A 230686-nucleotide genomic window follows, 5' to 3' on the forward strand; every position below is an offset into this window, starting at 1 on the left:
ACACCAGTGGCTACATCGCGCGCCAGTGATGCATCATCGTGGACAAAACCTTCGCCACGGTCGGTAAGAATACCGCCACCGGCATTTGCGCCCGACGGGGTGCGATTGATTTCAGATACGCAATTTCCCTTCGCCAACTCTTTTGTCAGTAATCCCTGATCCAGATAATCAGTTTTCATCCAGGTGGAAATGAATTTGTCGAATTCAGCAGGGCTGATGCGACGGGTTTCTGTGCGGGTAAACACTCTGGATACCGACTCCGCCAACCTGCCAAGATGATGGTTTGCCAGCTTATCCAGTTCAGGATGAGAACGTACTGCTGTAAGCAGGCTCTGGAGGTAGCTATTCTCCGTATCCATCTCCATCCGGATGACGTTATTACGCTGTTCCGGCGTGGCGTGATTGCTGTATTTTCCATCTTCCATCCGACCGAAAAAGAAGAGATGAAGGAAACGATGAGTAAGACTGAGTGTGGCTACAGGGATTTCGCAATCCTGGCAATCCCCGTGGGCGTCTGCCTGCGCGTTTTCTTCCTGGTTTCCAGCCAGTTCTTCGGTTTCCCGGGTATTCTCCTGATGGTGAACGTCGTCTGGAGCGGCTCCCGGTTTTAGTTCCCAGGTCATGGAGTCTTTGCTGAGTTGATAGCGTTCACTCCAGGTAAAATCGATCTCACCTTCAGGGGGAAGGTCATTAACGACAGGAAAATTCGTGGCAACAGGTTTAAAATAGCTGCTCAGTTTTTTACCTGACTTAACGAGCAGGTAGTCCAGAGTGGCACAGGTCGATTCAAAATCGTCGCTTGCCCACAGGACGACGTCAGGTTCACCGGATGATTTTTTCGCTTTCCGTAACAGGAAGAGTGGTTTTGTGCTCATTGTTTTTTAACCTCAACTCAGATTAAAATTCGTTTTGTTCAGTGAATGATCTTGCCGGATACACACTGTTCATAGCCTGCGCCATATGCAGGCTATTTCTTTCAGATTTCACCTTTTAATTTCATTGCAATCAGAGTTGCCAGAAATTCGGCTTTTTTTTCTGCGGGCAGATTCTTTCCGGTATGCACCAGGCACATTTTTTTGACACCTTCGTGAAGTGTTTTAACGTTGCCTGATGGAGCGTCGATATCAACCACAGTGAATGGGGTTTCTTTATTTTCTGTTTTAATCACGTAGCCAATACGCTTTCCTTCCAGATTAACCTCGTGAACAATGTCATCGGTAGTTACAACAGTGGCTTCATAATTGGTAATCATGTTTTTCTCCTTAATTAAGGTTGAGCGAATCCCTGCCATTGCTGGCATAAATTCAGTTTCGAATAGTCAGTTAATTAAAGTTCGTGTGCCATCTGGTCTTTTTCGGCACATATTTCACTACAATATTTTTTCATTTCCGTCGTTGGGATAACTCCACGCATGAAATGAAGTGGTCTTTTAATGCTTTTGCTTTCTTTAACTTCTTTATCGCAAAGGTGATAAGCACATTTTATTTTCATGATTTTCTCCTGTGAGGCCTGCGGGAATTTCTTCATTTACAGGCCGGATAAATTTCTCAACAGGGAAACATTCGCCAGCTACTTTTTGCTCAATAGCTGCGGCCTTGCATTCAGGTTCGGAGTTATAAATTCCGGTAACAACATCCTGAGTTTCGCCTGATGTCAGAAAAACGGTCATGACAAGAGCGAACAAAGTGTTCATTTATTTTACTCCCGGTCGCAATTGCAAACTGAATAATGGCCTGCTCAAACATTTCTTCATCCTGTAAAAATACAGCGATGGCGAATTTACTCTGTGCGGCACTGATAGCTGTTAGATGATTACGTTCCATAACGCCACCTGAGCTACTTTATTCCTCGGTAACTTTATAACCATTAATTTCCAGAAATGTAGCGATATCCTGATATGAAAATTTTTCCAGAAGCTCATGAAGACGCCCCTCTGTTGAAAAGTATTCTGCTATTTCTTCGGCTCCAACCATTTCAATAATAGCGTCGTTATCTTCAACTGAATCAATCAGGTCTGATAACTTCACGCCATTGACTTCAATACATAATTTTTGATTGTAATCGGGCTTAACCTGTACATCTTTTGCTGTTACTTCAAAACTTATCTCTTGCATATAATTCCCTTCCTGGTTACTAAATGAACTTTGTTGATGCGGTGCCTGGTGCCTCCAGGTGACTGCAACCAGTTAACAATTACAGTCGGCTTTCCCACCCAAACCAATAAGGACTAACATGACTTTTAACTGTTCCGCGTGCGCTGAGCCGCATTCACCGCATCACAAAATTCACTTTAAAAAGGGCGGACATCAGTCGAACTTCAAGAAAAAACTGATGCCGCCAAGACTACACACAGCAGTGTTGTTATTCACAACCGGAGGCGCACTCCAACCATTTAAATTTAACAGACAAGACCGACTCTTTATGGATATCGGAAATGCGCCTTCGTGTTGCGCCCGGTTTTATTTCACCACCTCCGGGCTTTGGTGGCCTCGGCTATACCCCTACAGCGAGAATATTGAATTAATCCAATAAATGGATTAGCTGGTATTTTTGGCAAGCCAGCGACGTGCGCCTGTTTCAGTTTTAAATGTTTTGCTTTTGGTATACGTCATAGCAGTGAACGTTCCATCCTGGTTGGGGAACACGCCGCACACAAGGGATTCGTTATTGCCGAGGTCGATTTTTTGCATTTTTCGCACCTCACATCTTGTTGTTGCGGATAGAGGCTTCTGCTTGCCAGAGATCCCAGTCGTTCCTGCGTAGAGCCTGTACAGCTTGGTTGTAAGTGATACCGCAACAATCCATCAAATACTGAACTACTTCGTAATGCTCCATCTTATCTCTCCCCTTAACGCCGGGTGGCGGAACTGTTTGCTGAGAACACCGTGCGGTGTCTTGATGGAATGTAATTTAGTTTTCTCATGTTAACAGGTCAAGTGTTTTTGATGAGAAAACTCAATATCAAATGTGAAATAAAGCCAACACATTGAAATGTAAGGCTTTAAATTTTTATGAAGGGATGATTATTGATGCTTATTACGTTTGCGAGCTTCTAGTAGCTCGGTGAATAGGCGATTAAAATTCTCAACGCGGGCACGAAGTTCGCTGATTTGTGCTTGTTGCTCTGATTTTGGTAGTGCGCGATATAATCGCAACATCTCAAACTCATCTTCCGATAAGTCTAAGGCGTTGTTGAGTGCAACTGGGGGATCCGGTGTTTTATCCTCGTCGCCAAACAGTATCCAAGTCGGTGAGCATTGCAATACCTCGGCTAGGCGATGCAAATTTTGCCCGCGCGGGGCTGTATGGTCACTTTCCCACAATGAAATTGATGAGCCAGATACGCCAGCAGCCTTGCTTAAATCGTTTTGACTTAAGCCAACCTGTTTGCGTCTTTCTCTAATTCGTTGACCTAAAGTTTTCTCGTTCATATTTAGATATCTTAATAATCCTTGACTTGAGATTCCTTGAGTGATTAATATTGAGAAAACTCAAGTGTGGGGGAGTGATGTTTAAATCAGACGTAATTAATTTTTATGGCACGAAGGCCAAAGTGGCGAAAGCTGCTGGCGTTGATCCATCTGCTGTTTCTCAATGGGGAGAACTGGTTCCCGAAGGTCGCGCGATGCGCCTACAAAAAGCATCTGGCGGGGAGCTTCAGTACGACCCCAAAGTTTATGACGAATATCGTAAGGCAAAACGACCTGGGAAGGTGATTCATGAAAATCAGGCATGAGCACATCGAATCAGTGCTGTTAGCCCTGGCAGCCGAAAAAGGGCAGGCGTGGGTCGCTAACGCAATTACTGAAGAATATCTGCGGCAGGGGGGCGGCGAATTGCCCCTGGTACCAGGCAAGGACTGGAATAATCAGCAGAACATCTATCACCGTTGGATAAAAGGTGAAACGAAAGCGCAAAGGGAAAAAATTCAGAAGCTGATCCCAGCAATTCTGGCAATTCTTCCGCGCGAGCTGCGTCATCGACTCTGCATCTTCGATACCCTGGAACGCCGTGCATTACTGGCGGCGCAGGAAGCGTTGAGTACGGCAATTGATGCGCATGATGATGCAGTTCAGGCCGTTTACCGGAAAGCGCATTTCAGCGGCGGTGGGTCTTCCGACGATTCTGTCATTGTTCATTAAGCAAAAGTTTCCATGCTGGTTGTGCTTATTCTAAGCCACCGGGCAGCATCATACGGGGCAATTATGGCCGCATTACCATACATGCAACTGTACATAGCTGATTACCTGGCTGACACCATGCATTTGTCAGCAGAGGAACACGGTGCGTATTTGTTGCTGATGTTCAATTACTGGCAAACAGGAAAGCCAATACCCAAAAACAGGCTGGCAAAAATTGCCCGTCTGACTAACGAGCGATGGGCTGATGTTGAACCATCCTTGCGGGAGTTTTTTTGCGATAACGGCGACGAATGGGTGCATCTTCGGATTGAGGAAGATCTGGCATCAGTCAGGGAAAAGTTAACCAAAAAATCAGCCGCAGGAAAAGCATCTGTTCAGGCCAGAAGAAGCAGAAAGGAAGCAGATGTTCAAACAAAACAAGAGAGAAATTTAACAGGTGTTCAAACATATGTTGGAGTGGTGTTTGAACATGATGCCAACACAAAAGCAACTAATAAAGATACAGATCTAAAAGAATTAAACCCCACACATAACGCGCGCGTACGCGAGAGTACTCCGACAAGTGAATCGAACGGTACGCCATCGCAGACAACGGAACCCGAATATCTTGACGGCCTGATTGAACCCATCGGGAAATTTCCGATGACCGATGGCTGGCATCCGTCGCTGGATTTTCGACGACGGGCTGCACTGTGGGGCGTTGCCCTGCCAGAGCCGGAATTTACACCTGCCGAACTTGCTGCCTTCCGGGACTACTGGACGGCGGAGGGGAAAGTTTTCACGCAGGTTCAGTGGGAGCAGAAATTCGCCCGTCACGTAAATCACGTCAGGGCGCAGGTTAAACCAGTCAGCAAGGGGGTGAGCCATGCAGCAGCACCAGGTGGCACCGCATCACGGGCAGTTCGGGAAATTCGGGCAGCACGTGAACAGTGGGAACGTGAAAACGGATTTATCAGCGACGGAAACGGCGTGGAAGCTGTGGGAACTCATGGGGGAGGTTTATTCGAACCGCTGGACCCAGAAGAACGGAACCGCACCTTCGAAGCTCTGGATTGCACAGATTGGTGCGATGACTGAGCAGCAAATCCGGCAGGTCTGCCGCCAGTGCATGGACCGCTGCCGGGCGGGTGAAACATGGCCTCCGGACCTGGCTGAGTTTGTGGCGCTGATTTCGGAGAGTGGGGCAAATCCATTTGGTCTGACGGTGGATAACGTGATGGAGGAGTACCGCCGCTGGCGCAACGAGTCCTGGCGATACGACGGGAGTGATAAATACCCGTGGTCTCAGCCCGTGCTGTATCACATTTGCCTCGAGATGCGGGCAAAAGGGATTGAGCGTCAGATGACCGAAGGGGAGTTAAAACGACTTGCAGAACGGCAACTAGCGAAATGGGCAAAGCTTGTTGGTGATGGCCTCAGTGTTCCGCCCGTCCGGCGGCAACTGGTAGCACCAAAACGCCCGTCGGGGCCAACTCCAATTGAGTTGCTGAAACAGGAATATGAACGCCGGAAAGCGGCTGGGTTTGTTTGAGTTGAGAAGTAATTTTACCGGGAGGAAATTTATGGAGACTGTTTTTGACGCACTGAAAGCAATGGGAAAAGCCACGTCGGTAGAACTGGCTACGCGACTTGATATCAGTCGAGAAGAAGTGCTGAACGAGCTGTGGGAACTGAAAAAGGCTGGCTTCGTTGATAAAAGCGTATACACCTGGCGTGTGGCTGATAACAACGTTCAGCAGGAACAGCCAGCACAGGCAGTACTGCCGGAAGAAACCACCACGGCAACAGTCGTGAAAATTTCGGAGAGCGATTTAAAAGCGACGATTGAGCAACGTGGACCACAAACGGCGGATGAACTGGCTACGCTGTTCGGTACCACATCCCGCAAAGTGGCTTCAACGCTGGCAATGGCAATCAGCAAAGGTCGTCTGATTCGCGTAAACCAGAACGGTAAATTTCGTTACTGCATACCGGGCGATAATTTGCTGGTGCAGCCAGAAAACACTTCCGAGGTCGAAACTAGCGGTAAGTCCCAGCTTCAGCCTGCAGAGGCCATTTTACCAGCCCTGGAAGCGGCGACGCAGGAAGATATTAAAACAGAAACTGTGGCGGACATTGTGCAATCGTTGCCATCGTTTACTGAAACGCGCGCGGATGACCTGATTTTACCATCACTGCATATGGCAAACCGCGAACTGCGTCGGGCGAAAGGCCATGTCCAGAAGTGGGAGCGTATCTGCGCCGCGCTGCGAGAGTTGAACAAGCACCGGGATATTGTCCGACAGATTGTCGATTCCTCCAGTCGTATTGTGTCGGAAAAGTGATTGCCGGAGGCGCTTATGGCAAAAGTTTTTACACAAGAAGAGCGGGAAAAAATTAAGGGGCAGGTTGTTGAACTTGTGCGCCAGAGTGGGCGCGAGACGCTACGACAACTGGAAGCTAAGACGGGTGCGACAAGATATTTAATGAGCGTTCTCGCCAGAGAGCTGGTTGCCAGTGGCGATGTATACAATTCTGGCTACGGGTTATTTCCGTCTGAACAGGCTCGTAAGGACTGGCAAAACGCCCGTAAAAAACTATCAAGAGCAAAGGTGAAGAAACCGGTTGTGGTTGATCCTGACCTTATCTGGTCATTACCAGACGGAGAAATACGCCGCTACGACAGGCGTATGAACATAATCTGTCGCGAGTGCAGGAAAAGTGAAGCTATGCAGCGTGTGCTGGCGTTTTATCAGGGGAAATTTCAGGAGGTGGTGCGGTGAGTGAATCAAAATGCAGGGTTAATGGCAATCAGATAGAACCGTGTGCGGCATTGGCAAAAGCACTCGAATATGGAAATCCAACATTTAAGAGCAAAGGTATATTTATCCCGGGGCGTGTGAACATAAACACTGGCGAGCCAGGCTTAGACATTGCTCAAATTCACTCTGGTCAATATGTCGGTCGTGGCGTTGCAATGTGTTTTTGCCCGTTCTGTGGTGAAAGTCTGAAAACGTGGGAGAACAGAAATAAATGAAATTAAAGAAATACCAGTAATACGTGATGAATATGGCTGCTGGACGCATCCTGAATATGAAAAATTCTGTGATGGTAGGGAATATATTTCAACGGAAGAGTTTAACGCCTGGATGGCGGAAAATAATCTTCAATGCGTCCTCTGCTTCAGAGACGAAGGATGTGCTGACCTTGATGCGTGTGATGCTGATATTTCTGCATGGGAACCGGAACGACCAGAGGGCGATGGATGGTTTATTGGTTCGATACATGACACCGAAGATGGCCCGGTTTGTGTATGGCTGAGAAATAAGGCCGAAGAATAAAGGCTATAAACCACCTGACAACAAAACACTGAAAAATTAAATCAGAAGTGATTTTTATTAAATCCTTAACAGGAGGGGGTTCTGTACCCTCAAATAATAAGGAGACCGCCCGAAAGGGCGGTGGAGATAATAATGGAAATAACGAAAGAACGATTATTGGAAATAGCAAATCTTAGTGATAGGGCATTAAGTGATGGGAGAATTATTTCTCCTGATGCCTATGAATCAGTTACGAGTATAGAAATAACAACAATGGCTAGAATGCTGCTTGGTTATTTCAAAATAGAGAATAAAAATCAGATGGATAGTAATTTTGATATATGTGAGCTTTTAGACGGTTGGGGGGCTTGGGTTGTGGCTGGTAATAGTTCTATATATTGGCAGGAAATAGCTGATAAATATAAAAATATTTTTCCTCATGGCAAAAAATTACGTCGTCAGTGCAGCAATGATGAAGGGCGAGTGATTGACATTAGTATCCTTAGGTTAGAAAGATATAAGCAACAAGAATATGAGTTAATTGTTGCTCATTTCGTGATTGGTTTATCTCTTCGTGCTATTGCAAAGCAACAAGGATGTTCAGATGGAACAATTCGTAAAAGATTGCAAAAAGCCTTAGGTTTTCTGAGCGGATATATAGCAATTACCAGTTAAGAGTCTGCGGATTTTTTACCAGTGTAATGGTATAAGGATACTCCCATGTGTCTTACATGATATGGAAGCGCTGTTGCTGGATGCTTTGAGATACTCTTAAAGCGGAGGGGAGAGCCTTCCGCTTCAATTTCTGCGTCCGAAACAGTCGTAGAGAAAATTCTTTCCATTCATTGAATTTTACTGCTGATTTGTCAGACTTTATATAAATTAGAATTCCTCCATGATCGTCACGTGACGTACCCGTGCCGTAACGTTCGGTTAGCTGAATCCAGCCATTGTGAATAGACTTGGGGCCTCTCCATAATTTTGCTTCACCAATCCATTCGAATTTTCCGAATTGATGTTTAACTAATAAATCAACGTGACCGCCATGTTGAGTATCATGTTCAACATCATAAAACCTACCTTTCAGGAAATTTTGATCGACGCTGTTAGCTCGTCCTCTCCCCACTTGGCATCTTGATAGAAGTGTTTGTCATTTTCTAAATTCTGAATAGCGTCGTCTAAATCTTCATAGAGTTGCTTTACAAAAATATTTTTGTCTGCAGCTAATTTTCTTTGAACCATTCCCCTAAATTCAGGATCCATTCTAATTAATGATTGAAGATCTGCAGTACAGATGTTTACATCACTCATGCAGACTCTCCAAAAGACTCGAAGGAGTAAAGTATGGATAAAGATACTGGCTAAAATTTTCAACCAATTCGCCAGTTTCTGGATGGTAAAAACTTCCTGTGTCTAAAGCATAGGAAATAAGATCATCTTCAACTGGGATTGGTTCTTCCGTTAAATTATCAATGTATTGAAAATGCATATCCAATAGATGTGCTTTATAGCTAGATAAATAATCTGTTGCTTTTATTAGCAGGATATAGTCATCTTTCGTGTCAGTTAGATAGGTCAAACCATTGATAAGAGTTTTGTATGTAAAGTGATTGATATTTTTAGCATCTTTACTAACCAGAAAAAGAAAAAGATCACGACACACACGGCGAGCAGGATCATTAAAATCCTGCTCTATTTGCGTGATAATGTCGTGATATATACTCTTTTTCATTTATGGCCTGATGATTTCGCTCTTCTTTTCTCTTCACAGGACTTAACAGAATCCAATATTTTTTCAACAATAAATATAATCGAATCAATATTGTTACAGTTCTTCGCAATTGCTTCATGCAACCTAATTCTAGGATTATCAAGCATCGTCCTTTTCCCTGGTAATATTAACTCTACTGATAAAATATGTGAAGAATTTTGTGGTAAATCCCAAACTTTTCCCAACTTAAACTTTGTCAGTATTGGGCTTGCGGACTCTCCACTATGATGGTAAACATCTTGACGCAAACACTTTTGACTTGGTTTGAGTTTTAAAGAACTTGTATTGCCATCTGAGGTGATAAAAGATACATGAGAAATTCTGCCATCTACTTTTTCGTAAAGATCTTGTATTGAACCAAATAATTCAAGAGGATTGTTTAAAATAACGCCAGCTTCTTCTTTTATAAATTTAGCCACAAGGTATTGTTGAGGCTGTGATTCACTTCTTGGAAGGATAGATAAATCAATCGTAAGAATTAATATTTTTTCTGCAGGCATTAGCATGATGGTATTAAAGCATTGCGTGACTTGGCGTGTTTTGCATTTTATTTCTCCGCCATTAGCACGTAATTCCATACCCGCATCGCTAAGATGTGTTGGGTCAAGTTCTATCACTTCAGTGTAATACGCTTTGGATAAAAAAACAGCGGTGTCAATTTGTTTGTCACGAATGATATCTTGACGTAGTTCAGCAAAATGCAGCTCAGTATCAGCAACTAACAGCTCCTCTCTGGATAAAGGCGTTGGGTATTTTTCTGAGAAGGGGCTATTGTCCTTTTTCTGATTTGTGAAAATTGTTTGTAATTTTGCTACGTCTTCATCGGTGATTTTATAAATAGAAAGTAATCGATTCCCGCTAAAAATTAAACCTTTCCAGAAATCGTCGATCCTGTCTTTTAGGTCGGGATTATGCTGAACTACACTATTTACACGTTCAATAAAAAGGGGTAATCCTTGGGCTGTTACACCCAGTGATGAACCAAGAAGCTTACGGGTGTTGCGCCAGCCAAAGCGCGAATTGATGTTTTTTACTGTCTGCTCAAGCATTAACACTTCCTTAATTTTCCCTTAACAATTTAGGGTGCTAAACTTTTTAGGCAGTTTACACAAAAAAATAGTGCGTACGCAAAAACTATCTAACATGTTGAGCTTTAACCGGAAAATTTGTATATGTTGTGAGCATAAAGTTGGCTGAGAAATCTAAAACGGGTAGAATGACTGCGGGTGCTTGAGGCTATCTGCCTCGGGCATGAACACCAAAGGCAGATAGAGAAAAGCCCCAGTTAACATTACGCGTCCGGCAAGACGCTTAACATTAATCTGAGGCCATATCTGTATGCGACACATAAAGATTAGCCTCTTAACAGTAAGAAATCAACTAACAGGGGGGGGCTGTAATGCGAAGGAGCTATGTGTTTTGTCTGGTGGTGGTTTGTATCACCATTCTGGTATTTGTCTGGATGGTTCGCGGTTCGCTATGCGAACTGCACATCAAACAGGGTAACACAGAGCTTTCGGCGTATTTAGCCTACGAAGTTGAAAAACGTTAAGAGCCACGGCGGGGAGCAATCCCCGCCACTCTTTAAGTTGTCAGGTATCCTCAACGCACCCGCACTTAACCCGCTTCGGCGGGTTTTGTTTTTCATGAATAAGGGATTAATAATTTTAACTGAAATTATATTGCCTTGTTGTCCGAATGGTTAGTTAATCATTCGATATTGTTGTATTTGTTGTATTTGTTGTATTTGTTGTATTTGTTGTATTTGTTTTTATTTTGGCTTTATCGTTTGCGATTGCTTCGAAATAAAGATTAATTAGAATTCATCCGTTTTGAGTAGCGCGCAGGGAGAAGATGGATGGACCTTGAAAAGGGGAGAGCTATTTATCTGGAAGGATTCTGAAGATGAAAATCGAAGAATTGCATGAATTGTTTAGTGAAAATGGCCTCTATGCTGTGCGCGTTGAGAATGGAACTATTGTCAGTCACTGCCGCATTAAATGTTTACAATCCCAGCAAAGGAAGAGCGGTGCTGTGTTAATTTATTTTGTGGATGGACTTATGGTGGACGGTTTTATTTTACGTGAAGATGAATTTGTCACATCATTACAGGCTTTGAAAGAGATAGGACTTAAGGCTGGATTTTTTGCTTTTGAGACTGAGTGAATTCATCTACAATTCAGCACAGGGTTGACCCCCTGCTGAGTAACACCGTGCCACCGGAGAAAACCGATGGCACATATACAACTGGTCAAACAAACTTCTTCTGGTTTACTTCTCCCGGCGACGCCGGAGAGTTGCGATTTTCTGCATCAAATAAAAATAGGCGAGTGGATACACGCTGACTTTAAGCGTGTTCGTAACTACGCATTCCACAAGCGTTTTTTCAAACTCCTGCAACTCGGATTCGATTACTGGACTCCGGTCGGTGGGGCGATCACGCCTCGCGAACGAACACTGGTGTCAGGTTTCGTTGATTACCTGTGTGACTCGGTAGGCAGGGAACATACGCCAGCCCTGAGCGAAGCCGCAGAGCAATATCTGAATACAGTTGCGACACGCAGAACCCAGGATACGGCATTACTCAAGTCATTTGACGCCTTCCGTGAATGGGTAACCATTCAGGCCGGATTTTACACTGAGCATTTTTATCCGGACGGTAACCGCGGGCGTCGGGCGAAATCCATCGCGTTTGCGAATATGGACGAAACCGAGTTTCAGCAGGTTTATAAATCTGTACTGAATGTGCTGTGGAACTGGATTCTGTTCCGTAAATTTTCCTCTCCGGAACAAGTCGAAAATGTGGCTGCACAGCTGCTGGAGTTTGCGTGATGGCAGATTTACGTAAAGCGGCGCGGGGCCAGATGTGTCAGGTCAGAATTCCTGGCTACTGCAATCACAATCCCGAAACTTCCGTGCTGGCGCATTACAGACTGGCGGGGACGTGTGGAACAGCGACAAAGCCACACGATATGCAGGCTGCAATTGCCTGTAGCTCATGCCACGATTTAATCGACGGGAGAGTAAAAACCAGCGATTACACCAAAGAAGAATTACGCCTGATGCATGCAGAAGGTGTTTTTCGCACACAAGAAATCTGGAGAAAGGAAGGTTATTTATGATTTACCCAACAAATACAGGAAAAAGCGGGGAACACCTTCGTCTCACCACGCTGGAAAGTGTCTGGATTCAGGGAAAACTGCGTATGTGGGGGCGCTGGTCGTATATTGGCGGCGGTAAGACGGGGAATATGTTTAACCAGTTGCTGGCATCCAAAAAATTGACGAAAACAGCCATCAATGAAGTTCTGCGCAGGATGAAAAAAGCGGGGATTGATAAGACGGAACTGGAGGCATTTTTGCGGGAAATGCTCGACGGTAAGCAGAAAAGCTGGTTGTCTCATTGTACTGATGCCGAGGCGTTATGTATTGATCGGGTAATTAGCGAAGTGCTGGTCGAGTATCCGGGATTAATTAGCATCCTCCGACAACGATATGAAGGGCGGGGAATGAGCAAACTGAAAATGGCAGAGCAGTTAAATGAAAATCATCCTGACTGGACATTAATTACCTGTCGACGTCGTATCGATCAATGGCTGATGATTGCTGAATTTATGCTTTATAAACCAATGTTCACGGCACAAAAAAAACTATTGCAAAGTGAGCAATAAGCTGCTTCAATTCAGTTACGCTTCGCAAAGCTGTATCGCGAGGTTAACCAGAAACGTGAACTTAAAAACCCGCCACAGGCGGGTTTTTTTATTTCTGAAGCTTGATTAAAAAATGCGCGATTAAATTGTTGTATAAAATATATTTTGTGCATATTTATAACTGTTTTTAAATTTATATACAAAGCCGACAAAATGGAAATCTAAAAATAACTTTACAAAACTTGACGTTATGGTGTATTGCAGTTTTATTATTTAAACGTATTATTTGCCGCAGTTCTTCAGGGGAGTGGTTGCGATATATTCCTGTCTGAGGAAATAATGCCGATTTAGCTCAGTAGGTAGAGCAACTGACTTGTAATCAGTAGGTCACCAGTTCGATTCCGGTAGTCGGCACCATATGCGGGTATCGTATAATGGCTATTACCTCAGCCTTCCAAGCTGATGACGCGGGTTCGATTCCCGCTACCCGCTCCAGCAAAACAAATGAGGCACAGGTTTTTCAGCACTGGCGTTTTTTCTCGCGGGGAAAGGTCTCGTATACTCCTTTAACGCTCCCCCGAATTATAACGGAGACCAGTTATAGTTTCAGTGCTGTGTTTTTTGACACTATCGGGATAGTGCATTATTAGTGGGATTTTTGATATTTCCTGGCAGGGGCTGATTATGCACTATCCCGATGTTGTTAACATCACAAAATGAGGTGAACCCCATGTGCGGGGGTGGTTTTAGTGGTTGTTTAGCGGGGAAACTACAGTATCTGATGGAATGTCAGATATTTCGGGAGGCACCCGACACCTCACCTATATTATAATAATACTCTTCAGCACTTACTGATTTGACCACCGCCTTAACAGGCGGTTTTTTTTGCTTGCATAAAACCATCACCAACTCATTAGAAAAGAACACATGGCGTTATGTGGTTGGGGTATTATAGCCCTGCTGTAGCAGCAAGTACGCTTGAATCAGGTTCGCTTCGGTGAGCCTTTTATATTTGCATCATTTGGAAATATACAAGCAAAAAAAACGCGGCTGTCGGATTAAAGCCGCGGGACAAGGTCCGCGAAGAAGGATTAGTATCTGCCTCTTTCAATAGGCATGTTTATACTACTAAGCATTTAGAATGGTTTAAATCCTCAGATTAACCTTAATTTCAGATAAGGCTTATTTCATTTCTTTGCGCTACGCCCGGCGCGGATCAAAAACCACAGAACCTTTCAGGGGTAAGCTTACGGGATGATCAGTGTGACTTTCTCTGTGGACTGGTCACCCCGGGCGGAGGCTCACCCACTAAAAGGAAAATTCACGATGTTTGGGATTTTCAAAAAGAAAACCCGTAAGGCTATTGTAGAAGTAAAGAAAATGGAAAACCGCGACGCGGTGAAGGCTTTTTTATTTGTGGTAATGGACGGTTGGTGGGTGTTTTCATGTGGCAAGAATCATTTTTCAGATTATTACAGTTGAAGTGATTTTATTCCTTGTTATTATACGTCTGTCTTCCGGGTGAGTGGTTTTATTCCCCGACAAGAACTCATATGAAGAGTAAACATTGCTCAGGAAACAGGAACACCGATTTGTAATTGGCTAGTCAGTGGTTTGCGCTGTTATTTTACAATAGCGGAATGGTGTATTTTCGGTAGAAATATTGTGTTTCTTTGGAGAGTCGGAAATGCATCATTCCGGTGTTGTAAATAACACCAAAGAGATGTTCCCCGGTATTGAGGGTGGTTTACATTGTTGTTTTTGGAACCACAATATCAGGCATAAAGTCAGATATTCAGGGAAGTCCACAACATCTCAATTTCACTACAATAAAAATGATTCATCTTCAGCATTGTTCAGCCGCCGCACCAGGCGGTTTTTTTTGTGTTGAATTCAAAAAAATACACGGACACTGATAATGTCCGTGTGGCAATGCCATGTAAGTCAACGATGAATATGACGCAAAAAAAACGCGACCGTCGGATTAAGGTCGCTGGACAAAGTCCGTGAAACATAACGAATTTCCGTTCCCCCCCGTTCAGGAAGTGCAAAAAGTATATAAATTAATTTTTCTCGTTTAAACAGGAAAGTTAATCTGAATTTCTGGTAATCCTTATTCCCGTACATTAATTCTTCGCTTTTCATATCAGACTATGTCACACAAAAGGCATTTGCGGATTCCTTCGATGGGATGTTGTTTTTTACGGGCCGCTGGTGGCCTTTTTTATTTACAGGAGAAAAAGTATGTCTGAACCCTTATCCGGTTCCGGCACGGCTGCGGCGCTCGGCGGGGCGACGGTATTCGGGCTGTTTACCGGAACGGATTTCGGGATTGTGTTTGGTGCGTTCGCCGGGGCGTTATTTGTGGCAACGATACCGCAGGCGCTTTCAGCCTGGCGTGTGGCGGCGCATTTTCTGGTGTCGTTCATTATCGGCGTGCTGGGTGCAGAGGTTCTGGCATCCTGGCTGGTAAAGCATACAGGGTTTGACGGAGCGCCTGTCGACGCATTGTGTGCAGTGCTGGTGTCAGTGGTGTCGGTGAAGATTCTGTCGTTCATCCACCAGCAGGATATCGCATCACTGGTGTCCGGCCTGTTCTCCCGCCTGCGGGGTGGGGGAGGCGGCAATGCCTGATAACCTTTCTGGATTGCTGAATGTAGCGTTATGCACGGTTATCGTGTTGACGCTTTTTTTTTATCGTCGTCATGATTCCAGACATAAACCGCTGATGTCATGGCTGGCTTGGCTGCTGATGCTGCTTTATGCCCTTGCGCCACTCAGCTATCTGTGTGGTCGTCTGTTAGCGGCGAACTGGCTGGTGGTGTTTTTTAATCTGCTGTTCTGCGTGCTGGTGATACGTGCACGTGGGAATGTTTCAAAAATCCTTGCATTACGAAGGTACTGAAATGAAGTCGAAAGATGAAATTTTTGACGAAGTTCTGGGAAAAGAGGGCGGTTACGTCAACCATCCGGATGATAAAGGTGGTCCGACCAAATGGGGCATTACTGAAAAAGTCGCCCGGGCGCACGGATATCAGGGCGATATGCGTGACCTGACGCGCGGGCAGGCGCTGGAAATACTCGAGGCGGATTACTGGTACGGCCCACGTTTTGACCAGGTGGCAAATTTGTCCCCGGATATTGCCGCAGAGCTGTGCGACACAGGCGTCAACATGGGGCCAACCGTGGCGTCAAAAATGTTTCAACGCTGGCTGAACGTTTTCAACCTGCGCGGGAAACTGTATCCGGATATGGATGCAGACGGACGTATCGGCCCACGAACTATTAATGCGTTACGGGCATATCTGAAAAATCGTGGCAGGGATGGCGAACGGGTAATGCTGACCGCACTGAACTGTACGCAGGGTGACCGTTACCTGGAGCTGGCAGAGAAACGGGAGGCTAACGAGTCGTTTGTATATGGCTGGATTAAAGAGCGCGTATCAGGAATCAATTGTTGATATTTATACTTTAGTTGGAAATTACAAAATTAAATAAAAAATTTGCGTAATAGCTGAAATTATAATCTCAGGATAAATTATATATGTCTTATGTTTTTGATTAATTCTATTTATTGATTTGCATCAATTATCTGTTTTGCAGATGCGTTAATGTCATTGTACATAGTTCAGAGCGCACAATAAGTATCATGAATAGAATTGTTTTTTGGTTTGTCACCTTGGTTTTCATATCTTCTACGTCTTATGCTAATGATTTTTATAGAGCAGACTCCAGATCACCAGATGAAGTGAGACGTTCTGGTGGGTTAATACCCCGAGGACAAGATGAAGCGTATGAACGTGGTACGCCAATCAATATTAATTTATATGATCACGCCCGAGGAACTGTAACAGGGAATACCAGATATAATGATGGTTATGTATCTACAACAACGACATTAAGACAGGCTCATTTGATCGGGCAAAATATGCTTGGGAGCTTTAACGAGTATTATATTTATGTCATTGCACCAGCGCCTAATTTATTTGATGTGAACGGCATACTCGGTACATACAGCCCATACCCAAGTGAAAATGAGTATGCAGCATTAGGTGGTGTTCCATTATCACAAATAATTGGATGGTATAGAGTAACTTTTGGTGCGATAGAGGGGGGGATGCACAGAAACAGAAATTATCGAAGAGATTTATTTCGTGGATTATCTGTTGCACCGAATGAAGATGGGTATCATCTTGCGGGATTCCCTGATGAATTCCCAGCCTGGAGAGAGTACCCTTGGATAGAGTTTGCGCCAGATCAATGCCATCAAAATAATAAAACTAATAGTTTTTTAACCTGTGATTTTATCACTAATGAACTATCGCAAGCTGATTTATTAAAATTTAAGAAGTTCATAAAACGCAAATCCACTTTGTTGACTTTGCAAAGTATTGATGATTTTCTGGTAAAGAATGGAGATAAAGATGAACTTTAAGGCATTGATTAAAATTTTTGTTTTTATGATAAGTTTGGTATCTATCCAAACATTTGCAGGTGTTAGCCAGGAGTTTAGAACTAACTGTGGAGGAACCACAGCCAGAATTGTAGAGGGAGTCAAATTGACTCAATATTTTGCTGACGCAAATGTTAATAGGAAAGGTATATATGTTGTCAGTTCAACTGGCGGTGTTTGGATTATTCCTGGGGCGCAAAACTATCCGGATAATTATGTCGCTGATGAAATGAGGAAAATTGCAATGGCTGCTATACTTTCAGATATGAAAGTGAATTTATGCGCAAGCGAAGCATATAGTCCGAATCATATATGGGCTATAGAATTAGATGCGGAATAATTAAGTTGTTTTTTGTTTTATTGCCCCAGAGTGGGGCATTTTTATTTCTATGAGCTTATGAAGTGCTGATTGTGTGAATGTTATTATTGAAGGGGACGAATATAAGCGGATATATAGCATTGAAAATATTAATGTTGTAACCACACATCAGCATTATAACAGCTCTTTAGTGAGGGGCTGTTATAATGCCATGGTTCACCAACAGCACCCGCCGCGCACCCAGCGCACTGGCTGTTGGCGAGCTTTTTTATTCATCAAGCGAGGCTGTATGAGCGAGAAATTGAAGATCGTCTATCGCCCGTTACAAGAACTGTCTCCGTATGCACACAATGCCAGGACACACAGCCCTGAGCAGGTGGCACAACTGGTAGAAAGCATTAAGCAATTCGGCTGGACTAATCCGGTGCTGATTGATGAAAAGGGCGAAATTATTGCGGGTCACGGTCGCGTTATGGCGGCTGAAGTGCTCAAAATGGATTCCGTTCCGGTCATTGTTTTGTCTGGTCTGACGGATGACCAAAAAAAGGCGTATCGCCTGGCAGATAATCGCTTGCCACTGAACGCTGGCTGGGATGAAGAACTGTTACGGATGGAGCTGTCGGAGTTAATCAATGCTGATTTTGATGTCTCCCTGACAGGCTTCAGCCCGACAGAAATTGATGAGCTGTTGACGGATGTTTTGCCAGGTACAGGAAATGAGGATGAGCCGTATACGACGAAAATTGATACGCCTGTTTATGAGCCATCGGGCGGTAAACCGGATATCAGTGAACTGTACGACGATACGAAAACTCAGGAGCTGATCAACCGGATACGTTCGGCGCCCCTTGATCCTGATATTGAGAAATTCCTCCTGTGTGCGGCAGAACGTCACACGGTGTTTAATTTCAGCAGAATTGCGGACTATTACGCTCACGCCCCCGCTGAAATTCAGTGTCTTTTCGAGGAGTCGGCGCTGGTGATCATTGATTATCAGCAGGCTATTGAAAATGGATTTGTCCGGATGACGCAGCGTATGGTGGAGATCATGCATGGCGGGGAGGAGGATGAATGTGCGTGATGATTTTTGCGCCTTTATTCTGACTCACGGGCGACCGGACAAAGTTCTGACTTACCGGACGTTGCGTCGTGCTGGCTATACCGGGAAAATTTTTATCATTGTCGATGATGAAGACAAGACCTGGCATCAGTACGTAGCTGAATTTGGTGAACAGGTGCTGGTGTTTTCCAAAGCCGATATCGCCAGTCGTTTTGACGAAGCCGATAATCTCGGTGACCGCCGTTCAATTTTTTACGCCCGTAATGCCTGTTTCGACCTGGCAAAAATGGTCGGGTGTAAATACTTCATTCAGCTCGATGATGATTATCACGAGTTCCAGTTTCGGGTGGATCGCAACTATGACCAGGCCTATTTTCCGATAAGGAAACTGGATGCGATCCTTTCTGAAATGCTGGCGTATTACGAATCAATACCCGCGCTTTCCATCGCTATGTCGCAGGGCGGGGATTTTCTTGGTGACAATGGCGCTCATGCTTCATGGGTGAAACGTAAGGCAATGAACAGCTTTATCTGTTCGGTTGACCGACCGTTCTCATTCATGGGACGCATTAACGAGGATGTGAATACGTACACGAATCTCGGTCGCCGTGGAGAATTGTTTATGACGATCGGTGCTGTCCAGTTAGGGCAGAAACAGACGCAGAAAAACAGTGGCGGAATGACCGAGCTGTATCTGGATTCCGGAACCTACGTTAAAAGTTTTTACTCCGTCATGTATGCACCGTCGTGCGTAAAAATCTCACTGATGGGCGCCAGCCATAAACGCATTCACCACCAGGTCACCTGGAACAACGCTGCAGTAAAAATTCTTCACGAAAAATACAGGAAGAAGACACCCTGCATATCAATGGGGGTGACAAATGATTCCGTATTCGAAAGTCGAGTCTCTGGCAGCGTGCCGGATGACTGCACAACAAATCGCTGACGTTCTGGATGTTGATCTGAATCGACTGAAAGAAAATCGGGAAGCAATGACAAATTTTTATGCGTCCATCCGTAAGGGCAGAGCGAAAGGTGAAGCCGAGTTACGGGCGGCATTGTTTAAGCTTGCCAGAAAAGGGGATGCCTTTGCTCTGCGCGAACTACTCAGGGTGGATAAAAATCAGGACTAACTGATGAGCAGACCGGACTGGGGGGCGTTGCAGCAGGAGTATATTGCTGAATACACCCGCTCCGGTATATCTCCGGTGGCATGGTGTGAAGCAAGGGGACTGAATTACGCAACAGCCCGTCGTTACATCAAAAAACCTCCGAAAAATGCGCAGGCAGAAGTGCGCAAAACTGCGCAAAAAGATGCGCAAAAGAAAACTGCGCAAAAGCGAACCGGCAAAACGGGGAAGGAAAAATCCAGAGTGGTTGTTTCTCCCGTTGCAGGAAATGATCAGGAAATTTTATTCAATCCCGATGAATTCGGCATCTCAGAGCAGCAGACGAAATTTGCGATGCTGGTTGCACAGGGGAGAAAACTCGTTGAGGCATATCGCCTGGCAGGATACGAGTCAGAGGGGAATGCGGCCTACGTAACTGCCAGCCAGCTCCTAAGAAATCCTAAGGTTTATCGGGCTATCTCATGGTTCCGCAATCAGTACCAGAAACGCTATACCGCAGACCTGGATTTACTGGTGAGTCAGTTGATGGCCATTGTCCAGGCCGACCCCAATCAGTTGGCACAATTTCGCCGTGTTAACTGCCGTTATTGCTGGGGCGAGAATCATCACTACCAGTGGCGCGATATAGCAGAATTCGATAAGGCAGCGGCGCAGGCTTCCAGAGATGGCAAACTCGAACCGGAATATGGAGGCCTTGGCTTTGTTGATAACGCCATACCCAATCCGGACTGCCCGAAGTGCTGCGGTGAGGGAACAGGACAGCTTTATATGGCTGATACCACTCTGCTTGATGGGGATGCGAGGCAATTATATGCAGGGGCAAAGCTCGGGAAATTTGGTGTTGAGATCCTGCTGGAGGATAAGGCTGCCGCCCGGCGCGAACTTATCAAGCTGATAATGGCGACGAAAGGAAGTTCTGCTGGTGGTGCAACTGACAGTCGCAATGATCTGGAGCTTGAAGGACTGAGGCTTCGCAATGAAAAGCTGCGCACTGAGATTGAAAACCTCAAAAAAGGCGTGGGTGGTGAGAATAACGAAATAATTATCCACAACTCTCTGCCGATGCCGGGAGTGAATAATGTCGATTGAAATCTACCTCCCAAAACCTCATGAGGGGCAAATAGCTGCATGGACGGCGGCAATAGAGGAACGCTTCCACGCGGTATGCTGTGGTCGTCGCTGGGGTAAAACGGTGATGCTGGTGAATATCGCTACCAGTTTCGCGACGCGGAAATTTGCCGTTCCTACCACCGGGCAGCTTATCGCGGGTAGGGTGGGGATTTTTACCGCACAATACCGCCAGTACCAGGAAATCTGGGATGAAATTAGCGCCGTTCTGCAACCGCTGATCCTCAGCCAGTCAAAAAATGAAAAGCGCATCATTCTCCGTAATGGGGGGCGCATCGACTTTTGGGTAACGGACAATAACAAACTGGCCGGGCGTGGGCGTAAGTATCACGCTGTACTGATTGATGAGGCCGCATTCACTAAAGCGCCGGAAATGCTCGAGGAAATCTGGCCCCGCGCTATACGCCCGACGCTTGTCGATTACCGTGGCTGTGCGTGGGTATTTTCCACACCAAACGGTATCGACGAGAGCAATTTTTTCTACGCGATATGCCACGATGAATCCCTGGGATTTGTCATGCACCATGCGCCAACTTCATCGAATCCGTATATTCCGAAAGAAGAACTGGAGGAAACGGAGAAGAAATCCGATCCGCGCGTCTGGCAGCAGGAATATCTTGCCGAGTTCGTGGACTGGTCCAAAGACGCGTTACTCGATGTCGATAAGCTGCTGGTGGACGGTCAGCCGATTGAGATGCCGCCGCACTGCGACATGATTTTCGCAGTGATGGATACGGCGCTGAAAGGCGGGACCGAAAATGATGGTACTGGCGTGGTGTATTTCGCTTATGAGTCCTCGTATTCTGATGAACCGAAGCTCACGATTATCGACTGGGATGTTACCCAGATTAAAGCGTCGCTGCTTCCGGAGTACATCCCCGGCGTGTATGACAACCTTGAACGCCTGGAGAAATTGTGCCGCCCGCGTCTGGGCAGCCAGGGAATTTTTATGGAAGACGCTGCGATGGGGGCAATCCTCAACCAGAAGGCGGAAACCGAAGGCTGGGATATGACGCCGATTAAATCGGCACTAACCAGCAAAGGCAAAGACGAACGGGCGGTGATGGCATCCGGATATCACTATCAGGGGATGTGCAAAATCGTCCGGGAGGCTTACGACAAGACCGTTTCATTCAAACGCACCACTGCAAACCACCTCGTTAAACAAATCGCCGGGTTCCACCTGGCAGACAAAGACGCGCATAAACGTGCTGATGACCTTTTCGATTGTTATACCTACGGATTGATCATCGCGCACGGTAATTACGCGGCGTTGTAAAAATCAGGATATTTTGATGGCAGAGATCGAGATTACTGGCGGCCTCGATTCAGCACTGATGCGTATTCTTGAGGCTGAAGAAATTCAGCCGGGAACCGATATCGGCTATGAATTGTGTAAGCTGCTGTGGCAATTCCATCCTCTGGGCGGAAAACTTGTTGAAAAACCCATACTGATGGCGATGTGTAAGCCGCGCCAGTATAACGTGGAGACAGACCCTGACGAGAGGGTTGTGCGGCGTTTTCAGGAGGTATGGGAACGCATGAAGGTCAACGAGAAGATTAAAAATCTGTTTTTTCTGTCTCGTTGCTACGGTGCCGCAGCGATCGGCGTGGGCACCGACAGTGTTCCATGTCGTGAGCCGCTTCCGACATTCGGACTGACAGAAGAGGATGTGTATATCAACGCGTGGGATCCGTTGAACGCTTCCGGTTCGATGGTGACTGACCAGAACCCCAACAGCCCGTTTTTCCAGGAAGCCAATAAAAAGCTGAAGATTGGCGGAAAAGACTGGCATCCGTCACGCACACTGAAAATCTTCAACGGCACACCGATTTATCTGGAGTTTCAGAGTTCATCGTTCGGATTCACCGGGCGAAGCGTGTTTCAGCGAGTTCTTTATTCCCTGAAATCCTATATCAATACGATGGAGGCGAATGATCTCGTCAGCCAGAAGGCAGGCGTACTGGTGGCTAAAGTTGTGCAGAACGGTTCGAAAATTGACGGGATCATGGCTGCTGCCACGGGGCGTAAAAGAGAAAACGTGAAAGCCGCCAAAAATAAAGGCGTGTTGAGTATTGGAAAAGACGAAGACGTAAGTTCACTGAACCTGCAAAACATCGACGGGGCGCTGAATACATCCCGCGACAACATCATTGCTGATATTGCCGCCGGGAGTGACGTTCCGGCCATTATTATCAAGGAAGAAGCGTTCAGTAACGGATTCGGTGAAGGTAAGGAGGACTCGAAAGCCATCAGCCAGTATATCGATGGTGTACGCCAGCAGATTGAACCTGTGATGGATTATTTCGAACGCCTGGTGCAGTACATCGCCTGGAACGAGGAATTTTATCAGTCGCTGAAAAATGATTACCCGGACATCATAACCGACGACTATAAAACCACGTTTTACCAGTGGCGACGTGAATTTACCGCGACGTGGCAGGAGCTGGTGGAGGAGTCGCCGGACAAACGCCGGGAAAGCGACAGTAAAGTGATTCAACAGGCGATAGCACTTTTCTCTGCCGTGTCGCCACAGGTTGATCCTGAAAACCGCGCCGCCCTCGCTGAATGGCTGGCAAGCCTTGTTAATGCCACGCAAACCTATGGCGAAGCTCCACTCATCATTGATGTGGACGCGCTGGCGAATTATGAACCACCGAAGCAGGAGACGCCTGATGGCAATTTCCAGCCGGGCGGTGAGGAAGAAGAAACGGATCAGGACGCTGTATGAGGTTCTGACGGATGCCGTTAACAACTACGTAAATCACGGGTGGGATAGCGAAAAATCATTGCTCGAATGGTGCCGGAAACTCCGTGTAGCCGCTCAGCGAGAAACCCCTGATGATACCGTAGCCAGAAAACACCTCACCGCTATCTACAGCCGTCTTGTCATCGACGGCGGGGCATTACGGGATCAGCCTCCTGACGGCCCTAAAAAAATCACTGTTGAAAAACTGAAACCTGAGTTTCGCAAGGAACTCGACAGGCGAATTTTCGCCAGTGCCAACCTGATAAAACTCAACCGAGAACAGGCCATCGAGAAAACCATACAGCGTTTTCAGGGGTGGGTTACGTCCATTCCGCCTGGCGGGGTGAGCGAAATTGATCGCCGGGAAGTGAAGGCCGGGTTTCAGAAATCCGTGAAGGATATGGATTTTATCAGTCGCCGGGTGGCAATTGACCAGGGGCATAAGCTGGCAAGCAACGTTAAGTATCTGCTGGCTGTTCAGAGTGGTGCGATTGCTCTGCGCTGGCATTCGAACTGGCGGCGTCCGGGCTACAAATACCGACAGGACCACAAAGAGCGCGACGAGACAATTTATCTCCTCCGCGATTCGTGGGCGCTGGAGCAGGGGCTGATAAAGCCCGTAAATGGTTTTTATGACGAAATCACTGCTGCCGGGGAGGAGGTTTATTGCAGTTGCGATGCACTGCCGATCTACGCCCCTCAGAAACTACCCGACGAATTTTTAACGGAGAAGGGCAAACGTGAGTTTAACCGAGCTTGAAGTGGCAGAACGCATCAGGGACGGAACCGTACCGTCTCCGGTGAAATTCTCCAACATGTGGCTGGTGAATTTGCGAATAACCGGAACCGGGCTCGCCTATCGCGCCGGGCTGAAAGAGCACGTATGGCGTGCTCCAAAGCTCTATCTGAATGAGGAGTTTTTAAGGCGATGCAATGGCCTTCCGGTTATCGCAAACCATCCTGACGACGCAGTTCTGACGGAGGAGGATTTTAAATCGCGGATCGTCGGTAGCGTCATGCTGCCGTATATCCGGGGTGATGAGGTATGGGCGGTGTGCCGCGTTTACCTCCAGAGCATTGTTGAAGAAATCACTGAGGGGGATGTTTCGACAAGCCCGTCGGTGGTGTTCAACAGCACATCAGGAAATGTGGAGGTACAGGAAGGTGACACCAATTTTTTAATCGAAGGCGTTCCTTTCCTTGTTGATCACATTGCCCTGGTGACGAAAGACCACGGCTCGCTGGGCGTGTGGGATAAAGACCGGATCCCCGCAGGGGTTGAAGTGACAAACACAGGTGAAATCGAGATGGAAAAAGAAGAACTCCAGGCCCTGTTACAGGGGGTTGTGAGCGATGCCCTGCAAGGCATTAATCAGAAAATCGATGGTGTCGTTACGCGCATGGACTCTCTGGAACAGCGGGACAAAGCGCGGGCGGACGCCGAAGATCAGGCGAAAAAAGAGGCCGGAGAAAAGGCCAAAGCCGATGAAGCCGCAGAGGAACAGCGTAAAGCTGATGAAGCTGCGGCAAAGGAGGCGGAAGAAAAAGCCAAAGCTGACGAGGCAGCAGCCAAAGACGCTGAGGAGAAAGCAAAGGCTGATTCCGAAGCGGAAGAACAGCGTAAGGCTGACGAGGAGGCAGAAAAAGAACGCAATGACTCTGCCCTGGCAGAAGCGCAGGCAAAAGCCGACTCCGCATTCAGTGCCTGCGGTAAAAACGCGCCAGCACCGTTTTCTGGTGAAAATGCGCTGGACTACCGCAAGCGTGCGCTAATCGCTATGCAGAAACACTCTCCGGCACATAAGGACGTCAATATTCGCGCGATTGCGGATTCTGCAACGCTGGCTGTGCTTGAGGACGCAATTTTCAGTGCCGCCCGTCAGTCCATCGAAAAAGAAATGATGAGTACGCAGGGGCAACTGCATAAACGTATCCGCAACGATGAAGCCGGGCGTCGCATTACTGAATATCAGGGCGATCCGAACGTCTGGCTGAGTGCCTTCAAAATTCCGGGGCGTCGTCTGGCAAAAATTAACACTCAAGGGAGCCTGAACAATGGCTGATATTAACTTTCATCCGTTTAAAAACCGTGGAGCATTTGGTGGCCTTTTTAACGTCGAATCCCGTGGGCTGATGCAGGGGGATGCGCAGGATGATCCGGCAATTCGTCTGCAACTTTGCTCCGGACGACTGGACAGCAAAATCACTGAACCGGTATGGGGTGGTGTCGGTGTTATCGAGTGCATCGCTCCCGCGAAAGACAGCGTTAACGGGGCGGTTATCAAGCAGGCCACGAAGGACGCCTGTAACGCATTTACAGTCTTTAATCAGGCATTTCATGGCATTACCACGTCGGATAATCCGGTGCCGTTATATCTCGCGGGTGGCTTTGTTCACTATTACCGCGTTGGCTCAGGCGCCCGCATTCCTCTCCCGGTCAGTGCAGAAGTTGTTGCGTTGGCTGATGGCAATAACACCGTTGCTGCCAGTGGTTTTGTGTGGGATCTGACAAATAACGTCATTGATGTTTACACGGGAACGCCGGGGGCTAACCCGAAAGTGGACATTAAGTTGCTGATGGTTTCAGTTGAAGGAAACCTGACGGTGAAAAAAGAGGATGGCGGTAACGTTGTCTGGGAAATCGGCAAGCCGTGCGGCCTGTTTTTAATTTAAGGGGATATTAATTAATGAGCGCATTTACTCCCGCGACTACTTTTGTGTCGCCGTCAATGGTGCTGCCGGAAATGATCGTGCAACAGAGCATGGCTTCCGGGGCGTTTGAAGTCCTGGCTGGTGGTGCTCCAGCGGTAAAAATCAGTTCCAGTGATTTGATGGTCTATCAGAAATATCTGCGCATGACCTCGCAGGCGCAGGTCAGCCAGTCTCTGCCGGGCCAGTTACCGTCTTCCAGTATCTCTGGCGGCTATGACGGGATGATGACTTACCGAATTTCTTCCCGTTCGCAATACAGCTATCTCGATACTGATGCAGCAGATCGCTGGGGCTATTCTCTGATTGAAGGCCTGCGCCTGGCTAACCGCCAGGGACACGCTCAAATGTTGCGTAATATGCTGCTGTATGGCGTGAATGCAGCTAATAACGAGGGGATCACCAACTCCCCGAACGCAGTGACACTGAATCTGGGTAACGACAGCAAAGGCAATGATTCATATACCACCTGGGATTCCGGCGAGATGGCTAAATTTATGCTTGGCCTGATTGCTGACCAGAAAACCCGCATGTTGCTGTTGGGGCAGCCATTAACGACTGTTATTCTGAGCCCACAGCGATTCATGAAGGCGCTGGAGTGGACAGGAATTGTTGAGCTGACCAGTTACTAGCGTCCTGGTGGTGGTACCGGAACGGTGGGAACGATGGTTAAAGACGTCGCCGATAAGGCGACGGGCGATGACATCATTTTCTGCCAGGATGACACGCTGATTGGTAAGGGGGCTGGTGGTAGTGACCTGATCATCGTTACGAACCCGACGATTGAGGTTCCGGAAGCGCGTCACGCTATTAACACCAATATTTTCTCCACGCTGGTCCCTAACCAGCAGGCCGTCAACGTGATGTTCTGCGACATGGCAGCGCCGACGGAAATCCCGTCCCCTATGCCGGATGGCGGCCTGACCACGTTGTATACCATGCGCGCGACGCCGGGCTGGAACTTCCGCCCTGAGGGGATCACCCTGTTGTCTGCCAAATACGCATAAACGTTCAATCTGATAACGCGGGGAGCTAAATGCTCCCCTTTTTTGTGGGAAAAATTTATGAAGCTCTACATCGCTAACTGCTCACGTCAGCCGCACACGTTCAACTACAAACTCCCCGAAAAAACGCAGTCGTTCGGTGTGACAATTCCGTCCGGACGTCAGCATATGATCGAAAATCAGTCCGATATTATCGACCACATCATCCGACAGCATGAACCTTACGGATTTCAGCGTTGTGACAAGGTGGACAAGAATTTTTCCGGTATCTGCTATTCCATCGATAAACCTGTGAGCGTCGGTCGCATTGAGGATTGCGCGGAGCAGAAAACGGAAAATCTGGAATCCATGTCAGAGGAAATTCTCGCGGCCAGCGCCGTATCGCTGAATAACGCGGTGGATCAGGCAGTGATTCAGAGCGGCGAAAAACCTCAACCTGGCGGTATTGAGATGGAAATCACCGGGGAAGCGATCAACACCGAACAGGAAAATCCGCCCAGCACAAAGCGAAATATTAAGGTTAAAAAATAATGACCCTGCGTCCGTCACTGGAGGGATTTATTCGCTTTGTTCGTGATGACATGAAAGTACCGGTTCACGCTATTGCTGACGATGATCCGACGCTGGAATGTTGCTTTCAGTCTGCAATGGAGCTAATCCCTCACGATCAGGGGCTGGAGCGTTTACCCATCATCTATGTGCGAACGGTTTATAACGCTGCCGCCTCATTCCTCCTGAATTTCGCCCCAGGCTCGTGGTTTGCTGACCTGAGAAAAAAACTCAACCTTGGGAAACTGGCTACCGGGCTTGTCAGCGCGGCAGCAGACCAGGGGACATCGGGTTCGATCACCATCAGCGACGCGCTGAGTAATCTGTCTTTGCTGGATTTGCAGATGTTGCAGGATCCGTATGGACGACAGGTTGTTGCGGTGCTGATGCAGATGGGCACAGTATGGGGTTACACGCCATGAAACTCTGTTTTGGTGTTGTCGACCAGCCGTATGACTACGGCGACGAACCGGGAAAAACCACGTTTGACGTGGCCTGTGACCTCGAGGAGCGATACGAAATTTTTACGCACTTCTGGGAAATGCATAAGGACGAGATTATCCAGGAGGCAGGTACTGAACTGGCGTACCAGTTGGTCAATCACCTTAAGCATAAGGCTCCGCTACCAGGCGAGCATTTTCTGGAAGGGACTGAGAAGATTTTCCATATTTTTCTTGAAACTGAAGAAATGGCCGGGATGACGATTAACGGAAACCCTGTGCCAACTCAGGCCGCGCTACTGGGCGTTAACTCCAGGCTTAAGGACAAATATACCGGGGAGCGGCGTCCGTCATTCATAGACGGCGGCCTGTTTAAGGGCAGCTTTATAGCGTGGATAGATAACAATGCCGAGTCTTGAGGAATTAGCCGAACAGCACAGTTCGCAGCTCTCATCCGTTCTTAAATCCGCAGTTGAAACCATCTCGTCAGACCAGGAAATCACATTCAGGCTTTATGTCCGGCAGGTTCTGCCGCTGGATGGTTTTGTCTATTGGGTTAATGCGGAAATCATCAGTTGCGATGAACTGTGTCGCCTGAATATTGAGTCACCAACTCGTCTGAAAATCAAAGGCAGCCTGCATCGTCAGGTTATTGCGATTCAGGACGAGTCTGTCTCGAAGGATGTGAACAACATTATTTTCACGCCTGTTCAGCAGGTTGATGATTTTAATGTGGAAAATCCCGATGCGATCTATCTCGGTGAGTACTGCGGCGTCCAGTTCGCTTTTTCACGAATGGAGAGCCGCTATCAGCAGTCGGGTATTTTTCATTATCGCGGCATGGCGATTTTACCAACTATGCGTTCTCAGATTATCGACTGCGAGGAGGATATCAGCGACGAGCAGATCATCTCCAACAGCATCCCGATCTGGCTGCAAATGAAAGATGCCGCGGCCGTGTATCCGTCTTACCTGGTACCTCAGAACCTTCGTCCTCCGTATATCGCGGTGGATGTTCGCAACAGCATTCCGTTGCAGGTGGCTCCCGTTGTTTTCGGTGGTGAGCGATTCCAGCTCGTCCAGGATTCGGTTCGCCTGACGCTTTACGGATTCAGCAACAAAATGGCGCTGGATCTTGTCGACTCGGTGGTGAACAGGGCGCTGGAGGAGGAAAAGTTTGGTGTAACTAATATTCCGGTGGTTCAGGACGCAAAGTCGGGACAGGTTGAAATCAACGCTCTGGCGAAGAAAAAGATTGTCGATTTTGACGTGAATTACTACCAGAGCACCGCCCAGGAAATATCCCGGCAGTTGATTGAAAAAGTTATTTGTAAATATGAGGTTAAATAATGGGATTTAATATCGTCACGGTGAATGTGTCCCAGACCATCGGGGCTATACCCTCGAATTTGCAGCAGATGTCTGCGGTTCTCTCGTTTGGCTCCACGACTCATGAGCCGGGGAAGCCTGTATTACTCACCAGCAATCAGGATATTAACGATCTGGTTAAAAATCCGATTGCTGCGTTGTCGGCGGCTGCCGCAGGAAAATCTGCGGCAAACGTCACCGTTACGATGACGCTTCCGGAAGGGAGCAACATCCGACGCGAAAACAGTTCTGAGGTGAAAATTGTTGTTTCCGGGTGTTCGCCCGACGCGTGGAATGGCGAATATTCTGCTACCGTCACGGATGAAAAAACACTGACCTGGACGATTGCTGATTCTCAGCTTTCCGGTTCGCCAGTGACACTGGAGCAGTTTTCCATTGTCGGCAGTGAAAATCTGGTGACGGCAGTAAACATGTTTTTTGCCCAGGGAAATTCAGTTGGGATTTACCTGCTGGAGCTGGGAGTACAGAAAGGCGGGGTCAGTAAGGAAATCGCTGCACTGAAAGCTTATATGGAAGATCCGCTCCTGCGGTTTTATGCGTATCTGGTGCCGCAGCCGTGGGATGGTGACGCAGAATTTATCAGTCTGGCAAAACTCCACACCGCCAACGAAGCGATGCAGTATTTCTTCGTGCTGACGAAAACGCCGGACGACACGAATTACGTTTCGCCTTATGCCGGTATTAAGTCGGTTATTGCAACGGCGGATGATACGTACCCGGCGACAAACGCGGCAGCAGCCGTAATGTGGAACTATGTTTCCGCATCACCTTCAGAAATCAACAAGGTGCCGCCGATGGCATTTCGCTATCTGCAGGCGGTAAACGCCCACAAGGGCAAAAATTCCATTCTGACCACAATGACGAAGCAGAATATTAACTACGTCGACACGGGGGCTGAGGGTGGAATTTCCAACACGATTCTGGTGAAAGGCGTTACCAGTGACGGTAACGATATGACGTACTGGTATTCCGTGGACTGGGTGCAGATTAATGTCGATATGCAGCTCGCCAACACGGTGATCAACGGCAGCAATAACCCAATTAACCCGCTTTACTACAACCAGGACGGGATCGACCGTCTACAGCAGGTCGCACAGGCGGTGTTCAATACGGGCGTATCTTACGGCCTGGTCAACGGCCAGCCTGTCGTCGATGCAGTGCCTTTCCGCCAGTATATCAACACTAATCCGAATGATTACGGTATCGGGCGTTATGCAGGCCTGTCGGCCACCTATACGCCGATGCGCGGATTTGTCGAAATCATTTTTAACATCAATGTGACAATGCAGCTTTCGTGAGGGACTGAACCGTGCCTAATCCAATGATCCCCGTTGGCACCCTTAACCGGGTTCGCGCCAGCGTTAAATTCACCTCTCATTCCGAACTGAATGTGTCCGCCTCATTTCTGGCAAAAGAAGGCGTCGAATTGTCCTTTCAGGGCAATATCACGGAGTTTTTACCCGCTATGACGGGAGCCGTGCAGTCGCCGCAGCCATACATGATTTTGCAGGCGCGTGTTCACCTGCTGCGTAGCCAGGCGCTGGGAAAACAATTCAAGGCGCAATGGGAAAAGAACGCCACGATCGGCGACGCAAAAGTGTATAGCGACAGCACGGTGTTCGGTGACTTCGATATCTATAACACGGCGATCACCAATGTGCAGGATATGACCTTCGCCGGGGGCGAGCCGGGAGTGGCCATCACCATTACCGGTACATATTACATCAACTCTGAAATGTGGGATCTGGTATGAAAATCTCCCGAAATCTGAATCTGATTATTCCTGTCCGGACAGAAAAGGGTAATGGCTGGATCCATGCCACGCCGATCAGCAAAGAGGTGTTTAAAGAGCATTTCTTCATCCTGAGTAAAACCTTTTCTGCCATTTTTTCTGAAGGTCTTGGCGTCGTTGCGGGTCCGCGTATCGCCTGCCTTATGCTGGAAAGGATCTCCTCAGATATGAATATCTGGGATGGCGAAAAGGGCGTTCGCAATACGCTCGTGAATGAAATCATTCGCCTTGCGAATCTGGTTTACCCAGCCGAAGGGAAAGGCTACGACACGATCCCGCTTGATATGGCGCTGGAGCGCGGCATCGTTGAATTTGATGATGTGGCAGGTGAACTCGTTTTTTTTACATGCGTCTCGTCGATAAACACACCGGAGCAGACGGAGCAGATGATGCTGGCAGTCAGTGGAATGTGGAACAGTTGCACTTCATCCTTGAGTCTTACGGAATGGATTGCTTCATTGCCGACATTGAAGCCTGTCGCCAGTTCTGGCGCGACGGCGAGCACGTTATCAGCGACATCCTCGACTACTCAGCCGGAGACGGATTCAGCGACATCTGGGCAAATTCCGGTCTGAATGTAAAAACAGCAGCTCAGTTTCGTGAGCTGCGTAAATGCACGACGCCGGGAGGGTTATTGAATGTCAGATAATCAGATGCCTGTTCTGACGCTGGATGTAAATGAAGAGCACCTCAGGCGGCTTGAAGCGATATTTGAAAAGTATCGCAACGGCTTGATGATTGGCCCTGCCGGGGCGCCGATTAAAATACCTTCGAATACAGATGCAGGAGGTGGATCCCGTCAGACAACCACAGGTGGAGAAGTCAATCAGGCTCCCAGAAAACCATCTTCATCCGCGCCAGTTCCGGTAGCACCCACTGATGGTCGTTTAAGGGATGAAAAAGGGCGCTTTGTCGGCAGCGGAAAAACAGCGGATTCGCTGGTGAGCAACTATAAAGGTCGCGGCGAAACGATGTTTGATAAGTACCTCAGCGGGCTGGGGAAAAACGCCAAACAGACGCTGAAAACTTACAAGCAGATCAATTCAACGCTTAAAACGACTAATTCCCGGTTAAAAAGCCTGTTTAAAACCACGGTTTCGTGGGGGGCGAAAATAGCTGCAATAGGGGTAGCGGGGCCGTTTGGCTACGGCTATATGGCAAGCAAAGTCGCGGCGCAGTATAGCGTGGCTCAGGGGTTAGGGATGGAAACCGCCCAAATGCAGGCCGCACGTGCCACCTATTCGCCATATTTTTCGGGCACAGAAGAGCTGGTTCAGCATCTGGCTAACGCACAGAAAAACCCGAACGATCCAAACTATGCTGGCCTGGTTAGTCTTGGAATTGATCCGCGAGATGGTGCTGCAAAGAATCTGCCCAAACTTATGAGCGCGCTTGCATCTCTCGTTAAGCAATATAAAGGTTCAGGACTTACTCAGGGGATTCTCAACGGACAAGGGCTTGGATTTGTTGAAGTCGCGACAACTAACCAGATGGAAGCGAATCTGGACAAGATCCCCCAACTGAATGAGAAATTTGCAGCAAATACCAGGTTACTCGGCGCTTACCTCACGCCAGCTATGCAGTCAGGTTATCAGGACACGGTGAGTAACCTGATGGTAAATGGAAACAGAATATCAAATTCCTGGTATGCAGCTCTCGCCAGATATAACCCACTAATCAGAGGTGCATCTGATGGGCTGACATCCAATATTGAAGGTTTTCTGAATGGTGGGAATTTTAAAAAAATTCTCACTGAGGCTGGCGAAGGGCTGGAGAAACTTGGTAAGTGGCTGAATAGCGAACAATTTAAAAATGATCTTGACGATTTTTCTCTGGCGGTGAGCCGGATTGCAAAAGCAATATGGTCAGCTATCAAATGGATCGGTGGGGAAGATAAATATCTCCCCGGAACCGGAGTTGGTGCTGAACAGGCAGATCCAGTTCTTGCGGCATTTGGAAATAAATATCTCGGTGGTGCGTTGCCGGGAGCAAACCCGATGACAAATCAGTATACGGGTGAGTTTTATAAACAGGATGATGTATATAAAAATTACCGTATGCCTAATGATTTAAAGAGAAATATTCAGAACTTTGTAGAGCAAGCCAATAATACTTATCGACTTCCTAAAAATATGATGTCAGCTATCGCGGAGGTTGAATCTTCGTGGAATCCTCTGGCAAGAGGAACTCCAGATGAAAAAGGTAGATTCGCTAAGGGGTTGTGGCAATTCTGGGATAGCACCGCAAAACAGTATGGTCTGGTGGGTGATGATGTTTATGACCCAAATAAATCCACTCTTGCGGCTGGCCGCTTTTTAAATGATCTGAATCGGCGTTATAAAGGCGATGTGGCAAAAATGCTTACGGCATATAACGGAGGTCGTATTGATAGAGATGGAAATCTAAGTTTGAGAATGGAGACTGTAAAATATTTAATTAAATTATTGCCTCAGATACAGGGAGCCTTGGATCAACACCCTGGTATTATGAATCAGCTAAGAAATGCCAGAGATAACCTTCAGGGTGCTGGCAAAAATGCCCGCGCAATAATTGAGCTTCAGGTGCGACAATCGCCGGGTTCCGACATACTGGCACAACTCGCCGGAACGCAACAAATACCGGGGTAAAAGATGTCACTTAATTACTTTGGACAAGCTTTCAAACTGGCGTTTGAAGTTTCGCCCATTCTTTTAGTTGATGGCATAGCGTCGAAAATTCCCGGCGGGGTGATGCCGATTGCTGTTCTGACCGAAGGACTAAGTATCGCGAACGGTCTGCTGCATGGAGAGATTCATACACGCTCGATGGCGGCATTCACGCCAATGGCCGGGACAACGCTGGTCCAGCAGGATATTTGCAACCTGAATTTCTATAACCAGGTAACGGCAGCGAATGCGACCGTCAGGAAGCCCAATCGGGTAGTCATGCAGATGATCCGTCCGGCATCAACGGAGGACGGTGGCTACACCACTAAGGGGATGACGTTTACGGCGCTGAAAATGGCGCTTGATATGCATAACCAGTATGGCGGTTGCTACACCGTTCTGACTCCCTCGTTTATCTACACGCGCTGTCTGATGCGGTCGTTTATCGATACATCCGGTTTCTCTGAGCAGAACAAGCAGGTTCAGCACACCTGGCAGATTGAGTTTGAGCAACCATTATCGTCTGTCGAACAAACGGTAAAAACGCTGGCGAGCGTTCTGGATAAATTTGATAAAGGGATGCCGTCAGACGGGCCGCTATCGTGGTCAGGTATTAAGAACCAGGTCGTGCAGGAGTTTGGTATTGGCTTATGACAACGTTAATTCCTTTCAAACCAGACGGGCGAGGTCCGTTTCAGTTCACGGCCAGAATCGGAGAATATGAAACATTCGCCCGCGTTCCGTTTAACCTGTATGCAAATCGTTACTACCTGGAACTGAAAGACAGTTCTGGAGACGTGATTGTTTACATGCCGCTGATTGCGTCACCTGACAGTTACGACATCAATCTGGCGCTGCCTTGCTCACCGGGGAAACTTGTTTTTCGCGAAAGTACGAATCAGTTTGAGGTTTCGTAATGCGTTATTATCGACTGGAAATTATTAATCCTAAAACAGGCAAGCCGCCAGTGGATAGCAATGGAAAACCCATTGGACCTTTTGATACCAGTGAAACACCAGGATGTGGGTTGCATGTTGAATTTGACTTTGAAGTAACCGGCCTGGATGTAGTCTGTTCGGGCACGATGCTGACGATCTATGGATTACCAATTGACATGCTGAAGCAAAGTGTAAGCTTGCAGGGGGGTCTGGTCCGTATGAAAGCAGGCTTTGTTCAGGGGTTACCACTGGCAAATAAGGATCAACAGGGGGAGGTAATCTATGGTGAAATTTATCTGGCCTATGCCAACTGGATCGGCACGAACCAGACTTTAAACCTGGTAATAAATCCAAGCATACGCAAAACCGATGACGGTAAACCTTTTTCAATTGAGGGGCAGGGGGAAGCAGGCGAAAGGGTTGGCGATGTTTTAGTCCGCGCTTTGCAAAAAGCATATCCCAATAAATTGATTGATTGCACAGTCAGCGACAACCTGGTTTTGCCAGAGCCGTGGACGGGTAAATATACGGAGATTGGTTCTCTGGCTATGGTCGTAAAAAACGCCTCTATTGCGATGATGCGTAATGAAAGGTATAGCGGAATCGCCATCAGTATTCTTTCCGACAGAATACGAATCTACGATAACGCATCGGCAAAGTGGGGTGAGCCAAAAACAATTCATGCCCATGAACTGGTCGGGCAGCCGACATGGATAGCGCCGTTTACCGTTAGCTTTAAATGCCCTATGAGGGGCGATATCAGATGTGGTGATGTGGTTAAACTGCCGGAGGGGCTATATTCAGGCGCTGCGACGATTGTGATGGCTAATACAACGGCTCCTGGCGTTATCGCAAAAAATTCGACCACGTTCACCGGGAAATTTCTTGTGAAATCGGTCAGACATATTGGTTCGTATCTGACAGCCGATGGCGATGCCTGGGTGACGGTATTCGAGGCATATGCTGAGAACTGGGCGAGGGTGTAATGTCAAACGCTCAAAAATTACCGTTTCTCCGAACGCTGTCGGAGATGATGACCAGTTCTGGTAACCAGCAAGCCGAGCTTAAAGGTCGTGAATTGCCCTGCCATGTTGTCGGTGTCAGCGGGCAGATAGTGACAGTTCAGTTTGATATGCTGCCGGAGGGGATCAACTTTCCGCAGATAACAATCCCTGTCGCCACATTCCCGTATATCCGTTACCCGATACAGCCGGGCGATCGAGGAGTAACAATTGCCGCTGATGTATCCCTGCGCGGTGTGTCCGGGTTGGGAACCGGTATGGCGACGCTCTCTTACTCGATGTCGCTCACTCCACTGTTTTTCGTGCCACTGGCAAACAAGGACTGGTCCGACGAAGATCCGCAAAAAATCGTTTTGTACGGTCCAGATGGCGCGATCCTCAAAACAGAGGACGGCAGTAGCTCGGTAACGGTGGCACCGGAAGAAATTAGGCTAAAGTCGAAAGCTGTTTACCTCGAGGCCGAAGATATCTTCATGAACGGGAAAATTCATCTCAACGGTCCAATCGTCCAGGACAAAGAACAAATGAAGGATACAACCGCTTCGCTGATTGGCCCTCTCAAGGTCGAGAAAGATGCAGTTATCAACGGCGTGAGCGCCAGCGGCCACAGCCACGATGTGACTGGCGTTCAAAGCGGCGGCAGCACGATCACGTCGAAGCAACCAAATCCGGGTTAATACCGGTTTATTTCACTTTAAATTCTATCCATAAAGCGAAAGCCCCGAACTGTTGCAGCAGTCGGGGCTTTTTGTTTCTGACCTTGAATAAGGCAAGGAGAAGTCGTGTTTGATTTTAGCAAACTGATTCGGGAGATTCGAGTTATGGCTGAAAAATTATCCACCTGGAAGTTTTTGCTTATTTGGTTGGTCTTTCTGATTCTGGCGTCTGGTTATTTTGTTGGCCAGATCCGATGGTGGTGAGGGCACGATGAGAACATGGGGCCGCGTCACCGACGCGAACGGCAACAAAAAATGGGTTGCAGTAGAATCTGACGCCAGCGGTGATTTCTCCTACGGCTGGCTGACGACGCTCATTCAGACGTTAAAGCTGGGGTTGGGGGAGTCGCCGTTTTACGCGAATTACGGTATTCCAGCGCAGCAGTGCATCGTGCAGCAGATTTACCCGGACTACTACGTGAACATGGTTCAGCAACAGTTTGCCGGGTATTTTGCATCGCTGGCAATTTCAAAGGTAGATGGGGCAGAGAACCCCACCTATAACGTTGATGTTGTGTTTTTTAACGGAACCAGTTACCGGACGCAGGTTCCGGTTTGAGGCAAGTTCTCGGGCATCAGTTGTGCCAGGGGGTGTCAAGAAGTTCATCGCAAGGCATGGCAATCCATCCACTTTTGCGTAGTAAGTGAATTGCCAATTCTATTGTGATAACTGAGCCTGATTTGTGGTGCTCAATCTGGGTAACAGAACCGTTTCTGACGCGCATGATGATGTCAACATTCAGAGGGGATTGTGTGCTGGTGGTTTCTTCGCGCAGCTTCTTCTCGCACTCGATGAAGTATCGGCGGATCTGGCGGCCTTTTTCGTTGCTCTCGACCATTGCCAGTTCTTTGGCGGTGTCCAGGGTGAGGTGGTAGTCTTTAGCTGGTCTGCTTCTATCTATTTTTTCCCGATTTTGGAAAATAATCAAAAAGTCCTGATTTTCTACGAATTCATACTCGCTGATTCGCTCGGTGATCCAAGTAGCAAAGCGTTTACCTACTTCGAGAAAGGCGTGCATCATAAATAATTACCGCCTGATTTTACATGTTTTCTTTACAGGAATTTATTGCAGCCTTATATGCCTCCGGGAGGCCATCTAATGGGAAGAATATTTTTTGTGGTTTTTCTTTGCTTTCAGCTGGCGGAGTGTACCAAAAAGAAAAACTACCTTTCCCTTTAGCTTTTAACAAATCACTAATCTTTAATGAGCTAATAGGACTGAACAAGTAACCTTCATTGATAGATGGGGTTGTTATAGAGTCCTGCTTTTGTTGTCCACTGATTTTATAGCTTACAGGAAGGAACGGTGGTAAATCCATTTGTTTATATCCAATAAAATGATTGACAGTAACATCACCGGGCTCACATTGAGTTAACGGTGATATATCAATAAATAAAGTTGATTTATCCTGCGGCAATTTGGATTCAACACCAATACGATAAGCCATAGTGGTAGGCATGGTAAACTCAGCATAATACCATTTACCGAACTGTTGAATGTCATTCATTCTCTCTGTGGCATCAATTGCATGAGAAACACCAGAAAATAGCAGTGAGCTAATCAAAATCCCTAATGAGTTAAATTTCATAAAATCCTCTTGAGATTAATTATGTCAGAAATACCAATTACTATGACCAGTGCGGGTGCGCAGCCTACGCCACCCAATGATTTACTCGCAAATCTTATCACCAGAGTTGCTGAAAAAGTACCTGGATATACAGCCAACCTTCCGGCGGGACTTATTACAGACCTTGCCAGCACGGCAGTCGGGGCGCTGGCATTAATAGACCAGGCGCGTATTGATCTTATTAACTCCGTAAGCCCATACGGCGCGAATATTCCGTTACTGATGCAACTCGGAAACATTTATGGAGCACAGAAGGGATTAAGTACAAATACGGCGGTATACGTGGTGTTTGAGGCGTTGCCGGGGTTTGGCATCCCTAAAGGGTTTGTGGTTGGTGACGGTAACTACCAGTATGCAGTTTCCCGCGATACGGTGGTACCAGAAAGCGGGCAGACTGAGCCAGTCTACTGTGTGGCTACAACGTCAGGATCATGGGCTGTACCGGAAGGGACTGTGACGCAGGTCATTACCTCAGTACCAAAAGACCAGCCTGTAAAGTGCACGAACCTTAGCGCAGGAATGCCCGGTCAGGAGGCGCAAACGTGGGCATCTTACCGCGCCGAAGTCATGGAGTCCGGCATGTTTGGTGTGCAGGGAACACCGGATTGCTTTAAAGCGATGCTCAAATCAGTAAGTGGTGTGCGAGAAAACCTGATTTCTTTCCGGCAGTCGTCGCTGGGGAAATGGGTTGCGGTTGTTGGTGGCGGTGATCCGTATGATGTGGCTTATGCGATTTACAAATCTGTACCGGATATTTCGAAACTGACCAACGATGTAAGCAATCCATCCGGTGCGGCAGTGGAAAAACGCACGGTTTCAATAACCGTTTCGCCGGATGTTTATCAGGTGCCGTTCGTTATCCCGTCATCACAAAACGTCATGGTGCTAATCACCTGGAACACGGTGTCAGATGATTATGTTGATCCGGCGGGTATTGCTATGGCTGTGCAGCAAAACGTTGCTGATTACATCAATTCAATTGAAGTCGGACACCCGATAAATCTTCTGCGTATCCAGGATATTTTTACCAGTTCTGTCAGGTTGCTGGTTGATGCAACATTGATCTCAACAATCAGTGTGAGCATTGGTATTAACGGCCATATTGTTCTTCCGGCGAAAGACACAAGCCTGGTTTATGGCGATACCTATTCCTATTTTTCAACGGTGGCATCACAGGTTCAGGTCAACAAGTATGCAATATCTGACTGAGAAAATTCTTCCTGCTTATCCGTTTGTGCAGTACAGAGATGATCCGAATGTTGTTGCGTTCTTTGAAGCATACAATGAAATTGCTCAGGAATACCTCGATTCACTCAACAATCTGGCATTGCCATGCTGGACATCGGAATCAATAACCGGGCAGTTGCTGGACTGGATAGCACTTGGTATTTACGGTGTTGAAAGACCTTTACTACAGGTTTCAGAGGAGGCTATTGCGCGCGGTGCATACGATACCATTGAATACAATACGATCCCGTACGCAGCAATGCGGAATTACGTTCCGGGGCAGGCATCGTATGTCCCTGATGATTATTTCAAACGAATATTAACGTGGAATTTTTATAAGGCTGACGGTTCGCATTTTTGCATTGACTGGTTAAAGCGCCGTGTGGCGCGGTTCATTCATGGAAAAAACGGAATAGACCCGCCGTTGCAGCACACTTTTGATGTGAGTGTGACAGTATTGGACAGCGTTTTTTCTGTTCAGATACCAGAGTATGGCGATGGCATCGGCTATTTTCTGAAAGATGCCATTGACCAGAAATATGTAAAACTCCCTTTTATTTATTCCTATGTAACAACGGTGATTCAAAAATGATTCTTGGATTCGGCAATAACGTTGTTTCAGCACTGGCTGGTGATATTACGACGATTCAGACTGATATTCCGGTGATGCCTGGTACGGGGGCTAAATTTGCAAAATTGCTTTCTGCCGATTTTGAAAATAAATCAAACGGGCAACACGTCTATGCAAAAATTACGCTTACCGATAATAAAGAGTCTGCATTTGAGATTTGTCACCTGGTATCGGTAAGCGGTGATGTGCTGAAAGTCATTCGTGGGCAGGAAGGAACAACCGCGAAAGGTTGGTCCCTTAATGACGTTGTGGCTAACTTTGCCACGCGTGGATCGGAAAACTATTTCGTACAGATAGCGCAGCTTCAGAGTGGTCATTATATTGCGGGTGTTGCTGGCGGCACTGCAAATGCACTGACGCTTGAACTTCCCGCGACGTTTTTTGTTAATGGAGGCTCGGACTGGACGCTACGAACCCCGATTATCGTTTTCCCCGTTCAGAACAATACCAACGCCGCGACGCTTCAATTAACACTGGGCGGAAAGGTTCTTGGTACGTTCCCACTTTATAAGGGGAACCAGTCCGAGCTGGTAGCGAACGATATCATTAAAGGCATTCCCTTAATTTGCCTTCTTGATAGTGAGAAAAGCTATTTCAGTGTGATAAACCCCGGCAATATTTATTCGGATTTTGATCTGCGATATGTAAAAAAATCTGGTGATGCATTATCGGGCGGGCTAACGTTTGAAAATGACTCAATCCTTGCGTGGATTCGAAATACAGATTGGGCAAAGATTGGGTTTAAAAATGATTCGGATTCAGACACCGATTCATATCTGTGGTTTGAAACGGGGGATAATGGAAACGAATATTTCAAGTGGCGGAGTAAGTCTGGAACCACAACCAAAGACCTGATGAATCTAAAATTGGATGCGCTGTATGTTCTGGTGAATGCCATCATCAATGGTGAGGTTGTATCAAAATCAGCAAACGGCTTTCGTATCGCTTATGGTAATTACGGTTTTTTTGTCAGAAACGACGGTGCGAACACATATTTTATGTTAACCAATGCTGGCGACAGCATTGGGAGCTATAACGGACTAAGGCCATTCTGTATCAATAATGCCACTGGCGCAGTCACGATGGGCAACGGGCTGACTGTCGGCGGAGGTTTAAATGTTTCAAGCGGAAATATCACCGCCGGAGGCGGTCAGGTTATACCGGGTAATTACAGCAATTTTGATGCTCGTTATCAGATGAAAACAGGCATCGTGCAGGATATAAGACTTGGCTCGGTGGGTGCTTCTCCGACAGCATCGTCACAGACGACAGATGTTCCCGGAGGATGTGTAATGACCGGGGTAACGCTTGACGTATGGGGGAGTCGCGGGACGCACGTAACATATATGCGCTACCGTCCACTTCAGAAATTAATTAACGGAACCTGGTATAACGTGACGGCGCTTTAATTATGCTGCATTTAAAAAATATTACAGCCGGTAATCCAAAAACGGCAGAGCAATACAAACTGACAAAAGAGCACGGTATTGAGTGGCTGTTCTCTGAGAGCGGGGAAAACTGGTACGAGGAACAAAAAAAGTTCTCTCCTGATACCATCAAGATTGCGTACCTTCCTTCAGGCAGGGTATTTGCCGTTGAAAAGGACGTGACTGGCATTGACCCGAAGGGAATGAGTGTTATCGAGTTGCCTGATATTACCGCATACCGTCGAATTGAAGAAAATGACTACTGGTTTTACCGCAATGATAAGTTTGTTTTTGATTACAGACTTAAAGCGGAAGATGAGCGTGAGTCGCTTCTGGCTCAGGTCAGCCTCCGGACAGGTGAATGGGAAAAAGACCTGCTGCTGGGGTTAATCAGCGACGAAGACAAAGAAAAGCTGAAAGCCTGGCGTATATACGCGAAATCGCTGCAGGCGATGGATTTCAGCACTATCACCGATAAAACCTCATACAGAGCCATTGAATGGCCTGTCTCTCCGGAAGCCTCTTCCTGATTTTATTTATCGCGAGAAAAATATGTCTGTAGTGATATCAGGAGCGCTGATTGATGGCGCAGGCATCCCCATGTCCGGATGCCACATAATTCTGAAATCCCGGGTAAATACCTCAGAAGTGGTGATGCGCACAGTTGCTGACGTGGTGACCGGAAATAATGGGGAATATTCGTTCGAGGCGCAGGTCGGAAAATACTGCGTTTATCTGCGGCAGGACTGGCGCGAAGAGTACTGTGTTGGTGATATCTCAGTTTATTACGACTCAAAGCCCGGCACGCTGAACGACTTTCTGACCGCCCTTGATGAAGACGACCTGAAGCCGGATGTGGTGAAACGTTTTGAGGAAATTGCGGATACGGTCAACCGTCTCTCTGAACAGGTGAGCAGTGACAGGGAGAAAGCGGAAGCGGCCGCTGATGCTGCAAAAAACGCAGCAACCACAGCTCTGGACAATAAAAATAAGGCGGAGGAATTTAAAGAACAATCACGGAAGAGCGCCGAAGCTGCTGCGGGCTGCGCGCAAAGTGCCGGACAGCACGCAGCGGATGCCGCGAAAACTGAAAAGCAGGTGGAAATCCTGGCGACAGGTATTCAGCAGAATGCAGGCGATGTTTCCAAGAACGTACAGCATGTTGAGCGTCTGGCATCAGAAGTTGCGCAGAATGCCAGCCAGGTGCATCAGAATACCCTGACAGTAACGGATGCAGCGCAGTCTGTGGAGCAGAATGCACAGCTGACAACGCAGTTAAGAAACGAAGCTGGTCGCTTTGCCGACGAATCCAGGAAAAGTTCAGAGGATGCAAAAGAGTACAGTGACAGTGCCAGAAAAGCGGTCGATGAACTGAAATCTGTCGGTACTTATCCGGCAGGGATAGCTTTTGCATGGCCAGCGGATATTCCCCCGGAGGGGTTTGCAATAATGCAGGGGCAGCCATTCGATAAATCTGCGTATCCACAACTGGCTGCTGTATTTCCGTCAGGTGTAATACCTGATATGCGAGGGTGGATAATAAAAGGCAAACCCGACGGGCGAGCTGTTCTGTCCCTTGAAGAGGACGGTGTTAAGCGGCACGGGCATACAGCAAAGGTGATACCGACGGATTTGGGTTCAAGGGAGACAAGTTCCTTTGATTATGGCTCTAAAAGCACAGAGTCAGGTGGAGAGCATAATCATATTGTTAATGGTGTGTGGGCTGGAACAACAACAAGGAACGGTGGAACAAAATGGGATACGCCAGGATATATAGCGGATATAACAACCAGCAGTGGCGGTACACATGCACATCGTACCAATATAGGCCCACACGCCCATACCGTGGCACTGGGCGAGCATGGTCATGATGTCACAGTTGATGAGACGGGTAATGCAGAAAATACAGTTAAAAATATCGCGTTTAACTTCATTGTGAGACTGGCATGACAAATTTCAAAATGAGTCCGGAATCCCGGACACTGAAAATTTATAACATACGGGCTGATACAAAAGAGTATATAGGCGCAGGAGATGTTTATATTCCGCCGAATACAGGATTACCGGCGAACTGCACGCTTATCGAACCGCCAGAGGCTGGCCCCGGCCAGGTTGCCGTTTTCAACGATGCACAGCAACAGTGGGAAGTTGTTGAAGACCACCGTGGGAAAACGGTATATGACACAGCCACCGGGAAGACATTGTGCATTTCCCGTCCGGGGGCTTTGCCGGATGATGTCACCACTTTACCGCCAGAGGGGGAATTCCATCGATGGGATGGTGCGAAATGGATAAAAGACGACGAGGCCGAAAGGGCGGCGAAAATTCGTGACGCTGAACGGGAGAAGCAAAAATTACTTCAGGAGATAATGGAAAAAACACAGCTGTGGCAAACGTGGCTGTCACTTGGGATTATCAGCGAAGCTGATAAAAAATCACTCAGGGAGTGGATGTTGTATGCCCAAAAAGTTGAAGCGACGGACACATCTGAATTACCTGTGAGATTTCCCGACAAACCTCTTATTGTGGGTGAGCTATCCGGTGCGTTGTAAAAATCCCATCTTTCATTGTGCCGGAAATACCAAATCGCCATTTATTAAAGCCCAATTAGTAGTCAGTTAGAGCAAGAAAAATAGCGGACTTCTGCTGAATGGTAAAAAAAAGCCCCGTCTCAAGTACGTGATAACGAGACCTAAAGCATGGATAACAGGACTCTACACAAAGACGGGGTAACATAATATCTGAACAAACATACTGACAAACGGGATATTTCAATTAAAGACACAACGAGTACCAGGCGTACAGAGTGGATGTTGTGTCTGACAGGTGAGTTTACTGATAGCGCAATAAAATAAATCCCCTGTCATCATTTATTGTAGAAATCTTTATCAGTCATGCTTATGAGATAAATACAAGAAACGGTGTGAAATTTGACCTAAAACAATCATGGGGATGAAAAGAGTCTTGTGCAGTTTTGCAGATGTAAAAAAACCGCAGACACGTCGTATGCAAGAACGTGCTGCGGTCGGCTGGTTAACTTTCGATAGTGCGAATATTGAATAATTTCCAGCCGGAATGGATTCTATTGGAAAGTATTCAGAGGTGCAATCTGCAGTTCACGAATTGAGTATTTTTAGGATTTTTATGGTGGCAAAAATGGGGCAAAACGCTGCAAAAGGGGCAGAAATGGGGCAAAAAAAGAGTTGGTTATCGTGGCTTGTTGTAGTCGCTGATTCAACTTAACACATTGAAAAACAAATAAAATACTTATGTGTCAGATGGTTGTGATTTTTTCCCTTACTTGTTGAGATTGTATTGTTCTTTCTTACTAATTTCTTGATTTTGCGACATTTAATAGCGACTCAATTCGTTATATGGCATCAGAGAAGTATGCGTCATGCCGGAACGCCCAGCATAAGAAATCTGATATAAAAACTGTGGCGTGTATGGTACGGATTAGAGGGGAAAATGTCAGCACATTTGCGAAATGAATCAAAAAGCCCGCAGCGGTCTGCGGGCGTTAGTGTTAGCGCACGACCAGCACTGAGCACTCTGCGTGACGTACTACGGCAGCGGCGTTAGAGCCGAGCAGGTAGGTGGTGATATCCGGTCGATGAGAAGCAATGATTATCATGTGAGCAGGGATCTTTTTCGCCATTTCCAGAATACGGTCTTTTGGCGAACCTTCTTCAACATGGACATGCACTCTGTCAGTCGGCAGTTTGAATTTTTTAATTATATCTTCCAGTTGCGATTTGGCTTCCGCTTTCAGGTCATCCATTGCCGGTAACTCTGCGGAATACGCTAATCCCAGAGAGGCATAGTAGGGTAGCGAAGGTATTACCGTCAGGAAATGAACCTCTGCATCATCAATCTTTGCCTCTGCCTCAACGTGGCTAATCACACGTTGAGTTAATTCTGAATCTGAAATATCGATAGGGACAAGAATCGTTCTGTTCATAAAACCTCCTGTTTTAGTATCCGCATAAAGTGTAACGCCAGATGACTCATTTTGTGTAATGACGGAGTTCACATTTTTAATTTAGATCAAGGGAGGAGAAATATGAAGAAAATGCCCGCCAAACGGCGGGCAGGCAAGATTAAAACTGGTATACCAGACCTAAAGCAACGATATCATCGGTAGAGATACCGTTCGCAGCGTAGAAGCTGTCATCCTCATCAAGTAGGTTGATTTTATAATCAACATAGGTGGACATGTTTTTGTTGAAATAATATGTTGCGCCAACGTCGGCGTATTTAACCAGATCTTTATCGCCATCAGTACCGACCAAATCGTTGCCTTTAGACATCAGGAAGGAGACAGCCGGACGCAGGCCAAAATCAAACTGATACTGGGCAGTAACTTCAAAGTTCTGGGTTTTGTTGGCAATCGTATTTGCTGAATTGCCGTAAGGCGTCATGTTACGGGTTTCAGAGTACATGGTTGCAAGGTAGATATTGTTAGCATCGTATTTTGCCCCTGCCGTCCATGCGTCAGCCTTATCGCCTTTTGCAGTAGAGAATTCAGCCTGTTGGTTAGTACGATCAGAACTGGTATACGCAGCACCAATGCTCACCCCCATACCTAAGTCGTAGGTAGAGGAGATACCGAAACCGTCGCCATTGGCATTCTTAATATTACGACTGCCACCGTTTGCAGTACCTTCTTGCTCATGACTAACCTGGTTTTCGTTCGCACCCTGATACTGCAACGCAAAGTCCAGGCCATCAACCAGACCGAAGAAATCGGTGTTACGGTAGGTTGCGACGCCGTTTGCACGACCGGTCATATAGTTATCGGCTTTGGTATAAGAGTCGCCACCGAATTCAGGCAGCATATCTGTCCAGCCTTCGATGTCGTACATCACACCATAATTACGACCATAGTCAAATGAACCGAAGTCACCAAATTTCAGACCGGCAAATGCCAGACGAGTCCAGGAGTCGCCTTTATCATTTTCAGAGCCATTAGCCTGAACGTTATATTCCCATTGACCATAACCAACCAGTTGATCGGTAATTTGAGTTTCGCCTTTAAAACCAAAACGTACATAAGTTTGATCGCCATCACTATTCGCATTATCAGAAAAATAATGCAGGCCATCGACTTTGCCGTACAGGTCTAATTTATTGCCGTCTTTATTATAAATTTCTGCTGCATGTGCAGCACCTGCGGCGAGCAGGGCAGGGATTAAGAGCGCCAGTACTTTGCTTTTCATTGAATAAATCCTTTAGTTATTTTATTTGCCTTAATTTCCCCTGTTTGGGGAATGAAAACATCCTAAAGGAGAAGTTCAGTTAGCAGATAAATATCATTTGTTACGCCTTAAGTAAAACCTTAATCAAATAATTCTATGGAAATAGCAATAAGTTTGATGAATGGGTTGTTGGAGAATCATGCAAAATAAAAATTATACATTTAATAAAGCATGGGTTATTCTGCGCGGGTTATATGCCTTTATTGTCACAGATTTTATTTTCGGTTGGGTCATTGCATTACTCATGTTTTTCCAACGAATAAAAAGACAAGCCCGAACTTTCGTTCGGGCTTTTTTTGAATTGGATAATAGTTATCCAGAAAGGTTACTCGGTGCTATTTTTTTCCGCCTTTCCGGCCATTTGTGCCAGGAAGTCATAACGTTTTTGCAAATCAGCGGCGGCATCTTTCCATAACTGTTCTGCCACTTCCGGCTGTTGCGTGTTCAGACGGCGGAAACGCTGCTCATGAAGAAGCGTTTCTTCCAGAGCTTCTGAAGGCGGGCGGGAATCCAGCGCCAGCGGCAGTTTACCCTCATCGGCTCGACGCGGATCAAAGCGATACAGTGGCCAGAAGCCAGTTGCAGTGAGTTGACGCATCTGGTCGTGACTTAATGCCAGGTCATAACCGTGCTCTTCACATGGGCTGTAAGCAATAATCAGCGATGGCCCCGGATACGCTTCCGCTTCCTGTATCGCTTTCACCGTCTGGTTGAGTTGTGCGCCAAGAGAAATCTGCGCGACATAAACATGACCGTACATCATCATGCTAACACCAAGATCTTTGCGTGCTTTGCGTTTGCCATGTTCACCAAACTTAGTTACCGCGCCAAGCGGGGTGGCTTTCGACGCCTGACCACCGGTATTGGAATAGCATTGCGTATCCAGCACCAGGATGTTGACGTTTTCAGTCAGACTCAACACATGATCCAGACCGCCAAAGCCGATGTCGTAAGCCCAGCCGTCACCACCAATCAGCCAGATTGATTTCTCCACCAATGCATCTGCGTCACGCAGCAGTTCATGCGCTTCAGCCACATCTTTGAGTTGCTGGCGCAGAGCAGCGACTTGTTCGCGACGAACGTCTGGTGTGGCGTCTGATTTCAACGCAGTCAGTAACTCAGCAGGGATTTTATCAGCAAATTGATCCAGCAGACGCAGCACGCGGACACGGTGTTGATCGACCGTCAGGCGGAAACCAAGGCCGAATTCGGCATTATCTTCAAATAGCGAGTTCGCCCATGCCGGTCCACGACCGTTGGCATCAGTGGTATATGGCGTGGAGGGCAGGTTGCCGCCGTAAATAGAAGAACAACCAGTAGCGTTGGCAATTAACATCCGATCGCCATAGAGCTGAGTGAGCAATTTGATATACGGCGTCTCACCACAACCGGAGCAAGCGCCAGAATATTCAAACAGCGGAGTGATCAACTGCGAAGTGCGAATATCAATACGTTCCAGTTTGCTACGGTCGATTTCTGGTAAATTCAGGAAGAAGTCGTAATTGATTTTCTCTTCTTCCACATGTTCCAGACGCGACATCATATTGATGGCTTTGATCTCTGGATTTTGTCGGTCTTTCGCCGGGCAAACTTCGACGCACAGGTTACAACCGGTGCAATCTTCCGGTGCGACCTGCAACACATATTTCTGCCCGCGCATATCACGAGATTTCACATCCAGTGAATGCAGGCTGGTCGGAGCGTTTTCCATCGCTTCGGGCGGTACGACTTTCGCGCGAATGGCAGAGTGTGGGCAAGCGGCGACGCAGTGGTTACATTGAGTACAGAGTTCCTCTTTCCAGATAGGGATCTCTTCGGCAATGTTGCGTTTTTCCCAGCGAGTAGTGCCCATCGGCCAGGTGCCGTCTGGCGGCAGCGCCGAAACGGGGAGGGCGTCGCCAAGTCCGGCGAGCATCGCAGCGGTAACCGTTTTGACAAAATCAGGAGCGGCATCGGAAACCACTGGCGGTCGATTGGCGCTGTGTGGATTAACCGGCTGCAGCGGAACTTCTTCTACGGATTCACGCGCCAGCGCCAGTGCCTGCCAGTTGCGTTCCACCAGATCCTGGCCTTTGCTGCTGTAACTTTTGGCAATGGCTCCCTGCAATTCTGCGAGGGCGCTATCGCCAGGCAAAATTTGCGTCAGATGGAAGAAAGCCATCTGCATGACAGTATTAATGCGTGCTGCCAGCCCACATTCGCGGGCAATTTTCGCCGCGTTAATCACATAGAAACGCGCTTTTTTCTGATTCAACACAGCCTGAACTTCTTGCGGCAGTCGCGACCACACTTCATCGGCGCTGTACGGCGTGTTGAGCAGGAAAATGCCACCAGGTTTTAAACGCTCAGCCATCTGATATTTATCGATAAACTGCAACTGGTGGCAGCCAACAAAATCAGCTTGGGAAATGAGATAAGCGGAACGGATGGGCTGCTCGCTTACGCGCAGATGGGAAACCGTCAGACCACCCGCTTTTTTAGAGTCGTAAACAAAATAGCCCTGTGCGTACCACGGCGTGGAATTACCGATAATTTTGATATTGTTTTTAGTTGCGGAAACGCTGCCGTCGCTACCCAGCCCGTAAAAGAGTGCTTCCAGTTTTGCGGAGTTCGGCAGAGTATTTTCCGGCAATGGCAGCGACAAATTGGTCACATCGTCATAAATACCAACCGTAAAGCGCGCTTTCGGTTTAGCTGCGTTGAGTTCGGCGAATACCGCCAGTACACAGTCCGGGCCAAATTCTTTGGATGAAAGACCATAGCGTCCGCCAATGACGCGTGGTAGTGTTTCGCGCTCGCCATTATTAAAGGCTTCAGCCAGCGCAGTCATTACATCCAGATATAGGGGTTCTGCCTGCGCACCAGGCTCTTTGGTGCGATCCAGCACCGCCACAGTACGTACAGAGTTCGGCAATGCTTGCAGTAAGTGTCTGGCGGAGAAAGGGCGGTAAAGTCGCACTTTTAGTACGCCCACTTTTTCGCCATGGGTCAGCAATTCGTCCACGACTTCTTCACAGGTGCCGATGGCCGACCCCATCAGGATAATTACCCGTTCCGCTTGCGGATGACCATAATATTCAAACGGCTGATACTGGCGACCTGTAGCGGCAGCGAAATCAACCATCGCCTGTTCAACATGGTCATAGACCGCGTTGTACCACGGGTTAGTGGCCTCACGTGACTGGAAGTAAGTGTCCGGATTAGCCGACGTACCGCGGATTACCGGATGTTCCGGGTTAAGTGCGCGAATGCGATGAGCATCAATTTCTGCCTGGGGCATTAGCTCAAGAATAGTGTCGTCGGCCAGTGGGACAATTTTGTTGATTTCGTGGGAAGTGCGGAAACCATCAAAGAAATGAACAAATGGTACGCGGCTTTTCAGCGTTGCGATGTGCGAAATGAGAGCAAAGTCTTGGGCTTCCTGCACGTTTGCTGCACACAGCATGGCGCAGCCAGTCTGACGTACCGCCATCACATCTGAATGATCGCCAAAAATAGAGAGCGCATGCGTGGCCACAGTACGCGCCGCCACATGCAGTACAAACGGCGTCAACTCACCTGCCAGTTTGTACAGCGTCGGGATCATCAGCAGTAAACCCTGCGACGATGTAAATGATGTCGAAAGAGCGCCTGTTTGCAAAGCACCATGCACAGTTGCGATAGCGCCAGCTTCTGACTGCATTTCAACCACACGAGGTGTATCTCCCCATACGTTCTTCAGGCCGTTTCCGGCCCAGGCATCAGCCTGTTCAGCCATCGTGGAACTCGGGGTAATAGGGTAAATGGCGATAACTTCACTGGTGCGAAATGCCACCGAAGCTACCGCGCCATTTCCGTCAATTGTGATCATACGACACCCTTACATTGCGCAAATGAGGGGCGCACGAAAAAGCTGCGCGCCCAGTAGTAATCTTTTAATTTTAGCAAATGGCTTTCTGCTGCATTTTCGCTTTTGTGTTCTCTATATCAGCGTAATGAATGTTTTGATCAAATCCCAGGCAAAAAAATAGCCACAAAATAGTAAAAAAACGTTGCAATTCACATACAGTTCTCGACGTAGCCGCCTGAGCTGCCTATTATTACGGCGGTTTCGTTGGACTTAAAGATTTGAGGAAGTAAAGATGCGAGTAATGTTGTGCGTAGGGGCTGCTGTTTTATTGTTATCGGCGTGTAGTAGTGAACCTGTTCAGCAGGCGACCGCGGCGCATGTGGCCCCAGGTTTAAAAGCGTCAATGTCGAGTAGCGGAGAGGCAAATTGTGCAATGATTGGCGGTTCGCTTTCCGTTGCCCGTCAACTGGATGGTACAGCGATCGGGATGTGTGCATTGCCCAACGGCAAACGCTGTAGCGAACAGTCGCTTGCCGCCGGAAGTTGTGGCAGTTATTAATTCATTAAATCCGCCAGCTTATACGTTAATGTCTGTTTTGCGGTCGCCAGCGTTAACTGATTCGCGGTCAGATCCACTTGCGCACCTTCTTTCAGCATTTCGCGGATGGTGTTATCGAGTTCGTTAAGCTGTGGATTGGCACACATCATACGAGTCATTGCCAGTCCTTTAACTTTTAGTTCTCCGTCCGAAAGTTTACCTTCGCCGCTAAAGCGGTTGCACATGTTGCCAGAAATCATCATCTTTTCACCAAAGCTGATTTCTGGCGGGTTTTTCTCGCTGGCAACAGGTTGACCATTTATACTTTCCAGTACGAAACGGTGATGCTGTAACTGTTCTGGCGTTACAGCAATTTTGTCATTACTTACACATCCCGCCATCAGCAGGCTTAGCGCGACTAGCGCGGCAACTTTCTTCATTTTAGTTCTCTACTTAAGGTATAAATTTGGTGCTGTTTGCCGAATACAACGCTGATTGCGTCTTATCCGTCCTTAAAACATATTTTAAGAATAGAAGATCAAATATCTTTGAGGATTATCTGAATAAGCTCCCCTGTATGACAGGGGAGCGGTAAGATTAAACCAGTTCGTTCGGGCAGGGTTCGCCTTTTTCCAGATTGCTCAAGTTTTGCAGCGTTGTCTGGGAAATACTGGTCAGGGCTTCTGCCGTCAGGAACGCCTGGTGTCCGGTGAACAGTACGTTATGGCAGGCTGACAGGCGACGGAAAACATCATCCTGAATCACATCGTTGGATTTATCTTCAAAGAACAGATCGCGTTCATTCTCATACACGTCCATTCCCAGCGAGCCAATTTTCTGGTTTTTCAGTGCTTCAATCGCGGCTTGTGAATCAATCAGCGCACCACGGCTGGTGTTGATGATCATTACGCCATTTTTCATCTGATCGAACGCCGCCTCATTCAGCAGGTGGTAGTTCTCCGGCGTCAGCGGGCAGTGCAGGGAGATAACGTCTGATTCAGAGAACAAGGTCGGCAGATCGACATATTCTACGCCGAGTTCCAGCGCTGCTGCACTTGGATACGGATCGAATGCCAACAGACGCATACCAAAACCTTTCAGTATACGCAGCATTGCCACACCGATTTTACCGGTGCCAATCACCCCCGCCGTTTTACCGTACATAGTAAAACCAGTAAGCCCCTCCAGAGAGAAGTTGGCGTCACGGGTACGCTGATACGCGCGGTGAATACGACGGTTCAGCGTCATCATCATACCAATCGCATGTTCAGCGACGGCTTCCGGATCGTAAGCCGGGACACGCACCACTTTGAATCCCAGTTCTTTTGCTGCGTCGAGATCAACGTTATTGAAACCGGCACAGCGCAGGGCGATATACTTAACGCCGTGCTTTTTCAGCTCTTCCAGCACCGGACGGCTGCCGTCGTCGTTTACGAAAATGCATACTGCTTCGCAACCATTGGCGGTTTTTGCCGTTTTTTCCGTCAGCAGAAAGTCAAAAAATTCCAGCTCAAAGCCAAAGGACTCGTTCACCTGTTGCAGGTACTTTTTGTCGTACTGTTTTGTGCTATATACGGCGAGTTTCATAAGACTTTCTCCAGTGATGTTGAATCACATTTAAGCTACTAAAAATATTTTACAAAATTTAAAATTTAATTGAAAGTTATGGCGATATTGAAAATTCCAGGAACATCTATGCTTAGTGTAGGCGCAACCTTCAACTGAACGGTTAAACATGCCACAATACCTGTATTGACTGCTTAATTTTTCGCTAAATCAGGATATTAACTACCCATGTTGGGTAAATATAAAGCCGTTCTCGCGCTGCTATTACTGATTATTCTTGTGCCGTTGACGCTGCTGATGACGCTCGGGCTGTGGGTTCCCACGCTGGCGGGTATCTGGCTACCGCTCGGTACACGCATTGCATTGGATGAAAGCCCACGCATTACGCGTAAAGGTTTAATTATTCCCGATCTCCGTTATCTGGTTGCTGATTGCCAGTTGGCACACATCACCGATGCCAGTCTTTCGCATCCCAGCCGCTGGTTATTGAACGTCGGTACAGTAGAACTTGACTCCACTTGCCTGGCGAAATTGCCACAGGAAGAACCCTCGCCAGCCGCGCCGAAAACTCTTGCGCAGTGGCAATCTATGCTGCCTAACACCTGGATCAATATTGATAAACTGATTTTTTCACCCTGGCAGGAATGGCAGGGAAAACTCTCTCTATCGTTGACCTCCGATATCCAGCAACTGCGTTATCAGGGCGAAAAAGTTAAATTTCAAGGCCAACTTAAAGGGCAGCAACTCACGGTCAGTGAACTGGATGTTGCCGCCTTTGCAAATCAGCCGCCAGTAAAACTGGTGGGAGAATTTACCATGCCACTTGTGCCGGATGGGCTTCCGGTAAGTGGTCATGCTACAGCAACGTTGAACCTGCCGCAGGAACCGTCACTGGTGGATGCCGAGCTGGAGTGGCAGGAAAATAGTGGGCTATTGATTGTAATGGCTCGAGATAACGGCGATCCGTTGCTCGATTTGCCGTGGGAAATTACCCGCCAACAGTTGACCGTTAGCGATGGTCGCTGGAGCTGGCCGTATGAAGGTTTTCCCCTGAGTGGGCGGCTGGGTATCAAAGTCGACAACTGGCAGGCAGGGCTTGAGAACGCGTTGGTTAGTGGTCGACTGAGTGTGCTGACCCAGGGGCAAGCGGGTAAGGGTAACGCGGTGCTTAATTTCGGCCCAGGAAAATTAAGCATGGATAACAGTCAGATGCCACTGCAACTGATCGGTGAAGCGAAACAGGCAGATCTCATTTTATATGCTCGCTTACCTGCTCACTTAAGCGGAAGTCTGGCTGACCCAACGCTGGCCTTTGAACCGGGCGCATTATTACGCTCTAAAGGGAGAGTCATCGATTCGCTGGACATTGACGAAATCCGCTGGCCGTTAGCAGGTGTTAAAGTGACGCAACGTGGTGTGGACGGTCGCTTGCAGGCCATTTTGCAGGCTCATGAAAATGAATTGGGCGACTTTGTGCTGCATATGGATGGGCTGGCGAATGATTTTCTCCCTGACGCAGGCCGCTGGCAGTGGCGTTACTGGGGCAAGGGCAGTTTTACGCCAATGCACGCCACCTGGGATGTTGCAGGAAAAGGTGAGTGGCAGGACAGCACGATTACGCTGACCGACCTCTCGACCGGTTTCGATCAGTTGCAATATGGCACAATGACGGTAGAAAATCCGCGATTGATTCTCGACGAGCCCGTCGTCTGGGTACGTGACCCACAGAAACCTTCGTTTCGAGGGGCGCTTTCGCTGGATGCAGGACAAACACTTTTCACGGGCGGTAGTGTGTTACCGCCATCAACTTTAAAATTTAGTGTCGATGGACGCGATCCGACGTATTTCCTCTTCAAAGGGGATTTGCATGCTGGCGAGATCGGCCCGGTACGGGTGAATGGTCGCTGGGACGGTATTCGCCTGCGCGGCAACGCCTGGTGGCCAAAACAATCACTGACCGTATTCCAGCCGCTGGTGCCACCAGACTGGAAGATGAACTTACGTGATGGCGAGTTGTATGCCCAGGTGGCATTTTCTGCTGCGCCTGAGCAGGGCTTCCGTGCGGGTGGGCATGGCGTGTTGAAAGGTGGCAGCGCGTGGATGCCAGACAACCAGGTCAACGGTGTCGACTTTGTTTTGCCATTTCGTTTTGCCGACGGTGCGTGGCACCTGGGAACGCGGCGACCTGTGTCATTACGTATTGCTGAGGTGGTTAACCTGGTGACGGCAAAAAATATCACTGCCGATCTTCAGGGCCGTTATCCGTGGACCGAAGACGAACCCTTGTTACTGACCGATGTGAGTGTTGATGTTTTGGGCGGTAACGTGCTGATGAAACAATTACGTATGCCGCAACACGATCCGGCGCTGTTGCGACTGAATAATCTCTCTTCCAGTGAATTGGTGAGCGCCGTCAATCCGAAGCAATTCGCTATGTCAGGGGCATTTAGTGGTGCATTGCCGCTATGGCTTAATAATGAAAAATGGATTGTGAAAGATGGCTGGCTGGCAAACGCAGGTCCCATGACTTTGCGCCTGGATAAAGACACCGCCGATGCAGTGGCAAAAGACAATATGACCGCTGGAACTGCCATCAACTGGTTGCGCTATATGGAAATTAGCCGTTCATCGACAAAAATTAATTTAGATAATCTCGGCGTGTTAACCATGCAGGCGACGATCAGTGGTAATAGTCGCGTCGATGGTAAAACCGGTACGGTAAATCTCAATTACAGCCATGAAGAGAATATTTTCACGCTGTGGCGCAGTTTACGCTTTGGCGATAATCTCCAGGCATGGTTGGAACAGAATGCCCGACTCCCGGAAACTGGCTGCCCATCAGGAAAAGAGTGTGAGGAAAAACAATGAAAATAATGATAGCCGCGTTCGCGTCCTCTTTTATGTTGGTTGGTTGTACGCCGCGCATTGAGGTGGCTGCACCGAAAGAGCCAATCACCATTAATATGAACGTTAAAATTGAGCACGAGATCATCATCAAGGCGGACAAAGATGTTGAAGATTTGCTCAAAACCCGTAGCGATCTTTTTTGAGGTAATGATGAAAAGAACATTACTCATAGCGGTATGGATTATTGGTCTGGTGAGCAGTAGTGCGATGGCATTAACCCTGAATGAAGCCAGAAGTCAGGGGCGGGTAGGTGAAAGGCATAATGGCTACCTTGCGGCTATAAGCCCTGATCCGGAAACACGCGAGCTGGTAGCAAATATCAATCAGGCACGGAAAGAGAGTTATCAGAAGCTCGCTGAAAGCCATAATATCCCATTGGAGGAAGTGGCGAATCTGGCAGGGACGAAGCTGGTGGAAAAGGCAAAACCCGGTGAATACGTGCAGGGCATAAATGGTATGTGGATACGGAAATAACATGCAACGGTAGTTCAAACACCATTGAAACGGCGGTAGACAGCATCGTCGGGCTGAAACTGGACTACGCAGGCAAAGATGGCTGGAGCGCCAACGCGACGCTGGAAGGCGGGCCAAACCTGAGCTATAGCAAGAGCCAGCGCACAGCGAGCCTTGCCGGGGCAGGCAGCCAGCACTTTAACGTCGATGATGGGCAGCAGGGCGGTGGCATCAACAGCCTGGCAAGCGTCGGCGTGAAGTACAGCAGCAAAGAAAGTTCGCTGAATCTGGACGCCTACCACTGGAAAGAAGATGGCGTCAGCGACAAAGGCGTGATGCTGAACTTCAAGAAAACGTTCTAACTTTTAGCATGTGATAGATAAACCGCAACTCTGATACTGGTTGCGGTTTTTTATTGCCGGATGCGACGCTTGACGCGTCTTATCCAGCCTGGGTTTTGGTATGTTTCAGGAGAAATAATTGCAGCGCGTCCGGTAATCTTGTTTATGACTTCGCATTATTTATCTCTTTTCATTCCTATACTGATTTTTCTTAATCCTTTTTCCTACAGAGTCGGGTGCTATGAGCAGCGATACATTTATTCTCGGTACTAAATCCGTAAATCGTCTTGGTTACGGTGCTATGCAGTTGGCTGGTCCCGGTGTTTTCGGGCCGCCAAAAGATCGCCATGTCGCTATTACCGTGCTGCGTGAGGCGCTGGCATTGGGCGTCAATCACATTGATACCAGTGACTTTTATGGTCCGCATGTTACCAATCAGATTATTCGCGAAGCGCTGCATCCTTATTCTGACGACCTGACGATTGTCACTAAAATTGGCGCTCGCAGGGGAGATGACGCTTCCTGGTTGCCCGCCTTTTCGCCGGCAGAGCTGCAAAAAGCGGTGCACGATAATCTACGTAATCTCGGCCTGGACGTACTGGATGTGGTAAACCTGCGCGTTATGATGGGAGATGGTCACGGCCCGACGGAAGGATCGATTGAAGCCAGCCTGACCGTGTTGGCGGAGATGCAACAACAAGGTCTGGTAAAACATATTGGCCTGAGCAACGTCACACCGACGCAGGTTGCAGAGGCGCGCAAGATTGCCGAAATCGTCTGCGTGCAAAACGAATACAACATTGCCCATCGTGCTGATGACGCAATGATTGATGCTTTGGCCCGAGATGGCATTGCCTACGTGCCGTTCTTCCCGCTCGGGGGCTTTACACCGCTACAATCCTCTACGCTGTCGGATGTTGCTGCGAGTCTGGGTGCAACACCAATGCAGGTGGCGCTGGCGTGGCTGTTACAGCGTTCACCGAATATTTTGTTGATTCCTGGGACGTCTTCTGTTGCGCACTTGCGTGAGAATATGGCTGCGGGGGAATTAGTGCTATCTGATGATGTGTTGGCAACGCTGGACAGCATTGCGAAAAAGGTGGATTAAGTAAAAAGCCTCCCGCTCTTGCAGGAGGCCTCTTAAAACTTATGCCGCAACGACTGCGTCAATTGCCGCTTTGGCGTCTGCCTGCGCTTTCGCTGCCATTTCCGGACCGTAGGCAATACCTTCCGCAAAGACAAATTTCACATCGGTAATGCCGATAAAGCCCAGGAACGTGGACAGATACGGCGTCACCAGGTCCGTTGGTCCATCTTTGTGGATCCCACCACGGCTGGTAATAACGATGGCTTTTTTACCTGTTACCAGACCTTCCGGACCGTTCTCGGTATAGCGGAAAGTAACGCCTGCGCGTGCAACCAGGTCAAAATAGTTTTTCAACTGAGTCGAGATGTTGAAGTTATACATCGGTGCCGCAATAACGATAACGTCGTGGGCTTTCAGCTCGGCAATCAGCTCATCGGAAAGCGCCAGAGCTTCCTGCTGACGCGGAGTCAGCGGCGCATCGCTCGGACGCAGTGCGCCAACCAGTTCGCCATCCAGTACCGGAATCGGATTTGCAGCCAGGTCGCGAACGGTGATTTCATCAGCGGAGTGCTTTTCGCGCCATTGTTCAACAAAATAATCGGACAACAAATTAGACTGAGAGTACCCTGCCAGGATGCTGGATTTAAGAACTAATACCTTGCTCATGGTGTTTCCTTATAGATGTTTGAATGGGCGATGCCCCGTTGCTTGTTGACACTTTATTCACAATCCTGCCACAGAGATAGCGCAATAAATCGAAGCCTATGTTCGAATTTATTGAACAACGCATAGAAAGCCGCGATGTGGTACTCTATATCTATCATTTAAAAGAAAATTAACCAGGCAGACTACTGCCCTCTAACGTTATGACAGAACAACAAAAATTGACCTTTAATGCCTTGCAGCAGCGGCTGGATTCGCTGATGCTGCGTGACAGACTGCGTTTTTCTCGCCGTCTGCACGGCGTGAAGAAGGTTAAAAATCCTGATGCACAACAGGCCATTTTCCAGGAGATGGCGAAAGAGATTGACCAGGCGGCAGGGAAAGTCCTGCTGCGTGAAGCGGCACGACCGGAAATCACTTATCCGGACAATTTGCCGGTTAGCCAGAAAAAACAGGACATACTCGAAGCGATTCGTGACAACCAGGTGGTGATCGTCGCCGGGGAAACGGGTTCCGGTAAAACGACTCAGCTACCGAAAATCTGTATGGAGCTGGGGCGCGGGATTAAAGGGCTGATCGGCCACACCCAGCCGCGTCGCCTGGCGGCAAGAACGGTGGCGAACCGTATTGCTGAAGAGCTGAAAACGGAGCCGGGCGGTTGCATCGGTTACAAAGTGCGTTTCAGCGATCACGTAAGTGATAACACGATGGTCAAACTGATGACTGACGGTATCTTGCTGGCGGAGATCCAGCAAGACCGCCTGCTGATGCAGTACGACACCATCATTATTGACGAAGCGCACGAACGCAGCCTGAATATCGATTTTCTGCTCGGCTATTTGAAAGAGTTGCTGCCGCGGCGTCCTGACCTAAAAATCATTATCACTTCCGCGACTATCGACCCGGAACGCTTTTCGCGCCACTTTAATAATGCGCCGATTATCGAAGTCTCCGGTCGGACCTATCCGGTGGAAGTGCGCTATCGCCCGATTGTTGAAGAAGCCGATGACACCGAGCGCGACCAGTTGCAGGCGATTTTTGACGCCGTAGACGAACTGAGCCAGGAAAGTCCTGGTGATATCCTGATCTTTATGAGCGGTGAGCGGGAAATTCGCGATACCGCCGATGCGCTGAACAAGCTGAACTTACGCCATACCGAAATCTTGCCGCTTTATGCGCGGCTTTCGAATAGCGAACAGAACCGCGTGTTCCAGTCGCACAGCGGACGGCGCATTGTGCTGGCGACCAACGTCGCAGAAACCTCGCTGACCGTACCGGGTATTAAGTACGTTATTGACCCAGGTACGGCGCGTATCAGCCGCTACAGCTATCGCACCAAAGTGCAGCGATTGCCGATTGAGCCCATTTCGCAGGCTTCAGCTAATCAGCGTAAAGGCCGCTGTGGTCGTGTGTCAGAAGGGATCTGTATTCGTCTCTATTCCGAAGACGATTTCCTCTCGCGCCCGGAGTTTACCGATCCGGAGATTCTGCGTACCAACCTGGCCTCGGTTATTTTGCAGATGACCGCGCTGGGGCTGGGCGATATCGCCGCGTTCCCGTTTGTCGAAGCGCCAGATAAACGCAATATTCAGGATGGCGTGCGTCTGCTCGAAGAGCTGGGTGCGATCACCACTGATGAACAGGCCAGCGCCTATAAACTGACGCCGCTCGGTCGCCAGCTCTCGCAGCTGCCGGTCGACCCGCGTCTGGCGCGTATGGTACTGGAAGCTCAGAAACATGGCTGCGTGCGTGAGGCGATGATTATCACTTCCGCGCTCTCCATTCAGGACCCACGTGAGCGTCCGATGGACAAACAGCAGGCATCGGACGAAAAACATCGTCGCTTCCACGATAAAGAGTCCGACTTCCTGGCGTTTGTGAATCTGTGGAATTATCTCGGGGAGCAGCAAAAGGCGCTCTCTTCAAACGCCTTCCGTCGCCTGTGCCGTACCGATTACCTAAACTATCTGCGCGTGCGCGAATGGCAGGACATCTACACCCAGCTGCGCCAGGTAGTAAAAGAACTTGGCATTCCGGTTAACAGCGAACCGGCGGAGTATCGCGAAATTCACATCGCCTTACTGACCGGTTTGCTTTCCCATATCGGCATGAAAGATGCCGATAAACAAGAATATACCGGCGCACGTAACGCGCGTTTCTCCATTTTCCCCGGTTCTGGTTTATTCAAAAAGCCGCCGAAATGGGTGATGGTGGCGGAACTGGTAGAAACCAGCCGCCTGTGGGGGCGCATTGCGGCACGCATCGATCCAGAATGGGTGGAACCCGTCGCTCAGCATTTGATTAAACGCACCTACAGTGAACCGCATTGGGAACGGGCGCAGGGTGCGGTGATGGCAACGGAAAAAGTCACCGTTTACGGTTTGCCGATTGTTGCTGCGCGTAAGGTTAACTACAGCCAAATTGATCCTGCGTTGTGTCGTGAACTCTTTATTCGCCATGCGCTCGTAGAAGGTGACTGGCAGACGCGCCACGCATTCTTCCGTGAAAACCTGAAACTGCGGGCCGAAGTGGAAGAACTGGAACACAAAACCCGTCGCCGCGATATTTTGGTTGATGACGAAACGTTGTTTGAGTTCTACGACCAGCGCATCAGCCATGATGTGATCTCTGCACGCCACTTCGACAGCTGGTGGAAAAAAGTCTGCCGCGATACGCCTGATTTGCTCAACTTTGAAAAGAGCATGTTGATCAAAGAAGGTGCGGAAAAAATCAGCAAGCTGGATTATCCGAACTTCTGGCATCAGGGCAATCTCAAGCTGCGTTTGAGTTATCAGTTTGAGCCGGGGGCAGATGCTGACGGCGTGACCGTGCATATCCCGCTGCCGTTACTTAACCAGGTTGAGGAGAGCGGATTTGAATGGCAGATCCCTGGCCTGCGTCGTGAGCTGGTTATTGCACTGATAAAATCGTTGCCGAAACCGGTACGCCGTAATTTTGTTCCTGCGCCAAACTACGCCGAAGCGTTTTTAGGCCGCGTCACGCCGCTGGAACTGCCGTTGCTCGACAGCCTTGAGCGTGAACTGCGGCGGATGACTGGCGTTACTGTTGACCGCGAAGACTGGCACTGGGATCAGGTCCCCGATCACCTGAAAATCACCTTCCGTGTAGTGGATGACAAAAACAAGAAGCTAAAAGAAGGGCGCTCATTACAAGATCTAAAAGATGCCCTGAAAGGCAAAGTGCAGGAAACGCTGTCTGCGGTGGCGGATGACGGTATCGAGCAGAGCGGCTTACATATCTGGAGTTTTGGTCAACTGCCGGAAAGCTACGAGCAGAAGCGTGGCAACTACAAAGTGAAGGCGTGGCCAGCGCTGGTGGATGAGCGCGACAGTGTGGCGATCAAACTGTTTGATAACCCGCTGGAGCAAAAGCAGGCAATGTGGAACGGTCTTCGCCGTCTACTGCTGCTGAATATTCCATCGCCGATCAAGTATTTACATGAAAAGTTACCGAACAAAGCCAAGCTGGGACTGTACTTTAACCCGTATGGCAAAGTGCTGGAGCTGATTGACGACTGTATCTCCTGCGGTGTGGATCAACTGATCGACGCCAATGGTGGTCCGGTCTGGACGGAAGAAGGCTTTGCTGCGCTGCATGAAAAAGTCCGCGCCGAACTGAATGACACGGTGGTGGATATTGCGAAGCAGGTCGAGCAAATCCTCACTGCGGTGTTCAATATCAACAAACGCCTGAAAGGGCGGGTGGATATGACGATGGCGCTGGGACTGTCGGATATCAAAGCGCAGATGGGCGGGCTGGTTTATCGCGGTTTTGTTACTGGTAACGGCTTCAAACGGCTGGGCGACACGCTGCGATATTTGCAGGCGATTGAAAAACGACTGGAAAAACTGGCGATTGATCCACATCGCGATCGTGCACAGATGCTGAAAGTCGAAAACGTCCAGCAGGCGTGGCAGCAATGGATCAACAAACTGCCACCTGCACGTCGTGAGGATGAAGACGTGAAAGAGATCCGCTGGATGATAGAAGAGCTGCGCGTCAGCTATTTTGCCCAACAACTCGGTACACCTTATCCGATTTCAGATAAGCGTATTTTGCAGGCGATGGAGCAGATTAGCGGTTAATCCTTCTATTTGCCTGATAAATCTAAAACCCGGTAAGCATTTAGCGCCGGGTTTTTTATTAATTCTAAAAACGGTAAGGGCAAAAATTAGGGAATTCAGAAAAATACAATTCTCTGCTGCAAGATGAATAATGTTTATCTACAGCTTTTCCGTAAAAGATATGTCAGGCTTGCGGAGAGGCGGTTAAGGAAATACGGCTTCTTCCTTTCAGAGTGCTCCGCTTCTCTTTATTATCTCACGCAGTATTCTTAAGGGAACGATAAGGAGGGACCATGAATATTAACCCGTTTCCGACGCTTTCAGCGTCAACCATTGATGCTATAAACGTTATCGGTCGATGGCTGGCGCAGGATGATTTCTCCGGTGAAGCTCCGTATCAGGCCGATTGCGTGATACTTGCAGGCAATGCTGTCATTCCCACTATCGATGCCGCTTGTAAGATTGCAAGAGATCAGCAAATTCCTTTACTGATTAGTGGTGGTATAGGTCACTCGACAACTTTTTTGTATAGCGCCATCGCACAGCATCCGCACTACAACACTATCCGCACCACTGGCAGGGCAGAAGCGACCATCCTTGCGGATATCGCCCATCAGTTTTGGTATATTCCACATGAAAAAATCTGGATTGAAGATCAGTCAACTAACTGTGGAGAAAATGCCCGTTTCAGTATCGCATTATTGAATCAGTTAGCAGAGCGAGTCCATACCACGATTGTCGTCCAGGATCCCACTATGCAACGCCGAACCATGGCGACGTTCCGTCGTATTACAGGAGATAATCCTGATGCACCTCGCTGGCTAAGTTATCCGGGATTCGTACCACAGTTGGGAAATGATGCAGGCAGCGTGACGTTTGCTAATCCGCTTACAGGACTATGGCCAGTTGAGCGATATTTGTCCCTACTTACTGGCGAGCTGCCACGCTTGCGCGATGACAGCGATGGCTATGGACCGCGCGGACGCGATTTTATCGTTCACGTCGATTTTCCGTCAGAAGTTACGCAGGCATGGCAGCTATTACAGCATGACGCAGTGCTTATTGAGGCAATGGAGAGTCGCTCACTGCGCTAATAATTGCCCGTTTGTGAACAAATGATTGCAAACGGGTAATAATCTGATCTTTTTCTTCCTCTCTTTATTCCCGTCGTATCTCTTTTTATGAAGCCTTTCACAAAATTGCACATCCACGATGCCTTCTCTGCTGTGATTGATGTTAATTAACATGTGAATTACAAAATATAAACATATCAATCGCAGGAGTAGCCCATGTCTGTACCCGTTCAACATCCTATGTATATCGATGGACAATTTGTCACCTGGCGCGGCGACGCATGGATTGATGTGGTTAACCCCGCAACAGAGGCAGTGATTTCCCGCATTCCTGATGGTCAGGCTGAAGATGCTCGCAAAGCAATCGATGCAGCAGAGCGTGCACAGCCAGAATGGGAAGCATTACCCGCGATTGAACGAGCGAACTGGTTACGGAAAATCTCTGCGGGGATCCGCGAACGGGCCAGTGAAATTAGCTCATTGATCGTCGAGGAAGGTGGCAAAATTCAACAGCTGGCCGAAGTCGAAGTCGCTTTTACTGCTGACTATATTGATTACATGGCGGAATGGGCTCGTCGCTACGAGGGCGAGATTATTCAAAGTGATCGACCTGGGGAAAACATCCTGCTGTTTAAACGTGCGTTGGGTGTAACGACCGGTATCCTACCGTGGAACTTCCCGTTTTTCCTGATCGCTCGCAAAATGGCGCCAGCTCTTCTCACAGGCAATACCATCGTCATCAAACCGAGCGAATTTACGCCAAACAATGCGATCGCATTTGCTAAAATCGTCGACGAAATTGGCCTACCACGCGGCGTGTTTAACCTTGTGTTAGGACGCGGTGAAACGGTTGGTCAGGAGTTGGCGGGTAATCCAAAAGTCGCTATGGTCAGCATGACAGGCAGCGTCGCTGCCGGAGAAAAAATCATGGCGACCGCGGCGAAAAATATCACCAAAGTGTGTCTGGAGCTGGGGGGCAAAGCCCCTGCTATCGTGATGGATGACGCCGATCTTGAATTGGCCGTCAAAGCCATTGTTGATTCCCGCGTGATAAATACCGGGCAGGTGTGCAACTGTGCGGAACGTGTCTATGTGCAGAAAGGTATTTACGATCGCTTTGTTAATCGACTGGGCGAGGCAATGCAGGCAGTTCAATTTGGTAACCCCGCCGAACGTAACGACATTGCGATGGGGCCGCTGATTAACGCTGCGGCTCTGGAAAGGGTGGAACAAAAGGTAGCGCGGGCAGTAGAAGAGGGCGCGAGAATCGCGTTGGGTGGTAAGGCTGTAGAAGGGAAAGGTTATTATTATCCGCCAACGTTGCTTTTGGATGTCCGACAGGAAATGTCCATTATGCACGAAGAAACCTTTGGGCCGGTGCTGCCGGTAGTCGCTTTTGACACGCTGGAACAGGCTATCTCCATGGCCAACGACAGTGATTATGGCCTGACGTCATCGATATATACCGAGAATCTTAACGTGGCGATGAAAGCCATCAAAGGACTCAAGTTTGGCGAAACCTACATCAATCGAGAAAACTTCGAAGCTATGCAAGGTTTCCATGCTGGATGGCGTAAGTCGGGTATTGGCGGCGCAGATGGCAAACATGGTTTGCATGAGTATCTACAGACTCAGGTGGTCTATTTGCAGTCGTAAGGTATGAAAGAGGCGGAGGTTTTTCCTCCGCCAGTGCTGGTCAGAGTTTAGCGAATTTTTCCAGAGTACGAATGAGTTGAGTGACAAAACCATACTCGTTATCGTACCAGGCGACGGTCTTCACCAGTTGTAAATCGCCCACTGCGGTGATTTCCGTTTGGGTCGCATCAAACACCGAACCAAAATGGCTGCCAATGATATCGGAAGAGACAATTTCTTCGTCGGTATAACCAAATGACTCGTTATTGGTCGTTGCTTTTTTAAGTGCGTTATTCACCTCTTCAGCAGTCACTTTTTTCCCCAGGATAGACACCAGCTCGGTCACTGAACCTGTTTTCACTGGCACGCGTTGCGCATGGCCTTTAAGTTTGCCGCTAAGTTCCGGGATCACCAGACCAATGGCTTTTGCCGCACCGGTAGTGTGGGGGATGATATTTTCCGCCGCCGCCCGCGATGCACGTAAATCTTTACCACGCGGACCATCCACCAGAGACTGGGTGCCGGTATAGGCATGGATCGTTGTCATTGTGCCAACTTCTATCCCAAAACTGTCATGCAATGCTTTGGCCATAGGCGCAAGACAGTTGGTTGTGCAGGACGCCACAGAAATAATGGTGTCGTTGCCATCCAGAGTTCCATCATTGACGTTATAAACGATGGTTTTCATTTCTCCTGCCGGGGCGGAAATCAACACCTTCTTCGCGCCAGCGTCCAGGTGCGCATGGGATTTTTCTGCGGAAGTATAAAAACCGGTACATTCAATGACAATTTCAGCCCCTTTTACTTTCCAGGGGATATTTTTCGCGTCTTTTTCGGCGTAAACCGCAATACTTTTTCCATCAACAATAAGTGAATCCTCTGTGAAATCGACGCTCCAGGGGAAAGGACCGTAGTTTGAATCGTGCTTTAGTAGGTAGGCGAGAATTTTTGGGGAAGTGAGATCATTAATAGCGACGACGTCTATGTTGCTTTTGACTTCAAGTAATCGACGCAACACCAGTCGACCGATACGACCAAAACCGTTAATACCAACTTTGCTCATGGTTTTCTCCAGTCAAGAACTTGTGGGTAAAAATTAGTCCTTTCCAGGCTTAGACCAGGATGACAGGATGGGCAATCTACATTTTTGCCATGAAACGTAACGTACTGAAAACGGGTGAACAATATTTAATGAAATTTTAAGAAAAGCTCGTTATGTTAACGGCAAATTGTGTTAAAGCAGGAAATGTTATGGAAATTAGATACTCAAGGTTACAAATTGGCATCCACTGGCTGGTCTTTTTGCTGGTTATTGCAGCCTATTGTGCAATGGAGTTTCGTGGTTTTTTCCCGCGTAGCGATCGTCCGGTGATCAACATGATCCACGTTTCATGTGGCATCTCAATTCTCGTGCTGATGGTGCTTCGTCTGTTACTCAGATTGAAATACCCAACGCCGCCCATTGTACCGAAACCCAGGCCCATGATGACGGGACTCGCTCATTTGGGACATTTGGTGATCTATCTCCTGTTTATTGTATTGCCAGTGATTGGTTTGGTGATGATGTATAACCGGGGTAATCCGTGGTTTGCGTTTGGTCTGACGATGCCTTACGCGTCAGAGGCCAATTTTGACCTGGTGGATAGATTAAAGTGGTGGCATGAAACGTTGGCCAATCTGGGATATTTCGTTATCGGGCTTCATGCGGCTGCAGCTCTGGCGCACCACTATCTATGGAAAGACAACACGCTTTTGCGCATGATGCCGCGTAAGCGCTCCTGAGGGTATTAGAAGAAAGCGCCTGTACTAAACCAGACCCGTGGTACAGGCGAAGAATACGGGCCTACATCGGAAGCGCCTATTATATTTATTTGTATGACAAATAAAACCATAATCCGAGTTTATATGTTCAACGGGTTGATATTTAATCAACATATCTACTGTTAAGATTGAAATTCAATTTCCCCAATCCTTGATCTCCCTAAGTGAAATAAAGACCGCGCAGCGTATAACTTTTATACCGAACATAAGATTCGGCAAGCCATGGAGGTTGTATGAAAAAGTTGCTCTTTATTTTACTGATGGGATTACTGATGTCTTTTTATGTTGATGCCGGGCGAAAACCCTGTGCTGGTGCCAAAGGGGGGATCTCTCACTGTACTGCTGGCGGCAAATTTGTCTGTAATGATGGTTCTATCAGCGCATCGAAAAAAACATGCACTAACTAAACAGGGGCGCCATGAGAAAATGAACTCGTCAACCAGATGCGCGGGGAATGCTCCCCGCGCAGGCCCTTACCTGGACTGACAGGCCATGAGAGCCGCCACCTCCTTATCACCGTCCCGGAATCGCAGTTCGTAGAGCGTTTGTCGGGTCAGGAGGGTGAATGCCAGAATCGTGATACAGATAATGAGCAGACACACCACCAGGGGGTTGCGCTTCATAGCCTTTCTCCTTGCCGGATGGCAGGTAAGAGGCTAACATCTGAATTGCTAGGTTCATTCGTTGGCCTCGGTTGATAGAAATATCGGTCGGGGCCTTCGTCTTTCTGATTCCCGGTAAGCCTGAAACCAGAAAGTCTCAGGCGCCCGCAAACATCCTATGTAATTACCCTTACCAGCGAAATAATCACTTCACGAAATTGCGTGGCATTTTCCAGAATTTTTCGTAATACGCCTTACAAGGTATAACTACTCGTAAGTCTCTTCATTCCGATGGTAATAATCTCTCATCACAAAAATTGTTGTAAAAATGTGATATGAACAGGTTTTTGCCAGTAAGCAATTACCATCGATTGCCGATGACTCTCTATCGGGAGTAAACCAGGAAGAGAGACAACGGTCATGAATACAACATCCTCACACCGCTTAGGCTTTTTACATCACATCAGGCTGGTTCCATTATTTGCCTGCATTCTTGGCGGCATCCTGTTTCTGTTTGCCTTGAGTTCATCCCTGGCGGGGTATTTTCTCTGGCAGGCAGACCGCGATCAGCGCGATGTCAGCGGCGAGATCCAGATACGCACGGGTTTAGCAAACAGCTCTGATTTATTGCGTTCAGCCCGGATCAATATGATTCAGGCCGGGGCAGCAAGTCGTATCGCTGAAATGGAAGAGATGAAGCGAAATATTGCGCAAGCGGAATTGCAAATAAAGCAATCGCAACAAGGCTTTAACGTTTACCGTACTCGTCTGGTGAAAACGCCCGCTGACGATGCGCTGGACGGAGAATTAAATCAGCGTTTCCAGGCTTATATTTCCGGTCTGCAACCCATGTTGAAATATGCCAAAAATGGCATGTTTGAAGCCATTATCAATCATGAAAGTGAGCAGATCAGAACGCTTGATAATGCCTATAACCAGCAGTTAAGCAAAGCCATTGAAATACGTAGCGCCAGAGCTAACCAGCTAGCGGAACAGGCGCATCAGCGTACTCGTCTGGGAGGGATGTTTATGATTGGCGCATTTATACTTGCGCTGGTTATGACGCTGATAACCTTTATGGTGTTACGCCGGATTGTCATTCGTCCTCTGCAACATGCCGCCCAACGGATTGAAAAAATAGCCAGTGGCGATCTGACTTTGGTGGACGAATCCACTGGCCGTAGTGAAATTGGCCGCTTAAGTCTCCATCTACAGCAAATGCAGCATTCGCTGGCGCTGACGGTGGGAACGGTGCGCCAGGGGGCAGAAGAGATCTATCGTGGCACCAGTGAGATTTCTGCCGGTAATACTGACCTTTCCTCACGCACCGAAGAACAAGCGGCAGCGATTGAACAAACCGCCGCCAGCATGGAGCAACTCACCGCAACAGTGAAGCAAAATTCTGATAACGCACATCATGCCAGCAAACTGGCGCAAGAGGCCTCAAGTAAAGCCGGTGATGGCGGACAAACAGTTTCCGGTGTAGTGCGGACAATGGGTAATATCTCCAGTAGCTCGAAGAAAATTTCTGAAATCACGGCTGTTATCAACAGTATTGCCTTCCAGACCAATATCCTGGCGCTCAATGCCGCCGTTGAGGCCGCACGAGCCGGTGAACAAGGACGCGGATTTGCCGTTGTCGCCAGCGAAGTGCGTACACTTGCAAGCCGCAGCGCCCAGGCGGCGAAAGAGATTGAAGGCTTGATCAGTGAGTCCGTCAGGTTAATTGGCCAGGGGGCCGATGAAGTGGCAACGGCAGGGAAAACCATGAGCGCTATTGTTGATGCCGTAGCGAGTGTCACACATATCATGCAAGAAATAGCCGCCGCTTCAGATGAACAAAGCAGAGGTATCACACAAGTTAGCCAGGCGATTTCTGAAATGGATAAAGTGACGCAACAGAACGCTTCTCTGGTGGAAGAGGCTTCAGCTGCGGCGGTATCTCTTGAAGAGCAGGCGGCGCGGTTAACTGAAGCCGTGGATGTGTTCCGTCTGAAGAAACAACCAGTTCAGGCGGCTCAACAAGGAACAGGGAGTTCAGTGAGTTTGGCAACGGTGTGATAAAAAAGGGATCGTAAGATCCCTTACTTTTCAGAACGGCATTGATTTTCGAATGGCGTTAATCATCAACTGACAACCGGAAGAGAGTGTTGCATCTACGCGGGTCAGTATTCCAATAGGTTCGCCTGCTCCATGCCCCGGAACAGGCAGGGCCACCAGCGTGGCATGACGCAGGTCGTCTTTCACAGCGCCAGAAGGAACAAACCACACATAGTCGTATTCAACCGTAAGCTGACGTGAAAGTGATGCAGACAACGTTTCAATACAGCCTGAAGGAATTTTACATCCCTGGCTTTTTACTAATGCCTCTGAATGCTGCCGTGGCGCGGTACCTTCTGGTGATACGACAACAGGCCATTCCAGTACCCGACTTAACGTTACGTTCTCCTGAAGCAGGGGGTGATTAGGCCTAACAACTAACTTAAGTGATTCGAGAAACAGCAGCTCGTAATTAAGTCCGGTCATCAGTTCAGGATCTGACATCCGACCAACACCAATATCGATTTCCCCTGTTTTTAATCCCGCCAGGATCATCGTGTTACTCATGGTGGCAACTTGCAGTGTGGTTTCTTTTTGTTGCTGATGAAACTGACCTATAACCGAAGGTAATATCCCTAGTGCCGCGGTAGGTAGCGCGCCCACTCTGACGATATCATTGTTAAGGCCTTCTTTACGATTAAGTGATTGTCCAGCGGTGTTGATGGCGTCAAGAACTCTGACTGCGTGAGTTAAAAATTGCTCGCCAGGTAAGGTGAGCTGCGCGCCTTGACGTCCTCGGTCGAACAGGCGAGCCCCCGTCAATTGCTCCAGCTCATTCAATGTCTTAGAGAGTGCCGGTTGACTCAGATTAAGGGTTTCAGCCGCGCGCCCCAGAGTTCCTTGTTGTGCGACAGCTACGAATGTATGAAGGTGGCGCAAACGGATGCGCTGACTAAACAGACTATTTTTTTCCATAAGCGATGTTAAAAACGAAGCGGTGCCGCTGACAAGTGATGTTGTTTGATTATGATAACTTGATTGCAAAATATTATTAACATTTAAAGTAATTATGTTACATCAAGATCGATAATATTGATGATTTCGCGGCGAGATCACAGTTTGTAAATTCTTCCCACCAGAGTGAATGCGGTTACCTACACTCGAGATAATTGACCACTGGGGGTAGGCATTATGGCGAACAGCATCACAGCGGATGAGATTCGGGAACAGTTTTCGCAGGCAATGTCAGCCATGTATCAACAAGAAGTTCCACAGTACGGTACATTGCTGGAACTGGTCGCTGACGTGAATCTGGCTGTGCTGGAAAATAATCCCCAACTGCATGAAAAAATGGTGAATGCGGATGAACTGGCGAGGCTTAACGTTGAACGTCATGGGGCGATACGTGTAGGAACCGCGCAGGAACTTGCCACATTAAGGCGGATATTCGCCATTATGGGAATGTATCCGGTGAGTTATTACGATCTCTCGCAGGCTGGCGTGCCGGTACATTCTACGGCATTTCGGCCCATCGATGATGCCTCGCTTGCGCGTAATCCTTTCCGCGTTTTTACCTCATTGCTCCGCCTTGAGCTTATCGAAAACAAAACATTGCGCCAAAAGGCGGCGGAGATTTTACGCCAGCGCGATATCTTTACCCCACGTTGTCGGCAACTGTTAGATGAATATGATCGGGAGGGCGGTTTTAGCGAAGCGCAAGCGCGGGAGTTTGTGCGGGAAGCCCTGGAGACATTCCGTTGGCATCAGTCAGCAACGGTAGATGAAGAAACCTATCACGCGTTGCATAACGAGCATCGGCTGATCGCTGATGTAGTCTGTTTTCCGGGCTGTCATATCAATCACCTGACGCCACGCACGCTGGACATTGATCGGGTGCAGTCGATGATGCCCGAATGCGGTATCGAACCAAAAATTCTCATCGAAGGGCCGCCGCGCCGCGAGGTGCCTATTTTATTGCGACAGACTAGCTTTAAGGCACTGGAAGAAACGGTTCTGTTTGTGGGGCAACAGCAGGGGAGGCATACCGCGCGATTTGGTGAGATAGAGCAGCGCGGAGTGGCGTTAACGCCGAAAGGGCGGCGACTGTATGATGAACTTCTGCGTAATGCCGGAACTGGACAGGATAATCTCACTCATCAACTGCATTTGCAGGAAACCTTTCGCGCTTTCCCGGACAGCGAATTTTTGATGCGTCAGCAAGGGCTGGCATGGTTCCGTTATCGACTGACACCATCGGGTGAAGCGCATCGTCAGGTGATACATCCTGGGGACGATCCGCAACCTTTGATCGAACGTGGCTGGGTTGTCGCACAACCTATTACCTATGAGGATTTTTTGCCGGTGAGTGCGGCGGGGATCTTCCAGTCCAATCTCGGTAACGAAACGCAGACGCGCAGTCATGGTAATGCCAGTCGTGAGGCATTCGAACAGGCGCTGGGATGCCAGGTTTTTGATGAATTTCAGTTATACAAGGAAGCGGAAGAACGCAGTAAACGCCGCTGTGGATTGCTTTAAAATCGGACCATCCTGCTTTGCAAAAATTTGCCTGATTTTACAAACGAATCAGGCTCATCCCATCGACAGAAAAAAATTGCCGATTTATGCATATTCTCTGAGTTCAACAATTGGATTATTAATAAATATTGTCTAGAGTGAGCGGTCATTAATAAGCATTTTCTTGCCGCTGAATACGACCAGCGCGGGACCATTCACTACACCAGAAGGACTCACTTTCAGGTATGGATCGTAGACGATTTATTAAAGGTTCAATGGCTATGGCCGCCGTGTGCGGTACCAGCGGCATTGCTTCTCTTTTTTCTCAGGCTGCGTTCGCAGCAGAATTTGACATTGCCGACGGGCAAACCCAGCGTTTTGACTTCTCTGTTTTACAGTCAATGGCGCATGATTTAGCGCAAAAACCGTGGCGAGGCGCACCGCGTCCGTTGCCCGATACGCTGGCGACGATGACCCCGCAGGCTTATAACAGCATTCAGTATGACGCCGAAAAATCACTCTGGCATAACGTTGAGAACCGCCAGCTGGATGCTCAGTTCTTCCATATGGGGATGGGGTTTCGCCGCCGCGTTCGCATGTTCTCTGTTGATCCAGCAACACATCTGGCGCGCGAAATACACTTCCGTCCAGAATTGTTCAAATACAATGATGCGGGCGTAGATACCAAACAACTGGAAGGGCAAAGCGATCTCGGTTTTGCTGGCTTCCGCGTATTTAAAGCCCCGGAACTGGCGCGCCGCGACGTGGTTTCTTTCCTCGGTGCCAGCTATTTCCGTGCCGTTGATGACACTTATCAATACGGTTTATCGGCGCGTGGTCTGGCGATCGACACTTACACCGACAGCAAAGAAGAGTTTCCCGACTTTACCGCCTTCTGGTTCGATACAGTAAAACCAGGTGCTACCACTTTTACCGTTTATGCGTTGCTCGATAGTGCCAGCATTACTGGTGCTTACAAGTTCACCATCCACTGTGAGAAGAACCAGGTGATTATGGATGTCGAGAATCACCTGTATGCGCGTAAAGACATTAAACAACTGGGCATCGCGCCGATGACCAGTATGTTTAGTTGCGGCACTAACGAACGTCGTATGTGCGATACTATTCATCCGCAAATCCATGATTCCGACCGTCTTTCCATGTGGCGGGGCAATGGTGAGTGGATCTGCCGTCCGCTAAATAATCCGCAGAAATTGCAGTTCAATGCCTACACCGACAATAACCCGAAAGGCTTTGGTTTATTGCAACTGGATCGTGATTTCTCCCATTATCAAGACATCATGGGCTGGTACAACAAACGACCAAGTTTGTGGGTAGAGCCTCGTAATAAATGGGGCAAAGGCACCATTGGCCTGATGGAGATCCCAACAACGGGTGAAACGCTGGATAACATTGTCTGCTTCTGGCAGCCAGAAAAAGCAGTAAAAGCAGGGGACGAGTTTGCATTCCAGTATCGTCTGTACTGGAGCGCACATCCCCCTGTTCAATGTCCATTGGCACGTGTTATGGCGACGCGTACCGGCATGGGAGGTTTTCCGGAAGGTTGGGCGCCGGGTGAGCATTATCCAGAAAAATGGGCGCGTCGTTTTGCCGTCGATTTTGTTGGTGGTGACCTGAAAGCGGCTGCGCCTAAGGGGATTGAACCTGTTATCACGCTCTCCAGCGGTGAAGCGAAGCAAATCGAAATTCTCTACATTGAACCGATTGATGGTTACCGTATTCAATTTGACTGGTATCCGACTTCGGACTCTACCGATCCGGTTGATATGCGGATGTATCTCCGTTGTCAGGGCGATGCCATCAGTGAAACATGGCTGTATCAGTATTTCCCACCAGCTCCGGATAAGCGCAAATACGTTGACGATCGCGTGATGAATTGATCGTCATTTTTTCGGCACCTTCTGACGGAAGGTGCCGTCTGGTGAAACACGATCCCGCTCGCATTTTTCCCCAAACTATCTGAGTAATCTGATGATGTGTATTTCATGTACACTTTGTCAGCCACTAACAGGGAGTGCGTATGTTTCCAGAATACCGAGATTTAATATCCCGCCTGAAAAACGAAAATCCTCGCTTTATGTCCTTGTTCGATAAGCACAACAAACTTGATCATGAGATTGCCAGAATGGAAGGATCTGATGGTCGTGGATACAATGCGGAAGTGGTCCGCATGAAAAAACAGAAGCTCCAGTTGAAAGATGAGATGCTCAAAATCCTGCAACAGGAGAGCGTCAAAGAGATGTAAAATTCCTTAAGCCGCCTGGCGGGCGGCTTTTTAAATTGCCGTGCAGATTGACCGGAGGTGACATGACCGAGACGATAAAAGTTAGTGACTCAATTGAATTACGTTCCGTTGCAGAAAATCACATCACGCCGCTTCATCACTTAATCTGTAAAAATAAAAGCTGGTTACAGAATTCGCTAAACTGGCCACAGTCTGTTAATACCGAAGATGACACGCGAAAAACGGTGCAGGGTAATATGATGTTGCATCAGCGTGGATATGCCAAAATGTTCATGATCTTTAGTGAAGATGAACTTGTTGGCGTCCTGTCTTTTAACCGTATTGAACCGCAGAACAAAGCCGCAGAAATCGGTTACTGGCTGGATGAATCCCATCAGGGGCAGGGGATTATTTCGCAAGCTTTGCAGGCATTTATTCACCATTACGCAAAGCGTGGAGAAATTAGACGCTTCGTCATCAAATGCCGGGTAGCTAACTTACAAAGCAATCAGGTGGCGCTGCGTAATGGCTTCACGCTTGAAGGATGTCTGAAACAGGCTGAATTTCTCAACGACACTTATGATGATGTAAATATATACGCGCGTATTATCGATTCACAATAACCCTACCAGCGGCGTTCGCGTAATGCGTTCTTCACCGTTAATGACTTTTGGACCACGGACATGAACCGTGTCGCCATCAAAGGCTGCAACGACGGCGTGGTCGGTTAACTCCACATGGTTTTCAATCATCACCGCACCTGTAATGCGGCTGTTCCCCTGTATGGTGACGTGATTGTCGAGTAAAACCGGACCTCCACGTACGAATGCATGACCACCCACCAGAACATGATGTTTTAACACACAATTGCCTTCCACCGAGGCATGTTCCGCTACCTGCGAACTGTAATGAAGCGTGGGAATGGCATCTTCTTCTGTTCCGGCGATCACACGTGCGTGTCCGTAGACTTTCGCGCAGTCACACAGCCAGACGTTGTTCTCTTCATTACCTTCAATACGTGCAAAATCAAAAACTTCGGCGCGATGCTCAATGAACGCAAATTTCACAATGGCATCACCATATATTTGCGCCTGATGAACAATGCGCGAGGCGCTGACTCTTGCGCGATCATAAATTTGCAACTGAAGATGGTGGTCGGGCGTTAAACCTTGCGCAGCGACAACCATTGAGTTCTGATCAATGCAGACATGACCAGAAATCCTACAATTTCCGCATATTAATGAATCATGAATTGTGACGTTGTCACTTATTAGGGCGCCCTGACTGATTTTGCTATTATCGATCCAGACGTTATCCTTCGCGCACACATCGCCCCATAGCTCACTGCTTCCGGTGATGCGTGTATTACCGGATATCACCGTTCCGGCAAACGCGATGGCATTCTGGTCATAGATCCAACAATTTCCGTCCTGGGCCAATACGGTTTCATTATCAATCCAGCCGCCAGGCGTTCCGGCTATTACGTCATTAAAATCAGCGATGGCAATAATCTGCCGCAATAAAACACTCTTTTTATCGCTATCTTCCTGATAACTAAAAGCTCGTTGTTCTTCACTAAGACGATATTTGCGCATAGCGTTTTCCCGCAGGTGACCTACTATAACCGTAGCAAATTCTGTGACTCTGGCTATGTTTAGCAAATTTCCATAAAATGCATTTCAAATATACTTTATAAATTCAACAAAATGAGTAAGAAGATGCAGAGCGATAAAGTGCTCAATTTACCGGCAGGTTACTTTGGCATTGTGTTGGGGACGATAGGGATGGGATTTGCCTGGCGCTATGCCAGCCAGGTTTGGCAGGTCAGTCACTGGTTGGGCGATGGGCTGGTGATTCTGGCGATGATCATTTGGGGATTACTGACTAGCGCATTTATTACCCGACTCATACGCTTTCCGCATAGCGTGCTGGCGGAAGTGCGTCATCCAGTGATGAGCAGTTTTGTGAGTTTGTTTCCGGCAACAACGATGCTGGTGGCAATTGGTTTTGTCCCCTGGTTTCGTCCGCTGGCGGTGGGCCTGTTCAGTATTGGTGTGGTGATACAACTGGCTTATGCTGCCTGGCAAACAGCCGGTTTATGGCGCGGTTCCCATCCTGAGGAAGCTACGACACCCGGACTTTATTTACCTACTGTTGCCAACAACTTCATCAGTGCAATGGCCTGTGGAGCATTGGGCTACACCGATGCCGGTCTGGTATTTTTAGGGGCTGGTGTTTTCTCCTGGTTAAGTCTTGAGCCGGTGATCCTTCAGCGTCTGCGCAGCTCGGGAGAATTGCCCACGGCACTGCGTACATCGTTGGGTATTCAGCTTGCACCGGCGCTGGTGGCATGTAGTGCCTGGTTGAGCGTCAACGGTGGCGAGGGCGATACGCTGGCGAAAATGCTTTTCGGTTACGGTCTGCTGCAACTTCTTTTTATGTTACGCCTGATGCCGTGGTATCTCTCCCAGCCGTTTAATGCCTCATTCTGGAGTTTCTCGTTCGGCGTATCTGCACTGGCAACCACCGGTTTGCATTTAGGAAGCGGTAACGACAATGGCTTTTTCCATACCCTGGCTGTGCCGCTATTTATTTTTACCAATTTTATTATCGCATTACTGCTCATCCGTACTTTCGCGCTTCTGATGCAGGGAAAATTGTTAATCAGAACCGAGCGCGCCGTTTTAATGAAAGCTGAGGACAAAGAATGATCATTCGTGATGAAAACTACTTCACTGATAAATATGAATTAACCCGCACACACTCTGAAGTTCTGGATGCGGTGAAAGTGGTTAAGCCGGGTAAAACGCTGGATCTGGGCTGTGGTAATGGCCGTAACAGCCTTTACCTGGCAGCCAATGGTTATGATGTCGACGCATGGGATAAAAATGCCATGAGCATTGCCAACGTCGAACGCATCAAATCCATTGAAAAACTGGAAAATTTGCGCACCCAGGTTGTTGATCTAAATAGCCTGACGTTTGATGGACAATACGATTTTATTCTTTCTACCGTGGTGCTGATGTTCCTGGAGGCGAAAACCATTCCTGGGCTGATTGCCAATATGCAGCGTTGCACCAAACCCGGTGGTTATAACTTGATTGTGGCAGCAATGGACACAGCTGATTTTCCATGTACCGTCGGATTCCCCTTTGCCTTTAAAGAAGGGGAGTTACGTCAATATTACGAAGGCTGGGAGATGCTGAAATACAATGAAGACGTGGGTGAACTTCACCGCACCGACGCTAACGGCAATCGTATTAAACTACGTTTCGCCACGATGCTGGCACGTAAAAAATAAGCTAAAGGGCAAGGTGCATGAAAATGCCCACGTTGAGATGTGTAACTGCTGTTTTTTTTCGGTAAGCATATTTTTTATCGATGTGATGTGAAATAAATCACAGTGGTTGAAGTTTTTTATCGGCTTAACTGCCTGAAATTTAACAACTGACGATTGACTCTGCCCCCTTTTCGTCATTGACTATATTGTCAGAAAAGGGGCTGGAAAATTAATTTTCACCAACACTTTTTTTGCCACAACACGAAGCGGTACTTTTTGCTATAACTTAAAAAGTAATATAATCATCTCAGGAAACTATTCATGCGTACCACATCAATTGCGAAAGTTGCGGCTTTATGCGGCTTGTTGGCTCTGTCAGGTTGTGCCTCTAAAATCACCCAGCCAGATAAATATTCTGGTTTTTTAAATAATTACTCCAACCTTCAAGAAACAACTTCAGCAACGGGCAAACCGGTATTACGCTGGGTTGATCCAAATTTTGATCAAAGTAAATATGACAGCATCGTCTGGAACCCAATCACCTATTATCCGGTGCCTAAACCTTCTACCCAGGTAGGGCAAAAAGTTCTGGATAGAATTTTGAGCTATACCAATACTGAAATGAAAGAAGCCATCTCACAGCGTAAACCCCTGGTTACTACCGCTGGGCCTCGTAGTCTGATTTTCCGTGGTGCTATTACTGGTGTAGATACCAGCAAAGAAGGGTTACAGTTCTATGAAGTTGTTCCTGTCGCATTAGTGGTAGCGGGGACGCAAATGGCGACGGGTCACCGTACCATGGATACCCGCCTGTACTTTGAAGGTGAGCTGATTGATGCGGCTACCAACAAACCGGTTATCAAAGTGGTTCGTCAGGGCGAAGGTAAGGACCTGAACAACGAAAGCACACCAATGGCTTTCGAAAATATTAAGCAAGTTATTGATGACATGGCGACCGACGCGACCATGTTTGACGTTAACAAAAAGTAATGACAGTCGCGCCATCGCAAGGTGGCGCATCTTATTAACGGTTTCTGTCAGCAATTAAATTCAACACCACGTAACAGACGCCACCGGCAATTAATCCCCAAAACGCCGAGCCAATACCTACCAGCGTCAGCCCACTTGCCGTTACCAGAAAAGCTACCACAGCAGCATCGCGCTCACGCTCATTATGCAAAGCCTGATACAAACTGCCTCCGATGGTACTTAACAGCGCCAGACCAGCCAGCATCTGGATCCAACTTACAGGCAGGGCAGCCATCATCCCGGTAATGGCACTGCCAAACAGACCCGCCAGTAAATAAAAGGCGCCAGCCGCAGCGGCAGCCAGCCAACGCTGATCTTTGTCCGGGTGCGCCTCCGGGCTCTGGCAAATAGCCGCAGTGATAGCCGCAATACCTACGGAATAGACGCCGAAAGGAGAAAACAGAAGCGCCAGTAATCCAGTAAATACAATCAATGGCGAAACAGGAGCCGAATACCCAGCTGCTTTCATTGCAGCGATACCCGGTGCGTTTTGCGATGCCATCGTCACCAGAAAAAGGGGGAGTGCAACGCTCAAACTGTGAGCAAACGAAAATTCAGGGACGAGATAAGCGGGGAGAACTGGTTTGAAAACGATATCTTTTATGACAACGTCACCTTGTGCGATAACGACCACGATCCCAACAATCATCGCCGTAATTACCGCATAACGCGGCGCAAAAGCCTTTGTCGCCAGCCACGCCAGCAACATACTACCGCATAACATAAACTGACCATCCAGGCTGGCAAACGCCTGTAAACCAAAGCGTAACAAAATTCCGGCCAGCATTGCCGCTGCCAGCGAGTGAGGAATAATACGCATCAGACGGGCGAATAATCCTGTCACACCACAGAGAACAATTAGCGCATTCGTGACAATAAAAACGCCGATGGCCTGGTTTAGCGTTAGTCCCTGTAACCCGGTGACCAGCAACGCAGCACCGGGTGTTGACCATGCAGTAAGAACAGGCACGCGATACCATAATGTCAGGGCAAGAGTACTGACGCCCATCGCCAGTCCCAGCGCCGTCATCCATCCGGAAATTTGCTCTGTGGTGGCTCCAGCGACGATCGCCGCTTGCCAGATTATTGCCGCAGAGCTGGCATAGCCAATCAGGACCGCAAGAAACCCTGCAAGCAGTGTGGGAGGAGGAATGGAAAACAGACGCATAGTTACCTCGTGCGTTATAGCGTACAGGCACCGTAGCATTTGTCCGTTATAACGCACAAGTGATAAACTTCCGTTTTGCAGGAGGAGTCGCATGGAAAATCTCGCTCGCTTTTTATCCACTACGCTTAAACATCTTCGTCAGCAGCGAGGCTGGAGTCTTTCGCGACTGGCAGAAGCGACGGGCGTTTCAAAAGCGATGTTAGGGCAGATTGAACGTAATGAATCCAGCCCGACGGTCGCAACATTATGGAAAATAGCTACCGGAATGAACGTACCGTTTTCGACGTTTATTTCGCCGCCGCAGACCGCTACGCCATCCGTTTATGATCCACAACAGCAGGCAATGGTGATCACTTCTTTATTTCCTTATGATCCGCAACTCTGCTTTGAACATTTCTCGATCCTGATGGCCCCCGGTGCAATAAGCGAATCGACGCCGCACGAAAAGGGCGTTATCGAGCATGTTGTCGTCATTGATGGGCAGCTTGACCTGTGCGTTGGTGGTGAGTGGCGAAGCCTTAAAAGTGGCGAAGGTGAACGCTTTGCCGCAGATGTTGCCCATGCCTATTGCAACCGTGGCGAGCAAACCGTGCATTTTCATTCCATTATCCATTACCCGCGTAGTTGAACAGGAAAACTATTTCGCAACGTCGCGCTTGTGGCTAAAATAACCGCCTTTTTTCAGCTACTGGATAAGAAAGTGACCGTATCTTCTCATCGTCTTGAACTGTTAAGCCCGGCACGCGATGCCGCCATTGCCCGCGAAGCTATTTTGCACGGTGCCGATGCTGTTTATATCGGCGGCCCTGGTTTTGGTGCCCGTCATAATGCCAGTAATAGTCTGAAAGATATCGCCGAACTGGTGCCATTTGCCCACCGTTATGGCGCAAAAATTTTCGTCACGCTTAACACCATTTTGCATGACGACGAACTGGAACCGGCGCAACGACTGATTACCGATCTTTACCAGACAGGCGTAGATGCGCTGATTGTTCAGGACATGGGGATTCTGGAACTTGATATTCCGCCGATTGAACTGCACGCAAGTACGCAGTGTGATATTCGTACTGTAGAGAAAGCGAAGTTCCTCTCTGACGTTGGCTTTACCCAGATTGTGCTGGCGCGTGAACTTAACCTGGAGCAGATTCGTGCGATTCATCAGGCCACGGACGCGACTATTGAGTTCTTTATTCATGGCGCATTGTGTGTGGCATATTCAGGTCAGTGCTACATTTCTCATTCACAAACGGGACGTAGCGCCAACCGTGGTGATTGCTCCCAGGCGTGCCGTTTGCCATACACGTTGAAAGACGATCAGGGGCGGGTGGTTTCCTATGAAAAACATCTGCTGTCGATGAAAGATAACGATCAGACTGCCAACCTGGGCGCGTTGATCGATGCGGGCGTGCGTTCTTTCAAGATTGAAGGGCGTTACAAAGATATGAGCTACGTGAAGAATATCACCGCCCATTATCGCCAGATGCTGGATGCCATTATTGAAGAGCGCGGCGATCTGGCTCGTGCTTCATCAGGTCGTACTGAACATTTCTTTGTGCCTTCGACAGAAAAAACCTTCCATCGTGGTAGCACAGACTACTTTGTTAACGCGCGTAAAGGTGACATTGGCGCGTTTGATTCGCCGAAATTTATCGGCCTGCCGGTGGGTGAAGTATTGAAAGTGGCGAAAGATCATCTCGATGTTGCCGTCACCGAGCCACTGGCAAATGGCGATGGCCTGAACGTAATGATTAAACGTGAAGTGGTTGGCTTTCGCGCCAATACGGTAGCGAAAACCGGAGAAAATCACTACCGCGTCTGGCCAAATGAAATGCCAGCAGATTTGCATAAAATTCGCCCACATCATCCGCTTAACCGTAACCTTGACCATAACTGGCAACAGGCACTGACCAAAACCTCCAGCGAGCGTCGGGTAGCGGTAGACATTGAACTGGGTGGCTGGCAAGAACAACTCATTCTGACGTTAACCAGCGAAGAGGGCGTTAGCATCACTCATACTCTGGATGGGCAGTTCGATGAAGCGAATAACGCCGAAAAAGCGCTGAATAACCTGAAAGATGGCCTGGCAAAACTGGGGCAAACCATCTATTACGCCCGCGATGTGCAAATTAATTTGCCGGGGGCGCTGTTTGTGCCAAACAGTCTGTTAAATCAGTTCCGCCGTGAAGCCGTCGAAATGCTGGATGCTGCACGTCTTGCCAGCTACCAGCGCGGCAGTCGTAAACCGGTTGCTGAACCTGCGCCGGTTTATCCGCAAACGCATTTGAGCTTCCTTGCTAATGTCTACAACCATAAAGCACGCGAGTTCTATCATCGCTATGGCGTACAACTGATTGATGCGGCGTATGAAGCGCATGAAGAGAAGGGCGAAGTCCCGGTGATGATCACCAAACACTGCCTGCGCTTTGCTTTCAATCTGTGTCCGAAACAGGCGAAAGGTAATATTAAAAGCTGGAAGGCAACGCCGATGCAACTGGTTAACGGTGATGAAGTACTAACGCTGAAGTTTGATTGCCGCCCGTGTGAGATGCACGTCATCGGTAAAATCAAAAATCATATTCTGAAAATGCCGTTACCGGGAAGCGTTGTCGCATCTGTAAGCCCGGATGATCTGCTGAAAACATTGCCGAAGCGGAAAGGATAAAACGCAAGCTTTCAGTGATATTCACAACTCATTGAATCTGCATGATATTGTCAGCCGGATAAGGCGTTCATGCCGCATCCGGCAACAAACGACTCAACGTTGTCCCGTTTCTGGTTTGCGTGATTTTTGCCAGTAATAATGCTCGCGCAAACCTTCCGCCGACTCTTCCGCTACAGCACGCAATTCATCGCTGTCTGCCTCATGACGTAGTTGATGATCCACATTCTTCACCCACAAAAATTCATGTCCTTTGTGTCCCGCCATGAGCTGTCCTGAGAACAGCGCACACGTTAATAAGACAACCGATAACGCTTTCGTAAACATCCCGCCACCCGTTCATTACACTTTGCCGCTATGATGCCGATAGTTTCTTTGGGTTATTATTCTGTTTTGCAAATTAGCGCAAAGAATTTCTGGAACCTGCCTTCCTGATTTGGCACTGCTTTCCACCGTTGCGGCGAATTAGTGCTATTTTCGAGCAAATTAAAAAAGGATGTAAACATTAATGTTTACTTTGTTGATATACTCAGCGGCAGGGAGGCGATGTGAAACAAAGCGAGTTCAGACGTTGGCTCGAATCTCAGGGCGTCGATGTGGCGAATGGCAGCAACCATTTGAAACTCAGGTTTCAGGGGCGACGTAGTGTCATGCCGCGTCACCCCAGTGACGAGATAAAAGAACCATTGCGTAAAGCAATCCTGAAACAACTCGGTTTAATTTAATCGCCATCAGAAGGTTAATGACATGCGAGAGACAGTCAAAATTATGCGTTATCCCGTCACTCTTACACCTGCGCCGGAAGGCGGTTATGTGGTTTCTTTTGTAGATATCCCTGAAGCGTTAACGCAGGGAGAAACTGTTGTTGAAGCGATGGAAGCAGCAAAAGATGCCTTACTCACCGCATTTGATTTTTATTTTGAAGATAACGAGCTAATCCCGTTGCCTTCGCCATTAAATAACAACGATCACTTTATTGAAGTGCCTTTAAGTGTCGCTTCTAAGGTATTGCTGTTAAATGCTTTTTTGCAGTCAGATATCACCCAGCAAGAGCTGGCGAGGCGGATTGGTAAACCCAGGCAGGAGGTCACTCGCTTGTTTGATTTGCATCATGCGACAAAAATCGACGCCGTCCAGCTTGCGGCTAAAGCCCTGGGCAAAGAGTTATCGCTGGTAATGGTTTAATTACAGTTAACGTAAAGTTGTCATTTTTAACAACTGATATAGACTGCCGGATCACCTGCACATAATAACGATCCAATTAATGAAAAAATACCAGCAGCTCGCAGAACTATTACGTGAGCAAATTGCGTCAGGCATCTGGCAACCCGGCGATCGCCTGCCTTCTCTACGTGAACAGGTTGCGCTTTCTGGCATGAGCTTTATGACTGTCGGTCATGCTTATCAGTTGCTCGAAAGTCAGGGGTATGTTATTGCGCGGCCGCAGTCAGGTTATTACGTTGCGCTGCGCACGGTGAAATCACCGCAGGCACCTGCTATTCCGGTAACGCGTGATGAAACGGTCGATATTAACACCTATATTTTTGACATGTTGCAGGCCAGTCGCGATCCGTCGGTAGTACCGTTTGCTTCAGCCTTTCCTGATCCGCACCTGTTTCCGCTACAGCAACTGAACCGCTCACTGGCGCAGGTGAGTAAAACCGCCACGGCGATGAGCGTGATTGAAAACTTGCCGCCAGGGAATGCAGAACTGCGTCAGGCTATTGCTCGTCGCTATGCCTTACAGGGCATTACCATTTCACCCGATGAAATCGTAATCACCGCCGGGGCGTTAGAGGCATTAAACCTCAGTTTGCAAGCGGTCACTGAACCGGGCGATTGGGTGATAGTAGAGAATCCTTGTTTCTATGGCGCGTTGCAGGCGCTGGAGCGGCTACGGCTGAAGGCGTTATCGGTGGCGACGGACGTTAAAGAAGGGATAGATCTTCAGGCGTTGGAACTGGCGTTGCAGGAGTATCCGGTGAAAGCTTGCTGGTTAATGACCAATAGCCAGAATCCGCTCGGTTTTACTTTAACGCCACAGAAAAAAGCGCGGCTGGTAGAACTCCTTAGTCAGTACAACGTGATGCTGATTGAAGATGACGTCTACAGCGAACTTTACTTCGGACGGGAAAAACCGCTACCCGCGAAAGCGTGGGATCGTCACGATGGTGTACTGCTTTGCTCATCATTTTCTAAATGTCTGGTGCCAGGTTTTCGCATTGGTTGGGTCGCTGCAGGAAAACATGCTCGCAAAATCCAGCGATTGCAGTTGATGAGCACGCTTTCCACAAGTTCACCAATGCAGCTTGCACTGGTGGATTACCTTTCTACTCGTCGTTACGATGCCCATCTTCGTCGTCTACGTCGCCAGCTTGCGGAACGTAAACAACGTGCCTGGCAGGCGCTGCTGCGTTATCTGCCTGCGGAAGTGAAAATTCATCATAATGACAGCGGTTATTTTCTCTGGCTGGAGCTTCCCGAACCGTTAGATGCGGGCGAATTAAGTGTTCAGGCATTGGCGCATCACATCAGTATTGCGCCGGGTAAAATGTTTTCTACTGGCGAAAGTTGGTCACGTTTTTTCCGTTTTAATACTGCATGGCAGTGGGGCGAGCGCGAAGAACAGGCGGTTAAACAATTAGGTCACCTTATTAAAGAATACCTGAAATAGCTCCTCATTTAATTTCTCTCAGGTTGGGTAATATGAATTTCGAATAGAAGCTATATTTCCTAACCCATTGTCTATACTCCAGAAGATAGCCTCACAAACGGCATAATGCGCGTTAGCTCACATCCTGATTAAATTTTCTCGGGGGCGAGGGTGCGCCTGCAAGCCGCCGTCTATGGTTAAACAAGGAGATATTTTTACGGCACGGCGGCTGAACAATTAATTACGACAGGAGTAAGACTTTATGAGCAAGACATTTGCCCGCAGCAGCCTGTGTGCGCTTACCATGACATTAATGACCGCCCACGCCGCCGAACAGCCTACCAATTTAGATAAACCGGAAGGAAGACTGGATATTATCGCCTGGCCGGGATACATCGAACGCGGACAAACCGATAAACAATACGACTGGGTGACGCAATTTGAAAAAGAAACAGGTTGCGCGGTCAATGTGAAAACTGCGGCGACTTCCGATGAAATGGTCAGCCTGATGACCAAAGGAGGTTACGATCTGGTCACGGCGTCCGGCGATGCCTCGCTGCGTTTGATTATGGGTAAACGCGTACAGCCGATTAATACTGCATTGATTCCCAACTGGAAAACGCTCGATCCGCGCGTGGTTAAAGGCGACTGGTTTAACGTGGGCGGCAAAGTCTATGGCACGCCATATCAATGGGGGCCGAACCTGTTGATGTACAACACCAAAACCTTCCCGACACCACCAGATAGCTGGCAAGTGGTTTTTGTTGAGCAGAATCTACCGGACGGTCAGAGTAATAAAGGTCGCGTACAGGCTTATGACGGCCCTATCTACATTGCGGATGCTGCGCTGTTCGTCAAAGCGACTCAGCCGCAGTTGGGTATCTCCGATCCATACCAACTCACCGAACAACAATATCAGGCGGTACTGAAAGTGCTGCGCGATCAACATGGCTTGATCCATCGCTACTGGCATGACACCAGCGTGCAAATGAGCGATTTTAAGAACGAGGGCGTGGTGGCCTCCAGCGCCTGGCCGTATCAGGCCAACGCGTTGAAAGGCGAAGGCCAACCGATCGCCACCGTCTTCCCGAAAGAGGGCGTTACCGGTTGGGCTGACACCACCATGTTACATAGCGAAGCGAAACATCCGGTTTGTGCCTACAAATGGATGAATTGGTCATTAACGCCGAAGGTGCAGGGCGATGTAGCGGCCTGGTTTGGTTCGCTGCCGGTAGTACCGGAAGGCTGCAAAGCCAGTCCGTTGCTGGGCGATAAAGGCTGTGAAACCAACGGCTTTAACTATTTCGATAAAATTGCCTTCTGGAAAACGCCTATAGCCGAAGGGGGCAAGTTTGTTCCCTACAGTCGCTGGACGCAGGATTACATTGCCATTATGGGCGGTCGCTAACTTCGCTGGGGTGTTATATGACGTACGCAGTGGAGTTTGACAACGTCTCGCGGTTGTACGGCGACGTGCGCGCGGTAGATGGCGTCAGTATTGCGATAAAAGATGGTGAGTTCTTCTCTATGCTGGGACCGTCCGGTTCCGGCAAAACCACCTGCTTGCGCCTGATTGCTGGCTTCGAACAGCTTTCCGGCGGGGCGATTGCTATCTTCGGCAAACCGGCCAGTAATCTGCCACCGTGGGAGCGGGACGTGAATACCGTCTTCCAGGACTACGCGCTGTTTCCCCATATGTCGATTCTCGAGAATGTGGCCTACGGGCTAATGGTTAAAGGCGTGGATAAAAAGCAGCGGTACGCAATGGCGCAAGAGGCGCTGGAGAAAGTGGCGTTGGGGTTTGTACAGCAACGTAAACCGTCACAGCTTTCTGGTGGTCAGCGCCAGCGAGTCGCCATCGCCAGAGCACTGGTGAACGAACCGCGCGTGTTGTTGCTGGATGAACCCCTCGGCGCGCTGGATCTCAAATTGCGCGAGCAAATGCAGCTTGAGCTGAAAAAGCTGCAACAGTCTCTCGGTATCACTTTTATTTTCGTTACCCACGATCAGGGCGAAGCGTTATCGATGTCCGATCGTGTGGCGGTTTTCAATAATGGACGCATTGAACAGGTCGATTCCCCGCGCGATCTCTATATGCGCCCGCGCACGCCGTTTGTTGCGGGATTCGTCGGGACATCCAACGTTTTTGATCCGCTAATGGCCGAGAATCTTTGCGGCATGATGGGCAGTTTTGCCCTGCGGCCGGAACATATTCGCCTGAATACACCAGGTGAAGTGCAGGCCAATGGCACAATTCAGGCGGTGCAATATCAGGGGGCAACCACACGTTTTGAACTGAAACTGAACAGCGGTGAAAAACTGCTGGTTAGCCAGGCAAATGTAACGGGCGAAGACTTACCCAACACGCTCACGGCTGGTCAACAGGTGATGGTTTCCTGGGCGCGTGATGTGATGGTGCCACTGGTTGAGGAGAGGTGAATGGCGATGAACGTATTGCAATCACCTTCACGTCCAGGTCTGGGTAAGGTGTCCGGTTTCTTCTGGCGTAATCCGGGGCTGGGGCTGTTTTTGCTGCTGCTTGGTCCGCTAATGTGGTTTGGTATCGTCTATTTCGGCTCGCTGCTGACGTTGTTATGGCAGGGCTTTTATACCTTTGACGATTTCACCATGTCGGTAACGCCGGAACTGACGCTGGCGAATATCCTTGCGCTGTTTAATCCGGCGAATTACGACATCATTCTCCGCACACTGACAATGGCTGTGGCAGTCACTATCGCCAGTGCCATTCTGGCCTTTCCGATGGCGTGGTATATGGCGCGCTATACCAGCGGCAAAATGAAAGCGTTCTTTTACATTGCGGTGATGTTGCCCATGTGGGCAAGCTACATTGTTAAAGCCTATGCCTGGACCTTATTGCTGGCTAAAGACGGTGTGGCGCAGTGGTTTTTACAACATCTGGGGCTGGAGCCACTACTCACGGCATTTCTCACACTACCGGCAGTGGGTGGTAATACGCTGTCAACTTCCGGGCTGGGGCGCTTTTTGGTGTTTCTCTATATCTGGCTGCCGTTCATGATCCTGCCGGTGCAGGCGGCGCTGGAGCGTTTGCCCTCGTCACTTTTGCAAGCCTCAGCGGATTTAGGCGCACGTCCACGGCAAACCTTCCGTTATGTGGTGTTACCGCTGGCGATCCCAGGCATTGCAGCCGGGTCTATTTTTACCTTCTCGCTAACGCTGGGCGATTTTATTGTCCCACAACTGGTTGGCCCACCGGGGTATTTTATCGGCAATATGGTCTACTCCCAGCAGGGGGCAATAGGCAATATGCCGATGGCTGCAGCCTTCACCCTGGTTCCTATTGTCCTTATCGCACTTTATCTGGCGTTTGTGAAACGTCTGGGAGCGTTCGATGCACTCTGAACGCGCACCGTTTTTCCTCAAACTGGCAGCCTGGGGCGGCGTGGTTTTCCTACATTTTCCCATCCTGATTATCGCCGCCTATGCGTTTAACACTGAAGATGCGGCGTTTAGTTTTCCACCGCAAGGCCTGACGCTGCGCTGGTTTAACGTGGCAGCACAGCGTAGTGATATTCTTGATGCCGTGACACTGTCACTTAAAGTGGCGGCGCTGGCGACATTAATTGCGCTGGTGTTAGGGACGCTGGCGGCTGCCGCGCTGTGGCGACGAGACTTTTTCGGCAAAAACGCCATTTCTCTGTTACTGCTGCTGCCCATTGCGCTGCCGGGCATTGTCACTGGTCTGGCGCTATTAACCGCGTTTAAAACCATCAATCTGGAGCCGGGCTTTTTCACCATAGTGGTCGGTCATGCGACTTTTTGCGTAGTGGTGGTGTTTAACAATGTCATCGCCCGTTTTCGCCGTACCTCCTGGAGTCTGGTGGAGGCGTCAATGGATCTTGGGGCTAACGGCTGGCAAACCTTTCGTTATGTGGTGTTACCGAATCTCAGTTCGGCGCTACTGGCAGGAGGGATGCTGGCGTTTGCCTTGTCGTTCGATGAAATCATCGTTACGACCTTTACGGCAGGTCATGAACGGACGTTACCGTTGTGGTTGCTCAATCAGCTTGGGCGACCACGTGATGTACCGGTAACCAACGTGGTGGCACTGCTGGTTATGTTGGTAACAACCTTGCCGATCTTGGGGGCCTGGTGGCTAACCCGCGAAGGCGACAATGGTCAATAACCACTGATACAGGAATATGCTATGCAACATAAGTTACTGATTAACGGAGAACTGGTTAGCGGCGAAGGGGAAAAACAGCCTGTCTATAATCCGGCAACGGGGGACGTTTTACTGGAGATTGCCGAGGCATCGGCAGAACAGGTGGATGCTGCTGTGCGCGCGGCAGATGCAGCATTTGCCGAATGGGGGCAAACCACGCCGAAGGTGCGCGCAGAATGCCTGCTTAAACTGGCTGATGTTATTGAAGAAAATAGTCAGGTTTTTGCCGAACTGGAGTCCCGTAACTGTGGCAAACCGCTGCATAGTGCGTTCAATGATGAAATTCCAGCGATTGTCGATGTTTTTCGCTTTTTCGCCGGAGCTGCTCGCTGCCTGAATGGTCTGGCAGCAGGAGAATATCTCGAGGGACATACTTCTATGATCCGCCGCGATCCGCTGGGAGTTGTGGCTTCTATTGCACCCTGGAACTACCCATTGATGATGGCAGCATGGAAACTGGCTCCGGCACTGGCGGCGGGGAACTGCGTGGTACTTAAACCATCAGAAATCACGCCGCTGACCGCACTAAAACTTGCAGAGCTGGCGAAAGATATCTTCCCGCCGGGCGTGATCAACGTACTGTTTGGCCGGGGCCAGACCGTGGGCGATCCGCTGACCGGGCATCAAAAAGTGCGCATGGTTTCGCTGACGGGGTCTATCGCCACCGGTGAGCACATCATCAGCCATACCGCGCCATCCATTAAGCGCACTCACATGGAGTTAGGCGGCAAAGCGCCTGTCATTGTTTTTGATGATGCTGATATTGAAGCTGTGGTCGAAGGTGTACGCACGTTTGGTTATTACAACGCTGGACAGGATTGCACCGCAGCTTGTCGAATCTACGCGCAAAAAGGCATTTACGATGCGCTGGTGGAAAAACTCGGCGCCGCAGTCGCAACCTTGAAATCGGGCGCGCCGGATGACGAATCAACAGAACTGGGGCCGTTGAGTTCCCAGGCTCATCTCGACCGCGTCAGCAAAGCAGTGGAAGAGGCGAAAGCGACGGGACACATTAAAGTGATCACCGGCGGGGAGAAACGAAAAGGTAACGGTTATTACTATGCGCCGACGCTGTTGGCAGGCGCGTTGCAAGAAGATGCTATCGTTCAAAGAGAGGTATTTGGTCCAGTGGTGAGCGTGACTGTCTTCGATAATGAAGAACAGGTAGTGAACTGGGCAAATGACAGCCAGTATGGTTTAGCCTCTTCAGTGTGGACGAAAGATGTAGGTCGGGCGCATCGCGTTAGTGCACGTCTGCAATATGGCTGCACGTGGGTCAATACACATTTCATGCTGGTAAGTGAAATGCCGCACGGTGGTCAGAAACTTTCAGGTTACGGCAAGGATATGTCACTTTATGGGCTGGAGGATTACACCGTTGTCCGCCACGTAATGGTTAAACATTAAGGATAATATTGTAGCCAGTGAGAGTGTGAGAAGATCTAACGCACTGTCAGAGAGTTGATATCTCTCTGACAGTGTGTACTGCGTGCAATATCGCTACATCAAATAAACCAACCAAATCTCATAGAGATAAGAGCAAACAATCCAACAGCAGCAAAGAGATTTATAAGCACTACAGTTCTACTGGAAACATTCATATTTTGCCACCTTTTGTCATAGCCCTTATGTGTATAGTACGGGTTAAGTAAATCCGCAATAATACTCATTCTGAAGATGGACAAGGGCAGCTCCCGGGTTATGGAAATATCTCAAATGGGGTGTAAAACTTGATGTACATCAAAAAATAACGCATATTTGCGCGCGTTTTATTCCTCTGGCTGGACGCCCGTACATGTCTCTTTATCAATACCTGCTTGTTTTTTATGCTGTTATGGCAGCTATCGCGTTTGTTATTACCTGGTTTCTTTCTCACGAGAAGAAGCACATTCGTTTTCTGAGCGCCTTCCTGGTGGCGGTGACCTGGCCGATGAGTTTTCCAGTGGCGCTGCTGTTTTCGCTGTTTTAAATCTTGAGCACTAGCTTGACGGCACAACGCAGACTTATATCATTTGGGAGAATCGATAATTTTCACAAGTGGCTAAGGAGAAAGTATGTCGCATCTGGAAGAGGTCATCGCACGCGTGGATGCAGCGATTGATGAGAGCGTCATTGCCCATATGAACGAATTATTAATCGCCCTGAGCGATGACGCAGAGTTAAGTCGGGAAGAACGTTACACTCAGCAGCAGCGTTTGCGTACAGCAATCGCTCATCACGGGCGTAAGCATAAAGAAGATATGGAAGCTCGCCACGAACAGTTAACCAAAGGCGGCAGTATCCTGTGATTAAAACGAGCGTCTGGCTACCAACCAGGCGCCAACCACAAGTAAAATTGCGCCACAAATTGGGCCGATCAACGCCCGTAATGGCACGCCATGGCTACGCAAAATATCCAGCACCAGCCCTCCAATCAACTGACTGGCGACCAATACTGCAATGGTCGTTGCCGCGCCAACGTTTTGATATCCGCTGATACTGGCAAAGACAAAAAATGATCCCAGCAAGCCAGGAATCAGTGTCCACCAACGCACGCTGGAAACCAGTTCGCCAAACCCTGCCATCCCTTGTTTAAACCATAAAATGGAGACGAATAGCACAATCCCCACCAGTGAGTTCAGCAGCATGGCGATGAGAATGGTTGAGGACGTCTGGGTGATGCGCACCATCAGCGTGTTTTGCACCACCAGGCCAATTCCGGCGGCAATCAAAAAGGCAAGGGTGAGCGACTGATTCATCCAATCGCGTCCGGTTCAGTGCGCTCGTCGAGTTGCAACTGCATAAATGTCAGATCCAGCCAACGACCAAATTTAGTGCCTACCTGCGGCATTTGTGCGGTGACGACAAATCCCAGCGACTGGTGGAGATGCAGCGAGGCCTGATTTTGCGATTCGATCCCGGCGACCATTACATGCTTCCCGCAATCCCGCGCTTCATCAATCAATCGGCTTAACAATTTACGCCCAAGACCTTTGCCCTGATGATCTGGATGGACATAAACCGAATGTTCCACGGTATGGCGAAAACCATCGAAACTACGCCAGTCGCCAAACGAGGCATATCCCGTCACTACGCCGTTTTCCTCGCTCACCAGCACCGGATAACCTGCTAAAGTCCGCGCTTCAAACCAGGCAATGCGGTTATCTGCATCCACTGTTTGGTCATTCCAGATAGCCGCCGTATACAACACGGCGTGGTTATAAATTTCCGCAATAGCAGCACAATCGGCTTTGCAGGCAAAACGGATGGACATGTCTGGCCTCGATTAAATATTGATGATGATGTTATCAATACTATCGAAAACAGCCCGAAGCAACGGATTCCTTGATGAAATTATCGCGTGTCGCAGAGGGGATGTGACGGCTGCAAACAAAACCAATCCCGTGAGCCTGCTACTATTGATGGATTCATGCCAAAAGCACAGGAGAGCATTATGGGGCAACAAAAGCAGCGTAACCGCCGTTGGGTTCTGGCCTCGCGTCCGCATGGCGCGCCGGTTCCGGAGAATTTCCGTCTTGAAGAAGATGATGTCGCCACACCGGGTGAAGGACAGGTGTTATTGCGTACAGTTTATCTGTCACTGGACCCGTATATGCGTGGACGTATGAGTGATGAGCCATCTTATTCACCGCCCGTTGATATTGGCGGGGTGATGGTCGGCGGTACGGTGAGCCGTGTCGTGGAGTCGAATCATCCTGATTACCAGCCTGGCGACTGGGTGCTGGGCTACAGTGGATGGCAGGACTATGACATATCCAGTGGCGATGAACTGGTGAAACTTGGCGATCATCCGGAAAATCCTTCGTGGTCACTGGGTGTGCTGGGGATGCCAGGCTTTACCGCTTATATGGGCCTGCTGGATATCGGTCAGCCCAAAGAGGGCGAAACGTTGGTGGTTGCTGCAGCGACAGGACCAGTGGGTGCGACGGTGGGGCAAATCGGAAAACTTAAAGGTTGCAGGGTAGTTGGGGTGGCCGGTGGCGCGGAAAAATGCCGTCATGCTACCGAGGTGCTGGGGTTCGATGTTTGCCTTGACCACCACGCGGATGATTTTGCCGGGCAGTTGGCGAAAGCGTGTCCGGAAGGGATTGATATCTATTATGAAAACGTTGGCGGGAAGGTGTTTGATGCAGTGCTACCTTTACTTAATACATCCGCGCGTATTCCCGTCTGCGGCTTAGTGAGTGGCTATAACGCCACAGAACTACCGTCCGGTCCGGATCGCTTACCCCTGTTGATGGCAACGGTGCTGAAAAAACGCATTCGCTTGCAAGGGTTTATTATTAGTCAAGATTATGGTCACCGCATCCATGAGTTTCAGCAAGAGATGGGGCAGTGGGTAAAAGAGGGAAAAATTCACTATCGTGAACAAGTTACCAACGGTTTGGAGAACGCCCCACAGACGTTTATTGGCCTGCTGAACGGCAAAAACTTCGGTAAAGTTGTTATTCGCGTCGCGGGTGATGACTAAAGATACGACGGCGGCGTAAAGCCGCCACAAAAATCCAGGCAAAAATCTTATTTCCAGCTTTAATTAACTAACCACATCACGGTTCGACGGCTAATAACAATAAAGATGAGTGGATAATGATTATTCAGCTTCATACACCAGGTAAACGACTTCTGCTATACCGGCAGAGTTGGAACGAATACACGTGAAGGAAATAACATGCCTGGAACGGAAAAAATGCCGCATATCAGTTTGACTATGCAGGTTGAGAACGACCTGAAACATCAGCTTAGTGTTGGCGCACTGAAACCTGGCGCACGCTTGATCACTAAAAATCTGGCGGAGCAATTAGGCATGAGTATTACACCCGTGCGTGAAGCACTATTACGCCTGGTTTCGGTTAATGCGCTCTCTGTCGCACCTGCACAAGCATTTACAGTACCGGAAGTAAGGCAAAGTCAATTAGACGAAATCAATCGGATCCGCTACGAACTGGAATTAATGGCAGTTTCCCAGGCTGTTGAAAACATTTCCTCGCAAGACATAGCGGAACTACAGGAATTGCTCGAGAAATTACAGCAGGCGCAAGAAAATGGCGATATTGAACAACTCATTAATGCAAACAGACTATTCCGCTTAGCGATTTATCATCGCTCAAATATGCCCATCCTGTGTGAAATGATTGAGCAATTATGGGTCAGGATGGGACCTGGTTTACATTATCTTTATGAAGCGATTAATCCAGCTGAATTACGTGGGCGTATAGAAGGCTATCATGTACTATTCGCCGCGTTAAAAGAAAAAGACAAAGAGGGATGCAGACATTGTCTTGCTGAAATTATGCAAAAAAACGTTGCTATGTTGTGCCAGCAATACAGCCGTTAAATTAAAAATGCCCGGCAAATACCGGGCATCAATGTAGTTATTCAAATCGCCATGCGATATTCACGCCGACACCATAATTACGCCCGGGATCTGGTTCGTAATATCGACCATTTGATTCATTAACAATCACCGATCCGACATATTCTTTATCGAATAAATTATCGACACGGCCAAATAAATCCACAGTTAAGTTGTGGTAACTATATTTGTAGCCGGTGAGCAAGCCGACGAGAGTATAAGACGGCGCTTTTGCCGTATTTTCATCATCTGCCATAATATCGCCCATATAACGCGCTTCTGTGCCTGCATACCAGCCTTCTTCCGGCACATACCCCAAAGACGCAAAGCCCATATTACGGGCGATCCCTGGCATCCGGTTACCGTTACAATCCTGTCCATTACAAACATTGCTGCGATAGGTCGCATCAAGCCAGGTCCAGGACGCTTTTACGCGGAAATCTCCTGCGAGACGTTGATCCCACGCCAGTTCAGCGCCCTGACGACGGGTCTTTCCGGCATTTTTATACGTGGTGCGTCCACCGCTACTGCTATCGACAACAATTTCATCATCGGTGTCGGTCTGGAACAATGCGAGACTAAGCAATCCATCACCAATACGCGTTTTACTGCCGATCTCAATTGTATCGTTGGTGGAAGGTTTTAAACCAAAGTTCATACCGCTTTGCCCATCAGCGCGATAAGACAGTTCATTAATCGTCGGAGTTTCAAAACCACGCCCGGCTGCCAGATAGATATTCCAGGCATCGGTCATTGCATATTTTAACGATCCGGCTGGTAGCCATTTGTGATAACTGGCATCACCGCTATCATCGCCGTTACCCGGAGTAACGTAATGATCGTTGGAATCAAACCATACGGAGCTGTAGCGCACGCCAGCATCCAGCGAAAGTTTTTCGCTCAGCTGCCACTGTGTCTGCAAATAGGGATCGACGTTCCACATCAGATTGCGTTCGTCACGGCGTAACTCACCTTTTTGCCCGTATTCCGGCACGCCGCTATTCAGGCGGAAGTTATTGTAGCCTTTGCGGTTTTCACTCATGTTTTCGTAGTTCAGACCTGTGGTGAACGTGACCGGAACGCCCAGTTCACCACGGTGTGTCCAGCGACTGTCTATCCCCTGGTAATGGCGTTGCAGAGTAATCACGCCGCCCGCATGCGACGGGTTAAGTTGCGGTGCCATTGGGATTGACTGATACTGGGTCGTTTCTCGCTCGCCGGCATACATCATCACACTCATATCATCCCGCGAACTCAGGCTACGCTCATAGCGCAGCCCAGCCTGAGTTTGCTTGATGGTTTTTCGCGTGTCGTACTGTTCAGCGCGTGGCGCTTGTTGTGGATTTGCCTTCCATTCTGCTTCGGTTAATCCACCAGGATCATCTGCTTTGATATCCACGCTATTGAAAATCAGGCTTAATTTGCTGGCGTCATCAATGCGTACGCCCAGTTTGGCATTGGCTAAATTTTTCTGTGCACCACTATGGTCACGATAGCCGTGAGTCGTAAAGCGTGTGGTTGAGACGGTGTAATCGACATCGCCAGGCTGTGTGCCGTCGCCCGTTGCGCCCGTTGCTTTCAGCCCATAGCGCCAGCTGCCAAAACTGCCATAGTAACTACTGGCTTCAATGGTTGGCGGCTGTTGCCCGGTTTGAGTAGTGACATTCATCACCCCGCCAGACGCGTTGCCATACAGGGCAGAGAAGGGGCCACGCAGCACTTCCACATTTTGCACACTGCTTAAATCGATGTTGGATGTTTGCCCTTGTCCGTCGGGCATGGTGGCGGGAATACCGTCCACATACAGACGAATACCCCGAATTCCGTAAGTGGAGCGGGAACCAAATCCGCGAATCGACAGCTGTAAATCTTGCGCATAGTTCTGCCGGTTTTGTACCTGCAAACCAGGCACGCTGGTCAGTGATTCAGACAAGTTGATGCGCGGTGTTGCCAGGCGCATCTCCTCGCCATCCACCACGCTCACGGCTGCTGGGGTATCCAGTTCTGAAACCACCTGCGGCGCGGCACTGACAATCATGGTCTGTTCATCAGCGGCAAAAACAACGGGGGAAAGGACAAGAAGTGCGGGCAAAACGGTGTGTCGGACGGAAAAGATCTTCATGAAAAAAGCCAGGTTAAGAATGGGAATACGCCGTCATGGTAATAAAATTGTAAATTTATGGAAAACGAAACGGCACGACACGTTAAGTAATTGAGAGAATTGTAGTCGTAACGGCAAGAAACACTCCACATTTGAGGAAATAATGATTACCATTCCCATTTATAACAAGAGTGTAACGATGATTACGCTCAGCGAAGCATTGTGAAGCAGCAAAAATATCGGTTCATCAAAGGGAGTCGTCATGCATTTACGTCATCTGTTTTCATCGCGCCTGCGTGGTTCATTACTGTTAGGTTCATTGCTCGTTGCTTCATCATTCAGTACGCAGGCCGCAGAAGAAATGCTGCGTAAAGCGGTAGGTAAAGGTGCCTACGAAATGGCTTATAGCCAGCAGGAGAACGCGCTGTGGCTTGCTACTTCGCAAAGCCGCAAACTGGATAAAGGCGGCGTGGTTTATCGTCTCGATCCGGTCACTCTGGAAGTGACTCTGGCGATTCATAACGATCTCAAGCCGTTTGGCGCCACCATTAACAACGCTACTCAAACGTTGTGGTTTGGTAACACCGTAAACAGCGCAGTCACGGCGATAGATGCCAAAACGGGCGAAGTGAAAGGGCGTCTGGTGCTGGATGATCGTAAGCGCACGGAAGAGGTGCGCCCGCTGCAACCGCGTGAACTGGTAGCTGACGATGCCACGAACACGGTTTACATCAGTGGTATTGGCAAAGAGAGCGTGATTTGGGTCGTTGATGGCGAGAATATCAAACTGAAAACCGCCATCCAGAACACCGGTAAAATGAGCACTGGTTTAGCGCTGGATAGTAAAGGCAAACGTCTTTACACCACTAACGCTGACGGTGAATTGATTACCATCGATACCGCAGACAATAAAATCCTCAGCCGTAAAAAGCTGCTGGATGACGGCAAAGAGCACTTCTTTATCAACATCAGCCTCGATACCGCCAATCAGCGTGCATTTATCACCGACTCTAAAGCGGCAGAAGTGTTAGTGGTCGATACCCGTAATGGCAATATTCTGGCGAAGGTAGCGGCACCGGAATCACTGGCTGTGCTGTTTAACCCGGCGCGTAATGAAGCCTACGTGACGCATCGTCAGGCGGGTAAAGTTAGTGTGATTGATGCGAAAAGCTATAAGGTGGTGAAAACGTTCGATACGCCGACTCATCCGAATAGCCTGGCGTTGTCTGCCGATGGCAAAACGCTGTATGTCAGTGTTAAACAAAAATCCACTAAACAGCAGGAAGCTACCCAGCCGGACGATGTGATTCGTATTGCGCTGTAATCGACACAGGGGAGTTTGTCTTTCGTAGACCGGATAAGGCGCTAGCGCCGCATCCGGCCTGCAACGTGCATAATTATTTTATTTATTTAGAGTTTGTTGGCCGGACGAGGCATTTACGCCGCATCCGGCTTTAAACCGGGCAATTTTGCAATTAACTTGCCGTTTCAGGCTTAAACACAATTTCCTGTTTTTCTTCATCTTCCTCGATGACTGGCGCAGTGCTGTGAATTTCGGCAACGCGTTTGCGCACACCAAACCAACCCACAACCAGCAAAATACCGATAATCGGCAGCGCCGCGATGGTATAAGTCCCGTTCGGGTAATCGAACGCCATCAGCACTAGCACGCACAGCAAAAACAGTAGCGTCAGCCACGACGTAAAGGGCGCGCCAGGCAGTTTAAAACTGACATCCGCTGCTTTGCCTTCTTTAATCGCTTTACGCAGGCGCATTTGGCACACGATGATAAACGCCCACGAGGCGATGATTCCCAGCGACGCGAAGTTCAACACAATCTCAAATACGCGAGACGGCACCAGATAGTTGAGGAATACGCCAACAACATAAACGACCAGTGTCGCAAGAATCCCGGCATATGGCACATGCTGACGGCTCATTTTCGCCATAAAACTCGGTGCGGAACCGCCCATCGCCATTGAGCGCAGAATACGTCCAGTGCAGTACAGACCTGAGTTCAGGCTGGAGAGGGCAGCGGTCAGCACCACAATGTTCATAATGCTGCCGATGTAAGGCACACCCAGTTTAGAGAAAAACGTCACGAACGGACTTTGTCCCGCCTGATACGCGCTCCACGGCAATAACATAACCAGCAACACCACGGAGCCGACGTAAAACAGACCAATACGCCAAATCACACTGTTAATCGCTTTAGGCACCATGGTCTGCGGATCTTTACATTCTCCGGCAGCTGTACCAACCATTTCAATGGAGGCAAAAGCAAACACTACGCCCTGAATCAACACCAGCGCAGGCAGCAAACCGTGTGGGAAGAAGCCGCCATTATCGGTAATTAAATGAAAGCCAGTGGTGTTGCCATCCAGCGGCTGACCGCTACCGAGGAACACTGTACCCACGACCAAAAAGGTCACAATGGCGAGCACTTTAATAAGCGCAAACCAGAACTCCATCTCCGCAAACCATTTCACACCGATCATATTCATGGTGCCAACGATGGTCAGCGCAGCGAGCGCAAAGACCCACTGCGGCACGCCGCCAAAGGCACCCCAGTAATGCATATACAGAGCGACGGCGGTAATATCGACAATCCCCGTCATCGCCCAGTTGATGAAGTACATCCAGCCAGCAACGTAAGCGGCTTTCTCTCCTAAAAACTCTCGGGCGTAAGAGACAAAACTGCCACTGGAAGGGCGATGTAATACTAACTCACCCAATGCACGCAAAATAAAAAACGAAAACAAGCCACATATTAAATAAACCAGTGCCAGCGCAGGGCCCGCCATTTGCAGTCGGGCTCCTGCACCTAAAAACAAGCCGGTGCCAATCGCGCCGCCAATGGCGATCATCTGCACCTGGCGATTGCCCATCGCTTTGTGATACCCCTCTTCGTGGGCATTAAGCCAGCGGCGTTTCGCGGCGTGTTGATCTGAAGTGTCGGTGTCGTGTTTACTCATTGCTCTCCCTGATTGCTTTAATGAAAAAGTCATATAAGTTGCCATGAACAATGTTTATTCATCCTGGCGATGATAGTTATCACCATTATTCTTTATGGGTATAAAACTATCGGCGCAGCATCCTACCCGTTATCGATAAACGATGCAAAACATCCCCTTACAATCCTGAAGGGGATTAATACAACTGACGAAAAAATGACAAATCCTTTAACTGGTTAACCTGTGTGCTGTCCTACACTTAATCTTTAAAAGATTGTGAGGGGCATATGATTAAGGTGTATGGCGTACCCGGATGGGGCTCTACAATCAGTGAGCTGATGCTAACATTGGCTGATATTCCTTATCAGTTCGTTGATGTCGGTGGTTTTGACCGCGAGGGTACTTCACGCGAGTTATTGAAAACCCTGAACCCGTTGTGTCAGGTTCCGACACTGGCGCTGGAAAATGACGAGATTATGACGGAGACAGCGGCGATTGCATTGATGGTTCTCGATCGTCGCCCGGACCTTGCTCCACCGGTTGGGAGCGCCAAACGTCAGCAGTTTCAACGGCTATTGGTCTGGTTGGTTGCTAATGTCTATCCAACGTTCACTTTCGCCGATTACCCTGAGCGTTGGGCATCTGACGCACCTGAACAGTTAAAGAAGAATGTTATTGAATATCGCAAATCGCTTTATATCTGGTTGAATTCACAATTGACCGCTGAACCTTATGCCTTTGGTGAGCAACTAACGCTGGTGGACTGTTATCTCTGCACCATACGCACATGGAGGCCTGGGCATGAATGGTTTCAGGATAATGCGCAGAATATCAGTGCGATTGCTGATGCTGTATGCCAGATACCAAAGTTACAAGAAGTACTAAAAAGGAATGAAATTATTTGAGTGGGATACCAGAGGATTATGTTATTTATTATTCAGTAACTTTATCCACAGTGACTGGCGTAATTAATTAGAATTATGTTATGTTTTTTAATTTATATCACTCTCCCTTCCATTCAGATTGTCTATTTCATTTCCTCTGAAAAGAAACCAACTATTCACATTGTGCAGATGTTTCAGTTGTTATCACAGGCACTCTATAATCTCAAAATATTTTTAATGATGGATATGCTCGGAGTTGGAGATGCAATTAACATTAATACAAATAAAAATATCTGGCAGGTATGCTAAAAGGATAAATGGCGCTTTCTGTATTTATTCGCGATTATCTGTAGTATAAATATGGAGAGCTTGATGAGTCAGAGCTAAAACAGCTATTGGTAAATAAATATGCTGATTTATTCAAGAAAATGGATGTATTTTAAATGTTGATTCTTAATATAACCTAATCAATAGATTATCACGTGAGAGCCACACATCACTGAAGGGGCAGGGGAAAACACCATTTTGGGAACAATGAATCAGGTACTCTTACCACTGAAGCAAGATCATCAGGGCACCAGGTGGTGGTGTAGTGCTTTGAAAATGGTCCTCTCGGGGGAGTTGTTATTATTTTCTATGCTATTTGCTTAATATATTCATCAGGTAAATTTAATAAATTCCTAATTTAAAATATCCACTATTAAGCCAGTGTTTACCGACGTTAAGATGGCAATGTGCAGATCATGTTATCAGGGTGGGGCGGTAGCGTATATTCCTCATACAAACCATCATTCACTTCAATGATTGTTATTGAATTATTTATTATGGTGAATAAAAAATATTATGAATATTGGTTTGACTTTGCATATCAGGTGTTTTTTTGTTACTCGCTGTAATGTACGAGCCTGTCGTGAATAACGTCGAGAACCCATCCGTTGCGTTTGTGATTATTTTTTTGACTAAACAGACACCCGTTTCTCTGAAGTAAAATCTCCGACAAAATCATCACATAACCATGACATTTTCTGATATTCCCCGGTAAAGCCAGAAGTCGGCTCGCTTATCTCATCCGCCCGACATGTTGTACATGCAATATGTGCGGATTATTATTCATTTTCACGGAGGTTGCTATGTCAACCGGATTACGTTTCACACTGGAAGTGGACGGCCTGCCACCGGATGCTTTTGCGGTGGTTTCCTTTCATCTGACTCAATCACTCTCTTCACTCTTTTCCCTCGACCTTTCTCTGGTCAGTCAGCAGTTTCTCTCCCTTGAATTTGCGCAGGTGCTGGACAAAATGGCCTACCTGACGGTATGGCAGGGCGGTGACGTACAGCGCCGGGTGAAAGGCGTGGTGACCTGTTTTGAACTGGGGGAGAACGACAAAAACCAGATGCTGTACAGCATGAAGGTGCACCCGCCGCTGTGGCGGGCAGGGCTGCGCCAGAATTTCCGTATCTTCCAGAATGAGGACATCCGAAGCATCCTTGGCACCATACTGCAGGAAAACGACGTCACGGAGTGGAGCCCGCTGTTCAGCGAGCCGCATCCTTCCCGTGAGTTTTGTGTCCAGTACGGCGAAACCGATTACGACTTTCTCTGCCGGATGGCAGCGGAGGAAGGCATCTTCTTTTATGAGGAGCACGCGCAGAAAAGTACCGACCAGAGTCTGGTGTTGTGTGACACGGTCCGCTATCTGCCGGAATCCTTTGAAATCCCCTGGAACCCGAACACTCGTACCGAGGTGAGCACCCTCTGCATCAGCCAGTTCCGCTACAGCGCACAAATCCGTCCTTCCTCTGTGGTGACCAAAGACTACACCTTTAAACGGCCGGGCTGGGCCGGACGTTTTGACCAGGAAGGCCAGCACCAGGATTACCAGCGCACACAGTATGAAGTGTATGACTGGCCGGGGCGTTTCAAGAGCGCCCACGGGCAGAACTTTGCCCGCTGGCAGATGGACGGCTGGCGAAACAACGCAGAGACCGCGCGGGGAATGAGCCGCTCGCCGGAGATATGGCCGGGACGGCGAATTGTGCTGACGGGGCATCCACAGGCGAACCTGAACCAGGAATGGCAGGTGGTGGCGAGTGAACTGCACGGCGAACAGCCACAAGCGGTGCCGGGATGGCGTGGCGCGGGGACGGCGCTTGAGAACCATTTTGTGGTAATCCCGGCAGACCGGACATGGCGACCACAGCCGCAGCTTAAACCGCTGGTGGACGGTCCGCAGAGCGCCGTCGTGACGGGGCCGGAGGGTGAGGAAATCTTCTGCGACGAACACGGACGCGTGCGGGTGAAATTCAACTGGGACCGTTATAACCCGGCAAATCAGGACAGCTCGTGCTGGATACGGGTGGCACAGGCGTGGGCGGGAACGGGGTTCGGCAACCTGGCGATACCGCGTGTGGGTCAGGAGGTGATTGTGGACTTCCTCAACGGTGATCCGGATCAGCCGATCATTATGGGGCGCACTTACCACGAAGATAACCGCTCGCCGGGCAGCCTGCCGGGGACGAAGACGCAGATGACCATCCGCTCAAAAACGTACATGGGCAGCGGATTTAACGAGCTGAAGTTTGACGATGCGACAGGGAAAGAACAGGTCTACATCCACGCCCAGAAGAACATGGATACCGAGGTGCTGAATAACCGGACCACGGATGTGAAGGTAAACCATACCGAAACGGTGGGAGGCAACCAGGATATCTCAGTGACCGGGATGCAAAGTACCAGCGTTAAATCGACTCAGTTCACACATGTCGAAAGTTTACGTCAGGTTGCGGTGCTACAGGGGCAGTCGATAGTGACCGGCGGGGATCATGAAGTTCTCGTACAGGATACGCTGCATCTTGCCGCCGGAAACGCCATTCATCTGCAATGTGGTGAGTCTGAACTGGTCATGCTGGCCAACGGTACGGTTGCCCTGTCCTGCACCAATTTCAACATTTATGCCGCCCAGAGAGGACAAATCACCGCAGCCCAGATACTGGATCTGAATATGGACGGCGCAAAGTCAGGTATCGAACAGCCCGGTCCACTGACGCCGTCGGCTATTTCTGAGCGTGTCGCCGCCGAGTTTCCCCCGCAGCAACCGGAGAAAAAATAATGCCGGATTATCACTTTAATGAAGGGCAGCTTACGTTACCGGCTTCAGGACGGGACTGCACCACGCATGTTTTGCGACTGCCGGAATTACAGGCTGTTCTGACTATCTCGCGGGACATTCTGTCAGGAGCCATGACACTGGAAGATTATGTCACCGCCCAGATTGAAAAAATTAAGCGCGATGCACGCCATGTGCAAATCCCGGAGCCGCAGTTTACTGACGCGCAGGCAGGAAAACGTGTCTGTCAGTTTGCCTGCCAGGCAGAGATTTCCGGGCTGGTTCATTACCAGCAACAACACATTATCCTGTCCGGACAATCGCTGCTGGCCTTCGCATGGACGCTCGCTCATCCGTTTACAGAGCAGGACCACCAGACATGGCAGAATATCCTGGCCAGTTTTGTCCCGCGTGAGACGGTAACGGAGTAAGGTCATGGGAACAGATTATCTGGCGGCCAAAATGGAAGATCCTCTTGAGCACACGTCTGCCCTGGGGGATTTCATGGGGGGCCTGGTCGAAGGGGTATGCTATGGGGTACTTTTTTGTGCCTCTGCCAACCCTGTTGGACTGGCGGTAGGGCTGACTGCCGGCTTTATTTTCAGCGATGTTATTTCTGAACTTGGCGATACGGTCAGTAGCTGGTTTCCCCCGGATGTTGCAGGAACGATAACCTCAGGCTCAAACAACGTTAATGTGAAATCCAGGCCAGCCGCCCGTGCGGCAGGTGCTGTGCCGGATGAAATATTACTGGCACTGCTGGAGGCGGAAGCGGCTAATCCACCGGACAGTAAGGGGATGCAACTCGTTAAAGGGATTGTGGCAAAAACTATTATGATTGCCAAACTACCTCTTTTGCCGGCAGAACTGGGCAGGATGGCAGGCAAGAAACTTGCTGCTTACCTCAAAGGGGAAAGTTCCCCGTCTCAGGAGGATGAACAGGGATTCTGGAGTAAGGTCTGGGAATCCATCAGCAATCCGGTGGTGGATGGCCCCGATCCGGCTTTGCATGTCGAGCCACGACTGCTGGACACGATTCACTGTGATAAACATCCCCCGCAACCGATACAGTATCTGGCTGAAGGTTCAGAAACCGTACGTATTAACAGCCAGCCCGCCTGCCGTAACGGTGATCGCAGTACCTGCGAGGCGGTGATTGCCCATACCCAGGCCAGTGCGAAAGTCCGTATTGGCGGGCGCAGCCTGGTGGTGAAAGAAATACACACCGGCAAAAATATGCTCGCTTACTATTCTGGGCTTATTGCCGGAGGATTTCTGGTCAGCTCGGTTCAGGCTCTGTTTTGCAGGACATCAGCTAAGGTGTTTGCGGGGAAGTTGCCCTGCCTGATGCTGGGTTCAGTCCTGGGCAATACGCTGGGGATACTCGTAGGAGGAACACTTTCCACTTCATTATCGTCCCTGTTTTCAGGGCAACAAGCGTCATCACAGACTGCCAGGCCGGTACACATCGCCTCTGGTGTAAAAATACTGGGCGGAGAGGATGAACTGGATTTTGCCTGTGACGGGTTAATCCCGCTGGCATGGCAGCGGGTTTACAGCAGCCTTAACGGCAATGAAGGTATTCTTGGTCGGGGCTGGTGCCTGCCGTTTGAAGTGTTCCTGCATCAGGAGCCTGCTGCTGTACCGGGAACGCAGGACAGCGCGCAGATATTTTTTCATGACATGTCCGGCAGGGAGCTGGGGCTGGGAGATGTTCCGGTCGGCGGAGCCATGTTCTATGTGGACGAAGGTTTCCGACTTTATCATCCCCTGGCTGGTATGTTCGTGCTGGAAAGCGCACAGGGACAGTACCAGATTTTTGAGGCAGATCCCCTGCATGATAGTCGGTTCCGCCTGACTCAGGAGTGCGACCGACATCTGAACGGTATCCGTTATTACTACGATGACCGGGGACTTCCGGTGCGGATCGAGGATGATCTTCAGGCCATCTGTCTGCATCTGGACTATCACCCGCAGCATTCCCGTCTGAAGACCGTATACCAGCAGTACCGACAGGAGGATACCCGGCCGGGCGTACTGCGTATTCGTTATGAATATAATGAACAGGCGCAGCTCACCGCCGTCGTGGATGCTGACGGGGTTGTGATGCGCCGTTTTGCCTGGGATGCGGAGCACGAGCGCCTGACCATGCACCAGACGGCGGATGGCATCCAGGCACATTACCGTTGGCAACCCACTTCCGGTCTTCCCGGTCATTTTCATGTTGCCCGGCACTGGCTACAGGAAGGCGAGCGGCGCAGCGGGGAGATCCGGTTTGATTACGATCCGGCGGCACGCCGGGCCACGCTGCATTATGGTGATGGCAGGCCGGACAGCCTGCATGAATGGGATGAGCAGTTCAACATTACCCGCTGGCAGCCAGCCCCGGATATCTGTTGGTTGTATGAATGGGGGGATAACCGGGAACTCCTGCGGGTGGTTGATCCCGCACAGTATGAATACGGCTTTAAGTACGATGAGCGCGGCAACCTGATCCAGGTGGTTGATCCTGTCGGTCAGGAATACCGGTTTGACTGGGACCAGGATTTTGCCTTTCCGCTGAAAGAGGAATATCCCGAAGGGCTGGTCTTACGCCATGTTTACAATGTCTTTGGCGATCGCATCAAAACCATTGACCAGGCAGGCCTCATCACCCGCTATAACCATGATGCTTCCGGGCTGGTTGAGAGCGTACAGGATGCCCGGGGCAACCTGTACCGCTACGGCTGGAATAATCGTGGGCAGTTAACGCAGCAGACGGACTGTTCCGGGTATACCACCCACCTGTATTATGATGAACAGGGGCGGCTGGCTGCCGTGACGGATGCACAGGGTAACCGCACCCGGCAGACGTTTTCAGCAGCGAACCGCCTGCAAAATCAAATCCGCCCTGATGGTGGCGAAACCACTTACCACTACAATACCCGTGGACAGCTTACCGGTGTGACCGATCCGGCTCGTCAGAGCAGCCGGTTTGACTATAACCTGCGCGGGCAGGTTATCCGCCACACTGACCCTCAACAGCGCCAGGTGCGCTTCGAATATGATGCCAACGGGCAGCTTATTGCGCTGTATAACCAGAAAAATGAAACATACCGTTTCAGCCGTGACAGCCTGTCGCGGCTGGAAGAGTCCTGCGATCTGACAGAATGCCGCGAAGTGTACCAGTACGACAGCCGGAGCAATATCTGTGGGATAACCCGCTATCCCGCTCGCGTGGCGTCCGGTCAGGAGGCACTTTTACCGCAGGTCACCCGGCTGGCGTATGATGCCGCAGGACGGGTGCAGTACCGGGAGAACGGGGATGGCGCTGTCTGTTACCAGTATGGAAAAAATACGCTGACACTCCAGCGATTTACGCCGGATGACTGGCAGAAGAAACAGCACGGGGATGAAAACGTCGTTGCGCAGGACACGCTGCATCTGGTTACGGATGAGTATGGCTGCCTGCTGGAAGAGCATAACCCGGCGGGCGTTTTTACCCACCGCTATGACGAACTGGGCAACCGCACAGAAACGCAGATGCCGGATGGTCGCCGCCTGAAGCGGCTGTACTACGGCAGCGGCCACCTGCAACAGCTCAATCTGGAAGACCACGACGGGCAGCAGACGGTACTGGCTGAGTTTGAACGTAACAGCCTGCACCAGGAAATCAGCCGGACCCAGGGCAGCCTGACACTGCGCACGGAATATGATGCCGCCGGGCGGGTAACAGCCCGTCTGGCGCAGATGGCGCATCAGCGACATGGAACACCGTTGCTGGAGCGGCGTTACAGCTGGGATCAGCGTGGCTTCCTGATGAGCCGTTACCACCGGACACAGGATGCGCAGGCGCTGCTTTCCCCGGAGGAACGCAGCGGCAGCACCTGGTACCAGTATGACTGCGCCGGGCAGATCCTGAGCGCACAGCAGCACTTCACGGTGCGGCAGTACTGCGATCTGGCCGGAAACCTGATGGAGGAGCGCGGTCCGGCGATCAAGAATAACCAGTTAATGCAGTACCGGGGCTGGCACTACCAGTATGATGCCTTCGGGCGTATGAGCAGGCGCACGGATGAACAGGCGCAACCGCAGGATTACCGCTATAACAGCGATAACCGGATGGTGGAAGTGCGGTTTGCGGACAGGACGCATTCCCGGTGGCAGCGGGTGGAGTACGACTACGATCTGCTCGGACGGCGGACGGGGAAACGGCTGTACCGGTGGCATGATGAGGGCGAAGCGGAACCGGCTCCGGAGAGGGTGCGTTTTATCTGGGACGGGATGCGGCTGCGGGGTGAAGACAGTCCGGGTAAGGCCACAGATGTCCTGTATGTCTACAACGGAGACAGTTATGAGCCGCTGGCCAGGGTGGATCGTTTTACCCGGCAGGTGATAGAACCGCAGGACACGCGCCCGCCGAAAACCATGGTATATTACTACCACACGGCGCTGAACGGCCTGCCGGAAGCGATGACCAGTGAGTCAGGGCAACTGGTGTATGAAGCGCGTTATGAACTGTGGGGGAAAGAAACGGAGGCGGCAAGCGCGCATACGGTTCTGACAGTGGAGCAAAACCTGCGGTTCGCGGGGCAGTATTTTGACGCGGAAACGGGGCTTCACTATAATACGTTCAGATTTTATGCACCGGAGTGTGGGCGGTTTACCCCGCCAGACCCGATAGGGCTGGCGGGGGGACTGAATCTTTATCAGTATGCACCGAATCCTTTAAGTTATATTGATCCCCTCGGATTAAAACCATGCGCGCCTACTGGTGAATTTGACCGTGTAACTACCGGGAAAGTCTATAGAGTCATTAGGCCCGATGAAGATCCTTTATCCGGGTTATTTTCCCTTAACCCAAATAATATAAAAACTGTTGCAGGGCATGTAACATCAGGCAGTCGCTCTCCATCTCAGTTTATATCAGCAACAAAAGATTTAAGCATTGCTGAAAAATGGGCTGCGAAATCAGGGAATCGTATTGTTGAAATAGACTTGAGTAAAGTTTCTGGCGGCGCAATTGATATATCATCCCCTAAAGGACTCGATCTCTTAGGTAATCAATTTGCAAGGCGGCTGGCTAAAGGTTCTTCAGAAGTGTTGTTTGACGGCCCCATTCCAGCGGGTGCGATTAATCCTCTTTAATAGGTAGATTATGAACGATAATAATTTTGATTTTAATAAAACTATTATTGATGTAGTGGAAATGATTAGATTAGCGGATGATTTAGATACAAACATAATTGATAGGCTATATATGTCACTTGATAAAGTAATGACTGATTATCAAAGTGCTTCGCTTATCCCAAAATTACTTGCTTATGATCTTCTTGTTCTTCATGATAATTTGGAAGGTTCTTTAAAATTTTACTCTGGTAAAGATAATGAATATATATCAGGAGTTAATTCAAAGGTTAGTGAATATATCGAAAAAATACTTTTAAGCTAAAATAAAAGCCGGGGGGGAAATTAAATCTTCCCGGCTTTTTTATTATTTAACTTTCGTTCAGCACACTAAACACCCCGTCCAGGGAAAGATCATCAGAAGTACACTTTCTGTACTAAATAATTCGCATTTTATGTTTAAAAATTGAGACATTCCTCATTGCCTAAAGCTGTTTTTTATTGCTTATACATGATCAAATACTCCTTACATAATTAAGGAGAACAAAATGGAACTTAAAAAATTGATGGAACATATTTCTGTTATCCCCGATTACAGACAAGCCTGGAAAGTGGAACATAAATTGTCGGATATTCTACTGTTGACTATTTGTGCCGTTATTTCTGGTGCAGAGGGTTGGGAAGATATAGAGGATTTTGGGGAAACTCATCTCGATTTTTTAAAACAATATGGTGATTTTGAAAATGGTATTCCTGTTCACGATACCATTGCCAGAGTTGTATCCTGTATCAGCCCTGCAAAGTTTCATGAGTGCTTTATTAACTGGATGCGTGATTGTCATTCTTCAGATGATAAAGACGTCATTGCAATTGATGGAAAAACGCTCCGGCACTCTTATGACAAGAGTCGCCGCAGGGGAGCGATTCATGTCATTAGTGCGTTCTCAACAATGCACAGTCTGGTCATCGGACAGATCAAGACGGATGAGAAATCTAATGAGATTACAGCTGTCCCTGAACTTCTTAACATGTTGGATATTAAAGGAAAAATAATCACAACTGATGCGATGGGTTGCCAGAAAGATATTGCAGAGAAGATACAAAAACAGGGAGGTGATTATTTATTCGCTGTAAAAGGAAACCAGGGACGGCTAAATAAAGCCTTCGAGGAAAAATTCCCACTGAAAGAATTAAATAATCCAGAGCATGACAGTTACGCAATTAGTGAAAAGAGTCACGGCAGAGAAGAAATCCGTCTTCATATTGTTTGCGATGTCCCTGATGAACTTATTGATTTCACGTTTGAATGGAAAGGACTGAAAAAATCATGCGTGGCAGTCTCCTTTCGGTCAATAATAGCAGAACAAAAGAAAGAGCCAGAAATGACGGTCAGATATTATATCAGTTCTGCTGATTTAACCGCAGAGAAGTTCGCCACAGCAATCCGAAACCGCAGGCACGTGGAGAATAAGCTGCACTGGCGTCTGGACGTGGTAATGAATGAAGACGACTGCAAAATAAGAAGAGGAAACGCAGCAGAATTATTTTCAGGGATACGGCACATCGCTATTAATATTTTGACGAAGGATAAAATATTCAAGGCCGGGTGAAGACGTAAGATGAGAAAAGCCGCTATGGACAGAGACTACCTCGCGTCAGTCCTTGCGGGGTGCGGGCTTTCGTAATCTTGCCCTGGATATAGAGGATTTTGGAGAAACACATCTCGATTTTTTGAAGCGATATGGTGATTTTGAAAATAGTATTCCTGTTCACGATACCATTGCCAGAGTTGTATCCTGTATCAGTCCTACAAAATTTCGCGAGTGTTTTATTAACTGGATGCGTGAATGTCACTCTTCAGATGATAAAGACGTCATCGCAATTGATGGAAAAACGCTCCGGCACTCTTAAGATAAAAGTCGTCGCAGGGGAGCGACTCTCGTTATTGGTGCATTCTCAACAATGCACAGTCTGGTCTTCGTGAAGATCAAGACGGATGAAAAATCCAATGAGATTACGTGATTTCTGAACGTCTTAACATGATGGGCATTAAAGGAAAAATAATCACCACCGCTCCAATGAATGCCAGAAAGACATCGCAGAGAAGATAGCTCTGGACAAATATTACCACCCGTCAGCCCTTGTTAAGAGCGGAGAGACGTAATCTATCCAGTCCCCTAATGCTTATAAAGCCCATCGATTTCGCCCATTTTCTTTCGCCCGGTATAACGCGGTGTCGGCATCTGAAACAATTTGTTCAGCCGTTTTTGCGGGAGCAGAACAGGCAATCCCCTGACTAACCGTAACAAATGCACTAACAGCAGATGCCTGATGCGAGATAGCTGCCAATTTAAGTTCTTGCTTCACTCTGGCTGCTACCGCCTCAGCTTCCGGCAATGTTGCATTAAAAAGTAGGATGGCAAACTCTTCGCCACCATAACGAGCGACTATGTCTTCAGGCTGGCGTATTGCGCGTTGTAGGGCGTCGGCAACTTGTATCAAACATTTATCGCCCGCTGGGTGCCCGTAGGTGTCGTTGTAGCGTTTAAAAAAATCAACATCCAACATAATGAGAGCAAATGACCCGCCGTTATCTATCGCGTCGTGTAAGATACTGTTCATTGCACGTCGGTTTGCTATCCCAGTTAAAGGATCACGATGTGCTAATGCATCAAGGCGATTAATTAACTGGTTGTTGTACTTGTTTTGTTGCCATGCTTCTTCAAACCAACGTAATAAAATAAGTCGCCCACCATATAGCGCCAGTGAAAAAAGGCTCCAGATAACAGCGAAATGAATATTGATCTGTTGATTAAGCATAAGGCTCGCTATTGGAGTGGTGAGCCATAAGGGAATGACAAATGCGAGCAATGATGGGGTATGGAAATAAAGTGCGACAACGCCACTAAGCATTAATAATACACATAGTGGATAAGCAAACTGCAGCGTCCAGTGTGCAATAAAGTGATAACTACACCATGACCATAGCAGGCTCAGGGCAACTAATAGTACCTGGATAGGTAGTGTTTTTTGCCGAGGGATGAGTAGTAAACCACAGCAAATCAACAGAATACCCGTTGCAGATATATCAATAGAATGTATGAGGCTTTTTTCATTTAACCAGGGAGGAGTAAGGTCATTAAACAGAACACGGCGCAGCAAAATCATCAATGCAAAACTGACATTGATAAAAGCAAACCATGGCAAACTAATTGTCATACCGCGAATAACCATGTCGCGGCGGGTTTTCCACGAGTGATGCGTTTTTCTTCTTTCAGCCATTTCTTATAACCAGAAAAGGGCAGGAAACCTGCCCAATTTATACTGAATTTATGGTGTCACTATATTGAACCAAAACTCAAAATTATCCATATAATCTAACAGCTCGTTGAGTTTTTCCGCATTGCCGGTAATTTTGACATCTCCTTTGTCTGTGGCTTCTTTCAGCGTCTCTTCTTTCAGTACAATTTTGTTCAATACATCACGAGACAGAGTGATAGTGGCATCAGCATCCGAAGCTTCTACACCAGCGGTATGATTGAGAACACCATTTTCAAGCTCCACTTTATAGGTGCCGCCATCTTCACCAAAATCGAAATTCAACACGGCTTTGGCGTCTGCCGCTTTCTCACCATTAATATGGACGGCAAGATAATCAAAGAACATCTCTGGCGTCATTGCACGCACAGTGTCAGGGCTGGCAGTATTTGGTGTTGGTAATTTTTGTACGCCGTTACGCAATTCCTGTGCGCCAGTGAGATAGAAATTACGCCACGGCCCAGATTCAGCCTGATAGCCTAACTGCTCAAGCGCATCAGCTTCCAGATTTCTCGCTGCCTGGTTGTTTGGATCCGCAAACACCACCTTACTGACAACCTGAGCAACCCAGCGGAAATTACCCTGGTCATAATCCTGTTTGGCTTTTTGTAAAATGGCATCAGCACCGCCCATATACTCGACAAATTTCTTTGCGCCTTCTTCTGGCGGCAGTTCATCAAGCGTTGCGGGATTACCATCAAACCAGCCGAGATAAAGCACGTAAGTTGCTTTTACGTCATGACTTACCGAACCATAATAGCCGCGATTCGCCCAGGTGTTAGCCAGTGAAGAGGGCAGTTTAAAGTTTGCGGCAATTTCATCACGGGTCATCCCCTGATTTGCCATACGGAGAGTTTGATCATTGATGTAACGATACAAATCACGCTGGCTTTTAAGCAGTTTGACCACGTTATCGTTGCCCCAGGTTGGCCAGTGATGTTGAGCGAGAATAATCTCGGCTTTATCGCCCCATAAATTGAGTGCTTCGTTAATATATTTTGACCACGGCAGCGGTTGGCGAATTTTGGCACCACGCAGCGAATAAGTGTTGTGAAGGGTGTGCGTGACATCTTCTGCTGTTTCGATCAGTTTCTTTTCTTCAATAAACCACAGCATTTCAGAAGGCGCTTCGGAACCAGGCGCCATCAGAAAATCATAGGTCAACCCGTCAATAGTTTCTTTTTGCCCGGTTTTGGTGATGTAGTTAGTAGGAGCAATCAACGTGACCGTTCCTGCTGAAGTGGTTGTTCCCAGTCCCGCGCCGACCTGGCCTTTAACATCAGGTTTCAATAAGTTGCCATACATATAACTGGCTCGTCGGCTCATCACATTGCCAGCCATAATATTTTCGGAAACGGCCTCCTCCAAAAATCCGGCTGGCGCATAGATTTTAACTTTGCCTGATTTAACGTCAGCTTCATCAATTACGCCGCGAACACCACCGTAGTGATCGACATGACTGTGTGTGTAGATAACCGCCACTACCGGTTTCTGGCCGCGATTTTTGTAATAGATATCCATCCCAACTTTGGCTGTTTCTGCTGAAACAAGTGGATCAACGACGGTAATACCCTCTTTGCCTTCAATGATGGTCATATTTGATAAATCGAGGTTACGAATCTGATAGATACCTTCAGTCACTTCAAATAATCCGCTGATATTTATCAATTGCGCCTGACGCCATAAACTTGGATTCACCGTATCAGGGGCTTTGTCGCCTTCTTTTATAAAAGCGTATTGTTGTGGATCCCATATAATATTTCCTTGTTCGCCCTTAATCATATCCTGAGGAATAGGGGCAATAAAACCTTTATGGGCATCAGTAAAGTCAGTGTTATCGGAAAACGGCAACTGGTTATAGAGTAAATTGTTTGCTTGCTGCGTGGCTGCGGTGGCGTTTTTAGGGGCTTCCGCCGCGAGGAGAGGTAAGGAACTGGTGGTGAATAATCCCGTTATTAGCAGACTTTTAACAATATGATTAAGCTGCATCTTAAGTGTCTCCAGAATGGATTTTTATTGGTGTAATTACGGATGAAAATTTTTTGTGCGGGTAAGAATAACTATAATGGGCGTTAATAAATTGGCAAACCGGGAACTTGAAGTTTTCTTAATGGTATGTTGGCGAAGAATATATTCTGCAAGTTAACGTTTTCGTTGGTGCTTTATTTAAAAGGGTGTAGTACAAATATGTACAATTTCAAGCAGGCATTATTGCCGTAAAAACGCATTACCGGACACACGACATTCACAACGTGTGTTAATTTTACTGACATCTTTCAAAAGGAGCACAAAAATGCCGCACATAGACATTAAATGTTTTCCGCGTGAACTGGACGAACAACAAAAAGCAGCGCTTGCTGCAGATATTACCGACGTTATTATTCGCCATCTGAACAGTAAAGACAGTTCGATAAGCATTGCGCTACAGCAGATTCGACCAGAATCATGGCAAGCTATCTGGGACGCCGAAATAGCGCCCCAAATGGATGCCTTGATAAAGAAACCTGGTTACAGCATGTAATGCTTAGCCAGCCGTGACACGCTTGCCGCTGGTAACAAACGTGCCAGCACCTAAATGATGTAACGTATTGAGCTTATCATCATCAAACTGCCAGCGGCCTTCGACAAATACCCGTGCGTCTGCCGCTGCTGATACCACTTCACCAAACAGCGTGTCGTATTTCTCTTGCGCGGAAGTCGCTGGTAGCAATCGGCACTCCATCCACGCCAGACATTTTTCCTCAACCAGAGGCAAACCAAGTACCGGGCCTTTCACTACCGGAATGCCATAGCAATTAAATTTATCTTCTTCACGCCCAGATACACTTCCCACTGCCCACGTCCAGTTAGTCGCTGCAACGCCCGGGATAACGATGCCAAATTTACCGTTACGTTCAATTAACTCCCTGGTCCATGTCGATTTATCTACCACAATCGCGACGCGTGGGGGTTCAAACTCCACCGGCATTGACCAGGCTGCAGCCATAATGTTACGCCGCTGGGATTGCTCATCGAAACTGGTGATCATGACAGTTGGGCCATGATTTAACAGACGGCTGGCATGGTGTAATTCTACGGGGATGAATCGGCTCACGGTATCGCCTCGCTATGAAGGGTGTTTTAAAAGCGTAGCTCGTAACGCAATAAGCAACGAAATTAACGGGATCGGCGATTTGCGAACGTGATGCATGTCCGCGATCGCACAAAATAGCCTGTGCGGCGTCTATTCTAGGTTATAAGTTGATAAAACCACTAACGGAAACGCCTGATGACGCCCATTCTGAATCATTATTTTGCCCGCATTAACTGGTCGGGAGCTGCTGCGGTCAATATCGATACGCTTCGTGCATTACACCTGAAACACAATTGCACCATTCCATTTGAAAATCTTGATGTTCTGCTGCCGAGGGAAATGCAGCTTGATGATCAATCTCTGGAAGAGAAATTGGTGTTCGCCCGGCGTGGCGGTTATTGCTTTGAACAGAATGGCGTGTTTGAGCGGGTATTACGCGAGCTGGGTTTTCATGTACGTAGTCTGTTAGGGCGCGTAGTGTTATCTAATCCACCATCATTACCGCCGCGCACGCACCGTCTGTTGTTAGTAGAACTGGAAGGTGAACAATGGATTGCCGACGTTGGTTTTGGTGGTCAGACGCTGACCGCGCCAATCCGTTTAGTGCCGGATATCGCGCAAACAACGCCACATGGCGAATATCGGCTGTTACAGGAAGGGGATGACTGGGTTTTGCAGTTTAATCATCATCAGCACTGGCAGTCGATGTACCGTTTTGATCTCTGCGAGCAGCAACAAAGCGATTATGTGATAGGTAATTTCTGGTCGGCGCACTGGCCGCAATCGCATTTTCGCCATCATTTGTTAATGTGCCGCCATTTGCCGGACGGTGGCAAGCTGACACTGACCAATTTTCATTTCACCCATTATGAAAATGGACATGCAGTGGAGCAGCTAAATCTACCGGATGTGGTGTCGTTGTATGCGGTGATGCAGGAGCAGTTTGGACTGGGCGTGGATGATGCGAAACATGGATTTACTGTGGATGAGTTAGCGTTGGTGATGGCAGCGTTTGATACACATCCGGATGCGGGGAAATAGTTTGTGCCAGAGTGCCGGATGCGGCGTAAACGCCTTATCCGGCGGTTGTAGGCTTGATAAGCGAAGCGCATCAGGCAATTTGTTTTTCTGCCATAATTGCAACGGTTTCAGAGTTCAATTGCCCATTCAGCATGGAAAAGAATCACCGCCGTGCCGGAAATGGTAACTTTCTCCGGCTGGTTATCGCGAATTGTCACCGTTACATCAATCACTCCATCACGACCCAATGCGCGCCCCTGATGGCCTTTAACACGCAACACGCTGCCATCGTGGGGCAATACGTTGTGATGCACCAACCATGCGCCCATCGGGCCATTGGCATTGCCGGTCACCGGATCTTCCACAATACCAATGGCAGGTGAGAACATGCGACCGTCGGTTTCGTTTTTGCCTGGGCGAAGCTGGAATGGGAAGAAACCATTGCAGCCAATCTGATTACTGATAGCGGTCAGTGCAGCAAGGTCAGGCGAAAAGGCGTCGATATCCACTTCCGATTTCAGTGGGATCATCACTTTTGAGTGTCCTGTGGTTGCGACCTGAATTGGCAAGTCTGGCAGAATATCGTCTTCAGTGAGATGAAGCGCGTTGATAATCGCCGCACGTGTTTCACCTTCCAGCGGTGGCTCAAAGCCAGGAGAACCTTGTTCCAGCGAAATACGATAATCATCGTTGTGCTTTTCGATAGTCACGCGGTGTTTTCCTGCCAGCGACGTTTGCCAGACCGTGCAATTTCCCAAACCTAATACCTTCGAACGTACATAATGTGCTGCCACGGTCGCGTGACCGCAAATCGGCACTTCAACCGTTGGCGTAAAGTAGCGAATGCGCACATCGCTGTCGTCGCTGTGCAGCAGAAACGCAGTTTCCGAATGGCCTAATTCGCGGGCGATAAGTTGCATTTGCGCTTCACTGAGATTATCGGCAGGGAAAACAACACCGGCAGAATTGCCGCGAAACGGTTGAGAGGTAAAAGCATCGACGTGGTAAACCTGCGGTTTCATTAACGTTCTCCTGTGGCTGGAGAACTATCATAGCCTGCAACAGGCCGGAGAGCGAAGGGCTATCCGGCCAGGGTGATGATTATCGCCGCGAACGCACAATCTGATACCGACGAGTAAAGTACTCAAACGGCGCGCTCCAGACATGCACCAGTCGGGTGAACGGGAAGAGCAGGAAGATGGTCATTCCCAACACCAGATGAACGCGGAAGATGTAAGCTACGCCATCAAGATGCGTCGATGCGCCGCCCTGGAAAGTGACGATGCTTTGCGCCCATCCCACCAGCTTCATCATTTCACTGCCGTCCGGATGTTGTGCTGAAAAGGGAATGGTGGTTAACCCAAGAATGCACTGAATTAACAAAATAGCGAGGATCAGGATATCCGCACCAGAAGACGTCGCCCTGATACGCGGATTCGTTAAACGGCGCACCAGCAACCCCGCACCGCCAATCAACGTTAATACACCGCAAATACCGCCGAGAACCATCGCCATCTGCTGTTTTACCGCTACCGGCAAAAACCACGCATACATCCAGTGCGGCGTTAACATGCCGAACAGATGACCGAAGAAGATCCCCAGAATGCCGATATGGAACAAGTTCGACCACAGCACCATTCCGCGTTTATCCAGCATCTGGCTGGAGGAGGCACGCCAGGTGTACTGCCCGTAATCGTAGCGCAGCCAGCTTCCAAGGATAAAAACCGTGCCACACAAGTACGGGTAGATATCGTAAAAAAAGACGTTCAGATACTGAATCATTTCTCACCTCCCGCACTGATGTCCACATACTGCGGTGCGACATCCTGACTAAAGCGTCGCTGATATTGATTAAGCGGCGAGCTGTCACACGCCGTGGCGTTATCTTCAATAAACTTCACCTGTTCCTCTTCCCACACCGCATCCAGTGCCTGACGGGTGTCGTCGCGCTCCTCGCTGCGAATCTGTTTAGTGACACTGTCACTTGAAAGTGTACTACCCGCCAGATGCAACAGGGCGTCAAACAACGAATACCACGGTGCCTCGCGTTGTTTTAAGCGTCCGCCAAGCAGGGCGAGGATCGGCGCAACGTTGAGTAACCCTTCTTTCGCCTGATCGTCCGGCAGTACGCTTAAATACTCGAGATACAGCGGCAGATAATCAGGCAGTTCCCGACAATCCAGTTGCAGACCGACCTTTTCATACTCCGCCAGCAGGTTCACCATTGCCTGGCCTCGATCGCGGGACTCGGCATGAACGTGTTCGAACAGCAGCAGCGATGTGGTACGTCCACGGTCAAACACTTCGCACCATTCGGCCTGTTTATCCAGCAGCGGCGCGTCAAGCAGGTTACGGGTGAAATCCGTAAGCATCGGCGCGTCGCGGCGGATCAACGCCAGCGCGTCCTCCTTGCATTCCCATAACAGCTCGTCCGGATACTCCATCAACAGGCCGATCACTTTGAGGATCTGCATTATTCGCCCTCCGCTTTATTGCGTACTTCGGTAATGTCGATGGCATCAATCCGGCTACTATTGAACAGGTTGAATTTGCTGTCCGAGCCGTGGCAACCGTCGCCAAAAGTAAAGCCGCAGCCGTTGCGTTCTGCGAAGGCGTCGCCCGCCATTTCACGATGACTGGTCGGAATGACAAAACGATCTTCATAGTTGGCGATAGCGAGATAGCGATACATATCTTCGACCTGAGCGACGCTCAAACCTACTTCGTCGATCGCGCGGGTATCCGTTACGCCTTCCACGGTTTGTGAGCGCATATAGTGGCGCATTGCCATCATCCGTTTCAGCGCCCGCAGTACAGGGCCGGTATCGCCGGCACTCAACATATTGGCGAGGTATTGCACTGGAATACGCAGGCTTTCGATGGCGGGCAGCACGCCTTCGCTTTTCGGCAGTCCGCCCGCGTCGGCGTAAGACTGAATTGGCGACAACGGCGGCACGTACCAGACCATCGGCAGGGTGCGATATTCCGGGTGCAGCGGTAGCGCCAGTTTCCAGTCCATCGCCATTTTGTAAACAGGCGAACGCTGGGCTGCCTCAATCACGTTTTGCGGGATACCTTGTTTCAGGGCTTCCTCGATCACTGAGGGATCGTGCGGATCGAGGAACACTTCGCACTGGCGTTCATAGAGATCAACCTCGCGTTCGGTGCTCGCCGCTTCCTCAATGCGGTCGGCGTCGTAAAGCAGCACGCCCAGATACCGGATACGACCCACGCAGGTTTCTGAGCACACGGTTGGTTGGCCTGACTCAATTCGCGGATAACAGAAGATACATTTTTCTGACTTGCCGCTTTTCCAGTTGAAGTAGATTTTTTTGTACGGACAACCGCTAATGCACAAACGCCAGCCACGGCATTTATCCTGATCGATCAGCACAATGCCATCTTCTTCGCGTTTGTAGATAGCGCCGCTGGGGCAGGTCGCCACGCAGCTGGGATTGAGGCAGTGTTCGCACAGGCGCGGCAGATACATCATGAAGGTGTTTTCAAACTGCCCGTACATCTCCTTTTGCATGGCCTCGAAGTTGCGGTCGCGGGCGCGTTTTTCGAACTCGCCGCCCAGCAGTTCTTCCCAGTTTGGCCCCCAGATCACTTTGTCCATCCGCTTACCGTCAATCAGCGAACGAGGGCGGGCGGTGGGAATATGTTTGCCTTCCGGTGCGCTATGCAGATGTTCGTAGTCGAAGGTGAAAGGTTCGTAGTAATCGTCAATCTGCGGGACTACCGGGTTGGCGAAGATTTTGGTAATCACGCCCATCTTGCTGCCAAGACGCGGACGGATCTTGCCGTTGACATCGCGGACCCAGCCGCCTTGCCACTCTTCCTGATCTTCCCAGTTTTTCGGGTAGCCAATGCCCGGTTTGGTTTCGACGTTGTTAAACCACGCGTACTCCATGCCTTCGCGCCCGGTCCAGACGTTTTTACAGGTCACCGAACAGGTATGGCAGCCGATACATTTATCGAGGTTAAGCACCATGCCGACTTGCGAACGTATTTTCATTTTTTCGCCTCCTGTACCTGATCGCGACCTTCATCGTCCAGCCAGTTAACGTTTTTCATCTTGCGGATCATGATAAATTCGTCGCGGTTCGAGCCGACGGTGCCGTAGTAGTTAAAGCCCCAGGCCAGCTGCGCGTAACCGCCAATCATATGCGTTGGTTTCGGGCAAACGCGGGTGACCGAGTTATGAATGCCGCCGCGCATGCCGGTTACTTCCGAGCCGGGGATATTCATAATGCGTTCCTGGGCGTGGTACATCATGGTCATGCCCGGCGGTACACGTTGGCTGACCACCGCGCGGGCAGTCAGCGCGCCGTTGGCGTTAAACACTTCCACCCAGTCGTTATCGACAATGGTCAGTTCGCGGGCATCGGTTTCGCTGATCCAGACAATCGGTCCACCGCGAGAGAGCGTCAGCATCAGCAGGTTTTCACTGTAGGTAGAGTGAATGCCCCATTTCTGGTGCGGCGTCAGGAAGTTAAGTGCTTTTTCCGGGAAGCCGTTTGGCGGGATCTGGCGCATTTCGCTGACGCTGCGGGTGTCGATAGGCGGGCGATAAGCCACCAGACTTTCACCAAAAGCACGCATCCAGGGATGATCCTGATACAGCTGCTGACGGCCCGACAGCGTGCGCCACGGAATTAACTCGTGGACGTTGGTGTACCCCGCGTTATAGGAGACGTGATCGCTTTCCAGGCCCGACCAGGTGGGGCTGGAGATAATTTTGCGCGGCTGCGCCTGAATATCGCGAAAGCGAATCTTCTCGTCCTCTTTGTGCAGCGCCAGATGGGTATGTTCGCGTCCGGTGATTTCGCCCAGTGCCTGCCACGCTTTGACCGCCACATGACCGTTGGTTTCCGGTGCCAGCGCCAGAATCACTTCTGATGCATCAATGGCGGTGTCAATCAGCGGACGCCCCTGCGCCGGGCCATCACGTTTGGTGTAATTGAGTTTGCCGAGGAAATCGATTTCATCCTGGGTATTCCACGAAATCCCTTTACCGCCGTTGCCGAGTTTGTCCATCAACGGCCCCAGCGAGGTAAAGCGTTCGTAGGTAGCAGGGTAGTCGCGCTCCACTGCCACAATATTAGGCGCGGTCTTACCGGGGATCAGCTCGCATTCACCTTTGCGCCAGTCGAGAACTTCGCACGGCTGGGAGAGTTCCGCCGGAGAGTCGTGTAACAACGGTTGCAGTACAATATCCGTTTCTTTGCCGAGATGTCCCACGCAGACTTGTGAGAATGCTTTGGCGATACCTTTGTAGATTTCCCAGTCGCTGCGAGATTCCCAGGCCGGATCGACCGCCGCAGAAAGCGGATGAATAAACGGATGCATATCCGAGGTATTCATATCGTCTTTTTCGTACCAGGTCGCGGTAGGCAGGACGATATCGGAGAATAAACAGGTGCTGGACATGCGGAAGTCAAGCGTCACCAGCAGGTCGAGCTTGCCTTCAATCGCTGCAGTTTGCCACTCAACTTCTTCCGGTTGGATTCCCTCCGTCGGTCCAAGTTCTTCCCCCTGAATGCCACTTTCCGTACCCAGCAGATACTTCTGCATATACTCGTGGCCCTTGCCGGAAGAGCCAAGCAGGTTTGAACGCCAGACAAACAGGTTACGCGGATGGTTGCTGCCGTTGTCCGGCTGTTCGCAGGCCATGCGTAATTCGCCTGACTTCAGTGCCTGGGCGGTAAATTCGGCGGGTGACAATCCGGCCTTGTCGGCTTCGGCTTTCAGGGAGAGCGGGTTACGCCCCAGCTGCGGCGCAGAAGGTAGCCAGCCCATGCGCTCGGCGCGAACGTTGAAATCAATCAGATGACCGCTGTATTTACTGGCGTCGGCCAGCGGTGAGAGCAATTCCTGCGCGGTGACTTTTTCATAGCGCCACTGGCTGGAGTGATTGTAGAAAAACGAGGTGCTGTTCATCTGGCGCGGTGGACGGTTCCAGTCGAGCGCAAAGGCCAGCGGCAACCAGCCGGTTTGCGGGCGCAGTTTTTCCTGACCGACATAGTGCGCCCAACCGCCGCCGCTTTGCCCGACACAACCGCAAAAGATCAGCATATTGATCATCCCGCGGTAGTTCATGTCCATGTGATACCAGTGGTTAACACCTGCGCCGAGGATAATCATCGAGCGCCCATGCGTTTTATGGGCGGTATCGGCAAATTCGCGGGCGATGGTTTCAATATACTGGCGCGGCACTCCGGTAATTTGCTCACCCCAGGCTGGGGTGTACGGTTTGATTTCAGCGTAATCTTTCGCGCTGCTTTCATCTTCCAGCCCGCGATCGAGGCCGTAATTCGCCAGTACCAGATCATAAACGCTGACGACCGGACAGTTGCTGCCATCGGCTAATGTCAGGTTTTTAATGGGTAATTGACGCACCAGTACCGGATCGTGTTTTACGCTGCGAAAGTGCGGATTTTCAATGCCGCCAAAGTAGGGGAAGGCCACGCCTGCGACGGTGTCGTGTTGACCGAGCAGGGTTAACGACAATTCGGTTTCCGTACCGGCGGCAATGGATTCCAGATTCCATTTGCCTTTTTCGCCCCAGCGGAAACCAATCGAACCGTTCGGCACCACCAGTTCACCTGCGGTATTAACCGCCACGGTTTTCCACTGCGGATTGTTGCTTTCGCCCAGTCCATCAACCAGGTCAGAAGCGCGGATCATGCGCCCGGGAACGTAGCTGCCATCTTCACGAGGTTCCAGCATTACCAGCATCGGCATGTCGCTGTAGCGGCGGCAGTAGTTGATAAAGTAATCGCTGGGATTATCGAGATGAAACTCTTTTAAAATCACATGGCCCATCGCCATCGCCAGCGCGCTATCAGTGCCTTGCTTTGGCGCCAGCCACTGGTCGCACAGTTTTGCTACTTCCGAGTAGTCAGGGGTAATGGCGATAGTTTTGGTGCCTTTGTAGCGCACTTCAGTAAAGAAGTGAGCGTCCGGCGTGCGCGTCTGCGGTACGTTAGATCCCCAGGCGATGATGTAGCTGGAGTTATACCAGTCTGCGGATTCCGGCACGTCGGTTTGCTCGCCCCAGGTCATTGGCGAGGCGGGAGGCAGGTCGCAATACCAGTCGTAGAAACTTAAACAGGTGCCGCCAAGCAGCGACAGATAACGCGTTCCGGCGGCGTAAGATACCATCGACATCGCCGGGATCGGCGAGAAACCGGCAACGCGATCCGGGCCATAGGTTTTGATGGTCCAGACGTTAGCAGCGGCAATCAGCTGGTTTAACTCCTGCCAGTTGGAGCGGATAAAGCCGCCGCGCCCACGCACTTGTTTGTAGCTCAGGCACTTTTGCGGGTCATTCATAATCGATGCCCACGCCAGTACCGGATCGTTGTGCTGTTTAAGGGCTTCGCGCCACAGTTCAATCAGTCGTTTACGAATTAGCGGGTATTTCAGGCGGTTAGCGCTGTAAAGATACCAGGAGTAACTTGCGCCACGCGGGCAGCCGCGAGGTTCATGATTGGGCAGGTCAGGGCGAGTGCGCGGGTAGTCGGTCTGTTGAATTTCCCAGGTCACCAGGCCATTTTTAACGTAGATTTTCCAGCTACAGGAGCCAGTACAGTTAACGCCGTGGGTGGAACGCACGATTTTGTCAAATTGCCAACGCTGACGATAGCTATCTTCCCAGTCGCGGTTGCTATGCATCACCTGTCCGTGACCATCGGCAAAGGTTTCGCCCTTTTGTTTGAAGTAGCGAAAGCGATCCAAAAGTTTACTCATGACATGACTCCTGCTCCAGGAATGATTTGGGATCTGATGCCTTGTCGGATGCGACACGGTTGTAGCCTGATAAGACGTGTCTGGCATCGATCTCTTATTTTTGGCTGAACTTCCGCCGACCATAAACCAGCCAGGTCAGTAGCACACAAACGATGTAGAAGATTAAAAACACTTTCATCGCGCCCACTGGCGAGCCGGTCATATTCAGCGACATGCCAAATGCTTGTGGAATAAAGAAGCCGCCCACCGCGCCGATGGCCGAAATAAAGCCCAGCGCCGCCGCCGTTTCAGTGATTGCTTCTCGCTGGGCCTGTTCATCGCTGCCGCCTTTCATCTTGACGCGATAAACCGTTATCTGGCGAAAGATGACAGCGATCATCTGGAAAGTAGAACCACTTCCCAAACCAGCGGTTAGGAATAACCCCATAAACACAGCGTAAAATGCGATGAAATTGCCGGAACCCGTGCCAGGTAGGGTCAGGAACAGCAGGGCGCTGAAAATCGCCATAAAAATGAAGTTGATCAACGTCACCCGAACGCCGCCGAATTTATCGGAAATAGCACCACCCACCGACCGCGCGATGGCACCGATAAATGGGCCAAAGAACGCCAGACGCAGAATATTCACATCCGGGAACTGTGTTTTTGCCAGCATGGCAAATCCGGCGGAAAAACCGATAAACGAGCCAAAGGTAGCGAGATAGAGCAGACTCAGCAGCCACAGATGCAACCGTTGCAAAACGGGCAACTGGTCAGCAATTGACGCACGTGAACTGGCAATATCATTCATCCCTGACCAGGCGGCGATAGTGGCAATCGCCAGTAGCGGTACCCAAATCCATGCAGCATTCGCCAGCGACAGCACAGAACCATCGGCCTGCGGTACGCCATTGACGCCAAGAAAAGCAAATACCGGTACAAAAATCACCAGCGGCGCAACCAGTTGCATCACGCTGACGCCTAAATTCCCCAACCCGCCATTAATCCCTAATGCACTGCCTTGTTTGGCTTTCGGGAAGAAAAAACTGATATTTCCCATACTCGAAGCAAAGTTCGCGCCAGCAAAACCACAGAGCAAAGCAATAACAATAAATATCCCAAAAGGGGTATTCGGATTTTGCACAGCAATACCGAGCCAGACGCAAGGAATAATCAGAATCGCGGTACTAAAAACTGTCCAACGGCGTCCACCAAATATAGGCACCATAAAGGAGTAGGGAACACGCAATAATGCGCCGGAAACGGAAGGTAAGGCGGTTAATAAAAAAAGCTGATCGGTAGTGAAATTAAAGCCGATTTTATTGAGATTAACGGCAACTGCACTAAATAACATCCAGACACAGAAGGCAAGGAGTAAACAACTTACTGATATCCAGAGGTTTCTTCTGGCAATGTGTTTTCCTTTATTTTCCCAGAAGGCCGGATTTTCTGGCTTCCAGTCGCGCAAAAGGTAACGATTATTTTTCTCATTTTGTAGTGCCATATTCTTCCTCACATGCACACATTGTTAATGAAAAAAAGACAAGGCAGGGCATTGGACGCAATGGTCCGTTATTAGAATTAAGAGTAAATAGAGTGAAGTGCTGATTGAAAGAATAGATAACAAAGCGAAACTGCGGGGGGAGAAAGCTGATTATCTGAATGGATATGTGTTACTGAATGTAACAGTGATGCATCATATTTTTTACTGATTTTTAGACTAACATACGGCAAACGTATTTGTTGCCGTATGAATCGTGGCTTTATTGTCGTAGCCTTTGCTTATCGTTGACGCGTTGCCAGCCAGCAGAGCAGGGAACCGCCGCAGACCATCAATGCGCCTTGCCAGAAAGAGAACGATAGCGGAGCACTAAGCAGTACCGCAGCAAGCGCCGACGAAAGCACAGGCGTAAAATACGAACCTACCGCCATAATGGTGACGTTGCCATGTAAAATGCCGACGTTCCACGCAGCGTAAGCAAATCCTAAGGTAAATGCCGCTGAGATAAGTTTTATAATGACGGGCGTGCTAAATACCATCTCCGGTTGCGGCGTTAAAAAATAGTAAACCCACAAACTTGCTCCTGTCAGCAGGACGAAAACGGTAATACCGTTAAATCCACGGGCATATTTATTGGTGACCGTGCAATAGGCTGCCCAGATAAAAGCGCCAATGAACGCCAGGCAATAACTTAACGGGCTGGTAGTGATATTGTTGATAATTTCATCCGGCTTGAGGCCATTTTCACCCCCTAATACCCAGCAGACGCCACCAAGGGCTAATAATAATCCTGGTACAATCAGCCAGTTGGTTTTCTGGCCATTAAACAGAATGGCAAAAAGTATCGTCAGACTGGGCCATAAATAGTTCACCATGCCCACTTCAATTGCCTGATGACGGGTTGCTGCATACCCTAAGGAAAGTGCCAGACAGATTTCATAGCTGACGAATAAGAAACTCCCCGTAAGTAAATAACCTTTGGGGATCTGCCGAATGCGCGGAAATCCAACCGTGAAGATTAACAGCAGCCCGCTTAATGAATAGATAGCAGCTGCGCCGCCGACCGGGCCGAGCCCCTCGCTGACACCGCGAATCAATCCTACCATCGTGCTCCACAGGACGATCGCTATTAGCCCTATGAGCGTTGCTTTTTGTCGTGTCATGCTCGCTGTCTAGTCTCTCTTGCCGTTAAAAATTAAGCTGAAATTTATAGCATTTTTTTAACCAGGCTGTCAGGCAGTGGTGTGTTTTTCTACCGCCATTGAGGTAGGTCAATTTGCGCAGGCGGATTATTTTGTGGCAAACACGTGTTCTTTTTGATTTCGCGCAAAAAGATTCAGAATTTTACTGTTAGTTTCCTCGCGCAGTAATACCCCTGAAAAAAGAGGAAAGCAATGGACGTCAGTCGCAGACAATTTTTTAAAATCTGCGCGGGCGGTATGGCTGGAACAACAGTAGCAGCATTGGGCTTTGCCCCGAAGCAAGCACTGGCTCAGGCGCGAAACTATAAATTATTACGCGCGAAAGAGATCCGTAACACCTGCACATACTGTTCCGTAGGTTGCGGGCTATTGATGTATAGCCTGGGTGATGGCGCGAAAAACGCCAGAGAAGCGATTTATCACATTGAAGGTGACCCGGATCATCCGGTAAGCCGTGGTGCGCTGTGTCCGAAAGGGGCCGGTTTGCTGGATTACGTCAACAGCGAAAACCGTCTGCGCTACCCGGAATATCGTGCGCCAGGTTCTGACAAATGGCAGCGCATTAGCTGGGAAGAAGCATTCTCCCGTATTGCGAAGCTGATGAAAGCTGACCGTGACGCTAACTTTATTGAAAAGAACGAGCAGGGCGTAACGGTAAACCGTTGGCTTTCCACCGGTATGCTGTGTGCCTCCGGTGCCAGCAACGAAACCGGGATGCTGACCCAGAAATTTGCCCGCTCCCTCGGGATGCTGGCGGTAGACAACCAGGCGCGCGTCTGACACGGACCAACGGTAGCAAGTCTTGCTCCAACATTTGGTCGCGGTGCGATGACCAACCACTGGGTGGATATCAAAAACGCTAACGTCGTAATGGTAATGGGCGGTAATGCTGCTGAAGCGCATCCCGTCGGTTTCCGTTGGGCGATGGAAGCGAAAAACAACAACGATGCAACCTTGATCGTTGTCGATCCCCGTTTTACGCGTACCGCTTCTGTAGCGGATATTTACGCGCCTATTCGTTCCGGTACGGACATTACGTTCCTGTCTGGCGTTTTGCGCTACCTGATCGAAAACAACAAAATCAACGCCGAATACGTTAAGCATTACACCAACGCCAGCCTGCTGGTGCGTGATGATTTTGCTTTTGAAGACGGTCTGTTCAGCGGTTATGACGCTGAAAAACGCCAGTACGATAAGTCGTCCTGGAACTACCAGTTCGATGAAAATGGCTATGCGAAACGCGATGACACGCTGACTCATCCGCGCTGCGTGTGGAACCTGCTGAAAGAGCACGTTTCCCGCTACACGCCGGACGTCGTTGAAAACATCTGCGGTACGCCAAAAGCCGACTTCCTGAAAGTGTGTGAAGTGCTGGCCTCCACCAGCGCGCCGGATCGCACAACCACCTTCCTGTACGCGCTGGGCTGGACGCAGCACACCGTCGGTGCGCAGAACATCCGTACTATGGCGATGATCCAGTTGCTGCTCGGTAACATGGGTATGGCCGGTGGCGGCGTGAACGCACTGCGTGGTCACTCCAACATTCAGGGCCTGACTGACTTAGGCCTGCTCTCTACCAGCCTGCCGGGTTATCTGACGCTGCCGTCAGAAAAACAGGTTGATTTGCAGTCGTATCTGGAAGCGAACACGCCGAAAGCGACGCTGGCTGATCAGGTGAACTACTGGAGCAACTATCCGAAGTTCTTCGTTAGCCTGATGAAATCTTTCTACGGCGATGCCGCGCAGAAAGAGAATAACTGGGGCTACGACTGGCTGCCGAAGTGGGACCAGACCTACGACGTCATCAAGTATTTCAATATGATGGACGAAGGCAAAGTCAGCGGTTATTTCTGCCAGGGCTTTAACCCGGTTGCGTCCTTCCCGGACAAAAACAAAGTGGTTAGCTGCCTGAGCAAGCTGAAGTACATGGTGGTTATCGACCCGCTGGTGACTGAAACCTCCACCTTCTGGCAGAACCACGGCGAGTCGAACGATGTCGATCCGGCGTCTATTCAGACTGAAGTATTCCGTCTGCCTTCAACCTGCTTTGCTGAAGAAGATGGTTCTATCGCCAACTCCGGTCGCTGGTTGCAGTGGCACTGGAAAGGTCAGGACGCTCCGGGTGAAGCGCGTAACGACGGCGAAATTCTGGCGGGTATCTACCATCATCTGCGCGAGCTGTACAAAGCCGAAGGTGGTAAAGGCGTAGAACCGCTGATGAAGATGAGCTGGAACTACAAGCAGCCGCACGAACCGCAGTCTGACGAAGTGGCAAAAGAGAACAACGGCTATGCGCTGGAAGATCTCTATGATGCCAATGGCGTGCTGATTGCGAAGAAAGGTCAGTTGCTGAGTAGCTTTGCGCATCTGCGTGATGACGGTACAACCGCATCTTCTTGCTGGATCTACACCGGTAGCTGGACAGAGCAGGGCAACCAGATGGCTAACCGCGATAACTCCGACCCATCCGGTCTGGGAAATACGCTGGGATGGGCCTGGGCGTGGCCGCTCAACCGTCGCGTGCTCTACAACCGTGCTTCGGCGGATATCAACGGTAAACCGTGGGATCCGAAACGAATGCTGATCCAGTGGAACGGCAGCAAGTGGACGGGTAACGATATTCCAGACTTCGGCAATGCCGCACCGGGCACGCCAACAGGGCCGTTTATCATGCAGCCGGAAGGGATGGGACGCCTGTTTGCCATTAACAAAATGGCGGAAGGTCCGTTCCCGGAACACTACGAGCCAATTGAAACGCCGCTGGGGACTAACCCGCTGCATCCGAACGTGGTTTCTAACCCGGTTGTTCGTCTGTATGAACAAGACGCGCTGCGGATGGGTAAAAAAGAGCAGTTCCCGTATGTGGGTACGACCTATCGTCTGACCGAGCACTTCCACACCTGGACCAAGCACGCGTTGCTCAACGCAATCGCCCAGCCGGAACAGTTTGTGGAAATCAGCGAAACGCTGGCGGCAGCGAAAGGCATTGCCAATGGCGATCGTGTCACTGTCTCCAGCAAACGTGGCTTTATCCGCGCAGTGGCTGTGGTAACGCGTCGTCTGAAACCGCTGAATGTAAACGGTCAGCAGGTTGAAACGGTGGGTATTCCAATCCACTGGGGCTTTGAGGGTGTCGCGCGTAAAGGTTATATCGCTAACACTCTGACGCCGAATGTCGGTGATGCAAACTCGCAAACGCCGGAATATAAAGCGTTCTTAGTCAACATCGAGAAGGCGTAAGGGGGCGAACAGATGGCTATGGAAACGCAGGACATTATCAAAAGGTCCGCAACTAACTCCATCACGCCGCCTTCTCAGGTGCGTGATTACAAAGCAGAAGTCGCGAAACTTATCGACGTTTCCACCTGTATCGGCTGTAAAGCCTGCCAGGTGGCGTGTTCGGAGTGGAACGACATCCGTGATGAAGTGGGGCACTGCGTCGGGGTTTACGATAACCCCGCCGATCTGAGCGCCAAGTCCTGGACGGTGATGCGCTTTAGCGAAACCGAACAGAACGGCAAGCTGGAGTGGCTGATCCGTAAAGACGGCTGTATGCACTGTGAAGATCCGGGCTGCCTGAAGGCGTGCCCGTCTGCAGGTGCAATCATTCAGTACGCTAACGGGATTGTCGATTTCCAGTCGGAAAACTGCATCGGCTGTGGTTACTGCATTGCCGGGTGTCCGTTTAATATTCCGCGCCTCAACAAAGAGGATAACCGGGTATATAAATGCACGCTCTGCGTCGATCGCGTCAGCGTAGGCCAGGAACCGGCTTGTGTGAAAACTTGTCCGACCGGAGCTATCCACTTTGGTACCAAGAAGGAGATGCTGGAGCTGGCGGAACAGCGCGTGGCGAAACTGAAAGCGCGTGGTTACGAACATGCTGGCGTCTACAACCCGGAAGGGGTCGGTGGTACACACGTTATGTACGTGCTGCATCACGCCGATCAGCCGGAGCTGTATCACGGTCTGCCGAAAGATCCGAAGATCGATACTTCGGTGAATCTGTGGAAAGGTGCGTTGAAACCGCTGGCAGCGGCTGGCTTTATCGCCACTTTTGCCGGGCTGATTTTCCACTACATCGGTATTGGCCCGAATAAGGAAGTGGACGATGACGAGGAGGAGCATCATGAGTAAGTCGAAAATGATTGTGCGCACAAAGTTTATTGATCGCGCCTGTCACTGGACCGTGGTGATTTGCTTCTTCCTGGTGGCGCTGTCCGGGATTTCGTTCTTCTTCCCGACGCTGCAATGGCTGACGCAAACCTTCGGTACGCCGCAGATGGGGCGCATTTTGCACCCGTTCTTCGGCATTGCGATTTTCGTCGCGCTGATGTTTATGTTCTTCCGTTTTGTGCATCACAACATCCCGGATAAGAAAGATATTCCGTGGCTGTTGAACATTGTCGAAGTATTAAAAGGCAATGAGCACAAAGTGGCGGATGTTGGTAAGTACAACGCCGGGCAAAAGATGATGTTCTGGTCGATCATGAGCATGATTTTCGTGCTGCTGGTGACCGGGGTGATTATCTGGCGTCCGTACTTTGCGCAGTACTTCCCGATGCAGGTTGTTCGCTACAGCCTGCTGATTCACGCAGCTGCGGGTATCATCCTAATCCACGCCATCCTGATCCATATGTATATGGCATTCTGGGTGAAAGGGTCGATTAAAGGGATGATCGAAGGGAAGGTGAGCCGTCGCTGGGCGAAGAAACACCATCCGCGCTGGTATCGTGAAATCGAGAAGGCGGAAGCGAAAAAAGAGAGTGAAGAAGGGATATAATCTCTTTTGAACTTTAAACAGAAAATGGCGCTGTAAAAGGCGCCATTTTTTATTGTAGACAACGTGCACTTTGTTCATGCCGGATGCGGCATGAACGCCTTATCCGGCCTACAAACCGTTCAAATACAATAGATTGCAGTGAACGTGTAGGCCTGATAAGCGTAGCGCATCGGGCAATGTTGCGTTTGTCATCAGTTTCAAATGGCGCTTTATAAGGTGCCATTTTTTTATTGCGTAACCAGACGGCGCAGTCGCGACACATCCACCGTTTTTTCAGCCTCTGCCAGGCTCCACGCGTTTTGCAGATTCAGCCACATTTGCGGCGAACTGCCGATCACCACGGAAAGTTTAATCGCCATTTCCGGCGTCAAAGCCGCTTTTCCGCTCAGCAATCGACTTGCCGTTGAGGGCGCAATTTCCATTGCTCTGGCAAACTCGCGAAGGCTGACGTTCAGCTCGTAGCCATTTCATGTGGGAGAGTGTGCGATGCTGCGACACCAGGACTGGCAGTCGCAGCAAAGGTCCCTTAGCGGCGGAAATCAATCACCATACGGCCACGGATTTTGCCTTCTTCCATCTCAGTGAAGATGGTGTTGATGTCCGCTAACGGACGCAGGGCGACTTTTGGCACCACTTTACCTTCGGCAGCAAACTGGAAGGCTTCGGTTAGATCCTGGCGCGTGCCGACCAGCGAACCGACCACTTCAATACCATCCAGCACAAGGCGTGGGATGTCCAGGCTCATAGACTCCGGCGGCAGACCGACAGCCACGACACGCCCGCCTGCACGAACGGCATCAACCGCCGAGTTAAACGCGGCTTTAGCTACCGCTGTCACCACCGCAGCGTGTGCACCACCCGCTTTCTCCTGCACAATTTTGGCGGCGTCTTCGGTGCGTGAGTTAATCGCTAAATCAGCGCCCATTTCGGTTGCCAGTTTTAACTGCTCATCATTGACATCAATGGCGATCACTTTGGCGTTAAAGACATTCTTCGCGTATTGCAGGGCGAGGTTACCCAGACCGCCAAGACCGTAGATAGCAATCCACTGTCCTGGACGAATTTTTGACAGTTTAACGGCTTTGTAGGTGGTGACCCCCGCACAGGTAATGCTGCTGGCCGCCGCCGAGTCCAGGCCATCTGGCACTTTTACCGCGTAATCGGCGACCACGATGCACTCTTCCGCCATCCCGCCATCAACGCTGTATCCGGCATTTTTTACCGAACGACAGAGGGTTTCGTTACCGCTGTTACAGTATTCGCAATGACCGCATCCTTCGTAAAACCACGCCACGCTGGCACGATCGCCTGGTTTTAATGAGGTGACACCTGGGCCAACTTCTGCCACCACACCAATACCTTCATGACCCAAAATCACACCGGTCTTATCACCAAAATCGCCATTCTTAACATGAAGATCGGTATGACATACACCACAACACTCCATTTTCAGCAGGGCTTCGCCATGTTTCAGTGAGCGCAGTGTTTTATCCGTAACGTCAACATGATGATCCTTCGTAACAACTGCAGCCTTCATAGTTCCTCCTTTTCGGATGATGTTCTGCATAGCAGGTGAGGCAAATGAGATTTATTCGCCACTACCCAGTATGGATGAGATCTGAAAAAGGGAGAGAAAAATTGCCCGGCAGTGTTCACTACCGGGCGCAGGCTTAGATAGAGGTACGGCGGTAGTCGCGGTATTCGGCTTGCCAGAAATTATCATCAATGGCCTGTTGCAAAGCTTCGGCAGACGTTTTCACCGCCACGCCTTGCTGCTGCGCCATTTTGCCAACGGCAAACGCAATTGCGCGGGAAACTTTCTGAATATCTTTCAGTTCCGGTAGTACCAGACCTTCGCCGTTCAGGACCAGCGGCGAATACTGAGCAAGCGTTTCACTTGCCGACATCAGCATCTCATCGGTGATACGTGACGCACCGGAAGCAATAACGCCCAGCCCGATGCCCGGGAAAATAAAGGCGTTGTTACACTGGGCGATAGGGTAGATTTTATCTTTCCATACCACTGGGTTAAACGGACTGCCAGTGGCGACCAGCGCGTTACCTTCGGTCCAGGCGATAATGTCCTGCGGTGTGGCTTCCACGCGTGAGGTCGGGTTAGACAGCGGCATCACGATCGGACGCGGACAGTGTTTGTGCATCTCACGGATGATTTCTTCGGTGAAAAGCCCGGCCTGTCCGGAGACGCCGATCAGAATATCCGGTTTGACATTGCGCACCACATCCAGCAGTGACAGCACATCGCTGTCGGTATCCCAGTCACTGAGGTTTTCGCGCTTCTGCACAAGTTTGGTCTGGAAAGGCAGCAAGTTCGGCATCTTGTCGGTCAGCAGGCCAAAGCGATCGACCATAAAGACTTTCTGCCGCGCCGCTTCCTCGCTTAATCCTTCGCGCTGAGTCTGGGCGATGATCATTTCGGCAATGCCGCATCCCGCTGAACCTGCACCGAGGAAGACAATCTTTTTCTCGCTCAGTTGACCACCCGCCGCGCGGCTGGCTGCGATCAGTGTGCCTACCGTTACCGCCGCGGTTCCCTGAATATCATCATTAAAGGAACAAATTTCATTGCGATAGCGGTTAAGCAGTGGCATCGCATTTTTTTGCGCGAAGTCTTCAAACTGTAACAGCACGTCCGGCCAGCGTTGTTTCACAGCCTGGATAAATTCGTCAACAAATTCATAGTATTCGTCGTCTGTAATACGTGGGTTACGCCAGCCCATATACAGCGGATCGTTAAGCAGTTGCTGGTTGTTAGTCCCAACGTCCAACACCACCGGGAGCGTATACGCCGGGCTGATACCGCCACAGGCGGTATAGAGCGACAGTTTACCGATCGGAATGCCCATCCCGCCAATACCCTGGTCGCCGAGGCCAAGAATACGTTCGCCGTCGGTCACCACAATCACTTTAATATTATGGTTCGGCACGTTTTGCAGAATATCGTCCATATTGTGGCGGTTCTGGTAAGAGATAAACACGCCGCGTGAACGGCGGTAGATCTCAGAAAAACGCTCACAGGCTGCGCCGACGGTTGGGGTATAAATAACAGGCATCATCTCATCAAGATGATTGTTTACCAGACGGTAGAAGAGGGTTTCGTTGGTGTCCTGGATATTACGCAGGTAGATGTGCTTGTCGATTTCGGTTTTGAATCCCTGATACTGGATCCACGCACGTTCCGCTTGTTCTTCGATGGTTTCGACCACTTCCGGCAGTAACCCCAGCAGGTTGAAGTTACGGCGTTCTTCCATGCTGAAGGCGCTGCCTTTATTCAACAACGGAAATTCCAGCAGTACAGGGCCAGCGTAAGGAATATAAAGCGAACGCTGTTTTTTTGTTTTTGGTTCCATGTCACTCACTCTTTTTTGAATATCCATCCCTGGGGTGCTTTTATCTTCTTTGCTTTACCGCCAGGGCGTCGGCCCCAAGTATAAAGCAGATAAAAACAAAAACACCATTGCGCAGGCAATGGTGTTTAATCGTCATTGAGGACTGATGGTTATGAATTACTTTTCAGCGGGGCGTTTTCTGCCGGTTGGGGTATTTACCACGCTGGATTTGTCACCTTCGGTAACTATTTTGCGCTGGTTAGAAATTTTATGATCCAGTCCAAGAATATGACGTGCCTGACGGTTCGATTTCATTTGTACTCCTCAATCCTGTAGCTAGTTTTAAGGACAACATCGCCGTAGCGAAGAAACACGTGCTAAACCCCTAAATTAGGTTGCCGATCAAGCATAGCAGCTTAAAGCGTAGGGTGCTGGCCGCTGACCACATAATTTATCGTTTGCTGGTAGATGTCACTGAGGATGTCGTTATCAGAGGCTTCCACCCATTTGGTCAGCTCCATGAGAATGTCATCTTCAGTGACAACACCGTGCTCTGCCCGAAGGCCTTGCTCAATGGCATTAACCAGAGCGGGTTCTGCTGTTGAATTTTTTGCCTGATAATAAGTAAACATAGTGATTCTCCGTGTCTGTGTATTTATGGTGTCTGCTACGGATTGCAGATTTATAAAGCACATTCAGCATGACAAATATTTACCGCTTCGTTGTTAAGATTAGTCCTGGTTGATGATTTTTATATTTTAACTGCATTATATTGATGGGGATTGTTATTGTAATGAGTTGATTTGTATTGAGGAAATATCTCTAGAGTTATATATTTCCGGATATCTATTGTGGGAGTTTAATTTAAGTGCGGTAGAAATATTTTCGCCGGATTTTATTCGGAATATCCTGCTTATCCTCGTGCTGATTCTCACGTAGTCTATAATTTCCTTTTTAAGCCCACAGGAGAGCAAGAATGACAATCCATAAGAAAGGTCAGGCACACTGGGAAGGCGATATCAAACGCGGGAAGGGAACAGTATCCACCGAGAGCGGCGTGCTGAACCAACAGCCGTATGGGTTTAACACGCGTTTTGAAGGCGAAAAAGGAACTAACCCTGAAGAACTGATTGGCGCAGCGCATGCCGCATGTTTCTCAATGGCGCTTTCGCTGATGCTGGGGGAAGCGGGATTCACGCCAACATCAATTGATACCACCGCCGATGTGTCGCTGGATAAAGTGGATGCTGGTTTTGCGATTACTAAAATCGCACTGAAGAGCGAAGTTGCCGTGCCGGGTATTGATGCGTCCACTTTTGATGGCATTATCCAGAAAGCAAAAGCCGGATGCCCGGTTTCTCAGGTACTGAAAGCGGAAATTACGCTGGATTATCAGTTGAAAGCATAAGTACTCGCCGGATGATGTTGTCATCCGGCAAGCATTTACACAGATATTTTCTGCTTATCCCAATGAAACCTCGCATTTAAACTGCATCTTCATTTTTTTCGTTATTCCTGCCTGTTCTCGAACAATCATTATTGCATCAGGTTGTAAACTCCTGTTTCGTTCAGAATAACAGTAAAACTTTGTTTATTTATGTTCTCTGTTTGATGGTGAGAAACATTTATGGCATTGTAAGATTCAGTTGATTTAATTAACCTGAATTAATTAAATTTAATTAATGAGCTAATTAACATTGTTTAATAAGGATGAAATTATGTTGATGAAAAAGGTCTCTTTTGCCATTGCTTTAATTTCCCTAAGTCAGTATGCAAGTGCATCTTCAGAATTTAATTTCTTATCTGACAATGTTTTTGTTGATGCTTCTCTTTCATTTCTGAATGGTGAGTCAGGTGAGTTTGTTTATAGCAATGGTGGCAAACTTAGCCAACTGGACTGGAAAATCCAAAATACCCCCATTGCTAAAATGGGGGTAACCTGGGATGCAATTTCATGGCTGACGCTTAATGCTAAAGGCTGGACGACGATTGCGTCTGCCGGCACGCTGATGGATGATTATGACTGGCTGGAGCCGGGGCAGCACCACTGGAGCGATTGGTCACATCATCCGGCAACGCGGTTGAATTTTGCAAATCAGTTTGATCTCAATATGACAGGTTGGTTTTTAAAGGAGCAAAACTACCAACTTGGCGCCATGTTAGGCTATCAGGAGACGCGTTTCAGTTGGATCGCGAAAGGAGGTTACTATAGTTATGATAATGGTGCCGACACTGGAGACATTCCTCATAACCAAAGAGTTATTGGCTACCAACAAAAATTCAGTGCTCCTTATTTAGGTCTCTCTGGTAAATATTTCTATCATGATTTTGATATTATTGCTCAATTTAAATATAGCGCCTGGGGAGAAGGGAAGGGTACGGATCAGCATTATTTGCGCAACATTACATTTAAAGATGAAGTATCCAACCAAAAATATTATTCAGGTCTTATTAATGTGGGGTATAACATTAATTCACAGACGCGTATTTTCACAGAAATGTCATGGAGTAGATTCTCTAATGATATTGGGAATACTATAATTTATCATAAAGAAAATGGTGAAAGTGTAAAAGAGAAAGATTCGCCGGGGATGCAAAACTATAATTACATTATTGGCGCTGGCATTCAGTATCGATTTTAATATAGCGTCGGGTGAATGGCTGAATATGAATACATGAAATCTTGCCCGTCTGCACGGGCAAGATGTACTAAGCGTCGATTTGAAGCGGTAGCGCAGTAGACATCCAGACAGAGATCTCTTCGGCGGGCAAAGGACGTGAGAATAAATATCCCTGAATAACGCGACAGTGGATCTTGCGTAGCATCTCAAATTGTTCTTTGGTTTCGACGCCTTCCGCCACGACGGTTAAATTGAGGCTTTGCCCAATGCTGGTAATGGCTTCAAGTAAGGCACGGATGCGTTTTTCGGTCAGACAACGATCGACAAAGCTTTTGTCAATTTTGATTTCCGTTACCGGAAGACTGACTAAACGGGATAAACCAGAAAATCCAGTGCCGAAATCATCGACAGATAAACCTACGCCCATATCACGCAGGATCTGAATGCGCTTAAAGATTTCGGTATCGTGTTCCATCATCATGCTTTCCGTGATTTCCACCGTCAGCTGGTGGCCGTCAATACCCCATGCTTGCATTGCATCAGACACCTGATTGGGTAGTTGATTGCTGCGAAAGTGCAGCGCAGACAAGTTAACGGATAAAGCCGGGATATGAATATTCTGGCTACGCCATTCTGCTAGCTGGCGGCAGGCTTCAGCAATAACCCAGCGACCAATGTTTTCGATTTCGCCAATCTCTTCAGCAAGGGGGATAAATCGTGAAGGGGGAACATGACCATGCTGTGGGTCATACCAGCGAGCGAGGGCTTCGATACCATACAGTTCGCCGGTTTCCGCAAAGATCTGCGGCTGATAAACCAGTTTTAGTTTGTTGTTGCTGATAGCTTCTTTCAGCGCCGCACCAAGAATCAGACGCTCTTTCACCATTTCGTTCATTACCGGGCTAAAGAATTGCCAGCCGTTACCGCCGTTTTTGCGAATAAAATCCATCGCATTGTGGGCAGTCGAAAGCAGGTAGTCCCGGTTTTTACCAACGTCGTAACTGATACCGATGCTTAAGGTTAGCGGGAATGGTTTATCGTCAATCATGACCGGTTTATTCACGACGTTGCGAAGTTCATCGGCTATTTGGGTAATGTTACTGACGTCGTTTTCCGGACTGATGAGGACAAACTGTGTACCTTCAATACGACAGAGATACTGGTCAGGTTTGATCTTTTCGCGAAAGCGATTGACCACTTCCAGCAATGCCTGATCGGCCCACGCATAACCAAGGCTGTCGATGACATCCTGAATATGGTCAATGCCAATAAGATACACCACCGGAGAGACGGCATTTTCTACCAGGTCATCGAGATAATTGTGTAGGTTATTGCGGTTTGGCAAACCGGTCATCGGATCAAACTGAATGAGCTGCTCAATATGCTGGCGACTTTTTTCCTGTTCCAGCGCCAGGGCGGCCATATGCTGGCTGATATCCGCTACTCGTTCGATAAACGCGCTGGTTACCGCCCCGGACGCTGTTTTGATTTTCAGAATCCCGGCAGGTGCGCCATCGCGCTGGCGAATGGTGACTGACCAGCTTTGCGCATTCTTTACTTCCGTCCCATGAGAGGACGACGCCCAATGCACCGGCATACCATTACGCAATGCATACAACGACACATGGGATTCATGAAGAATGGATTCAATATTCCGGCAGATGATTTCGCCCATTTCATGAAATGGCGGGCTGCTACACATCGCGGCGAGAATATTACCTTCAAGCTCACGAATTTGTCGTTCTTCGGTGATATCGGAGAAGGTCATCACCAGGTTTTGCAGATTAGCCAGCACATCATAAACTGGGCTAATAGAAGCTTTAATCCAGATTTTTTCCCCCGTGCGTGTTAACAACAGAAATTCATCCTGATCACGCGCTGTTTTCCATAGCAGTTGCTGTAAGCGAATACGATTATCTGCCGGGTATTCAGGGATGTTAAGCAAAGTATCGGGCTGCATACCGCTGGCTTCGCTGATGCAGTAACCAAACATTTCAGTAAACGCGCGATTGCACTGCACGATATGGCGTTCCGGGTCCAGCACAATGACCGGGCGGTCGAGATGGTCAACGGCAATAATCAACTGCCGGGTCTGTTCTTTCTGTGCCATTTCTACGCTGGCATCACGTACCAGCGCCAGGTAATAAATTTTCCCTTCGGCAGTGACTTTGGATAGCGCGAAACGGGTCCAGATTTTACTGCCGTCTTTTTTCTCCAGCTGCAATTCCCGGCTCATACCTTCGACCCGCGCTTTACCGCCTTCGCGGTTATGGCGAATATATTCTGGATGCGCAGGGCGCAAATTATGGGGAATCAGCATATCAATGTTATTGCCTATCACCTCTTCGCGCTTATACCCCCAGAGCTTCTCCGCCGCAGGATTAAAAAACATTACTTCGTCATTTTCGTTAATTAACACCGCGCCCATCATATTTTGCTCAAGGGCGGGAAAAAAAATGCCGTCGGCGGCATTTTCTGCATCGGTTAGCTTCATGATTACCTCTGCATCCGGGAGCATCTAAAGACTGGCTTTCCAGAGTTCAACACGGTTTCTACCTCGTCTTTTCGCGATATACAGAGCTTCATCGGCTATTTGAATTAAGCGTTCATAATCAGGATGCCCATTAAACATGGCAGCGCCAATGGACAAAGAAAGAGTTATGTCTTCGCCATTTGCGGCTTTCAGTTTGGTTTTTTCCACCCGGCTGCGGATCCGCTCTGCGGTACGCAAAGTGTCATTTTCTGAAGCTTCAGTCAGCACTATGATAAATTCATCGCCACCGTAGCGAAAAACATAGTCACTGCTACGTACGTTGTCGTAAAACGCCTGTGAGACTTTACGTAAAATCTCATCGCCTGTGTTATGTCCCCATGTATCGTTGATCTCTTTGAATTTATCTACATCGATGATCAGAACAGACAATGGTGTACCGGCCCGATTGGCATGGGCAATTTCACGTTTGAAGATAGTCGGCAAGAAACGGCGGTTAAGTAATTTCGTCAGTACATCCATACCCACTTCATGACGCGAGACTTCTTCAAAGAGTTCACGCAGTAAGGTGATAATTTGCGATACAGTATTTCGTATCTGTAATAAAAACTTCACACGCAGACTTTTGTTACTCAAATTTTTGGCATTGAGCATTGTCTGATGAAAAACCCCGTCGAAATCCTGAATAAGGCGAGAGATATGACCAACTTCAGCAATGCCACTAAAATAATGGCGACCTTTATGGTTAAACCACAGGCCAAAATCAGCCTGACTTAACGGTAAGCTGCTGCCTAAATCAGAATCCAACAGGACTTTATAAATAATATCTATTTCCCATGAAAGTAATGAGGCTATTTGTCGTTCTTTTTCTTCTTCGGCGTTTTCCAGTAATGAGAAGATACGATAGTTCTCGTCTTCTTTAGCCGCGCTACTGTCGCTAAAGGTAAATGCTCTGGTCATCACTTCCATGGCTATGTCGATACTGTTAATCGAAAAGTGATAAACCTGAAGTTTTTCAGAAGGTGAATAATCAGAGGAAAATATTACCGGGTAGAGGATTTTTTTCAGCACGCGAAAACCCATCTCGACAATTTCTACCGGGATGCCAATACGAGCATGGACTTCGGCTACGGTATGTTGGATTTGTATAAGTCTTTCAACATCGTCCGTTTGTGCAGAGAGCACATTGATAATCCACGTTTCCATCGCACTTTTGAGTTGCCTTTCGACCTGTTCGTTACTCAAAAACTCTTCAGCATGCGGGTCAGTGCGTACAATTCGATAAAACTCAACACTTAAGTAATGAGCATGCGTTACGGCAATTTCTGCCGCTTTGTTACGAATGAGGGGGTCGACCTGGGCAACTAATCCGGTCCACTCATCTTTCATTCTTTTAAAATACATCTCCATAATTCATACCCTTATACGGCTGGAAAGGCAGACGGAATTGAAAAACGAAACGCAACTCGTTTGGATAGGTTTATGGCACCATATTCTCCTGAAATATGAAGATATACTGAAACGAAATAAGTGACTTATGACAGTTTTAATCTACGCTACTGGTCTTCTGAAGAGTATAGCCTATCGTAATTATTTTTCGGTGATGGTTAATATCGTATGGTTTTTCATATTCATACGTTTTTATCAGGGGAATTATAACAATTCGACTTAAGCTGATTTGATTATTAGTTGAGTGTGTTTTGTTGATGACAAGCCGGTGTTTAAAGCACCGGCAGTGTCACAAAGTAAGAAAGAGCGTTTAGCTTCCCCAACGGCTTTGCAGATAGCTAACTGCCTGTTGAGTTTGCGGCTTGTTCAGATAGTCTTCGCGGAACAAAATTGTGCCGCTAATTTCTGGCACGGCGTCGTTAAGATCGAGCTGCTTTTTCAGTTCTGGCACGCCGCCGTTAACCATCCAGTCTGGTTCTATCTTTGAAGGTTCGCCGACTTTATAGAAGGCGATACCAATATAAAGACGGGTTTTGGTTGGTTTGACGACATCTGCCCACCATTTTGCCAGCACGTCATAACGTGCTGCGCTACGCGAGAACGGCCAGTAAATTTGCGGAGCTATATAATCCAGTAAGCCTTGTTCGACCCAACGACGAGTGTCTGCGTAGGATTCATCATAAGCTGCGGCCCCGCGCGTATCAGAACCGAGCGGATCGTGTGAGCGATTGCGCCAGACGCCTGCAGGGCTTACACCAAATTCGACTTCCGGCTTAATGCTTTTAATGGTGTGCGACACTTTAGCAATTAACTGCTGGGTATTGTTGCGCCGCCAGTCAGCTTTTGACGCAAATGCACCACCGTATTTGCGGTATGTCTCGTTATCGTTAAGCCGTGAATCCGGCGATTCAGTATAGAAATAGTCGTCAAACTGCACGCCATCTACCGGATAGCGGGAAACCACTTCCGCGACTATTGATGTGATCCAGTCCTGAACCTCAGGGATCCCTGGGTCCAGAACAAAACGGTCACCTGACGTCCTGATCCAGTCGCGATGTTGAACATAAACACTGGCCGGTTGTTGAGACAGGGTGCTATTCAGTTCCCTGATAGTTCCGGGCTTTGTATTAACCGACACGCGGTAGGGGTTAAACCAGGCATGTACTTTCATCCCACGCTTATGGGCTTCGTCGAGAATAAATTGCAGCGGATCGTAACCAGGATATTCACCAATTTTGCCGGTCATTAGATCGGACCATGGCAAAATCTTCGACGGCCAAAGGGCAGTGCCGTCGGGCTTCACCTGGAAAAAAACCGTGTTAATTCCCAGTCGTTGCAAGTTTTCCAGTTTGTCGATCATCGCCTGCTGTTGCACGCGAACCCGGCTGGTGGGGTTGCCGATGTTAACCGAGGAGACGGGGGGCCAGTCGAGGCGGGACACCGTGGCCAACCAGATACCGCGCATAGGTTGCGACGATTGTTGTGCGGTCGCTGGTGGTTTTGAGCCTGCTGGTGGTGTCGTCATTGAATCTGGAGGCGTGCTTTTACAACTACACAGTAAAAGAGCCAGTGCAACCAGTGCCGCTGGCCTTTTAATCGCGGATTTCACAGTTCGGGAGCAGATATCCATATATGCTTATTTCCGGTAAACAGATGTGCGCTTATTCTCGTACTTATCTGGGGCAAGTCAATACGGCAATAAGTACGCAAAAGGGAGCGATTAATTTTCGCTCCCTTGTGTTATTACCACTCAGACACGGTTAGTGTTTCTTATCGTTCATCACAATATAGTGCGGTGAACGAGCACGTGGATGCAGGAAGAAGTGACCTTTCGGCGCGTTCTGGCTGTTAATTGGCTCCAGTGTAACACCTGTATTCGCTTTGCCTTTACGGTCATGAATGGCATAGAGAATAAACGGTAGGGCAAGTACCACCAGGAAACTAACGACCAGTAATTCGACATACATATCGGTAGAGTCACCCTGGATGTTATCCGGCGGCAGGAAGGAAACAATAAACGCCATAATTGAAGTCAGCAGACCGACAATAGCCACGACCAGTTTCACCCCTTTACCACCAGGGATATTAAATGTGCGTTTTAAGTCAGGATGTTTAAGAACCAACACAATGTAGCCAATAAACAACATGAAATAAGCACACAGATAAATCACCACCGTCAGCGCCAGTGCGATCAGGAAGGACATGTTGTTACCACCACCAGTGTTGGTGAGGATGATCAACGCGATAGAGGTAATCACCAGCTGGGAAATTACCAGAGTTACCGGCACACCATTTTTGTTCATTTTAGCGAACGCGGCGGGCAGTAGATTTTTCTGCGCGGTGACATACATCCCACGAGAAGGGCCAACAATCCATGAGGCGATTTCCGCCAGAACCCCCAGCAGCAGCAGGGCAGAGATAACGCGAACCGTCCACTCAATTTCCGGTGCCACATGAGACATGAGCACGGTGAATGTTTGCATTACACCTGCGGACAGGTTGATTTCATTACCCGGAATCACCATCGCAATGGACAAACCGCCTACTGAACTTAAGCAAATCGCTGCCACCATCAGCAGTAACATTGCCAGCGGATAGTCGCGCCCGGGGTTGCTCATTTCATTGACGTGGGTCGCGGAAGCTTCTACCCCCATATAACTCAAAATGAAGGCAACAAACACAACCAAAGTGCCAACTTTCGAGAAATCAGGGAAGAAGGTTTTGGCATCCATTTCGATAGCAACCGGTGCTCCGGAGTGCAGATAAATCGCTGCTAATGCAATCAAAATAAATGCAGGCAGTAGAATACCCGCGAAGAAACCAACTTTCGCAATTCGCGCAGTATATTTAGTACCGCCAAACTGAGTTAATGCCAGCGCCCAAAGAATAATCAGCGCCGCGATAGTTTTCGTTACCGGGTCTTCATTCAGTGCTGGCCATTTCAGAATGTAGGACAGCGCCCCTAACACGAAATAGAGCATTGGAATAAAGCCAATAGCGATTTGCAGATAGCCAAATGAGATTGCAGCGAATCCCCATTTCGGCCCCAGGGTATTTGATACCCAGGCGAACACGCCACCTTCTTCCCAGCCGTCCACGGTGGCCATTTCCGCAGCACAAAGACCAACGGGAATAAACCATAAAATCCCGCCTAAGAGCAGGAAGAAGACCAATGAAAAGCCAGATGTTGCGAAGGTAGGGTATTCATAAACAGCCATTACCATCGACGCCGTGATGGCGAAGAATCCGAGTAATGTTAGCTGCTTAGCTTTACCTGTCTGTACTGATGTAGCCATATTATCCCCCTAAAACGGTTGTCCTGTGGAACCGCACCTGTTTTGCTCTGAAGTGCCTTCAGAACAATTTTTTCCGTTGCTAATGCCAGTGAACAGACTTCGGAAATTGTCCCGAAACGGTTCGTTTCGGGACACCGTTACCGCTTAAACGTTATCAGGTATGTTTAAAGCTGTTCTGCTGGGCAATACCCTGCAGTTTCGGGTGATCGCTGAGGTATTTCAGGGAGGCTTTGTAGTCTTCCAGTAACAGTTCAGCGAAGTCCATTTCGAAGCCACGGCGGCACATAATGCGCATTACCACGATGTCGGTGGCTTCACCGCCGAGGGTAAATGCCGGAACCTGCCAGCCGCGCAGACGCAGACGTTCGGAAAGGTCATACAGGGTATATCCTGGATTTTCCCCGTCTTTCAGTTTGAAGCACACCGCCGGGATACCTTCATCCGGGCGCCCCGTACAGATGAACTCATACGGCCCCAGTTTGGCGATTTCATCCGCCAGGTAAGCAGCAACCTGGTAAGAGGCGTTCTGTACTTTGGTATAGCCTTCACGACCGAGGCGCAGGAATTCATAGTACTGCGCAATCACCTGACCCGCCGGACGGGAGAAGTTGATGGCGAAAGTACCAATCTGACCGCCGAGATAGTCAACGTTGAATACCAGTTCTTTCGGCAGCGCTTCTTCGTCACGCCAGATAACCCAGCCGCAGCCCAGCGGAGCCAGACCGAATTTATGGCCTGAAGCACTGATCGATTTCACGCGCGGCAGGCGGAAGTCCCAGACAATATCTGGCGCCACGAACGGCGCAAGGAATCCACCGCTGGCGGCGTCGATGTGCATGTCGATGTCGATACCGGTGTCGGCCTGGAATTTATCCAGTGCATCGTGCAGTGGTTGCGGGAATTCATAGTTACCGGTATAGGTCACGCCGAAAGTCGGCACCACGCCGATGGTGTTTTCGTCACAGGCCTCAATCATGCGTTTCGGATCCATGAATAGCTGGCCGGGACGCATAGGGATCTCACGCAGCTCGACATCCCAGTAGCGGGCAAATTTATGCCAGCAGATTTGCACCGGACCGCAGACCAGATTAGGTTTATTGGTCGGCTTACCTGCGGCTTCCATACGCTTGCGCCAACGCCATTTCATCGCCATCCCGCCGAGCATACAGGCCTCGGAAGAACCAATGGTGTTGGTGCCAACGGCCTGGCCGTTTTTCGGTGCAGGCGCGTGCCACAGGTCAGCAACCATATTTACACAGCGCAGGTCGATGGCTGCGGATTGCGGATATTCTTCTTTGTCGATCCAGTTTTTATTGATCGACAGGTCCATCAATTTATGGACATTTTCGTCGTCCCAGGTCTGGCAAAAAGTTGCCAGATTCTGACGAGCGTTACCGTCGAGAAATAATTCATCATTGATAATTTGAAATGCGACATCATCACGCATTTCATGCAGCGGAAAATGTTTCGATTCAGCGATGGTGGAAATAGATTTTGTACCAAAACGTGAATCGAGTAGTTCCGACCTTAAATCCGTTACTTGCTTCTTATCCATTTCAAACTCCTTAAAATGATTGGATCGCAATAAAAAAGTAGGATTTATCGATAAACTAAGCAAGCTTTAAGGTCTGAGTTTTAAATAACAAAATCCTAATTTTATTTTGTCACTGATAATAATTTAGTTATATTTTTTCAAGTAAAAACAAAAGGATAGAACATGTGTTGATGATTGCATCGAGGTTTTTAGCGTTATTTTAATGTGTTATTTCATCTACCGTAAGTGTCACGTAAAAATGAGCCAGTAAAATATCAATATTAGTTAGCGTTTAATTTTTTAAACGTTTTTAAAGATTATCGAATAAAAAAGAGATAATTACCAGAATTCCCACCAACGATGTTGATGGGGTAGGTTATTGTTTCAGTAGTAATACCCCGGTATAGGTAACTGCGTAAAGGAGTTGTTGCCCTGGATGTAAACTGATTTTTACTCTACGTGTCATATGGACGCCCACTTATTATCTTTGGAGGCCAGGGGAGATAACGTCAATACGGCGTTCGGGAACGCTTACACGTCAACTTCCGAAACTGATAAGTTTTCCTTTTAATTAAGAGTGTAAACTTTACGTATAACTCTGACAGGAGGAAAAATGCGTAAATACATCACTCACAGCGAATGGACGCTTTTTTTTAATGCTATAACGGGTACGCGAAATGAAATCCGTGATAAAGCATTACTGCAAATCGCTTACATTCATGGGCTTCGCGTCAGTGAATTGATAGACCTTAGACTGGGAGATCTTGATATGACTGAAAAAATTGTTTTTATTAGGCGACTGAAAAATGGATTATCAACTTCACATCCATTACAGCCAGAAACAATAGAATTATTGCAACGCTGGTTCCTGATTAGAAAAAGATACGCTAAAGGTAGTCAGGATGATTATCTTTTTCTGTCAAGCCATGGAAAAAAAATTTCCAGACAATGGATTTATAAACTCTGCGCACGATATAGTCAACGTGCGGGTCTGAGAATTAAGGTTCATCCACACATGTTGCGTCACGCCTGTGGTTATGCTCTTGCTAATCAGGGACTGGATACTCGTCTGATTCAGGATTATCTGGGACACAGGAACATTCATCATACTGTACTGTATACAGCCAGTAATCCTGGTCGTTTTCATCGGGTCTGGCGAAGTTAAATTTTTACGCAAGGAATGAGGAATTGCATATCCATAATATTTTTATTATCTGTTCTGTGAAATAGTGTATATATAGGGCCTCTTTTTATAACACATTTATTAATACACAGCGCACCCATGGCATCATATATATGAAAATCAAAAATCTCTTTGTATGTCCCAGTAAATTCCTGGCTGGCATATAAACCATCAGGAAGAAGCGTCTCTGGCAGGGAAAAACTGTTTATTTCTTTAAAAGTATAAATTAGTTCAGAATCCGTTTCTCTGGAGGGTATCATTTCGCCTGAAATCATAAAGTCAGACATTTCATTAACAGGACCATAAATTGATATTATGGACTCAAAAAGGTTACGGTTATAAATAAAATGATCGCCGCTCTGGGTATGGATAAAGTCCATTCCCAGATTCACAGGCATTTTAAGGTTTGAAACAGAAGGATGATTGCCCTCAGCTATCTCAATCATTCTGAATTTTGTGCACGGTGTGGTTCTGTACAATACGGGCTGGGCATACTGCATATCCCAGGCATCCGCATTGCGATACTGCACTGGTGACACCTTGAACTGTTGCCTGAAAGCACGGGAAAAAGCCTGGGGCGAACTGAACTCATACATTAGTGATATGTCTGTTATCCGGCGACTGGTATGACGCAAAAGTAAAGCGGCAAGTGTTAGTTTTCTGCGACGTATATACTGCGCTACACTGATCCCTGTTACATCCTGAAACAGTTTGTACAACCAGCGCTCTGAATAGCCTGAACGTTCAGCAAGAACTTTTACTGACAGTGAACTGTTCAGATTCCCTTCGATAATTCCCGCCAGTTGCTGGATTAAATTCATTTGATATACCTGTGGGTCCATGCCAGTTGACTGTTCTTAAGAGCAATCGGAGTTTTATTCTGCTTTCCTGACTTTAGCACGTTTAGCCATAGCCTGATGGGGGCATCGTGTCACTCTTGACCGCTCTGTTTCATCTGACCGGAGCTATTGATGTCTTCCCGAAAATTTCTTACTCACCATGAAGTCAGCCTTTTGTTACGGGCGGTGCTGAAGGGGCGCCACCCGGAACGTGATGCCTGCATGATTCTTCTTGCTTTTATCCACGGACTCAGGGTCAGCGAAATGCTTTCGTTACGTCTTGCTGACCTTGAGCTCGAGTCCCGAAAGCTGTGCGTTCAGCGACTGAAAAACGGCTTCAGTACCGTGCATCCCTTACTGACCGAAGAAGTACAATGTATCAGGAACTGGCTCAAAGCTCGGGAAACTATAAAATTGCCTGCAGCAGAAGAAGAGAGGGACTGGCTATTTATTTCCAGATCAGGGCGTCCGCTTACCCGTCAACGATTTTATAACTTGCTGGCTGAAGCAGGAAGAAACGCCGGGCTGGCTGTTGCTGTTCATCCACATATGTTGAGACATGGGTGTGGTTACGCGTTGGCAGATAACGGCATCGATACACGCCTGATTCAGGATTACCTGGGACACCGGAATATCCGGCATACGGTGATTTATACAGCTTCAAATTCGGCCCGCTTTGAACGGCTATGGAAGCCGTCAAAAAGGGCGAAAAAGCAACTTTTTGACCCAAACTGTAAACTGCCTGTATTGCTGTTACAAATGTTAAAAAACACATGTTATGCAAACAACAATTAATTAAAGATTATTTGATTTAAATCAATAAAATCCCCCGTATCAATTCCCTTCTGTAACGACATGGCATTGATGTCTGTCAGTTTTCTGAATTTTCCAAAACTCCATTAACAGTATAAAAAGCCAAAAACATCAAATAACCAAGAAAATAATACCAGATAAAAACTAAAATTTAGCTTTTTAATCCAATGTTGTCAAAATGGGTCATTTTGACAACAACAGATCCTCTTCTTGTGCACCTGTATTGCGCGTTACTCAGCACTGAGTTGTAGGATCTTTGCCAAAGCGGTTCTCACCCTCAGTGCCTTTTTGACACATGAAGATTAATAGTGCAATATCACCAATGATGGGGATTAAAACCAATAAAATCCACCACCCAGAACGGTCGATGTCATGTAATCGTCTAACTGTAATGGATATAACAAGTAAGATGTGTATGATCCTACATATTAACTTGGCTATTTCTTTATCCATCCCCCCAAGGAGTAAAACTGCTGCAAGCGGGACTATAATAAATAATACAACACCTAGGCGATAAAACCAATATTCCCTTCTCCTGGTTCGGCCATTGAAGTTAGTGAGGTTTTTTAAAGGGTTTTGGAAACAATATGAGAACGTCAAGGACATTATTAAATCACCGTATAAAGTTCAAATAAAGATAATCCATGATTTAAGCAAAATTGTTAAACCAATTATTTCCATAGTCATTAACTACAAGTGAAAATATCATTTCTGTATTTAGACTAAAGATGAGTTTATTATTACTTGTGTTTTTAGGGGAGGCAATACTAAAAATCTTAATATGTATATTTACATTCATTAATTTCGAGTTATATGCTCGATATCTACGAATTCAGCATGATTAAACTTAAAATAGTTACTAAGGTGAAGGCGTGATGATTTACTAATTTTTGAATCCCTACGCACCGTCCCTTGTAGTTGGCTATGTTGGGATCACCTAGCCGTCAGAGTATCCATTGCGCTACGTACGACACCTGTAGTCAGATAGATGGGATGAGTTTGTCCGGTTAACTTGAAGAGAGCGCAGTACCAACGTTTCAAAATGATCAGTGTTGCAACAGCAACCGCAGGAGAAATTGGCGATCGTCAATCCCTTTGAGCCGAGTAATTTCATCAAAACGCAATATATTGGCCCCATTGCCACGTAACCAGCCGGAGCCTTTACTCCCACATACCCAAGTGCGACTATCCCATGGCTCTGCAAAATTTTCTGCCAGATTCTCGTCGAACCAGGTTTTTTGTTCCGTAATAAAAGTGTCAAAGTCCTCGATATTTTTTTCATTGTTTACAACCTTTGGTGCGATGCAAATGACAACGGGCTATCACTGACTTGACTTCGATCTGCGTTGTTTCGTGGATGGAAATTAGTGGATTGTGAGCATTACCGACACTATCAGAAACAGCTATCTGGCAGGCTCATGAAAGAGCTGGGGCTGGTCAGCTGTCAGCAGCCGGCTCACCGGTATAAACGTGGTGGTCATGAACATGTTGCTATCCCTAACTACCTTGAACGGCAGTTCGCCGTGACCGAGCCAAATCAGGTGTGGTGCGGTGATGTGACCTATATCTGGGTAAGCGCTGGGCGTACCTCGCCGTTGTTCTCGACCTGTTCGCAAGAAAACCAGTAGGCTGGGCCATGTCGTTCTCGCCGGACAGCAGGCTCACTCGCTTGAAGAGAAACTGATTGAGTTGAGAGCGATACTCCAGGTGGTCAACTAGATACCTGAGCGGATAAAGTGCAGGCAAACAGATTTTCACATCCATCAGAATCCATTGCCTTCGGCCACCTGAACTTACAATCTGGGTAAGTGAGTACATCGAAACACTCAACAATCAAAATGCGGTGAACTAAATGTACGACAGACCTAATGCAAGAAAAGGGAGGTGTCTCAAATTTCACAACATGCTGATTTCTGTGGCCTCACCAGTGAACCATGAAGTAAAAGACCTATGGATGCTATTTAACTTATGTTGTGCGAGAATTCAGTTCATGAAAAAAATCATCAGTATGATATTGTTTTAAATCATTATTTAAATTAACAATCCTACTGGCTACATATATAACTTCATGAACTAACAGAAAAAGGTGATGTTTGTCGATCTTATCGTTATCTGGTGGCAACATGCTGGTACTGGTTTCGAGAAAGGATATCTGCGAGGTTTGCTTACGAAGCGACCATACGGAGGTAGCACGCTAAGCTCAGTAAGAGAGAATGGCGGGAGTAATCCCCGCCATTCTCGATGTTGTTTTGTAACTTCAAAGCACCTACACTTCAAAAAAATACAGGATGGTTCACTAACAATGTCCAGCACAGCGCCAAATTATTCATTCAGAATATTCGAGAGGCGTCCCTCAATGTGAACGGAACCTAGTTGCAGATAAATTGCATACAAGAGCATGATTTGATTAAATGATCCAAAATAGCATTGTGGTTTGGCAAGGGAAAGCGCCATGGTGCTATTCCATTGTCATCAATTGCCCGGAAGTCTGCGGAAACCAGGCCGCTGACTCCCATCTGGATAGGGGTTAGTGAAGAATAATGGAGAATGGAAGGGCAGCCGGAAAAGTGTCGCTGCAGCCTCAGTACAAACATCAATTCGTCACCCTATACGTGTAAGAGCAGCTGCGCTTTTTCATGGAGAAACTCAGCGGTGGATGTACATCTTGACCATTCAGGGATTGCTCCGAAGGACGGCCAGATTTTTGCGTATGATGCAAAATACGGACAGTTTATCCCGGTCATGTCTGGTGGCGGAACGATGATTCAGCGTAATCGAAGAGCTAAGGGCAGGAAATACGCAGGACTGCTAGCTGTCAGAAAATCAAAATAAGCCCTGAAAAGGGCTATTTTGTAAGCTCCAGGTGGTGTTATTTGATTTCTCACTCTTAGACTAGCCCCGTAGATCACCAGGTACTTCGCCTCTCTTAAAATAAGAGGTAGTCTTAGAACTTAATAGTATTTAGACTGGAATTCATTAATTCCATTGATAATCAAATCAAAATACTCATTTAACTTCTCTCTTGCAATGAACTTATTATTAAGCTCTGCAGGATGAATTGATAATGTTAATTCGAATATGTACTCATCATCATTTGAATCCAGAACGCTTCTATTGTCACGTTCAGGTAAATAAATATAAGCCCTGGTCAGTCTAAAGTTATAAAGTACGTGCTGAGGTATATATGACACTAACTCATGAAATCTATTAACATTATTGACGTCAAAAATAAACCAGGCCGAAAAAAACCTATCAGTTTCAATGTCTAAGGAAGATATCAAGTCAGACCAATTTCGTTGTAGATGGAATTTATCTAGATCTTCCAGACGCGCATTTGATGACCGCATCAATCGACAAAAATCAAGTTCTTTAAACTTTTCAGCCAGCTTTTCAAAACTTACATTTCGACATGCTTCTAACTTCTCTATTAGTTCCTGATCCGAACGGTATGCCTCTTCGTGATCATCCCAGTTACCCTCCCGCTTCATACCATATAAATAATTGTTGATATAAGGTGAATAGTAATCGTAGTGATCTGGGTCATAGTGGTCACTAAACTGGAAGTATGATCTTAGTTTTACATCAAATAAATAACATTGTCCATCCTCTAAAGCGTACCCGTCGCCTAAGTAATGTTTAATTTCAGCGGAGCTATATTTTGGCCTATCTGCGTTTGGATACATGTAATCCAAGTACCATGTATAATTTCCATTTTTGTCGTCAAAATATACTGACCTAACCCGTATGAAATGATTTTTCGGCATTTCAATTGACTCAATCTCCTCAATTCTTTTACTTATACTTTCAAAATGGTGCTCATGATATGAGCCGATTCTATTGGCTAAGTGAAAATAGTAACCTTTATAATTTACTACCCAATGATTAGGATTTTCAGTCGCATATACTTTCCAAGAAGTTGCTTCTGATGATACTGGGAAAAAACGTTGAGCCACTCGCCAAAGGGCTGGGGTTGAAAGCGCCTGCTCAATAAAAACATAATCCCAATATATGGCTGTAATATCATTCTTTGGATTATTAGTAATTGATTCAAGTCGGTCGACAACAGCTGATGATGGCTGAGTCGAGCACGCCAAAATAAAGCCTGTAGCACCATGTTGAGAACATGAATCAACAATATCATCAAGATCCTTGATTCCTACCGATCCGCCTCCGTTAGCATTATGCTTACATTGAATTAACCACTTCTTTTGACTGGGTGCGAAGAAGCTTTTATGTTCTTCAATACAAACGAGATCTCGACCACCATCTGGCCCCACACCACTCCAATAGACCTTAAACCCTTTAGAAAAAAGCAACTCCCTAATAAGGAGTTCAAATTCTTTCCCGTCTTTATCTAACTCTTTGAAATTTAACATTTATGAATCTCACCGTTCATAGGATAATAAAACTAAATCAATACTTCAGCAATACTATTATGGAGTGTCTCTACAGTCATTATCCTCACGATATGGACTTGGAGCGGTTTCTAGTTAGTTGGTACGTTACGCTACGACTTAACTTCAGGCTAGCAAAGGTCGCGGGTAACGGTTCTACCAGGCCAATAACCTGGCTCCGAGCATGAGCCGGCGTGGCAACTGCCGGGATAATGCTGTGGCCGAATCGTTCTTCAGTTCACTGAAAAAAGAACGCATCAGGAAGAGAATATACAAAACCCGGGATCTGGCCCGGGCCGATATCTTCGATTACATCGAAGTGTTTTACAACCGGGCCCGGCGCCACAGCCACCTGGGGGGCATCAGCCCAGAGGTCTTTGAACAGGCCTCGTCGTGAGGACAGGATATGTCTACGGCCGTGGGGTCAGTCCATGGGGAATTTCAGGGTGTAAACTCATCACGACCAGAGAAGACCGTAACAGATTTGGCCCCCTGGAGAGCGCAACATACAAATCACTTGCCCCCATGTTTCCCACATCCAGTATCAGCGCGTGATCGCATTCCAGCCCTTTCAGAAGAAGAGTTTAGCCTATTGAACGGTGCGATACGCGTCCTTCCCCCTGGTATCTACGTTGTTCACGGATAATTGATGCTGACTCTCTAATGCTTTTGTTAGGTGAGCTGATAGACAGATTTATCGCATCTTTTAGTCCGACCCTAAATACACGCGTTTCTTCCTTTTCTTCGAGCAAAAGGAATTGTAAGTATCCCGGCAGAACCCTACCATTACGCTGTACACAATGACGTCGGCGCTACCAGACCGCCATCGACAGTGTATCCAGTACCAAGCCGCGCGTTAGTGTTTGTTTCATCGACCAGTCCACCACATTACGGGCAAAAGAGTCCTATTCCCCTCAGGAAAAATCCACTTCGAACGATGCGGCTTTGACGTGCCTGAAGACGCACCTTAAGGTATCATCTGCACCAAATTTTCTACGATGAATACAACATATCGTAAGGTTTTCTTCATAGCAGGATGATTCATGAACGACAAAATCACTCAGGATACTATCAACAAAGCCCTGTGGGCCGCGTGCGATACCTTCCGTGGCACTATCAGCGCCGATACCTATAAAGACTTTATCCTTACAATGCTGTTCCTTAAGTACATTTCGGATGTCTGGCAGGATCACTATGACGAATATAAAAAGCAGTATGGTGACGCGCCGGAGCTGATTGAAGCGATGATGGCTAACGAACGCTTCGTGCTGCCGAAAAACGCCAGTTTTTATGCACTGTATGAGCGCCGTCATGAGCCGGGCAACGGTGAGCGTATCGACCAGGCGTTACACGCCATTGAAGAAGCCAACGGCACCAAACTGAAAGATGCCGGGAAAAGCGTGTTCCAGGATATCTCGTTTAATACCGACCGTCTGGGTGAAGAAAAGCAGAAGAACACCATCCTGCGGCAGTTGCTGGAAGACTTCGCCGGTGACGCTCTGAACCTGAAACCGAGCCGTGTGGGTACACTGGACGTGATCGGTAACGCCTACGAATACCTGATTAAAAACTTTGCTGCCAGCGGCGGGCAGAAAGCAGGGGAGTTCTATACCCCACCTGAAGTTTCGGACCTGATTGCTGAGCTGCTTGACCCGCAACCCGGTGACACCATCTGTGACCCAGCCTGTGGTTCTGGCTCATTGTTAATGAAGTGCGGGCGTAAAATCGTCTCAGGGCATAACAGCCGCAACTATGCTCTGTTCGGCCAGGAAGCGATTGGCTCCACGTGGTCGTTGGCGAAAATGAACATGTTCCTGCACGGCGAAGACAACCACAAAATCGAGTGGGGCGATACCATTCGCAACCCGAAACTACTCGATAAAAACGGCGACCTGATGCTGTTTGATATCGTGACCGCCAACCCGCCTTTCAGTCTGGATAAGTGGGGTCATGACGAGGCCGAGCACGACAAGTTTGGTCGCTTCCGTCGCGGCGTGCCGCCGAAAACCAAAGGGGATTACGCCTTTATTCTGCATATGATTGAAACGCTGAAACCGGGAACTGGTCGCATGGGCGTAGTGGTGCCGCACGGTGTGCTGTTCCGTGGCGCCAGCGAAGGTAAAATCCGCCAGAAACTCATTGATGAAAACCTGCTGGATGCGGTGATTGGTCTGCCGGAAAAACTGTTTTACGGTACCGGTATTCCGGCTACTATCTTGATTTTCAAAAAGCAGAAAGTAGATGACAAGGTGCTGTTTATCGACGCCAGCCGTGAATATAGGGCGGGTAAAAACCAGAACCAGCTCAGCGCAGAAAATATCCAGAAGATCGTTAACACCTATCGAGAAGGCGATAACGTCGAGAAATACGCCTATCTCGCCAGCCTGAAGGAGATTCAGGACAACGACTATAACCTCAATATTCCGCGCTATGTCGACACCTTCGAAGAGGAAGACGAGATTGATTTGCTTGCGGTGCGCGCCGAACGTGAGCAATTGAAAGTGGAACTGGCGAAGTTGGAAGTGGAGATGGCAGAGTATTTGAAGGAGTTGGGTTATGGCGTTTAATTACGAGATAAATCAACTCGAATTGATGCAAGCAAGAATTAAAAATGTGCCTCATGGGTGGCAATTCACTTATGTAGGCAAGGTGTTTTCCATCCGTAATAACTTGCGGAAGCCAATTAGCGAAGAAGAACGTAGTATGAGTCCGGGCAACTATCCTTATTACGGTCCGACTAAGATCCAAGGTTATATTGGTACTTATGAACAAGATGGAAGTTATGCTTTGATTGGAGAAGATGGTGATCACTTCCTGAAGTTTGAAAAACAGTCAATGACGCAGTTGGTGGATGGAAAATGTACAGTTAATAACCATGCTCATATTATTGAAGGAACTCAAGAGGCCACAAGAGAATGGTTTTACTACTATTTTATGCACAGGGACATTTTCAGCTTCTTGAGTCGGCAAGGGGCGGGTCGGTACAAACTAAACAAAGCATCCCTTGAAAAAATGCCTTTGTTACTCCCTCCTATTGCTGAACAAAAAAAAATCGCCCAAATCCTGTCAACCTGGGATAAGGCAGTTGCGGTAACGGAAAAGCTTCTCGTCAACAGCCAGCAGCAGAAAAAAGCCCTGATGCAGCAATTGCTTACCGGTAAGAAACGTTTGCTGGATGATAATGGTGTGAGGTTTTCTGAAACTTGGGAGCTGTATACCTTTGCGAAATTATTTCAGCGCGTTACAAAAAAAAATAACGGAAAAAGCACTAATGTTGTAACCATTTCAGGACAACATGGTTTGATTAAACAGGAAGACTTTTTCAAGAAAACAGTAGCTTCAGATACCCTTGATGGTTATTTCTTATTAAAGAAAGGTCAGTTTGCGTACAATAAAAGTTATTCTAATGGCTATCCGATGGGTGCAATAAAACGATTAAATCGATACCCGGAAGGAGTGGTAACAACGCTGTATATATGTTTCGAAATTTCTACACCCAAAGAATCATTCGGTGACTATTGGGAGCATTATTTTGAGTCAGGCCTTTTGAATAACAGTTTGTCTCAAATCGCTCATGAAGGTGGACGGGCTCATGGCTTGCTAAATGTAAAACCTTCAGACTTTTTTTCATTAAAAGTTCCGGTTCCTAGCTTTGAAGAGCAACAAAAAATCGCCGCCGTCCTGTCTGCTGCCGACGCCGAAATGTCCATGTTGGAGAAAAAACTCGCCTGCCTGAAAGAAGAGAAAAAAGCCCTGATGCAGCAGTTATTGACCGGGAAACGCCGTGTCAAAGTAGAATCGGAAGAAACCGTTAGCGCATAACGTGGAGAACAAGGAACACTCATGAATCAGCCGTACACGCCAAAATTCCAGGAAGAATACAGCGCCAAAATCCCGGCGCTGACGTTACTGACCAGCCTCGGCTGGACGTTTTTATCCCCGAAACAGATTATGGATTACCGGGGCTATAAACAGGATGAGGTGGTGCTGCGTCCGGTTCTGCGTGAAGAGCTGTCGAAGCGTTCCTTTATGGCGGGTGGCAAAATCTGCCAGTTATCGGAAAAGGCGCTAGATAACCTGATATCGCAGGTCTGTTCTCCGGCGCTGAATGAAGGACTGCTGAAAGCCAATGAGCGGATGTATAACCATCTGCTCTACGGTATCGCCGTCACGGAGTTTGTCGACGGCAAGAAGGTGACCCCCACCATTGCGCTGATTGACTGGGAACATCCGGAAAATAACCAGTTTCACTTTACCGAAGAATTTACGGTATTGCGGTCAGGCGGTGTCGAAACCCGCAGACCGGATATTGTCTGCTTTGTGAATGGTATCCCGCTGGCAGTCATTGAAGCGAAAAGCCCGGCAGGTCACGGTAAGAAAGGGCCAACCATTGACGAAGGGATATCTCAGAGTATCCGCAACCAGTTCAACGATGAAATCCCGCAGCTGTTTGCCTATAGCCAGCTATTGCTTTCAATTAACGGGCATGACGGTCGCTACGGTACCTGCCATACGCCAATGAAATTCTGGGCGGCATGGCGGGAAGAAGATATTACGGATGCGCAGATGTATGCTCTGCGCAACCATCCGTTATCGACTGAACAGATTCATGCGTTATTTGATCATCGTCCGTCAGCCGATCTCAACTGGTATCAGCAGTTAATCGCCGGGGGTGAACTGGCCGTTAGTGGACAGGACAAACTGCTCATCAGTCTGCTTTCGCCGGAACGTCTGCTGGAGATGACGCGCTTTTTCACCCTGTTTGATAAAAAGACCGGGAAGATTGTCGCCCGCTATCAGCAGGTGTTCGGCATTAAAAGACTACTGGAACGCATCAGTACCCGTAGACCAGACGGCGGCAGGGAAGGTGGTGTCATCTGGCATACCACGGGTTCCGGAAAATCTTATACAATGGTATTTCTCAGTAAGGCGCTGATTCTACATGACAGCCTGAAGCAGTGTCGTATCGTTGTCGTGACAGACCGCATAGATCTTGAGGAACAGCTCAGCGGTACCTTTGCGTCCGGCGGCGAATTGGCCGGGAAAAAAGATAAAGCCAATGCAATGGCGACATCCGGGCAGATGCTGGCGAAACAGATTGGTTCCGGTAAAGAACGCATCATTTTCACCCTAATCCAGAAATTTAATACAGCGACAAAACTCCCTGAATGCGTCAATACCAGCCCCGATATCATCGTACTGATTGATGAAGGACACCGCAGTCAGGGCGGTGAAAACCATGTACGTATGAAACTGGCCCTGCCGAATGCCGCCTTTGTGGCATTTACCGGTACGCCATTGCTGAAAGAAGATAAGACCACCAATAAATTCGGCCCGATTGTCCACGCCTACACTATGCAGAGGGCTGTCGAAGATAAAGCCGTTACGCCTCTGCTGTATGAAGAACGTATTCCGGATCTGGAAGTGAATGATCGGGCGATTGATGCCTGGTTTGACCGCATTACCGATGGTCTGAGCGATGCGCAAAAGGCTGACCTCAAGCGTAAGTATGCTCGTAAAGGTGAGGTTTACAGTGCAGATGATCGTATTCGCCTGATTGCGCTGGATATCGCCACACACTTCTCGAAAAATATTGATGAGGGTCTGAAAGGACAACTTGCCTGCGACAGCAAAATCTCTGCCATTAAATATAAAAAGTATCTTGATGAAGCCGGTTTGTTTGAATCAGCGGTGGTGATAAGCCCCCCGGATACCCGGGAAGGGAATACCGAGGTGGATGAAAGTAAGCTGCCGGAAGTAACGAAATGGTGGAAGGATAATGTCGGTACGCAGGATGAATCCGCATACACCCGCGATATCATCAGTCGTTTCGATACCGATGATAAGCTTAAATTGCTGATTGTCGTCGATAAACTGCTCACCGGGTTTGATGAACCGAAGAATACCGTGCTGTATATCGACAAACCGCTTAAATCCCATAATCTTATTCAGGCTATTGCCCGGGTAAACCGACTGCATCCACTGAAAAAGTTTGGCCTGCTGATTGATTATCGCGGCATTCTGGCTGAACTGGACACGACGATCGGTAAATATCAGGATCTCGCCTCCCGAACTCAGGGAGGATACGACATCAAGGATATTGACGGGTTGTACAGCGCCATGAGTTCTGAATATAAACGTCTGCCGCATCTGTATAACCAGTTGTGGGCCATATTTGCCGGTGTTAAAAACAAAAATGATACTGAGCAGTTACGTGCAGTACTGGTGCCAAAAATGGAAGAACGTGACGGAGAGATGGTCGATATCCATCAGAAAACCCGTGATGATTTCTTCGAGGCGCTAACGGCCTTTGCCGGATGCCTGAAAGTAGCGCTGCAGTCCGCCACCTTCTTCACCGACAAGAGCTTTACGGAACAAGACCGAAATCTCTATAAAGAAACCGTAAAACAGATGTCCAGCCTGCGCCAGTGGGCGATGCAGGTCAGTGGTGAGCAGGTCAATTATGACGACTACTCGGAGCAGGTGAAAAAATTGCTGGATAAGCATGTCACCGGCGTTGAGGTTCGTGAACCGGATGGCGTGTATGAAGTCGGTAAAATGGGCAAGAGCGAAAAGCCCGAAGAGTGGGACAGCAACAAAACCCGCAATGAAACCGACATCATTAAAACCCGCGTGACGAAGATGATTGAGCAGGAGCTGCGTGATGACCCGTATGCTCAGGAGGCATTTTCCAAACTTCTGCGTATGGCTATCGAAGAAGCAGAAAAACTGTTTGACCATCCGCTGAAGCAATATCTTCTTTTCCGCGAGTTTGAGGCGCAGGTGGAAACCCGCAAACTCAGCGACATCCCGGATGCGCTGGCCGTAAACAAACATGCGCAAGCATACTACGGAGTATTTAAAAAAGAGCTACCTGAGGTTTTCGCGGTAAACGATGATCAGGTTCAGGATAAATGGACGAAGCTGGCTTTCGAAGTGGACACTATTATTGTCAAAGCGGTTTCGGAAAATTCCCTCAATCCTCAGGATATTGAGAAAGCCGTTAAGACAAGCCTGTTGCCGCGACTGTTTACTGCCTGTCGAGAGATCGGTGCTGGAATGAACCAGGTAAACCGTATCGTTGAAACCATCATCCAGATCCTGCGCGTTGGTTTGATGAAATCATGAGTGAGAAAAAGTCACTATCTATGAATGCTGTACGTTTTGTTTATGGTGATGAAACCATCGTGGTTCAGTGTGTCCCACGGAAGGTTGTTAAAGGCAGGATACTTATCAAGGTTCATCCGGACTGCCGGGTAGTCGCATCTGTACCACCCGGAACGCCGGAGCAGGATGTGATATCTTCGCTGAAAAAGCGAGGGCGCTGGATATATCAGCAACTAAGCGACTTCAGGGAGCAACAAACGCATATCGTCCCGCGTCAGTATGTGAGTGGCGAAAGCCATTACTATCTTGGCAAACAATACCAGTTGAAAGTAACAGAAGATGCTGCTGTTCCGCAAAAAGTGAAAATGTTGCGGGGCCGTCTGGAAGTCACCGTCAGACACAAATCCGCTGAACGCGTTAAGGCGGTGCTGGCTGAGTGGTATCGGGAGCGCGCCAGAGATGTGTTTCAACGCAGACTGGATTTACTGATACCGCAAACCTTATGGGTAAGTGAGCGTCCTCCGATACGTTTACGAGCCATGCAGACGCAATGGGGAAACTGTTCTGCAAAAGGCTGCCTGACACTTAACCCGTGGCTGGTAAAGGCTTCCTCGGAATGCATCGACTATGTATTGCTCCATGAGTTATGCCATGTCGCTGAGCACAATCACAGCGAGAAATTTTACCGGCTGATGGGGCAGGTTATGCCGGGTTGGGAAAAGGTAAAAAAACGCCTGGACGGGATAGCCGGGATGCTGTTGGCTGATAGGTAGTTATTCAGGACGGGTCACCGATAATAAAAAAGCCCTTTACCGAATGTTTGCTTTGCTTCATCCCGAGCGGAATTTTACAAACCTATAACCAACTATCATTTCGGTAACTAATAAACAGAGAGTACTGAACTTCATTAAGGAGTTGCATCCGGGACTGGCTGACATTATATTTATATACGTCTAGCATATAGGGGTGTCGCTGTTAATCTCATTTTAATGAGGCTTGTCAGTGCATGAAGGGAGAGGGCGGGCTCGGCTTTGCCCTCTCTTTTTCATGACTCCATTTAGCTTCAAATACTTGTTAAAATTCATTGCGTTACTGCAAGGGATTGATTAATAATTCCAATTAATGTATTTATTTTTTCATTTATCTTGATGTGTTTTTTCTCTTGTTCAAGAGAAAGCTTCCTGAATTCATTTTCTCTGCTCGGCACAGCAACTATCAATTCTTCATAAATCTCCTTTGCTCCTGATACTTTCGCCAACTCACTGCTGTATTTTTCAATAAGAGACTTTATTTGGATATTTACATTTCTGTGTTCATGGTTGGTAGCACTTGAAACAAGTTGACAGGAAGACTTTGGGGTTGCCTCAATTAATTCCACGCATTCTGTTGCGATATTAAATTCTGATGTGACTGAGTATAAATATTGATACACGCCTGTTTTTCTTACTTTGTTTAATAATCCTTTTCTAACCAGGGATTGAATTTGGTTATAAGCAAAAGCTTTTGCCTTTAAATAATTTTTCGGAAGTGAAAATCGCTCGATAAGAATTTTTGCTACTTCGTTACTGGTGAAGTTATCTTTGCCAATTAAGATGATTGCAGAAAATATGTACGACTCAGGGTTGGTTACTCGACTATTCATATGACAAAACAAGGCTGTTAACTTAGGATTGCTAAGTATACAACAATGACAGATACTTAGACAATCTAAGCATTCGAGGCCAATGAAGATGAATCAGTGTCTGAAAAAAATCCAATACCAGAACGACTTAAGGAAGCGAGATGCAGGGCGGGTTTATCACAGCGCTCTCTGGGTCTCCTTGTTGGCTTTGATCCCGCATCGGCTAGCAGTCGTATGAATCATTATGAGAAAGGACGCCATGTCCCCGATATTGATACGCTTCGACGAATGGCGGCAGAGTTAAACGTACCGTTGAACTATTTTTTTTGTGATGATCAGACAACAGCAGAACTTGCATTACTCATCTCCCGAATGACAGAGGAAGAGCGAAGTAACCTTATCGAAGCACTAAAAACGTCTTCAGGTGTAAAATATGCTGACAAAAAATGATGTTATACAAAAGGCTATTGATCTTTTTGAAGGTAACGAAAGTGCAGCATTAAACTGGTGCAATGAACCAAACAGAGCATTACAGTGGAAAACGCCCTCTGAGATAATGGACTCAGAAGAGGGGGCGTTGAAAGTTGCCATGCTCATTTTTCGAATAGAGCAAGGCGTTTATTCATGATTTACGACCCATCTTATTTCTCCAACTAACGGTTGGAGAAATTTGGGAAGGTAAGCAATATACAGAATGACGGAAAGAAATCGTCCATGCCCTTTGCCGAAAAATTACAACCAGCATTATGACGACTTGTGTAACTCCCGAATTACATGTTTGGCCAACAGACTTTCCACCGGAATAACCGTATTGATTTTTACCGCTTTGACAATTTCTATCAACGACAGGGTATTCTGCGCCAGTTGGTCTCGCAGCTCACTGACTTCCGCCTGCAACTGCTGGTTTCTGGCCAGCAAGGCCTGACGGGTTTTGCGGTTGACGTATTGCTGTTTTTCTTTTGGGCGTAGATTCAATGGGCCAAGTTGCTGATCAACATAGGCAGCAATTAGGCGTTTTCGCTCAAGGCTGCTCAGCGTACTTAAACCACCGTTAACGATACCTTTTGCCTTGAGCCGAATATGCAGGGCCTTGGCGGAAATAGGGGACTTGTCAAAGCCTTCAACCAGCATCAGTTGTAATTCGTGCTCGATCAGTGTGTCCAGTTCCTTGCCGCGCATCAGTCGTTCTCCTGCATCAATTGTTGGTATTCAAGTGCAAAAAGCTGGGCCAGTGTACGGACTTTGCCCTCGGTGATTACTCCACCAGACAACACACTCTCCGCAGCAACCAGTTGTTGAGTCTTGGCACGACGCTGCCATTGTGCTTGTATTGCCTCGAGTTGCTGTAACCGTCGTTCGATGTCGGCCAGTCTGGTCTGGTAGTCAGGCTGATGTTGTGTAAGTTGGGTCAACTTCGAATGTGCTTGCTGTAACGCCTGTTTTTTGGCAATCAGATTGGGTAGCTCATCTATCCGGCCTGTCAGCGTGAAATGTTCACAAAAGGCAGCACTCTGGCATTTCAGTCGATAAGGACATCCCCAGAGGTTAACTTCCCGCATACAGGAGCCAAATTTCAGCGGATACATCACGGCATGTCTTGCCACCATGGCAGAGGCTTGCTCTGGTCCTTCTGCGTCGCGGATTTCTTCAAAGGCGGCAGCAACATCTTCAAAGAGGCCGTCAGCAAATGACGCCTCGACAAACCTAGCTACATCATCCCGATCGTCAAAAGTATGCAGGTTGGCTTTGATGGTATTGTCCAAAGTCATGTGTTCCGTGACCGCCAGTTGGCCGGTCCGTTTGACGATTTCCAGTGGCGTAGCAACGGAGGACGAAGAGGGCGCGGCAGTTAGTGCTGTCGATATCGGCTGCAAGGGCACCAACGAGGCTGCTTTTCGCCGTTCTGCAAGCGCCAGATGCTGATAGTGCTGATTCTGCGTGATGTCCACTCTCCCCATCAGCATTGCCTGTAAGTGGTCAGCGATATCCGCAATGGCAAGAAAGGTATTGATGTTGTGCCGGGGAATGTGGGTACGCATCCGGGTGGGGGTACCATTCTCTTCCAGTAATTGATATTTGCTGAATACTGATCCATCAGGCTCAACATTGCCTAAAAATTTATTCATAAGTGTGTTAGTGAAGGGTATCGGTATAGCCAGCAAAGCCAGTGTGCGCTTTAATGCCAGCGAACCCTTCTCATGTAGAAATAACAGGTCTTCGTAGTTAACTTCGTAGCGTTTGCCATTTTCCATCCAGGCGTGCGTACAGGGTTCGTTGGCATTCGTCAGGCCAAATTCGGTCTTGATGTACTGATTAAGGTCAGTCTTGGAATAATAGATAGATTTGCTGTTTTTTGGCCCTGGCATTTCTTGAACGGGCAGCACACCTCGTTTGCTGAGGGCTTTGGATGTTTTGTCTCGTTGTCCTGCCCGGCCACGAAAGCTTGAGGTGGTTTGTGTGATGTACGTCACCACATCATCCAGTTCGACTCGTTCACCGGGCAGGGCGCTGATGGCCTGTGGCAGGTAATCAGTAAAAGATTTCGCCCGTAGATAGGTCAGATGACTGCGTATTGGTGCGGTCAATATTTTAACGGAACTGAATATACTCTCGACCAGAGGTGCTGCCAGCGGTTCTACCCAATGCGTTCGCTCCCCTGCACCTTTGACACCAACATAACGGATACCAAGGAAATAATCGGGTAATCCCTTGTCCTGAAACCGCTTGCGGATTGCCGGATCATCAATCTGGCGTTTAAACAGCGCATCCTGTCTGAGATTAAACGTTTCAATGGAGCGAAAGCCGGTGATAACCAATAACAACAGGCAATTTAACGCAATTTTCTCAGCATCACTTTCCACCCGCTGGATTAATGCAACTATGTTCAGAAAACCACGAATGGTAATCAACGCATCTTCACCATCGGTAGTGGTATCAGCCAGCGTGTACTGCTGTTTCAGCGCCATGGTTTCCCGGGCTTTGCGGGTGAGGTTGGTTTGATTGGTATATTGCCCATCGGACACATATTGCAATGTCACCAGTGTGAATGACTGGTGATTAACCAGTTTTTGCAGACTGACACAACGTCCTTTGTAATTGGCGGTATTGGGATCCCCTAGAGATGAAGCTGTGCTGAGGTTATCCATCGACCGTTGAATTACCCCTGTGGTTAGATACACTGGGTGGGTTTGCCCGGTCAACTCAAATAGTGAGTGGTACCAGCGCTTCAAAATCATCAGTGTTGCCACTGCCACCGCTGGGGATATACTTCGATTTCTCCTCCGATACACCAGTACCAGCAGGGCTTTCATAAACCGGGCATAGTCTTCTTCCACGGCATGACGCCCCTCAATACCTTTGGTACGGCTGATTTCATCAAAGCGTAATTTATTTTTGCCATTACCACGTAACCAGCCACTACCATTGCTGCCGCAGACCCAAACAGGGTCATCCCATGACTGATCGAAGTCTGCCGCCAGATGCTGTTCAAACCAGCTTTGCTGCTCGGTGATAAAGGCGTGAAACTGCGCAAAATGTTTTTTCATCGCACACCGCCTTTTTCTTGATGAAAACGGCAACGGGCAATCACGGATTGAATTTCAAATTGTGTGGTTTCATGGATGGAAATAAGTGGATTGCGGGCGTTGCCAACACTGTCTGAAATGGAAATCAATTCATCGACTTCTTTAACTACACTCTCCAGCACCGCCTGGTGGTCACCATCAGTAAAGGGGCGGTAATACAGGCAACCGTAGCAGCAGCGTACTTCACAGAACGGACATTCGCCATCATCTCTGGAGCAACCACCAATCCCATCATGCAACTGATCACCGACTATGCCGACCACGCGCTGGCCTTGCCATTCCGTTGAAGAGGTCAGTTCACCTGTCAACATCATAGCTACCATGTTTTGCCATACCGGATTGGTACCCAATGCTTTGGCTCGAATCAGTGCCAGCGCAGGCGTCGCCAGGATGTAATACTTGGCAACAGTAAGTGAGGTATGTCCCAGAATATGCGCAATTTCTTCGGCGCTGCCCCCTTGCATAGCCAGTGAATGGCCCACGTTGTGGCGCAAGTCGGTCGGCGTAATGGTTGGCAAAGCCGCTTCGCCACGCGCTACGGCAGCCTGATAATCTGGAGGACTGAATCTGAGGATGGCCTTGCTAATCGCCTTGGACACATAAAATGATGCAGAGTGACTAAATTCAAATAACTTGCCATCAGGTTTTAGTTGCGCTCGCTCGATATAGTGCCTAATCAACGCGCCGATTTCCGCTGGAATCGCCAAAAACAGACGTTCAGTCGTTACGCGCCGCTGTTTGGCGTAGGGCAGAAGTAAGCTATAGCGTATTAACCCGGTTTCGGGGTTTCGGGTATCAATGCGCAAATCTTTTGTTGCCAGCTTGGCCAGTTGTGCCGGGCGGGCTCCGGTGACATAAGTCAGTCCCAGAATTGCTGCATCTCGAATGGTGTTCAAACTGTAGTTTTCGCCATAGCGAATCGACGTAGCCATTTCAAACAAGCCTTTACTGATCATGCTTTTTTCGAGCGGATCCAGAACATGGTCGATTTCCTGATAGATGTCCCAGTCGTGGGAATGCGGGCGAGGGATAAATTCGAGGTCTTCGTAATCGTCGAGGGTGAAACCGGGGAATGCTTCGGCACAGAGGATTTTTAGGCCGAAAATGATGTAGTAGAAATATCGAGGATCAATTTCCTGAGTTTCAAGGTAATCTTTCAACACCGTAAAAGTGAAAGCAGATTGGGTTATGCAATGATCAGTTGCCAAAGACCAGGCATGGAGTACACCAGGAATCTGGGCTGGACACTTGGCAGATGCATAACGGAAGCAAATATATTTGGTTAATTGGTTGCTGATTTTATCCCGTCGGAAGTGGGCATAGCAGCGGCTGCCTGAATAATCGAATACCCAACTGTCACTTGTTGAATTAATATATTTATCATCGAAATAATCTGCCGACTTGAGATAAATGCCAGCAGGTATATCAACTTTTGAAATACTTTCAACAAATGCAGGTGTATAAATGGTACTATTCGACTCATTTAACTGTTTATTGATTCGACTCATATGCACTCCATTCGTCACATACATGAGAAAAGGTTGCTCTCAGGGCCTCGTTATCCATAGCGATTCGGTGAAGATTGGCCGTATTAGCCTGCTGTGATAGAAATCTTTTGGCATAAACATCAGGCATATGGCTATTGTGACTCCAGCCGCCAAGCAGTCGTAATTCATCCTTGGCTTCATCCATCAATCCAACGATAGAAAAATCCATGACAGCCTGGAGTGAGTCGGCCTTAGTTTTTTGAAGTTTTTCACGATAAATGCGTTGAAGTGTCAAATAAGCCCAGGTATGCCGGGTTATATGAGGCGAGATGCTTTCAATGGCATCATAATATTCATCTGTTTTATATTCAGGATACCGCACACTCATAATGTCATCAATCCGGGTAAAGATATCATAAACTGCATGGTATGACAGTGGCGGGTGTGGTTTTTGGGTGGAAGTGAACAGAAAACTATGGGAGGCTTGAGGGCGAATTTTATTGATATATATATTTAGAAAATGAAAGTCCAGTTTATCTAATGCCAGCACCCGGTTTGCATAGACATTTTTTAATGAAGGCAATCTTTTTCGCTGATCCGAAACGTCGTCATCTACTGTGGTCACAATCAGGCTGAACTGATCCCCTCGGAGATTTGGTTTGATCGAATGACACTCCAAAAGCAGTAATTCACTGACACGCAATCCGTAATTTAAAAGCAATCTGCAAATCAGAAAATTACGTAGCTGGATTTCACCAGCGGGGAAGGGATTAAGTGGGTTTTTCTTTGAAATTGAACCGGGTGTAATGATTTGGTAAAAAGCCATGACCATCTCAGCAGTCAGACTTCGAAAGCGCTTATGGGTCGTGCCATTGTTCATCTGACGAGAATGGGTAAGAGTACGGAATTCTGCTTTATGTATCGATAACCGTCCCGTTAACTGCGTGGCAAGTCGTGTGAGCTCTTTAGGTGAGCCATCTATATATCTCGGCGAGATATACGTGTTAATCAAATATCTGATAAAACGAATAACCGAATGTACATGCCTGATATTTGTACGACGTTGAGGCGTGGTCTGCGTCGTAGACCTTATGGTTAACGCTGGTACATATAAATGCGTATTTTCCAGATAATGAAAAAAGGCTGTAAGTTCATCAATGGCAATCAATGGATTGTGGTTCGAGGAATAGAAACTGAAGCAAAAAGTCACGCCATGTTTCTGGTGCCAGAATTCATAGAAAAACTTGAGCGCTTGAAGTGAAGAGGATTGCGTGGCTGATGAACGCAAAGCAAGATGGTCTATAAGATATATTACGGATATAAAAGCGGCTGGCGCGTGTGAGTATCCATCAGTGCCCATAAACGCTGCCGTTGGTTGATATTGAGTTGTGTGAGTATGAACACGCGGCATTTAACCATCGTAAATGGTGTGGGTATGAACAAAGTAACCGACAAACATAACGTCATGCAAGAAGAAGATAGAGGGATAGGTAAGTGTATGATTGATCGTAGTCTGGGGCTGGTTATGAACTAAATGAACGGCGGACTAAATTTAACATAATCTATGTTATGCGCACCAAGAGTGTAGTAGCTAAATTGAGATGTCCGTCTCTGACTAAATAGACATGTCCGCGCTACAGTCTCACCACAGCGATCACTGCTTTCAAAGGATGGGACTCATGACGGCATACGGAACGGAGTTTTTCTCAATGAACGATGTAAACCGACTCAGGATCCTCCAGGACGTTATCGACCGACGCCTCACTACACGTCTCGCAGCCAGCCGGCTGGAGATTTCTGACAGACACTGCCGCCGTCTGCTTGAACGTTACCGCGAACACGGACCACTTTCGCTGGTAAATCGTCGCCGTGGGCAGCCAGGTAATCGGCAACTGATGCCGGGCCTCGCTGAGCGTGCACTGCTTATTATCCGTGAACGCTACGCTGATTTTGGTCCGACGTTAGTCTGTGAGAAGCTCGCCGAACTCCATGGTCTGTATCTGGCCAAAGAAACAGTACGCAAGCTGATGATACAGGCTGGTTTATGGATCCCCCGCAAGTTACGGCCACCGCGTGTACATCAGCCACGTCCGCGACGTGCCTGTACCGGAGAGCTGATCCAGATTGATGGCTGCGAGCATCGCTGGTTCGAGGAGCGAGGCCCTGCCTGCACACTTCTCGTTTACGTTGATGATGCAACGAGTCGGCTGATGCAACTTCTGTTTGTTAGTTCCGAGTCTACTTTCACCTATTTTGAAGCCACCCGGGGCTATCTCGAGCGCTACGGTAAGCCTCTGGCGTTTTACAGCGACAAAGCCAGCGTTTTCAGGATCAACAACAAACAGGCCACCGGTGGCGATGGTCAGACTCAGTTCGGTCGAGCCATGAACGAGCTGAACATCACCGGTATCTGTGCCAACACCAGTTCAGCCAAGGGCCGCGTTGAACGGGCGCACCTCACGTTACAGGATCGCCTGGTCAAGGAGTTGCGGCTCCGTGGTATCAGTACACCTGAGGCTGCAAACGCCTTTGTCGAAGAGTTCATGGCTGACTACAACCGTCGGTTTGCAAAGCCGCCTCGTCATGATTTCGACGTTCACCGTCCGCTTGAGAATAATGAGAATCTGGAGGCAATATTCACCTGGCGTGAACAACGTAAGGTCTCAAAAAACCTGACACTACAGTATGATAAGAGGCTTTATCTCCTTGAAGATAATGAGGAAAACCGGCGTTTTCAGGGCAAATACATTGATGTCTGGCAGTATCCGGATGGCACTATCGAACTCCGGGCTAATGGTACTTCCCTGCCCTTCATAACCTATGACCGTCTGGGAGAACTGGACCAGGGCGCCATAGTCGACAACAAGCGACTGGGACGAGCACTGGAGATGATAAAACTGGTTCAGGACAAACGTGACAACACCCGTTCGCAGGCTCTGCCATCACTGGACGGCCAGACCTCACGCAGAAAGAAACAGCCCGGAAAGAAATCACAACGAAGCCTGAATCAGGACGACATGCTGGAAGCCCTGCAGCAACTCCAGACAAGAAGCGAAGAAATCTTTGGTAAAAGCTGAAACATAACCCACATGCGGACATCTTAATTTAGCTGCAAAGCGGACCTTTAAAAACAGCCGAGACAAAGATAAACAAAGGGAAAATCCAGTCTTTAGCGGTCATGATTGTCCTGCTCATTAGCCACGACCAACCCCACATCTCACTTAATTCCGTATTCTCGGCTTAACCGACCGTGCAACCTCAACACATTGGTTTCAATTGCCGTCACCACATTCTCCGGAAAATCTGCCGGTAATGAAGTCTTCACGTTATCCAGTGCTGCGGGAATCATGCTGGCAAAGTCACTCAGGATTTCATGCATCTGCACTTCCGGGAATTTCAGCGCCTTTGCTGTCGCCAAAAAATGTCGCGGATAAATTTTATCGATTGTCGTTTTTCTGCCTTTGGATGCGTTAAGCCCCATTGCCAGTTTGAGATCGCTGATGTGTATTCCCGCGCCACCCAATACCGGGAATGCTGAAATGATGTCGTAAAATGGCGTGAGTCGATAACTGCCACCGGCCTGGATAAAAACCGAAAAATTTTTCGCATGGCCGTCCGTCGCGCCAATCAACCACTGGAATACCTGGAATTTCATAAAATCATAACGATCGCGAAGCGCCTCGCTGGAACCCATTAAAAACGCCATGATCCGCGCGATGCCTGGGCCTCCGTCAGATTCATATTTCACCGATGAAGGTAAACCGAATGTCTGACACATATCCTCCTGTGGCAAGCGAAGTAAAATCGTTCGTTCAGTATTCCAGCGCCTGTCAAAGCGTTCGACCGCTAACGCGCGCACTCTACCCGCTTTTATGATTTCTGCGTCCGGAACATTCAACCCGAGTTCTTTCGCCAGCAGCAGACAGTAATATTCATTATCCACGCTTTGACTGAGATCGAGCGTCGCGTTGGGCTGCCTGATTTCACCAATCGGTAATTTAATGATATGCGTCGTCGGCGTTATTCCTTTCGGAATGCACCAGTCATTGCCCATTCTGAGCAGCGCGGTCTTCTCCTGCGCGCCAGCAACCGAGATGCCAAAGTCATTTTCTTCTCTTATCATGCCTAGCGGAATATCTGCTTTATAAGCCGTTAATACTTCTTCAAGTCTGGCGTCAGTAAGCTTTTCCCATGCCATTATCGGGTGCGTTACGGTTTCATCTTCTGGTAATAATGTCACGGCGCCAACGCTGTCTCGCCCTATTTCTGACAATAAATCAAACGGTTGTCTGGATTTAGCATGATAACGTTTAACGATCCGGTCGCGTACAACCGGGCTATCGGGTAACAGGTTATCGAAGAAGTTAAACACGGCATCAGAGGTGATATTCCCCCTCTGCAATGGCAGCGATAGCGACAAAGGCCTGGCATAACGGTTGGCTAACCACTCCGGCGCATACCTAAAAGTGTGCGCGCCATTGGCCAACTTCGTTAACTCGCCTACCCGCTGGTTGTTCATCCAAGTGACAAGTTTAGGCATTACCACTCCAGATCTTGCTGTTCTGTTGATTCTGGCGCAGCGTTTTTCGTGTCGCATAGCGTCATTGAGAGTTCAAGTGACTGTAATATCTTAAAAAATGTCGTCAGCGTGGTGTTATCGGGATTATTCTCGAAATTCGAAATCGTCGCCTGCTTGATGCCGATTTTTTTCGCCAGCTCGCTCTGTGTCCAGCCATTTTGCTGACGAACCAGTTTCATTGCATTCGCTAATTGCGTTGGGCTATAGATCATCGGAAAGCTTATCATGTCATACGTCCACAAGAAGTTTATCCGCTTAAGGGGATATTTTTAGTTTTATCCCTTAGTGAGGATAAAGTCAATCTGTAAACGCATTTTATCCGCTATACGGGATAAATGCTGCGATATCCGCGATCGCGGATAAAAGGGATAATTTAAAAAACGGCGCTGATGCGCCGATTGAAGTTGCTAACTAAAGTCGGCAATACTAAGCCGCATACCATCTTCGGCATGCGGCTTGATACGGTTTAGCAGATATATTTCACTCCCGGCATGCCCTGAGTATCGCTATAGCCTTTATCACCTAATAAAGAAAAGAAATAGGAATACCGATACTCAAAAATTAACAGCCACGGTTATCAGGATGTGGCTGTCAATAAAACTATAACCCAGGCGCTTTCCATAACGATGTCGTCAGTCCGTGATCAACCAGCCCCAGTTGATCCTGATATACAGCCTGCCACTTATCGCGTGAATCTTGATAAAGTTCATGCTTTTCCGGGTCTGGTGTATGCGTTCGTTCCCAGCGTACAAGACGTTCTCCAGTTTCTGCCATTGATGAATAAATCCCGGCACCGACGCCAGCTGCAATGGCACATCCTAATGCGGTGGCTTCTTTGACCACCGGAATATTAACGGGTAATCCCGCGACATCAGCGAGAATTTGACTCCATAATTTCCCTTTTGAACCTCCGCCTGCAAAGACCAACGATGTAGGATGAATATTCGAAAAATCAGCAATTTGCTGTAAATTACACGCTGATACAATCGCCGCATTTTCTTCCAGTGCACGGAACAATGTCGCTTTGTTACATTTATCCGGGTCAATGGACAAGTTAATAAAGGAAGGCGCAGCGTGATACCAGGTTTTAAAGCGCATTCTGTCGGAGAATATCGGCATCACGCCCCACGACCCAGGCGGCACCCGACTGGCCATCTCTTCCAGCAGCGTATAGGTGTCGATACCTAAACGTTCGGCAATCAGTTTTTCTTCAGCACAAAAGGCATCGCGGAACCAGCGCATGGTGAGTCCGGTAAAAAAGCTAATAGATTCAGCTTGTACCATGCCAGGAATAACATGGGGATTAACGCGCACGTTCATTTCTGGATCGGTCAATGGTGTAGCTAAGTTCACTACCTGCTGCCAGAATGTGCCGCCAAGAACAGCGGTTTGTGCCGGACGCACAACGCCTAACCCCAGACAACCGAGTTGCACGTCCCCTCCTCCCACGACCACCGGAGTGCCAGCCTTCAGGCCGCAAAGTTCCGCAGCTTGTGAACTTACCACGCCCAGCAATGTGCCGGTTTCTTTGACAGGAGAAAGAATATCAGCCCGCAGTCCGGCCATATCCAGCAATGCAGGTTTCCAGTCACGGGTGGTTAGATCGAGAAGTCCCGTGGTGCCTGCGTTAGACGGATCGACCGCCAGTTCCCCACTTAACATATAGGCCAGCCAGTCGCTGATCATGGTGATGGTCGACGCTTGTCGGTAGATATCAGAACGATGGTGCGCCAGCCAAAGTAATCTGGGAATGGCGCTTAAAGCCAACGTTTGTCCGGTCGCGCGATACACTTCGTTTTCAAAGGTATTGTTATGCAGTTCTTTAAGTTCGCTGACTTCCCGCGCCGCTCTGGCATCTACATTGGCGCAGGCCCAGATCGGTGTTCCTTCATTGTTATATAAAACAATGCCTTCGCGCATCGAACATGCCGAAACGGCAGCAATATATTCCGGCGCGATACCAGAATTATGTAACGCCTGGCGCATACATTCGCACGCCAGTTGCCAGTTCTTATTCAGATCAAATTCCATTGAACCGGGAACGTCAGGTACTGCCAGATGCCGCCACTCCGCCTGTCCTACCGCGATTTGATTGCCTTCCAGGTCGAAAATCACAGCCCGAATACTTCCGGTGCCAGCGTCCAGCGCCATCAGGTAATGCTTTGATTCTGAAGGGGTAAAGAGTCGAGCCATTAGATTATCCTCGGCTTAAGCGTTCTGTCTGTTCCTCTATACGTTCTCCATCGTTCCCGGTAATAAGGTGATGCTAAATTAACCACGTAAAATCGCAGCGGCAGTATCCTGGTCGGTAACCAGCGCGTTGATGTAGCCGCCTTTCATCGCAGCGGCGATCGCTTCGGCTTTATTTTCGCCCCCTGCGACACCTACTCTAATTGGAATGGTTGTCAGCGCTGTTAAAGGCAAGCCAATCAGTTCGTTATGTATTTTGATATCCGTGACAATGTCACCTTTAGCGTCAAAAAAGTAACCTAAAATATCCCCAATGGCCCCTTTTCGACCAATCATTAACTGTTCGCCCTGGCTGATATAACCGGAGCGAATAATCGTCGCATCCTCTTTTTGATTCACGGCGCCAATGCCGACAATGGCCACATCCGCAGCTTGTGCGGCTAACAGGACATCTTTGACGCAGTTTTCATTTTTCAGCGTACGGGCAATTTCAGCCGAAGATGCCCGTAATGGCGCCGGAATGATGTTGACGCTGCACGCTGCGTTAAGTTGCCCGATGCCTGTCATATAAGAGCCGACGCCACCGGAGAGCGTGACCAGGCGGATTTGCTGTGACGAAATAAAACCACTTAAGCGTTGCAGCGTGTTCATCGTTGCCTCGCCAAAGCCAATCGCCAGCATTTGCTGTGGCTGGAGCAATCCCATCAACATATGCGCTGCGCCGATTCCTAAGCGCCCGCCGACATCTGCATCTGCGAGTCCAGGGATCACCCGCACATGCTGTAATGAAAACTGGCGACGTAATTGCGTCTCATATTCCAGACAGCCTTCAAAGCGAGAATTAATCTGCACGCGAATAATGCCGGACTGATGCCCTTTCTCCAGTAACCGCGACACTTTCAAACGCGTTAGCCTGAGGCGATCGCTAATCTCGCTCTGGGTCAGCCCGTCGTGATAGTAAAACCACGCGATCCGCGCGACCTGTTCTTCTTCGCACATTCCCTGTTCTGAAATTGCCGAATCGTTGATTGTCATAATTCATTCTTCACTTTGAACATATTTAAATCTTTAATGCAATTGTTCAGTTCTTGCGCATTTATATCTGTGATAGCAACCACAGTTTGACTATTCGACATGAACAAACGCAACCGTAAAAATCAAAATAGCATAAATTGTGATCTATTCGTCGGAAATATGTGCAATGTCCACCTAAGGTTATGAACAAATTAAAAGCAGAATTACATTTGTTCAAAACTCACCTGCAAAACTGAATGGGGGAAATATGCAAACGAGTGATACCCGCGCGTTACCGCTACTTTGCGCCCGCTCGGTTTATAAACAGTATTCAGGGGTTAATGTTCTGAAAGGCATCGATTTTACGTTGCATCAGGGGGAAGTCCACGCCCTGCTCGGCGGTAACGGTGCGGGTAAATCGACGCTAATGAAAATCATCGCCGGTATTACCCCCGCTGATAGCGGCACGCTGGAGATTGGGGGCAACAACTACACCAGATTAACGCCAGTTCATGCTCATCAGCTGGGTATTTATCTCGTTCCCCAGGAACCGCTGCTTTTCCCAAGCCTGTCGATAAAAGAAAACATCTTGTTTGGTCTGGCAAAAAAACAGATCTCCATGCAAAAGATGAACAACTTGCTGGCGGCGCTGGGCTGCCAGTTTGATCTCCATAGTCTGGCGGGCTCACTGGATGTTGCCGACCGCCAAATGGTGGAAATCCTGCGCGGTCTGATGCGCGATTCGCAAATTCTTATTCTCGATGAACCTACAGCGTCGCTTACCCCTGCGGAAACCGAACGCTTGTTTGGCCGTTTGCGGGAACTACTCGCCACTGGCGTGGGTATTGTTTTTATCTCACATAAGCTGCCGGAAATTCGCCAGATTGCCGATCGGATTAGCGTGATGCGCGACGGAACTATCGCGTTAAGTGGCAAAACCAGCGAGCTGTCTACCGACGACATCATTCAGGCCATTACGCCAGCAACGCGGGAAAAATCTCTCTCAGCCAGTCAAAAGTTATGGCTGGAGTTGCCCGGTAATCGCCCACAACATGCAGCTGGAACATCGGTACTGGCGCTGGAAAATCTGACTGGCGAAGGTTTTATGAATGTCAGCTTGACGCTGAATGCCGGAGAAATTCTTGGCCTGGCTGGGCTAGTGGGGGCCGGGCGCACTGAACTGGCAGAAACGTTATATGGTCTGCGGCCTTTGCGTGGCGGGCGCATCATGTTGAATGGTAAAGAGATCAATAAATTATCTACCGGAGAACGTTTGCATCGCGGTCTGGTTTATCTACCAGAAGATCGCCAGTCCTCAGGATTGAATCTCGATGCTTCGCTGGCGTGGAACGTCTGCGCCCTCACCCATAATCAACGCGGATTCTGGGCAAAAACCGCGAAAGATAACGCCACACTGGAACGATATCGTCGCGCGCTGAATATTAAATTTAACCAACCGGAACAAGCTGCACGAACTTTATCCGGTGGCAACCAGCAAAAAATCCTGATTGCCAAATGTCTGGAAGCTTCGCCGCAAGTATTGATTGTTGATGAGCCGACGCGCGGCGTGGATGTCGCGGCGCGTAATGATATCTACCAGCTGTTGCGCAGCATCGCCGCACAAAATGTGGCCGTGCTGCTTATCTCCTCCGATCTGGAAGAGATCGAACTGATGGCTGACCGCGTGTATGTGATGCATCAGGGTGAAATTACCCACTCGGCACTGACCGGGCGCGATATTAATGTCGAAACCATTATGCGCGTTGCCTTCGGCGATAGTCAGCGTCAGGAGGCGTCATGCTGAAGTTTATTCAGAACAACCGTGAAATCACGGCACTGCTGGCGGTGGTGCTGCTGTTTGTATTACCCGGTTTTCTCGACCGTCAGTATTTAAGTCTGCAAACGCTGACCATGGTTTATAGCAGCGCACAAATCCTGATCCTGCTGGCAATGGGCGCGACGCTGGTGATGCTGACGCGCAATATTGATGTTTCGGTAGGCTCAATTACGGGTATGTGCGCGGTGCTGTTGGGGATATTACTGAACGCTGGGTATTCACTGCCTGTTGCTTGTGTCGCGACGTTACTGCTCGGCTTGCTCGCGGGATTTTTCAACGGTTTACTGGTCGCGTGGCTAAAGATCCCTGCCATTGTCGCTACGCTCGGAACATTAGGATTGTACAGAGGCATCATGCTGCTGTGGACTGGCGGAAAATGGATTGAAGGGTTACCCGCCGAACTGAAACAACTCTCCGCCCCGCTACTGTTTGGCGTATCCGCGATTGGTTGGTTGACGATAATTCTGGTGGCATTTATGGCCTGGCTGCTGGCGAAGACGGCGTTTGGACGCAGTTTTTATGCCACGGGCGATAATTTGCAGGGCGCTCGTCAATTGGGCGTTCGTACGGAAGCCATTCGGATTGTGGCATTTTCGTTGAACGGCTGCATGGCGGCACTGGCGGGGATTGTGTTTGCTTCGCAGATTGGTTTTATCCCCAACCAGACCGGTACCGGGCTGGAGATGAAAGCGATTGCAGCCTGCGTGCTGGGCGGCATTAGTTTGCTCGGCGGTTCCGGTGCGATCATCGGTGCGGTACTCGGTGCCTGGTTCCTGACGCAGATCGATAGCGTACTGGTGCTGTTGCGCATTCCGGCATGGTGGAATGATTTTATCGCGGGCCTGGTTCTGCTGGCGGTGCTGGTGTTTGATGGACGCCTGCGTTGCGCGCTGGAACGTAATCTGCGGCGGCAAAAATATGCCCGCTTTATGACGCCACCGCTATCCGTTAAACCCGCGTCGTCAGATAAAAAACGGGAGGCCGCGTAATGCGTATTCGCTACGGTTGGGAACTGGCCCTTGCCGCACTGCTGGTTATTGAGATTGTCGCATTTGGTGCAATTAACCCGCGGATGTTAGATCTCAATATGCTGCTGTTCAGCACCAGTGACTTTATCTGCATTGGCATTGTCGCCCTACCGCTGACGATGGTGATTGTCAGTGGCGGGATCGATATTTCGTTTGGTTCGACCATCGGCTTGTGCGCCATTGCATTAGGCGTACTGTTTCAAAGTGGTGTGCCGATGCCGCTGGCGATTCTTCTGACCTTTCTGCTCGGCGCATTGTGTGGAGTGATTAACGCCGGATTAATTATCTATACCAAAGTTAACCCGCTGGTGATTACGCTTGGCACGCTGTATCTGTTTGCCGGAAGTGCTCTGCTGCTTTCCGGGATGGCCGGAGCGACGGGGTACGAAGGTATTGGCGGATTCCCGATGGCGTTTACAGATTTCGCTAACCTGGATGTGCTTGGACTCCCCGTTCCGCTGATTATCTTCCTGATATGTCTCCTCGTTTTCTGGCTCTGGCTGCATAAAACTAATGCCGGACGTAACGTGTTTTTAATTGGACAAAGCCCGCGCGTGGCGCTTTATAGCGCGATTCCAGTTAACCGCACCTTATGTGCGCTCTATGCCATGACGGGGCTGGCGTCTGCTGTCGCCGCGGTGCTGCTGGTATCGTATTTTGGTTCAGCACGTTCCGATCTCGGTGCGTCGTTTCTGATGCCCGCCATCACCGCAGTGGTGCTCGGCGGTGCCAATATTTATGGCGGTTCTGGTTCCATTATCGGCACTGCCATTGCGGTTTTATTAGTGGGATATTTGCAACAAGGTTTGCAAATGGCAGGAGTGCCAAATCAGGTGTCCAGCGCCCTTTCCGGTGCGCTGCTTATCGTCGTTGTCGTTGGTCGTTCCGTTAGCCTGCATCGCCAGCAAATTAAAGAGTGGCTGGCGCGTCGGGCCAATAACCCATTGCCATAAAGGATATCTTCATGACACTTCATCGCTTTAAGAAAATCGCCTTACTTAGCGCCCTTGGCATTGCCGCAATCTCTATGAATGTGCAGGCCGCAGAGCGTATTGCATTTATTCCCAAACTGGTTGGCGTGGGATTTTTTACCAGCGGTGGCAACGGCGCACAACAAGCTGGTAAAGAGCTGGGCGTTGATGTGACCTACGACGGGCCGACAGAACCCAGTGTTTCTGGTCAGGTACAGTTGATTAATAACTTCGTCAATCAGGGATATAACGCCATTATCGTTTCTGCGGTTTCGCCTGATGGCTTGTGTCCGGCACTGAAACGCGCCATGCAACGTGGGGTGAAAGTACTTACCTGGGATTCTGACACCAAACCGGAGTGCCGTTCTTACTACATTAACCAGGGAACGCCCGCCCAGTTGGGAGGTATGTTGGTGGATATGGCGGCGCGTCAGGTGAATAAAGACAAAGCCAAAGTCGCGTTTTTCTACTCCAGCCCCACCGTTACGGACCAAAACCAGTGGGTGAAAGAAGCGAAAGCGAAAATCGCCAAAGAGCATCCAGGCTGGGAAATTGTCACTACGCAGTTTGGCTATAACGATGCCACTAAATCGTTACAAACCGCGGAAGGCATATTAAAAGCCTATAGCGATCTCGATGTCATTATCGCCCCCGACGCCAACGCCCTGCCCGCTGCCGCACAAGCCGCAGAAAACCTGAAAAATGACAAAGTTGCGATTGTCGGATTCAGTACGCCAAATGTGATGCGTCCGTATGTAGAGCGCGGCACGGTGAAAGAATTTGGCCTGTGGGATGTGGTTCAGCAAGGCAAAATTTCAGTTTATGTCGCGGATGCATTATTGAAAAAAGGATCAATGAAAACGGGCGACAAGCTGGATATTCAGGGCGTAGGTCAGGTGGAAGTCTCGCCAAACAGCGTTCAGGGCTATGACTACGAAGCGGACGGTAATGGCATTGTACTGTTACCGGAGCGCGTGGTTTTCAATAAAGAAAATATCGGCAAATACGATTTCTGATGTGCATTACTTAACCGGAGTAAGTTATGGCAGATTTAGACGATATTAAAGATGGTAAAGATTTTCGCACCGATCAACCGCAACAAAATATCCCTTTTACCCTCAAAGGTTGCGGTGCACTGGACTGGGGAATGCAGTCTCGTTTATCGCGGATATTTAATCCGAAAACGGGTAAAACCGTGATGCTGGCCTTTGACCATGGTTATTTTCAGGGGCCGACTACCGGACTTGAACGCATCGATATAAATATCGCCCCGCTGTTTGAACATGCCGATGTATTAATGTGTACGCGCGGTATTTTGCGCAGCGTAGTGCCGCCCGCGACTAATAAGCCAGTGGTACTGCGGGCGTCAGGTGCGAACTCTATTCTGGCGGAATTAAGCAATGAAGCAGTAGCGTTATCGATGGATGACGCCGTGCGCCTGAACAGTTGTGCTGTGGCGGCGCAGGTTTATATCGGCAGCGAATATGAACATCAGTCGATCAAAAATATTATTCAGTTGGTCGATGCTGGAATGAAAGTGGGAATGCCTACCATGGCAGTCACTGGCGTGGGCAAAGATATGGTGCGCGATCAGCGTTATTTCTCGCTCGCGACCCGAATCGCCGCTGAAATGGGGGCGCAAATTATCAAAACCTATTATGTCGATAAAGGTTTTGAACGGATTGTTGCCGGATGTCCGGTACCCATTGTTATTGCTGGCGGTAAAAAATTACCGGAACGCGAGGCGCTGGAAATGTGCTGGCAGGCTATCGATCAGGGCGCTTCTGGTGTGGATATGGGGCGTAATATTTTCCAGTCAGACCATCCGGTGGCGATGATGAAAGCCGTACAGGCGGTGGTACACCATAACGAAACGGCTGATCGGGCATATGAACTCTATCTGAGTGAAAAACAGTAACTGCGGATTTAAGGAGAAGAATCATGCACGTCACACTGGTTGAAATTAACGTTCATGAAGACAAGGTTGACGAGTTTATCGAGGTCTTTCGCCAGAACCACCTGGGCTCGGTACAGGAAGAAGGTAATTTGCGCTTCGATGTCTTACAGGACCCGGAAGTGAATTCGCGCTTTTATATTTACGAAGCCTATAAAGATGAAGACGCAGTGGCGTTCCATAAAACCACGTCCCACTACAAAACCTGTGTCGCGAAACTGGAACCGCTAATGACCGGGCCGCGTAAAAAACGCGTGTTCAATGGGTTGATGCCGTGAGGCGAATTCATCAGTTTTATCTACAATTGGGGTAACGCGCTGACGGGAGTAAAAAAATGTCTGACTGGAACCCCTCTTTATATCTGCACTTTGCCGCTGAACGATCGCGTCCGGCGGTGGAGCTGGTTGCCAGAGTGCCGCTGGAGAATGTCGAATACGTTGCCGATCTTGGCTGTGGCCCAGGTAACAGCACCGCCCTTCTACACCAACGTTGGCCTGCGGCGAAGATAACTGGCATCGACTCGTCTCCGGCGATGATTGCTGAAGCGCGCAGTGCTTTGCCGGACTGCCAGTTTGTGGAAGCGGACATCCGCAGCTGGCAACCGAAACAGGCACTCGATCTGATTTTTGCTAATGCCTCGCTGCAATGGCTGCCCGACCACTACGAATTGTTTCCTCATCTGGTTTCGTTACTTAATCTCCATGGTGTGTTGGCAGTACAGATGCCAGATAACTGGCTGGAGCCTACCCATGTGCTCATGCGCGAAGTCGCCTGGGAACAAAACTATCCGGATCGTGGGCGTGAGCCGCTGGCTGGCGTTCATGCTTACTACGATATTTTGAGCGAAGCCGGATGCGAGATTGATATCTGGCGAACCACTTACTATCACCAGATGCCGTCGCACCAGGCGATTATCGATTGGGTGACCGCCACTGGATTACGCCCGTGGTTGCAGGATCTGACTGAGAGCGAACAGCAGCATTTTCTAACGCGCTACCATCAGATGCTGGAAGAGCAGTATCCACTGCAAGAGAACGGACAGATACTGCTGGCATTTCCGCGTCTGTTTATTGTTGCACGACGTACGGAGTAATTATCACGTCAGCTGGTAATGGCGATCGGGAAGAATTTTCGCTGGAATTTCTGCTTCATCGTTCATCTGTAACAGGTCAATTTCAATAGCGTTGCAGATGGCATCCAGTGGTAAATCGTTGTTTTCTGTACCGAACGGATCTTCAAGTTCTTCCGCCAGGCAATCCAGCGAAATAAAAGTGTAGGAAATCAGCACAGAGATAAAAGGCGTCATGTAATGCAGGTCCACGACCAGCGCAAACGGCAGCATGATACAAAACAGATAAACGGTACGATGCAAAATCAGGGTGTAGGCAAAGGGAATTGGCGTGTAGGCAATGCGCTCGCAGCCTGCCAGAACCGCTGAAATATCATTAAGCCGATCGTTGAAGCTAATAAACAGAATGTCCGAAAGCTGTCCATTGCGTCGCTGAACCGCCAACCATTCCCCCATTATCAACAAAATACGGTTAGCTGGAGAGTTTGAAGCCAGGACTCGCTGAAGATCTTTGGCATTGAGATAATGAGCCAGCACTTCCGCCTGAGGCTGTTTGCGTAATGTCATACGTAAACAGTGGGCGAAGGCGATTTGCAGTCGGGCAAACTCCCTTACACTTGCCGAATCCGGCAATGTCGTTTTTACCTCACGCAATAATGACCGTGAAGCAATCATCAACTGCCCCCAAAGTTTTCGTGCTTCAACGTAACGGGCGTAACCGGCATTATTACGAAAACCAAGAAAAATGGCGATGGCGACACCAAGAATGCTGAACGGTGCGAGGGTGAATTTGATGCCCAAATGCGTGTACCAGGGCAGCATGAAAATAACAGCGATAGAAAAGAGAAAATTGAGTAGTAAGCGCGAGGATATCTTGGATAATACTGAACCGTGCCAGACAAAAATACGGCGCAGCCAGTGTTGTTGTGGACGAACAATCATGGTTATCTTCAGGCGTGGACAAGTCGCCCTATTAAACGTGATTACGATCACATTCTCAAGACGATACTTACAAATTACCTACAAGCTTACAACATTAACAGTGTGACATATGGCACTTGGTTATGATAAACGGCGTATAGGATGTTGTAACTAAATTAGGTTGGTGAAAAACCCGGTCGAAACCGGGTTCAGAAGTAACGGTGTTATTAGCACAACGGACGTACAGCTTCGCGCATCCCTTTTTCCAGAATGGAATCCAGGTCATTAGCAACCAGTTCGACCAGGCCAGGCACTTGCGTTAGGTCCTGTTCCCAGTGGTCTTTTTCTGCCAGCACAATAGCGACCAGCTCCTGGGTGTCGATGATACGGTCACGATGCTGGCTCCAGAGTTGCTGATAACGTTCCAGCCAGTGGGCATCATCCTGTACCGGATACTCTTCCCCGTTACGTTCTCCACGATAGAATGCAATCAATGCCGCTAGCGCGAAGGTCAGTCGGGCCGGAAGTTTACCGTTCACCTTCTGCCCTGCCAGCAGCTGCGGCAGGATGCGGGTACGGAACTTGGTCATGCCGTTGAGCGCGATGGAAAGCAGCTGATGCTTAATGTACGGGTTACGGAAACGCCCGGTGACTGCACTGGCGAAAGATTCCAGTTCATCACGAGGCAAATCCAGTACTGGAATAATTTCTTCGTAGATGGCTTTTTCAACGAATGCGCAAATTTCAGCATCGTTCATCGCTTCACCTACGGTATCCAGCCCTGCCTGGAACGCAACTGGCACCAACGCCGTATGCGCACCGTTCAGGATTGCAACCTTACGCTCTTTGTATGGCTTAATATCATCTACAATCAATACGTTGAGCGGATATTTGTCCAGACGCAGCTCAGTCGCTAAGGATTTCGGCCCCTGAATAACAAACAGGTAAAAGTGTTCAGCGGTATCGAGGAAACCATCGTGATACCCCAGTTCTTCTTCCAGTTTCGCCACTTCATCACGCGGATAACCGGTAACGATACGGTCCACCAGCGTTGAACAGAAGCTGTTAGCCTGATCCAGCCATTGAATAAATGCTTCTGGTAGCGCCCACTCCTGCGCGTAGCGCAGCACCAGTTCACGCAGCGCATCGCCGTTATAGTCGATCAGTTCACACGGGATGATGATCCAACCTTTATCCAGCGCACCGTTGAAATGGCTAAAACGTTCGAACAACAGGCGAGTCAGTTTTGCCGGATAGCTTACCGCTGGCGCGTCATCAAATTTGTCGCCTGCATGGTAGCTGATGCCTGCTTCGGTGGTGTTAGAGAAAACAAAGCGCATTTCCGGGTTGTGCGCCAGTTTCAGGAATTCATCGTATTCACTGTAGACGCTGATTTCACGATTAACAGAACGAATCAGACGCGCATCGCTAACCGCTTCGCCCTTCTCATTCAAACCACGAATGATGGTGGTATACAGACCATCCTGAGTGCTCAGTGACGGCGGGAATGAAGTTTCAATCGGACGAACTACGACCACACCAGAATTCAGATCGGTGTGCTCATTCAGGAGATCAATTTGCCAGTCGACAAAGGCACGCAGGAAGTTACCTTCACCAAACTGAATGATACGTTCTGGATACTGTGCACCGGGAAAATCGCGACGATTTAGTGTTTTCACAATGGGTTCCCTTTTGATTAGTCATACAACCTGTTTGAATTGGTACGACAGGTTAGCAAACTTTGATACACTGAACCCCTGTTTTGATCAACTCGCGGTGAACAATTCACGGTTTTTGGCGAAAAATGTGCTGCTGGTCAAGGTTCCGGAAAGTTAAAGCTTGTAATCATGATTCGCGGTAAAAGTGGGGAATGTTCAAATTGGTAGAACAAATTAGATGTCCCCCACAAAAACTCGCAAATTTGTCAGACAACTTCCTCGCCATAATGCATAGTGCTGGTACGATTTCGCCCGTCTTTTTTCGAGCGATAAAGACAAGTATCGGCTTCTACCATTAGTTTGTTGAAATCATCTATTAACGTACGAAATGTTGCACTTCCACTTCCGACACCAATGCTAACCGTCAAGTAAAGCGTTTTTTGTTGCCAGATAAACGGTTGCATTTCTACGCCTTTACGGATTTTTTCCGCCATCAGCAGACCATCCACAGGATTCACTGAAGGCACTGCAACCGCAAATTCTTCGCCGCCCATCCGTGCCACCAGCCCCTTATCACCAACTATCTTCTGTATATGCCGGGCAAACACGCTTAAAACTTTATCGCCGCATTCATGACCATAGTTGTCGTTTATGCTTTTGAAATAGTCGATATCAAGCAGCATCACCGTCAGATGTTGTGTCTGTTGTAGTGACGGATTTTTTAACGCCTCAAAAAGACCTGAGCGCGAGTAAACCTGGGTGAGAAAATCAAAATCGGCACGCAGAGAAACTTGCTTAACCAGCGAATTAATTGCCGCCACGCTAAAGGAAACCATGATTGGGCAAATTGCCATGGTAGCAATCCCCAGACGAGCGGAGAACATTTGTGGGATAGAGAACGGCGAACCGACGGCGATATCTATCACCGAATTTGCCACCAGCACGATTTCCACCGCTCCCGTCAAAAAAGTCAGCAAACACGTTACCTGCGGGGTATAGCGTACCGCACACCAGATCAATGCAGGCAATGGGAACGCCAGACTCCCCGCACCGCCAATCACTACCGAGGCAATAACCGATACAATGAGCGCAATAAACGGCATCATCTGTTCTGCTTTAAAGCGTGGCAACACTCTGGGGATCGCCAGCGTCAACATACACGGAACAATTAACACGCCCGTCGAAAACTGTTCGCTAAACCAGTCAGCAAGTAAGGGCCAGAAATCCAGACTATCAATACTTACTGAACCAACCGCTCCGACAATTGCGCATAATAATGCGGCTATAAGGCAATAATTAAACAAGCGTAAGGCACTTACTGGCTCATACTTATTTTTCCCCAGTCGCTTATCCCTCACCACTAACCGAGCCACGGTCACAATAAACATCATATTGGACAAGTTGATGACCAGTGAAACTAAACCCCATTCGGTAGTCATCGCATCATAAGCCAGCATCGCCACGTAACTGATTGCATAGTAATGCAGTCGATTGAGCCAGACATAACGGGCAAAAACCCCTGCCATCACACCATTCAGCGGCCAGAAGAGAGAAAGTTCATGAACCAGACGTAACTCTGCGCCAACAAAATAGAACAGCGTGGTTAGCGCAAAAATCGCGATGCTATTACGTAGCAAATGGCCTTCCAGGAACAAATGGAAAGTTGAGATGGGGTGTACACGCATTAATTATCTGTCCATACAATTGCAGGCTGCAATTATTTTAACGCAATAAGTAAATTCTCATAAAGGATAGCATGTTCACTGGCAGCGGTGACAAATAAAGATATTAATCCGATACGGCTTTGTCGAAATCTGACATTCTTATGGCTGATTCATCTGAATAACCAGCCAGTGGTAGATAACCGTCACAATATAACGTTGTTGTTCCTCACTTAACGAAACACCCTGCGGAATGTTGTGCCACTTAGCCAGACAGCCGCGACAACATGTTGCTGTAGCATGCTGGGCAATAAACACCGGATGCCCGCGCATGGGAGTTTGCTTGCCATCGTTCGCCGGTAAGGCCGGGGCAAGACGTTTAGCGACAAAATCCGCCGCATGTTGTTCGATAACCGGCGCGCCCTTCTCCAGACAATACTGACGCTCCTTCACGCCTAAACGAAAGCGGGAGCGAAATTTTGAACGGGATAAACGCGCGAAGAGTGGATCAAGAGACTGCATTAGTAAACCGAGCGTCCTAATTGTTTCGTCAATTGTTCAAGTACTGCAATACCGGCAAGAGAGTTACCTGCGTCATCCAGTTCCGGACTCCAGACCGCAATGGCCATTTCATGTGGGACGATCGCCACAATACCGCCACCAACGCCAGATTTCGCCGGAAGTCCCACCCGCCAGGCAAACTCGCCCGCGTTCTGGTACATACCACTGGTTGCCATCAGCGCGTTAATTTGTCGCGCCTGCATTGGCGTCACCACTGGCTCATCGATATGAATAGCCTTCCCCTGATTTGCCAGAAAGACAAACGTTCGGGCCAGCTCAACGCAGCTCATTTTTAGTGCACAGTAGTGAAAGTAGTTTTGCAGTACTGTTGTCACATCATGATGGAAATTGCCAAACGACTTCATCAGCCAGGCTATCGCCGCATTTCTCGCAGAATGCTCGAACTCTGAACGCGCTACCACCGTATCGTAGGCAATATCAGACACGCCGCTTAGTCCACGCACCACTTCCAGCATACGTTGCCGTGGGGCGCTTAATCGCCCTTGTAGCATGTCGCAGACCACCAGCGCACCGGCATTAATAAAAGGATTTCGTGGAATACCCTGTTCCATTTCCAGTTGCACCAGAGAATTGAATGGCGATCCCGACGGATCCTTGCCCACTCGTTGCCAAATCTCTTCTTCGGAGTAATGACGCATTGCAACAACGAGACTGAGCACTTTGGAAATAGACTGAATTGAAAAACGCTCTTGCGCGTCTCCGGCCTGAAAAAGCTGCCCGTCAACGGTACAGATAGCAATGCCCAGTCGGGAACCCTCTACCGTTGCCAGTGCCGGAATATAATCCGCGACTTTCCCCTGACCAATTAGCGGACGTACTTGCCGCAAGATGTTTTCTAAAATTGCATTATCCATGGCGACTGCCACTCTCTGCTCCTTGCTCGCAGGTCTGAAAAGACCTGCGAGTATAACAGAGCTAAATATGTGACGTCAGATCCGGTCTTTCCATACCGTCTGGATATTACAGAACTCATGTAACCCAAAATGGGAAAGTTCACGACCAAAGCCGCTCTTCTTCACACCGCCAAACGCTACCCGTGCATCACTGGCGCTGAAACCATTGATAAACACCCCTCCACATTCCAGACGTGCTGCCATTTGTTTCGCCAGTGCTTCATCAGAGGTAATAATGGTTGCAGAAAGTCCAAACTCGCTGTCATTAGCCAGTTTAAGCGCATGTTCAGCATCTTTCGCAATGGTGATTGCCGCGACGGGTCCAAACAATTCTTCACGAAACGCGGTCATTTCTGGCGTGACGTCTGCCAGAACCGTTGCCGGATAGTAGTTTCCTGCGCCTGCTACCTTTTCCCCTCCGAGTAACAGACGGGCGCCCTGTGCCAGTGATTTTTCAACCTGATGATGTAACTCATCACGCAAATCGAAACGCGCCATCGGTCCGAGGTCGTTTTCCTCATTACTCGGATCGCCCATTTTCAACGCCGCTACCGCCGCCACAAAACGCTCGGTAAATGCAGAGGCAATCCCCTCTTCGATGATAAAGCGTTTTGCTGCTGCACAAACCTGCCCGGTATTCTGATAACGTCCGGCAACCGCGGCTTTCACGGCCAGGTCCAGATCGGCATCGTTAAGCACAATAAATGGGTCGGAACCGCCCAGTTCAAGCACACATTTTTTCAGTGCCGCCCCAGCCTGCGCGCCAATGGCTGCTCCCGCACGGACACTTCCGGTGACTGTAACCGCAGCAATGCGCGGGTCTTTAATCATCTGGCTTACACCGTCATTGTCGGCATTCAACCAGCCATATACGCCTTGTGGGATACCTGCATCGTTAAAGACCTGAGCAATTAACTGTGCACAGCCCATCACATTTGGCGCATGCTTAAGCAAATAACCGTTACCTGCCAGGATAATGGGAACAGCCCCTCGCATCACCTGCCATAACGGAAAGTTCCACGGCATAATCGCCAGGATCGTCCCCATAGGACGATATTCAATAACCGCTTGCTGATTTTCTACCTGCGTAGGTTCGCTCTTCAGCATTGCCGGGCCATGCTCTGCATACCAGTCGCACAAGTTTGCCGATTTCGCCACTTCGGCACGCGCCTGTTTGATCGGTTTCCCCATTTCTCGAGTGATCATTTGCGCCATCTCTTCGCTACGGGCGCGTAAAGCCTCACCGAGATCATGCAGTTTTTCTGCGCGATAATTTACGTTTGTTACGCGCCAGTCGCGAAAGCCTGCCGCCGCGAGCCGAAGTGCGTGTTCAATATCGTCAGCGCCAGCCCACGGCAGTGCAGAAAGTTGTTCGCCATTGGCTGGATTTATTGAAATAGCATGGGTAAGCGGAGTAATGGTCATCCGGGTGTCTCCTTCGTGAGTTATGGTGTGAAGATACGCAGATTTACTCTTTCGTGAAAATGAATAATATTAAGCCACTTGTTCACGAATTGAGAATGCTATGGATCTGACCCAACTGGAGATGTTTAACGCCGTTGCCGAGGCTGGCAGCATTACCCAGGCGGCAGCAAAAGTGCATCGTGTGCCATCTAACCTGACTACCCGTATCCGCCAGCTGGAAACAGAACTCGGCGTGGAACTGTTTATTCGCGAGAATCAGCGTTTACGTCTCTCTCCTGCCGGGCATAATTTTTTGCGCTATAGCCAACAAATTCTCGCGTTGGTCGACGAAGCGCGAAATGTTGTTGCTGGCGATGAGCCACAAGGCTTGTTTTCTCTCGGTTCGCTGGAAAGCACCGCGGCTGTACGCATCCCAGCTACACTGGCAGAATTTAACCGTCGTTATCCTAAAATTCAGTTTTCCCTTTCTACTGGCCCTTCCGGGACTATGCTGGACGGTGTACTTGAGGGAAAACTGAATGCGGCATTTATTGATGGTCCGATTAACCATACAGCCATTGACGGGATGCCGGTGTACCGTGAGGAGTTGATGATCGTTACGCCGCAAGGACATACTCCCGTTACCCGCGCCAGTCAGGTTAATGGTTGTAATATCTATGCCTTCCGCGCTAACTGCTCGTATCGCCGCCACTTTGAGAGCTGGTTTCATGCCGACGGCGCAGCGCCGGGGACAATTCATGAGATGGAGTCATATCACGGTATGCTGGCCTGTGTAATCGCCGGAGCGGGAATTGCGCTTATTCCTCGTTCCATGCTGGAAAGTATGCCGGGGCATCATCAGGTTGAAGCCTGGCCATTAGGTGAGCAATGGCGTTGGTTAACGACATGGCTGGTCTGGCGTCGTGGCGCGAAGACTCGTCAGCTTGAGGCGTTTATTGAGCTGCTTGACACATCGCTGGAACAGCATGATGCGGCAAAATGAGATGTAGATCACAAAGTCATTGTATTCACATCATTAACCGTTTTAAGATCATTTCATCACCTTTTTGCAACTCACCCGATAATCTGTTATGACAACAAACACTGTTTCCCGCAAAGTGGCGTGGCTACGGGTAGTTACGCTGGCAGTAGCCGCCTTCATCTTCAATACTACCGAATTTGTCCCTGTTGGCCTGCTTTCTGACATTGCGCAAAGTTTTCACATGCAAACTGCTCAGGTCGGCATCATGTTGACCATTTATGCATGGGTAGTAGCGCTAATGTCATTGCCTTTTATGCTAATGACCAGTCAGGTTGAACGCCGCAAATTGCTGATCTGCCTGTTCGTGGTGTTTATTGCCAGCCATGTGCTGTCATTTTTATCGTGGAGCTTTACCGTTCTGGTGATCAGTCGAATCGGCGTTGCTTTCGCACATGCTATTTTCTGGTCGATAACGGCGTCTCTGGCGATTCGCATGGCGCCAGCAGGTAAACGAGCGCAGGCGTTGAGTTTAATCGCTACCGGTACAGCACTGGCAATGGTATTAGGTTTACCCATTGGTCGAATTGTGGGGCAATATTTCGGCTGGCGAACGACGTTTTTTGCCATTGGTATTGGAGCGCTTATCACCCTGCTATGCCTGATTAAATTACTTCCATTACTCCCCAGCGAGCACTCCGGGTCGTTGAAAAGTCTTCCGCAGCTGTTCCGCCGCCCTGCATTGATGAGCATTTATTTGTTGACGGTAGTGGTGGTTACCGCGCATTACACGGCATACAGCTATATCGAGCCTTTTGTGCAAAACGTAGCTGGGTTCAGTGCCAATTTTGCCACAGCATTGCTGTTAATGCTCGGAGGCGCAGGCATTATTGGTAGCGTGATTTTCGGCAAACTCGGCAATCAGTATGCGTCTACGCTGGTGAGTGCGGCAATTGCGTTATTGCTGGTGTGCCTGGCGCTACTGTTACCTGCGGCGAACAGTGAGATGCACCTCGGCGTACTGAGCGTTTTCTGGGGGATTGCGATGATGATCATCGGCCTTGGGATGCAGGTAAAAGTGCTGGCGCTGGCACCGGATGCTACCGACGTTGCGATGGCGCTATTTTCGGGGATATTTAATATTGGTATCGGCGCCGGGGCGCTGGTGGGTAATCAGGTGAGTCTTCACTGGTCGATGTCGATGATTGGCTATGTTGGCGCGGTGCCTGCTCTCGCTGCGTTAATATGGTCAATCGTCATATTCCGCCGCTGGCCAGTGAAACTCGAAGAACAGACGCAATAGCTTCCATGCACGAACGAGCCTTTCAGATTATTGACAACGTGCGCTTTGTTTATGCCGGATGCGGCGGGAACGCCTTATCCGGCCTACAACTCAATACATTGCAGAGATTACGTAGGCCTGATAAGCGTGGCGCATCAGGCAATGTTGCGTTTGTCATCTGGCTCAGACCCATTCGGGCCTTTTTTAATGGTACGTTTTAATGATTTCCAGGATACCGTTAATAATAAACTGCACCCCCATACACACCAGTAAGAAGCCCATCAGGCGGGAAATCGCTTCAATTCCCCCCTTGCCTACCAGCCGCATAATTGCGCCAGAGCTACGTAGACTTCCCCATAAAATGACCGCAACCAGAAAAAAGATCAGCGGCGGCGCAACCATCAATACCCAGTCCGCGAAGGTTGAACTCTGACGTACTGTGGATGCCGAGCTAATGATCATCGCAATGGTCCCCGGTCCGGCAGTACTTGGCATTGCCAGTGGAACAAAGGCGATGTTGGCACTGGGTTCATCTTCCAGCTCTTCGGATTTGCTTTTCGCCTCCGGTGAGTCAATCGCTTTTTGCTGGGGGAAGAGCATACGGAAACCAATAAAAGCGACAATTAAGCCGCCAGCAATACGCAGACCGGGAATCGAAATCCCGAATGTGTCCATCACCAGTTGTCCGGCATAGTACGCCACCATCAAGATGGCAAAAACATATACCGAGGCCATTAATGACTGACGATTACGTTCGGCGGTGTTCATGTTACCTGCAAGCCCGAGAAACAACGCTACGGTAGTTAACGGGTTAGCTAACGGCAATAACACCACCAGCCCCAAGCCTATCGCTTTAAACAAATCTAACATTGGTGGTTGTCATCCTGTGTCGCTAGTTATCTGCGAAAAGTATAAAGGGTAAACAAGGAGAAAGTTTCACTCTTTAACTAATCTTGCAGCACACTGCGCAATACTTGAACCGATTTAGCAAATCGTGGCATCCAGGGATTCATTCATTTGACTTATACTTGCCTGGGCAATATTATCCCCTGCAACTAATTACTTGCCAGGGCAACCATTGTGAAAAGTACCAGCGACCTGTTCAATGAAATCATTCCATTAGGTCGCTTAATCCATATGGTTAATCAGAAGAAAGACCGTCTGCTTAACGATTATCTGTCACCGCTCGATATCACCGCGGCACAGTTTAAGGTGCTCTGCTCTATCCGCTGCGCGGCGTGCATTACTCCCGTTGAGCTGAAAAAAGTCCTTTCGGTTGACCTTGGCGCGCTGACCCGCATGTTGGATCGCCTGGTCTGCAAAGGCTGGATTGAGCGGTTGCCGAACCCGAATGATAAGCGCGGCGTGTTGGTGAAACTCACCAGCAGCGGCGCGGCAATATGTGAACAATGCCATCAATTAGTTGGCCAGGACCTGCATCAAGAATTAACAAAAAACCTGACGGCGGACGAAGTGGCAACGCTTGAGCATTTGCTTAAGAAAGTCCTGCCGTAAACAAAAAAAGAGGTATGACGATGTCCAGACGCAATACTGACGCTATTACCATTCATAGCATTTTGGACTGGATCGAGGACAACCTGGAATCACCACTGTCACTGGAAAAAGTGTCAGAGCGTTCAGGTTATTCCAAATGGCACCTGCAACGGATGTTTAAAAAAGAAACCGGCCATTCATTAGGTCAATACATCCGCAGCCGTAAGATGACAGAAATCGCGCAAAAGCTTAAAGAAAGCAACGAGCCCATCCTCTATCTGGCAGAACGTTATGGTTTCGAGTCACAGCAAACGCTGACTCGTACCTTCAAAAATTACTTTGATGTTCCACCGCATAAATATCGGATGACCAATATGCAGTGCGAGTCGCGGTATTTGCATCCATTGAACCATTACAACAGTTAATAAAAATGTGACAACGTCACTGAGGCAATCATGAAACCACTTTTATCCGCAATGGTAACCGCGCTTATTCTCTTTTCCGCGCAGAGCTTTGCGGAGCAAACCTCGCAACCGGTCGTTACTTCCTGTGGCGATGTGGTGATTGTTCCCCCATCGCAGGAACAACCACCGTTCGATTTAAATCACATGGGTACAGGCAGTGACAAATCGGATGCGCTGGGCGTGCCCTATTATAACCAACACGCCATATAGTTTATTCAGGCCCCGGCATATCGGGGCTTGTTAGCCTCTCACCTTCACCGCTTTACGCCACCGCAAACCAAACACATTGATATACAGTCCGGTCATAATAAGCACGGCACCTAAGAATTGCAGACCTGTTAGGCGTTCATCCAGCAGTAACGCTGCACTTGCCAGACCGACTACCGGCACCAGTAATGATAATGGTGCGACACGCCATGTTTCATAGCGTCCAAGCAGCGTACCCCAGATCCCGTAACCAACTATCGTCGCCACAAATGCCAGATACATCAACGCCAGAATGGTGGTCATGTCGATAGTGACCAGACTGTGAATCATTTTTTCGGAGCCATCGAGAATGAGCGAGGCGACAAAAAACGGGATTATCGGGATTAATGCGCTCCAGACGACCAGAGACATCACTGCCGGACGGGATGAATGAGACATGATCTTTTTATTGAAGATATTGCCACTCGCCCAACTAAATGCCGCCGCCAGGGTCAAAATAAAACCGAGCATCGCCACATGCTGACCGTTAAAGCTATCTTCGATTAACACCAGTACGCCAAAAATCGCTAACGCAATCCCCGCCAGTTGCTTACCGTGCAGCCGTTCACCAAAAGCAAAAGCACCGAGCACGATAGTAAAAAACGCCTGAGCCTGTAAGACCAGCGAGGCTAGTCCTGCCGGCATACCGAAGTTAATGGCGCAAAAAAGAAAGGCAAACTGCGCAAAACTGATGGTTAAACCATACCCCAGCAGTAAATTCAGCGGTACTTTTGGTCGCGCCACGAAAAAGATTGCCGGGAAGGCGACCAGCATAAAGCGTAAACCGGCCAGCATCAGCGGTGGCATGTTATGGAGCCCCACTTTGATGACCACAAAATTAAGCCCCCATACAACGACGACTAATAGCGCCAACAACCCATCTTTCCGCGACATTTTCCCGCCTCTGAATTTTCATTTTTTGTCAGCAATCAACTTAGCTGAATTTACTTTTCTTTAACAGTTCATTCGTTAATCACCGTTTACCACGGCATTAATGGCAAATAAGTCGCTATACTTCGGATTTTTGCCATGCTATTTCTTTACATCTCAAAAACAAAACATAACGAAATGCATTGTCGGACAGCCAAATGAACTTATCTCTGAGACGCTCTACTTGCGCCCTTCTCGCCTCGTCGTTGTTATTAACTATCGGACGCGGCGCCACGCTGCCATTTATGACTATTTACTTGAGTCGCCAGTACAGCCTGGGTGTCGATCTCATTGGTTATGCGATGACAATTGCGCTCACTATTGGCGTCGTCTTTAGCCTCGGTTTTGGTATCCTGGCGGATAAGTTCGACAAGAAACGCTATATGTTACTGGCAATTACGGCCTTCGCCAGCGGTTTTATCGCCATTCCCCTGGTGGACAGCGTCACGCTGGTGGTACTTTTTTTCGCACTCATCAACTGTGCCTATTCCGTTTTTGCCACTGTATTGAAAGCCTGGTTTGCCGACAATCTTTCATCCACCAGCAAAACGAAGATCTTCTCGATCAACTACACCATGCTCAACATTGGCTGGACCGTCGGCCCACCACTCGGCACCCTGTTAGTCATGCAGAGCATCAATCTGCCCTTTTGGCTGGCAGCTATCTGCTCAGCGTTTCCCATGGTTTTCATTCAAATTTGGGTAAAGCGCAGCGAGAAAATCATCGCCACAGAAACAGGCAGCGTCTGGTCGCCAAAGGTTTTGTTACGGGATAAAGCGCTGCTGTGGTTCACCTGCTCTGCCTTTCTGGCTTCTTTCGTGAGCGGTGCCTTTGCCTCTTGTATCTCGCAATATGTGATGGTCATAGCGGATAGTGGTTTTGCTGAAAAAGTAGTCGCAGTGGTCCTGCCTGTTAATGCCGCGATGGTGGTTACGTTGCAGTATTCCGTTGGGCGACGAATTAACCCGACCAACATCCGCGCGCTGATGACGGTAGGCACACTCTGTTTTGTCGTCGGTCTGGTCGGTTTTATTTTTTCCGGAAACAGCCTGCTATTGTGGGGAATTTCAGCCGCGGTATTTACTGTTGGTGAAATTATTTATGCTCCCGGTGAGTATATGTTGATTGACCATATTGCGCCGCCGGGAATGAAAGCCAGCTATTTTTCCGCTCAGTCATTAGGTTGGTTGGGGGCAGCGGTAAATCCATTAGTAAGTGGTGTGGTACTGACCACTCTCCCGTCTTCCTCGCTGTTTATCATCCTGGCGGTAGTCATCATTGCCGCGTGGGCGCTGATGTTAAAAGGTATTAACGCCAGACCCCAGGGGCAGCCAGCACTCTGTTGACGTTCGTGCCGTGCCACTACTGGCACGGCTTCGCTAATCATTTTTCTGTGGCAAAGGCATAGCCTTCATCTTCCCAGCCGGTTATCCCGCCGAGCATGATTTTAACCGACTTTCCGAGTCGAGCCAGTTTGAGTGCCGCACGGTCTGCACCGTTACAATGTGGCCCCGCGCAATACACCACAAATAGAGTATCGTCCGGCCATTCGGTCATTCTCTCTGCGGTCATTTGCTTATGGGGTAGATGAAGAGCGCCTGGGATATGCCGACGCGCGAAGTCCTCTTCACGTCCAACCACATGAAGTAAAACGAAATCATCGCCAATATAAGCCAGAGAGTCATGAACATCGGCACAATCTGTTTCGACACTCAGGCGCGCGAGAAAATGCGCCTCAGCAACTTCCGGCTTCGCTGTGGTAAATTCAGTGACATAACGCATAGTGCTTTTTCCTTTTGGTTTGTTGTGTTAACAATAATGTAACCAATCTACTTTTCACTGACCGCCTCCCGATATGCCAGAAAAGAGCAAAATGATGACAACGTTACAACGTCCGCTGGTTGTTGCACTGGCTTATGACGGGCTATGTACTTTCGAATTTGGCGTAGCCGTTGAAATATTCGGCCTGCCACGACCGGAACTGGGCGATAACTGGTATCGTTTTGCCGTTGCTGCGGTAGAACCTGGTGTGCTGCAAGCCACCGGGGGGATCCACGTGGTTGCAGATGGAGGGCTGGAATTATTGCCCAACGCCGATATGGTTATTATTCCTGGCTGGCGTGGAATAGATGCAAAAGTGCCAGAGATGTTATGTCAGTCATTGCGCGAGGCACACCAGCGCGGTACCCGCCTGGTATCGATATGCTCTGGCGCGTTTGTCCTTGCTGCTGCGGGCCTTCTTCACCAGCGAAAAGCGACCACCCACTGGCGCTACACTGAACAACTCCGGCATCGTTATCCTTCAATCAGCGTAAGTGACAATGTGTTATATCAGGATGAAGGACAAGTGATGACCTCCGCCGGAAGCGCCGCGGGGATCGATCTGTGTTTACATATCGTGCGCAAAGATTTTGGCCATGAGATTGCTAATAATGTCGCCCGGCGGCTGGTCATACAGCCACATCGCCAGGGGGATCAACCACAAAATCTGACGCGCCCAATGGCCTCACCGCGTGAAAGCCAGACGTTAGGTGCATTATTCGACTTTTTGCAGCAGAATCTGGCACAAACACACACTGTGTCTTCCCTCGCCGAGCGGGTAAATATGAGTCCGCGCACTTTTTTGAGACGTTTTGAGGCGTTAACCGGCATGACGCCCGCCCGCTGGCTGCTCAATGAACGATTAATACGAGTACAGGATTATCTGCAAAATTCGGCTTTTAACATCGATAAAATTGCCGAGCTGACGGGTTTTGGCAATTCAGCGTTATTGCGTCATCACTTTCACCAACGTTTTTTATTATCCCCTTCGCAATATCGTAAAAACAGCCGTTTCCCATCACAATAACCGCCTGATTCAGCCTTTGTTTAGGTAATCTCTGCTAATATCTTTCTCATTGAGATGAAAATTAAGGTAAGCGAGGAAACACACCACACAATAAACGGAGGAAAATAATGTTGGGTAATATGAATGTTTTTATAGCTGTTCTGGGAATAATTTTATTTTCTGGCTTTCTGGCCGCATATTTCAGCTACAAATGGGATGACTAATGAACGGAGATAATCCCTCACCTAACCGGCCCCTTGTTACAATTGCGTGCAAGGGGCCTGATTTTCTGACGGCGAAAAAAAACCGCCAGTAAACCGGCGGTGAATGCTTGCATGGATCGATTTGTGTTTTGCTTTTACGCTATCAGGCATTTCTCTGCACTGGTAACGGTTCTTTGACACAGTAGCATTATTTTTCTCAATGAATGTTAAACAGAGCTTAAACTCGGGCAATCACACTCTGCTCGTCAATAAACATACAGCGATTTCTTCCGGTCTGCTTGCCTTCGTACATTGCTCTGTCAGCCCTTCCAATAACCACATCCAACGGTTCATCAGGAAACGCGCGGCTCACGCCAGCGGTCACTGTTATTGGGATATGTCCGCCAGGATGCGCTATGGCATGGTTATCGACTAACTGACAAATACGTAGCCCGGCACGACACGCCTCATCATCATTTTGCGCTTTGATGATAATAATAAACTCTTCACCACCATAGCGATAAACCGTATCGTAGTCACGCGTCCAACCGGCTAAGTAAGTCGCCAGGGCTCGTAATACCACATCACCGATTAAATGTCCGTAGGTATCATTAACCAGTTTAAATCGGTCTATATCCAGCAGCATTAAATAAAGATTTAATGGTTCAGCATTACGTAATTGATGATCAAAGGATTCATCAAGTACCCGACGGCCAGGTAATCCCGTCAATACATCCATATTGCTACGAATAGTCAGCAAATAAATTTTGTAATCTGTTAATGCTGCGGTAAAAGAAAGCAACCCTTCCTGAAATTCTTCAAAATGAGCGTCCTGCCAGCGATTTTCAACAATAGCCAGCATTAATTCCCGACCACAGTTATGCATATGTTGATGGACAGAATCTATTAGCCGAACGTAAGGTAATTCATCGTTATCGAGTGGCCCCAGATGATCAATCCACCGACCAAACTGGCACAGCCCATAAGAATGGCTATCCGTTATTTCTGGCTTACTGGCATCTCTCGCGACCACGCTATGAAACATACTCACCAGCCATTGGTAGTGGGCATCGATAGCCTTATTGAGATTAAACAAGATGGCATCGATTTCCGTTGTCTTCTTGATCATTGCCACTCCTTTTTCACAGTTCCTTGTGCGCTTTATTCTAACTGGAGAAAAGAAAATTTACGTCAATATTTTCATAGAAATCCTAATCAGGAAGTGATGTTAAAGATAACATTGTGATTTAGAACTAAATCACCCCAAAAAAAAGTGTTTAACTCTGTAATTGCCTCTGCACTTTCGCTGGTAAAACACAGATAAACAGCCAAAACAACAAAAGCCCAATGACCCAACATGTTGGGCCATAAGGCTAATTTATTTTTATGACTATTTCTGCAGATGAGTGACCCGTACGACAGCTGGGGAGCTTTTTTTATCCAGACTCCCGCTAATGTTGATCATCTGGTCAGGCTGAACTTCTCGCCCATCAAAGACAGCGGCAGGAATAACAACATTAACTTCACCGCTCTTATCGCGGAAAACGTAACGGTCTTCTCCCTGATGAGAAATCAAATTACCCCGCAATGAAACTGAAGCGCCATCATGCATCGTTTTCGCGAAATCAACGGTCATTATTTTCGCATCGTCGGTTCCGCGATAGCCGTCCTCTATTGCATGCGGCGGCGGTGGCGCCGCATCCTGTTTTAAACCACCCTGTTCATCTGCCAACGCATAAGGCATGACAAGAAAACTCGCTAATATAATAGCCTGAAATTTCATACTGACTCCTTAATGGCGTTTAGTTTAACTTATTAAGTCTGGTTGCTGTTTTGTGAAATGGCCACTAAGAATTAGTCTAATTATCATAACTCGGTTAAAATCAGCCGATTAAAACCTAAAACTTATTAAGTGATGATAATTATCATCAACAACATAATATTGCAGAATACATAATAAACTTAAGATAATTTCCCGACCACAGGTTATTATCGATAAAAATTTACAACGACATTAATTTGTAAGCCGGATTGCAGTCAATCCGGCTCACTCTTGCAAAATTATACGTTCAAGCCGCGATGTTGCAGCATTGGTGTAATCTGTGGTGCCTTACCTCGCCATTGGCGATACAGGTGTTCTAAATCTTCGCTATTACCTTTGGAAAGGATAGCATCGCGAAAACGTTGCCCATTTTCACGCGTTAAACCACCCTCCTCGACAAACCATTGGTAACCATCGTCTGCCAGCATTTGCGTCCACAGATACGCGTAGTAACCCGCCGCGTATCCGCCACCAAAAATGTGAGCGAAATAACTACTGCGATAACGCGGCGGTACAGCGGGAAGATCCATGTTTTCCGCAGCCAGCGCCCGAAGTTCGAAATCGTCCACGTCCTGCCATGCTTCATTCTCATCCAGACAATGCCAGCGCATATCAAGAAGCGCAGCGCTAAGTAACTCGCTCATCTCGTAGCCTTTATTGAACAGGCTGGCATTGCGCATTTTCTGTTGTAACTCTTCCGGCATGGTTTCTCCGGTTTGGTAATGCTTCGCATAGCGAGAGAATACCTGCGGATTTGTCGCCCAGTGTTCGTTGATTTGTGAAGGGAACTCGACGAAATCACGCGGCGTGTTGGTGCCAGAAAGCGTCGCATAACGTTGGCTGGCAAACAGGCCGTGCAGCGTATGACCAAATTCATGGAATAAGGTTATAACATCATCCCACAATAACAATGCAGGTTCACCTGTCGTTGGTTTCTGATAATTGCAAACATTGTAAATAACGGGACGTGTGTCATTGAGCGTAGATTGCTCAACAAAATTCCCCATCCACGCACCGCCGCTTTTGGAATCACGGGCAAAGAAATCACCGTAAAATAGCGCAAGACCGACTCCGTTATGGTCAAATATTTCCCATACGCGCACATCCGGGTGATAGATCGGTATATCAAAGCGCTCGACAAATTTAATGCCGAAAAGCTGATTTGCAGTCCAGAATACCCCCTCATTCAACACTGTGTTCAATTCGAAATAAGGTTTGAGCTGCGCTTCATCGAGACAGAATTTCTCGCGTCTTACCTGCTCGGCATAAAATGCCCAGTCCCACGGCTGGACGCTAAATCCGCCTTGCTGCTTTTCGATAACCGCCTGAATAGACGCCAGTTCATCGTCTGCTCGCTTACGCGCGGCCGGGACAATTTCACGCATGAAGTTAAGTGCGGCTTCGGGTGTTTTTGCCATCTGGTCGGCGATTTTCCATGCAGCATAATGAGGGAAACCAAGCAGTTTCGCCTGCTGCGCGCGGATCTCCACCAGCCGTTGAATAATGGCTCGGGTATCGTTAGCGTCTTTTTTTTCTGCCCGAGCCCAGCCCGCAGTGAACAGTTTTTCACGCGTCGCGCGATCGCGCAGTTCGGCAAGCGCCGGTTGCTGGGTGGTATTCAGCAGTGGGATAAGCCACTTGTTATCCAGACCTTTCTCACGCGCTGCATCCGCCGCCAGGGCAATATCTTGCTCACTCATCCCGGCCAGTTGCCCAATATCGTCAACCACCAGCCCACCGGATTTGTTCGCCGCTAATAACCGCTGGTTAAACTGACTGATAAGGGTCGCCGCCTCTGTATTCAGCACTTTTAATTTTGCCTTATCGGCCTCTGCAAGTTTGGCCCCGGCAAGAACAAAACGTTGATGAATCACCTCGACCAGTCGAATAGATTCGCTATCAAGACTCAAAGATTCACGGCGCTGCCAGATGGCATCGACCCGAGCGAACAATTCGCCGTTCAGGTAAATGTCATTAGCCAGTTCTGCAAGTTCTGCCGAGAACTGTTCATCAAGACGCTGTAATTCATCGTTGGTATGCGCCGAGGTCATAGCGAAGAAGACGCTGGTCACACGTGTGAGTAATTCCCCGCTCTTTTCAAGAGCCAGAATAGTATTAGTAAAATCGGGCGTCTGTGGGTTTAACGCTATCGCTTCTATCTCAACCCGCTTTTGCCGCATTCCCTCGTCGAATGCCGGGCGATAGTGATGATTTGCAATCTGATCAAAATGGGGCGCCATATAAGGCAGCGTGCTCTGCGTAAGAAAAGGATTCGTCGTTGACATTTTCTACTCCTGAAAACGAGGTGTTCCATAGCGTAGGCTTACTGATAACGGAGTGCAATGTTGCAAACCAGTATTACCCGCTCTTAAGCATCACGTGCTATGTTAGTGACACACAAAAGCGTTGAGGAACAGTGAGATGATCGTTTTAGTAACTGGAGCAACGGCAGGTTTTGGTGAATGCATTACTCGTCGTTTTATTCAACAAGGGCATAAAGTTATCGCCACTGGCCGTCGTCAGGAGCGGTTGCAGGAGTTAAAAGACGAGCTGGGAGATAATCTGTATATTGCCCAACTGGACGTCCGTAACCGCGCCGCCATTGAAGAAATGCTGGCATTGCTTCCTGCCGAGTGGAGTGACATTGATATTCTGGTGAACAATGCTGGACTGGCGCTGGGTATGGAACCTGCACATAAAGCGAGCGTTGAAGACTGGGAAACCATGATTGATACCAACAATAAGGGCCTCGTGTATATGACGCGCGCAGTCCTGCCGGGCATGGTTGAGCGCAATCGTGGTCACATTATTAACATTGGTTCAACGGCGGGTAGCTGGCCATATGCAGGTGGCAACGTCTACGGCGCGACAAAAGCGTTTGTTCGTCAGTTCAGCCTGAATCTACGCACAGATCTGCACGGTACAGCAGTACGTGTCACAGACATCGAACCAGGGCTGGTGGGTGGCACCGAATTTTCCAATGTCCGCTTTAAAGGCGATGACGGCAAAGCAGAAAAAACCTATCAAAATACCGTTGCACTGACGCCAGAAGATGTCAGCGAAGCCGTCTGGTGGGTAGCCACTCTCCCCGCTCACGTTAACATCAATACTCTGGAAATGATGCCGGTTACCCAAAGCTATGCCGGGTTGAATGTCCATCGGCATTAATTTTTATACCCGGCCTCACCGCCGGGTTATTGCTTGTCACAAAAAAGTGGTAGACTCTTGCAGTTAACCCACTCAAAAGCAATAACGAATGACCGTCGAAACACAACTTAATCCCACACAGCCTGTCAATCAGCAAATTTACCGTATTCTTCGCCGCGACATTGTGCATTGTCTGATTGCACCAGGTACGCCATTGTCGGAAAAAGAAGTTTCTGTTCGTTTCAATGTGTCACGCCAGCCGGTTCGCGAAGCCTTCATTAAACTGGCTGAAAACGGCCTGATTCAAATTCGCCCGCAGCGTGGCAGCTACGTCAATAAAATCTCCATGACCCAGGTTCGCAATGGCAGTTTTATTCGACAGGCCATTGAGTGCGCGGTGGCACGGCGGGCAGCGAGCATGATCACTGAAAGCCAGTGCTACCAACTTGAGCAAAATCTTCACCAGCAACGCATTGCCATTGAGCGCAAACAACTGGATGATTTTTTTGAACTTGATGATAACTTCCATCAACTCCTTACCGATATTGCTGACTGTCAGCTCGCCTGGGACACCATTGAAAACCTGAAAGCGACCGTTGACCGGGTGCGCTACATGAGTTTTGACCACGTTTCGCCGCCGGAAATGCTGCTTCGCCAGCACATGGATATTTTCTCTGCGCTGCAAACACATGATGGTGATGCCGTTGAAAAGGCAATGGCATTGCATTTGCAGGAGATTAGCGAGTCCGTACAGCTAATACGCCAGGAAAATAGCGACTGGTTCAGCGAAGAGTAATTCTTTACCTCTCATCCCATTCGGGGTGAGAGTTCATCCCCCTTCTTCTGGATTATGCAAGCATCAAAAAAGATGTGAACTTGATCATAAACAAAAAAAAATTCACTCGACAGGAGTATTTATATTGCGCCCGTTACGTGGGCTTCGACTGTAAATCAGAAAGGAGAAAACACCTATGACGACCTACGATCGTAACCGTAACGCAATCACTACTGGCAGCCGTGTTATGGTTAGCGGCACCGGTCACACTGGCAAGATCCTGTCGATTGATACTGAAGGTCTGACCGCAGAGCAAATCCGCCGCGGTAAAACCGTAGTAGTTGAAGGTTGTGATGAAAAACTCGCACCTCTGGACCTGATTCGTCTCGGCATGAACTAAGCGTGTGAATGCCGCCGATGGCGGCATTGCTGTCACTTATCACTTCACCGCATATTTCGCCACGGTCGCTTTCGCACCATGCGCTAATAAAGACAAATACGCTTCCGTCACCTTTGCAGTAAACAACGCATTTTTCGGCAAATCATCACCAAATATCGCATTAATCGCCATCAAGGACTGCACGCGCACTTGCCCTTCTGCACTACTTTGCACGGCCTCCTGAATGACCGGTAATAACGGGTCACTAATTTCGATAGGATTACCCTGCTCATCAACACCGCCGACATATCGCATCCAACCAGCAACGCCAAGCGCCAACAGATCGAACGCGCAGCCCTGTTTCAGATGCCAGCGAATGGAATCCAGCATACGCTGTGGGAGTTTCTGACTGCCATCCATCGCAATCTGCCAGGTTCGATGGCGTAACGCTGGATTACTGTAGCGTTCAATCAGTCGATCCGCATAATTTTGCAGATCCACGCCCTGCACTTTCAGCGTCGGCGCCTGTTCCTGCAACATCAAGGCATGTGCCGCACGGCGATAATTTTCATCTTCCATGCAGTCGTTAATATGCTGATATCCGGCCAGATAGCCCAGATACGCCAGGAATGAGTGGCTGCCATTGAGCATACGCAGTTTCATCTCTTCATAAGGCAGCACATCGCTGACCAGTTCAGCACCTGCTTTTTGCCATTCTGGACGTCCGGCAACAAAGTTATCTTCAATAACCCACTGACGGAACGGTTCACAGGCTACACCTGCTGGATCGCGCACGCCGGTAAGCTGCTCAATTTTATTCAGCGTTTCTGCCGTCACCGCCGGAACAATGCGATCAACCATTGTCGAAGGAAAAGTCACATTTTCGACAATCCATTGCGCCAGTTCTGTATCGACTGCATGCGCGTAAGAAGTGACAACGTCACGCATTACATGACCATTTTCCGGCATATTGTCGCACGACATTACCGTAAATGCCGGTAAGCCTGCGGCCTTGCGCCGGGCCAGCGCCTCCACAATAACCCCTGCTGCCGTTTTCGGCTGGTGGGGATTGTTTAGATCGTCAACGATCATCGGGTGATCCAGCATTAACTGCCCGGTCGCCGGAGAGTGAAAATAGCCTTTCTCTGTAATAGTCAGAGAAACAATTGCAATTTGCGGTTCGCACATGGCAGCAAGCACAGCTTCCAAACCGTCTATTTGCACGTGCAACGCTTTTTTCACTACCCCCACTACACGAGCGGTCCAGGCATCGGCCGACATTTCCGCAACGGTAAAGAGATTATCTTGCTGTTTAAGATCGGCGATTTGCTGTTCACCGCCAATCAGGTTCACTTCATAGTAGCCCCAATCGCTGTGATGCTGGGCAGCCAGGATATCGGCATACACGCCCTGATGCGCGCGATGAAATGCGCCAAAACCTAAATGAACAATTTTGGGCGCCAGGTTATTACGATCATAAACAGGGAGTGTCGCTTTTGCTGATAACAAATTATTTCCCATGACAATTCCTTTAATTTCAATATGGCAAGCTGAATGGTTTGTTATATGAATAAAAAATCCCTCCTCACCAGGAGAAGGGATTCTGGATTTACAGACTTGTTGAAGGTTGCGTAGCTCTTACAACGCGCGGTTGATCTTCTGCCGCATCTTCCAGCGCACTCAAATCGCGGTCTTTAACTTCTGGCATTTTCAGCGCGGAGATTAAACCGATAACAGAATAAGCCATAATCATTATCGCAATCGGATACCAGGACTCAGTCATGGTGCAGAAAATGCCCGCCAGGATAGGACCGAAACCGGAGGCAATAAGACCACCAATTTCTTTAGAAATTGCCATCCGGGTAAAGCGGTTTTTACAGCCGAACATCTCTGCCATGGTAATGTTTTCCAGGGCAAATAATCCCAACACCGCACAGTTATGAATCACAATCAACGCAACCATAATGGTGCTCGGGGCATAGCTTTTATCGACGATAATGGACAGCATTGGCCACGCCAGCACAATGGCTGAAGTATTCATAATAATGTAGGGAATACGACGACCAATTTTATCGGACAACCATCCCAGGAATGGAATAGTCATAAAGCCGATAATTGAGCTGATCATTAAGGCGTCTGTCGGAATCGCTTTATTAAACAGCAACGTCTGTACTAAATAACCTGCAAGGAATGTTTGAATCAGGCCGGAGTTTCCTGCCTGTCCAAAACGAAGACCCGTTGCCAGCCAAAAAGATTTGCTCTGGAACATACTACCAGAAGGCACAGCTTTTGGCGCAGGCTGCTGACTGTCATTAACCTTCTCAAAGACCGGGCTTTCTTTCAGGTTCATACGCAGCCAGATAGCAAAGACCATCACTACCACACTCGCCAGGAACGGTATACGCCATCCCCATGCCAGCAGTTCTTCTTTACTGAGAATAAAGAACATAAAGGCCCAGATTGCTGTTGCGCTCAAGGTTCCGCAGTTCGTTCCCATCGCGACGAACGAGGAGATAATTCCGCGCTTTCCTTTCGGTGCATATTCAGCAAGCATAGTACCTGCACCAGAAATTTCCGCGCCAGCTCCCAACCCCTGAACAATACGCAGCGTCACCAGCAAGATTGGCGCAAAAACACCAATCTGCGCATAGGTCGGCAACACGCCAATTAGGGTGGTACAGATCCCCATCATGGTGATGGTAATAAAGAGTACTTTTTTACGCCCTATTCTGTCGCCCATTTTGCCGAAAATAAATGCTCCGACAATACGTGCCACATAGCCTGCACCGTAGGTCCCCATTGCCAGAATTAACGCCATTGCGGTTGATGATTCCGGGAAAAATATTTCATGAAACACTAACGCTGCGCCGAGCGAATATAGCTGAAAATCCATGAATTCAAGCGCAGTCCCCAGCCATCCCGACACTGCTGCTTTCACCAAATCCTTAGTGCTTCTTTCGTGTTTTTCTATTGTCATAATGGATATCTCTAAATAAGAGGTAAGATGCGTACTACTTACTCGCTGTTATTGGTATTATTCAGAAAAAGTGAGTAAGACTTTGCAGCAATGTTTTTGATCCTGTTCAAATAAACTTATGGCATCAGCAACATGCTTAAAATCAAACGTATGGGTAATTAATTTTTCAGGTTTAATTAACCCTTTGCTTAACCAGTCGATCACGACCGGGAATTTGTTGGCATTTAACCGAGAGGAGAAAATAGAAAGTTCTTTTCCGGTAATTCCCTGCTGAATGACTTCAGACGGTTCACTGGAGAAGCCCATTAACACAATACGTGCAGCTGGAGAAGCCAACGTAACAGCTTCTTTCAAAATTGAAGGATGACAAGCAGCATCAATAATTAATGTTGGCTTGATTCCTTTTTCAGCGAATATTTCACCAAGCGGAGTCTGACCATTATTAATCGCCCAATCCGCCCCGCTCTCTTTCGCTTTTTCCAGTCGTTCATCAATGCGATCGGCAACAATCACGTTTTTGACGTTATAAACCCCCTTTAATACCTGAACAATAGTCAGGCCAATCGGACCTGCGCCATAAACCAGCACGGTGTCATCTTCAGTAGGTTTACCGTGTCCGGTAACGTTCGCCGCAATGGTAAAGGGCTCGATCATTACCGCAAATTTGTCTGCCACTGCATCGGGGATTTTCCACGCATTTTTTGCCGGAACAACAGCATATTCACTAAAACCACCGTCAGCGTGAACACCTAATACAGCCAGCGTTGTACAAACATTCGGTTTACCAATTGAGCACGGATAGCAATGCCCACAGCTCACTACCGGATCTACCGCAACACGTTCACCTACCCGGCTGTTTTCAATACCTTCGCCGACGGCATCAATCACGCCAAAAAATTCGTGGCCAATGACGCGCGGATATTTTGCAAACGGATTATGACCGCGATAAATATGGCTATCAGAGCCGCAAATCCCGGCCAGTTTCACTTTTACCCGTACTTCACCCGCAGACGGGTTGGGTATTTCACGTTCGATAATTGCCAGTTGATTTGGTTTTTCAATTAAAATGCTTTTCATTATTTTTCTCCTTACCAGTTCCACAGCGTGCCATCTTCCAGACGTGCGACTGGCAGATAAGCGGGTTCGTAGGGGTATTTTGCTGCCAGCTTTTCATCAAACTCGATGCCAAGACCCGGTTTGTCGCCCGGATGCATATAGCCATTATCGAAAGTCCAGTTATGCGGGAAGACTTCGAGCATTTGTTCTGAATAGCCCATATATTCCTGAACACCGAAATTCGGCACCCACAGATCAAAGTGCAGCGCCGCAGCCATGCAGACAGGCGACAAATCAGAAGGACCGTGTGAGCCAGTGCGTACCTGATACAGGGATGCGAAATCAGCGATCCGACGCATACCGGTGATGCCGCCCGCATGAGTCAGCGTAGTGCGGATATAGTCGATGAGTTGTTCTTCGATCAGTTGTTTGCAGTCCCAAATGCTATTGAAGACTTCACCCACTGCAATTGGCGTGACGGTGTGTTGGCGAATGAGGCGGAAACACTCCTGGTTTTCCGCAGGCGTCGGGTCTTCCATCCAGAACATGCGATAATCTTCAATGCTTTTACCAAAGCGCGCCGCTTCAATAGGCGTTAAGCGATGGTGCATGTCATGCAGCAGATGTTCATCAAAACCAAACTTGTTACGTACCGCGTCGAACAGTTTTGGCATGAAGTCGAGATATTTTTCCGTCGACCACAACTGCTCCTCCGGCCACTGCCCTTTTGTCGCAGGTTCATAAGCCAGCCCTTTGCCTTTGGACATGCCATAGGTGGTCTTCATGCCTGGAATGCCGCACTGTACGCGGATGGCTTTGAACCCCAGCTCCTGATGACGAGCATAATCATCCAGTGCCTCATCAATGGAGTGACCGGTTGTGTGACAATAAACCATAACCCCTTCGCGAGACGCGCCACCCAGTAACTGATAAAGCGGCATGTTGGCGGCTTTGGCTTTAATGTCCCACAGAGCCATATCCACAGCCGAAATGGCCGACATGGTGACTGGACCGCGACGCCAGTACGCCCCTTTATAGAAAAACTGCCAGATATCTTCGATACGGTGAGCATCGCGGCCTATAAGCTGCGGACAAAGGTGATCCTGCAGATAAGACGCAACGGAAAGCTCGCGTCCATTCAGTGTGGCATCGCCAAGACCGGTAATACCGTCTTCGGTGGTGATTTTTAAGGTGACGAAATTACGCCCCGGACAGGTAACAAAAACTTCAGCCCTTACGATCTTCATGTTCGATTCCTTGCATCGCTTGTCGAGATGCATGAAATCTACGCAACTGAGCTACTACCATACAAGTATAAATATTGGAAAAGGGAAGCGTGATCACAAAAAAAAGAGCGTATTAGCGCCGTGAATAAATCTAAAAAAAGCCAGACTTTGCTGTTATCCTGGACACCGGGTAGAGCATATCTTATTAATAATAAAAGACATTGATCATTCCCGACAAAATCAAGCTCGTCCCCAGCCAGCAACAATAATCAACATCCCACATAGCGCGACCAATGCTCCAGTCCAGTCGTAGAGACTGAGTTTTACGCCATCCACAACCCGCAGCCACAGCAGCGCCGTGCAAACATAAACGCCACCATAAGCTGCATACACTCGCCCACTGGCCGCCGGATGCAATGTTAACAGCCAGACGAAAAGCGCCAGGGAAATCCCCGCCGGAACCAGCAACCATACGCTGGCGTTCCGTTTAAGCCATAGCCAGGGCAGGAAGCATCCGACAATTTCACACAAGGCGGTAGCAAAAAACAGTAACGTTGTTTTAATCATCTTTGTCACTCATTGACATCATGTATATTTATGGCTCGACATAATATCATCACCCTATACATCCTTCTGGTACGTTTTGCGTTCGCAGTGGATCGTGTAAACTCCCCTTTAAACATTCATGTAAGGAATGAATCATGAATATTACTTTCTGCAAACGGCTCGGACTGCTCGCTTTTCTGCTACCTTGCGCACTGGCATTTAGCGCAACTACTCATGCAGAAACCAATAAACTGGTGATTGAGTCTGGCGACAGCGCACAGAGTCGCCAACAGGCGACAATGCAAAAAGAGCAATGGAATGAAACTCGCAATCTGCGTCAAAAAGTCAATAAACGCACCGAGAAAGAATGGGATAAGGTTGACGCCGCATTCGATAGCCGCGATAAATGCGAACAAAGTGCCAACATTAATGCCTACTGGGAACCGAATACTTTACGTTGCCTGGACCGTCGTACTGGCCGCGTAATTACCCCCTAACCTGTTATTGATATAAGGAATGTAAGGACACGTTATGACAAGCGCCCACAGTGTTAAGCTACGTCCGCTGGAGCGTGAAGATTTACGCTATGTGCATCAACTCGACAATAACGCCAGTGTGATGCGTTACTGGTTTGAGGAACCCTACGAAGCCTTTGTTGAACTCTCTGATCTGTACGATAAACATATTCACGATCAGAGTGAGCGCCGTTTCGTGGTGGAGTGCGATGGTGAAAAAGCGGGTCTGGTGGAACTGGTTGAAATTAACCATGTCCACCGCCGCGCAGAATTTCAGATAATCATCTCCCCGGAATACCAGGGTAAAGGTCTGGCAACACGCGCAGCGAAATTAGCAATGGATTATGGCTTCACTGTTCTTAATCTCTATAAGCTGTATCTGATTGTAGATAAAGAAAATGAAAAAGCGATTCACATTTACCGTAAGCTCGGCTTTACGGTCGAAGGTGAACTGATGCATGAATTCTTTATTAATGGTCAATATCGCAATGCCATTCGCATGTGTATATTCCAGCATCAGTATCTGGCGGAACATAAAACGCCGGGTCAGGCGATGCTGAAGCCGACCGCGCAATAGCGTTAATAATAATCAATGGTATTTTTGATAGTGTAAACCCGTTCGACGGCGGGTTTTTCCGCTTCATCAACAATGATCAATTGGCAGTCCACCGGATTGGCGTGACTGTCATATTCACAGCTTTGCTTAACATTACCAACTTGTTGATTATTCAGTAAAGTAACCGCCGTGTAATCGAGCTTTTTGATTGGATCATTTGACGGTGTTGCCGTGACTGATAACGTTTTATCGTTGCTTACTGTGGTTTTACCCAGCGGATAGCCCTGTTCATCATACCTATAATCCACCTTCATCTGTTTACTGCTGGCTTTAACTACAAAGCCATTATCATCGGTTTCCCAACTCACTCCGGCGGAAGGTAATTCTGCTAACTGACATTTACCCTGTAAACGTACTTTTTTCTCCAGTGTCTGCGCGTCACGGTAATAATTCGCATCCAGCACTAAGGCAACCACGGTATTATTTTCCAGATCCAATAATTCAAGCGAATCGAAGCAACCTTCTTCCGATAAGCTGCCTGAAACACGTTTCGTCACTTCCCCTTGTTCATTCATTAATGTCTGGGTGAAATCTTTAACCGGACCACGCAGCGGATCGAAATCAAATTCATTAGAGAAGCTGGCCATCTCTGGCGTAAAAGAAAACGTCACTTCTGCGCGATCGCATCCTGTAAGCATTATCGCGAGCAAACATGGCAGTAATTTGAAATTCACTTTAGTCACCAGACAGTAGAGATTATTATCAATCATAGTAGTAAATACAGTACTTTACACGCGAAATGCTATGCTTAGTTAGTAATATTCATTTAAGGAGCCAATGATGAAAATCTCAACTTATTGCGCCGCACTACTGCTCACAATTGCCTCACCTGCCGTGCTGGCCGCGCCAGATTCTTGTGAACGGATAAAGAGCGATATTTCACAGCGTATTATCAATAACGGTGTGCCAGAAAGTAGCTTTACTTTAAGTATTGTGCCGAATGATCAGGTCGATCAGCCTGACACCAGGGTGGTTGGCCATTGTGCCAATGATACGCATAAAATTCTCTATAACCGCACCACCAGCGGTAACAATTCTGCCCCTGCACAACCGACTCAGGATGGCGCGCCTGCCGAACCGCAGTAAAAAGTATGATGGACGCTGGCGCGTCTTATCAGGTCTACATTCTGCAACGTGCTTGTGTTAGGGTTAACTCTCAAACCGGGCGGTGAGATGATCGGGCGAGCGCGATTTTATGGCCTGCACATGACGGTCGGAATGGCCGTCGCAGGTTAACAACTTGGTGCGGGGTAAGCCGCACGTTTCAGGATGATAGGAATGACGCATTTTTCACAACAAGATAATTTTTCTGTCGCGGCGCGTGTGCTGGGGGCGCTGTTTTATTACGCCCCAGAAAGCGAGGAAGCCGCGCCTCTGGTTTCTGCAATGACCAACGATGGCTGGGAAACTCAGTGGCCTCTACCGCAAATGTCTTTAGTACCGCTGGTAACGGCTTTTCAGCAACAGAGTGAAGAGTCGCGTACGCAGGCCTGGCAGCGTTTATTCGTTGGCCCGTGGGCGTTGCCGTCCCCGCCGTGGGGATCGGTCTGGTTGGATCGTGAATCGGTACTGTTTGGCGATTCAACGTTGGCACTTCGTCAATGGATGCGCGAAAAAGGCATTCAGTTTGAGATGAAGCAAAACGAGCCTGAAGATCATTTTGGTTCCTTGCTACTGATGGCGGCCTGGCTGGCGGAGAGTGGTCGTCAGACTGAGTGCGAAGAGTTGCTGGCGTGGCATCTTTTACCTTGGTCGACGCGCTTTCTCGAGGTGTTTATCGAAAAAGCAGAACACCCTTTTTACCGCACACTTGGTGAACTGGCTCGCTTAACGCTGGCTGAGTGGCAGTCACAATTGCTGATTCCCGTCGCAGCTAAGCCACTGTTTCGTTAAGGTTCCCGTAGCATTACCGGATGGCGACATTAGCGCGCCATCCCATATAAAATAAGTTACAGTGTCACACCATTTCCCCACTTAAAGCACGTACAGCTTTTGCGCCTGACATCTTTTCCCGCAAAATAGATGCCCGTGTTTAAATTGCCATTCCTACTCATGCATCATCTACACCTTTACCCGGATCTGCGCACCATGTTTCGTCGTCTGCTTATCGCAACGATAATCGGTATTCTCGCGGCGTTTGCCGTTGCCGGATTCCGTCATGCCATGCTGTTACTGGAGTGGTCATTCCTGAGCAATGATTCCGGGAGTCTGGTCAATGCTGCGACAAACCTTTCTCCGTGGCGACGCTTGTTAACTCCTGCGCTCGGCGGTCTGGCGGCAGGTTTATTACTCATGGGCTGGCAGAGAGTTACGCAGCAACGACCCCGTGCGCCGACCGATTATATGGAAGCGTTGCAGAGCGAGGGGCAGTTCGATTACGCAGCAAGCCTGGTAAAATCACTTGCCTCTCTGCTGGTGGTGACAAGCGGTAGCGCAATTGGCCGTGAAGGCGCGATGATTCTGCTGGCGGCTCTTGCTGCATCCTGGTTTGCCCAACGTTTTACGCCGCGTGAAGAGTGGAAATTATGGATTGCCTGCGGTGCTGCGGCAGGCATGGCTGCAGCCTATCGCGCACCGCTTGCCGGGAGTTTATTTATTGCCGAAGTGCTGTTTGGCACCATGATGCTTGCCTCTCTTGGCCCAGTGGTGATTTCAGCCGTGGTGGCATTACTTGTCAGCAATCTTATTAATCACAGCGATGCATTGCTCTACAGCGTTCAGCTCGAGGTGACGCTGCATGTGCGGGACTATGCGCTAATTATCAGTACCGGCGTGCTGGCTGGTCTTTGCGGACCATTACTGTTGAAAATGATGAGCGCCAGTCATCAAGGTTTTGTTCACCTAAAACTGACGCCGCCCTGGCAGTTGGCGTTAGGGGGGTTGATCGTCGGCCTGCTTTCCCTGCTCACGCCTGCCGTATGGGGCAATGGTTATAGTACGGTGCAATCCTTTTTAACCACCCCACCACTGTTTACGGTCATTGCTGCGATCTTCATCTGCAAACTTTTTGCCGTGCTGGCCAGTAGCGGTTCCGGCGCGCCTGGCGGCGTGTTTACGCCAACGCTATTTATCGGGCTTGCAATTGGCATGCTGTATGGACGTAGCCTGGGGTTATGGCTTCCAGGCGGCGAAGAAATGACGCTTTTACTCGGACTAACAGGAATGGCAACACTGCTGGCTGCGACCACGCATGCGCCAATTATGTCGACATTGATGATATGTGAAATGACCGGGGAGTATCAGCTACTCCCCGGTTTATTGATTGCCTGCGTGATCGCATCGGTAATGTCGCGGACCTTACACCCTGACTCTATCTACCGACAGCACACTACGCAGCATGGCTAAGCGGATGTATTGACCCAGTTCTCGCTGTTCAGCCCGGGGCAGATAAGGCAGTTCACCAATGAGCGGTGCCGGGAGTTTTTTACCCAGCACATCAATGATTTCAGCATAATGCGCTAACCCGGGGTTAATACGATTAGCCACCCAGCCAATGAGCGGCAGACCGTCGTTCGCAATCGCTTGTGCTGTCAGAAGCGCATGGTTAATACAGCCTTCCTGAATGCCCACCACCATCAACACCGGTAGCTGCTCCTGGACCACCCATTCAGAGAGCGGACGCAGATCATTCATCAGGCTGCGCCATCCGCCAGTCCCCTCAACGACAACATGATCAACTTTGTCAGTCAGGTTAGCCAGACCATTTGAAATGAGCGTGTAATTGATTGGACAACTGTGCGCCACGCTACTTTCTTCTTCGCTTAACGCAATGGGATTGACTGCTTCATAAGGCAGTTCAATTGATGAAACACTCTGCAACACCAGGGCATCTTTATTACGCAGCCCCTCAGGTGTCTCTTTGCTCCCCTTCGCTACGGGTTTGTATCCCGCAACCGTTTTTCCCTGGGAGGCTAACGCTTGTAGCAATGCGCGGGAAACCACCGTTTTCCCTACAGAAGTGTCTGTACCTGTTATAAAGAAACGCTTCAGCATCACTAACTCCACCGTTATGCTTCACTAATATAAGCCAGGAAAATAATTCAACGTGGAAAGTCTAAGTTATGCTTTCTGCACTCAATTTGAGATAGCGCAAATTTTGGTAGAACAGTTAAAAAATGTTAACCCTGCAACAGACGAATCAGCAAAGATCCATTATATAGCGCATCTTTTACCAGCGCGGCCCCTGCCATTGTCCCCTGATTGGTGAACTGAGTGCTCTCAACGCTAATATGCTGGCTGTATGCTGGAAGCGCCTGCTGGCGGATGCTGTCAGAAATCACAGGGAACAGAATATTTGCCGCTTTGCTTAACGGCGAGCCAATCAGTATTTTTTGTGGGTTAAATAAATTCACCATGATGGCCAGAATGCGCCCAACATGCGCGCCTACGCCAGTGATAATATCCTTTGCCAGCAAGTCACCCTGCAACGCCGCATGGCATAATGAATCCACGCTCAAAGGCTGCCCGTGCAACATCGAACTCATTGACTGATTAAGGCGTAATTGCGCCAGTTCGAGGATGCTGTCCACACTGGCGATGGTTTCCAGACAACCGTGGTTACCGCAATAACAGCGTTTACCATACGGATCCACCTGGGTATGACCAATTTCTACCAGGCTACTGCTTCCGGCATGTAACAAGTGACCGTCGGTAATCACGCCCGCGCCAACATTGTGATCAATTACCACCTGAATCACATCGCGCGCACCGCGAGAGGCTCCAAATAATGCCTCGGCCATCGTCCATGCACTAATATCATGCTGAATGAAAACCGGTACACCTGTGTGCTTCTCCAGCGCTTCGCCGAGCGGCATCTCTTTCACATCCTCGTAAAACGGCATCCGGTGCACAATACCATTTTCCGTATCAATAATTCCCGGTAAAGTAATGGCGATGGATGTCAGGCGTTCGAGTTTTTTCTGATGGCGGATAAAAAACTGATCAATATGCGCAATGATACGTTCCAGCAAAGGCAATTCATCCTGAAGCGCCAGCTCCAGTGTCTCTTCCACCACCAGCTTGCTGCTTAAATCACGCAGGGCAAGAAAAATTAAACCACGACTGATGCGCAGAGAAAGATAATGCCAGGCTTCTGTTTCCACCACCAACCCCACCGCAGGGCGGCCACGGTTTCCCCCTTCTTTAATTTCTAACTCTTGCACCAGGTGCGCTTCTAACATTTCGCGGACAATTTTGGTGATACTGGCGGGAGCCAGTTGCGCCATGCGGGAAAGGTCGATACGCGAAATAGGACCAAGCTGATCAATCAGGCGATAAACAGCACCCGCGTTGGTCTGCTTTATTTGATCAATATGTCCAGGCTGGTTTTCAGCAACCACCTTATACTCCCTATATTTTCGCGCTCCGAAATAATCTGTAGGCTATGGTGAAACACTTCAATGCGTGCCGTCAAATTTTTACTTAGCCATGTGATTAACAGCACACTTTTCGGGTTTTTTAGCTGAATTTTACCTCACCTGAGAGCATTCAGCAGCTGAATACGAAAGTTTCGCGCTGCCGGACTTTGTTCATGATGCGTCGGCCAGACCAACCACATTTCAGAAACCGCATCTTCTTCAGCAATAGGTATCCAACGCATTTCATTAAGCTGAACACGCTTAAATGAGGCGGGCAAAATCGAAACGCCTAAACCGGCAGACACAAGGCCAATGATGGTCATCGCCTCGCCCACTTCCTGGGTAATAACCGGTGTAAGATTGTAGCGTCGCATCAGGCCCAGAATGTCATCATAAAGCCCTGTCCCGACGTGAGGGTCAAAGAAAACAAACGGCTCTTTTGCCAGTTCCGCCAACGTAACTACAGATTTACCGGCTAACGGATGATCGTGCGGAATCATCGCCATAAGCGGTTCATGCACAATTACCGCATGGTTCAACGTCTCCGGCAGCAAAGTATTGCGTAACAGTCCCATATCGAGCGTCCCTTCGATAAGGGGCGCAATTTGCTCGCGGGTATTCATCTCGCGCGTCTGCAAATGGACATCAGGAAATTCGCGGCGAAATAACGATAAGGTATCTGACACTGCGCGAATGAATGGCGCCGATGAGGTAAAACCAATGCGTAACTCTCCCGCCTCCCCCTGATGCAGTCGTTCTGCTCGCGCTGCGGCATCGTCCACCAAAGAAAGAATTTGACGACTATCGGCAAGAAATTGTTTGCCTGCAGCGGTGAGCGCGACGCTTCGATTGGTCCTGGCCAGCAGGCGCGCGCCAATTTGTTGCTCCAACGCCTGAATCTGTTGGCTTAGTGGCGGTTGAGAAATATTCAGGCGCGCAGCAGCACGACCAAAATGCAATTCTTCTGCAACGGCGATGAAGTAACGTAGGTGACGCAATTCGATATTCATATTTAATACATATTATTTGAGACTATTAATATATTAGACATAACAATTCGATTTTCCTACTCTATTCCTGAGCTAACACAACGCGCATATTTAGTAAGGATTTCAAGTGAGTCGTACCACAACTGTTGATGGCGATCCGGCAAGCGCCACTGACAAGCAAAACGTTTCCCAGCCAAACCTGTTCATCAAACGCGGTACGCCGCAATTTATGCGCGTGACCCTGGCGCTTTTTTCTGCCGGACTGGCAACCTTCGCACTTCTCTATTGTGTGCAACCTATCCTTCCGGTTCTTTCGCAAGAGTTTGGCTTAACACCCGCAAACAGTAGTATTTCACTGTCAATTTCAACGGCAATGTTGGCTATCGGATTGCTGTTTACTGGCCCGCTTTCCGATGCCATTGGTCGCAAGCCAGTGATGGTTACGGCGCTGTTATTGGCCTCCATCTGCACGTTACTTTCGACGATGATGACCAGCTGGCACGGAATTTTGGTGATGCGCGCCTTGATTGGCCTTTCATTAAGCGGCGTGGCTGCGGTGGGCATGACCTACCTTAGCGAAGAGATCCACCCGAGTTTTGTCGCCTTTTCGATGGGGTTGTACATCAGCGGTAACTCGATTGGCGGCATGAGCGGACGCTTAATTAGCGGTGTCTTCACCGATTTCTTCAGCTGGCGAATTGCACTGGCAGCGATTGGCTGTTTCGCACTGGCCTCGGCGTTAATGTTCTGGAAAATTCTTCCTGAATCTCGCCATTTCCGCCCTTCCTCACTACGCCCTAAAACATTGTTTATCAACTTCCGTCTGCACTGGCGCGACCAGGGATTGCCTTTATTATTCGCAGAAGGTTTTTTGCTGATGGGCTCATTCGTCACCCTGTTTAATTATATTGGCTATCGCTTGATGCTTTCCCCCTGGCATATCAGCCAGGCGGTGGTGGGTCTATTATCGCTGGCCTATTTGACCGGTACCTGGAGTTCACCAAAAGCCGGAACCATGACCACCCGCTTCGGACGCGGTCCGGTGATGCTGTCTTCGACAGGTGTCATGCTTGTTGGCCTGTTAATGACATTGTTCAGTTCGATATGGCTGATTTTTGCCGGGATGTTGCTCTTCTCCGCCGGATTCTTTGCTGCTCACTCGGTCGCCAGCAGCTGGATTGGCCCCCGTGCTAAACGCGCCAAAGGCCAGGCTTCCTCGCTGTATCTGTTCAGTTACTACCTGGGGTCAAGTATTGCCGGAACATTAGGTGGGGTCTTCTGGCATACCTACGGTTGGAACGGCGTTGGCGCTTTTATTGCGTCGATGCTGGTGGTCGCGATTATAGTGGGTACACGTTTGCACCATCGATTGCACGCCTGAAAAAATAAGCCCGGGCTGAGTAAAATACCCACCCGGGCTTATTGTCTGCTCAACTCAACGTTAATAACCATCCTAAAATAGACGAAGCGCCAGCCAATTCCCGCAGCGCATCTAATGTCATCAGGATAATAAATACCCAAATTAGCGGATTCATTTACTGTGTGTCATTTATTGATGATGCAAAGTAATTCTACCGTTTTGGGAACAGAGAAATAGTAAACTCGATCAAGACTACTGATATTAGTAGGGAATTTACCTTAAGTCACATCGCGTTATTATTTACCAATTTACTTTGTACATATCGTTACATGCCGAAACCAACCACTCACGGAAGCCTCTCATTACCCGAGATATAGTCATTACATCGGCCCCGTAGTGGGGTTGCATAAAAAAACCAAATTGAGGGTATGACAATGAAAAAAGTATTAGCTCTGGTTGTTGCCGCTGCAATGAGTCTCTCTTCTGCCGCCTTTGCCGCAGAGACTGCGACCACACCTGCCCCTGCAACTACTGCCACCAAAGCTGCACCTGCAAAAACCATGCATCATAAAAAACAGCATAAAGCAGCACCTGCCCAAAAAGCGCAGGCGGCTAAAAAGCATCATAAAAAAGCGAAAACTGAACAGAAAGCTCCGGAACAAAAAGCACAAGCCGCGAAAAAACACACCAAGAAACACAGCCATCAGCAACCTGCAAAACCAGCTGTCCAACCAGCAGCTTAAGTTTTCAACAGCAATAATGGCGCGCCCCCTCGCGCCTGAAAATTACGGCGCTAGACGGATAACGTTTAGCGCCGCCTTAAGCGGAGGGTACTATGGTGGGCCGTTATCGCTATGAGTTCATTCTTATCATCCTTATTTTATGCGCATTGATTGCCACTCGATTTTATCTTTTCTGATCGTAGTTATCTGATTTCACTCCCACTTTAATCCCGTCCCGGCTATAGTATTTATGAGGGTTTGCTTTTAATAATCATAATTACCCACCAGAGTGTGATATGCGTACAACCATTGCTGTAGTGCTGGGTGCAATTAGTTTGACATCTGCATTGGTATTTGCAGATAAACCTGACAGTCCTGAATCGGCTAATGATGAAGTCAGCACCCTTTTTTTCGGTCATGACGATCGAGTGCCAGTAATTAACACAACCCAATCTCCGTGGGATGCGGTTGGGCAACTGGAGACTGCCAGTGGAAATCTCTGCACGGCCACCCTGATTGCGCCCAATCTCGCATTAACGGCGGGTCACTGTTTATTAACGCCGCCAAAAGGCAAACCAGACAAAGCAATTGCGCTGCGTTTTGTGGCGAATAAGGGGCTATGGCGCTATGAGATCCACAACATTGAAGGCCGCGTTGATCCGACATTAGGTAAACGGTTAAAGGCTAATGGAGATGGCTGGATTGTCCCGCCTGCTGCCGCGCCGTGGGATTTTGGTTTGATTGTGCTGCGCAATCCGCCTTCAGGCATTACACCCTTACCACTTTTCGAGGGAGACAAAGCAGCACTCACCGCCGCATTAAAAACGGCAGGTCGTAAAGTGACCCAGGCAGGCTATCCCGAGGATCACCTGGATACGTTGTACAGTCATAAAAATTGCGAAGTGACTGGCTGGGCGCAAACGTCGGTGATGTCGCATCAGTGCGATACCCTACCGGGTGACAGCGGTTCGCCGCTAATGCTGCATACTGATGACGGCTGGCAGTTGATTGGCGTGCAAAGTTCGGCGCCTGCGGCTAAGGATCGCTGGCGGGCTGATAACCGGGCTATTTCTGTTACCGGCTTTCGCGACAAACTGGAAGAGTTATCCCGGCAATAGCGTTCAAATGCTGCCCGAAAATACGGGCAGCATAAACATCAGGCGAGTTTCACCATGATCATTCCGGCTAACAACAGGACCAGACCAACCCAGCCTTTGCGGTTTAACCGCTGACCAAACAGGACCCAACCGGCTGCTAATGTGGCGACAATACCAAACCCACCCCACAGCGCATACGCCACTGACAAGTCGATCCCTTTCACTGCCTGGGATAGTGCACTAAAAGCAGCAAGTACCGCCGCCAGCGACAGCAAGCCATAGACTTTACGGCGAAAGCCATCAGAAAATTTCAAAAAGACGTTAGCAATAATTTCCAGCACTATCGCCAGTGCCAACCAGGCGGCGTGAATCCATTCAAACTGAGCCATGATTCTGCTCCAGCGTAGATTTACGCACTTTACGTGTACCCGATTTGATCAATACAATCCCGGCAACCAGAGTTGTTAACCCGACAATTTTCATCAGCGATAAACTTTCATCAAATAACAGAACGCTAAACAGCGTAATAAATAAAATACCGATACCTTCCCACAGCGCATAGGCTACGCCTAACGCAATTTTTTTAACGGCGAAAGAGAGAAGTATATATGACAGAGAAATCATCACCAGCATTAAAATAAACCCGCTGTTTCCATCACTGACGCTAGCCCATTTCATAGATAACGTGCCGGTAATTTCTGTGGCAATAGCCAGACCTAATAAAATCCAATAAAAATACATCGTCCTTCTCCTGCAAGAGAATTATTTTAATATTCGCTTAATTCAGCGAAAGTAAAGTGGTCAAGCCCAGCGCATAGCGCAAGCTTTGGCAGAAGAAAGGACTAAAGCGCGTTGCGCCAGTGCTGCTCAGCTGCGAGCAAGATAGTGGATGAGGTACGAAGATGGGTAAATGTAGAAAATAACGTCCTGAACAAATTGTCCATAAAATTACAATTATCCGCAGTGTTGCTTCTCGTCATCGCGGATGATAATTGTCCTCGGTAGTTGAACACGTCTGATTTGTATCATAGCTTAAGAATTAACTCAAAACATTTTCACTTCTTTACCTGAGTGGTTTGATTTTCGTTATAATGCCGCAGCAAAAAAGAAAATATTATTAGCGAAGGAAGAAAAACGAGGATAAACATGGCAAAGCCGATCATCACGCTCAATGGCTTAAAAATCGTCATTATGCTGGGAATGCTGGTCATTATTCTGTGCGGTATCCGGTTTGCCGCCGATATCATCGTCCCCTTTATCCTCTCTCTATTTATCGCGGTAATACTTAATCCTCTGGTACAACGCATGGTTCGCTGGCGAGTGCCGCGCGTACTGGCGGTGTCAATTTTGATGACCATTATCGTGATGGCGATGGTGTTAATGCTGGCCTATCTCGGTTCAACACTCAATGAACTGACCCGCACTTTGCCACAGTATCGCAGCTCAATCATAAAACCCCTGCAGGCTCTGGAACCTTTATTACAGCGCGTGGGTATTGATGTCTCAGTTGACCAACTGGCTCATTACATTGATCCGAACTCAGCAATGACGTTGCTCACCAACTTACTGACTCAGTTATCTAATGCCATGTCGTCAATATTTTTATTGTTGCTGACGGTGTTGTTTATGCTGCTCGAAGTGCCGCAACTGCCCGGTAAACTCCAGCAAATGATGGCGCGCCCGGTTGAAGGGATGGCGGCAATTCAGCGCGCGATTGACAGTGTGTCGCATTACCTGGTACTAAAAACGGCTATCAGCATCATCACCGGTCTGGTCGCCTGGGCGATGCTCGCTGCACTGGACGTTCGCTTTGCTTTTGTCTGGGGATTGCTGGCCTTTGCGCTTAATTACATACCCAATATTGGTTCAGTTCTGGCAGCGATTCCCCCTATCGCTCAGGTACTGGTGTTTAATGGTTTCTACGAGGCGTTACTTGTACTGGCTGGATATCTGCTGATTAATTTGGTCTTCGGCAATATTCTGGAGCCACGCATTATGGGGCGCGGGTTAGGACTTTCCACACTGGTGGTTTTTTTGTCATTAATTTTTTGGGGATGGTTGTTAGGTCCCGTGGGAATGCTGCTTTCTGTGCCGTTGACGATTATTGTCAAAATTGCACTTGAGCAAACGGCGGGAGGCCAAAGCATCGCCGTTCTGTTAAGCGATCTCAATAAAGAGTGACGGCCTCCGTAGAGGCCGTCAGGGTTACAGTGATTTCAGGATTGCATCCACGCTGGCTTTGGCGTCACCAAACAGCATGTGGGTGTTCTCCTTGAAGAACAGCGGGTTTTGCACGCCAGCATAGCCGGTGTTCATCGAGCGTTTAAAGACAATCACGTTCTGCGCTTTCCACACTTCCAAAACAGGCATGCCAGCAATCGGGCTCTTCGGATCGTCCTGCGCCGCCGGGTTAACCGTATCGTTGGCACCAATCACCAGTACGGTATCGGTATCAGCGAAGTCATCGTTGATTTCGTCCATTTCCAGCACGATGTCATACGGTACTTTCGCTTCCGCCAGCAACACGTTCATATGCCCTGGCAAACGGCCCGCAACCGGGTGAATCCCGAAACGCACATTGATACCACGGGCACGCAATTTCTCGGTGATTTCTGCCACCGGATATTGTGCCTGCGCGACCGCCATGCCGTAGCCAGGGGTGATGATCACCGAGTGCGAATTTTTCAGCAATTCTGCCGTCTCTTCCGCAGTGATTTCGCGGTGCTCGCCCACTTCCTGATCATCACCAGTAGAGGAACCATCAGTGCCGAAACCGCCCGCAATGACGCTGATAAAGGAACGGTTCATCGCCTTACACATAATGTAAGAAAGAATCGCGCCCGACGAACCGACCAGCGCACCGGTCACAATCAGCAGGTCATTACTGAGCATAAAGCCCGCCGCTGCCGCCGCCCAACCGGAGTAGGAGTTCAGCATCGACACCACCACTGGCATATCTGCACCACCGATGGAAGCCACCAAATGCCAACCGAAGACCAGCGCTATAGCGGTCATTATCAGCAATGCCAGCACCTGCAAGCCAACACTATCGGTACGAACAAACACCATCAACAGCAGGAAGGAAACGACCAATGCAGCCAGGTTCATTTTATGGCGGTTTGGCAGCATCAACGGTTTAGACGAAATCTTTCCGCACAGCTTACCGAACGCCACAACCGAACCGGTAAAGGTTACCGCACCAATAAAGATGCCAAGGAACACTTCCGTCAGGTGAATATTGGCCAGAATCGGTGCCATTCCCGCGTCATGATGCAGATAGCTGTTAAAGCCAACCAGCACCGCCGCCAGCCCCACGAAGCTATGCAGGATCGCCACCAGTTCCGGCATTTCGGTCATTTCGACTTTCTTCGCCAGACGGATACCAATCGCGCCACCAATGACCATCGCAACCAGGATCCAGCCAACATTGCCAGTATCCGGCCCGAAGATGGTTGCAATTAACGCAATCGCCATCCCGGCGATACCGAAGTTGTTACCACGGCGAGACGTTTCATGTTTAGAAAGCCCGGCCAGACTGAAGATAAACAGGATCGCGGCAACAATGTATGCAGCTGTAACTAATCCTCCAGACATATGTTACCCCTTAGTTTTTGCGAAACATTTTCAGCATGCGCTGAGTCACGGTAAAGCCACCGAAAATATTAATGCTGGCGATAAGCACCGCGATAAAACTAAGGAAGCTAACCCAGCCGCCCTGGCCAATCTGCAATAGAGCTCCGACAACAATAATCCCTGAAATCGCGTTAGTAACCGACATCAGCGGCGTATGCAACGCGTGGGAGACATTCCACACCACGTAATAACCTACGACGCAGGCCAGCGCGAAAACGGTAAAGTGCCCGAGGAATTCTTTCGGTGCTACGCTTGCCAACCAGCCGAAAAGGATGATTGCCAGCGCCATCAGCGCATATTTACGCCACGGTGAGCAGGCACATTTTTCTTCGGTTTTAACATCAGGTGCCGCTTTCTGTGCTGCCTGCGGTTGGACTGAAACCTGAATCGGCGGCGCCGGCCAGGTAATTTCGCCAGAACGGATTACGGTCACGCCGCGAATCACCACATCATCAAAATCAACCGTGATATTGCCGTCTTTCTCTTTGCACAACAGTTTCAGAAGATTGACAAGGTTGGTGCCATAAAGCTGTGAGGATTGCGTCGGCAGGCGACCAGGAAGATCGGTGTAGCCAATCACTTTGACGCCATTCTCCGTGGTGAAGATTTCGCCCGGCACGGTGTATTCACAGTTACCACCGTTTTGCGCTGCCAGGTCGACAATCACACTACCCGACTTCATAGAATCAACCATTTCGCGGGTAATCAGTTTCGGTGCCGGTTTGCCTGGAATAAGCGCGGTGGTCACAATGATATCGACCTCTTTTGCCTGGGCGGCAAAGAGCTCCATTTCTGCTTTGATGAACGCTTCCGACATCACTTTGGCGTAACCATCGCCGCTACCTGCTTCCTCTTTAAAATCCAACTCGAGGAACTCCGCGCCCATACTTTGAACTTGTTCTTTCACTTCCGGGCGGGTATCGAATGCACGCACAATTGCGCCGAGGCTGTTTGCTGCACCAATGGCGGCCAGACCTGCAACACCCGCACCAATAACCATCACTTTTGCTGGCGGCACTTTACCTGCTGCGGTGATTTGCCCGGTAAAGAAACGCCCAAACTCATGAGCCGCTTCAACAATGGCGCGATAGCCGGCGATATTCGCCATCGAACTTAACGCATCAAGCGATTGCGCGCGAGAAATGCGTGGTACAGAGTCCATCGCCATCACCGTCACGTTACGCTCTGCGAGTTTTTGCATTAACTCCGGATTCTGCGCGGGCCAGATGAAGCTCACCAGCGTGGTTCCCGGATTTAGTAACGCAATTTCATCATCTAACGGCGCATTGACCTTCAGAATGATCTCTGACTGCCAGACGTTATTCCCTTCTACAATTTCGGCGCCCGCTTGCACAAACGCTTTATCGTCAAAACTAGCCAGTTGACCTGCGCCGCTCTCTACCGCGACGGTAAAACCTAGTTTCAGCAACTGCTCCACTGTTTTCGGCGTTGCTGCAACACGGGTTTCATTGGTTAACCGTTCTCTTGGTATGCCAATTCGCATGATATTCCCTTCCATCGGTTTTATTGATGATGGTTTGCCTGTGTTTTTGATACACAAGCCGCTCATGTACGAGCTAAATGTTACTCCGTTAAAATAAAATAGTAACAAACGCCTATAACGTACTGAAAATAATGCCTGTGATCTAGCGTCAAAAATCAGTATTTCGGCGTGAACTCGCAAAATATTAACGATTCAGCCTTGATAGCGGGATAAACACCATAGAACACAGGATAATGGGCGATAATTGTCTTTGATAATCAGGTAAAACATGAGATTTCACCGACGCCAGCTACCGGTTAACATTAAATTAACTTATACAATTCAGCCAGTTCAGTCATTCTTCTGTTGTTGTGGCTATTTTTTAAGCGCGGATGCTCATTCGATCAGATTTAAAATCAAATCAAGAAGTCTGATATGAAAAAATCACGCAGACAGTTACACACTTTAAATGCAATAATCAGCCACGTTTCTCGTTAATAACAATACCAGTACCTGGTTTGCGCAAGGCGAAGGATTATTTTTATGAAGCTTAAGAACACCCTCCTGGCGTCGGCACTGCTTTCTGCTACGGCATTTTCCGTTAACGCAGCAACAGAACTGACACCGGAGCAAGCGGCAGCGGTTAAACCTTTTGACCGTGTAGTGGTTACCGGTCGTTTCAATGCCATTGGCGAAGCGGTTAAAGCCGTTTCCCGTCGCGCTGATAAAGAAGGCGCCGCCTCTTTTTATGTTGTCGACACTTCAGATTTCGGTAACAGCGGTAACTGGCGTGTAGTTGCCGATCTTTATAAAGCCGATGCTGAAAAAGCAGAAGCTGATAAGAATCGCGTTTTTAATGGTGTTATTGAACTGCCTAAAGACCAGGCTGTTTTGATCGAACCGTATGACACCGTTACCGTCCAGGGCTTCTTCCGCAGCCAGCCGGAAGTGAACGATGCCATCACCAAAGCAGCAAAAGCGAAAGGTGCCTACTCTTACTACATCGTTCGCCAGATAGATGCCAACCAGGGCGGCAACCAGCGTATTACTGCGTTCATCTACAAACAAGATGCTAAAAAACGCATCGTCCAGAGCCCGGATGTGATCCCTGCGGATTCTGATGCTGGTCGCGCGGCACTGGCCGCAGGTGGCGAAGCCGCGAAGAAAGTTGAAATCCCGGGCGTTGCCACCACTGCATCACCAAGTGCTGAAGTTGGTCGTTTCTTTGAAACTCAGTCCTCAAAAGGTGGACGTTACACTGTCACGCTTCCTGACGGCACCAAAGTAGAAGAACTGAACAAAGCGACCGCAGCAATGATGGTCCCGTTCGATAGCATTAAGTTCTCGGGTAACTACGGCAACATGACCGAAGTCTCCTACCAGGTTGCTAAACGTGCCGCGAAGAAAGGTGCTAAGTATTACCACATCACCCGCCAGTGGCAGGAACGTGGTAACAACCTGACCATCAGTGCAGACCTGTATAAATAACTATTCAGTATCACATTAAGGCGGCTTTATGCCGCCTTTCAGATTTTTAGCTACAAATTTTCCCGCAACCATTGCATGCCGCCACTTCTCTTCGTAAAATCCCGCGCTTTAGTGGCATTCACCATTTTTATGCGTTTTGCCCTAATATTTATTCTTCTGAACACGTTTTAAACACTGGATATCGATGGAAAAGAAACTGGGACTGAGCGCACTCACCGCGCTGGTATTAAGCTCAATGCTGGGCGCGGGTGTTTTCAGTCTGCCGCAAAATATGGCGGCGGTTGCCAGCCCGGCAGCACTGCTCATCGGCTGGGGTATTACTGGCGCTGGCATCTTATTGCTGGCCTTTGCCATGCTGATCCTGACACGCATTCGTCCCGACCTTGACGGCGGTATTTTTACCTATGCACGGGAAGGATTTGGCGAGTTAATCGGCTTCTGCTCCGCATGGGGATACTGGCTATGTGCGGTTATCGCCAACGTCTCTTATCTGGTTATCGTCTTTTCCGCATTAAGTTTCTTCACCGATACGCCGGAACTACGCCTGTTTGGCGATGGTAACACCTGGCAATCGATCGTCGGTGCATCGGCATTGTTGTGGATTGTTCACTTTTTGATTCTGCGCGGCGTACAAACCGCCGCCAGCATTAACCTGGTGGCGACATTGGCAAAATTATTGCCGCTTGGTTTGTTTATTGTGCTGGCGATGATGATGTTCAAACTGGACACCTTCAAGCTCGACTTTACTGGCCTTGCGCTTGGCGTGCCGGTATGGGAACAGGTGAAAAACACCATGCTAATCACACTGTGGGTATTCATTGGTGTGGAAGGTGCGGTGGTTGTTTCTTCACGCGCGCGGAATAAACATGATGTTGGCAAAGCAACGCTTCTGGCGGTGCTTTCTGCACTGGGCGTTTATTTATTGGTCACGCTGCTTTCGCTAGGGGTGGTTGCTCGTCCTGAACTGGCTGAGATTCGTAACCCGTCTATGGCCGGTCTGATGGTGAAAATGATGGGGCCGTGGGGCGAGATTATCATCGCTGCCGGATTGATCGTTTCTGTTTGTGGCGCGTATTTAAGCTGGACCATTATGGCGGCAGAAGTCCCCTTCCTGGCAGCTACCCATAAGGCATTCCCGCGTATTTTTGCGCGCCAGAATGCACAAGCAGCGCCGTCTGCCTCGCTATGGCTGACCAACATCTGCGTGCAAATTTGTCTGGTGCTGATTTGGCTGACGGGTTCCGATTACAACACGTTGCTGACCATCGCCTCAGAAATGATTCTGGTGCCCTATTTCCTGGTTGGCGCGTTCTTGTTGAAAATCGCTACTCGTCCGCTGCATAAAGCGGTAGGTGTCGGTGCCTGCATTTATGGCTTATGGTTATTATACGCTTCAGGCCCAATGCACCTGTTGTTGTCCGTCGTTCTGTATGCGCCAGGGCTGCTGGTTTTCCTGTACGCGCGTAAAACGCATACACATGATAATGTACTGAATCGTCAGGAAATGGTGCTGATTGGCATGCTGTTAATTGCCGCAGTTCCGGCAACCTGGATGCTGGTGGGATAACTTTCGTCCCATCGTATGCTTGCAAAGGAGATTAACGATGGGGAAAACCCAGCCCTTGCCAATATTAATCACTGGTGGAGGCCGTCGTATCGGCCTCGCTCTCGCCTGGCATTTCATTCATCAAAAGCAACCTGTGATTGTCAGCTATCGAACGCACTATCCTGCCATTGATGGACTGATTAATGCGGGTGCGCTGTGTATTCAGGCTGATTTTTCAACGAACGACGGCGTGATGGCGTTTGCCGATGAAGTGTTAAAAACCACCCACGGCCTGCGTGCCATTTTGCATAACGCCAGTGCGTGGATGGCAGAAAAACCAGGTACTCCACTGACTGATGTTCTGGCCTGCATGATGCAGATCCATGTTAATACCCCCTACCTGCTCAACCATGCGCTGGAAAGATTACTGCGCGGTCACGGACACGCCGCCAGCGATATAATTCACTTCACCGATTATGTGGTGGAGCGCGGAAGCGACAAACATATTGCCTATGCTGCAAGCAAAGCGGCACTGGATAATATGACCCGTTCGTTTGCCCGCAAATTGGCACCGGAAGTGAAAGTGAATTCTATTGCGCCATCGCTGATCCTGTTTAACGAGCATGATGATGCCGAATATCGCCAACAGGCGCTGAATAAATCACTGATGAAAACCGCGCCTGGTGAGAAAGAAGTTATCGATCTTGTCGATTACTTACTCACCAGTTGCTTTGTAACCGGACGCAGTTTCCCGCTTGATGGCGGCCGTCATTTGCGTTAATGCAGCTTCATCCAGCAAATAATTAGCACCCATGCGCTTAACCCCCAGCACGCAACAGAACCCACAAAAGCAGCGGGCAAGCGCATGATTCCGGTGAAATACCACAACGACGCCAGATAAACAAAATAGGGAATAATCGACCACATACTGAAAACGATTGTGGCGCGTAAAGCTTCAATGCCGCGTTCACTGACAACAATATAATGCGCGATGAGCGCAAAGGTCGGGAAAAGCGGGATCAGCCCGGCGATATAGTAATTTTTCGTTTTTGCTAATACACCAATCAACACCACCACCAGCGCACCAAGCGCAGCTTTGATTACCAGCCCCATTTTTTTGCCTTAACACTTCCATAACAAGTCATCTGTAGAATACCCGATGCAACCTTGTTTAGAAACGATTGATAGTAAGTAAAATCAGCGCGGTGTATTGTGACGCTTTTATATCTGCCGTGAATAATATGAACACTATCGTATTTGTGGAAGATGACACAGAAGTCGGTTCACTGATTGCTGCGTACCTGGCAAAGCATGATATGCAGGTTACCGTGGAACCGCGCGGCGACCATGCCGAAGAGACAATTCTGCGGGAAAATCCGGATCTGGTGCTGCTCGATATCATGCTGCCTGGCAAAGACGGAATGTCCATCTGCCGCGATTTACGCGCAAAGTGGTCCGGGCCGATTGTTCTGCTGACCTCTCTCGATAGCGATATGAACCACATTCTGGCGCTGGAAATGGGCGCCTGCGACTATATTCTCAAAACAACGCCCCCCGCTGTTCTGTTGGCGCGTTTACGTTTACATTTGCGTCAGAACGAACAAGCGACGCTGACCAAAGGTATTCAGGAAACGTCTCTGACACCTTACAAACCATTGCATTTCGGTACGTTAACTATCGACCCCATCAACCGAGTAGTAACGCTTGCTAACCATGAGATTTCACTCTCGACGGCTGATTTTGAATTGTTATGGGAACTAGCCACCCATGCCGGACAAATTATGGACCGCGATGCGCTGCTGAAGAATTTACGCGGCGTCAGTTATGACGGGCTGGATCGTAGCGTGGATGTAGCTATTTCGCGGTTACGAAAAAAACTGCTCGATAACGCTGCCGAACCCTACCGCATTAAAACCGTTCGTAACAAAGGCTATCTTTTTGCGCCTCATGCGTGGGAATAAACGATGAAAAAACTGTTTATCCAGTTTTATCTTTTGCTGTTTGTCTGCTTTCTGGTGATGTCTCTACTGGTTGGCCTGGTGTACAAATTTACCGCCGAACGTGCAGGCAAACAGTCGCTGGATGATTTGATGAACAGTTCGCTGTATCTGATGCGTAGCGAATTACGCGAGATCCCTCCGCACGACTGGGGAAAAACGCTGAAGGAGATGGATTTAAATCTCTCTTTCGATCTGCGCGTCGAGCCGCTGAGTAAATATCATCTCGATAAAAACGCCATGCACCGATTGCGTGGCGGAGAGATTGTTGCTCTGGATGATCAGTACACTTTTTTACAGCGTATCCCGCGCAGCCACTACGTGCTTGCCGTGGGTCCCGTTCCTTATCTTTATTTCCTCCATCAAATGCGTTTGCTTGATATCGTGCTGATCGCCTT

The 230686-nt window shown here is 48.6% G+C and carries 222 protein-coding genes, 2 tRNA genes and 15 pseudogenes (2 of these 239 cut by a window edge); 147 read left to right on the forward strand and 92 right to left on the reverse strand.

From position 1 onward, the window contains the following. The 8 genes from recE to FEM44_RS21830 form a co-directional block, all read right to left on the reverse strand. Positions 1–875, reverse strand: partial view of an exodeoxyribonuclease VIII gene (gene recE / locus FEM44_RS21790; RefSeq protein ID WP_135522676.1) — the beginning only. The gene continues 1807 nt to the left of window position 1, outside the view; only the first 875 of its 2682 coding nucleotides appear in the window; the start codon lies at positions 873–875; its stop codon lies beyond the left edge, outside the window. Positions 876–976: 101 nt separating this feature from the next. Further along, the gene (locus FEM44_RS21795; protein WP_138159182.1) at positions 977–1252 is read right to left on the reverse strand and encodes a hypothetical protein; all 276 of its coding nucleotides are present in this window, start codon (positions 1250–1252) and stop codon (positions 977–979) included. A gap of 74 nt (positions 1253–1326) precedes the next feature. Then, on the reverse strand, positions 1327–1491 hold the full coding sequence (locus FEM44_RS21800) for an Rtr1/RPAP2 family protein phosphatase (RefSeq protein WP_240726841.1): 165 nt from the start codon (positions 1489–1491) through the stop codon (positions 1327–1329). Continuing rightward, the gene (locus FEM44_RS21805) at positions 1457–1693 is read right to left on the reverse strand and encodes a DUF1482 family protein (protein WP_135522674.1); all 237 of its coding nucleotides are present in this window, start codon (positions 1691–1693) and stop codon (positions 1457–1459) included. The genes FEM44_RS21800 and FEM44_RS21805 overlap by 35 nt, the downstream gene beginning before the upstream one ends. Beyond that, a complete protein-coding gene (kil, locus tag FEM44_RS21810) occupies positions 1614–1823 on the reverse strand; it encodes a host cell division inhibitory peptide Kil (RefSeq protein WP_000440741.1) in 210 nt (69 codons plus the stop codon). Before kil ends, FEM44_RS21805 begins: the two co-directional genes overlap by 80 nt. Positions 1824–1841: 18 nt before the next feature. Then, positions 1842–2114 carry a hypothetical protein gene (locus FEM44_RS21815; protein WP_001156287.1) on the reverse strand — a complete coding sequence of 91 codons (273 nt, stop codon included), beginning with the start codon at positions 2112–2114 and terminating at the stop codon, positions 1842–1844. Between the two features lie 423 nt (positions 2115–2537). Then, on the reverse strand, positions 2538–2690 hold the full coding sequence (locus tag FEM44_RS21820; protein WP_001169149.1) for a DUF1391 family protein: 153 nt from the start codon (positions 2688–2690) through the stop codon (positions 2538–2540). Between the two features lie 333 nt (positions 2691–3023). After that, positions 3024–3431 carry a helix-turn-helix domain-containing protein gene (locus FEM44_RS21830; protein WP_001003377.1) on the reverse strand — a complete coding sequence of 136 codons (408 nt, stop codon included), beginning with the start codon at positions 3429–3431 and terminating at the stop codon, positions 3024–3026. Positions 3432–3508: 77 nt separating this feature from the next. Here FEM44_RS21830 and FEM44_RS21835 point away from each other — a divergent pair, with 77 nt between their 5' ends. From FEM44_RS21835 to FEM44_RS21875, 9 genes are all read left to right on the forward strand, one after another. After that, positions 3509–3736 carry a Cro/CI family transcriptional regulator gene (locus FEM44_RS21835; protein ID WP_000476989.1) on the forward strand — a complete coding sequence of 76 codons (228 nt, stop codon included), beginning with the start codon at positions 3509–3511 and terminating at the stop codon, positions 3734–3736. Then, positions 3720–4142, forward strand: coding sequence for a toxin YdaT family protein (locus FEM44_RS21840; RefSeq protein WP_135522673.1), 423 nt, complete (start codon positions 3720–3722; stop codon positions 4140–4142). Before FEM44_RS21835 ends, FEM44_RS21840 begins: the two co-directional genes overlap by 17 nt. A gap of 12 nt (positions 4143–4154) precedes the next feature. Beyond that, on the forward strand, positions 4155–5219 hold the full coding sequence (locus tag FEM44_RS21845) for a DUF1376 domain-containing protein (RefSeq protein ID WP_135522672.1): 1065 nt from the start codon (positions 4155–4157) through the stop codon (positions 5217–5219). Continuing rightward, positions 5212–5673, forward strand: coding sequence for a replication protein P (locus FEM44_RS21850; protein ID WP_240726834.1), 462 nt, complete (start codon positions 5212–5214; stop codon positions 5671–5673). The genes FEM44_RS21845 and FEM44_RS21850 overlap by 8 nt, the downstream gene beginning before the upstream one ends. A 31-nt stretch (positions 5674–5704) precedes the next feature. Further along, on the forward strand, positions 5705–6466 hold the full coding sequence (locus FEM44_RS25325) for a DUF1627 domain-containing protein (protein WP_135522671.1): 762 nt from the start codon (positions 5705–5707) through the stop codon (positions 6464–6466). A gap of 15 nt (positions 6467–6481) precedes the next feature. Beyond that, complete coding sequence (locus tag FEM44_RS21860; RefSeq protein WP_135522670.1) at positions 6482–6904, forward strand: DUF977 family protein; 423 nt, start codon at positions 6482–6484, stop codon at positions 6902–6904. Continuing rightward, a complete protein-coding gene (locus FEM44_RS21865) occupies positions 6901–7158 on the forward strand; it encodes a hypothetical protein (RefSeq protein ID WP_135522802.1) in 258 nt (85 codons plus the stop codon). The genes FEM44_RS21860 and FEM44_RS21865 overlap by 4 nt, the downstream gene beginning before the upstream one ends. Then, a complete protein-coding gene (locus FEM44_RS21870; protein WP_135522858.1) occupies positions 7151–7462 on the forward strand; it encodes a hypothetical protein in 312 nt (103 codons plus the stop codon). Before FEM44_RS21865 ends, FEM44_RS21870 begins: the two co-directional genes overlap by 8 nt. Before the next feature lie 132 nt (positions 7463–7594). Continuing rightward, a complete protein-coding gene (locus FEM44_RS21875) occupies positions 7595–8116 on the forward strand; it encodes an antiterminator Q family protein (protein ID WP_240731797.1) in 522 nt (173 codons plus the stop codon). Here the strand turns inward: FEM44_RS21875 and FEM44_RS21880 are convergent. The 3 genes and pseudogenes from FEM44_RS21880 to FEM44_RS21890 all read right to left on the reverse strand — a co-directional run bounded on the left by FEM44_RS21880 (position 8113) and on the right by FEM44_RS21890 (position 10261). Continuing rightward, positions 8113–8704, reverse strand: a pseudogene (locus tag FEM44_RS21880) (hypothetical protein). The gene FEM44_RS21875 and the pseudogene FEM44_RS21880 overlap by 4 nt on opposite strands. 40 nt (positions 8705–8744) lie before the next feature. Further along, entirely contained in the window at positions 8745–9173 is a 429-nt protein-coding gene (locus tag FEM44_RS21885; protein WP_135522801.1) for a hypothetical protein, read from the reverse strand. Next, positions 9170–10261, reverse strand: coding sequence for a hypothetical protein (locus FEM44_RS21890; RefSeq protein ID WP_135522800.1), 1092 nt, complete (start codon positions 10259–10261; stop codon positions 9170–9172). The genes FEM44_RS21885 and FEM44_RS21890 overlap by 4 nt, the downstream gene beginning before the upstream one ends. A 350-nt stretch (positions 10262–10611) precedes the next feature. Here FEM44_RS21890 and FEM44_RS21895 point away from each other — a divergent pair, with 350 nt between their 5' ends. From FEM44_RS21895 to FEM44_RS22065, 37 genes and pseudogenes are all read left to right on the forward strand, one after another. Next, complete coding sequence (locus tag FEM44_RS21895; protein WP_135522799.1) at positions 10612–10764, forward strand: Hok/Gef family protein; 153 nt, start codon at positions 10612–10614, stop codon at positions 10762–10764. Positions 10765–11117: 353 nt separating this feature from the next. Further along, positions 11118–11406, forward strand: a pseudogene (locus FEM44_RS21900) (hypothetical protein). 38 nt (positions 11407–11444) lie between these two features. Beyond that, positions 11445–12044 carry a DUF1367 family protein gene (locus FEM44_RS21905; RefSeq protein ID WP_138159184.1) on the forward strand — a complete coding sequence of 200 codons (600 nt, stop codon included), beginning with the start codon at positions 11445–11447 and terminating at the stop codon, positions 12042–12044. Then, a complete protein-coding gene (locus FEM44_RS21910; RefSeq protein WP_000774471.1) occupies positions 12044–12334 on the forward strand; it encodes a DUF1364 domain-containing protein in 291 nt (96 codons plus the stop codon). The genes FEM44_RS21905 and FEM44_RS21910 overlap by 1 nt, the downstream gene beginning before the upstream one ends. After that, positions 12331–12882, forward strand: a complete 552-nt coding sequence (locus tag FEM44_RS21915) for a DUF1133 family protein (protein ID WP_001602397.1) — start codon at positions 12331–12333, stop codon at positions 12880–12882. Before FEM44_RS21910 ends, FEM44_RS21915 begins: the two co-directional genes overlap by 4 nt. Positions 12883–13202: 320 nt before the next feature. After that, positions 13203–13278: transfer RNA gene (locus FEM44_RS21920), tRNA-Thr, on the forward strand. 3 nt (positions 13279–13281) lie between these two features. Then, positions 13282–13356, forward strand: a tRNA-Gly gene (locus FEM44_RS21925). 831 nt (positions 13357–14187) lie between these two features. Further along, positions 14188–14268: pseudogene (locus FEM44_RS25330) on the forward strand (tellurite/colicin resistance protein); the annotation flags it as partial. 837 nt (positions 14269–15105) lie between these two features. After that, the gene (locus FEM44_RS21930) at positions 15106–15495 is read left to right on the forward strand and encodes a putative holin (RefSeq protein ID WP_135409916.1); all 390 of its coding nucleotides are present in this window, start codon (positions 15106–15108) and stop codon (positions 15493–15495) included. After that, positions 15488–15766 (forward strand): phage holin family protein, encoded by a 279-nt coding sequence (locus FEM44_RS21935; RefSeq protein ID WP_089603069.1) that lies wholly within the window; start codon positions 15488–15490, stop codon positions 15764–15766. Before FEM44_RS21930 ends, FEM44_RS21935 begins: the two co-directional genes overlap by 8 nt. Position 15767: 1 nt before the next feature. Next, positions 15768–16322, forward strand: a complete 555-nt coding sequence (locus FEM44_RS21940; RefSeq protein ID WP_000836756.1) for a glycoside hydrolase family 108 protein — start codon at positions 15768–15770, stop codon at positions 16320–16322. A 188-nt stretch (positions 16323–16510) separates the two neighbouring features. Then, positions 16511–17296, forward strand: coding sequence for an enterotoxin A family protein (locus FEM44_RS21945; RefSeq protein ID WP_135522798.1), 786 nt, complete (start codon positions 16511–16513; stop codon positions 17294–17296). Beyond that, positions 17286–17654: a hypothetical protein gene (locus FEM44_RS21950; protein WP_001009468.1), complete on the forward strand. Its 369-nt coding sequence runs from the start codon at positions 17286–17288 to the stop codon at positions 17652–17654. Before FEM44_RS21945 ends, FEM44_RS21950 begins: the two co-directional genes overlap by 11 nt. Positions 17655–17922: 268 nt before the next feature. After that, a pseudogene (locus tag FEM44_RS26110) lies at positions 17923–18180 on the forward strand (ParB/Srx family N-terminal domain-containing protein); the annotation flags it as partial. Positions 18181–18706: 526 nt separating this feature from the next. Further along, positions 18707–19639 (forward strand): hypothetical protein, encoded by a 933-nt coding sequence (locus tag FEM44_RS21960; protein ID WP_105290252.1) that lies wholly within the window; start codon positions 18707–18709, stop codon positions 19637–19639. Next, positions 19617–19826: a hypothetical protein gene (locus FEM44_RS21965; protein WP_000126790.1), complete on the forward strand. Its 210-nt coding sequence runs from the start codon at positions 19617–19619 to the stop codon at positions 19824–19826. The genes FEM44_RS21960 and FEM44_RS21965 overlap by 23 nt, the downstream gene beginning before the upstream one ends. A gap of 3 nt (positions 19827–19829) precedes the next feature. Further along, positions 19830–20912 (forward strand): terminase small subunit, encoded by a 1083-nt coding sequence (locus FEM44_RS21970; RefSeq protein WP_135522796.1) that lies wholly within the window; start codon positions 19830–19832, stop codon positions 20910–20912. Beyond that, positions 20902–22230: a terminase gene (locus FEM44_RS21975; protein ID WP_135522795.1), complete on the forward strand. Its 1329-nt coding sequence runs from the start codon at positions 20902–20904 to the stop codon at positions 22228–22230. Before FEM44_RS21970 ends, FEM44_RS21975 begins: the two co-directional genes overlap by 11 nt. Positions 22231–22246: 16 nt before the next feature. Next, positions 22247–23683 (forward strand): anti-CBASS protein Acb1 family protein, encoded by a 1437-nt coding sequence (locus tag FEM44_RS21980; RefSeq protein ID WP_135489339.1) that lies wholly within the window; start codon positions 22247–22249, stop codon positions 23681–23683. Next, complete coding sequence (locus FEM44_RS21985; RefSeq protein WP_171022611.1) at positions 23628–24461, forward strand: hypothetical protein; 834 nt, start codon at positions 23628–23630, stop codon at positions 24459–24461. Before FEM44_RS21980 ends, FEM44_RS21985 begins: the two co-directional genes overlap by 56 nt. Next, positions 24442–25764, forward strand: a complete 1323-nt coding sequence (locus tag FEM44_RS21990) for a DUF2213 domain-containing protein (protein ID WP_135522794.1) — start codon at positions 24442–24444, stop codon at positions 25762–25764. Before FEM44_RS21985 ends, FEM44_RS21990 begins: the two co-directional genes overlap by 20 nt. Beyond that, positions 25757–26374 (forward strand): hypothetical protein, encoded by a 618-nt coding sequence (locus FEM44_RS21995; protein ID WP_135522793.1) that lies wholly within the window; start codon positions 25757–25759, stop codon positions 26372–26374. Before FEM44_RS21990 ends, FEM44_RS21995 begins: the two co-directional genes overlap by 8 nt. A gap of 14 nt (positions 26375–26388) precedes the next feature. Beyond that, positions 26389–27042, forward strand: coding sequence for a hypothetical protein (locus tag FEM44_RS25655; protein WP_240726861.1), 654 nt, complete (start codon positions 26389–26391; stop codon positions 27040–27042). A gap of 33 nt (positions 27043–27075) precedes the next feature. Then, a complete protein-coding gene (locus tag FEM44_RS25660; protein WP_240726859.1) occupies positions 27076–27417 on the forward strand; it encodes a hypothetical protein in 342 nt (113 codons plus the stop codon). A 57-nt stretch (positions 27418–27474) separates the two neighbouring features. After that, on the forward strand, positions 27475–27945 hold the full coding sequence (locus FEM44_RS22005) for a hypothetical protein (RefSeq protein ID WP_000780863.1): 471 nt from the start codon (positions 27475–27477) through the stop codon (positions 27943–27945). Continuing rightward, complete coding sequence (locus FEM44_RS22010; protein ID WP_000175376.1) at positions 27945–28385, forward strand: hypothetical protein; 441 nt, start codon at positions 27945–27947, stop codon at positions 28383–28385. Before FEM44_RS22005 ends, FEM44_RS22010 begins: the two co-directional genes overlap by 1 nt. After that, positions 28382–28822: a hypothetical protein gene (locus FEM44_RS22015; protein WP_000762307.1), complete on the forward strand. Its 441-nt coding sequence runs from the start codon at positions 28382–28384 to the stop codon at positions 28820–28822. Before FEM44_RS22010 ends, FEM44_RS22015 begins: the two co-directional genes overlap by 4 nt. Then, positions 28809–29753 (forward strand): hypothetical protein, encoded by a 945-nt coding sequence (locus tag FEM44_RS22020; protein ID WP_135522792.1) that lies wholly within the window; start codon positions 28809–28811, stop codon positions 29751–29753. The genes FEM44_RS22015 and FEM44_RS22020 overlap by 14 nt, the downstream gene beginning before the upstream one ends. Further along, entirely contained in the window at positions 29753–31090 is a 1338-nt protein-coding gene (locus FEM44_RS22025; RefSeq protein WP_135522791.1) for a hypothetical protein, read from the forward strand. The genes FEM44_RS22020 and FEM44_RS22025 overlap by 1 nt, the downstream gene beginning before the upstream one ends. Before the next feature lie 23 nt (positions 31091–31113). Then, complete coding sequence (locus tag FEM44_RS22030; RefSeq protein WP_000613368.1) at positions 31114–31545, forward strand: hypothetical protein; 432 nt, start codon at positions 31114–31116, stop codon at positions 31543–31545. Next, positions 31542–32159: a hypothetical protein gene (locus FEM44_RS22035; RefSeq protein WP_135489333.1), complete on the forward strand. Its 618-nt coding sequence runs from the start codon at positions 31542–31544 to the stop codon at positions 32157–32159. The genes FEM44_RS22030 and FEM44_RS22035 overlap by 4 nt, the downstream gene beginning before the upstream one ends. Positions 32160–32222: 63 nt before the next feature. Further along, positions 32223–34211 carry a transglycosylase SLT domain-containing protein gene (locus FEM44_RS22040; protein WP_135522790.1) on the forward strand — a complete coding sequence of 663 codons (1989 nt, stop codon included), beginning with the start codon at positions 32223–32225 and terminating at the stop codon, positions 34209–34211. Positions 34212–34214: 3 nt separating this feature from the next. Further along, positions 34215–34883 carry a hypothetical protein gene (locus FEM44_RS22045; RefSeq protein WP_096246994.1) on the forward strand — a complete coding sequence of 223 codons (669 nt, stop codon included), beginning with the start codon at positions 34215–34217 and terminating at the stop codon, positions 34881–34883. Further along, on the forward strand, positions 34880–35146 hold the full coding sequence (locus FEM44_RS22050) for a hypothetical protein (RefSeq protein ID WP_000209262.1): 267 nt from the start codon (positions 34880–34882) through the stop codon (positions 35144–35146). The genes FEM44_RS22045 and FEM44_RS22050 overlap by 4 nt, the downstream gene beginning before the upstream one ends. Continuing rightward, positions 35146–36153, forward strand: a complete 1008-nt coding sequence (locus FEM44_RS22055) for a hypothetical protein (RefSeq protein WP_138159186.1) — start codon at positions 35146–35148, stop codon at positions 36151–36153. The genes FEM44_RS22050 and FEM44_RS22055 overlap by 1 nt, the downstream gene beginning before the upstream one ends. After that, positions 36153–36866 carry a phage baseplate protein gene (locus FEM44_RS22060; RefSeq protein WP_135409929.1) on the forward strand — a complete coding sequence of 238 codons (714 nt, stop codon included), beginning with the start codon at positions 36153–36155 and terminating at the stop codon, positions 36864–36866. Before FEM44_RS22055 ends, FEM44_RS22060 begins: the two co-directional genes overlap by 1 nt. A 250-nt stretch (positions 36867–37116) precedes the next feature. Further along, positions 37117–37464, forward strand: coding sequence for a hypothetical protein (locus FEM44_RS22065; RefSeq protein ID WP_135409930.1), 348 nt, complete (start codon positions 37117–37119; stop codon positions 37462–37464). Here the strand turns inward: FEM44_RS22065 and FEM44_RS22070 are convergent. Next, a pseudogene (locus FEM44_RS22070) lies at positions 37440–37924 on the reverse strand (antA/AntB antirepressor family protein); the annotation flags it as partial. The gene FEM44_RS22065 and the pseudogene FEM44_RS22070 sit on opposite strands and share 25 nt — an antisense overlap. A 22-nt stretch (positions 37925–37946) precedes the next feature. Continuing rightward, a complete protein-coding gene (locus FEM44_RS22075) occupies positions 37947–38495 on the reverse strand; it encodes a hypothetical protein (protein ID WP_089540192.1) in 549 nt (182 codons plus the stop codon). Positions 38496–38516: 21 nt separating this feature from the next. Between FEM44_RS22075 and FEM44_RS22080 the strand changes: the two genes are divergently transcribed. From FEM44_RS22080 to FEM44_RS22105, 6 genes are read left to right on the forward strand one after another with little or no spacing between them, the layout of a single operon-like run. Then, on the forward strand, positions 38517–39743 hold the full coding sequence (locus tag FEM44_RS22080; RefSeq protein ID WP_135522789.1) for a baseplate J/gp47 family protein: 1227 nt from the start codon (positions 38517–38519) through the stop codon (positions 39741–39743). Further along, on the forward strand, positions 39727–40353 hold the full coding sequence (locus tag FEM44_RS22085) for a hypothetical protein (RefSeq protein WP_089603081.1): 627 nt from the start codon (positions 39727–39729) through the stop codon (positions 40351–40353). The genes FEM44_RS22080 and FEM44_RS22085 overlap by 17 nt, the downstream gene beginning before the upstream one ends. Beyond that, entirely contained in the window at positions 40350–41801 is a 1452-nt protein-coding gene (locus tag FEM44_RS22090) for a phage tail protein (RefSeq protein ID WP_135522788.1), read from the forward strand. The genes FEM44_RS22085 and FEM44_RS22090 overlap by 4 nt, the downstream gene beginning before the upstream one ends. Before the next feature lie 2 nt (positions 41802–41803). After that, a complete protein-coding gene (locus tag FEM44_RS22095; protein WP_138159188.1) occupies positions 41804–42349 on the forward strand; it encodes a tail fiber assembly protein in 546 nt (181 codons plus the stop codon). A 22-nt stretch (positions 42350–42371) separates the two neighbouring features. After that, on the forward strand, positions 42372–43769 hold the full coding sequence (locus tag FEM44_RS22100) for a prophage tail fiber N-terminal domain-containing protein (RefSeq protein ID WP_135522787.1): 1398 nt from the start codon (positions 42372–42374) through the stop codon (positions 43767–43769). Next, positions 43766–44371, forward strand: a complete 606-nt coding sequence (locus FEM44_RS22105) for a tail fiber assembly protein (RefSeq protein ID WP_135522786.1) — start codon at positions 43766–43768, stop codon at positions 44369–44371. Before FEM44_RS22100 ends, FEM44_RS22105 begins: the two co-directional genes overlap by 4 nt. Before the next feature lie 974 nt (positions 44372–45345). Here the strand turns inward: FEM44_RS22105 and uspF are convergent. The 3 genes from uspF to nifJ all read right to left on the reverse strand — a co-directional run bounded on the left by uspF (position 45346) and on the right by nifJ (position 50927). Next, positions 45346–45780, reverse strand: a complete 435-nt coding sequence (uspF, locus tag FEM44_RS22110; RefSeq protein WP_135522785.1) for a universal stress protein UspF — start codon at positions 45778–45780, stop codon at positions 45346–45348. Positions 45781–45919: 139 nt separating this feature from the next. Beyond that, a complete protein-coding gene (gene ompC / locus FEM44_RS22115; protein WP_130222724.1) occupies positions 45920–47038 on the reverse strand; it encodes a porin OmpC in 1119 nt (372 codons plus the stop codon). A gap of 364 nt (positions 47039–47402) precedes the next feature. After that, positions 47403–50927, reverse strand: coding sequence for a pyruvate:ferredoxin (flavodoxin) oxidoreductase (gene nifJ / locus FEM44_RS22120; protein WP_135522784.1), 3525 nt, complete (start codon positions 50925–50927; stop codon positions 47403–47405). A 271-nt stretch (positions 50928–51198) separates the two neighbouring features. Between nifJ and FEM44_RS22125 the strand changes: the two genes are divergently transcribed. Further along, entirely contained in the window at positions 51199–51465 is a 267-nt protein-coding gene (locus FEM44_RS22125) for a putative hemolysin (RefSeq protein WP_064527363.1), read from the forward strand. Here the strand turns inward: FEM44_RS22125 and hslJ are convergent. Beyond that, entirely contained in the window at positions 51462–51884 is a 423-nt protein-coding gene (hslJ, locus tag FEM44_RS22130) for a heat shock protein HslJ (RefSeq protein ID WP_135522783.1), read from the reverse strand. The two genes, FEM44_RS22125 and hslJ, sit on opposite strands and share 4 nt — an antisense overlap. A 157-nt stretch (positions 51885–52041) precedes the next feature. Next, positions 52042–53031: a D-lactate dehydrogenase gene (gene ldhA / locus FEM44_RS22135; protein WP_064527367.1), complete on the reverse strand. Its 990-nt coding sequence runs from the start codon at positions 53029–53031 to the stop codon at positions 52042–52044. 207 nt (positions 53032–53238) lie between these two features. Between ldhA and FEM44_RS22140 the strand changes: the two genes are divergently transcribed. From FEM44_RS22140 to pdxI, 5 genes and pseudogenes are all read left to right on the forward strand, one after another. Beyond that, positions 53239–55878 carry a YdbH family protein gene (locus FEM44_RS22140; protein ID WP_135522782.1) on the forward strand — a complete coding sequence of 880 codons (2640 nt, stop codon included), beginning with the start codon at positions 53239–53241 and terminating at the stop codon, positions 55876–55878. Further along, on the forward strand, positions 55875–56060 hold the full coding sequence (locus tag FEM44_RS22145; RefSeq protein ID WP_135522781.1) for a YnbE family lipoprotein: 186 nt from the start codon (positions 55875–55877) through the stop codon (positions 56058–56060). The genes FEM44_RS22140 and FEM44_RS22145 overlap by 4 nt, the downstream gene beginning before the upstream one ends. Before the next feature lie 7 nt (positions 56061–56067). Further along, the gene (locus FEM44_RS22150) at positions 56068–56391 is read left to right on the forward strand and encodes a YdbL family protein (protein WP_135486333.1); all 324 of its coding nucleotides are present in this window, start codon (positions 56068–56070) and stop codon (positions 56389–56391) included. Between the two features lie 26 nt (positions 56392–56417). Then, positions 56418–56732 (forward strand): annotated as a pseudogene (locus FEM44_RS22155) (hypothetical protein); the annotation flags it as partial. Between the two features lie 220 nt (positions 56733–56952). Further along, a complete protein-coding gene (gene pdxI / locus FEM44_RS22160; protein WP_135522780.1) occupies positions 56953–57819 on the forward strand; it encodes a pyridoxine 4-dehydrogenase in 867 nt (288 codons plus the stop codon). A gap of 39 nt (positions 57820–57858) precedes the next feature. Here the strand turns inward: pdxI and azoR are convergent, their stop codons facing one another. Further along, positions 57859–58464, reverse strand: a complete 606-nt coding sequence (gene azoR / locus FEM44_RS22165) for an FMN-dependent NADH-azoreductase (protein ID WP_135522779.1) — start codon at positions 58462–58464, stop codon at positions 57859–57861. A gap of 200 nt (positions 58465–58664) precedes the next feature. On the opposite strand from azoR, the gene hrpA reads away from it, so the two are divergent. From hrpA to aldA, 3 genes are all read left to right on the forward strand, one after another. Beyond that, positions 58665–62567: an ATP-dependent RNA helicase HrpA gene (gene hrpA / locus FEM44_RS22170; RefSeq protein ID WP_135522778.1), complete on the forward strand. Its 3903-nt coding sequence runs from the start codon at positions 58665–58667 to the stop codon at positions 62565–62567. Between the two features lie 272 nt (positions 62568–62839). After that, positions 62840–63640 (forward strand): DUF218 domain-containing protein YdcF, encoded by an 801-nt coding sequence (ydcF, locus tag FEM44_RS22175; protein ID WP_135522777.1) that lies wholly within the window; start codon positions 62840–62842, stop codon positions 63638–63640. 195 nt (positions 63641–63835) lie between these two features. After that, a complete protein-coding gene (gene aldA, locus FEM44_RS22180; RefSeq protein WP_135522776.1) occupies positions 63836–65275 on the forward strand; it encodes an aldehyde dehydrogenase in 1440 nt (479 codons plus the stop codon). Positions 65276–65315: 40 nt separating this feature from the next. Here the strand turns inward: aldA and gap are convergent, their stop codons facing one another. Continuing rightward, positions 65316–66317 carry a type I glyceraldehyde-3-phosphate dehydrogenase gene (gene gap / locus FEM44_RS22185; RefSeq protein ID WP_135522775.1) on the reverse strand — a complete coding sequence of 334 codons (1002 nt, stop codon included), beginning with the start codon at positions 66315–66317 and terminating at the stop codon, positions 65316–65318. Positions 66318–66505: 188 nt separating this feature from the next. On the opposite strand from gap, the gene cybB reads away from it, so the two are divergent. Beyond that, the gene (gene cybB / locus FEM44_RS22190; RefSeq protein WP_135522774.1) at positions 66506–67036 is read left to right on the forward strand and encodes a cytochrome b561; all 531 of its coding nucleotides are present in this window, start codon (positions 66506–66508) and stop codon (positions 67034–67036) included. Between the two features lie 272 nt (positions 67037–67308). Beyond that, entirely contained in the window at positions 67309–67482 is a 174-nt protein-coding gene (locus FEM44_RS22195) for a hypothetical protein (RefSeq protein WP_135522773.1), read from the forward strand. Between the two features lie 66 nt (positions 67483–67548). Here FEM44_RS22195 and FEM44_RS22200 read toward each other — a convergent pair whose 3' ends face one another. Continuing rightward, positions 67549–67698: a type I toxin-antitoxin system Hok family toxin gene (locus tag FEM44_RS22200; protein ID WP_064527420.1), complete on the reverse strand. Its 150-nt coding sequence runs from the start codon at positions 67696–67698 to the stop codon at positions 67549–67551. A 399-nt stretch (positions 67699–68097) separates the two neighbouring features. Between FEM44_RS22200 and FEM44_RS22205 the strand changes: the two genes are divergently transcribed. Further along, positions 68098–69738 carry a methyl-accepting chemotaxis protein gene (locus tag FEM44_RS22205; protein ID WP_135522772.1) on the forward strand — a complete coding sequence of 547 codons (1641 nt, stop codon included), beginning with the start codon at positions 68098–68100 and terminating at the stop codon, positions 69736–69738. Positions 69739–69768: 30 nt separating this feature from the next. On the opposite strand, the gene FEM44_RS22210 is transcribed toward FEM44_RS22205, so the two are convergent. After that, positions 69769–70692, reverse strand: a complete 924-nt coding sequence (locus FEM44_RS22210; protein WP_135522771.1) for a LysR substrate-binding domain-containing protein — start codon at positions 70690–70692, stop codon at positions 69769–69771. 216 nt (positions 70693–70908) lie between these two features. On the opposite strand from FEM44_RS22210, the gene hglS reads away from it, so the two are divergent. The 4 genes from hglS (at position 70909) to rimL (ending at position 75099) form a co-directional block, all read left to right on the forward strand. Next, positions 70909–72252 (forward strand): 2-oxoadipate dioxygenase/decarboxylase HglS, encoded by a 1344-nt coding sequence (gene hglS, locus FEM44_RS22215; protein WP_135522770.1) that lies wholly within the window; start codon positions 70909–70911, stop codon positions 72250–72252. Positions 72253–72476: 224 nt separating this feature from the next. Next, positions 72477–74132: a glucan biosynthesis protein OpgD gene (gene opgD, locus FEM44_RS22220; protein WP_135522769.1), complete on the forward strand. Its 1656-nt coding sequence runs from the start codon at positions 72477–72479 to the stop codon at positions 74130–74132. Positions 74133–74272: 140 nt separating this feature from the next. Continuing rightward, positions 74273–74497 (forward strand): YdcH family protein, encoded by a 225-nt coding sequence (locus tag FEM44_RS22225; protein WP_130259051.1) that lies wholly within the window; start codon positions 74273–74275, stop codon positions 74495–74497. Between the two features lie 62 nt (positions 74498–74559). Next, positions 74560–75099 (forward strand): 50S ribosomal protein L7/L12-serine acetyltransferase, encoded by a 540-nt coding sequence (gene rimL, locus FEM44_RS22230; protein ID WP_135522768.1) that lies wholly within the window; start codon positions 74560–74562, stop codon positions 75097–75099. Here the strand turns inward: rimL and ydcK are convergent. Then, the gene (ydcK, locus tag FEM44_RS22235) at positions 75091–76071 is read right to left on the reverse strand and encodes a YdcK family protein (RefSeq protein ID WP_135522767.1); all 981 of its coding nucleotides are present in this window, start codon (positions 76069–76071) and stop codon (positions 75091–75093) included. The two genes, rimL and ydcK, sit on opposite strands and share 9 nt — an antisense overlap. A 123-nt stretch (positions 76072–76194) precedes the next feature. Between ydcK and tehA the strand changes: the two genes are divergently transcribed. The 3 genes from tehA to FEM44_RS22250 all read left to right on the forward strand — a co-directional run bounded on the left by tehA (position 76195) and on the right by FEM44_RS22250 (position 78746). Next, positions 76195–77187, forward strand: a complete 993-nt coding sequence (gene tehA / locus FEM44_RS22240) for a dicarboxylate transporter/tellurite-resistance protein TehA (RefSeq protein WP_130210219.1) — start codon at positions 76195–76197, stop codon at positions 77185–77187. Continuing rightward, positions 77184–77777 carry a tellurite resistance methyltransferase TehB gene (tehB, locus tag FEM44_RS22245; protein WP_135522766.1) on the forward strand — a complete coding sequence of 198 codons (594 nt, stop codon included), beginning with the start codon at positions 77184–77186 and terminating at the stop codon, positions 77775–77777. The genes tehA and tehB overlap by 4 nt, the downstream gene beginning before the upstream one ends. Before the next feature lie 300 nt (positions 77778–78077). Beyond that, positions 78078–78746 (forward strand): DUF3313 domain-containing protein, encoded by a 669-nt coding sequence (locus FEM44_RS22250; RefSeq protein ID WP_064527441.1) that lies wholly within the window; start codon positions 78078–78080, stop codon positions 78744–78746. A 34-nt stretch (positions 78747–78780) separates the two neighbouring features. On the opposite strand, the gene ydcO is transcribed toward FEM44_RS22250, so the two are convergent. Next, positions 78781–79992, reverse strand: a complete 1212-nt coding sequence (gene ydcO, locus FEM44_RS22255) for a BenE family transporter YdcO (RefSeq protein ID WP_135522765.1) — start codon at positions 79990–79992, stop codon at positions 78781–78783. A 52-nt stretch (positions 79993–80044) separates the two neighbouring features. On the opposite strand from ydcO, the gene FEM44_RS22260 reads away from it, so the two are divergent. Then, positions 80045–80581, forward strand: coding sequence for a helix-turn-helix domain-containing protein (locus tag FEM44_RS22260; protein ID WP_130260852.1), 537 nt, complete (start codon positions 80045–80047; stop codon positions 80579–80581). A gap of 72 nt (positions 80582–80653) precedes the next feature. Then, a complete protein-coding gene (gene rlhA, locus FEM44_RS22265; protein WP_135522764.1) occupies positions 80654–82615 on the forward strand; it encodes a 23S rRNA 5-hydroxycytidine C2501 synthase in 1962 nt (653 codons plus the stop codon). Positions 82616–82708: 93 nt separating this feature from the next. Here rlhA and FEM44_RS22270 read toward each other — a convergent pair whose 3' ends face one another. Further along, positions 82709–82939: a YncJ family protein gene (locus FEM44_RS22270; RefSeq protein ID WP_130219296.1), complete on the reverse strand. Its 231-nt coding sequence runs from the start codon at positions 82937–82939 to the stop codon at positions 82709–82711. 221 nt (positions 82940–83160) lie between these two features. On the opposite strand from FEM44_RS22270, the gene hicA reads away from it, so the two are divergent. From hicA to patD, 8 genes are all read left to right on the forward strand, one after another. Beyond that, a complete protein-coding gene (gene hicA / locus FEM44_RS22275) occupies positions 83161–83337 on the forward strand; it encodes a type II toxin-antitoxin system mRNA interferase toxin HicA (protein WP_135522763.1) in 177 nt (58 codons plus the stop codon). A gap of 43 nt (positions 83338–83380) precedes the next feature. Beyond that, entirely contained in the window at positions 83381–83797 is a 417-nt protein-coding gene (gene hicB, locus FEM44_RS22280; protein ID WP_135522856.1) for a type II toxin-antitoxin system antitoxin HicB, read from the forward strand. 79 nt (positions 83798–83876) lie between these two features. Continuing rightward, a complete protein-coding gene (locus tag FEM44_RS22285; protein WP_135522762.1) occupies positions 83877–85286 on the forward strand; it encodes an aminotransferase-like domain-containing protein in 1410 nt (469 codons plus the stop codon). A gap of 241 nt (positions 85287–85527) precedes the next feature. After that, positions 85528–86673 carry a putative ABC transporter substrate-binding protein YdcS gene (gene ydcS, locus FEM44_RS22290; RefSeq protein ID WP_130222684.1) on the forward strand — a complete coding sequence of 382 codons (1146 nt, stop codon included), beginning with the start codon at positions 85528–85530 and terminating at the stop codon, positions 86671–86673. A 17-nt stretch (positions 86674–86690) separates the two neighbouring features. Beyond that, positions 86691–87704 carry an ABC transporter ATP-binding protein gene (locus FEM44_RS22295; protein ID WP_130222682.1) on the forward strand — a complete coding sequence of 338 codons (1014 nt, stop codon included), beginning with the start codon at positions 86691–86693 and terminating at the stop codon, positions 87702–87704. Further along, the gene (locus tag FEM44_RS22300; protein WP_135522626.1) at positions 87705–88646 is read left to right on the forward strand and encodes an ABC transporter permease; all 942 of its coding nucleotides are present in this window, start codon (positions 87705–87707) and stop codon (positions 88644–88646) included. Further along, positions 88636–89430: an ABC transporter permease gene (locus tag FEM44_RS22305; protein WP_130222678.1), complete on the forward strand. Its 795-nt coding sequence runs from the start codon at positions 88636–88638 to the stop codon at positions 89428–89430. The genes FEM44_RS22300 and FEM44_RS22305 overlap by 11 nt, the downstream gene beginning before the upstream one ends. A 21-nt stretch (positions 89431–89451) precedes the next feature. Next, positions 89452–90876, forward strand: coding sequence for an aminobutyraldehyde dehydrogenase (patD, locus tag FEM44_RS22310; RefSeq protein ID WP_135522625.1), 1425 nt, complete (start codon positions 89452–89454; stop codon positions 90874–90876). Positions 90877–90974: 98 nt separating this feature from the next. Here the strand turns inward: patD and yncL are convergent, their stop codons facing one another. After that, the gene (gene yncL / locus FEM44_RS22315; RefSeq protein ID WP_074399477.1) at positions 90975–91070 is read right to left on the reverse strand and encodes a stress response membrane protein YncL; all 96 of its coding nucleotides are present in this window, start codon (positions 91068–91070) and stop codon (positions 90975–90977) included. A 194-nt stretch (positions 91071–91264) separates the two neighbouring features. Between yncL and FEM44_RS22320 the strand changes: the two genes are divergently transcribed. Then, the gene (locus FEM44_RS22320; protein ID WP_130219308.1) at positions 91265–91438 is read left to right on the forward strand and encodes a GhoT/OrtT family toxin; all 174 of its coding nucleotides are present in this window, start codon (positions 91265–91267) and stop codon (positions 91436–91438) included. A gap of 85 nt (positions 91439–91523) precedes the next feature. Then, positions 91524–91757 carry a DUF2526 family protein YdcY gene (gene ydcY / locus FEM44_RS22325; RefSeq protein WP_135522624.1) on the forward strand — a complete coding sequence of 78 codons (234 nt, stop codon included), beginning with the start codon at positions 91524–91526 and terminating at the stop codon, positions 91755–91757. Here the strand turns inward: ydcY and FEM44_RS22330 are convergent, their stop codons facing one another. Further along, a complete protein-coding gene (locus FEM44_RS22330) occupies positions 91758–92207 on the reverse strand; it encodes a DMT family transporter (protein ID WP_001548534.1) in 450 nt (149 codons plus the stop codon). Beyond that, positions 92204–92722: a GNAT family N-acetyltransferase gene (locus tag FEM44_RS22335; protein WP_130222672.1), complete on the reverse strand. Its 519-nt coding sequence runs from the start codon at positions 92720–92722 to the stop codon at positions 92204–92206. The genes FEM44_RS22330 and FEM44_RS22335 overlap by 4 nt, the downstream gene beginning before the upstream one ends. Positions 92723–92902: 180 nt before the next feature. Here FEM44_RS22335 and curA point away from each other — a divergent pair, with 180 nt between their 5' ends. Both curA and mcbR read left to right on the forward strand, forming a co-directional pair. After that, the gene (gene curA, locus FEM44_RS22340; protein WP_135522623.1) at positions 92903–93940 is read left to right on the forward strand and encodes an NADPH-dependent curcumin/dihydrocurcumin reductase; all 1038 of its coding nucleotides are present in this window, start codon (positions 92903–92905) and stop codon (positions 93938–93940) included. A 198-nt stretch (positions 93941–94138) separates the two neighbouring features. Then, positions 94139–94804, forward strand: coding sequence for a colanic acid/biofilm transcriptional regulator McbR (mcbR, locus tag FEM44_RS22345; protein ID WP_138159190.1), 666 nt, complete (start codon positions 94139–94141; stop codon positions 94802–94804). A 37-nt stretch (positions 94805–94841) separates the two neighbouring features. On the opposite strand, the gene pqqU is transcribed toward mcbR, so the two are convergent. Further along, positions 94842–96944: a TonB-dependent receptor PqqU gene (gene pqqU / locus FEM44_RS22350; RefSeq protein ID WP_135522621.1), complete on the reverse strand. Its 2103-nt coding sequence runs from the start codon at positions 96942–96944 to the stop codon at positions 94842–94844. Between the two features lie 241 nt (positions 96945–97185). On the opposite strand from pqqU, the gene yncE reads away from it, so the two are divergent. Then, positions 97186–98247 carry a 7-bladed beta-propeller protein YncE gene (yncE, locus tag FEM44_RS22355; protein WP_130259176.1) on the forward strand — a complete coding sequence of 354 codons (1062 nt, stop codon included), beginning with the start codon at positions 97186–97188 and terminating at the stop codon, positions 98245–98247. A gap of 151 nt (positions 98248–98398) precedes the next feature. Here the strand turns inward: yncE and ansP are convergent, their stop codons facing one another. After that, positions 98399–99898, reverse strand: coding sequence for an L-asparagine permease (gene ansP / locus FEM44_RS22360; RefSeq protein ID WP_135522620.1), 1500 nt, complete (start codon positions 99896–99898; stop codon positions 98399–98401). A 266-nt stretch (positions 99899–100164) separates the two neighbouring features. Here ansP and FEM44_RS22365 point away from each other — a divergent pair, with 266 nt between their 5' ends. The 8 genes and pseudogenes from FEM44_RS22365 to FEM44_RS22400 all read left to right on the forward strand — a co-directional run. Beyond that, a complete protein-coding gene (locus FEM44_RS22365; RefSeq protein WP_135522619.1) occupies positions 100165–100782 on the forward strand; it encodes a glutathione S-transferase family protein in 618 nt (205 codons plus the stop codon). Between the two features lie 75 nt (positions 100783–100857). Next, positions 100858–101070, forward strand: a complete 213-nt coding sequence (locus tag FEM44_RS22370) for a DUF5445 family protein (RefSeq protein WP_135522618.1) — start codon at positions 100858–100860, stop codon at positions 101068–101070. 821 nt (positions 101071–101891) lie between these two features. After that, positions 101892–103871: a type VI secretion system Vgr family protein gene (locus tag FEM44_RS22375; RefSeq protein WP_135522616.1), complete on the forward strand. Its 1980-nt coding sequence runs from the start codon at positions 101892–101894 to the stop codon at positions 103869–103871. Then, positions 103871–104299 (forward strand): DcrB-related protein, encoded by a 429-nt coding sequence (locus FEM44_RS22380; protein ID WP_135522615.1) that lies wholly within the window; start codon positions 103871–103873, stop codon positions 104297–104299. Before FEM44_RS22375 ends, FEM44_RS22380 begins: the two co-directional genes overlap by 1 nt. A 4-nt stretch (positions 104300–104303) precedes the next feature. Further along, a complete protein-coding gene (locus FEM44_RS22385) occupies positions 104304–108995 on the forward strand; it encodes an RHS repeat-associated core domain-containing protein (protein WP_138159192.1) in 4692 nt (1563 codons plus the stop codon). A gap of 10 nt (positions 108996–109005) precedes the next feature. Further along, entirely contained in the window at positions 109006–109299 is a 294-nt protein-coding gene (locus FEM44_RS22390) for a hypothetical protein (protein WP_052318335.1), read from the forward strand. Positions 109300–109522: 223 nt separating this feature from the next. Next, positions 109523–110659 (forward strand): annotated as a pseudogene (locus tag FEM44_RS22395) (ISAs1 family transposase). Positions 110660–110669: 10 nt separating this feature from the next. Further along, positions 110670–111084: pseudogene (locus FEM44_RS22400) on the forward strand (ISAs1 family transposase); the annotation flags it as partial. 74 nt (positions 111085–111158) lie between these two features. Here FEM44_RS22400 and FEM44_RS22405 read toward each other — a convergent pair. Together FEM44_RS22405 and FEM44_RS22410 are read right to left on the reverse strand one after the other, a co-directional pair. Next, on the reverse strand, positions 111159–112208 hold the full coding sequence (locus FEM44_RS22405) for a GGDEF domain-containing protein (protein ID WP_135522610.1): 1050 nt from the start codon (positions 112206–112208) through the stop codon (positions 111159–111161). A 96-nt stretch (positions 112209–112304) separates the two neighbouring features. Further along, entirely contained in the window at positions 112305–114281 is a 1977-nt protein-coding gene (locus FEM44_RS22410; RefSeq protein WP_135522440.1) for an alkyl/aryl-sulfatase, read from the reverse strand. A 304-nt stretch (positions 114282–114585) separates the two neighbouring features. On the opposite strand from FEM44_RS22410, the gene pptA reads away from it, so the two are divergent. Beyond that, a complete protein-coding gene (pptA, locus tag FEM44_RS22415) occupies positions 114586–114813 on the forward strand; it encodes a tautomerase PptA (protein WP_135522439.1) in 228 nt (75 codons plus the stop codon). A gap of 3 nt (positions 114814–114816) precedes the next feature. Here pptA and FEM44_RS22420 read toward each other — a convergent pair whose 3' ends face one another. Further along, positions 114817–115386, reverse strand: coding sequence for a flavin reductase family protein (locus FEM44_RS22420; RefSeq protein WP_001613030.1), 570 nt, complete (start codon positions 115384–115386; stop codon positions 114817–114819). Positions 115387–115560: 174 nt separating this feature from the next. Here FEM44_RS22420 and nhoA point away from each other — a divergent pair, with 174 nt between their 5' ends. After that, the gene (gene nhoA / locus FEM44_RS22425) at positions 115561–116406 is read left to right on the forward strand and encodes an N-hydroxyarylamine O-acetyltransferase (RefSeq protein ID WP_135522438.1); all 846 of its coding nucleotides are present in this window, start codon (positions 115561–115563) and stop codon (positions 116404–116406) included. 107 nt (positions 116407–116513) lie between these two features. On the opposite strand, the gene FEM44_RS22430 is transcribed toward nhoA, so the two are convergent. The 7 genes from FEM44_RS22430 to yddG form a co-directional block, all read right to left on the reverse strand. Continuing rightward, positions 116514–117407, reverse strand: a complete 894-nt coding sequence (locus FEM44_RS22430) for a PhzF family isomerase (protein WP_135522437.1) — start codon at positions 117405–117407, stop codon at positions 116514–116516. Between the two features lie 79 nt (positions 117408–117486). Next, complete coding sequence (gene narI / locus FEM44_RS22435; protein ID WP_000617142.1) at positions 117487–118167, reverse strand: respiratory nitrate reductase subunit gamma; 681 nt, start codon at positions 118165–118167, stop codon at positions 117487–117489. Next, the gene (narW, locus tag FEM44_RS22440; protein WP_135522436.1) at positions 118164–118859 is read right to left on the reverse strand and encodes a nitrate reductase molybdenum cofactor assembly chaperone; all 696 of its coding nucleotides are present in this window, start codon (positions 118857–118859) and stop codon (positions 118164–118166) included. Before narW ends, narI begins: the two co-directional genes overlap by 4 nt. Further along, on the reverse strand, positions 118859–120403 hold the full coding sequence (narH, locus tag FEM44_RS22445; RefSeq protein WP_130210513.1) for a nitrate reductase subunit beta: 1545 nt from the start codon (positions 120401–120403) through the stop codon (positions 118859–118861). Before narH ends, narW begins: the two co-directional genes overlap by 1 nt. Beyond that, positions 120400–124140 carry a nitrate reductase Z subunit alpha gene (narZ, locus tag FEM44_RS22450; RefSeq protein WP_135522435.1) on the reverse strand — a complete coding sequence of 1247 codons (3741 nt, stop codon included), beginning with the start codon at positions 124138–124140 and terminating at the stop codon, positions 120400–120402. Before narZ ends, narH begins: the two co-directional genes overlap by 4 nt. A 94-nt stretch (positions 124141–124234) precedes the next feature. Continuing rightward, a complete protein-coding gene (gene narU, locus FEM44_RS22455) occupies positions 124235–125623 on the reverse strand; it encodes a nitrate/nitrite transporter NarU (RefSeq protein WP_135522434.1) in 1389 nt (462 codons plus the stop codon). 278 nt (positions 125624–125901) lie between these two features. Further along, positions 125902–126783 carry an aromatic amino acid efflux DMT transporter YddG gene (gene yddG / locus FEM44_RS22460; RefSeq protein WP_135522433.1) on the reverse strand — a complete coding sequence of 294 codons (882 nt, stop codon included), beginning with the start codon at positions 126781–126783 and terminating at the stop codon, positions 125902–125904. A gap of 231 nt (positions 126784–127014) precedes the next feature. Between yddG and fdnG the strand changes: the two genes are divergently transcribed. From fdnG to fdnI, 3 genes are read left to right on the forward strand one after another with little or no spacing between them, the layout of a single operon-like run. Continuing rightward, positions 127015–130062, forward strand: coding sequence for a formate dehydrogenase-N subunit alpha (fdnG, locus tag FEM44_RS22465; protein WP_135522432.1), 3048 nt, complete (start codon positions 127015–127017; stop codon positions 130060–130062). Between the two features lie 12 nt (positions 130063–130074). After that, the gene (gene fdnH / locus FEM44_RS22470; protein WP_001240581.1) at positions 130075–130959 is read left to right on the forward strand and encodes a formate dehydrogenase N subunit beta; all 885 of its coding nucleotides are present in this window, start codon (positions 130075–130077) and stop codon (positions 130957–130959) included. Continuing rightward, positions 130952–131605: a formate dehydrogenase-N subunit gamma gene (gene fdnI / locus FEM44_RS22475; RefSeq protein WP_000045638.1), complete on the forward strand. Its 654-nt coding sequence runs from the start codon at positions 130952–130954 to the stop codon at positions 131603–131605. Before fdnH ends, fdnI begins: the two co-directional genes overlap by 8 nt. Before the next feature lie 227 nt (positions 131606–131832). On the opposite strand, the gene FEM44_RS22480 is transcribed toward fdnI, so the two are convergent. The 5 genes from FEM44_RS22480 to bdm form a co-directional block, all read right to left on the reverse strand. Continuing rightward, entirely contained in the window at positions 131833–132060 is a 228-nt protein-coding gene (locus tag FEM44_RS22480) for a HigA family addiction module antitoxin (protein WP_135522431.1), read from the reverse strand. Between the two features lie 71 nt (positions 132061–132131). After that, positions 132132–133142, reverse strand: coding sequence for an alcohol dehydrogenase AdhP (adhP, locus tag FEM44_RS22485; protein WP_135522430.1), 1011 nt, complete (start codon positions 133140–133142; stop codon positions 132132–132134). A 133-nt stretch (positions 133143–133275) separates the two neighbouring features. Continuing rightward, positions 133276–134973, reverse strand: coding sequence for a malate dehydrogenase (maeA, locus tag FEM44_RS22490; RefSeq protein ID WP_024166593.1), 1698 nt, complete (start codon positions 134971–134973; stop codon positions 133276–133278). A gap of 156 nt (positions 134974–135129) precedes the next feature. Beyond that, the gene (sra, locus tag FEM44_RS22495) at positions 135130–135267 is read right to left on the reverse strand and encodes a stationary-phase-induced ribosome-associated protein (protein WP_000841557.1); all 138 of its coding nucleotides are present in this window, start codon (positions 135265–135267) and stop codon (positions 135130–135132) included. 101 nt (positions 135268–135368) lie between these two features. Next, entirely contained in the window at positions 135369–135584 is a 216-nt protein-coding gene (bdm, locus tag FEM44_RS22500) for a biofilm-dependent modulation protein (RefSeq protein ID WP_135522429.1), read from the reverse strand. Positions 135585–135928: 344 nt separating this feature from the next. On the opposite strand from bdm, the gene osmC reads away from it, so the two are divergent. Beyond that, complete coding sequence (gene osmC, locus FEM44_RS22505; protein ID WP_000152304.1) at positions 135929–136360, forward strand: peroxiredoxin OsmC; 432 nt, start codon at positions 135929–135931, stop codon at positions 136358–136360. A 310-nt stretch (positions 136361–136670) separates the two neighbouring features. After that, complete coding sequence (locus tag FEM44_RS22510; RefSeq protein WP_135522428.1) at positions 136671–137594, forward strand: omptin family outer membrane protease; 924 nt, start codon at positions 136671–136673, stop codon at positions 137592–137594. 67 nt (positions 137595–137661) lie between these two features. Here the strand turns inward: FEM44_RS22510 and dosP are convergent, their stop codons facing one another. From dosP to FEM44_RS22535, 5 genes are all read right to left on the reverse strand, one after another. After that, a complete protein-coding gene (gene dosP, locus FEM44_RS22515) occupies positions 137662–140067 on the reverse strand; it encodes an oxygen-sensing cyclic-di-GMP phosphodiesterase DosP (protein ID WP_130217559.1) in 2406 nt (801 codons plus the stop codon). Between the two features lie 24 nt (positions 140068–140091). Further along, a complete protein-coding gene (gene dosC, locus FEM44_RS22520) occupies positions 140092–141474 on the reverse strand; it encodes a diguanylate cyclase DosC (RefSeq protein ID WP_130210475.1) in 1383 nt (460 codons plus the stop codon). 349 nt (positions 141475–141823) lie between these two features. Then, the gene (locus tag FEM44_RS22525) at positions 141824–143143 is read right to left on the reverse strand and encodes a family 10 glycosylhydrolase (RefSeq protein ID WP_135522427.1); all 1320 of its coding nucleotides are present in this window, start codon (positions 143141–143143) and stop codon (positions 141824–141826) included. Between the two features lie 130 nt (positions 143144–143273). Continuing rightward, positions 143274–144809: an acid resistance gamma-aminobutyrate antiporter GadC gene (gene gadC / locus FEM44_RS22530; protein WP_130259039.1), complete on the reverse strand. Its 1536-nt coding sequence runs from the start codon at positions 144807–144809 to the stop codon at positions 143274–143276. 154 nt (positions 144810–144963) lie between these two features. Beyond that, a complete protein-coding gene (locus tag FEM44_RS22535; RefSeq protein ID WP_135495292.1) occupies positions 144964–146364 on the reverse strand; it encodes a glutamate decarboxylase in 1401 nt (466 codons plus the stop codon). 592 nt (positions 146365–146956) lie between these two features. On the opposite strand from FEM44_RS22535, the gene FEM44_RS22540 reads away from it, so the two are divergent. Continuing rightward, positions 146957–147508, forward strand: a complete 552-nt coding sequence (locus FEM44_RS22540) for a tyrosine-type recombinase/integrase (protein WP_138159194.1) — start codon at positions 146957–146959, stop codon at positions 147506–147508. On the opposite strand, the gene FEM44_RS22545 is transcribed toward FEM44_RS22540, so the two are convergent. Next, positions 147505–148347, reverse strand: coding sequence for a helix-turn-helix transcriptional regulator (locus FEM44_RS22545; protein ID WP_138159196.1), 843 nt, complete (start codon positions 148345–148347; stop codon positions 147505–147507). The two genes, FEM44_RS22540 and FEM44_RS22545, sit on opposite strands and share 4 nt — an antisense overlap. A 150-nt stretch (positions 148348–148497) precedes the next feature. On the opposite strand from FEM44_RS22545, the gene FEM44_RS22550 reads away from it, so the two are divergent. After that, positions 148498–149160 carry a tyrosine-type DNA invertase gene (locus tag FEM44_RS22550; protein ID WP_135522426.1) on the forward strand — a complete coding sequence of 221 codons (663 nt, stop codon included), beginning with the start codon at positions 148498–148500 and terminating at the stop codon, positions 149158–149160. A 252-nt stretch (positions 149161–149412) separates the two neighbouring features. Here FEM44_RS22550 and FEM44_RS22555 read toward each other — a convergent pair whose 3' ends face one another. The 3 genes and pseudogenes from FEM44_RS22555 to FEM44_RS26115 form a co-directional block, all read right to left on the reverse strand. After that, positions 149413–149784, reverse strand: coding sequence for a DUF805 domain-containing protein (locus tag FEM44_RS22555; RefSeq protein WP_135522425.1), 372 nt, complete (start codon positions 149782–149784; stop codon positions 149413–149415). A 245-nt stretch (positions 149785–150029) separates the two neighbouring features. Beyond that, positions 150030–150482, reverse strand: a pseudogene (locus FEM44_RS25670) (hypothetical protein); the annotation flags it as partial. Next, positions 150457–150585, reverse strand: a pseudogene (locus FEM44_RS26115) (site-specific integrase); the annotation flags it as partial. The pseudogenes FEM44_RS26115 and FEM44_RS25670, both read right to left, overlap by 26 nt. Here FEM44_RS26115 and FEM44_RS22565 point away from each other — a divergent pair. Beyond that, positions 150585–150844 (forward strand): annotated as a pseudogene (locus tag FEM44_RS22565) (DDE-type integrase/transposase/recombinase); the annotation flags it as partial. The pseudogenes FEM44_RS26115 and FEM44_RS22565 overlap by 1 nt on opposite strands. A 1285-nt stretch (positions 150845–152129) precedes the next feature. On the opposite strand, the gene FEM44_RS22570 reads toward FEM44_RS22565, so the two are convergent. Continuing rightward, positions 152130–153554 carry a restriction endonuclease gene (locus FEM44_RS22570; RefSeq protein WP_138159198.1) on the reverse strand — a complete coding sequence of 475 codons (1425 nt, stop codon included), beginning with the start codon at positions 153552–153554 and terminating at the stop codon, positions 152130–152132. 169 nt (positions 153555–153723) lie between these two features. Between FEM44_RS22570 and FEM44_RS22575 the strand changes: the two are divergent. The 5 genes and pseudogenes from FEM44_RS22575 to FEM44_RS22600 form a co-directional block, all read left to right on the forward strand. Then, positions 153724–153969: pseudogene (locus FEM44_RS22575) on the forward strand (IS3 family transposase); the annotation flags it as partial. A 646-nt stretch (positions 153970–154615) separates the two neighbouring features. Further along, positions 154616–156139 carry a type I restriction-modification system subunit M gene (locus FEM44_RS22585; RefSeq protein WP_135522422.1) on the forward strand — a complete coding sequence of 508 codons (1524 nt, stop codon included), beginning with the start codon at positions 154616–154618 and terminating at the stop codon, positions 156137–156139. Beyond that, the gene (locus FEM44_RS22590; protein ID WP_054250739.1) at positions 156129–157394 is read left to right on the forward strand and encodes a restriction endonuclease subunit S; all 1266 of its coding nucleotides are present in this window, start codon (positions 156129–156131) and stop codon (positions 157392–157394) included. Before FEM44_RS22585 ends, FEM44_RS22590 begins: the two co-directional genes overlap by 11 nt. Positions 157395–157415: 21 nt before the next feature. Then, entirely contained in the window at positions 157416–160700 is a 3285-nt protein-coding gene (locus FEM44_RS22595; RefSeq protein ID WP_048971609.1) for a type I restriction endonuclease subunit R, read from the forward strand. Further along, complete coding sequence (locus FEM44_RS22600; protein ID WP_023285132.1) at positions 160697–161452, forward strand: M48 family metallopeptidase; 756 nt, start codon at positions 160697–160699, stop codon at positions 161450–161452. Before FEM44_RS22595 ends, FEM44_RS22600 begins: the two co-directional genes overlap by 4 nt. Positions 161453–161760: 308 nt before the next feature. Here FEM44_RS22600 and FEM44_RS22605 read toward each other — a convergent pair whose 3' ends face one another. Further along, positions 161761–162321, reverse strand: coding sequence for a hypothetical protein (locus FEM44_RS22605; protein ID WP_001088752.1), 561 nt, complete (start codon positions 162319–162321; stop codon positions 161761–161763). A 96-nt stretch (positions 162322–162417) separates the two neighbouring features. Between FEM44_RS22605 and FEM44_RS22610 the strand changes: the two genes are divergently transcribed. After that, positions 162418–162750, forward strand: coding sequence for a helix-turn-helix domain-containing protein (locus FEM44_RS22610; RefSeq protein WP_001300511.1), 333 nt, complete (start codon positions 162418–162420; stop codon positions 162748–162750). Beyond that, entirely contained in the window at positions 162734–162928 is a 195-nt protein-coding gene (locus FEM44_RS22615; RefSeq protein WP_001301005.1) for an MbcA/ParS/Xre antitoxin family protein, read from the forward strand. The genes FEM44_RS22610 and FEM44_RS22615 overlap by 17 nt, the downstream gene beginning before the upstream one ends. Positions 162929–163044: 116 nt before the next feature. Here FEM44_RS22615 and FEM44_RS22620 read toward each other — a convergent pair whose 3' ends face one another. The 4 genes and pseudogenes from FEM44_RS22620 to FEM44_RS25675 form a co-directional block, all read right to left on the reverse strand. Continuing rightward, entirely contained in the window at positions 163045–163479 is a 435-nt protein-coding gene (locus tag FEM44_RS22620; protein WP_001214165.1) for a hypothetical protein, read from the reverse strand. After that, the gene (locus FEM44_RS22625) at positions 163479–165845 is read right to left on the reverse strand and encodes a hypothetical protein (RefSeq protein ID WP_135522420.1); all 2367 of its coding nucleotides are present in this window, start codon (positions 165843–165845) and stop codon (positions 163479–163481) included. Before FEM44_RS22625 ends, FEM44_RS22620 begins: the two co-directional genes overlap by 1 nt. Further along, positions 165842–167392, reverse strand: a complete 1551-nt coding sequence (locus FEM44_RS22630; RefSeq protein WP_135522419.1) for a site-specific integrase — start codon at positions 167390–167392, stop codon at positions 165842–165844. The genes FEM44_RS22625 and FEM44_RS22630 overlap by 4 nt, the downstream gene beginning before the upstream one ends. Next, positions 167376–168775: pseudogene (locus tag FEM44_RS25675) on the reverse strand (site-specific integrase). Before FEM44_RS25675 ends, FEM44_RS22630 begins: the two are co-directional and overlap by 17 nt. Positions 168776–169041: 266 nt before the next feature. On the opposite strand from FEM44_RS25675, the gene FEM44_RS22645 reads away from it, so the two are divergent. Further along, positions 169042–170448, forward strand: coding sequence for an ISNCY family transposase (locus tag FEM44_RS22645; RefSeq protein ID WP_441316608.1), 1407 nt, complete (start codon positions 169042–169044; stop codon positions 170446–170448). Between the two features lie 140 nt (positions 170449–170588). On the opposite strand, the gene hipA is transcribed toward FEM44_RS22645, so the two are convergent. From hipA to lsrR, 4 genes are all read right to left on the reverse strand, one after another. Then, the gene (gene hipA, locus FEM44_RS22650; RefSeq protein ID WP_138159200.1) at positions 170589–171911 is read right to left on the reverse strand and encodes a type II toxin-antitoxin system serine/threonine protein kinase toxin HipA; all 1323 of its coding nucleotides are present in this window, start codon (positions 171909–171911) and stop codon (positions 170589–170591) included. After that, the gene (gene hipB, locus FEM44_RS22655) at positions 171911–172177 is read right to left on the reverse strand and encodes a type II toxin-antitoxin system antitoxin HipB (protein ID WP_130219125.1); all 267 of its coding nucleotides are present in this window, start codon (positions 172175–172177) and stop codon (positions 171911–171913) included. The genes hipA and hipB overlap by 1 nt, the downstream gene beginning before the upstream one ends. A gap of 373 nt (positions 172178–172550) precedes the next feature. Continuing rightward, positions 172551–174143, reverse strand: coding sequence for an autoinducer-2 kinase (gene lsrK, locus FEM44_RS22660; protein WP_135522417.1), 1593 nt, complete (start codon positions 174141–174143; stop codon positions 172551–172553). 78 nt (positions 174144–174221) lie between these two features. Beyond that, positions 174222–175175, reverse strand: coding sequence for a transcriptional regulator LsrR (gene lsrR / locus FEM44_RS22665; RefSeq protein ID WP_135522416.1), 954 nt, complete (start codon positions 175173–175175; stop codon positions 174222–174224). Between the two features lie 247 nt (positions 175176–175422). Here lsrR and lsrA point away from each other — a divergent pair, with 247 nt between their 5' ends. The 7 genes from lsrA to tam are packed head-to-tail and all read left to right on the forward strand — an operon-like array spanning position 175423 to position 182037. After that, entirely contained in the window at positions 175423–176958 is a 1536-nt protein-coding gene (gene lsrA, locus FEM44_RS22670) for an autoinducer 2 ABC transporter ATP-binding protein LsrA (RefSeq protein WP_135522415.1), read from the forward strand. Then, positions 176952–177980: an autoinducer 2 ABC transporter permease LsrC gene (gene lsrC, locus FEM44_RS22675; protein WP_135522414.1), complete on the forward strand. Its 1029-nt coding sequence runs from the start codon at positions 176952–176954 to the stop codon at positions 177978–177980. Before lsrA ends, lsrC begins: the two co-directional genes overlap by 7 nt. Continuing rightward, positions 177980–178972, forward strand: a complete 993-nt coding sequence (gene lsrD / locus FEM44_RS22680; protein ID WP_135522413.1) for an autoinducer 2 ABC transporter permease LsrD — start codon at positions 177980–177982, stop codon at positions 178970–178972. Before lsrC ends, lsrD begins: the two co-directional genes overlap by 1 nt. 11 nt (positions 178973–178983) lie before the next feature. Beyond that, a complete protein-coding gene (gene lsrB / locus FEM44_RS22685; protein ID WP_135522412.1) occupies positions 178984–180006 on the forward strand; it encodes an autoinducer 2 ABC transporter substrate-binding protein LsrB in 1023 nt (340 codons plus the stop codon). A gap of 26 nt (positions 180007–180032) precedes the next feature. Next, positions 180033–180908, forward strand: a complete 876-nt coding sequence (gene lsrF / locus FEM44_RS22690) for a 3-hydroxy-5-phosphonooxypentane-2,4-dione thiolase (RefSeq protein ID WP_000774178.1) — start codon at positions 180033–180035, stop codon at positions 180906–180908. A 23-nt stretch (positions 180909–180931) separates the two neighbouring features. Continuing rightward, entirely contained in the window at positions 180932–181222 is a 291-nt protein-coding gene (gene lsrG, locus FEM44_RS22695) for a (4S)-4-hydroxy-5-phosphonooxypentane-2,3-dione isomerase (protein WP_135522411.1), read from the forward strand. A 56-nt stretch (positions 181223–181278) separates the two neighbouring features. Next, on the forward strand, positions 181279–182037 hold the full coding sequence (gene tam, locus FEM44_RS22700; RefSeq protein ID WP_135522410.1) for a trans-aconitate 2-methyltransferase: 759 nt from the start codon (positions 181279–181281) through the stop codon (positions 182035–182037). 3 nt (positions 182038–182040) lie between these two features. Here the strand turns inward: tam and FEM44_RS22705 are convergent, their stop codons facing one another. From FEM44_RS22705 to sad, 6 genes are all read right to left on the reverse strand, one after another. Further along, positions 182041–182955: a bestrophin family protein gene (locus tag FEM44_RS22705; protein WP_135522409.1), complete on the reverse strand. Its 915-nt coding sequence runs from the start codon at positions 182953–182955 to the stop codon at positions 182041–182043. A 206-nt stretch (positions 182956–183161) separates the two neighbouring features. Continuing rightward, positions 183162–184613: a tagaturonate reductase gene (gene uxaB / locus FEM44_RS22710; RefSeq protein WP_135522408.1), complete on the reverse strand. Its 1452-nt coding sequence runs from the start codon at positions 184611–184613 to the stop codon at positions 183162–183164. Positions 184614–184858: 245 nt separating this feature from the next. Then, positions 184859–186277 carry a sensor domain-containing diguanylate cyclase gene (locus tag FEM44_RS22715; RefSeq protein ID WP_135522407.1) on the reverse strand — a complete coding sequence of 473 codons (1419 nt, stop codon included), beginning with the start codon at positions 186275–186277 and terminating at the stop codon, positions 184859–184861. 138 nt (positions 186278–186415) lie between these two features. Further along, the gene (locus tag FEM44_RS22720) at positions 186416–186775 is read right to left on the reverse strand and encodes a DUF4186 domain-containing protein (protein ID WP_001191034.1); all 360 of its coding nucleotides are present in this window, start codon (positions 186773–186775) and stop codon (positions 186416–186418) included. Then, on the reverse strand, positions 186775–187701 hold the full coding sequence (glsB, locus tag FEM44_RS22725) for a glutaminase B (protein WP_064529958.1): 927 nt from the start codon (positions 187699–187701) through the stop codon (positions 186775–186777). Before glsB ends, FEM44_RS22720 begins: the two co-directional genes overlap by 1 nt. Positions 187702–187764: 63 nt before the next feature. Continuing rightward, the gene (gene sad / locus FEM44_RS22730; RefSeq protein ID WP_135522406.1) at positions 187765–189153 is read right to left on the reverse strand and encodes a succinate-semialdehyde dehydrogenase; all 1389 of its coding nucleotides are present in this window, start codon (positions 189151–189153) and stop codon (positions 187765–187767) included. A gap of 100 nt (positions 189154–189253) precedes the next feature. Here sad and ptrR point away from each other — a divergent pair, with 100 nt between their 5' ends. Together ptrR and ydeA are read left to right on the forward strand one after the other, a co-directional pair. Beyond that, positions 189254–190135, forward strand: coding sequence for a putrescine utilization regulator PtrR (gene ptrR / locus FEM44_RS22735; protein ID WP_135522405.1), 882 nt, complete (start codon positions 189254–189256; stop codon positions 190133–190135). 88 nt (positions 190136–190223) lie between these two features. Then, positions 190224–191414: an L-arabinose MFS transporter gene (ydeA, locus tag FEM44_RS22740; protein ID WP_130260618.1), complete on the forward strand. Its 1191-nt coding sequence runs from the start codon at positions 190224–190226 to the stop codon at positions 191412–191414. Between the two features lie 183 nt (positions 191415–191597). Here the strand turns inward: ydeA and marC are convergent, their stop codons facing one another. After that, on the reverse strand, positions 191598–192263 hold the full coding sequence (gene marC / locus FEM44_RS22745; RefSeq protein ID WP_130209251.1) for an NAAT family transporter MarC: 666 nt from the start codon (positions 192261–192263) through the stop codon (positions 191598–191600). A gap of 210 nt (positions 192264–192473) precedes the next feature. Between marC and marR the strand changes: the two genes are divergently transcribed. The 3 genes from marR to marB are packed head-to-tail and all read left to right on the forward strand — an operon-like array spanning position 192474 to position 193561. Beyond that, positions 192474–192908: a multiple antibiotic resistance transcriptional regulator MarR gene (gene marR, locus FEM44_RS22750; protein WP_130209253.1), complete on the forward strand. Its 435-nt coding sequence runs from the start codon at positions 192474–192476 to the stop codon at positions 192906–192908. A gap of 20 nt (positions 192909–192928) precedes the next feature. Beyond that, a complete protein-coding gene (gene marA / locus FEM44_RS22755; protein WP_130209255.1) occupies positions 192929–193312 on the forward strand; it encodes an MDR efflux pump AcrAB transcriptional activator MarA in 384 nt (127 codons plus the stop codon). 30 nt (positions 193313–193342) lie between these two features. Next, positions 193343–193561: a multiple antibiotic resistance protein MarB gene (gene marB, locus FEM44_RS22760; RefSeq protein WP_135522404.1), complete on the forward strand. Its 219-nt coding sequence runs from the start codon at positions 193343–193345 to the stop codon at positions 193559–193561. A 30-nt stretch (positions 193562–193591) separates the two neighbouring features. On the opposite strand, the gene eamA is transcribed toward marB, so the two are convergent. Continuing rightward, positions 193592–194491: an O-acetylserine/cysteine exporter gene (eamA, locus tag FEM44_RS22765; RefSeq protein WP_135522403.1), complete on the reverse strand. Its 900-nt coding sequence runs from the start codon at positions 194489–194491 to the stop codon at positions 193592–193594. 194 nt (positions 194492–194685) lie between these two features. Between eamA and ydeE the strand changes: the two genes are divergently transcribed. Continuing rightward, complete coding sequence (ydeE, locus tag FEM44_RS22770) at positions 194686–195873, forward strand: efflux MFS transporter YdeE (protein ID WP_130258980.1); 1188 nt, start codon at positions 194686–194688, stop codon at positions 195871–195873. A gap of 37 nt (positions 195874–195910) precedes the next feature. Here the strand turns inward: ydeE and FEM44_RS22775 are convergent, their stop codons facing one another. Beyond that, the gene (locus tag FEM44_RS22775) at positions 195911–196309 is read right to left on the reverse strand and encodes a rhodanese-like domain-containing protein (RefSeq protein WP_135522402.1); all 399 of its coding nucleotides are present in this window, start codon (positions 196307–196309) and stop codon (positions 195911–195913) included. 94 nt (positions 196310–196403) lie between these two features. On the opposite strand from FEM44_RS22775, the gene ftrA reads away from it, so the two are divergent. From ftrA to FEM44_RS25335, 3 genes and pseudogenes are all read left to right on the forward strand, one after another. Then, positions 196404–197375 carry a transcriptional regulator FtrA gene (gene ftrA, locus FEM44_RS22780; RefSeq protein WP_135522609.1) on the forward strand — a complete coding sequence of 324 codons (972 nt, stop codon included), beginning with the start codon at positions 196404–196406 and terminating at the stop codon, positions 197373–197375. Between the two features lie 107 nt (positions 197376–197482). After that, a complete protein-coding gene (gene mgtS, locus FEM44_RS22785; protein ID WP_064529968.1) occupies positions 197483–197578 on the forward strand; it encodes a protein MgtS in 96 nt (31 codons plus the stop codon). Continuing rightward, a pseudogene (locus FEM44_RS25335) lies at positions 197578–197681 on the forward strand (hypothetical protein). The gene mgtS and the pseudogene FEM44_RS25335 overlap by 1 nt, the downstream one beginning before the upstream one ends. Before the next feature lie 114 nt (positions 197682–197795). Here FEM44_RS25335 and FEM44_RS22790 read toward each other — a convergent pair. The 3 genes from FEM44_RS22790 to dcp all read right to left on the reverse strand — a co-directional run bounded on the left by FEM44_RS22790 (position 197796) and on the right by dcp (position 201664). Further along, a complete protein-coding gene (locus FEM44_RS22790) occupies positions 197796–198686 on the reverse strand; it encodes a diguanylate cyclase (protein ID WP_135522401.1) in 891 nt (296 codons plus the stop codon). 261 nt (positions 198687–198947) lie between these two features. Continuing rightward, on the reverse strand, positions 198948–199340 hold the full coding sequence (gene ydeI / locus FEM44_RS22795; RefSeq protein ID WP_135522400.1) for a YdeI family stress tolerance OB fold protein: 393 nt from the start codon (positions 199338–199340) through the stop codon (positions 198948–198950). 278 nt (positions 199341–199618) lie between these two features. Continuing rightward, positions 199619–201664: a peptidyl-dipeptidase Dcp gene (gene dcp, locus FEM44_RS22800; protein ID WP_135522399.1), complete on the reverse strand. Its 2046-nt coding sequence runs from the start codon at positions 201662–201664 to the stop codon at positions 199619–199621. A gap of 136 nt (positions 201665–201800) precedes the next feature. On the opposite strand from dcp, the gene ydfG reads away from it, so the two are divergent. The 3 genes from ydfG (at position 201801) to ydfZ (ending at position 203701) form a co-directional block, all read left to right on the forward strand. After that, entirely contained in the window at positions 201801–202547 is a 747-nt protein-coding gene (ydfG, locus tag FEM44_RS22805; protein ID WP_130224796.1) for a bifunctional NADP-dependent 3-hydroxy acid dehydrogenase/3-hydroxypropionate dehydrogenase YdfG, read from the forward strand. A gap of 88 nt (positions 202548–202635) precedes the next feature. Beyond that, on the forward strand, positions 202636–203322 hold the full coding sequence (gene rspR, locus FEM44_RS22810; protein WP_130219085.1) for a DNA-binding transcriptional regulator rspR: 687 nt from the start codon (positions 202636–202638) through the stop codon (positions 203320–203322). A gap of 175 nt (positions 203323–203497) precedes the next feature. Then, a complete protein-coding gene (gene ydfZ, locus FEM44_RS22815) occupies positions 203498–203701 on the forward strand; it encodes a putative selenium delivery protein YdfZ (protein ID WP_000214710.1) in 204 nt (67 codons plus the stop codon). 39 nt (positions 203702–203740) lie between these two features. Here ydfZ and FEM44_RS22820 read toward each other — a convergent pair whose 3' ends face one another. The 5 genes from FEM44_RS22820 to FEM44_RS22840 all read right to left on the reverse strand — a co-directional run bounded on the left by FEM44_RS22820 (position 203741) and on the right by FEM44_RS22840 (position 209506). Continuing rightward, the gene (locus tag FEM44_RS22820; RefSeq protein ID WP_135522398.1) at positions 203741–205201 is read right to left on the reverse strand and encodes a mannitol dehydrogenase family protein; all 1461 of its coding nucleotides are present in this window, start codon (positions 205199–205201) and stop codon (positions 203741–203743) included. Positions 205202–205289: 88 nt separating this feature from the next. Next, complete coding sequence (gene ydfJ, locus FEM44_RS22825) at positions 205290–206657, reverse strand: MHS family MFS transporter YdfJ (RefSeq protein WP_135522397.1); 1368 nt, start codon at positions 206655–206657, stop codon at positions 205290–205292. 57 nt (positions 206658–206714) lie between these two features. Next, positions 206715–207734 (reverse strand): Zn-dependent oxidoreductase, encoded by a 1020-nt coding sequence (locus FEM44_RS22830; protein ID WP_135522396.1) that lies wholly within the window; start codon positions 207732–207734, stop codon positions 206715–206717. An 11-nt stretch (positions 207735–207745) separates the two neighbouring features. After that, on the reverse strand, positions 207746–208960 hold the full coding sequence (gene rspA, locus FEM44_RS22835; protein ID WP_064529975.1) for a starvation-sensing protein RspA: 1215 nt from the start codon (positions 208958–208960) through the stop codon (positions 207746–207748). 219 nt (positions 208961–209179) lie between these two features. Next, the gene (locus tag FEM44_RS22840; RefSeq protein ID WP_064529976.1) at positions 209180–209506 is read right to left on the reverse strand and encodes a YnfA family protein; all 327 of its coding nucleotides are present in this window, start codon (positions 209504–209506) and stop codon (positions 209180–209182) included. A gap of 134 nt (positions 209507–209640) precedes the next feature. Here FEM44_RS22840 and FEM44_RS22845 point away from each other — a divergent pair, with 134 nt between their 5' ends. Then, on the forward strand, positions 209641–209982 hold the full coding sequence (locus FEM44_RS22845; RefSeq protein ID WP_130219077.1) for a DUF1283 family protein: 342 nt from the start codon (positions 209641–209643) through the stop codon (positions 209980–209982). A gap of 34 nt (positions 209983–210016) precedes the next feature. Further along, the gene (gene speG, locus FEM44_RS22850) at positions 210017–210577 is read left to right on the forward strand and encodes a spermidine N1-acetyltransferase (RefSeq protein WP_064529978.1); all 561 of its coding nucleotides are present in this window, start codon (positions 210017–210019) and stop codon (positions 210575–210577) included. 2 nt (positions 210578–210579) lie between these two features. Here speG and FEM44_RS22855 read toward each other — a convergent pair whose 3' ends face one another. Then, the gene (locus FEM44_RS22855) at positions 210580–211290 is read right to left on the reverse strand and encodes a YnfC family lipoprotein (protein ID WP_135522608.1); all 711 of its coding nucleotides are present in this window, start codon (positions 211288–211290) and stop codon (positions 210580–210582) included. Between the two features lie 106 nt (positions 211291–211396). Here FEM44_RS22855 and FEM44_RS22860 point away from each other — a divergent pair, with 106 nt between their 5' ends. The 4 genes and pseudogenes from FEM44_RS22860 (at position 211397) to clcB (ending at position 213961) form a co-directional block, all read left to right on the forward strand. After that, entirely contained in the window at positions 211397–211702 is a 306-nt protein-coding gene (locus FEM44_RS22860) for a DUF1161 domain-containing protein (protein WP_135405926.1), read from the forward strand. A gap of 51 nt (positions 211703–211753) precedes the next feature. After that, positions 211754–211852, forward strand: a pseudogene (locus tag FEM44_RS22865) (dimethylsulfoxide reductase); the annotation flags it as partial. A gap of 42 nt (positions 211853–211894) precedes the next feature. Continuing rightward, a complete protein-coding gene (gene dmsD / locus FEM44_RS22870) occupies positions 211895–212509 on the forward strand; it encodes a Tat proofreading chaperone DmsD (protein WP_135522395.1) in 615 nt (204 codons plus the stop codon). Positions 212510–212668: 159 nt separating this feature from the next. Continuing rightward, complete coding sequence (gene clcB, locus FEM44_RS22875; protein WP_135522394.1) at positions 212669–213961, forward strand: voltage-gated ClC-type chloride channel ClcB; 1293 nt, start codon at positions 212669–212671, stop codon at positions 213959–213961. Here the strand turns inward: clcB and bioD are convergent. The 3 genes from bioD to FEM44_RS22890 all read right to left on the reverse strand — a co-directional run bounded on the left by bioD (position 213914) and on the right by FEM44_RS22890 (position 216983). Then, a complete protein-coding gene (gene bioD, locus FEM44_RS22880) occupies positions 213914–214609 on the reverse strand; it encodes a dethiobiotin synthase (RefSeq protein ID WP_130209293.1) in 696 nt (231 codons plus the stop codon). The two genes, clcB and bioD, sit on opposite strands and share 48 nt — an antisense overlap. A 125-nt stretch (positions 214610–214734) precedes the next feature. After that, entirely contained in the window at positions 214735–215955 is a 1221-nt protein-coding gene (mlc, locus tag FEM44_RS22885; RefSeq protein ID WP_135522393.1) for a sugar metabolism global transcriptional regulator Mlc, read from the reverse strand. A 134-nt stretch (positions 215956–216089) separates the two neighbouring features. Then, a complete protein-coding gene (locus tag FEM44_RS22890) occupies positions 216090–216983 on the reverse strand; it encodes a LysR family transcriptional regulator (RefSeq protein WP_130209297.1) in 894 nt (297 codons plus the stop codon). Between the two features lie 106 nt (positions 216984–217089). Here FEM44_RS22890 and FEM44_RS22895 point away from each other — a divergent pair, with 106 nt between their 5' ends. Continuing rightward, positions 217090–218343 (forward strand): MFS transporter, encoded by a 1254-nt coding sequence (locus tag FEM44_RS22895; protein ID WP_135522392.1) that lies wholly within the window; start codon positions 217090–217092, stop codon positions 218341–218343. 49 nt (positions 218344–218392) lie between these two features. Here FEM44_RS22895 and FEM44_RS25895 read toward each other — a convergent pair whose 3' ends face one another. After that, positions 218393–218497: a KPN_01571 family protein gene (locus tag FEM44_RS25895; RefSeq protein ID WP_214251103.1), complete on the reverse strand. Its 105-nt coding sequence runs from the start codon at positions 218495–218497 to the stop codon at positions 218393–218395. A 259-nt stretch (positions 218498–218756) separates the two neighbouring features. Here FEM44_RS25895 and asr point away from each other — a divergent pair, with 259 nt between their 5' ends. From asr to FEM44_RS22910, 3 genes are all read left to right on the forward strand, one after another. Continuing rightward, positions 218757–219065 (forward strand): acid resistance repetitive basic protein Asr, encoded by a 309-nt coding sequence (asr, locus tag FEM44_RS22900; protein WP_217496764.1) that lies wholly within the window; start codon positions 218757–218759, stop codon positions 219063–219065. Between the two features lie 92 nt (positions 219066–219157). Further along, positions 219158–219241: a hypothetical protein gene (locus FEM44_RS22905; protein ID WP_135522607.1), complete on the forward strand. Its 84-nt coding sequence runs from the start codon at positions 219158–219160 to the stop codon at positions 219239–219241. Between the two features lie 99 nt (positions 219242–219340). Then, positions 219341–220162, forward strand: coding sequence for a trypsin-like serine peptidase (locus FEM44_RS22910; protein WP_135522390.1), 822 nt, complete (start codon positions 219341–219343; stop codon positions 220160–220162). 38 nt (positions 220163–220200) lie between these two features. Here FEM44_RS22910 and mdtI read toward each other — a convergent pair whose 3' ends face one another. The 3 genes from mdtI to FEM44_RS26120 all read right to left on the reverse strand — a co-directional run bounded on the left by mdtI (position 220201) and on the right by FEM44_RS26120 (position 221154). Continuing rightward, complete coding sequence (mdtI, locus tag FEM44_RS22915; RefSeq protein WP_130219061.1) at positions 220201–220530, reverse strand: multidrug/spermidine efflux SMR transporter subunit MdtI; 330 nt, start codon at positions 220528–220530, stop codon at positions 220201–220203. Further along, positions 220517–220882 carry a multidrug/spermidine efflux SMR transporter subunit MdtJ gene (mdtJ, locus tag FEM44_RS22920; RefSeq protein WP_130209307.1) on the reverse strand — a complete coding sequence of 122 codons (366 nt, stop codon included), beginning with the start codon at positions 220880–220882 and terminating at the stop codon, positions 220517–220519. The genes mdtI and mdtJ overlap by 14 nt, the downstream gene beginning before the upstream one ends. A gap of 101 nt (positions 220883–220983) precedes the next feature. Then, positions 220984–221154 carry a protein YdgV gene (locus FEM44_RS26120; protein WP_135522389.1) on the reverse strand — a complete coding sequence of 57 codons (171 nt, stop codon included), beginning with the start codon at positions 221152–221154 and terminating at the stop codon, positions 220984–220986. Between the two features lie 133 nt (positions 221155–221287). Here FEM44_RS26120 and tqsA point away from each other — a divergent pair, with 133 nt between their 5' ends. Continuing rightward, positions 221288–222322 carry an AI-2 transporter TqsA gene (gene tqsA, locus FEM44_RS22930; RefSeq protein ID WP_135385943.1) on the forward strand — a complete coding sequence of 345 codons (1035 nt, stop codon included), beginning with the start codon at positions 221288–221290 and terminating at the stop codon, positions 222320–222322. Between the two features lie 24 nt (positions 222323–222346). Here tqsA and pntB read toward each other — a convergent pair whose 3' ends face one another. Together pntB and pntA are read right to left on the reverse strand one after the other, a co-directional pair. Beyond that, a complete protein-coding gene (gene pntB / locus FEM44_RS22935; protein WP_135405879.1) occupies positions 222347–223735 on the reverse strand; it encodes a Re/Si-specific NAD(P)(+) transhydrogenase subunit beta in 1389 nt (462 codons plus the stop codon). A gap of 10 nt (positions 223736–223745) precedes the next feature. Next, positions 223746–225278, reverse strand: a complete 1533-nt coding sequence (gene pntA, locus FEM44_RS22940; protein ID WP_130219055.1) for a Re/Si-specific NAD(P)(+) transhydrogenase subunit alpha — start codon at positions 225276–225278, stop codon at positions 223746–223748. A 522-nt stretch (positions 225279–225800) separates the two neighbouring features. Here pntA and ydgH point away from each other — a divergent pair. From ydgH to folM, 3 genes are all read left to right on the forward strand, one after another. Beyond that, complete coding sequence (gene ydgH, locus FEM44_RS22945; RefSeq protein WP_130209317.1) at positions 225801–226745, forward strand: DUF1471 family protein YdgH; 945 nt, start codon at positions 225801–225803, stop codon at positions 226743–226745. Positions 226746–226929: 184 nt separating this feature from the next. Then, complete coding sequence (locus tag FEM44_RS22950; RefSeq protein WP_130209319.1) at positions 226930–228312, forward strand: amino acid permease; 1383 nt, start codon at positions 226930–226932, stop codon at positions 228310–228312. Positions 228313–228349: 37 nt separating this feature from the next. Continuing rightward, on the forward strand, positions 228350–229072 hold the full coding sequence (gene folM, locus FEM44_RS22955) for a dihydromonapterin reductase (RefSeq protein WP_135522388.1): 723 nt from the start codon (positions 228350–228352) through the stop codon (positions 229070–229072). On the opposite strand, the gene FEM44_RS22960 is transcribed toward folM, so the two are convergent. Then, positions 229069–229404: a GlpM family protein gene (locus FEM44_RS22960; protein WP_130209323.1), complete on the reverse strand. Its 336-nt coding sequence runs from the start codon at positions 229402–229404 to the stop codon at positions 229069–229071. The genes folM and FEM44_RS22960 overlap by 4 nt on opposite strands. 128 nt (positions 229405–229532) lie before the next feature. Between FEM44_RS22960 and rstA the strand changes: the two genes are divergently transcribed. Further along, on the forward strand, positions 229533–230252 hold the full coding sequence (gene rstA / locus FEM44_RS22965; protein ID WP_130209325.1) for a two-component system response regulator RstA: 720 nt from the start codon (positions 229533–229535) through the stop codon (positions 230250–230252). 3 nt (positions 230253–230255) lie between these two features. After that, a protein-coding gene (rstB, locus tag FEM44_RS22970; RefSeq protein ID WP_138159202.1) for a two-component system sensor histidine kinase RstB crosses the window boundary here: on the forward strand, positions 230256–230686 show its 5' end (the start). 871 nt of this gene lie beyond the right edge of the window; 431 of the gene's 1302 nt are visible here — the first part of the coding sequence; its start codon is at positions 230256–230258; its stop codon lies off the right edge, out of view.

It is taken from the genome of Escherichia sp. E4742 (assembly GCF_005843885.1).
GTDB lineage: Bacteria > Pseudomonadota > Gammaproteobacteria > Enterobacterales > Enterobacteriaceae > Escherichia.

Coding starts and splice junctions, on each gene's coding strand:
- FEM44_RS22590 (WP_054250739.1), top strand. CDS start 156,129: ATGGCGTTTAATTACGAGATAAATCAACTCGAATTGATGCAAGCAAGA.
- FEM44_RS21845 (WP_135522672.1), top strand. CDS start 4,155: ATGCTGGTTGTGCTTATTCTAAGCCACCGGGCAGCATCATACGGGGCA.
- FEM44_RS22305 (WP_130222678.1), top strand. CDS start 88,636: ATGCACTCTGAACGCGCACCGTTTTTCCTCAAACTGGCAGCCTGGGGC.
- gap (WP_135522775.1), bottom strand. CDS start 66,317: ATGAGCAAAGTTGGTATTAACGGTTTTGGTCGTATCGGTCGACTGGTG.
- uspF (WP_135522785.1), bottom strand. CDS start 45,780: ATGAACAGAACGATTCTTGTCCCTATCGATATTTCAGATTCAGAATTA.
- FEM44_RS22890 (WP_130209297.1), bottom strand. CDS start 216,983: ATGAATATCGAATTGCGTCACCTACGTTACTTCATCGCCGTTGCAGAA.
- yddG (WP_135522433.1), bottom strand. CDS start 126,783: ATGACACGACAAAAAGCAACGCTCATAGGGCTAATAGCGATCGTCCTG.
- lsrB (WP_135522412.1), top strand. CDS start 178,984: ATGACACTTCATCGCTTTAAGAAAATCGCCTTACTTAGCGCCCTTGGC.
- cybB (WP_135522774.1), top strand. CDS start 66,506: ATGGAAATTAGATACTCAAGGTTACAAATTGGCATCCACTGGCTGGTC.
- speG (WP_064529978.1), top strand. CDS start 210,017: ATGACAAGCGCCCACAGTGTTAAGCTACGTCCGCTGGAGCGTGAAGAT.
- FEM44_RS22830 (WP_135522396.1), bottom strand. CDS start 207,734: ATGAAAAGCATTTTAATTGAAAAACCAAATCAACTGGCAATTATCGAA.
- FEM44_RS22050 (WP_000209262.1), top strand. CDS start 34,880: ATGACAACGTTAATTCCTTTCAAACCAGACGGGCGAGGTCCGTTTCAG.
- FEM44_RS22020 (WP_135522792.1), top strand. CDS start 28,809: ATGCCGAGTCTTGAGGAATTAGCCGAACAGCACAGTTCGCAGCTCTCA.
- tqsA (WP_135385943.1), top strand. CDS start 221,288: ATGGCAAAGCCGATCATCACGCTCAATGGCTTAAAAATCGTCATTATG.
- FEM44_RS22905 (WP_135522607.1), top strand. CDS start 219,158: ATGGTGGGCCGTTATCGCTATGAGTTCATTCTTATCATCCTTATTTTA.
- FEM44_RS25655 (WP_240726861.1), top strand. CDS start 26,389: ATGAGCGCATTTACTCCCGCGACTACTTTTGTGTCGCCGTCAATGGTG.
- FEM44_RS21970 (WP_135522796.1), top strand. CDS start 19,830: ATGAGCAGACCGGACTGGGGGGCGTTGCAGCAGGAGTATATTGCTGAA.
- lsrA (WP_135522415.1), top strand. CDS start 175,423: ATGCAAACGAGTGATACCCGCGCGTTACCGCTACTTTGCGCCCGCTCG.
- FEM44_RS22570 (WP_138159198.1), bottom strand. CDS start 153,554: ATGTTAAATTTCAAAGAGTTAGATAAAGACGGGAAAGAATTTGAACTC.
- FEM44_RS22085 (WP_089603081.1), top strand. CDS start 39,727: ATGCAATATCTGACTGAGAAAATTCTTCCTGCTTATCCGTTTGTGCAG.
- FEM44_RS21860 (WP_135522670.1), top strand. CDS start 6,482: ATGGCAAAAGTTTTTACACAAGAAGAGCGGGAAAAAATTAAGGGGCAG.
- FEM44_RS22145 (WP_135522781.1), top strand. CDS start 55,875: ATGAAAATAATGATAGCCGCGTTCGCGTCCTCTTTTATGTTGGTTGGT.
- lsrK (WP_135522417.1), bottom strand. CDS start 174,143: ATGGCTCGACTCTTTACCCCTTCAGAATCAAAGCATTACCTGATGGCG.
- FEM44_RS21905 (WP_138159184.1), top strand. CDS start 11,445: ATGGCACATATACAACTGGTCAAACAAACTTCTTCTGGTTTACTTCTC.
- FEM44_RS21890 (WP_135522800.1), bottom strand. CDS start 10,261: ATGCTTGAGCAGACAGTAAAAAACATCAATTCGCGCTTTGGCTGGCGC.
- FEM44_RS22910 (WP_135522390.1), top strand. CDS start 219,341: ATGCGTACAACCATTGCTGTAGTGCTGGGTGCAATTAGTTTGACATCT.
- FEM44_RS21895 (WP_135522799.1), top strand. CDS start 10,612: ATGCGAAGGAGCTATGTGTTTTGTCTGGTGGTGGTTTGTATCACCATT.
- FEM44_RS25660 (WP_240726859.1), top strand. CDS start 27,076: ATGGTTAAAGACGTCGCCGATAAGGCGACGGGCGATGACATCATTTTC.
- marB (WP_135522404.1), top strand. CDS start 193,343: ATGAAACCACTTTTATCCGCAATGGTAACCGCGCTTATTCTCTTTTCC.
- FEM44_RS22140 (WP_135522782.1), top strand. CDS start 53,239: ATGTTGGGTAAATATAAAGCCGTTCTCGCGCTGCTATTACTGATTATT.
- FEM44_RS25895 (WP_214251103.1), bottom strand. CDS start 218,497: ATGAATCCGCTAATTTGGGTATTTATTATCCTGATGACATTAGATGCG.
- marA (WP_130209255.1), top strand. CDS start 192,929: ATGTCCAGACGCAATACTGACGCTATTACCATTCATAGCATTTTGGAC.
- pptA (WP_135522439.1), top strand. CDS start 114,586: ATGCCGCACATAGACATTAAATGTTTTCCGCGTGAACTGGACGAACAA.
- FEM44_RS22615 (WP_001301005.1), top strand. CDS start 162,734: ATGCTGACAAAAAATGATGTTATACAAAAGGCTATTGATCTTTTTGAA.
- FEM44_RS22605 (WP_001088752.1), bottom strand. CDS start 162,321: ATGAATAGTCGAGTAACCAACCCTGAGTCGTACATATTTTCTGCAATC.
- FEM44_RS21815 (WP_001156287.1), bottom strand. CDS start 2,114: ATGCAAGAGATAAGTTTTGAAGTAACAGCAAAAGATGTACAGGTTAAG.
- narZ (WP_135522435.1), bottom strand. CDS start 124,140: ATGAGTAAACTTTTGGATCGCTTTCGCTACTTCAAACAAAAGGGCGAA.
- FEM44_RS22385 (WP_138159192.1), top strand. CDS start 104,304: ATGGGAACAGATTATCTGGCGGCCAAAATGGAAGATCCTCTTGAGCAC.
- FEM44_RS22260 (WP_130260852.1), top strand. CDS start 80,045: ATGGAAAATCTCGCTCGCTTTTTATCCACTACGCTTAAACATCTTCGT.
- FEM44_RS21935 (WP_089603069.1), top strand. CDS start 15,488: ATGCCTGATAACCTTTCTGGATTGCTGAATGTAGCGTTATGCACGGTT.
- pntA (WP_130219055.1), bottom strand. CDS start 225,278: ATGCGAATTGGCATACCAAGAGAACGGTTAACCAATGAAACCCGTGTT.
- ldhA (WP_064527367.1), bottom strand. CDS start 53,031: ATGAAACTCGCCGTATATAGCACAAAACAGTACGACAAAAAGTACCTG.
- FEM44_RS22150 (WP_135486333.1), top strand. CDS start 56,068: ATGAAAAGAACATTACTCATAGCGGTATGGATTATTGGTCTGGTGAGC.
- narI (WP_000617142.1), bottom strand. CDS start 118,167: ATGATTCAGTATCTGAACGTCTTTTTTTACGATATCTACCCGTACTTG.
- FEM44_RS22510 (WP_135522428.1), top strand. CDS start 136,671: ATGTTGATGAAAAAGGTCTCTTTTGCCATTGCTTTAATTTCCCTAAGT.
- hipB (WP_130219125.1), bottom strand. CDS start 172,177: ATGATAAGCTTTCCGATGATCTATAGCCCAACGCAATTAGCGAATGCA.
- FEM44_RS22105 (WP_135522786.1), top strand. CDS start 43,766: ATGACAAATTTCAAAATGAGTCCGGAATCCCGGACACTGAAAATTTAT.
- dmsD (WP_135522395.1), top strand. CDS start 211,895: ATGACGCATTTTTCACAACAAGATAATTTTTCTGTCGCGGCGCGTGTG.
- lsrR (WP_135522416.1), bottom strand. CDS start 175,175: ATGACAATCAACGATTCGGCAATTTCAGAACAGGGAATGTGCGAAGAA.
- FEM44_RS22300 (WP_135522626.1), top strand. CDS start 87,705: ATGGCGATGAACGTATTGCAATCACCTTCACGTCCAGGTCTGGGTAAG.
- azoR (WP_135522779.1), bottom strand. CDS start 58,464: ATGAGCAAGGTATTAGTTCTTAAATCCAGCATCCTGGCAGGGTACTCT.
- FEM44_RS22410 (WP_135522440.1), bottom strand. CDS start 114,281: ATGCAGCTTAATCATATTGTTAAAAGTCTGCTAATAACGGGATTATTC.
- ompC (WP_130222724.1), bottom strand. CDS start 47,038: ATGAAAAGCAAAGTACTGGCGCTCTTAATCCCTGCCCTGCTCGCCGCA.
- FEM44_RS22225 (WP_130259051.1), top strand. CDS start 74,273: ATGTTTCCAGAATACCGAGATTTAATATCCCGCCTGAAAAACGAAAAT.
- adhP (WP_135522430.1), bottom strand. CDS start 133,142: ATGAAGGCTGCAGTTGTTACGAAGGATCATCATGTTGACGTTACGGAT.
- FEM44_RS22620 (WP_001214165.1), bottom strand. CDS start 163,479: ATGCGCGGCAAGGAACTGGACACACTGATCGAGCACGAATTACAACTG.
- mcbR (WP_138159190.1), top strand. CDS start 94,139: ATGCCTGGAACGGAAAAAATGCCGCATATCAGTTTGACTATGCAGGTT.
- FEM44_RS22030 (WP_000613368.1), top strand. CDS start 31,114: ATGATCCCCGTTGGCACCCTTAACCGGGTTCGCGCCAGCGTTAAATTC.
- FEM44_RS21800 (WP_240726841.1), bottom strand. CDS start 1,491: ATGAAAATAAAATGTGCTTATCACCTTTGCGATAAAGAAGTTAAAGAA.
- rspA (WP_064529975.1), bottom strand. CDS start 208,960: ATGAAGATCGTAAGGGCTGAAGTTTTTGTTACCTGTCCGGGGCGTAAT.
- FEM44_RS22550 (WP_135522426.1), top strand. CDS start 148,498: ATGTCTTCCCGAAAATTTCTTACTCACCATGAAGTCAGCCTTTTGTTA.
- patD (WP_135522625.1), top strand. CDS start 89,452: ATGCAACATAAGTTACTGATTAACGGAGAACTGGTTAGCGGCGAAGGG.
- FEM44_RS22045 (WP_096246994.1), top strand. CDS start 34,215: ATGTCACTTAATTACTTTGGACAAGCTTTCAAACTGGCGTTTGAAGTT.
- ydgH (WP_130209317.1), top strand. CDS start 225,801: ATGAAGCTTAAGAACACCCTCCTGGCGTCGGCACTGCTTTCTGCTACG.
- FEM44_RS22860 (WP_135405926.1), top strand. CDS start 211,397: ATGAAAATCTCAACTTATTGCGCCGCACTACTGCTCACAATTGCCTCA.
- tehA (WP_130210219.1), top strand. CDS start 76,195: ATGCAGAGCGATAAAGTGCTCAATTTACCGGCAGGTTACTTTGGCATT.
- FEM44_RS22715 (WP_135522407.1), bottom strand. CDS start 186,277: ATGCGTGTACACCCCATCTCAACTTTCCATTTGTTCCTGGAAGGCCAT.
- ftrA (WP_135522609.1), top strand. CDS start 196,404: ATGACAACGTTACAACGTCCGCTGGTTGTTGCACTGGCTTATGACGGG.
- FEM44_RS22195 (WP_135522773.1), top strand. CDS start 67,309: ATGAAAAAGTTGCTCTTTATTTTACTGATGGGATTACTGATGTCTTTT.
- FEM44_RS22065 (WP_135409930.1), top strand. CDS start 37,117: ATGAGAACATGGGGCCGCGTCACCGACGCGAACGGCAACAAAAAATGG.
- FEM44_RS21980 (WP_135489339.1), top strand. CDS start 22,247: ATGGCAGAGATCGAGATTACTGGCGGCCTCGATTCAGCACTGATGCGT.
- FEM44_RS21940 (WP_000836756.1), top strand. CDS start 15,768: ATGAAGTCGAAAGATGAAATTTTTGACGAAGTTCTGGGAAAAGAGGGC.
- hslJ (WP_135522783.1), bottom strand. CDS start 51,884: ATGAAGAAAGTTGCCGCGCTAGTCGCGCTAAGCCTGCTGATGGCGGGA.
- hrpA (WP_135522778.1), top strand. CDS start 58,665: ATGACAGAACAACAAAAATTGACCTTTAATGCCTTGCAGCAGCGGCTG.
- hicB (WP_135522856.1), top strand. CDS start 83,381: ATGCGTTATCCCGTCACTCTTACACCTGCGCCGGAAGGCGGTTATGTG.
- FEM44_RS22250 (WP_064527441.1), top strand. CDS start 78,078: ATGCGTACCACATCAATTGCGAAAGTTGCGGCTTTATGCGGCTTGTTG.
- FEM44_RS22330 (WP_001548534.1), bottom strand. CDS start 92,207: ATGAATCAGTCGCTCACCCTTGCCTTTTTGATTGCCGCCGGAATTGGC.
- FEM44_RS21795 (WP_138159182.1), bottom strand. CDS start 1,252: ATGATTACCAATTATGAAGCCACTGTTGTAACTACCGATGACATTGTT.
- FEM44_RS22960 (WP_130209323.1), bottom strand. CDS start 229,404: ATGGGGCTGGTAATCAAAGCTGCGCTTGGTGCGCTGGTGGTGGTGTTG.
- bioD (WP_130209293.1), bottom strand. CDS start 214,609: ATGCTGAAGCGTTTCTTTATAACAGGTACAGACACTTCTGTAGGGAAA.
- gadC (WP_130259039.1), bottom strand. CDS start 144,809: ATGGCTACATCAGTACAGACAGGTAAAGCTAAGCAGCTAACATTACTC.
- FEM44_RS22010 (WP_000175376.1), top strand. CDS start 27,945: ATGACCCTGCGTCCGTCACTGGAGGGATTTATTCGCTTTGTTCGTGAT.
- FEM44_RS22845 (WP_130219077.1), top strand. CDS start 209,641: ATGAATATTACTTTCTGCAAACGGCTCGGACTGCTCGCTTTTCTGCTA.
- FEM44_RS21950 (WP_001009468.1), top strand. CDS start 17,286: ATGAACTTTAAGGCATTGATTAAAATTTTTGTTTTTATGATAAGTTTG.
- aldA (WP_135522776.1), top strand. CDS start 63,836: ATGTCTGTACCCGTTCAACATCCTATGTATATCGATGGACAATTTGTC.
- FEM44_RS21985 (WP_171022611.1), top strand. CDS start 23,628: ATGGCAATTTCCAGCCGGGCGGTGAGGAAGAAGAAACGGATCAGGACG.
- FEM44_RS22535 (WP_135495292.1), bottom strand. CDS start 146,364: ATGGATAAGAAGCAAGTAACGGATTTAAGGTCGGAACTACTCGATTCA.
- FEM44_RS22095 (WP_138159188.1), top strand. CDS start 41,804: ATGCTGCATTTAAAAAATATTACAGCCGGTAATCCAAAAACGGCAGAG.
- fdnI (WP_000045638.1), top strand. CDS start 130,952: ATGAGTAAGTCGAAAATGATTGTGCGCACAAAGTTTATTGATCGCGCC.
- ansP (WP_135522620.1), bottom strand. CDS start 99,898: ATGAGTAAACACGACACCGACACTTCAGATCAACACGCCGCGAAACGC.
- FEM44_RS22210 (WP_135522771.1), bottom strand. CDS start 70,692: ATGGAAAAAAATAGTCTGTTTAGTCAGCGCATCCGTTTGCGCCACCTT.
- mdtJ (WP_130209307.1), bottom strand. CDS start 220,882: ATGTATTTTTATTGGATTTTATTAGGTCTGGCTATTGCCACAGAAATT.
- FEM44_RS22060 (WP_135409929.1), top strand. CDS start 36,153: ATGTCAAACGCTCAAAAATTACCGTTTCTCCGAACGCTGTCGGAGATG.
- FEM44_RS22295 (WP_130222682.1), top strand. CDS start 86,691: ATGACGTACGCAGTGGAGTTTGACAACGTCTCGCGGTTGTACGGCGAC.
- FEM44_RS22525 (WP_135522427.1), bottom strand. CDS start 143,143: ATGGATATCTGCTCCCGAACTGTGAAATCCGCGATTAAAAGGCCAGCG.
- yncE (WP_130259176.1), top strand. CDS start 97,186: ATGCATTTACGTCATCTGTTTTCATCGCGCCTGCGTGGTTCATTACTG.
- maeA (WP_024166593.1), bottom strand. CDS start 134,973: ATGGAACCAAAAACAAAAAAACAGCGTTCGCTTTATATTCCTTACGCT.
- ydcK (WP_135522767.1), bottom strand. CDS start 76,071: ATGCGCAAATATCGTCTTAGTGAAGAACAACGAGCTTTTAGTTATCAG.
- FEM44_RS22705 (WP_135522409.1), bottom strand. CDS start 182,955: ATGATTGTTCGTCCACAACAACACTGGCTGCGCCGTATTTTTGTCTGG.
- FEM44_RS21805 (WP_135522674.1), bottom strand. CDS start 1,693: ATGAACACTTTGTTCGCTCTTGTCATGACCGTTTTTCTGACATCAGGC.
- FEM44_RS22555 (WP_135522425.1), bottom strand. CDS start 149,784: ATGTCCTTGACGTTCTCATATTGTTTCCAAAACCCTTTAAAAAACCTC.
- rspR (WP_130219085.1), top strand. CDS start 202,636: ATGACCGTCGAAACACAACTTAATCCCACACAGCCTGTCAATCAGCAA.
- FEM44_RS21975 (WP_135522795.1), top strand. CDS start 20,902: ATGTCGATTGAAATCTACCTCCCAAAACCTCATGAGGGGCAAATAGCT.
- FEM44_RS21995 (WP_135522793.1), top strand. CDS start 25,757: ATGGCTGATATTAACTTTCATCCGTTTAAAAACCGTGGAGCATTTGGT.
- kil (WP_000440741.1), bottom strand. CDS start 1,823: ATGGAACGTAATCATCTAACAGCTATCAGTGCCGCACAGAGTAAATTC.
- FEM44_RS22015 (WP_000762307.1), top strand. CDS start 28,382: ATGAAACTCTGTTTTGGTGTTGTCGACCAGCCGTATGACTACGGCGAC.
- FEM44_RS22775 (WP_135522402.1), bottom strand. CDS start 196,309: ATGCGTTATGTCACTGAATTTACCACAGCGAAGCCGGAAGTTGCTGAG.
- FEM44_RS22080 (WP_135522789.1), top strand. CDS start 38,517: ATGTCAGAAATACCAATTACTATGACCAGTGCGGGTGCGCAGCCTACG.
- FEM44_RS22380 (WP_135522615.1), top strand. CDS start 103,871: ATGCCGGATTATCACTTTAATGAAGGGCAGCTTACGTTACCGGCTTCA.
- FEM44_RS22840 (WP_064529976.1), bottom strand. CDS start 209,506: ATGATTAAAACAACGTTACTGTTTTTTGCTACCGCCTTGTGTGAAATT.
- FEM44_RS21835 (WP_000476989.1), top strand. CDS start 3,509: ATGTTTAAATCAGACGTAATTAATTTTTATGGCACGAAGGCCAAAGTG.
- FEM44_RS21910 (WP_000774471.1), top strand. CDS start 12,044: ATGGCAGATTTACGTAAAGCGGCGCGGGGCCAGATGTGTCAGGTCAGA.
- yncL (WP_074399477.1), bottom strand. CDS start 91,070: ATGAATGTTTCCAGTAGAACTGTAGTGCTTATAAATCTCTTTGCTGCT.
- dosP (WP_130217559.1), bottom strand. CDS start 140,067: ATGAAGCTAACCGATGCAGAAAATGCCGCCGACGGCATTTTTTTTCCC.
- FEM44_RS22055 (WP_138159186.1), top strand. CDS start 35,146: ATGCGTTATTATCGACTGGAAATTATTAATCCTAAAACAGGCAAGCCG.
- pqqU (WP_135522621.1), bottom strand. CDS start 96,944: ATGAAGATCTTTTCCGTCCGACACACCGTTTTGCCCGCACTTCTTGTC.
- ydfG (WP_130224796.1), top strand. CDS start 201,801: ATGATCGTTTTAGTAACTGGAGCAACGGCAGGTTTTGGTGAATGCATT.
- bdm (WP_135522429.1), bottom strand. CDS start 135,584: ATGTTTACTTATTATCAGGCAAAAAATTCAACAGCAGAACCCGCTCTG.
- sra (WP_000841557.1), bottom strand. CDS start 135,267: ATGAAATCGAACCGTCAGGCACGTCATATTCTTGGACTGGATCATAAA.
- ydeE (WP_130258980.1), top strand. CDS start 194,686: ATGAACTTATCTCTGAGACGCTCTACTTGCGCCCTTCTCGCCTCGTCG.
- FEM44_RS21820 (WP_001169149.1), bottom strand. CDS start 2,690: ATGCAAAAAATCGACCTCGGCAATAACGAATCCCTTGTGTGCGGCGTG.
- FEM44_RS22625 (WP_135522420.1), bottom strand. CDS start 165,845: ATGAAAAAACATTTTGCGCAGTTTCACGCCTTTATCACCGAGCAGCAA.
- eamA (WP_135522403.1), bottom strand. CDS start 194,491: ATGTCGCGGAAAGATGGGTTGTTGGCGCTATTAGTCGTCGTTGTATGG.
- FEM44_RS21930 (WP_135409916.1), top strand. CDS start 15,106: ATGTCTGAACCCTTATCCGGTTCCGGCACGGCTGCGGCGCTCGGCGGG.
- ydcY (WP_135522624.1), top strand. CDS start 91,524: ATGTCGCATCTGGAAGAGGTCATCGCACGCGTGGATGCAGCGATTGAT.
- FEM44_RS22365 (WP_135522619.1), top strand. CDS start 100,165: ATGATTAAGGTGTATGGCGTACCCGGATGGGGCTCTACAATCAGTGAG.
- sad (WP_135522406.1), bottom strand. CDS start 189,153: ATGACCATTACTCCGCTTACCCATGCTATTTCAATAAATCCAGCCAAT.
- pdxI (WP_135522780.1), top strand. CDS start 56,953: ATGAGCAGCGATACATTTATTCTCGGTACTAAATCCGTAAATCGTCTT.
- asr (WP_217496764.1), top strand. CDS start 218,757: ATGAAAAAAGTATTAGCTCTGGTTGTTGCCGCTGCAATGAGTCTCTCT.
- ydfZ (WP_000214710.1), top strand. CDS start 203,498: ATGACGACCTACGATCGTAACCGTAACGCAATCACTACTGGCAGCCGT.
- FEM44_RS22405 (WP_135522610.1), bottom strand. CDS start 112,208: ATGGTTATTCGCGGTATGACAATTAGTTTGCCATGGTTTGCTTTTATC.
- ydeI (WP_135522400.1), bottom strand. CDS start 199,340: ATGAAATTTCAGGCTATTATATTAGCGAGTTTTCTTGTCATGCCTTAT.
- lsrF (WP_000774178.1), top strand. CDS start 180,033: ATGGCAGATTTAGACGATATTAAAGATGGTAAAGATTTTCGCACCGAT.
- FEM44_RS22205 (WP_135522772.1), top strand. CDS start 68,098: ATGAATACAACATCCTCACACCGCTTAGGCTTTTTACATCACATCAGG.
- FEM44_RS22630 (WP_135522419.1), bottom strand. CDS start 167,392: ATGAGTCGAATCAATAAACAGTTAAATGAGTCGAATAGTACCATTTAT.
- FEM44_RS22585 (WP_135522422.1), top strand. CDS start 154,616: ATGAACGACAAAATCACTCAGGATACTATCAACAAAGCCCTGTGGGCC.
- dcp (WP_135522399.1), bottom strand. CDS start 201,664: ATGTCAACGACGAATCCTTTTCTTACGCAGAGCACGCTGCCTTATATG.
- pntB (WP_135405879.1), bottom strand. CDS start 223,735: ATGTCTGGAGGATTAGTTACAGCTGCATACATTGTTGCCGCGATCCTG.
- FEM44_RS22820 (WP_135522398.1), bottom strand. CDS start 205,201: ATGGGAAATAATTTGTTATCAGCAAAAGCGACACTCCCTGTTTATGAT.
- tam (WP_135522410.1), top strand. CDS start 181,279: ATGTCTGACTGGAACCCCTCTTTATATCTGCACTTTGCCGCTGAACGA.
- marC (WP_130209251.1), bottom strand. CDS start 192,263: ATGTTAGATTTGTTTAAAGCGATAGGCTTGGGGCTGGTGGTGTTATTG.
- FEM44_RS21885 (WP_135522801.1), bottom strand. CDS start 9,173: ATGAAAAAGAGTATATATCACGACATTATCACGCAAATAGAGCAGGAT.
- tehB (WP_135522766.1), top strand. CDS start 77,184: ATGATCATTCGTGATGAAAACTACTTCACTGATAAATATGAATTAACC.
- FEM44_RS22540 (WP_138159194.1), top strand. CDS start 146,957: ATGCGTAAATACATCACTCACAGCGAATGGACGCTTTTTTTTAATGCT.
- ydcO (WP_135522765.1), bottom strand. CDS start 79,992: ATGCTACGGTGCCTGTACGCTATAACGCACGAGGTAACTATGCGTCTG.
- FEM44_RS22285 (WP_135522762.1), top strand. CDS start 83,877: ATGAAAAAATACCAGCAGCTCGCAGAACTATTACGTGAGCAAATTGCG.
- FEM44_RS22595 (WP_048971609.1), top strand. CDS start 157,416: ATGAATCAGCCGTACACGCCAAAATTCCAGGAAGAATACAGCGCCAAA.
- FEM44_RS22090 (WP_135522788.1), top strand. CDS start 40,350: ATGATTCTTGGATTCGGCAATAACGTTGTTTCAGCACTGGCTGGTGAT.
- FEM44_RS21830 (WP_001003377.1), bottom strand. CDS start 3,431: ATGAACGAGAAAACTTTAGGTCAACGAATTAGAGAAAGACGCAAACAG.
- FEM44_RS22005 (WP_000780863.1), top strand. CDS start 27,475: ATGAAGCTCTACATCGCTAACTGCTCACGTCAGCCGCACACGTTCAAC.
- FEM44_RS22950 (WP_130209319.1), top strand. CDS start 226,930: ATGGAAAAGAAACTGGGACTGAGCGCACTCACCGCGCTGGTATTAAGC.
- FEM44_RS21875 (WP_240731797.1), top strand. CDS start 7,595: ATGGAAATAACGAAAGAACGATTATTGGAAATAGCAAATCTTAGTGAT.
- ptrR (WP_135522405.1), top strand. CDS start 189,254: ATGGATCTGACCCAACTGGAGATGTTTAACGCCGTTGCCGAGGCTGGC.
- FEM44_RS22430 (WP_135522437.1), bottom strand. CDS start 117,407: ATGAAACCGCAGGTTTACCACGTCGATGCTTTTACCTCTCAACCGTTT.
- FEM44_RS22125 (WP_064527363.1), top strand. CDS start 51,199: ATGCGAGTAATGTTGTGCGTAGGGGCTGCTGTTTTATTGTTATCGGCG.
- hglS (WP_135522770.1), top strand. CDS start 70,909: ATGGCGAACAGCATCACAGCGGATGAGATTCGGGAACAGTTTTCGCAG.
- FEM44_RS22200 (WP_064527420.1), bottom strand. CDS start 67,698: ATGAAGCGCAACCCCCTGGTGGTGTGTCTGCTCATTATCTGTATCACG.
- FEM44_RS22370 (WP_135522618.1), top strand. CDS start 100,858: ATGTTATGTTTTTTAATTTATATCACTCTCCCTTCCATTCAGATTGTC.
- rstA (WP_130209325.1), top strand. CDS start 229,533: ATGAACACTATCGTATTTGTGGAAGATGACACAGAAGTCGGTTCACTG.
- narW (WP_135522436.1), bottom strand. CDS start 118,859: ATGCAGATCCTCAAAGTGATCGGCCTGTTGATGGAGTATCCGGACGAG.
- lsrG (WP_135522411.1), top strand. CDS start 180,932: ATGCACGTCACACTGGTTGAAATTAACGTTCATGAAGACAAGGTTGAC.
- FEM44_RS21915 (WP_001602397.1), top strand. CDS start 12,331: ATGATTTACCCAACAAATACAGGAAAAAGCGGGGAACACCTTCGTCTC.
- hipA (WP_138159200.1), bottom strand. CDS start 171,911: ATGCCTAAACTTGTCACTTGGATGAACAACCAGCGGGTAGGCGAGTTA.
- FEM44_RS22390 (WP_052318335.1), top strand. CDS start 109,006: ATGAACGATAATAATTTTGATTTTAATAAAACTATTATTGATGTAGTG.
- ydeA (WP_130260618.1), top strand. CDS start 190,224: ATGACAACAAACACTGTTTCCCGCAAAGTGGCGTGGCTACGGGTAGTT.
- FEM44_RS22025 (WP_135522791.1), top strand. CDS start 29,753: ATGGGATTTAATATCGTCACGGTGAATGTGTCCCAGACCATCGGGGCT.
- dosC (WP_130210475.1), bottom strand. CDS start 141,474: ATGGAGATGTATTTTAAAAGAATGAAAGATGAGTGGACCGGATTAGTT.
- narU (WP_135522434.1), bottom strand. CDS start 125,623: ATGGCACTACAAAATGAGAAAAATAATCGTTACCTTTTGCGCGACTGG.
- folM (WP_135522388.1), top strand. CDS start 228,350: ATGGGGAAAACCCAGCCCTTGCCAATATTAATCACTGGTGGAGGCCGT.
- FEM44_RS22375 (WP_135522616.1), top strand. CDS start 101,892: ATGTCAACCGGATTACGTTTCACACTGGAAGTGGACGGCCTGCCACCG.
- osmC (WP_000152304.1), top strand. CDS start 135,929: ATGACAATCCATAAGAAAGGTCAGGCACACTGGGAAGGCGATATCAAA.
- FEM44_RS22035 (WP_135489333.1), top strand. CDS start 31,542: ATGAAAATCTCCCGAAATCTGAATCTGATTATTCCTGTCCGGACAGAA.
- opgD (WP_135522769.1), top strand. CDS start 72,477: ATGGATCGTAGACGATTTATTAAAGGTTCAATGGCTATGGCCGCCGTG.
- FEM44_RS22100 (WP_135522787.1), top strand. CDS start 42,372: ATGTCTGTAGTGATATCAGGAGCGCTGATTGATGGCGCAGGCATCCCC.
- ydfJ (WP_135522397.1), bottom strand. CDS start 206,657: ATGACAATAGAAAAACACGAAAGAAGCACTAAGGATTTGGTGAAAGCA.
- FEM44_RS21945 (WP_135522798.1), top strand. CDS start 16,511: ATGAATAGAATTGTTTTTTGGTTTGTCACCTTGGTTTTCATATCTTCT.
- FEM44_RS22075 (WP_089540192.1), bottom strand. CDS start 38,495: ATGAAATTTAACTCATTAGGGATTTTGATTAGCTCACTGCTATTTTCT.
- FEM44_RS22320 (WP_130219308.1), top strand. CDS start 91,265: ATGTCTCTTTATCAATACCTGCTTGTTTTTTATGCTGTTATGGCAGCT.
- lsrC (WP_135522414.1), top strand. CDS start 176,952: ATGCTGAAGTTTATTCAGAACAACCGTGAAATCACGGCACTGCTGGCG.
- clcB (WP_135522394.1), top strand. CDS start 212,669: ATGCATCATCTACACCTTTACCCGGATCTGCGCACCATGTTTCGTCGT.
- FEM44_RS25325 (WP_135522671.1), top strand. CDS start 5,705: ATGGAGACTGTTTTTGACGCACTGAAAGCAATGGGAAAAGCCACGTCG.
- ydcF (WP_135522777.1), top strand. CDS start 62,840: ATGAATATTAACCCGTTTCCGACGCTTTCAGCGTCAACCATTGATGCT.
- FEM44_RS21965 (WP_000126790.1), top strand. CDS start 19,617: ATGACTGCACAACAAATCGCTGACGTTCTGGATGTTGATCTGAATCGA.
- ydcS (WP_130222684.1), top strand. CDS start 85,528: ATGAGCAAGACATTTGCCCGCAGCAGCCTGTGTGCGCTTACCATGACA.
- FEM44_RS22040 (WP_135522790.1), top strand. CDS start 32,223: ATGTCAGATAATCAGATGCCTGTTCTGACGCTGGATGTAAATGAAGAG.
- FEM44_RS22790 (WP_135522401.1), bottom strand. CDS start 198,686: ATGATCAAGAAGACAACGGAAATCGATGCCATCTTGTTTAATCTCAAT.
- rimL (WP_135522768.1), top strand. CDS start 74,560: ATGACCGAGACGATAAAAGTTAGTGACTCAATTGAATTACGTTCCGTT.
- fdnH (WP_001240581.1), top strand. CDS start 130,075: ATGGCTATGGAAACGCAGGACATTATCAAAAGGTCCGCAACTAACTCC.
- narH (WP_130210513.1), bottom strand. CDS start 120,403: ATGAAAATACGTTCGCAAGTCGGCATGGTGCTTAACCTCGATAAATGT.
- FEM44_RS22335 (WP_130222672.1), bottom strand. CDS start 92,722: ATGTCCATCCGTTTTGCCTGCAAAGCCGATTGTGCTGCTATTGCGGAA.
- FEM44_RS21840 (WP_135522673.1), top strand. CDS start 3,720: ATGAAAATCAGGCATGAGCACATCGAATCAGTGCTGTTAGCCCTGGCA.
- mgtS (WP_064529968.1), top strand. CDS start 197,483: ATGTTGGGTAATATGAATGTTTTTATAGCTGTTCTGGGAATAATTTTA.
- FEM44_RS22720 (WP_001191034.1), bottom strand. CDS start 186,775: ATGCAGTCTCTTGATCCACTCTTCGCGCGTTTATCCCGTTCAAAATTT.
- FEM44_RS21850 (WP_240726834.1), top strand. CDS start 5,212: ATGACTGAGCAGCAAATCCGGCAGGTCTGCCGCCAGTGCATGGACCGC.
- curA (WP_135522623.1), top strand. CDS start 92,903: ATGGGGCAACAAAAGCAGCGTAACCGCCGTTGGGTTCTGGCCTCGCGT.
- nhoA (WP_135522438.1), top strand. CDS start 115,561: ATGACGCCCATTCTGAATCATTATTTTGCCCGCATTAACTGGTCGGGA.
- mdtI (WP_130219061.1), bottom strand. CDS start 220,530: ATGGCTCAGTTTGAATGGATTCACGCCGCCTGGTTGGCACTGGCGATA.
- lsrD (WP_135522413.1), top strand. CDS start 177,980: ATGCGTATTCGCTACGGTTGGGAACTGGCCCTTGCCGCACTGCTGGTT.
- FEM44_RS22600 (WP_023285132.1), top strand. CDS start 160,697: ATGAGTGAGAAAAAGTCACTATCTATGAATGCTGTACGTTTTGTTTAT.
- FEM44_RS22545 (WP_138159196.1), bottom strand. CDS start 148,347: ATGAATTTAATCCAGCAACTGGCGGGAATTATCGAAGGGAATCTGAAC.
- nifJ (WP_135522784.1), bottom strand. CDS start 50,927: ATGATCACAATTGACGGAAATGGCGCGGTAGCTTCGGTGGCATTTCGC.
- FEM44_RS22270 (WP_130219296.1), bottom strand. CDS start 82,939: ATGTTTACGAAAGCGTTATCGGTTGTCTTATTAACGTGTGCGCTGTTC.
- FEM44_RS22645 (WP_441316608.1), top strand. CDS start 169,042: ATGGGACTCATGACGGCATACGGAACGGAGTTTTTCTCAATGAACGAT.